This is a genomic window from Nocardia albiluteola (genome assembly GCF_018860155.1).
GTDB classification, from domain to species: Bacteria; Actinomycetota; Actinomycetes; order Mycobacteriales; family Mycobacteriaceae; genus Nocardia; species Nocardia albiluteola.
Window position 1 is genome coordinate 113,095 of record NZ_JAHKNI010000005.1, and the last position, 230,686, is coordinate 343,780.

201 protein-coding genes, 5 pseudogenes and 1 CRISPR repeat array (2 of these 207 running past the window's edge) are annotated in these 230,686 nt (G+C 66.8%); of the genes and pseudogenes, 126 read left to right on the forward strand and 80 right to left on the reverse strand.

What is annotated here, in order from left to right; genetic code table 11:
* The 7 genes from KO481_RS16470 to KO481_RS16500 form a co-directional block, all read left to right on the forward strand.
* A protein-coding gene (locus KO481_RS16470; RefSeq protein ID WP_215918039.1) for a hypothetical protein crosses the window boundary here: on the forward strand, window positions 1-456 show its 3' end. Its footprint begins 1,305 nt before the window's first position; 456 of the gene's 1,761 nt are visible here — the last part of the coding sequence; its start codon lies off the left edge, out of view; its stop codon occupies window positions 454-456.
* Between the two features lie 16 nt (window positions 457-472).
* Window positions 473-1,951, forward strand: a complete 1,479-nt coding sequence (locus KO481_RS16475; RefSeq protein ID WP_372452050.1) for an SCO6880 family protein — start codon at window positions 473-475, stop codon at window positions 1,949-1,951.
* Window positions 1,935-3,641: a putative type IV secretion/conjugal transfer ATPase gene (locus KO481_RS16480; protein WP_215918041.1), complete on the forward strand. Its 1,707-nt coding sequence runs from the start codon at window positions 1,935-1,937 to the stop codon at window positions 3,639-3,641. Before KO481_RS16475 ends, KO481_RS16480 begins: the two co-directional genes overlap by 17 nt.
* A gap of 3 nt (window positions 3,642-3,644) precedes the next feature.
* Window positions 3,645-5,228 (forward strand): peptidoglycan DD-metalloendopeptidase family protein, encoded by a 1,584-nt coding sequence (locus tag KO481_RS16485; protein WP_215918042.1) that lies wholly within the window; start codon window positions 3,645-3,647, stop codon window positions 5,226-5,228.
* Window positions 5,229-5,383: 155 nt separating this feature from the next.
* A complete protein-coding gene (locus tag KO481_RS16490; RefSeq protein WP_215918043.1) occupies window positions 5,384-5,806 on the forward strand; it encodes a hypothetical protein in 423 nt (140 codons plus the stop codon).
* Between the two features lie 152 nt (window positions 5,807-5,958).
* Entirely contained in the window at window positions 5,959-7,296 is a 1,338-nt protein-coding gene (locus tag KO481_RS44355) for an AAA family ATPase (RefSeq protein WP_215918044.1), read from the forward strand.
* Window positions 7,293-8,003, forward strand: coding sequence for an HNH endonuclease (locus KO481_RS16500; protein ID WP_215918045.1), 711 nt, complete (start codon window positions 7,293-7,295; stop codon window positions 8,001-8,003). Before KO481_RS44355 ends, KO481_RS16500 begins: the two co-directional genes overlap by 4 nt.
* A 521-nt stretch (window positions 8,004-8,524) precedes the next feature.
* On the opposite strand, the gene KO481_RS16505 is transcribed toward KO481_RS16500, so the two are convergent.
* Genes KO481_RS16505 through KO481_RS16525 form a run of 5 tightly spaced genes read right to left on the reverse strand, consistent with a single transcriptional unit; the run spans window position 8,525 to window position 11,588 of the window.
* On the reverse strand, window positions 8,525-8,977 hold the full coding sequence (locus tag KO481_RS16505) for a YbaB/EbfC family nucleoid-associated protein (protein ID WP_215918046.1): 453 nt from the start codon (window positions 8,975-8,977) through the stop codon (window positions 8,525-8,527).
* Window positions 8,978-8,979: 2 nt separating this feature from the next.
* Entirely contained in the window at window positions 8,980-9,480 is a 501-nt protein-coding gene (locus KO481_RS16510) for an SMI1/KNR4 family protein (protein WP_215918047.1), read from the reverse strand.
* A gap of 25 nt (window positions 9,481-9,505) precedes the next feature.
* Window positions 9,506-10,972: a deaminase domain-containing protein gene (locus KO481_RS16515; protein WP_215918048.1), complete on the reverse strand. Its 1,467-nt coding sequence runs from the start codon at window positions 10,970-10,972 to the stop codon at window positions 9,506-9,508.
* The gene (locus KO481_RS16520) at window positions 10,963-11,256 is read right to left on the reverse strand and encodes a WXG100 family type VII secretion target (protein ID WP_215918049.1); all 294 of its coding nucleotides are present in this window, start codon (window positions 11,254-11,256) and stop codon (window positions 10,963-10,965) included. The genes KO481_RS16515 and KO481_RS16520 overlap by 10 nt, the downstream gene beginning before the upstream one ends.
* Complete coding sequence (locus KO481_RS16525) at window positions 11,253-11,588, reverse strand: WXG100 family type VII secretion target (protein ID WP_215918050.1); 336 nt, start codon at window positions 11,586-11,588, stop codon at window positions 11,253-11,255. Before KO481_RS16525 ends, KO481_RS16520 begins: the two co-directional genes overlap by 4 nt.
* Window positions 11,589-11,733: 145 nt before the next feature.
* Here KO481_RS16525 and KO481_RS16530 point away from each other — a divergent pair, with 145 nt between their 5' ends.
* Complete coding sequence (locus KO481_RS16530; protein WP_215918051.1) at window positions 11,734-12,831, forward strand: dTDP-glucose 4,6-dehydratase; 1,098 nt, start codon at window positions 11,734-11,736, stop codon at window positions 12,829-12,831.
* Here KO481_RS16530 and KO481_RS16535 read toward each other — a convergent pair.
* The 6 genes from KO481_RS16535 to KO481_RS16560 form a co-directional block, all read right to left on the reverse strand.
* Window positions 12,797-13,885: a DegT/DnrJ/EryC1/StrS family aminotransferase gene (locus KO481_RS16535; RefSeq protein ID WP_215918052.1), complete on the reverse strand. Its 1,089-nt coding sequence runs from the start codon at window positions 13,883-13,885 to the stop codon at window positions 12,797-12,799. The genes KO481_RS16530 and KO481_RS16535 overlap by 35 nt on opposite strands.
* A 93-nt stretch (window positions 13,886-13,978) precedes the next feature.
* Window positions 13,979-14,632 (reverse strand): NAD-dependent epimerase/dehydratase family protein, encoded by a 654-nt coding sequence (locus KO481_RS16540; RefSeq protein ID WP_215918053.1) that lies wholly within the window; start codon window positions 14,630-14,632, stop codon window positions 13,979-13,981.
* 66 nt (window positions 14,633-14,698) lie between these two features.
* The gene (locus KO481_RS16545) at window positions 14,699-15,352 is read right to left on the reverse strand and encodes a dTMP kinase (RefSeq protein WP_215918054.1); all 654 of its coding nucleotides are present in this window, start codon (window positions 15,350-15,352) and stop codon (window positions 14,699-14,701) included.
* Window positions 15,353-15,791: 439 nt separating this feature from the next.
* Complete coding sequence (locus KO481_RS16550) at window positions 15,792-16,301, reverse strand: hypothetical protein (protein WP_215918055.1); 510 nt, start codon at window positions 16,299-16,301, stop codon at window positions 15,792-15,794.
* Complete coding sequence (locus KO481_RS16555) at window positions 16,298-16,633, reverse strand: hypothetical protein (protein WP_215918056.1); 336 nt, start codon at window positions 16,631-16,633, stop codon at window positions 16,298-16,300. Before KO481_RS16555 ends, KO481_RS16550 begins: the two co-directional genes overlap by 4 nt.
* Entirely contained in the window at window positions 16,633-16,998 is a 366-nt protein-coding gene (locus KO481_RS16560; RefSeq protein WP_215918057.1) for a hypothetical protein, read from the reverse strand. The genes KO481_RS16555 and KO481_RS16560 overlap by 1 nt, the downstream gene beginning before the upstream one ends.
* A 1,075-nt stretch (window positions 16,999-18,073) precedes the next feature.
* Here KO481_RS16560 and KO481_RS16565 point away from each other — a divergent pair.
* The 5 genes from KO481_RS16565 to KO481_RS44360 all read left to right on the forward strand — a co-directional run bounded on the left by KO481_RS16565 (window position 18,074) and on the right by KO481_RS44360 (window position 29,202).
* A complete protein-coding gene (locus tag KO481_RS16565) occupies window positions 18,074-19,492 on the forward strand; it encodes a helix-turn-helix transcriptional regulator (RefSeq protein ID WP_215918058.1) in 1,419 nt (472 codons plus the stop codon).
* Window positions 19,493-19,496: 4 nt separating this feature from the next.
* The gene (locus KO481_RS16570) at window positions 19,497-20,399 is read left to right on the forward strand and encodes a phosphotransferase enzyme family protein (RefSeq protein ID WP_215918059.1); all 903 of its coding nucleotides are present in this window, start codon (window positions 19,497-19,499) and stop codon (window positions 20,397-20,399) included.
* 483 nt (window positions 20,400-20,882) lie between these two features.
* Window positions 20,883-22,715, forward strand: a complete 1,833-nt coding sequence (locus KO481_RS16575; RefSeq protein WP_215918060.1) for a hypothetical protein — start codon at window positions 20,883-20,885, stop codon at window positions 22,713-22,715.
* A complete protein-coding gene (locus KO481_RS16580; RefSeq protein ID WP_215918061.1) occupies window positions 22,715-24,166 on the forward strand; it encodes a hypothetical protein in 1,452 nt (483 codons plus the stop codon). Before KO481_RS16575 ends, KO481_RS16580 begins: the two co-directional genes overlap by 1 nt.
* Window positions 24,163-29,202 carry an FtsK/SpoIIIE domain-containing protein gene (locus KO481_RS44360; protein WP_215918062.1) on the forward strand — a complete coding sequence of 1,680 codons (5,040 nt, stop codon included), beginning with the start codon at window positions 24,163-24,165 and terminating at the stop codon, window positions 29,200-29,202. The genes KO481_RS16580 and KO481_RS44360 overlap by 4 nt, the downstream gene beginning before the upstream one ends.
* A gap of 546 nt (window positions 29,203-29,748) precedes the next feature.
* On the opposite strand, the gene KO481_RS16590 is transcribed toward KO481_RS44360, so the two are convergent.
* Window positions 29,749-30,081, reverse strand: coding sequence for a phosphotransferase (locus KO481_RS16590; protein ID WP_215918063.1), 333 nt, complete (start codon window positions 30,079-30,081; stop codon window positions 29,749-29,751).
* 436 nt (window positions 30,082-30,517) lie between these two features.
* Here KO481_RS16590 and KO481_RS16595 point away from each other — a divergent pair, with 436 nt between their 5' ends.
* The 3 genes from KO481_RS16595 to KO481_RS16605 all read left to right on the forward strand — a co-directional run bounded on the left by KO481_RS16595 (window position 30,518) and on the right by KO481_RS16605 (window position 32,625).
* Complete coding sequence (locus KO481_RS16595) at window positions 30,518-31,300, forward strand: GNAT family N-acetyltransferase (protein ID WP_215918064.1); 783 nt, start codon at window positions 30,518-30,520, stop codon at window positions 31,298-31,300.
* Window positions 31,293-31,916, forward strand: coding sequence for a P-loop nucleotide/nucleoside kinase family protein (locus tag KO481_RS16600; RefSeq protein ID WP_215918065.1), 624 nt, complete (start codon window positions 31,293-31,295; stop codon window positions 31,914-31,916). The genes KO481_RS16595 and KO481_RS16600 overlap by 8 nt, the downstream gene beginning before the upstream one ends.
* 241 nt (window positions 31,917-32,157) lie before the next feature.
* Window positions 32,158-32,625 (forward strand): NUDIX hydrolase, encoded by a 468-nt coding sequence (locus KO481_RS16605; RefSeq protein WP_215918066.1) that lies wholly within the window; start codon window positions 32,158-32,160, stop codon window positions 32,623-32,625.
* Here KO481_RS16605 and KO481_RS16610 read toward each other — a convergent pair.
* The 3 genes from KO481_RS16610 to KO481_RS16620 form a co-directional block, all read right to left on the reverse strand.
* Entirely contained in the window at window positions 32,613-33,176 is a 564-nt protein-coding gene (locus KO481_RS16610; RefSeq protein ID WP_245401046.1) for an HD domain-containing protein, read from the reverse strand. The two genes, KO481_RS16605 and KO481_RS16610, sit on opposite strands and share 13 nt — an antisense overlap.
* A gap of 130 nt (window positions 33,177-33,306) precedes the next feature.
* Window positions 33,307-34,395: a phosphotriesterase family protein gene (locus KO481_RS16615; RefSeq protein ID WP_215918067.1), complete on the reverse strand. Its 1,089-nt coding sequence runs from the start codon at window positions 34,393-34,395 to the stop codon at window positions 33,307-33,309.
* 40 nt (window positions 34,396-34,435) lie between these two features.
* Window positions 34,436-34,960, reverse strand: coding sequence for a nucleoside deaminase (locus KO481_RS16620; protein WP_281066110.1), 525 nt, complete (start codon window positions 34,958-34,960; stop codon window positions 34,436-34,438).
* A gap of 102 nt (window positions 34,961-35,062) precedes the next feature.
* Between KO481_RS16620 and argS (KO481_RS16625) the strand changes: the two genes are divergently transcribed.
* The 13 genes from argS (KO481_RS16625) (at window position 35,063) to cas2e (ending at window position 50,555) form a co-directional block, all read left to right on the forward strand.
* The gene (gene argS / locus KO481_RS16625; protein WP_215918069.1) at window positions 35,063-36,841 is read left to right on the forward strand and encodes an arginine--tRNA ligase; all 1,779 of its coding nucleotides are present in this window, start codon (window positions 35,063-35,065) and stop codon (window positions 36,839-36,841) included.
* Between the two features lie 97 nt (window positions 36,842-36,938).
* A complete protein-coding gene (locus KO481_RS16630) occupies window positions 36,939-38,063 on the forward strand; it encodes an aldehyde dehydrogenase family protein (protein WP_215918070.1) in 1,125 nt (374 codons plus the stop codon).
* Complete coding sequence (argS, locus tag KO481_RS16635; protein ID WP_215918071.1) at window positions 38,060-39,544, forward strand: arginine--tRNA ligase domain-containing protein; 1,485 nt, start codon at window positions 38,060-38,062, stop codon at window positions 39,542-39,544. The genes KO481_RS16630 and argS (KO481_RS16635) overlap by 4 nt, the downstream gene beginning before the upstream one ends.
* Complete coding sequence (locus KO481_RS16640; protein ID WP_215918072.1) at window positions 39,541-40,449, forward strand: class I SAM-dependent methyltransferase; 909 nt, start codon at window positions 39,541-39,543, stop codon at window positions 40,447-40,449. The genes argS (KO481_RS16635) and KO481_RS16640 overlap by 4 nt, the downstream gene beginning before the upstream one ends.
* Before the next feature lie 9 nt (window positions 40,450-40,458).
* Entirely contained in the window at window positions 40,459-41,151 is a 693-nt protein-coding gene (locus KO481_RS16645; protein ID WP_215918073.1) for a nucleotidyltransferase domain-containing protein, read from the forward strand.
* Window positions 41,152-41,350: 199 nt separating this feature from the next.
* Window positions 41,351-44,128, forward strand: a complete 2,778-nt coding sequence (gene cas3, locus KO481_RS16650; RefSeq protein ID WP_215918074.1) for a CRISPR-associated helicase Cas3' — start codon at window positions 41,351-41,353, stop codon at window positions 44,126-44,128.
* 292 nt (window positions 44,129-44,420) lie between these two features.
* Window positions 44,421-46,034, forward strand: a complete 1,614-nt coding sequence (gene casA, locus KO481_RS16655; protein WP_215918075.1) for a type I-E CRISPR-associated protein Cse1/CasA — start codon at window positions 44,421-44,423, stop codon at window positions 46,032-46,034.
* A complete protein-coding gene (gene casB / locus KO481_RS16660) occupies window positions 46,024-46,719 on the forward strand; it encodes a type I-E CRISPR-associated protein Cse2/CasB (RefSeq protein WP_215918076.1) in 696 nt (231 codons plus the stop codon). Before casA ends, casB begins: the two co-directional genes overlap by 11 nt.
* On the forward strand, window positions 46,716-47,849 hold the full coding sequence (cas7e, locus tag KO481_RS16665; RefSeq protein ID WP_215918077.1) for a type I-E CRISPR-associated protein Cas7/Cse4/CasC: 1,134 nt from the start codon (window positions 46,716-46,718) through the stop codon (window positions 47,847-47,849). The genes casB and cas7e overlap by 4 nt, the downstream gene beginning before the upstream one ends.
* Window positions 47,846-48,601, forward strand: coding sequence for a type I-E CRISPR-associated protein Cas5/CasD (cas5e, locus tag KO481_RS16670; RefSeq protein ID WP_215918078.1), 756 nt, complete (start codon window positions 47,846-47,848; stop codon window positions 48,599-48,601). The genes cas7e and cas5e overlap by 4 nt, the downstream gene beginning before the upstream one ends.
* Window positions 48,602-49,240, forward strand: a complete 639-nt coding sequence (gene cas6e / locus KO481_RS16675) for a type I-E CRISPR-associated protein Cas6/Cse3/CasE (RefSeq protein WP_215918079.1) — start codon at window positions 48,602-48,604, stop codon at window positions 49,238-49,240.
* Entirely contained in the window at window positions 49,237-50,208 is a 972-nt protein-coding gene (gene cas1e / locus KO481_RS16680; RefSeq protein WP_215918080.1) for a type I-E CRISPR-associated endonuclease Cas1e, read from the forward strand. The genes cas6e and cas1e overlap by 4 nt, the downstream gene beginning before the upstream one ends.
* Window positions 50,208-50,555: a type I-E CRISPR-associated endoribonuclease Cas2e gene (cas2e, locus tag KO481_RS16685; protein WP_215918081.1), complete on the forward strand. Its 348-nt coding sequence runs from the start codon at window positions 50,208-50,210 to the stop codon at window positions 50,553-50,555. Before cas1e ends, cas2e begins: the two co-directional genes overlap by 1 nt.
* Before the next feature lie 18 nt (window positions 50,556-50,573).
* Window positions 50,574-53,165: a CRISPR direct-repeat array (repeat unit 29 nt; unit sequence GTCCGCTCCGCACACGCGGAGGTGCGCCG).
* A gap of 147 nt (window positions 53,166-53,312) precedes the next feature.
* Here the strand turns inward: cas2e and KO481_RS16690 are convergent.
* Window positions 53,313-53,648: a histone-like nucleoid-structuring protein Lsr2 gene (locus tag KO481_RS16690; protein ID WP_215918082.1), complete on the reverse strand. Its 336-nt coding sequence runs from the start codon at window positions 53,646-53,648 to the stop codon at window positions 53,313-53,315.
* Window positions 53,649-54,385: 737 nt separating this feature from the next.
* On the opposite strand from KO481_RS16690, the gene KO481_RS16695 reads away from it, so the two are divergent.
* From KO481_RS16695 to KO481_RS16710, 4 genes are read left to right on the forward strand one after another with little or no spacing between them, the layout of a single operon-like run.
* A complete protein-coding gene (locus KO481_RS16695) occupies window positions 54,386-55,813 on the forward strand; it encodes a site-specific integrase (RefSeq protein ID WP_308166642.1) in 1,428 nt (475 codons plus the stop codon).
* Complete coding sequence (locus KO481_RS16700) at window positions 55,810-57,645, forward strand: hypothetical protein (RefSeq protein WP_215918083.1); 1,836 nt, start codon at window positions 55,810-55,812, stop codon at window positions 57,643-57,645. Before KO481_RS16695 ends, KO481_RS16700 begins: the two co-directional genes overlap by 4 nt.
* A complete protein-coding gene (locus KO481_RS16705; RefSeq protein ID WP_215918084.1) occupies window positions 57,642-59,729 on the forward strand; it encodes a hypothetical protein in 2,088 nt (695 codons plus the stop codon). Before KO481_RS16700 ends, KO481_RS16705 begins: the two co-directional genes overlap by 4 nt.
* On the forward strand, window positions 59,726-60,133 hold the full coding sequence (locus KO481_RS16710) for an MreC domain-containing protein (RefSeq protein ID WP_215918473.1): 408 nt from the start codon (window positions 59,726-59,728) through the stop codon (window positions 60,131-60,133). The genes KO481_RS16705 and KO481_RS16710 overlap by 4 nt, the downstream gene beginning before the upstream one ends.
* A 50-nt stretch (window positions 60,134-60,183) precedes the next feature.
* On the opposite strand, the pseudogene KO481_RS43075 reads toward KO481_RS16710, so the two are convergent.
* From KO481_RS43075 to KO481_RS16725, 3 genes and pseudogenes are all read right to left on the reverse strand, one after another.
* Window positions 60,184-60,372: pseudogene (locus KO481_RS43075) on the reverse strand (MmyB family transcriptional regulator); the annotation flags it as partial.
* A 276-nt stretch (window positions 60,373-60,648) separates the two neighbouring features.
* The gene (locus tag KO481_RS16720) at window positions 60,649-60,960 is read right to left on the reverse strand and encodes a transposase (protein WP_215918086.1); all 312 of its coding nucleotides are present in this window, start codon (window positions 60,958-60,960) and stop codon (window positions 60,649-60,651) included.
* A 92-nt stretch (window positions 60,961-61,052) separates the two neighbouring features.
* A complete protein-coding gene (locus KO481_RS16725; protein ID WP_308166643.1) occupies window positions 61,053-64,280 on the reverse strand; it encodes a protein kinase domain-containing protein in 3,228 nt (1,075 codons plus the stop codon).
* A 1,187-nt stretch (window positions 64,281-65,467) separates the two neighbouring features.
* On the opposite strand from KO481_RS16725, the gene KO481_RS16730 reads away from it, so the two are divergent.
* The 5 genes from KO481_RS16730 (at window position 65,468) to KO481_RS16750 (ending at window position 71,221) form a co-directional block, all read left to right on the forward strand.
* A complete protein-coding gene (locus tag KO481_RS16730) occupies window positions 65,468-66,847 on the forward strand; it encodes an MFS transporter (RefSeq protein ID WP_215918088.1) in 1,380 nt (459 codons plus the stop codon).
* 232 nt (window positions 66,848-67,079) lie between these two features.
* Entirely contained in the window at window positions 67,080-67,793 is a 714-nt protein-coding gene (locus tag KO481_RS16735) for a DUF8020 domain-containing protein (protein WP_215918417.1), read from the forward strand.
* A 264-nt stretch (window positions 67,794-68,057) separates the two neighbouring features.
* Window positions 68,058-69,536, forward strand: coding sequence for an MFS transporter (locus KO481_RS16740; protein ID WP_215918089.1), 1,479 nt, complete (start codon window positions 68,058-68,060; stop codon window positions 69,534-69,536).
* Between the two features lie 366 nt (window positions 69,537-69,902).
* Window positions 69,903-70,565, forward strand: a complete 663-nt coding sequence (locus KO481_RS16745; protein WP_215918090.1) for a GntR family transcriptional regulator — start codon at window positions 69,903-69,905, stop codon at window positions 70,563-70,565.
* Window positions 70,566-70,687: 122 nt separating this feature from the next.
* On the forward strand, window positions 70,688-71,221 hold the full coding sequence (locus tag KO481_RS16750) for a cupin domain-containing protein (protein ID WP_215918091.1): 534 nt from the start codon (window positions 70,688-70,690) through the stop codon (window positions 71,219-71,221).
* A 167-nt stretch (window positions 71,222-71,388) separates the two neighbouring features.
* On the opposite strand, the gene KO481_RS16755 is transcribed toward KO481_RS16750, so the two are convergent.
* The 3 genes from KO481_RS16755 to KO481_RS16765 form a co-directional block, all read right to left on the reverse strand.
* Window positions 71,389-72,414 carry a LacI family DNA-binding transcriptional regulator gene (locus KO481_RS16755; protein WP_215918092.1) on the reverse strand — a complete coding sequence of 342 codons (1,026 nt, stop codon included), beginning with the start codon at window positions 72,412-72,414 and terminating at the stop codon, window positions 71,389-71,391.
* 172 nt (window positions 72,415-72,586) lie between these two features.
* Entirely contained in the window at window positions 72,587-73,078 is a 492-nt protein-coding gene (locus tag KO481_RS16760; RefSeq protein ID WP_215918093.1) for a flavin reductase family protein, read from the reverse strand.
* A 151-nt stretch (window positions 73,079-73,229) separates the two neighbouring features.
* A complete protein-coding gene (locus tag KO481_RS16765) occupies window positions 73,230-74,402 on the reverse strand; it encodes an acyl-CoA dehydrogenase family protein (protein WP_215918094.1) in 1,173 nt (390 codons plus the stop codon).
* Window positions 74,403-74,556: 154 nt separating this feature from the next.
* On the opposite strand from KO481_RS16765, the gene KO481_RS16770 reads away from it, so the two are divergent.
* Window positions 74,557-75,483, forward strand: coding sequence for a LysR family transcriptional regulator (locus tag KO481_RS16770; RefSeq protein ID WP_215918095.1), 927 nt, complete (start codon window positions 74,557-74,559; stop codon window positions 75,481-75,483).
* Window positions 75,484-75,566: 83 nt separating this feature from the next.
* On the opposite strand, the gene KO481_RS43080 is transcribed toward KO481_RS16770, so the two are convergent.
* Both KO481_RS43080 and KO481_RS16780 read right to left on the reverse strand, forming a co-directional pair.
* The gene (locus KO481_RS43080) at window positions 75,567-76,040 is read right to left on the reverse strand and encodes a MarR family winged helix-turn-helix transcriptional regulator (protein ID WP_308166644.1); all 474 of its coding nucleotides are present in this window, start codon (window positions 76,038-76,040) and stop codon (window positions 75,567-75,569) included.
* Between the two features lie 422 nt (window positions 76,041-76,462).
* Window positions 76,463-77,620, reverse strand: coding sequence for an acyl-CoA dehydrogenase family protein (locus KO481_RS16780; protein ID WP_308166645.1), 1,158 nt, complete (start codon window positions 77,618-77,620; stop codon window positions 76,463-76,465).
* Between the two features lie 83 nt (window positions 77,621-77,703).
* Here KO481_RS16780 and KO481_RS16785 point away from each other — a divergent pair, with 83 nt between their 5' ends.
* The 10 genes from KO481_RS16785 to KO481_RS16830 all read left to right on the forward strand — a co-directional run bounded on the left by KO481_RS16785 (window position 77,704) and on the right by KO481_RS16830 (window position 90,903).
* Window positions 77,704-78,822: a CaiB/BaiF CoA transferase family protein gene (locus tag KO481_RS16785; RefSeq protein ID WP_215918096.1), complete on the forward strand. Its 1,119-nt coding sequence runs from the start codon at window positions 77,704-77,706 to the stop codon at window positions 78,820-78,822.
* A gap of 255 nt (window positions 78,823-79,077) precedes the next feature.
* Window positions 79,078-80,079: a VOC family protein gene (locus KO481_RS16790; RefSeq protein ID WP_215918097.1), complete on the forward strand. Its 1,002-nt coding sequence runs from the start codon at window positions 79,078-79,080 to the stop codon at window positions 80,077-80,079.
* Between the two features lie 47 nt (window positions 80,080-80,126).
* Entirely contained in the window at window positions 80,127-80,666 is a 540-nt protein-coding gene (locus KO481_RS16795) for a carboxymuconolactone decarboxylase family protein (RefSeq protein ID WP_215918098.1), read from the forward strand.
* A 45-nt stretch (window positions 80,667-80,711) separates the two neighbouring features.
* A complete protein-coding gene (locus tag KO481_RS16800) occupies window positions 80,712-81,818 on the forward strand; it encodes an alcohol dehydrogenase catalytic domain-containing protein (RefSeq protein ID WP_215918099.1) in 1,107 nt (368 codons plus the stop codon).
* Window positions 81,819-81,835: 17 nt separating this feature from the next.
* Window positions 81,836-82,912: a fumarylacetoacetate hydrolase family protein gene (locus tag KO481_RS16805; RefSeq protein ID WP_245401047.1), complete on the forward strand. Its 1,077-nt coding sequence runs from the start codon at window positions 81,836-81,838 to the stop codon at window positions 82,910-82,912.
* On the forward strand, window positions 82,909-83,901 hold the full coding sequence (locus tag KO481_RS16810; protein ID WP_308166646.1) for a C-terminal binding protein: 993 nt from the start codon (window positions 82,909-82,911) through the stop codon (window positions 83,899-83,901). The genes KO481_RS16805 and KO481_RS16810 overlap by 4 nt, the downstream gene beginning before the upstream one ends.
* Complete coding sequence (eno, locus tag KO481_RS16815) at window positions 83,898-85,196, forward strand: phosphopyruvate hydratase (protein ID WP_215918100.1); 1,299 nt, start codon at window positions 83,898-83,900, stop codon at window positions 85,194-85,196. Before KO481_RS16810 ends, eno begins: the two co-directional genes overlap by 4 nt.
* Complete coding sequence (locus tag KO481_RS16820; RefSeq protein WP_245401048.1) at window positions 85,193-86,287, forward strand: phosphotransferase; 1,095 nt, start codon at window positions 85,193-85,195, stop codon at window positions 86,285-86,287. Before eno ends, KO481_RS16820 begins: the two co-directional genes overlap by 4 nt.
* On the forward strand, window positions 86,284-87,213 hold the full coding sequence (locus KO481_RS16825; RefSeq protein ID WP_215918101.1) for a fumarylacetoacetate hydrolase family protein: 930 nt from the start codon (window positions 86,284-86,286) through the stop codon (window positions 87,211-87,213). Before KO481_RS16820 ends, KO481_RS16825 begins: the two co-directional genes overlap by 4 nt.
* Window positions 87,214-87,519: 306 nt before the next feature.
* Window positions 87,520-90,903: a pyruvate carboxylase gene (locus KO481_RS16830; protein WP_215918102.1), complete on the forward strand. Its 3,384-nt coding sequence runs from the start codon at window positions 87,520-87,522 to the stop codon at window positions 90,901-90,903.
* Between the two features lie 444 nt (window positions 90,904-91,347).
* On the opposite strand, the gene KO481_RS16835 is transcribed toward KO481_RS16830, so the two are convergent.
* The 3 genes from KO481_RS16835 to KO481_RS16845 form a co-directional block, all read right to left on the reverse strand.
* Window positions 91,348-91,605 carry a hypothetical protein gene (locus tag KO481_RS16835; RefSeq protein WP_215918103.1) on the reverse strand — a complete coding sequence of 86 codons (258 nt, stop codon included), beginning with the start codon at window positions 91,603-91,605 and terminating at the stop codon, window positions 91,348-91,350.
* Between the two features lie 875 nt (window positions 91,606-92,480).
* A complete protein-coding gene (locus KO481_RS16840) occupies window positions 92,481-93,434 on the reverse strand; it encodes an ATP-dependent DNA ligase (protein ID WP_308166647.1) in 954 nt (317 codons plus the stop codon).
* Between the two features lie 676 nt (window positions 93,435-94,110).
* Window positions 94,111-94,305: a GNAT family N-acetyltransferase gene (locus KO481_RS16845; RefSeq protein ID WP_215918104.1), complete on the reverse strand. Its 195-nt coding sequence runs from the start codon at window positions 94,303-94,305 to the stop codon at window positions 94,111-94,113.
* Window positions 94,306-94,963: 658 nt separating this feature from the next.
* On the opposite strand from KO481_RS16845, the gene KO481_RS16850 reads away from it, so the two are divergent.
* On the forward strand, window positions 94,964-95,494 hold the full coding sequence (locus KO481_RS16850) for a hypothetical protein (RefSeq protein WP_215918105.1): 531 nt from the start codon (window positions 94,964-94,966) through the stop codon (window positions 95,492-95,494).
* A 387-nt stretch (window positions 95,495-95,881) separates the two neighbouring features.
* On the forward strand, window positions 95,882-96,586 hold the full coding sequence (locus KO481_RS16855; RefSeq protein WP_215918106.1) for a hypothetical protein: 705 nt from the start codon (window positions 95,882-95,884) through the stop codon (window positions 96,584-96,586).
* A gap of 20 nt (window positions 96,587-96,606) precedes the next feature.
* Here KO481_RS16855 and KO481_RS16860 read toward each other — a convergent pair whose 3' ends face one another.
* From KO481_RS16860 to KO481_RS16870, 3 genes are all read right to left on the reverse strand, one after another.
* Window positions 96,607-96,927 carry a glycosyltransferase gene (locus KO481_RS16860; RefSeq protein ID WP_245401101.1) on the reverse strand — a complete coding sequence of 107 codons (321 nt, stop codon included), beginning with the start codon at window positions 96,925-96,927 and terminating at the stop codon, window positions 96,607-96,609.
* A 150-nt stretch (window positions 96,928-97,077) separates the two neighbouring features.
* On the reverse strand, window positions 97,078-98,112 hold the full coding sequence (locus KO481_RS16865) for a GAF domain-containing protein (protein ID WP_215918107.1): 1,035 nt from the start codon (window positions 98,110-98,112) through the stop codon (window positions 97,078-97,080).
* A gap of 55 nt (window positions 98,113-98,167) precedes the next feature.
* The gene (locus tag KO481_RS16870) at window positions 98,168-99,022 is read right to left on the reverse strand and encodes an SDR family NAD(P)-dependent oxidoreductase (protein WP_215918108.1); all 855 of its coding nucleotides are present in this window, start codon (window positions 99,020-99,022) and stop codon (window positions 98,168-98,170) included.
* 445 nt (window positions 99,023-99,467) lie between these two features.
* Here KO481_RS16870 and KO481_RS16875 point away from each other — a divergent pair, with 445 nt between their 5' ends.
* The 3 genes from KO481_RS16875 to KO481_RS16885 all read left to right on the forward strand — a co-directional run bounded on the left by KO481_RS16875 (window position 99,468) and on the right by KO481_RS16885 (window position 102,133).
* Window positions 99,468-99,854 (forward strand): histone-like nucleoid-structuring protein Lsr2, encoded by a 387-nt coding sequence (locus tag KO481_RS16875; protein WP_215918109.1) that lies wholly within the window; start codon window positions 99,468-99,470, stop codon window positions 99,852-99,854.
* A gap of 912 nt (window positions 99,855-100,766) precedes the next feature.
* Window positions 100,767-101,399 (forward strand): hypothetical protein, encoded by a 633-nt coding sequence (locus tag KO481_RS16880; RefSeq protein ID WP_215918110.1) that lies wholly within the window; start codon window positions 100,767-100,769, stop codon window positions 101,397-101,399.
* 134 nt (window positions 101,400-101,533) lie between these two features.
* Window positions 101,534-102,133 (forward strand): hypothetical protein, encoded by a 600-nt coding sequence (locus KO481_RS16885; RefSeq protein WP_215918111.1) that lies wholly within the window; start codon window positions 101,534-101,536, stop codon window positions 102,131-102,133.
* Between the two features lie 80 nt (window positions 102,134-102,213).
* On the opposite strand, the gene KO481_RS16890 is transcribed toward KO481_RS16885, so the two are convergent.
* A complete protein-coding gene (locus KO481_RS16890) occupies window positions 102,214-103,461 on the reverse strand; it encodes a hypothetical protein (protein ID WP_215918112.1) in 1,248 nt (415 codons plus the stop codon).
* A 342-nt stretch (window positions 103,462-103,803) separates the two neighbouring features.
* Window positions 103,804-104,556, reverse strand: coding sequence for a hypothetical protein (locus KO481_RS16895; RefSeq protein ID WP_215918113.1), 753 nt, complete (start codon window positions 104,554-104,556; stop codon window positions 103,804-103,806).
* 925 nt (window positions 104,557-105,481) lie between these two features.
* On the opposite strand from KO481_RS16895, the gene KO481_RS16900 reads away from it, so the two are divergent.
* The 13 genes from KO481_RS16900 (at window position 105,482) to KO481_RS16960 (ending at window position 113,303) form a co-directional block, all read left to right on the forward strand.
* Complete coding sequence (locus KO481_RS16900; RefSeq protein WP_215918114.1) at window positions 105,482-105,742, forward strand: hypothetical protein; 261 nt, start codon at window positions 105,482-105,484, stop codon at window positions 105,740-105,742.
* A 22-nt stretch (window positions 105,743-105,764) separates the two neighbouring features.
* Window positions 105,765-105,995: a hypothetical protein gene (locus KO481_RS16905; RefSeq protein ID WP_215918115.1), complete on the forward strand. Its 231-nt coding sequence runs from the start codon at window positions 105,765-105,767 to the stop codon at window positions 105,993-105,995.
* 79 nt (window positions 105,996-106,074) lie between these two features.
* A complete protein-coding gene (locus KO481_RS16910; RefSeq protein ID WP_215918116.1) occupies window positions 106,075-106,269 on the forward strand; it encodes a hypothetical protein in 195 nt (64 codons plus the stop codon).
* A 25-nt stretch (window positions 106,270-106,294) separates the two neighbouring features.
* Complete coding sequence (locus tag KO481_RS16915) at window positions 106,295-106,657, forward strand: hypothetical protein (protein WP_215918117.1); 363 nt, start codon at window positions 106,295-106,297, stop codon at window positions 106,655-106,657.
* 107 nt (window positions 106,658-106,764) lie between these two features.
* Window positions 106,765-107,070, forward strand: a complete 306-nt coding sequence (locus KO481_RS16920; protein WP_215918118.1) for a hypothetical protein — start codon at window positions 106,765-106,767, stop codon at window positions 107,068-107,070.
* 83 nt (window positions 107,071-107,153) lie between these two features.
* Complete coding sequence (locus KO481_RS16925) at window positions 107,154-107,549, forward strand: DUF6573 family protein (protein ID WP_215918119.1); 396 nt, start codon at window positions 107,154-107,156, stop codon at window positions 107,547-107,549.
* A 172-nt stretch (window positions 107,550-107,721) separates the two neighbouring features.
* Complete coding sequence (locus KO481_RS16930) at window positions 107,722-108,141, forward strand: hypothetical protein (protein ID WP_215918120.1); 420 nt, start codon at window positions 107,722-107,724, stop codon at window positions 108,139-108,141.
* A gap of 141 nt (window positions 108,142-108,282) precedes the next feature.
* Entirely contained in the window at window positions 108,283-110,073 is a 1,791-nt protein-coding gene (locus KO481_RS16935; RefSeq protein WP_215918121.1) for a ParB/RepB/Spo0J family partition protein, read from the forward strand.
* Window positions 110,074-110,215: 142 nt separating this feature from the next.
* Window positions 110,216-110,464 (forward strand): hypothetical protein, encoded by a 249-nt coding sequence (locus KO481_RS16940; protein WP_215918122.1) that lies wholly within the window; start codon window positions 110,216-110,218, stop codon window positions 110,462-110,464.
* Window positions 110,465-110,501: 37 nt separating this feature from the next.
* Window positions 110,502-111,164 (forward strand): hypothetical protein, encoded by a 663-nt coding sequence (locus tag KO481_RS16945; RefSeq protein ID WP_215918123.1) that lies wholly within the window; start codon window positions 110,502-110,504, stop codon window positions 111,162-111,164.
* Between the two features lie 352 nt (window positions 111,165-111,516).
* The gene (locus KO481_RS16950) at window positions 111,517-111,945 is read left to right on the forward strand and encodes a hypothetical protein (protein ID WP_215918124.1); all 429 of its coding nucleotides are present in this window, start codon (window positions 111,517-111,519) and stop codon (window positions 111,943-111,945) included.
* Window positions 111,946-112,187: 242 nt separating this feature from the next.
* Window positions 112,188-112,412 carry a hypothetical protein gene (locus tag KO481_RS16955; RefSeq protein WP_215918125.1) on the forward strand — a complete coding sequence of 75 codons (225 nt, stop codon included), beginning with the start codon at window positions 112,188-112,190 and terminating at the stop codon, window positions 112,410-112,412.
* A 210-nt stretch (window positions 112,413-112,622) separates the two neighbouring features.
* On the forward strand, window positions 112,623-113,303 hold the full coding sequence (locus KO481_RS16960) for a hypothetical protein (protein WP_215918126.1): 681 nt from the start codon (window positions 112,623-112,625) through the stop codon (window positions 113,301-113,303).
* Between the two features lie 270 nt (window positions 113,304-113,573).
* Here KO481_RS16960 and KO481_RS16965 read toward each other — a convergent pair whose 3' ends face one another.
* From KO481_RS16965 to KO481_RS16980, 4 genes are all read right to left on the reverse strand, one after another.
* Window positions 113,574-114,038, reverse strand: coding sequence for a hypothetical protein (locus tag KO481_RS16965; protein WP_215918127.1), 465 nt, complete (start codon window positions 114,036-114,038; stop codon window positions 113,574-113,576).
* Between the two features lie 153 nt (window positions 114,039-114,191).
* Entirely contained in the window at window positions 114,192-115,790 is a 1,599-nt protein-coding gene (locus KO481_RS16970) for a hypothetical protein (protein WP_215918128.1), read from the reverse strand.
* A gap of 477 nt (window positions 115,791-116,267) precedes the next feature.
* Complete coding sequence (locus tag KO481_RS16975; protein WP_215918129.1) at window positions 116,268-118,073, reverse strand: MarR family transcriptional regulator; 1,806 nt, start codon at window positions 118,071-118,073, stop codon at window positions 116,268-116,270.
* A gap of 1,731 nt (window positions 118,074-119,804) precedes the next feature.
* Window positions 119,805-120,578, reverse strand: a complete 774-nt coding sequence (locus KO481_RS16980) for a class I SAM-dependent methyltransferase (RefSeq protein ID WP_215918130.1) — start codon at window positions 120,576-120,578, stop codon at window positions 119,805-119,807.
* A gap of 442 nt (window positions 120,579-121,020) precedes the next feature.
* Here KO481_RS16980 and KO481_RS44780 point away from each other — a divergent pair.
* Window positions 121,021-121,377, forward strand: a pseudogene (locus KO481_RS44780) (AraC family transcriptional regulator ligand-binding domain-containing protein); the annotation flags it as partial.
* A 109-nt stretch (window positions 121,378-121,486) separates the two neighbouring features.
* Here KO481_RS44780 and KO481_RS16985 read toward each other — a convergent pair.
* The 5 genes from KO481_RS16985 to glpX all read right to left on the reverse strand — a co-directional run bounded on the left by KO481_RS16985 (window position 121,487) and on the right by glpX (window position 124,995).
* A complete protein-coding gene (locus KO481_RS16985) occupies window positions 121,487-122,107 on the reverse strand; it encodes a class F sortase (RefSeq protein WP_308166648.1) in 621 nt (206 codons plus the stop codon).
* The gene (locus KO481_RS16990; protein ID WP_215918131.1) at window positions 122,104-122,943 is read right to left on the reverse strand and encodes a hypothetical protein; all 840 of its coding nucleotides are present in this window, start codon (window positions 122,941-122,943) and stop codon (window positions 122,104-122,106) included. The genes KO481_RS16985 and KO481_RS16990 overlap by 4 nt, the downstream gene beginning before the upstream one ends.
* 204 nt (window positions 122,944-123,147) lie before the next feature.
* Entirely contained in the window at window positions 123,148-123,540 is a 393-nt protein-coding gene (locus KO481_RS16995) for a type II toxin-antitoxin system VapC family toxin (RefSeq protein ID WP_215918132.1), read from the reverse strand.
* Window positions 123,540-123,839: a type II toxin-antitoxin system Phd/YefM family antitoxin gene (locus KO481_RS17000; RefSeq protein ID WP_215918133.1), complete on the reverse strand. Its 300-nt coding sequence runs from the start codon at window positions 123,837-123,839 to the stop codon at window positions 123,540-123,542. The genes KO481_RS16995 and KO481_RS17000 overlap by 1 nt, the downstream gene beginning before the upstream one ends.
* Window positions 123,840-123,951: 112 nt before the next feature.
* Window positions 123,952-124,995, reverse strand: a complete 1,044-nt coding sequence (gene glpX / locus KO481_RS17005) for a class II fructose-bisphosphatase (RefSeq protein WP_215918134.1) — start codon at window positions 124,993-124,995, stop codon at window positions 123,952-123,954.
* A gap of 184 nt (window positions 124,996-125,179) precedes the next feature.
* Here glpX and KO481_RS17010 point away from each other — a divergent pair, with 184 nt between their 5' ends.
* Together KO481_RS17010 and KO481_RS17015 are read left to right on the forward strand one after the other, a co-directional pair.
* Entirely contained in the window at window positions 125,180-125,746 is a 567-nt protein-coding gene (locus tag KO481_RS17010) for a DUF4245 domain-containing protein (RefSeq protein ID WP_215918135.1), read from the forward strand.
* Between the two features lie 356 nt (window positions 125,747-126,102).
* The gene (locus tag KO481_RS17015) at window positions 126,103-126,495 is read left to right on the forward strand and encodes a hypothetical protein (RefSeq protein ID WP_215918136.1); all 393 of its coding nucleotides are present in this window, start codon (window positions 126,103-126,105) and stop codon (window positions 126,493-126,495) included.
* 46 nt (window positions 126,496-126,541) lie between these two features.
* On the opposite strand, the gene KO481_RS17020 is transcribed toward KO481_RS17015, so the two are convergent.
* The 3 genes from KO481_RS17020 to KO481_RS17030 are packed head-to-tail and all read right to left on the reverse strand — an operon-like array spanning window position 126,542 to window position 129,501.
* Window positions 126,542-127,888 carry a hypothetical protein gene (locus KO481_RS17020; RefSeq protein ID WP_215918137.1) on the reverse strand — a complete coding sequence of 449 codons (1,347 nt, stop codon included), beginning with the start codon at window positions 127,886-127,888 and terminating at the stop codon, window positions 126,542-126,544.
* Window positions 127,885-128,385 (reverse strand): Cif family virulence factor, encoded by a 501-nt coding sequence (locus tag KO481_RS17025; protein ID WP_215918138.1) that lies wholly within the window; start codon window positions 128,383-128,385, stop codon window positions 127,885-127,887. The genes KO481_RS17020 and KO481_RS17025 overlap by 4 nt, the downstream gene beginning before the upstream one ends.
* Window positions 128,386-128,406: 21 nt before the next feature.
* The gene (locus KO481_RS17030) at window positions 128,407-129,501 is read right to left on the reverse strand and encodes an NADH:flavin oxidoreductase (protein WP_308166649.1); all 1,095 of its coding nucleotides are present in this window, start codon (window positions 129,499-129,501) and stop codon (window positions 128,407-128,409) included.
* Window positions 129,502-129,620: 119 nt separating this feature from the next.
* Between KO481_RS17030 and KO481_RS17035 the strand changes: the two genes are divergently transcribed.
* Both KO481_RS17035 and KO481_RS44785 read left to right on the forward strand, forming a co-directional pair.
* Window positions 129,621-130,358: a TetR/AcrR family transcriptional regulator gene (locus tag KO481_RS17035; RefSeq protein ID WP_215918139.1), complete on the forward strand. Its 738-nt coding sequence runs from the start codon at window positions 129,621-129,623 to the stop codon at window positions 130,356-130,358.
* Between the two features lie 21 nt (window positions 130,359-130,379).
* Window positions 130,380-130,505, forward strand: a pseudogene (locus KO481_RS44785) (NmrA/HSCARG family protein); the annotation flags it as partial.
* Between the two features lie 91 nt (window positions 130,506-130,596).
* Here the strand turns inward: KO481_RS44785 and KO481_RS17040 are convergent.
* From KO481_RS17040 to KO481_RS17050, 3 genes are read right to left on the reverse strand one after another with little or no spacing between them, the layout of a single operon-like run.
* Window positions 130,597-130,827, reverse strand: a complete 231-nt coding sequence (locus tag KO481_RS17040) for an exodeoxyribonuclease VII small subunit (protein WP_215918140.1) — start codon at window positions 130,825-130,827, stop codon at window positions 130,597-130,599.
* Window positions 130,814-132,175, reverse strand: coding sequence for an exodeoxyribonuclease VII large subunit (xseA, locus tag KO481_RS17045; protein ID WP_215918141.1), 1,362 nt, complete (start codon window positions 132,173-132,175; stop codon window positions 130,814-130,816). The genes KO481_RS17040 and xseA overlap by 14 nt, the downstream gene beginning before the upstream one ends.
* The gene (locus KO481_RS17050; protein ID WP_215918142.1) at window positions 132,172-132,846 is read right to left on the reverse strand and encodes a lipid droplet-associated protein; all 675 of its coding nucleotides are present in this window, start codon (window positions 132,844-132,846) and stop codon (window positions 132,172-132,174) included. Before KO481_RS17050 ends, xseA begins: the two co-directional genes overlap by 4 nt.
* A 37-nt stretch (window positions 132,847-132,883) precedes the next feature.
* Here KO481_RS17050 and KO481_RS43950 point away from each other — a divergent pair, with 37 nt between their 5' ends.
* Together KO481_RS43950 and KO481_RS17055 are read left to right on the forward strand one after the other, a co-directional pair.
* A complete protein-coding gene (locus tag KO481_RS43950; protein ID WP_281066111.1) occupies window positions 132,884-133,018 on the forward strand; it encodes a hypothetical protein in 135 nt (44 codons plus the stop codon).
* A gap of 162 nt (window positions 133,019-133,180) precedes the next feature.
* A complete protein-coding gene (locus KO481_RS17055) occupies window positions 133,181-134,185 on the forward strand; it encodes a 4-hydroxy-3-methylbut-2-enyl diphosphate reductase (RefSeq protein ID WP_215918143.1) in 1,005 nt (334 codons plus the stop codon).
* A 207-nt stretch (window positions 134,186-134,392) separates the two neighbouring features.
* Here KO481_RS17055 and KO481_RS17060 read toward each other — a convergent pair whose 3' ends face one another.
* Both KO481_RS17060 and KO481_RS17065 read right to left on the reverse strand, forming a co-directional pair.
* The gene (locus KO481_RS17060) at window positions 134,393-135,610 is read right to left on the reverse strand and encodes a DUF6542 domain-containing protein (RefSeq protein ID WP_215918144.1); all 1,218 of its coding nucleotides are present in this window, start codon (window positions 135,608-135,610) and stop codon (window positions 134,393-134,395) included.
* Window positions 135,611-135,668: 58 nt separating this feature from the next.
* A complete protein-coding gene (locus tag KO481_RS17065; RefSeq protein WP_215918145.1) occupies window positions 135,669-136,805 on the reverse strand; it encodes a DNA recombination protein RmuC in 1,137 nt (378 codons plus the stop codon).
* A gap of 209 nt (window positions 136,806-137,014) precedes the next feature.
* Between KO481_RS17065 and KO481_RS17070 the strand changes: the two genes are divergently transcribed.
* Both KO481_RS17070 and KO481_RS17075 read left to right on the forward strand, forming a co-directional pair.
* Window positions 137,015-138,196, forward strand: coding sequence for an exonuclease SbcCD subunit D (locus KO481_RS17070; protein WP_215918146.1), 1,182 nt, complete (start codon window positions 137,015-137,017; stop codon window positions 138,194-138,196).
* Between the two features lie 181 nt (window positions 138,197-138,377).
* Window positions 138,378-142,274, forward strand: coding sequence for an AAA family ATPase (locus KO481_RS17075; RefSeq protein ID WP_215918147.1), 3,897 nt, complete (start codon window positions 138,378-138,380; stop codon window positions 142,272-142,274).
* Window positions 142,275-142,352: 78 nt separating this feature from the next.
* Here the strand turns inward: KO481_RS17075 and KO481_RS17080 are convergent, their stop codons facing one another.
* The 3 genes from KO481_RS17080 to KO481_RS17090 all read right to left on the reverse strand — a co-directional run bounded on the left by KO481_RS17080 (window position 142,353) and on the right by KO481_RS17090 (window position 145,445).
* Window positions 142,353-143,216, reverse strand: coding sequence for a hypothetical protein (locus KO481_RS17080; protein ID WP_215918148.1), 864 nt, complete (start codon window positions 143,214-143,216; stop codon window positions 142,353-142,355).
* A gap of 140 nt (window positions 143,217-143,356) precedes the next feature.
* Window positions 143,357-143,869, reverse strand: a complete 513-nt coding sequence (locus KO481_RS17085) for a methylated-DNA--[protein]-cysteine S-methyltransferase (RefSeq protein WP_215918149.1) — start codon at window positions 143,867-143,869, stop codon at window positions 143,357-143,359.
* Between the two features lie 43 nt (window positions 143,870-143,912).
* A complete protein-coding gene (locus tag KO481_RS17090) occupies window positions 143,913-145,445 on the reverse strand; it encodes an AlkA N-terminal domain-containing protein (RefSeq protein WP_372452059.1) in 1,533 nt (510 codons plus the stop codon).
* A 237-nt stretch (window positions 145,446-145,682) separates the two neighbouring features.
* Between KO481_RS17090 and KO481_RS17095 the strand changes: the two genes are divergently transcribed.
* On the forward strand, window positions 145,683-146,330 hold the full coding sequence (locus KO481_RS17095; RefSeq protein ID WP_215918151.1) for a respiratory nitrate reductase subunit gamma: 648 nt from the start codon (window positions 145,683-145,685) through the stop codon (window positions 146,328-146,330).
* On the opposite strand, the gene KO481_RS17100 is transcribed toward KO481_RS17095, so the two are convergent.
* Window positions 146,252-146,932 carry a TetR/AcrR family transcriptional regulator gene (locus KO481_RS17100; protein ID WP_308166650.1) on the reverse strand — a complete coding sequence of 227 codons (681 nt, stop codon included), beginning with the start codon at window positions 146,930-146,932 and terminating at the stop codon, window positions 146,252-146,254. The genes KO481_RS17095 and KO481_RS17100 overlap by 79 nt on opposite strands.
* Here KO481_RS17100 and KO481_RS17105 point away from each other — a divergent pair.
* On the forward strand, window positions 146,855-147,811 hold the full coding sequence (locus KO481_RS17105; protein WP_215918152.1) for an oxygenase MpaB family protein: 957 nt from the start codon (window positions 146,855-146,857) through the stop codon (window positions 147,809-147,811). The genes KO481_RS17100 and KO481_RS17105 overlap by 78 nt on opposite strands.
* A 77-nt stretch (window positions 147,812-147,888) precedes the next feature.
* Here KO481_RS17105 and KO481_RS44365 read toward each other — a convergent pair whose 3' ends face one another.
* Together KO481_RS44365 and KO481_RS17115 are read right to left on the reverse strand one after the other, a co-directional pair.
* On the reverse strand, window positions 147,889-149,547 hold the full coding sequence (locus KO481_RS44365) for a tetratricopeptide repeat protein (RefSeq protein ID WP_215918153.1): 1,659 nt from the start codon (window positions 149,545-149,547) through the stop codon (window positions 147,889-147,891).
* Between the two features lie 89 nt (window positions 149,548-149,636).
* Window positions 149,637-150,287 (reverse strand): HAD family hydrolase, encoded by a 651-nt coding sequence (locus KO481_RS17115; protein WP_215918154.1) that lies wholly within the window; start codon window positions 150,285-150,287, stop codon window positions 149,637-149,639.
* A gap of 260 nt (window positions 150,288-150,547) precedes the next feature.
* Here KO481_RS17115 and ychF point away from each other — a divergent pair, with 260 nt between their 5' ends.
* Entirely contained in the window at window positions 150,548-151,627 is a 1,080-nt protein-coding gene (ychF, locus tag KO481_RS17120; RefSeq protein ID WP_215918155.1) for a redox-regulated ATPase YchF, read from the forward strand.
* 146 nt (window positions 151,628-151,773) lie between these two features.
* Here the strand turns inward: ychF and KO481_RS17125 are convergent, their stop codons facing one another.
* The 3 genes from KO481_RS17125 to KO481_RS17135 all read right to left on the reverse strand — a co-directional run bounded on the left by KO481_RS17125 (window position 151,774) and on the right by KO481_RS17135 (window position 155,280).
* On the reverse strand, window positions 151,774-152,859 hold the full coding sequence (locus tag KO481_RS17125; protein WP_215918156.1) for a hypothetical protein: 1,086 nt from the start codon (window positions 152,857-152,859) through the stop codon (window positions 151,774-151,776).
* 927 nt (window positions 152,860-153,786) lie between these two features.
* The gene (locus tag KO481_RS17130) at window positions 153,787-154,641 is read right to left on the reverse strand and encodes a metal-dependent hydrolase (protein WP_215918157.1); all 855 of its coding nucleotides are present in this window, start codon (window positions 154,639-154,641) and stop codon (window positions 153,787-153,789) included.
* Window positions 154,642-154,698: 57 nt separating this feature from the next.
* A complete protein-coding gene (locus KO481_RS17135; protein WP_245401049.1) occupies window positions 154,699-155,280 on the reverse strand; it encodes a TetR/AcrR family transcriptional regulator in 582 nt (193 codons plus the stop codon).
* Between the two features lie 690 nt (window positions 155,281-155,970).
* Here KO481_RS17135 and KO481_RS17140 point away from each other — a divergent pair.
* Window positions 155,971-156,378 carry a RidA family protein gene (locus KO481_RS17140; protein ID WP_215918159.1) on the forward strand — a complete coding sequence of 136 codons (408 nt, stop codon included), beginning with the start codon at window positions 155,971-155,973 and terminating at the stop codon, window positions 156,376-156,378.
* Between the two features lie 149 nt (window positions 156,379-156,527).
* Window positions 156,528-159,791 carry a protein kinase domain-containing protein gene (locus KO481_RS17145; protein ID WP_215918160.1) on the forward strand — a complete coding sequence of 1,088 codons (3,264 nt, stop codon included), beginning with the start codon at window positions 156,528-156,530 and terminating at the stop codon, window positions 159,789-159,791.
* 297 nt (window positions 159,792-160,088) lie between these two features.
* Here KO481_RS17145 and KO481_RS17150 read toward each other — a convergent pair whose 3' ends face one another.
* Both KO481_RS17150 and KO481_RS17155 read right to left on the reverse strand, forming a co-directional pair.
* Complete coding sequence (locus KO481_RS17150) at window positions 160,089-160,937, reverse strand: LLM class F420-dependent oxidoreductase (protein ID WP_215918161.1); 849 nt, start codon at window positions 160,935-160,937, stop codon at window positions 160,089-160,091.
* Between the two features lie 125 nt (window positions 160,938-161,062).
* Window positions 161,063-161,956 carry a MerR family transcriptional regulator gene (locus KO481_RS17155; RefSeq protein ID WP_215918162.1) on the reverse strand — a complete coding sequence of 298 codons (894 nt, stop codon included), beginning with the start codon at window positions 161,954-161,956 and terminating at the stop codon, window positions 161,063-161,065.
* 143 nt (window positions 161,957-162,099) lie between these two features.
* On the opposite strand from KO481_RS17155, the gene KO481_RS17160 reads away from it, so the two are divergent.
* The 17 genes from KO481_RS17160 (at window position 162,100) to KO481_RS17235 (ending at window position 176,782) form a co-directional block, all read left to right on the forward strand.
* Entirely contained in the window at window positions 162,100-162,420 is a 321-nt protein-coding gene (locus KO481_RS17160; RefSeq protein WP_215918163.1) for a putative quinol monooxygenase, read from the forward strand.
* 122 nt (window positions 162,421-162,542) lie between these two features.
* Window positions 162,543-162,914: a nuclear transport factor 2 family protein gene (locus KO481_RS17165; protein ID WP_215918164.1), complete on the forward strand. Its 372-nt coding sequence runs from the start codon at window positions 162,543-162,545 to the stop codon at window positions 162,912-162,914.
* Window positions 162,915-163,096: 182 nt separating this feature from the next.
* Window positions 163,097-164,263, forward strand: a complete 1,167-nt coding sequence (locus tag KO481_RS17170; RefSeq protein WP_215918165.1) for an epoxide hydrolase family protein — start codon at window positions 163,097-163,099, stop codon at window positions 164,261-164,263.
* 32 nt (window positions 164,264-164,295) lie between these two features.
* Window positions 164,296-164,421, forward strand: coding sequence for a hypothetical protein (locus KO481_RS43955; protein ID WP_281066112.1), 126 nt, complete (start codon window positions 164,296-164,298; stop codon window positions 164,419-164,421).
* 2 nt (window positions 164,422-164,423) lie between these two features.
* A complete protein-coding gene (locus KO481_RS17175) occupies window positions 164,424-164,675 on the forward strand; it encodes a cupin domain-containing protein (protein WP_215918166.1) in 252 nt (83 codons plus the stop codon).
* Between the two features lie 243 nt (window positions 164,676-164,918).
* Window positions 164,919-166,130 (forward strand): FAD-dependent monooxygenase, encoded by a 1,212-nt coding sequence (locus KO481_RS17180; protein ID WP_215918167.1) that lies wholly within the window; start codon window positions 164,919-164,921, stop codon window positions 166,128-166,130.
* Window positions 166,131-166,339: 209 nt separating this feature from the next.
* Window positions 166,340-167,263, forward strand: coding sequence for an alpha/beta fold hydrolase (locus KO481_RS17185; protein ID WP_245401050.1), 924 nt, complete (start codon window positions 166,340-166,342; stop codon window positions 167,261-167,263).
* Between the two features lie 107 nt (window positions 167,264-167,370).
* A complete protein-coding gene (locus tag KO481_RS17190; protein ID WP_215918168.1) occupies window positions 167,371-167,790 on the forward strand; it encodes a YciI family protein in 420 nt (139 codons plus the stop codon).
* Window positions 167,791-167,803: 13 nt separating this feature from the next.
* The gene (locus tag KO481_RS17195; protein ID WP_215918169.1) at window positions 167,804-169,078 is read left to right on the forward strand and encodes an RNA polymerase sigma factor; all 1,275 of its coding nucleotides are present in this window, start codon (window positions 167,804-167,806) and stop codon (window positions 169,076-169,078) included.
* A gap of 280 nt (window positions 169,079-169,358) precedes the next feature.
* Complete coding sequence (locus tag KO481_RS17200) at window positions 169,359-170,189, forward strand: class I SAM-dependent methyltransferase (RefSeq protein WP_215918170.1); 831 nt, start codon at window positions 169,359-169,361, stop codon at window positions 170,187-170,189.
* A 6-nt stretch (window positions 170,190-170,195) separates the two neighbouring features.
* Window positions 170,196-170,822, forward strand: coding sequence for a TetR/AcrR family transcriptional regulator (locus KO481_RS17205; protein ID WP_215918171.1), 627 nt, complete (start codon window positions 170,196-170,198; stop codon window positions 170,820-170,822).
* Window positions 170,823-171,062: 240 nt separating this feature from the next.
* A complete protein-coding gene (locus KO481_RS17210) occupies window positions 171,063-171,815 on the forward strand; it encodes an ABC transporter ATP-binding protein (protein WP_215918172.1) in 753 nt (250 codons plus the stop codon).
* On the forward strand, window positions 171,799-172,632 hold the full coding sequence (locus KO481_RS17215; RefSeq protein ID WP_215918173.1) for an ABC transporter permease: 834 nt from the start codon (window positions 171,799-171,801) through the stop codon (window positions 172,630-172,632). The genes KO481_RS17210 and KO481_RS17215 overlap by 17 nt, the downstream gene beginning before the upstream one ends.
* Before the next feature lie 5 nt (window positions 172,633-172,637).
* Window positions 172,638-173,672, forward strand: a complete 1,035-nt coding sequence (locus KO481_RS17220; protein WP_215918174.1) for an ABC transporter substrate-binding protein — start codon at window positions 172,638-172,640, stop codon at window positions 173,670-173,672.
* Entirely contained in the window at window positions 173,663-174,751 is a 1,089-nt protein-coding gene (locus tag KO481_RS17225; RefSeq protein WP_215918175.1) for a zinc-dependent alcohol dehydrogenase, read from the forward strand. The genes KO481_RS17220 and KO481_RS17225 overlap by 10 nt, the downstream gene beginning before the upstream one ends.
* A gap of 263 nt (window positions 174,752-175,014) precedes the next feature.
* A complete protein-coding gene (locus KO481_RS17230) occupies window positions 175,015-175,770 on the forward strand; it encodes an alpha/beta hydrolase family protein (RefSeq protein ID WP_215918176.1) in 756 nt (251 codons plus the stop codon).
* 343 nt (window positions 175,771-176,113) lie between these two features.
* Window positions 176,114-176,782: a GNAT family N-acetyltransferase gene (locus tag KO481_RS17235; protein WP_308166651.1), complete on the forward strand. Its 669-nt coding sequence runs from the start codon at window positions 176,114-176,116 to the stop codon at window positions 176,780-176,782.
* A 12-nt stretch (window positions 176,783-176,794) separates the two neighbouring features.
* Here the strand turns inward: KO481_RS17235 and KO481_RS17240 are convergent, their stop codons facing one another.
* The 4 genes and pseudogenes from KO481_RS17240 to KO481_RS17255 form a co-directional block, all read right to left on the reverse strand.
* On the reverse strand, window positions 176,795-177,829 hold the full coding sequence (locus KO481_RS17240) for a glycine betaine ABC transporter substrate-binding protein (protein ID WP_215918177.1): 1,035 nt from the start codon (window positions 177,827-177,829) through the stop codon (window positions 176,795-176,797).
* 23 nt (window positions 177,830-177,852) lie between these two features.
* Entirely contained in the window at window positions 177,853-178,611 is a 759-nt protein-coding gene (locus KO481_RS17245) for an ABC transporter permease (protein WP_215918178.1), read from the reverse strand.
* Window positions 178,612-178,949: 338 nt separating this feature from the next.
* Window positions 178,950-180,179, reverse strand: a pseudogene (locus KO481_RS17250) (ABC transporter ATP-binding protein); the annotation flags it as partial.
* The gene (locus KO481_RS17255; RefSeq protein ID WP_215918428.1) at window positions 180,172-180,822 is read right to left on the reverse strand and encodes an ABC transporter permease; all 651 of its coding nucleotides are present in this window, start codon (window positions 180,820-180,822) and stop codon (window positions 180,172-180,174) included. The gene KO481_RS17255 and the pseudogene KO481_RS17250, both read right to left, overlap by 8 nt.
* A 742-nt stretch (window positions 180,823-181,564) precedes the next feature.
* Here KO481_RS17255 and KO481_RS17260 point away from each other — a divergent pair.
* Both KO481_RS17260 and KO481_RS17265 read left to right on the forward strand, forming a co-directional pair.
* Window positions 181,565-182,959: a hypothetical protein gene (locus KO481_RS17260; protein WP_215918179.1), complete on the forward strand. Its 1,395-nt coding sequence runs from the start codon at window positions 181,565-181,567 to the stop codon at window positions 182,957-182,959.
* A 266-nt stretch (window positions 182,960-183,225) separates the two neighbouring features.
* Window positions 183,226-183,942: a DUF1906 domain-containing protein gene (locus KO481_RS17265; RefSeq protein ID WP_215918180.1), complete on the forward strand. Its 717-nt coding sequence runs from the start codon at window positions 183,226-183,228 to the stop codon at window positions 183,940-183,942.
* Between the two features lie 4 nt (window positions 183,943-183,946).
* Here KO481_RS17265 and KO481_RS17270 read toward each other — a convergent pair whose 3' ends face one another.
* Both KO481_RS17270 and KO481_RS17275 read right to left on the reverse strand, forming a co-directional pair.
* Entirely contained in the window at window positions 183,947-184,261 is a 315-nt protein-coding gene (locus KO481_RS17270) for a hypothetical protein (RefSeq protein ID WP_215918429.1), read from the reverse strand.
* A 397-nt stretch (window positions 184,262-184,658) separates the two neighbouring features.
* Window positions 184,659-185,435 (reverse strand): annotated as a pseudogene (locus KO481_RS17275) (Rv1157c family protein); the annotation flags it as partial.
* 307 nt (window positions 185,436-185,742) lie between these two features.
* Between KO481_RS17275 and KO481_RS17280 the strand changes: the two are divergent.
* Window positions 185,743-187,077 carry a mannosyltransferase gene (locus KO481_RS17280; protein WP_215918181.1) on the forward strand — a complete coding sequence of 445 codons (1,335 nt, stop codon included), beginning with the start codon at window positions 185,743-185,745 and terminating at the stop codon, window positions 187,075-187,077.
* Here the strand turns inward: KO481_RS17280 and KO481_RS17285 are convergent.
* Window positions 187,025-187,312, reverse strand: a complete 288-nt coding sequence (locus KO481_RS17285; RefSeq protein WP_215918182.1) for a 4a-hydroxytetrahydrobiopterin dehydratase — start codon at window positions 187,310-187,312, stop codon at window positions 187,025-187,027. The genes KO481_RS17280 and KO481_RS17285 overlap by 53 nt on opposite strands.
* 212 nt (window positions 187,313-187,524) lie before the next feature.
* On the opposite strand from KO481_RS17285, the gene typA reads away from it, so the two are divergent.
* The 4 genes from typA to KO481_RS17305 all read left to right on the forward strand — a co-directional run bounded on the left by typA (window position 187,525) and on the right by KO481_RS17305 (window position 195,424).
* Entirely contained in the window at window positions 187,525-189,426 is a 1,902-nt protein-coding gene (gene typA / locus KO481_RS17290; RefSeq protein ID WP_215918183.1) for a translational GTPase TypA, read from the forward strand.
* Window positions 189,427-189,452: 26 nt separating this feature from the next.
* The gene (locus KO481_RS17295) at window positions 189,453-191,252 is read left to right on the forward strand and encodes an ABC transporter family substrate-binding protein (protein WP_215918430.1); all 1,800 of its coding nucleotides are present in this window, start codon (window positions 189,453-189,455) and stop codon (window positions 191,250-191,252) included.
* A complete protein-coding gene (gene mshB / locus KO481_RS17300) occupies window positions 191,252-192,190 on the forward strand; it encodes an N-acetyl-1-D-myo-inositol-2-amino-2-deoxy-alpha-D-glucopyranoside deacetylase (protein WP_215918184.1) in 939 nt (312 codons plus the stop codon). The genes KO481_RS17295 and mshB overlap by 1 nt, the downstream gene beginning before the upstream one ends.
* Window positions 192,191-192,535: 345 nt before the next feature.
* A complete protein-coding gene (locus tag KO481_RS17305) occupies window positions 192,536-195,424 on the forward strand; it encodes an AfsR/SARP family transcriptional regulator (protein ID WP_215918185.1) in 2,889 nt (962 codons plus the stop codon).
* Here KO481_RS17305 and KO481_RS17310 read toward each other — a convergent pair.
* Together KO481_RS17310 and KO481_RS17315 are read right to left on the reverse strand one after the other, a co-directional pair.
* Window positions 195,391-197,175, reverse strand: a complete 1,785-nt coding sequence (locus KO481_RS17310) for an AfsR/SARP family transcriptional regulator (RefSeq protein ID WP_215918186.1) — start codon at window positions 197,173-197,175, stop codon at window positions 195,391-195,393. The genes KO481_RS17305 and KO481_RS17310 overlap by 34 nt on opposite strands.
* 30 nt (window positions 197,176-197,205) lie before the next feature.
* Window positions 197,206-198,924, reverse strand: a complete 1,719-nt coding sequence (locus tag KO481_RS17315) for an AfsR/SARP family transcriptional regulator (protein ID WP_215918187.1) — start codon at window positions 198,922-198,924, stop codon at window positions 197,206-197,208.
* A 283-nt stretch (window positions 198,925-199,207) separates the two neighbouring features.
* Between KO481_RS17315 and KO481_RS17320 the strand changes: the two genes are divergently transcribed.
* Window positions 199,208-199,453, forward strand: a complete 246-nt coding sequence (locus KO481_RS17320) for a hypothetical protein (RefSeq protein WP_215918188.1) — start codon at window positions 199,208-199,210, stop codon at window positions 199,451-199,453.
* A gap of 7 nt (window positions 199,454-199,460) precedes the next feature.
* Window positions 199,461-199,862: a hypothetical protein gene (locus KO481_RS17325; protein WP_215918189.1), complete on the forward strand. Its 402-nt coding sequence runs from the start codon at window positions 199,461-199,463 to the stop codon at window positions 199,860-199,862.
* On the opposite strand, the gene KO481_RS17330 is transcribed toward KO481_RS17325, so the two are convergent.
* Window positions 199,831-202,677, reverse strand: coding sequence for an AfsR/SARP family transcriptional regulator (locus tag KO481_RS17330; RefSeq protein ID WP_215918190.1), 2,847 nt, complete (start codon window positions 202,675-202,677; stop codon window positions 199,831-199,833). The genes KO481_RS17325 and KO481_RS17330 overlap by 32 nt on opposite strands.
* Before the next feature lie 162 nt (window positions 202,678-202,839).
* Between KO481_RS17330 and KO481_RS17335 the strand changes: the two genes are divergently transcribed.
* The 3 genes from KO481_RS17335 to KO481_RS17345 are packed head-to-tail and all read left to right on the forward strand — an operon-like array spanning window position 202,840 to window position 203,552.
* Window positions 202,840-202,998 (forward strand): hypothetical protein, encoded by a 159-nt coding sequence (locus KO481_RS17335; protein ID WP_215918191.1) that lies wholly within the window; start codon window positions 202,840-202,842, stop codon window positions 202,996-202,998.
* Window positions 202,995-203,441, forward strand: coding sequence for a hypothetical protein (locus KO481_RS17340; protein ID WP_308166652.1), 447 nt, complete (start codon window positions 202,995-202,997; stop codon window positions 203,439-203,441). The genes KO481_RS17335 and KO481_RS17340 overlap by 4 nt, the downstream gene beginning before the upstream one ends.
* 12 nt (window positions 203,442-203,453) lie before the next feature.
* A complete protein-coding gene (locus KO481_RS17345; RefSeq protein WP_372452072.1) occupies window positions 203,454-203,552 on the forward strand; it encodes a PIG-L family deacetylase in 99 nt (32 codons plus the stop codon).
* Here KO481_RS17345 and KO481_RS17350 read toward each other — a convergent pair.
* Complete coding sequence (locus KO481_RS17350) at window positions 203,513-203,707, reverse strand: hypothetical protein (RefSeq protein WP_215918192.1); 195 nt, start codon at window positions 203,705-203,707, stop codon at window positions 203,513-203,515. The two genes, KO481_RS17345 and KO481_RS17350, sit on opposite strands and share 40 nt — an antisense overlap.
* Window positions 203,708-203,829: 122 nt before the next feature.
* On the opposite strand from KO481_RS17350, the gene KO481_RS17355 reads away from it, so the two are divergent.
* The 3 genes from KO481_RS17355 to KO481_RS17365 all read left to right on the forward strand — a co-directional run bounded on the left by KO481_RS17355 (window position 203,830) and on the right by KO481_RS17365 (window position 206,644).
* Window positions 203,830-205,665: an acyl-CoA dehydrogenase gene (locus KO481_RS17355; RefSeq protein ID WP_215918193.1), complete on the forward strand. Its 1,836-nt coding sequence runs from the start codon at window positions 203,830-203,832 to the stop codon at window positions 205,663-205,665.
* 160 nt (window positions 205,666-205,825) lie between these two features.
* Window positions 205,826-206,215: a hypothetical protein gene (locus KO481_RS17360; RefSeq protein ID WP_215918194.1), complete on the forward strand. Its 390-nt coding sequence runs from the start codon at window positions 205,826-205,828 to the stop codon at window positions 206,213-206,215.
* 36 nt (window positions 206,216-206,251) lie between these two features.
* A complete protein-coding gene (locus KO481_RS17365) occupies window positions 206,252-206,644 on the forward strand; it encodes a PaaI family thioesterase (RefSeq protein ID WP_308166653.1) in 393 nt (130 codons plus the stop codon).
* A gap of 69 nt (window positions 206,645-206,713) precedes the next feature.
* On the opposite strand, the gene dapC is transcribed toward KO481_RS17365, so the two are convergent.
* From dapC to KO481_RS17380, 3 genes are all read right to left on the reverse strand, one after another.
* Complete coding sequence (dapC, locus tag KO481_RS17370; protein ID WP_281066113.1) at window positions 206,714-207,817, reverse strand: succinyldiaminopimelate transaminase; 1,104 nt, start codon at window positions 207,815-207,817, stop codon at window positions 206,714-206,716.
* 5 nt (window positions 207,818-207,822) lie between these two features.
* A complete protein-coding gene (gene fdxA, locus KO481_RS17375; protein ID WP_215918197.1) occupies window positions 207,823-208,146 on the reverse strand; it encodes a ferredoxin in 324 nt (107 codons plus the stop codon).
* Window positions 208,147-208,325: 179 nt separating this feature from the next.
* The gene (locus tag KO481_RS17380) at window positions 208,326-210,935 is read right to left on the reverse strand and encodes a bifunctional FO biosynthesis protein CofGH (RefSeq protein ID WP_215918198.1); all 2,610 of its coding nucleotides are present in this window, start codon (window positions 210,933-210,935) and stop codon (window positions 208,326-208,328) included.
* Window positions 210,936-211,069: 134 nt separating this feature from the next.
* Between KO481_RS17380 and KO481_RS17385 the strand changes: the two genes are divergently transcribed.
* The 3 genes from KO481_RS17385 (at window position 211,070) to KO481_RS17395 (ending at window position 215,359) form a co-directional block, all read left to right on the forward strand.
* Window positions 211,070-211,606 (forward strand): PH domain-containing protein, encoded by a 537-nt coding sequence (locus tag KO481_RS17385; protein ID WP_215918199.1) that lies wholly within the window; start codon window positions 211,070-211,072, stop codon window positions 211,604-211,606.
* Window positions 211,603-213,384, forward strand: coding sequence for a PH domain-containing protein (locus tag KO481_RS43090; protein ID WP_245401051.1), 1,782 nt, complete (start codon window positions 211,603-211,605; stop codon window positions 213,382-213,384). The genes KO481_RS17385 and KO481_RS43090 overlap by 4 nt, the downstream gene beginning before the upstream one ends.
* 145 nt (window positions 213,385-213,529) lie before the next feature.
* Window positions 213,530-215,359, forward strand: a complete 1,830-nt coding sequence (locus tag KO481_RS17395; RefSeq protein ID WP_215918200.1) for an APC family permease — start codon at window positions 213,530-213,532, stop codon at window positions 215,357-215,359.
* 243 nt (window positions 215,360-215,602) lie between these two features.
* Here KO481_RS17395 and KO481_RS17400 read toward each other — a convergent pair whose 3' ends face one another.
* From KO481_RS17400 to KO481_RS17410, 3 genes are all read right to left on the reverse strand, one after another.
* Window positions 215,603-215,845, reverse strand: a complete 243-nt coding sequence (locus KO481_RS17400; RefSeq protein WP_215918201.1) for a hypothetical protein — start codon at window positions 215,843-215,845, stop codon at window positions 215,603-215,605.
* A 188-nt stretch (window positions 215,846-216,033) separates the two neighbouring features.
* A complete protein-coding gene (locus tag KO481_RS17405; protein WP_245401052.1) occupies window positions 216,034-217,353 on the reverse strand; it encodes a S8 family peptidase in 1,320 nt (439 codons plus the stop codon).
* Window positions 217,354-217,427: 74 nt separating this feature from the next.
* Entirely contained in the window at window positions 217,428-218,291 is an 864-nt protein-coding gene (locus tag KO481_RS17410) for an oxygenase MpaB family protein (RefSeq protein WP_215918203.1), read from the reverse strand.
* Window positions 218,292-218,462: 171 nt separating this feature from the next.
* Between KO481_RS17410 and KO481_RS17415 the strand changes: the two genes are divergently transcribed.
* The 4 genes from KO481_RS17415 to KO481_RS17430 all read left to right on the forward strand — a co-directional run bounded on the left by KO481_RS17415 (window position 218,463) and on the right by KO481_RS17430 (window position 221,728).
* The gene (locus KO481_RS17415) at window positions 218,463-219,095 is read left to right on the forward strand and encodes a TetR/AcrR family transcriptional regulator (RefSeq protein WP_215918204.1); all 633 of its coding nucleotides are present in this window, start codon (window positions 218,463-218,465) and stop codon (window positions 219,093-219,095) included.
* A gap of 93 nt (window positions 219,096-219,188) precedes the next feature.
* Window positions 219,189-220,616, forward strand: coding sequence for an acyl-CoA synthetase (locus tag KO481_RS17420; protein WP_215918205.1), 1,428 nt, complete (start codon window positions 219,189-219,191; stop codon window positions 220,614-220,616).
* Between the two features lie 65 nt (window positions 220,617-220,681).
* Window positions 220,682-221,053, forward strand: a complete 372-nt coding sequence (locus tag KO481_RS17425) for a PPOX class F420-dependent oxidoreductase (RefSeq protein WP_215918206.1) — start codon at window positions 220,682-220,684, stop codon at window positions 221,051-221,053.
* 99 nt (window positions 221,054-221,152) lie between these two features.
* Window positions 221,153-221,728, forward strand: coding sequence for a YqgE/AlgH family protein (locus KO481_RS17430; protein WP_215918432.1), 576 nt, complete (start codon window positions 221,153-221,155; stop codon window positions 221,726-221,728).
* A gap of 60 nt (window positions 221,729-221,788) precedes the next feature.
* Here KO481_RS17430 and dapD read toward each other — a convergent pair whose 3' ends face one another.
* Window positions 221,789-222,742 (reverse strand): 2,3,4,5-tetrahydropyridine-2,6-dicarboxylate N-succinyltransferase, encoded by a 954-nt coding sequence (dapD, locus tag KO481_RS17435; protein ID WP_215918207.1) that lies wholly within the window; start codon window positions 222,740-222,742, stop codon window positions 221,789-221,791.
* 110 nt (window positions 222,743-222,852) lie between these two features.
* Between dapD and dapE the strand changes: the two genes are divergently transcribed.
* From dapE to KO481_RS17465, 6 genes are all read left to right on the forward strand, one after another.
* Window positions 222,853-223,947: a succinyl-diaminopimelate desuccinylase gene (gene dapE / locus KO481_RS17440; RefSeq protein WP_215918208.1), complete on the forward strand. Its 1,095-nt coding sequence runs from the start codon at window positions 222,853-222,855 to the stop codon at window positions 223,945-223,947.
* A gap of 80 nt (window positions 223,948-224,027) precedes the next feature.
* Window positions 224,028-224,831 (forward strand): LOG family protein, encoded by an 804-nt coding sequence (locus KO481_RS17445; RefSeq protein ID WP_215918209.1) that lies wholly within the window; start codon window positions 224,028-224,030, stop codon window positions 224,829-224,831.
* Entirely contained in the window at window positions 224,825-225,382 is a 558-nt protein-coding gene (locus KO481_RS17450; RefSeq protein ID WP_215918210.1) for an LOG family protein, read from the forward strand. Before KO481_RS17445 ends, KO481_RS17450 begins: the two co-directional genes overlap by 7 nt.
* A gap of 25 nt (window positions 225,383-225,407) precedes the next feature.
* Window positions 225,408-227,177: a long-chain-acyl-CoA synthetase gene (locus KO481_RS17455; protein ID WP_215918211.1), complete on the forward strand. Its 1,770-nt coding sequence runs from the start codon at window positions 225,408-225,410 to the stop codon at window positions 227,175-227,177.
* A 257-nt stretch (window positions 227,178-227,434) separates the two neighbouring features.
* The gene (folP, locus tag KO481_RS17460; protein ID WP_215918212.1) at window positions 227,435-228,313 is read left to right on the forward strand and encodes a dihydropteroate synthase; all 879 of its coding nucleotides are present in this window, start codon (window positions 227,435-227,437) and stop codon (window positions 228,311-228,313) included.
* Window positions 228,310-229,257, forward strand: a complete 948-nt coding sequence (locus tag KO481_RS17465; RefSeq protein WP_215918213.1) for a glucosyl-3-phosphoglycerate synthase — start codon at window positions 228,310-228,312, stop codon at window positions 229,255-229,257. The genes folP and KO481_RS17465 overlap by 4 nt, the downstream gene beginning before the upstream one ends.
* Window positions 229,258-229,545: 288 nt before the next feature.
* Here the strand turns inward: KO481_RS17465 and KO481_RS17470 are convergent, their stop codons facing one another.
* Window positions 229,546-230,382, reverse strand: a complete 837-nt coding sequence (locus tag KO481_RS17470; RefSeq protein ID WP_215918214.1) for a hypothetical protein — start codon at window positions 230,380-230,382, stop codon at window positions 229,546-229,548.
* Window positions 230,383-230,514: 132 nt separating this feature from the next.
* Window positions 230,515-230,686, reverse strand: partial view of a Sec-independent protein translocase protein TatB gene (tatB, locus tag KO481_RS17475; protein WP_215918215.1) — the 3' portion only. It continues 272 nt past the right edge of the window; only the last 172 of its 444 coding nucleotides appear in the window; its start codon lies off the right edge, out of view; the stop codon is at window positions 230,515-230,517.

Here is a 230,686-nt window from a genome sequence, read left to right on the forward strand (position 1 = left end):
CGGAGCGATGCCCGCGCGAGCACCGCCGCGCCTCCGGCAACCGGCGGCGCGAACGCAGCCAATGGTGCCACAGGAAAAACCAGCGGAACCGGCACCGGCACAGCGAGTAACCGGGCAGGCAACACCGCGACCACGATATCCACCGGCGGCCCCGGAGCCAGTGCACGCTCCGGCGGAACAGGTACGGGATCGCGGACCTCGGGCAGCACGGGCAGCGGCCGCGGGCGGACCACCGCAGCTCCTGGTGGCCGCGGTCGGTCCGGGCAGGCCGCAGCCCCGCCCACGACCAGTTCGGGCACACGGTCCGGAGCCGCGGGCGCCAATCGGGCGGGAGGCCGTTCAGGGCAGACCGCGGCGACCCCGAATTCGGCACCGCCGCCCGCCCCGCCCCAGCGCAGCGCGCCACGACGGCGTAGCGGCGCGCCGCGAGACACCAGTTTCCGGCGAATCACATAGCAAGAGAGGGTATTTCATGGGCCAGCAGAAATATGCGGGATGGCGGAAGCCTGAATCCACAGGGCTGGTGCCTGGGTTGACGACCACGACCTCGGCCCTGGCGGTCGCAGCGGCGGTACTGGTGATCATGTTGTGGTTCTTCGCCGGATCCCCCCTGCTGTCGATCGTGGTAGCCGTGCTGGCCGTGCTGCTGATCGCTCCGACGGTCATCCGGATACGCGGGGTATCGGTCGGTGACCTGCTGTGGGCGTGGATACAGACCTGGCCGATCAGGGCCCGCGAGGCCCAGATCTACAAGACCGGGCTCCTGAGCCACATCCCCGGCGGTCGCGCACGCCTGCCCGGCCTGGCCACCCCCGTGACGCTGGCCGACTGCTTCGACCCCGACAGCGGGGAGAATGTCGGCGCGCTGGTCGATGTCGTGCGTCACACCATCACCGTCGTCCTATGGGTGCTTGCGCACGGTCAAGACACGCTGCCCCAAGAGATCATCGATGGCCGGGTTGCTGGATGGGGACAATTCCTGCGGATCACCGGCGAACACGGCGACATCGCCGGAGTCGTGGTGGTCAAGCAGACCGCGCCCGAGACCGGCGCGAGCTACGACGCCGAAATCACTGCCCGCGCCTCCCCGCTGGCACCGGCATTGACTACCGAACTGCTCGACGACCGCACCGACGATCTCGCCGCGGACACCCTGCGGCTGACCCAGCGGATCGCGCTGACCTTCCGATACTCCAGCGGCGCCTACCAAGACGGCGTGGCCTCGGTGTCACGGCGCCTGCCCGAACTGCGCCACGCCGCGAGTATCGCGGGCCTGCAAGCAGATTGGGCCACCAGCGCCGAAATCATCGCCACCACCCACGCCGCATTCAACCCCGCCGCCCAACCCGCGATCGATGAACTCATGGCCCGCGACGGGGACACCGGGATGCGGTGGTCCGATGCCGGACCGAGTTACTACGACGACGCCTTCTCGTACTTCCTACATGATTCGGGGCGGTCGCTGACCTACAAGTGCTACGAGTTCCCCGTCCAGCCGGTCGACGAGCAAAGCATGGCCCGGGTGCTCGCGCCCAGCCATCGCGCCCCCTACAAGCGGGTAGCGATGATCTACCGCCCGTACCGGCCCTCGGACGCCAAGGAACTCGTCGACAGGGACTTCCGCGACGCGCACGCCGCGGTCCAGCGCCGCACACGCGGGCTGGTCGATGCCCGCCAGCAGATGCGCTACGAGGATCTGGCCGCCACCCGCGAGGACCTGGCCGAAGGCCACGGCCTGGCCGCGGTGGGAATGCTGGTCACTCTCACCGTCGCCTACGACGAATCCGGTCGCGACGCGGTCCAGCAACTCGAAGACGCCGGGGTTTCCTCGTCGTTGAAGTTCTCGCCCTGCTACACCGACGAGGCGGCGATGTTCTTGGTGGCCTTGGGAATCGGGATCTTTCCGGACATGGACGAAACCAAAGGCGGAGCGAATGTCCTTACTCCCTAACGCAGTCATCCACAGCTTGCCCACCCCGATCCGCGAGCGCATCACCCCCGATCACACCAGCCCCGCCGGACTGCTGGACCGCGAAGAAGCAGAGGAACTGCGCGAGCTGCTGCCGACGATGTCCCCGTGGACACGGTTCCGGGCCTCCCGCCGGCTCGCCGCACACGAAGTCGCGCTGTGGCAGGCCACGACCGTCGCCGCCCGCCAACCGTGGCAGGCCGCCCGCACCCCGACTCCGCACGGATACTTGGCCAAGGGTGGGGGGTATATGAAAAAGCCGATGCCCCTGCCGTATGTGCGCGGCACCACCTGCCGAATTTGCGGGCTGTATCCGTTTCCGATCCCGGCCGAGGTCACCACTCCTGGGCTGCCGATCGGGCGCCAGCACGGTGGCGCACCGTTCATGTTCGACCCGCTCGGCTGGTTCGAGGCCGGGATGATCACCGCGCCGATCTATAGTGTGCTGGGCCCCAATGGATTCGGCAAATCCACGCTCTTGAGGCAGATCGGGATCAACGCCCTGTTCCAGGGGCGGCATCTGATCGTGCTGGCCGACGCCAAACCAGACTTCCGCCGGTTGTGCGAAGTCCTGGGCCAGGATGGACAGATCTTCCACGTTGGGGGCCTGGATGGGGGAGTGCTGAACCCATTGGATCCCGGCGCGCTGGCCGACGTGGTAATCCGGCTCGGTGACCGGCCCGACGCGCGCGCGTTGATGGACCAGCTACACGAGGCCCAGGCACAAAACGTCGTCGCCCTGGTCTCACTGATGCGGCGCGCGGCGCTTCCGGACTACGAGACCGGCGTACTGGACGCGGCGATCACAGCCCTGTACGAGGGCGGCCGGTTCTCTCCATCCCGACCACCGATCTTGTCCGATCTCATCGAGACCTTCGACGCGCCTACACCCCTGATGCAGGCTGCGGTGGCCGCCCGCAGCCGCGACGAATTCGCCGACCTGACCCAGCGACTCGTCCAATCGCTACGCGCCCTCGTACAAGGCGCACTCGGGCGCGCATTCAACGGCCCCTCCACGGTCCGCATGGATTTGGACGCGGCGATGATCGATGTGGACCTATCACAGATCCCGCTCTCAGCACGGGATCTGCGGGCCGCGGTCATCGCCATCACCGGCATCGAGGCCCAAGAGTCGGTCCGCGCACGAAACCTACTTGCCGCCAACGGATTAGCCCGAAAGACAGTCACCGATCTGATGATCGACGAGTTGTGGCAGCTATTCGAAGTCGGCGGCAGCTCACAGATTTCGACCGTCAACCGCATCACCCGGCTCCAGCGCACCGACGGGGAAACCCTCGGTACCTCCACCCACACGGTCGGCGACTACAAAGGCGTCTCCGACAGCGTGCACGAACAACTCCAAGCCACCGGATTCATCTCCCGCAGCAGGGTGAAATTCGTCGGCCCGATCAACGCCAACGAGATCCAGCAGCAGCAAGGGCTGATCGAATACACCGAACCCGAGGCCGAACTGCTCAAGCGCTGGTCCTCCTCGGGCACGCCCTCGCGGCTCGGGCGTCGCGCGGTGCATGAAGGGATGGGCCGGTTCCTGTGCAAATGGTCCGATGACCCGACCGAGCCCGGGGTGGCGTTCCGTACCTGGGTCAGCCCTCTCGAGGAACAGCTTGGGATCCACGACACCTCCGCGGCCCTGCGCAGCGCCCGCGAATAGCCCGTGTCCGCCGTCGTACTCACCGCCCTCTATCGGTATCGGTACCTCATCCTGGGCGTGGTCCTGGTGCTGCTGCTTTTGATCGCTCAGTGCTCGGCCCCGGACTCGGGAACCGCCTGCGGCGCCAGCGTTTCCGCCACCGCGAGCGGGCTGGCGTACCCGGTCGACCCCTCCACGTCGATATCCTCGGGCTACCGCACCCCCGACCGACCGGACCATGAAGGGGTGGATTTCGCTGTGCCGCAGGGCAGCCCGATCCACGCCCTGGCCGACGGCACGGTCACCGCTGCGCAGGATTCCGGAGTGCAAGGGTTCGGCGGCTGGGTGGTGATCTCTCACGCCATCGACGGCAAGCCGATGTCCAGCGTGTATGGCCACATCAACCCCGGCGGACTGCACGTGCACGTAGGGCAGCAAGTCCGGGCCGGGGACTTCATCGCCGACTCCGGGAACGCCGGCGAATCCTCGGGCCCGCACCTGCATTTCGAGCTGTGGAACGGTGACCGGCTGCGCGGCGGCACCGTCACCGACCCCACCCCGCTACTGAACCGCATCAAATCCGGCACCGCCAACGGCGGCACGCAGGATGCGGCCACGAGCTCGGGCAGCGACCAATCACGGATCGACCGCCACGCCTGGGAGATCATCCAGGCCGGACGTGCCGATGGCGTGCCCGACGAAGCGATCGTCCTCGCGCTCTCGGTCGGCTTGGTCGAATCCGAGATGCACAACTACGCCTCCACCGCGGTCCCGGAATCAACCCAATACCCGAACGACGGCATCGCGCCCGGCGACGCCGACTCGGTCGGGATTCTCCAGCAACGCTCCTCACAAGGCTGGGGAACGGTCAAGGACCTGATGAACGTCCAATACCAGGCCAGCAACTTCTACCGCCGCCTGATGGCCGGCGATTGGCAGCACAAGTCCTTCACCGACGCCGCCGCCGACGTGGAACGACCGCGGGAGGATCTGCGTTGGAAATACGGTGCTCGGCAAGCTGAAGCACAGGCACTGTTCGCCCGTCTGACCGGACACCCCCCGACCGGCGGCCAGTGCGGAACCACCCCAGGCGCCCCCTCACCGAGCGGAGGAGGCGGGCAAGCGATCGTGGCCGCCGCCCGCTCACAATTCGGGCGGCCCTACGTGTGGGGAGGAGGAAACGAGACCGGACCCACCGGGAGCCCAGCAGGATTCGACTGCTCCGGACTGGCCCTCTACGCGGTCCACGCCGGCACCGGAATCGCCTTGCCGCACAACACGAACTCGCAAATTCAACAAGGTCAGATCGTATCGTTCACCCCGGCAACCGAGGAGAAAAAGGAACCAGATCTCGGCGAGGCCGAGCCGGGAGACATCGTATTCTTCGGCACCGGAACCGATACCGAGCATGAAGGTATCTACACCGGCACCCTGCAGGGGGTACCGATGATGGTGCACGCACCAGACCGTGGCCAATCCGTCGTCGAGGCTCCAGTCGCCGACGGCGGCAACCTCGTGGGCGTCCGCCGATATGCCACTCAAAAGTCGAATTCCGCTGTCGCGCAGACGAATCCAGAACAGACCGCTACACCTTCGGGGAAGCAATGACCACCAGACATTCACCACGCCGCGGTCGCCGACGCCGGATCGCGGTCGCCGTCACATGCGTGGCGGTCGGCATCTCGGCGTGCTCGTCACCCAGCCACGACTTCGGCGAGCGCGACCACGGCTCGGGAGTACCGGCCGGGGCGAGTATCGAATCTGTGCCGCCGCTGCCGGCAATGTGGAACTCCCTGCACCGCAACGACCCCGCCGCCATGGCAATCGCGACGGTCCAAGCGGTGTTCGACTGGCATCCCGAACGAGGCGAAACCGGCCCAGAAACTGCGGCGCAACGAGCCACGCCGCTGTTCACCCCGCGGGCAGCCGCCGAGTACCAGCCGTATCCAATTCCACGGCCCACCTGGCAGCAATGGATGGACGAGCACGCCACAATCGCCGCGATCACGGTGATCAGCACCGAAGAACACCCCGCCGATTCCGAAGTGAGCTGGCATCGCAAGACCGCCACCACTCTGACCATCACCGCGCCGGGGAAGGCCCCGACTACGTTGAACGTGATATGCCTTGTCACTGAGCAGAAGCAGCCTCTGTGGACGACTTCAGCACTCACTCATCTTGAGTAATCCTGAAGGAATTGTCCCGCAACGAATTTTGACGTGAAGAGCGCGCCCGCTACGTGATTGCCCATGGGATGAGGGCACTCAGGTCCCACCGTCCACGAGTTCGCCGTCCTCAGCGCCAGCGAACGAGAACAGCCCTCTTGTACGCTTTGTCGGTGCATATCGTCGAGATCAAGCTGGAGGGCGTCCGGGGATTTCCCTCCAGTGGTAGTGCGGCCTCACTGTCCCTCGCACACAAGGACGGCACGGTCCCCCGCTGGATCGTTGTCGCGGGCCGTAACGGTGCCGGGAAATCGACCTTCCTGCAGGCAATCGCGCTCGCGATCGCGGGCCCATCGGTAGCTCGGCTGCTAGCCGAGACCTTCCAAGGCTGGATACGCGACGGCGAAGAACACGCCCGCGCAGCGGTGAAACTGCGTTTCGGCGACGACGACGGATTCGGTAGCGGCCGCAAACCCACCTTCGAGCCGTGGGCCGCGATGGGATGGGAGCGCGCTGACGGACCCGAACCAACAATCACCAAGGCCGCCGTGGGGGGAAACTGGTCGCCGGTACGCGGGCCGTGGGCCGAGAACCCGCGCGGATGGTTCACCGCCGGATACGGCCCCTTCCGACGGCTTTCTCCCGCACCAACCGAAGCGCAGCGACTGATGATGTCACCTGGGCGCCCCGCTGCACTGGCAAGCCTGTTCCGCGAGGACGCCTCACTGTCGGAATCGATCGTGTGGTTACAGCAAATCTATCTGCGGCGGTTGGAAGGGCGTCCCGAGGCCCAAGCCATCGAAGATCTGGTCCTCAATCTGCTCGACGATGGACTGCTGCCCGAAGGCATGCGGGTCGAGCGCGTCGACTCCGAAGGACTCTGGGTACGGACGCCGGAAGACCGCCACCTTGCCCTGGCCTCCCTCAGTGACGGCTACCGAACTGTCGCCGGCCTCGTCCTCGACCTCATAAAGCAGTTGGTCAGCGCCTTCCACACGATTATCTTCGACGAGGATTCCGACGGGCACGTCAGGGTGATACACGAAGGCGTCGTCCTGATCGATGAAATCGACGTGCACCTGCATATTGAATGGCAGAAGCGGATCGGGTTCTGGCTCAAAGACCATTTCCCCCGCATGCAATTCATCGTCACCACACATAGCCCGTTCATCTGCCAAGCCGCTGACGAGGGCGGACTGATCCGGCTCTCACCAGCATGGGAACACGATTCAGGAGCAGAAATCCTGACCGGCGAGGACTTCAACCGCGTCGTGAACGGCAGCGTCGACGATGCTGTCTTGACCGACCTGTTCGGACTCGACAGCGTGCTGTCGGACTCGGCACGCCACGTACGCCAGCAACTGGCTGAACTCGAAGCAACAGCCCTAACACGCGAACTTAGTCCAGCCCAGCACAAAGATCTCGACACACTGCGCGCCAAAGTGCCCACCAGCCAAGCGGACCGTGCCCTCCAGCGGCTGGTGATGCACGATCGGCGCAACGACGAGTGATCCCGATCGCCCGCGGCAATCTGTCGCCACGAACACAACGTACGCTGCGCAACCGACAACAGCGAGTCGATACTGCCGACAACCCCGCTGACGCTGCCAAGAAATCCTGGGGAAGCTTCTCCGGGAACGCTCGTCGGGAAGTGTTGGACGTACTTCGAGCCATGTGCTCCGGTCTCGAACGCTGCATGTACTGCGAGGACAGTCACGGCACCGACATCGATCACTTCCGCCCTAAGGCGCACTATCCCGGGTGGTCTTTCATTTGGGAGAACTACCTGCTCGCGTGCTCACGCTGCAACAGCAACCACAAGCGAAACCTCTTCCCTATCGACGGGGAGCGCGAACTGCTGATCGACCCGACGACCACAAGTCCGTTCGACCATCTCACTCTGTCACTGTCCACCGGGGTCTATGTCGGTGCCGACGACATCGGCCAGGCCTCGATCAAGGTATACGGGCTCAATCGCGACATCTGCGTGAAAGGCCGGCGCATCGCGTGGCTCTCACTGTGCGCGCTGATCCGCGACTATGACCGATCCCGCCAGGCCGCACGCGAAGAGATCCTTAGCAGCCTGGCAGACTTTCCGTTCCAGGGAGTCCGATACTGGCTGGCCACAGTGCTCGCCGAAGGCGACCGCGCGGCGACAGTGCCGCGCGATGTCCGCATAATTGCCGACAAGCATCCCGAGTTGTTGAGGCCAGCGTAACTCCACGACAGGAAAGGTCAGCAGCTTCATTAACTTCCACTACGAGCAAGGCCTGAACAACGTCCCCAACCATCCCATTAGCAGGCCGACGAGGCCTCGCCTCACAAGCCAGAAGGCCGTGATCCCACCGAGGAATTCTCTCCATTACTGTAAGATCCTTTACGGCAAGGACTGGCAGCAGGACGTGATGGACGCTTCACGTTCCAGGCCGTCGATGACGAACCGATCGAACTGCCACCACCCGACGCGGAAGTCACCATGGTGCGGAAAGTGTTCCTGCGGTTGCCATTCGAACTCGATCAGCAGTTCGAATAACTTGGCCGCCGCTTGGGCGGCGGGCCCAGCGAGCTGGCGACCGATGGATCGCCGAACGCCTTGCCGGGGAGACGGAGCCACCAGCCCTCCGGCGAATCAGGGAGGTTGCCGCCGAATTGTCTTCCTCGACACCGAGAACCAGAATTCCGCCACCGGTGTTGGCCACAGCGGGCCCGATGCCGTTGCCGGAGGATTGGCACGCGAACCTACCCTTGGGTCCAGCCGCGGTTCAACCGTTCGAAGTAGGCGTCGTCCGCTGCCTGGATCTCCTCCTCGGTCATCGGCTGGCGAGCTGGCGGCCCGGCCGACGACTTTCCAGTAGTCATGTGCCGGGCTTCCTTCACGGCCTCGGCGATCAGGCGGTCGTCGGTCAACGGCCGGGCAGCTTCCACAGCCTGTCGTGCCGCGTCGGCTTCCGCGCGTTGGATCGTTTCCAACAGCACCTGGGCCAGACGGTTTTCTCCCAGACGTAGAGCCTGTGCAGTGAGGTGGATATCTCGCACGTGGCCCTGCGCGTCGACGGTGACTCCGAGTTCGCCGTTGCGTGAGGACGCGCGGACTTTGATGCGACGCAGGGCCGCTCGCACGACATCGACCTTCTGCTGCATGCCCGCCAGCGCGGCACGTTGCTGGGCTTCCCAGCCTTCGAGATCGGCCACAGCTACAGCTTGCCCTCGGCGCGCATCTGCTCACGCTTTCTTTCGGCTTCACGCTCGAGCCGTTCACCGTCAGCGCGAATAGTTCGGCTTCTTTCGTAGCTCTCCCAGAGCCACTGAGTAAAGGAGTCAGCAAGTTTCAGAACGTCTGGGTGCCCTTCCTGGTACAGGAATACACCCGGTGATCCTTCTTCGACAAAGTAGACGATGTATCCCTGATGATGTCCGAAGAAGAATTTGCAGTCGAGAGTGAGGCTCTCCTCTTCGTCCTCTGCGATGTCTTGGGCCACTTCGCGGGCCTCCAGTGAGGCCGGGAAAGGTATCGCGCGCCCCTGGAACAGGGTTCCGGGGTTCCGTCCGAGCACTTGCAGGAAGGCGAGGTATTCATCCGGGAGTGTGAACTCGGCCGAGGCCGTCATCTCGGCGATCTCAGCGGGCGTGCACCCGACGATGTCCGATGGCGTGCAGTAGCCGGACTCGACCATGGCAGTGGCGAGGCGTCGCATCTCCTGGACGCTGTGAGCGGTCGGCTCAGGCGGGGTTGCTGTAGGTGACATTGAGCTTCACTCCCGGGTATTGCTCCTCGAACTGCTTGATGACGTCGGCGCAAGCATCGCATGGCTTGTTTTCGGTGTACAAATCTATGACCCCCTTCGAGTCCGGTGTCAAGCGGGTCGAAATCTTCTCAAGAATTTTATATTCCGAATCAGTCGGTCTATATGTGTCGCCGGATTCATCGCGTGGCGTGAACTTGCCAGGTTGCTGCGGTGTTTCGACCGTGCCCGGCGGAGAGTCTTTGCCGCTCACGGATTCGAGCTCCCGGGAAGGGATAAACTGTCCGTCGATCTCGCCTTGCGCCACAGCGACATTCTTGCCCTGCCTGATCGTGTTACCCGAGTTCGACAACCGGTCCCGCACATCCTGTGCGGCCTGCTCGCCGTCGAAATCAGCGGCGTTGTCCTTGTCACGGAACGGCTTGGTCGGATGCACCGGCTTCTGCGCGCCACCGGGCCGTGTGTTGGAGTAGAACGTATTCGGCTGCGCATCCAACAGCGGCTGGACACTTTTGATGATCACCGGCGCGGCACCGACGGCGACCAACCGCGCGACCGGCATCGCCGCGGCAACGAACGCGGAGAGCTCATCGACGATCGTGATGACCCGGGTCGCGGTGGCGGCGCCGCGTGCACCGGTGATCACGGTGCCGCCAGCGCCACCGAGCGGGCCGCCGGCGAGCCAGCCAATGCCCTCGACGGCCGCGGCTATGGCAATGAATTCGCCGAGTTCCTGAAAGATCTTAGCGTGTGCGGTATCGATGGCTTGCGCGAAATCGACTGTGGCAAGGCTGAGTTCGTCGCATTGGCCGATCACGTTGTCGATCGCGGCATCGACGATATCGATCTGGGCCAGGATCTGGGCGACCTCACCGGAGACCTGTTCGTTCACGATCCGGCGGGCGCCGGCGACGGCGGTCTTGATCCCGTTCATGCCTTCCTTGGCGGCGGTCCAGGCCGAGGAGACGGTGCGCAGTTTGTCGGGGTCGCCGTTGGGCCACATGCGGCCCTGCAGCCAGCGGCTGATCAGGCCCCACCCGAACGGTGCGTCGGTGTCACCACCGTAGGCGCCTTTGAATGCGGGGGCGTCGAAGTGCGCGGTCGGCGGCGGTGGCTGGGTCTGATTGCCGGCGTTCGGTTCGTAGTGTGATCCGTTGTCGGCGTTGGCGTGGTTGACGCTGTCGGCCTGGAGCAGGTCGTTCAGCTTGCCCAGCGAGTTGACCACCGCGGTGGCCGTGGCGACCGCGTTGAACGCCGCGGGATCGTACTTGTTGCACCATGCGTGCCCGGAATTGTCGGTGCCGCCGCAAGCCCATTGGGAATCCAGCACTTTCGCCAGCGAGGTCACCACCGACACCGCCGCATCATGGTTCTGCCCATACAGTGTGCCCGCCGCAGCAAACGCTCCCGGCTGAATGCTGATCGCCGAACCGGTCAAGGCCACATCTCCTTGTTGACATCGACTGCGCCGGAATAGTTTCCGTGCGCGCGAGTCAACGCGGCCTGCAACGTCGTCAGCGCCTCGCGCATGGCCGCGGTGTCCGTCGTCCAGCGGTCCACGAACTGCTGGTGTCCCGTTGCCGCGGCGCCGGTCCACTGCACATGCAGTTGCTCAACCTGTCGGCGGATGGCATCCACCCGAGCCTCGATCTGGGTGTCCAGGCGTTTGGCCTCGTCGATCAGATCCTGCAGCTCGGCCAGGTCGACCCGATACGGAGTGTCGTTCACGGGATCTCCGGCAGATCGAGGCTGTTGGTCTTGTGACGCACCGCCTCGGACCACGAGGCGTCCGTCTCGACGAACGCACCCGCGGCCTCGCGCAAGGTTGACGCATCTCCTCGCAGCGCCTCCACCACATCGTTGGCCGAGGTGTACCAATCGATCCAGGGCTGATCGTGTGAGTCCGCGGCCTTGCCGGACCAATCCCCGCCGACCACCGCCCGCACCCGCTTGAAGAAGGTCTGAATCTCCTCGTCGAACTCCTTGGCCGAGTCCTCGATCCACCGCGCGGCGGCGAGAACATCCTGCACCGGAACAGAGGCCCCCTGATCACTACCCACCCGAACGAGATTACAGGCGACCACCGCGCCGAACCCTGCCCTGCGGGACCCGAGTGGGTTTCGCGCAGTACTGCGTGTGGTGACTGTCCGCTGGCACGGTGCTTCCGGCGGGGTGGCGTGGCTATATCGGCTAGGCTCTGACCCCATGGTTGTCTACCTGGTGACTGGGGCCGCTGGCTTCATCGGTGCCAACTACGTGCATCTTCTCGCGCAGTGGGAACCCGACGCCCAGATCGTCGCGGTGGACTACATCGGGTTCGCCGGCAACGAGGCCAACCTCGAGCCGGTCCGGGACCGGATCAGCTTCGAGCGAGCCGATATCGCCGACTTCGACGCCATGGCCGCGATCTATCGGCGGTACCGACCCGACTACGTGGTCAATTTCGCTGCTGAATCGCACAACGACCGCGCGATCCTGAGCCCGAGCGCGTTCATGCGCTCGAACGCACTTGGCGCACAGGTGATGGCCGAGTGCAGCCGATTGATCCCGGTCACCTCCCACGTGCACGTATCGACGATCGAGGTGTACGGGGAACTCGCACCAGGCGCCCAATGGTTCAACGAAGGCTCGCCCCTGAACGTCAAGACGCCGTACTCGGCCGCGAAGGCAGCCGGAGATCAGATGGTGCGCGCATACATGCAGACCTACCCGGAGATGTCGATCCGGATGACGCACTGCGCCAACAACTATGGGCCATACCAACTGCCGGAGAAGCTGATCCCCCTGGCAGTGACCAATCTGCTGCGGGGCCGCAAGGTACCGATCTACGGTGACGGCCTGCAATCACGAGACTGGCTGCACGTGTTCGACCATTGCGCTGCCATTCACCGCGTCCTGAAGGCCCAACTGGACCCGATCCCAGCGGCAGCAGCCACCGATCCGGGGCTGCTGCCGATTTTCGACGTGTCCGGCCGGTGCGAGGTCACCAACATCGAAATCGCCCGGCGGGTTATCTCCGAGCTGGGTCTGGATCCAGCCGACTGGATCGAGCACATCCCGGACCGGCCGAACCACGACCGTCGATACCTGATCGACCCACGCAAGATCGAGACCGTTCTGGGCTGGCACCCCGAACGCGACTTCGAGACCAGCATCGGCGAAGTCGTGCGCTGGTACCGCGACAACCAAGGCTGGTGGGAGAAGGTGCTGTCGGAGAAGGGCGAGCTCGGATTCGACTGGGCCAGCCCGAACCCCGCCGGCCGGTACGTCAGCGCGGCAAGGCGGCCCGTACGGCCTCGATGACACACCCCACAGTGTCATCGTCCATGCCACGCCACAGCGGCAAGCGGAAGTGTGTACGGGCGAACTCGTCCGCCACGGGAAATTGTCGGCCGTCGGCGATATCGGCGAACACCGGGTGACGATGCAGCGGCTTCTCGTACACCCCGCGAGCTAAAACGACCCCGCCCGAGAGCACGGCGGTACGGAAACGCTCCCGATCCACGCCAGCAGCAAGGGTCGCAATACATTTGTGGCCGCTGACCTGCCCGTACAACTCCGGGAAGGTGATCCCGGTGCCTGACAGATGCGCGGTGTACCGGTCGATGATTGAGCGGCGCCGTACGAGGTCGTCCGGCAGGTGCGCGAGCTGGACGTTCGCCAAAGCCGCACCCAGTTCGGTGATCCGCCAACTGCCGCCCACGACGACATGCCGGTCATCGGCGTCTTTACCCTGGTTGCGGTAGATAGGAGCGGCTCGATCGAGCACAGGATCGTTAGTGGTGATGGCGCCGCCTTCGCCCGCGGTAATCGTCTTGGTGGCGAAGAACGAAAACGCCGCGGCCGCACCGAAGCTACCAGCTGGGCCGTATCCGTCGAGCGTTGACCCGTGGGCGTGCGCGGCGTCCTCGATCAACACCGCGCCGGCCTGCTCGCAGAGGTCGGTCAACGTTGGTAGGTCCGGCGACAGGTACCCGCCGATGTGCACAACGACAACTGCCGCGACATCAGCGGTCAGCTTCGTACGGAGGTCGGACATGTCCGGGTACAGGCCCGAGTCGTACAGCCGGACCCGTGCCCCGGCAGCCAGGGCGGCCGCGGCCGTGGCGTAGTTGGTATTCGCCGGCACCAGCACGACGTGGCCTGCGGCGCCGATTGCCCGGAAGACGATCTCGAGCGCCGTGGATCCGGAGCTAACGACGGCCGCATACCGGGTACCGGCCATAGTCGCGATGGCGCCTTCGAACGCGGCGGTGTGTGGGCCGAGCACCAACCGGCCTGACCGCAAGATGTCGTCGGCGGCAGCCAGCACTGCTGTGATCTCGTCGTCGGGAAGTGCGGAGAAGGGAGGGATCATGCGGCGCCTCGCGAATGCGGAAGTTCAGCGCATTGCCACCCAGATTGAACCTCTGCCCTGTGATGAGATCGTCAGGGGCGTTGATCAATTGGATCATCGCGTCGGCGACATCGGCGACGTGTACGAAGGGCTGCCACTGCTGCCGTCGCCCAGAACCGGAATCACCCCGCGCCTCACGGCCTGGATGACCATCTGGTGCACTACCAGATCCAGACGCATACGACGGGAGAGACCGAACACGGTCGCCTGCCGCACGACCACGACAGAGAAGCTGTCATTGGTGAGGGTCAGCACCGCGGCCTCGGCGGCGGCGTTCGCGGCCGCATAGGTAGTGCGCGGCAAGATGGCGCCCGACTCGGGCAGAAGACCTTCCTGCTGCCCGTACACGCTCGATGACGACGGCAGAACGTATCTTCCGCCCCCGGGTGCCAGCTGTGCACAGCGAAACCGCGCGTGAAGATTGATGTCCATCGTGAGCTGCGGATCAAGTTCTCCGGCAGGGTCGTTCGAGATCGCCGCCAAATCGATCACACAGTCGACGCCGTCCAAATCGGACCGTACCAGCCGACGAACATCCTTTCTGATCACCGTGAGACCGGAGCTGCTGGCTGGCAGCTTGTCCTGTCCGAAGAAGAATCGGTCCACCACAAGAACATGAAATCCTTTGTCCAGCAACACTCGTGTCAACATCGAGCCGATGTAGCCGGCACCGCCGGTCAACAGGATCTTCTTTCCCACCTCGATCACCCCTCCAATAAGACGAACGGTTTCAGCCCCCGAACCAGGCCAGAGGCATCGGCTATCGGTTTGCGCTTACTCGCTGCCCAACAGGGGCACGACCAGATTGGCTAGCTTGAGCCCCGCCCCGGACGGCTCGAGGTCACCCGAATCAATAGTCGAAACCGGCCATCCTCTGGCAGTCAGATCCGCTGTGACGGCATCGAACAGTGCCAGCTCCTGTTCCGCGTAGCCAGGAAGCGCTTCGAATCGGTCACTAGGACCGCCGCGGCCATGCATACGGGCGGTGATGGTCGCCGGGTCAGCACGAAGGAACACTGCAGCATCCGGAACGCGGATGCCGGAGTTCAACGCCCACACCGTATCGGTGGAGACCCCGTCAATCCCATGGAGCACCAGGCTGGAAGGCAGATAACGATCGCACAGCACCACATTCCCGTCGGCCAGGCGCGGCTCGATCTCGGTCTCCTGTTGGTACTGTCGGTCGGCCGCAACGAGATTCGCCAGCGCCATTCCATGGTAGAAGTCGACGTGCTGCCAGAGGTACGTACCAAGCGTGCCGGTGCTGGGCTGTCGTGTGGTGTATACCCGCGCACCCATGTTCTTCAGGTATTCGGCGGTCTCCCGAACCGTCGCCGACTTACCCACCCCGCCAGGGCCATCGATCGTGACAAGAACACCGGTTGCAGCATTCCCGCATACTTCCCGGATACCACTGTGGTACATCATGTTTCCTCTCATCGCCAAAGTGTTTGGTCATGCGTTCGAATTCTGAATCCATTGGCAGACACTCGCTTTCGCCGCTTCGATGTTTCGCGACGACGCCTCCCGAAGTGCTCGCCCGATCGAGTCGAACACAGTCCACGAACAGGTAACCGAGGTCGTCGGACGAATGACGGCGCGTTTGCCGCCCGGGAAGCACTTGGCAAGAGTCCAGCCTCTTCCGCTGTCTTCCAGACGCCAGCCACCTGCGGCGTGCTTGGGCCTGATCAGGCCCAGATCGGCGTCTCCGGGAGTCATCGACAGCGCCTTCGGTTCGCGCCGCGGTGTTGGCGCGATGGTTTACTGACTCGGATGCTCGGTCGGCAACGTATCGGACGACAAGGCGCCGCGGATGGGAGGGCGATATCGGTCGTTGTGACAATGCAGAGGGCGATGACGTCAGTGCTCATGCGGAACCTGCCCAGGTTCCGCCGATGCCGATCGACCGCATCACGGTGATGACCTCTGACAATCGGAGGAAATTCGCTGGGCGAGTAGGGCGCCGCAGCCACTCCCACGGGCACTCGGAGTCCGCCACCGGCAGTCGGATGTGACTGCCGTACGGCGCGATTCGGATGCCGATACGGTCAAGTGTCGCGGCCAGCCCTGGGCTGAGTCGTACATCGGGGAATACCAAGACCGCGATTTCTCGATCGAGTGGATAGCTGATCGCAGCGGCGTGCCCGAGAGCATCGAGGATCCACGACGCGATCGGCACCGGCATGACGATGGCGCTGTACGAAGCGCTCACGGGCATCCGAAGCGTCGGGGTCTCGTCCGCTCCGACCATGATCTCGGCGGGAATGCGATAACGACGCTGGTAGACCGACAGTTGGCGATCGGCAGCCTCCGCCGATACCGGCCCGTTCTCATCGCCGGAAGCCGGGCTGGTCATGTAGTTGCCGTAGCCCGTCATGGCAGCCTCATCCGCCCGGCCTCGATCAACACCCGGATCGCGGCCCTCTTGCGGGGGCACTCCTCGGCATCACAATATCTGTGCTGCTGCGTGATGGTGTGAGCCTGCTCGACGGACAGCGGCCGCGCAGGCGCGGTGTGGGTATACACCCGGACAGGAGGCAATTCCACCGTCGAGAAACTACGGTCGGAATAATCATCGCGATCGCGCTTCGGGGGCAAAATATCGGAATCCGCGTCGCTGCTGTCGCGATCAGTGATCACGCAGACCACACACCCAGCGACGAGGAAGAACCCGGCCACTAGTACCCACATGGTTCCAGAAGCGCTCATCACGGCTGCACCCCCGGCCAGGCCGCAGCGCCCGCTGGCGCACGCTCCAACACCCGCTCGCCCTCAACCGTGATGACCTGCGCCATCCGACGGACTTCGGCATCCAGGCCATCGATGTGCTCGAGGTCGGGAACGATCATGACCGCACCAGGCTCACCGTGCAGGGCTCGCACGATCGTACGCAAGGGCCATTCGACGGCCGGGTCCAGAACGACCACGTGATCGGCCACCTCGTAGCCGAGCCGGGCACCCAGCTCACGCATGTTGCGCACATCGTCAGCGCCACGAATATCTGTGCGCAGCAATAGAATTGCTAAACGACGCTCAGCATGAGCGCACGTAATAGAGATCGAATCGATCGTCACTGCAACCTCCATCGGGAGGGGAGGAATAGTCCTAGTTTCGGTAATTTCGCGACTCGTCGGTCATCCAGACGCGAAGTGAGAAGTAGGTACATCGCCTATGCCCCTTATCTGATTACCACTTCCCCAAGTAGCCGATCGATTATGGAGATCACTGCCGACAACGTCGGCAGTGACAACGGGCCTGGTGCGGGTTCCATGATCCAGTGCCAGCCGATTCCGGAATCCGAAGTCGGAAGCCATATCCGATAACCGGATTGGAGCAGCGCTACTTCGTGTTTCGATAGTCGCGCTTGATGATTCGCCTCGTCGGAGATCGGTGGCCGTGGGTCGACCAGTACCGTCCAGTGCGTCTCACGCGGATTCGCCACAATGGGTGTCGGCCGCTCGTGAATGAGATCCGATAGCACTCGGCGGCCCAAACCTGGCGGCATTCGAACCGCTCTCAGTTGCGAATCGCATGTCACCAGAACATGACCGGCGAACAACTCCACCGGTAGCCCGTGCCGGTGGCGCAGCAGATATGCGGCTTCTGATGCGGTAGCGCAGGTCTCGTACATGGCTACTCGTCCCAGTCGTCCTGGGCTTGGACTCCACAGCTGTACGCGACGGCTGCCAAGTACTGATAGCAGCGCGAGCTGTGCATAGCATGCTCGATCTCGACGAGGCGAGCTTCCTCGATCGAGCGGAACTGCGGATTCAAGTCGGCACAATCGCAATGCGTTATGACGCACGGGCCCCTATCCACAATGCCGTTCACGTGCACCTCCAGATAGTTCGGACGGCGTCCCGGCGCATCGTGACCGTGTGGGTCCGGTGGCGGATGCCTGAATTCAGGTTCATGGATTCGCCGGACACGGCCAATCCCCGCCGGAGCTAGCCCCGCTGGGGCTTGACGGGCTTCAAATTTGCGATAGTTTCGCAGTTCAACAACCCGAGTCGATGGAGCGGGAATAGTGTGAGATGACACTGTCCGCAATGCACTGAAGGTGAACTGATGACCAGTGGATCACGGTGCTGCTCGTGTAGTCAGTTACCTCCGGTCGCCCATACCGGCGGACTGTGCGAGGGGTGTGCGGTGGCTGCCGGTTTCAGGCAGCTGATCCCGTCAGGGTTCTTCGACACCCCGGCAATGCGAAATGCGTTGGGGCAGTATGACTTTGGAATCATATTTCAAGCGATACTGGAGCAGACCGGTCTGTCGCAGTTCAGACTGGCCGAGTTGGTTGGCCTGACTCAGTCCCGGGTGTCGGCCGTCGTTCGAGGCGAACGCTCCATCACCGGACTCTCGGTCGCGGCCAGGATTTCCACCGCCTTCGGTATACCGCCGCGACTTCTCGGCTTCTACGTCGAGCCGAGTAGCCTGACCCCTGAGGAGGTGAGTTGGGTGGACCGCAGAGATTTCATCACCGTTGCCACGGTCGCCGCACTTGGTTCCGGGCTACACGCCGAGCTCGATCGGCTCGGTGGTCTGCTCCCGAGAAGCCTGAAACCTGTCACTCGCAAGCGCATCGGGGTCAAGGACGTCGAGGCCATCGAGAGCGTGACAGCGGGCTACCGCCGCTGGGATCTCGAGCACGGCAGTGGCCTGTGCCGCGACGCGGCTTTGGTTCAGCTGCATGAAGTTCTGGGCTATGAGCATGCAGAATGCAGTGACGACCTGCGCCCCCGATTGTGGGTTGCCACTGCGGAATTGGCGTCCATGACCGGCTGGCTAGCCTACGACATCGAGGACCATGATGCGGCGCGCCGGTTGTGGACGTACGCCCTGTGGGCCGCCTATCAGGGTCAGGATCACCCCCGCAGCACCGACCTTTCTGTCAACGTCTTGCTCGATATGGCACATCAAGCCCTGCATTTGTGGCGCCCTGCGTGGGAGCCGCCGGATGCCGAAGCGCAGCGCTGGCAGAAGCAGCGACTCGATGAAGCCCTGCGATGTGCGCAGACCGCCGCTGCGACCGCCAGCACTCGCCGCCATCCCGCGACCCAGCTCACCGCTGGGTACACCGCGGCCGTTACCGCGTGGTGTTTTGCCGCCCGTGGCGATGCCCGCGCTATGGAGCGGGCGATCGGCCAGTCCGAAGACCTCTACGCCGAAGCCGATCTCCGAAACATGCCGCCGTGGGCCTCGTTCGTCACCGACGCTGAAATCCGCGCCCAGAAAGGACATTCGGCGTACCTGCTGTCCACGAGCAACCGTGAATTCGCTCCCCGCGCCGTCGACCTGCTGAGCGTTGCCGTCGATGGCCACGTCCAGGAACACGCCCGCAGCCGAGCAGTGACCCTTCCGCCCCTGGCCGGCGCATACCTCCAAGCTGGCGACTATGACACGGCGGCGGCCTACTGCGCCAAAGCAATTCGCGAGATCAATGGGATGACCTCGCAGCGCTGCTACACGCGGCTGCGTGACCTTGACCGGATCGCCACTCAATACGACCACAGCTCAACCGTTTCCGCCATGCGAGCGGAAATATCGGAGACGCTGAGGGCCGCGTGAGTCAGTGAATACCGACAGCGGGCTCCCCGGCTGGGACGCTCTAGTGGCCGTGTGCAACGCCTTCGGCCTCGACAGCCCAGACGGCGCAATTCTGCTGCACCACAGATCGAATGCCGTATGGCTACTGCCGAACTCCATCGTGGTGCGCCTTTCCCCGGACACCGAACTCCGACGAGTACGAGCGACCGCGGCGATCACGGTCACTCGGTGGCTCGCCTCCGCAGATCTGACTGTCGCGCTGCCCCCACTGGCAGGCCTACAACCCGTGATCACCGGAGGAGCTGTCGCCACCCTATGGCCTTATCGGCCAAGCGATCACCCCGCGACGGCCACCGACCTCGGCGTCCTCATCCGCCGACTACATTCCGCAGGCGATCCTCCCCCGACCGCGCCGATCCCCCCATATCGTCCGTTGCGCCGACTCTACGAGGCCTTGAACATCGATACCGGCCGGATCAACCCTGCCCTTCCGAACAGCGACCGCATATGGCTGAAGGACCGGGCCGATCAACTGGTCGCTGAATTCGACAGCACCGACTTTCCGCTGGGTATCGGTCTCATCCACGGCGACGCCCACAGCGAGAACGCCGTGCTGGACCACAACGGCTGGGTCTTGATCGACTGGGACAACACCGCCATCGGGCCTAGAGAGCTCGATCTCATAAGCGGATTACCAGACCACTTTCACGAAACAAGCTCGGATCGAACACAATTCGCAAAAGCATACGGTTACGACCTGCTCGACTGGCCGGGCTGGGTCCTGCTGCGGGATATCGCCGAGCTTCACTCGGTGGGCTCGTACATCCGACTTGCACCCGACAAACCCTCTGCCGCAGCGGAATTGCGCCGTAGAGTTCACTCACTGCGAACCGGCGACCGCTCAGTCGTCTGGCGCGCAATCGGCTGAGACGGTCGGGACTGAGAAAGCGGCGCTGGCTCAATCTGCCACCCACACCCTGTTCGGGGCCGCGGCGGTGAAAATCGCGGTTGAGCCCGTCCGCGGCTCGTACGCCGTCTTTGGCCGCAATGGTGGTGCACTGCTTGCGGCCCCGCACGATTCCGTTCATCCCGAGCTCACGCATGATCTGGTCGACGGTGCAGAACGCCACGCCATAGCCGAAACCGGATACGTACAAGGGCAACAGCGCTTCCCGCTAGCCACTTCAAGGCGATATGGCGAATGAGTGTGTGCCCGTCGAGGATCAGCGCGATCGGCGCGGCTGCTCTGGTGTTGCTACATCATCGAGCCACCAGAACCACGTCGATCATGGCACAACGGCTGCTCCGAAAGGCTCAATTCAGCACTCTAACAAGGAATTTGATCTTCCGTGAGGGGCGCTGGCAGTAGAATTTTCCAGCATTCCCGGCTCGGTCGAGGAAGGACAGCAGCATGCCGCTAGAGGTCAACAAGCACGTCCAACGCATACGTCGTTACCAGCCGTTCGACGTCGACACCTCGGAGATGATTTACGAGCTGCAGGCAGACTGGACGCAGTCACTGTTCCCCGTCGTGACGCTCACCTACCTGCTGGAAGCCATTGAGCGACCGACCACGAAAACCATCGTCCTGACCGGGGACGCTGGGCACGGCAAGACGAGCCTGTGCGCCAGCGTTCTGACCGAGCTGCAGATCGATGCCGAGTCGGTCACACCAGATGTCCGGAAGGCAGTTTTCCGCGAGCTGTCGGAGGCTGGCAACGCCAGCCGCCCTGTCGGCCGGACCCGTAGCGGACGCCCGCTGTACATCATCAGAGATCTCAGCGAGCTCAGCGTGTCGGCGGGCGCTCACAAGCTCGTGGAGCTGCTTGATCCCCCGGACGGGGGCGTCGCGATCATCTGCGCAAACGAGGGCCAGCTACGCAAGTGCGTCGCCGAAGACGACAACCTCGACAAAGGCGGCACCGAGCGCGCCAAAATTCTGGTGACAACTCTCGCGGAAGGCATCGTCCGCGGACAGGTCAGCGACCCCGATGGCACGGTCACCGTCATCAACCTCAACTACCAGTCCGTAGCGGCCGACAGCGCCAACGGCGGGCTCATCCCTTGGGTCCTGAAGCAGTGGACGACGACGCAATGGTCGAGGTGGAAACCCTGCGAGGCATGTGATGCACGGAATGTCTGCCCAATCCTGGCCAACCGCAACGAACTAAGCGATCCCACCCGCGGGCCGCAGCGTCGGGCCGCGATCCGGGACTTGTTCGCGGCGGCCGAGCGTACCGGGGCCGTAGTCACGACCCGACAGGCGCTTTCGGTGACCAGCTACATGCTTACGGGCGGCCTTTCCTGCGAGAACGTTCATGCCAAGTATCAGCGGTTGCACTCGAACAGGTCGTGGCAAGCTCCCCACTTGTACCACCAGGCTCTCTTCGGTGACCAGCTGACACTGCAACAGCGTCATCTGGTTCCCGCTTTCTTTGCGCTACGAAAGCTGGACCCTGGCAAGGTCTCCCGTCGCCAGGTCGACGACCGGCTGGACCCGGACATGGCCGGCGACTTCCCTCCCGTGGACGCCGGCAGCTACTTACAGAAGGTCCGTACGAGTCGGGACGTTCAAAAGCAGGCCGAACAGTTGCGGGGCCTGTATACGTTTCTGCGACGAGCTGACTTCTTCGACAGTGACGACAACAAGGACCGGTTTGCCCGCATGGGCCTGCAGGCCGGAGACGACTTCGTCAGCATCCAGGACACGAACCGGGACCTGGCAGATACCAGGGTGCGAGACCGCTTCCTCAAGGGCCTGGAAGCCGTCCAGGGCATCCACCGGGCGGGGAGCAACCCGGACTTCTTCATACTCGACCCGGCCTTCTTCACCCACCGCGCCCGCGCGGCCGTGATCTCTCGGCGCGTGCCCAGCAAGGGCGTCGAGGTCGTCGACCAAGTCACCCAGTGGCAGCAAGAAGGCCGATCGGGCGCCACCCCCGAAATGCAGAACGCCGTCGAGTGGCTCAACCGGGCCATCTACATCCGTATCCCGGCCATCACCTCTGACCATGGCGCAGTCTCAGTGGAAGCGGACCTTCTGCGTTTCGAGTTGCTAACACGGTGGGCCGCAGGCCTGCGTAGCGAGGTCCAGCACGAGGCAGAGATCCGCGGCCTGAGTGGATCCTTGGCAGAGCTGGCTGACTCGTCGAACAAGGACGACGAGATCCAGGTACTGGTCGGCAACGTCATGCGAAAGCTCATGATCGACGTCGGCGACAAGATCAGGTCGGTGCGTGCGTGATGGCTGATCGTTCCAAGGCCGAGGTCGTCCTTCGCCTTTTCGGGGTGAATCTCGAACAACAGGGCCGTGGCTTCTACGTACCGCTCGAGATGCTCGCGATCGCCCGCGGTGTCTACCTGGCACATCAGGAAGACCCCAAGAAGTTCGCGGGACTCCTGGACTCCGGAGCCGACACGGCTTACAAGAGGACCTCGCACGACCTGGCCCGGCGGATCGCCACCAAGACCCGCATCGTCGAGGGCGACGAGGAACTCGGCAAGGCCGTCGAGTTGGATTCTCCCGAGACGTTGGAAACGCTCCACGCCCTGTTCTCGTCCTTGCTGGTCGAGATCCCGGGACGGCGTAGCCAACCCAGTTGGTTCGGCGCGCACATCTATCCGTTCGTCGGTGAGCTCATCCACTACGACGCAGTCGAACGACGAATCAAGCAAAGCGATGCCTCCCACAAGACGAGCGCCAAGAAGCGCACCCAGGCCGGCAAGGTCACTGCTGGCATCAACGCTCCGAGCATCGAGCGCTACCTCTTCCGGGACGGTGGGGGCTGGGCCTACAAGGTCCTACGCAGCGATCCTGATCCTGACCGCAAGGAAGCGACCCGACAGGACCTGACCGACCTCGTACAGGACAGCGGCACCCCGCTGGGCAGCCTTGCCAAGGCCCTCAGCGCGCACGACTTCGACTACGACGAAGCGCCCGTGCAGGGCTCAGACGCAGGAATCGAGCTGCACGAGGATTTGAGCCCGTGGCCGGATCTACTGAGGGAAGGGACCCGCAACATCGTCATTCGGATTGCGACGGTCCCCCGGGCCAAGCGCACCGAGAGCCTCATGCACTGGGTCCCCTACTGCTTGGCACGCCACCAGCTGCACCTGGCACGGACGAAGCTCGGTGCTAACGATCACGAGCCGATGCTGTTGGACTTCGGCAACGAGGCAACCCCGCTACGCAGAGAGTCGCAGAAGAACCTCAATAGCTGCCGCAATGACATCGTCAACGCGATCAACGCCCAGGCTCGGGAAATGATCGGCGAAATCGAAGCCGAAGGCGACGAGGTCAAGAAGCGCCGCTACGAGAGGTTCACCAAGGAGGTCGGCATCGCGGTCGCCTCGCCCCGAGCGTTCTTCAGCGAGACCCTCGCCGCTGTGGGAGCCCTGAACGCGACGGTCGGGCGCCGACACTTCACCATGAAGCCCCCGATGCTCGAGGGACTGGTATCTGCCACCGTCCCACACGGCACGGAGATGGAGTTCGACCACTTCTGCGCCCTGCTGTACGAGAAGTACGGGCTCGTAGTGGAGAACAAGGTCGCGGCTGCGAGCCCATTGGCCTACGAGGTCGACCCGTCGGTCCTTGACCACAACGGCAAGGCGTTCCGGGAAAAGCTGGCCGCCATCGGCCTGCTCACTCAATATTCAGATGCGACCAGCATGGTTCGAGGGGAGCCCCAGTGACCGCCAGCAGTGTCCGAGCACTCGGTCGGTTCGTCGCGGACGAAGCACTCCGCAAGGTCACTGAGATCAGCGGAGCCCGTGCCGTCCTGCGAGTGAGCGGGTTCGATCAGCACACCGTGACCGAGGCTCTCCGTAGCATCGCTCAGAGTCCGTTGGAGTCGCCGGACCGTCAGGTTGTCGTCAAGGTCGGCACCTCGGAGCCGATCGCTGGCGTACCTGCTGAATACCTTTTAGATCCGCAGGACCAGCTAACCAAATGGCGAAATTCCGGACAGGGTAGGGCGGTGTTGCTCTTCGAGTGGGGTGAGTCGCCAGACGCGCAGGGACTGGCGGCCATGAACGCCCTTGACGATGCCGCCATCCTGGGCGACTACCACGACGCCGTCGGCGAGCGCGGGTTCGACAGGTTGGTGGCAGAAGCATGGCGGGAGGTGGGTGGCATCGGCACCGTTCCAGCCCCGATGGCCAACTTTCTACCGGAGATCTGGCGTGCCGTCACCGACGAGGAGCCCCGGTCCTTGCACCGCTGGGCAGCCTTCCTTGTCGAGACCGCGCATAAGGTCGCAGCAACTCAGATCCACACCCCTGACGTGGTCTACCCCGAGATCTCTGCGGCCCTGCCCGCTCTTGACCTCTTTCCGGACCGAGAACTCCTCATCAAGCCCGCCGCGCTGCCCGCCCGGATTAAAAAGAACGTCTCGGTCAGTGCCTTCAAACAGCCCACCGGCAAGGAGATCACCGAAGACGACTTGATAGACCGCATCGCCACGACCGAATTCAGCGAGGAGTCCCTGGACTACATCGGTACGGACGCCGAGACTGCCAAAATGCGCATGCGCAGCCTCGTACTCGACCTCAATCACAGTGGTTCTACCCCGCAGGATCCTCGTCAGCTGCGCTGCGAGCAGGACCTGACACTCTGGCTTGAGGTTTTCGAGCAAAAATCTAACAAGATCGGCCTGGGCCAGCAGGTCCGTCAGGAGATCCAGAGGACCGCCCCAGAGCGGGTCGACGAGTTCGACTCCATGCTGATCGAAGACGCGCTCGACCGCGGAGACCAGGAATCCGCACAGCGCTTCCTTGACGAGGCTCCCGCCGGTGGGGCCGAGCCGCTGGCAGATCTCTTGTCCAAGCGGTCGCGCCGCAAAGTCGAGAAGCTTGCCTTCCCGGACGCTCAGTTCGTCCATGACCCACTGCGGGCCCTCCTGCGCGAGCTGACCTACTTCGCCGACGAAGACGAAGGCTCCGTCGTCGTGGGGCTCGAAGGCAACCAGGAAGCCGGGCGGTGGAGCCGCTGGCTGTTTGCCTTCCTGTACGCACGCACCCTGCGGGATGTCCAGGACTCCACCGGACTTCGACTGACCCTGGAGGTGAAGGACTGCCTGCTAGACCTGACCAGGCCACCGCTGCCGGAAGAGGACGAGCCGTTTGACCCGAACACCGAGTGGGCCCCGCTGCGAATCCTGGTCGAGATGGACGGCGCCGCCCAGCGACGCTTTCGCTGGGACCCCGTAGGCATCCCCGGGCAGATCGCGCTGGCGGCCTTAATCCATGGCTGGCGAAACCCACCCGGCCATGCCAGCAATCTGACCTTCGACGCCTTCCTCGGGAAGTTCAATGACCCCCGGCTGTGGCAGGTCGACGAACGTGTGCCTGTCCCCACCACACATTTCGCTGGTCAGCTGGAGCGCCTCAAGCTGGAGCACTTCGAGCGGTTCTCCGACGGACTTGACGCCGGGAACATCAAAGATTATGTACGCGAATGGGAAAGCGTACTCCGCGCAGCGCGCACCGCCTTGATTCCGGACAACGCTCCGAACGCAGACCTCGAGGCAGTCGTCCTGAGCGATGTCGTCGGACTGGCCGATCGCCGCATGATGATGCTAGGCACCCACCCACTGAAGCTGCGCTGGCTGGCAGAGAACTACGCGGAGACCACCGGCAGCATCAAGACCGCCCTGAACAAGGAGGGGGGTCTTAGCCTCAACCAGGAGAACGAGGACCTTTTCTTCGACGCCATCGACCGTATTTCCCCACATGGGACACCAGCAGTCCTCGTCGGGCCCGGCGGCACGATCGCCATTCCGATGCGGGAATCGGCCGGGCATGAGGAGTATGCACCGGTCCGATACGGCGGTAACGAGTCCAAGGACTGGCTCGCCAGCGTGGACGAGACCGCGATCGACGAGATGGTCCGCGTCATCACCGACTACCTGACGACCTACCCCCACAAGCTCGACGGCCTACGGGTACTGCTTCTGGACCGCAACGGCGATCCTGTCCTGCCGATGCGCGTGGCAAAGCAGATGCGGGCGAAGAACCCTCGCCTGAAGGTTGATCTGGTCGTGCTGGCTCCTCAAGTCACCCATCACGAGATCATTCAGGGTTTCGACCTGCAGTTCTCCGGCACGGAGATGTCCGAGGACAGCTTCCTACCCGACGTCCAACTCATCCTGCGGGCATGGGAGCCCGACCAGGAAGCAGACCTGTCCGGACTCGAAAACACCATCGACCTCGCTCTGGCTCCGGTGCTGTTCGGCACCCAGACCAGTATCAAGGAGAGCACCAAGAAGGAGTCCCTGTCCGGCTCCTTCAACTCATGGAAGCATCCGGCCTCACACAATTTGGCTCAGACCAGCGAGAACGTCGTTAGAGCGCTGTTGCCCGAAACCGCTGACGAGACTCTCGAGTCCTGGTCGACCTTGTGCGTGCGCTACGACCGCCGTTCCCCGGTCTCCCGGGAGAGTGTCGACGGCATCGACTACTTCGAGATGCAGGTGCAATTCGACCAGCACCAGGACTTGTTCGCCACCCTGCACTGTGTGGCCCACTGGGTCGTCACCCTCGACGGCTTCATCGGCCGTGAGCAGATCGATGCCCTGCGTAACCGCCCTGACGTCATCCTCGTCAAACCCAATGTCGGCAAGAACGAGGCCTACACGCTCATTGTCAGCTCGCAGACCGGTCAGCAGTTCGTCGTCCAGCGGCTGCGGCGCCGGCTGGAGCAGATCGGGGTCGTCGCCCCGCGAGACTCCGAAGGCACCGCCAAGCGGATCTACGAGGTCGGCCGCAATGTGGCCCCTGGTGCCGTGCTGCGCTCCCTCGGTATCGGCACCACCGTCAACGAAGTTGTCGGCTTGGTCGCCACCCGATTTGTCATCGACCAGCAGTTCCCCGTTCCTCAGCAGGGCATGAGCCTGGTCACCTGGATCAGCTTCGACGAGCACCACCGCTGGTTCGGCCGCGGACGCAAAACCCGTGCCGATCTGGGCCGGTTCGTGCTGACCGTCCAAGACGACGGCACGGTCCAACTGGATGTCCTGGTCGCCGAGTCCAAGTTCCGCCAGACCTTCGACGTCGGCTCGGCCGAGGAACAGCTCAATCGCACCATCGACCTGTGTGCGGATGCCTTCCGCTCGGACGGTGAGGCTCGCCATGACCGTCCCTTCTGGCTGGATGAGCTTGCCGCCGCGATCACTCAGACCAGTGCAAACGCCCTACCGGCCGCAGACCTTCCAGCCCGCACCCTGATCGGCAACGACGACCACCGTCAGGTCGAGGCGATGGTCCTTGATGCCCTGCGCTCCGCGCGTGTCCGGCTCGGTCAAGTCGCCGGCGTTGCCGTGGCCATCTCAGCCGAGGACGATCAGCCAGCCCCTGCTGTCGGAAGCCTCGGCGAGCACACTCTGGTGAGGCTGAACAAGCACGAGTTGCTGAACCTCATCGGCGCTCTGCGCGCCAACCATGACCCCACCCATGCCGACCCCCTTGTTATCTCTGGGGGTCCCAGTAGGACAGCGAAGGTTTCCGACACTGCCGTCGTGACCTCCCCAGGGGGCAGTTCCGCCGAACTGCCGCCTGCAGGAGTACCGACGGCACCTGTCGAGGTTTTCGGAGCGACTGCTTCAACAAGCACGCCGAGAGCGGTAGTTGCGCGTCACCCTGCCGCAGAGGTAGATCCTGTCCCTCCGAAGGCGAACCGCGGTGGGCTCCCTGAGGAGGAACTGCGGCTTCGATACAACGCGGTCCTCGACGTCTTCGACCACCACAAGGTCGCCGTCAGCGCCCCGGAAGTCGGCAAGTGGCAGGAAGGACCTGGCTTCTACATCTTCCGGTTCATCCCCAATCCTGGGGTCACCGTGGACAAACTGACCAACCGACGTGACGAGATCTTCCTTGCCCTTGCACTGCCGTCTGGATTCAGCATTCGCACCCGCAGCGACCGCGGCTCCGTGCTCTTCGAGATCCCCAAGATCGACGACGAGAAGTACGGGGTCGACGCCAAGGCGCTGTGGCAGCGGTGCCCGACCGATCCCGAAAGCCTCATCGCTCCGCTGGGCGCCGACATCGAGGGCAACCCCGTCACCATCGACCTGTCCTCCGCGGACTCTCCACACTTGCTGGTGGCCGGCACTACCGGATCAGGAAAGTCCGTCGCCCTCGACACGATCCTCAAGGGCTTGGTCCGGTACGACAAAAGCACCCTGCGACTTCGCCTCGTCGATCCCAAGGGCACCGAGCTTGTCGACTTCGAGGACGACCCACACCTCGATGGCATGCTCGGCATGGATGCCGCCGACGCCATCGAGATCCTCGAAGAAACCGTCGAAGAGATGGCCGTGCGCTACAAGGACATGAAGGCGATCCGCACACGCAAACTCGTCGAGTACAACGCCCAGGTCGACAAAGCACAGCGAAAGCCCTGGATCGTTATCGTCCTGGACGAGTACGCCGACCTCACAAGCGATCCCGACGAGAAGAAGCAAATCGAAGCGCTGCTCAAACGCCTGACGCAGAAGGCTCGCGCTGCGGGCATCCACGTCATCGCAGCCACGCAGCGGCCAAGCGCGGACGTTATCTCGACGACCATCCGCTCCAACTTCCCCGCCCAACTCGCCCTACGGGTCAAGACTGCGACCGACAGCCGCATCATTCTGGACGAGACCGGAGCCGAAGCTCTGGCCGGACAGGGCGACGCCTTCCTGCACACGGCCAAGGGCACCGTACGAGTGCAGGTTGCCTACGACGGGAGCTGATTGTCTCTCGACCGGGGTTACCCAAAGCCCGACCCGGCCACCCAGAGGACGCTGTGGTGACCCCGTGGTTGGTCTGCGCCGGGGCATTTGAGGCTTGGCCGGTTCAACGCGGTACCCGCCCGGGCCGCGGCTGCCCGTCGACGACATCGGCCGCACCAGTTACGCATTGGATCCGCGGGTCAGCGGGGGGTGGTCTCCTGACCTTCCAGGTGCTGCTGCGCGTTCCTTCCTGAGCCGATCGGCCTGCCAGTTGAAGAGGGGTCCGGAACGAATTCTCTCAGTCCGTTAGGTTCGTCATAATTCAGAGGCTTTGGTGTGCAGGCGATCTCGTGTGTGATCCCACAACGAGTTCAGCGCCGCCAAGATGTGTTCGTGGGGGGCCGGTCGTCGGTGCATGTGTAGCTCGCGGGTCACGATGGCGGCGAGGTTGATGAGGAAGGGGACCTCGATGCCGTGCGCGGCCACCAGCGTGTCGATGTGTTGCCTGAGCGAGGGGGTCGCCGCGCCGAGTTGGGTATATATCAGCGCCAGGTCGAGGCCTTTGAGTTACAGGCCGGCGAATTCCCAGTCGATGACCGTTGCGGTGGTATGGGTGAGCAAAATGTTGCTGGCCAGCAGGTCGCCGTGGTTGAACTGGTTGGGTGCTCCCGCGGCTGGCAGCAGCGTGTGCAGTGTGGTGTAGTCGTTGTCGGTAAGAATCCCGCGATGCCGGTATCGGGCGAATTGGTCGGGGTAGTCGAACATGGTGCCGATACCGGGTGCTGCCGGTGGCTGCCACTGGGTGATCGCCGCGGCCGTAGCCAGCATGGTGTCGATCTCGGCTGGGGCGAGGGCGCGGGCGGGTAACGGTGGTCGTCGAGCCGGTGCCCCGGTGCCCATTCCAGCACCATCACCCGCCGACGGTCGGTGCGCAGTAGTCGGGGAACCCGTACCGGCACAGCCGATTCGAGGAGTGCGAAGACCTCGTCGACTGCGGCCTCGCGCTGGCATGCCCGAACCCAGAACGTGTCGGTGTCCCGGAGTACTTTGACAGCGACCCGGTGCCCGGCGAGGTCGCCGACGGCCAGCAGGGACTTGGTGGTGTCGTGCACGAGGCCCACGATGCGCACGCCCCACTCGTTCTGGACTGCGGCGATCTCGTCATCGGCGATCACCGGTACGGCCGATCCGGGCTGTGGCGGGGTCATGGCTCGGGTCCGATCATCTCTCCGCAGGGTTGTCCAAGGCTCCTCGAGCGTATGGGCCGACGGAGCCCGGCGGAGAGGCGGTAGCGGGAAATGTCAACGTGCGGAACCGGATTCGGAAGGGGCGGCGGATGGATTGGGCTGGGTTGGGTGCGGAATTGGATGCGGTGTCGCAGCGATACGCGCACCAGCACGGGTTTCGGCGGACCAAGGAATGGTTGATGCTCAAGATCGCCGAGGAGGCCGGCGAGTTGGTGCAGTGCTTCCTGGCCGCGTCCGGGCAAGGTCGGCCGCGAGGAAAATCACCGGCCGAGCTCGAGGACGCGGTCGACGACGAGATCGCCGATCTGATCGGCCATGCGGTGCTGCTGGCGCATCACCGCGGCACCGACGTCCAGGCGGTGCTCGACCGAAAATGGTTGCGGCGCCCGCAGAATCATCCCGAGACTCCGAAATCGACAGTGCCGTGCTGGAATTCTGGCCCGTGTGCTGCAGTGGGGGAACGGGTGCGGCTCGTCGAACGGGCACCGACGGTGGTCGAGTACCGGCAGCTACGGGCCGCGGTCGGGTGGAGCGTTCCAGCAGCTGCGGAATGCGCGAGCGCGGTAGCTGCCTCGTTGTTCAGCGTGGTGGCCGAGGTCGAGGAGTCCGCAGTGGGGATGGCCCGGGTGATCGGTGATGGCGTGTATGCGATGGTGGTGGATGTTGTTGTCGCCGCGGACTATCAGCGGGACGGGATCGGGGGATTGATGATGGATTCGGTGGTCACCTGGGCCAAGGGACAGCGTATCGCGCATGTCGGACTCGTCGCCGATGATGCGGTGGCCGGATTCTATGCTCGCTGGCCGATGCGCGGCAGCGGGCAGTTCCTGCGGCTCGATACCGCGGAAGGGGACGTGAGCAGCCGTGCCTGATCACGATCGAGGGCCCGACGCCCCCGTGCTGTCCCCGGCAGCGACCTCGGCGCTACAGCAGTGCGCGCAGCGGCTGGGCAGGCGTGGGGTGGTGGCGTTGTGTGGATTCCCGGCATCGGGTAAGAGCACCGCCGCGCGGGTGCTGGCGTCGTTGGCCGATGCGATCATCTTGGACAAAGATGGGTTTGTGCCCGATTTGGAGCAGGCGGTGATGCACCGGCTGACCGGGAATCGATTCGACCGCGACAGCGACATCTATCACGATGTGGTCGCCCCGCACGTGTACGCGGGGTTCGTTCGTACCGGATTGACGGTCGGGGCGAAAGTCCCGGTGGTGCTCGATGCCCCGTTTCTGGGCAGTATCCGCCACGCCGCCGCGGCCGGAATCTGCTTGCGGGAACACCTGTCCGCGGTGGCCGGAATCCAGGACACGGTCCCGATGACCACGGTGTGGCTGGATACATCCCCCGCTCAGATACACACCCGGATGACCAGTCGCGGCGCCGACCGCGATGCAGGCAAACTGGCGGATTGGAGCGCCTACGAAACCTCCGTCCTGGCCAGCGGTTTACGCGAAATCGCCCACTCGGTTGTCGACGTCGTGCTCGCCACCTGACCTCATCCCTGTGTCACAGCGAACCTTCGGCCGGGACCAGGTGGCGGCTGTCGTCGCCGGATCCACTGGGCACCGTGTGCTGCGACATCGGCGACCGCAGTGCGCAGGGCCATGAGAGGAGGGCGAGTCGATGCGTGCCGAGTCTGCTGACACTGGCTGAATCGACAACGACACCGAAAAGCTTCGACACCGTCTGGGCCGACGTGCGGCCCTGGACCCCTTGAGTGAAAGGCCGCAAATCATGGGCAGGACCGAGTACTACTACGACCCGGCTGCACCCAAACCGAACTCGCTGGTCGTGGCCTGCAATCTGCTGGTCACCGACGAGCACGGCGCGATCCTGCTGCAACGACGCCGCGACACCGGCCAATGGGCACTCCCTGGCGGCGCCATGGACTTCGGTGAAACCGCCGCCGAGTGCGCCATCCGCGAGTGCACCGAGGAAACCGGCATCATCGCACAAATCACCGGATTCCTTGGCGTCTACAGCAATCCGCACCACATCGTCGCATACACCGACGGCGAAGTCCGCCAACAATACGAGAACTGCTACATCGGCCGGCCAGTCTCAGGCGAACCGACGATCAACGACGAAGCCGACGGCGTCGCCTTCGTGACGCCAAACGATCTGGACGCCTACGACATTCACCCCAGCATGCGCCAGCAGATCGGAGACTTCCTGTCCGGCAACTACCCCTACCTCGGGTGAGCAGCAAGTAGGCGGTCGATGCGTGCCGTAGCGGCGAGGATTTCGGGCTCGGCCCGCTGAATGAACCTGCCCACCACCGTGTCTGGGCCATACCGGTCGACTATCTCTGCGATTCGCGCCGCCGGTGTGGTCGGCTCACCGTCCGGCGTTGTGGTCATGTCCGCGTACATCAGCGCGTCGACGAGGAACTGGTCTTCCAGGATCGGGAACTCGGCCTCCAGCTCCGCGCGCAGCCCGCGTTCCTCGGCCTCGAGTACCGCGAAGGTATGGTTGGCGACAAGACGCACCAACCGATCATCGGCTTGGTGCTCGTCGCGGAGGAAACGGGCACCGTCGAGCGGATGAAAGCCGGTCATGACGATCGCAGGCGCGTAGCCAATATCATGTAGCAGCGCGGAGGCAACCAGGAGATCGGCATCACCGGCCGCCGACGGTTCCAGCGTCTCCACAGCACGCGCGACCCCCTGAGAATGGGCCCAACGCCGCGGAAGAGACTGCGCGAGCTGGGATTCAGCGAGTTGCCAAGCCCAGCTTGAGACAGCAATCGCCATATAACAACACCACCTGCCGATCTCGATGACGCGGCACAGGTGTCGCTGTGCGCGCAGTAGATTTCCTACCCTGCCGAAACATGTTGCAGTGTAACAAAATCCACTCGCTTTGCTGCTGGCAATGTGATCGTCAGCGTGACGCGAGCGTGAGCAGCCGTTGCGGGTTCGCCGTCGTCATCTGCTCGATTTCGGGCTCGGTCACACCAGCCATTCGTAGCCATGGAAGTACTCGGGCGAATAGGTGGCGGTATCCGTGACCTCCGCCGCGGCGGGTGAGCATCGGCAGGAATACATCGGTGCCCAGGACGAGCTGGGGTACGTGTCCTTCGCGTATCAGTGTGGTGAGGGCGGCCATGCGTTGCCAGTCGTTTTCGATGACCAGGCCGAGGTCTGGTTCGGCCCAGTTTTGTCCGAAGCAGTCGAAGGACAGTGTGACGCCGAGGTCGAGTAGTTCGTGGTGGTAGTCGAGGGAGATGGTCCAGGCGGCGGGGTCGGTGATCAGTCTGTGCAGGTTGTTTTCCACTATGTAGGCGTCGGCGTGGGCGAGCACGATCCGGTCGGGGGCGAGCCCGGCATCGAGCAGTGTGTGGGCGATACATCGGCCGTCTCCTGCGCCGGGGTGCACGGTTACCGGTGCGCCGGTGTGCTGTGATGCCTGTGTGGCGGCGAGCAGCATGCGGTGCTCGCGGTCGTCGAGCCTGGTTACTCCACATTTGATGTGGCCGGCGCGGATATCGGTGTGGTCGATGCCCTCGGTGAGTTCGCGTATCAGCAGGGCGGTGAGCTGGTCGACGGTGGCGTCGTGGTAGGCGGCGGGCCAGAAGTCCGAGCAGTAGAACCCGGTCGACATGATCACCTGGATCCCGGCCGCGGCGGCTGCGGCAGCGATACGGCGGGGATCGCCGCGCAGGCCGATACCGCTGGCTTCGAGGAGGGAGCGTCCGCCCGCTTGTGCTAGTTCGTGTAGCTCGGCTGTGGCGATCTCGTCGTCGTCGAGGGTGAGATTCGCGCGTTGTGCGGTGAAGTTGTATTGGAGGCGGCCTCGGGTGGTCAGGGAGAGCGGTTCGTCCCAGATATCGCTCGGGGTGTTCGGCAGCCTGTGGAGGTATCGGTGGCGCCAGGTTTCGCCTCCGACGGTCAGGATGTGCTCATGCATCGTGGTCGGGCCGAGTGCGGTGGGTGCCAGCGGTCCGGCGACCGTGTTGACTGTCCCCTCCATGGCAATACTCTCTCCGGTCACCGTCCGGTGCGCGTGTGATTCACAGGCCGAGTTTCATGTCGATGCGGCGTTGCTCGGCCTGGTATTGCTCGTGTACGAGGTAGTCGGCGACGAGGGGGTCGGTTTCGGTGGTGAGGACTTCGGAGACGACTTCGAGTCGATGGTTGAGGCGCCGGTCCCGGACGAGGTCCCATTGGGAGCAGACCGCGCCCTGGTAGGGGTCCCAGGAGCCGATGACCAGGCGTTGGACGCGGGCCAGCACGAGGGCTCCGGCGGCCATGACGCCGGGTTCGAGGGTCGTGACCACGGTGCAGCCTTCGAGCCGCCAGCCGCCGAGTTTCTGCGCGGCCTCACGCAGGGCTGTGAGTTCGGCGAAGGCGGTGGGGTCGCCGGTGCCGGGACGGTCGTGGTGGCCCTGGCCGAGCAGGTTCCCGTCGCAGTCGTAGACCAGTGCGCCAACGGGGGGGTCGTCGCTGGGCGGGGTGTGGGTGCGGGCCAGGTCGATGGCGTGGCGCATCCATGGTTCGTACTGGTGGGTTGGCACTCGTCGCTGCACGGTGGCCATTGTTCGGGTCGTCGAGGTGGGCCGTCAAACTTCGGAGCTGGCCCAGTAGGCTGAAGAGCAATCTTGTGCCCTGGTCGGGGTTGGTAGGTCCGGAGAGTGAGGATGAGGCTAGTGCGGGAATCGGTGCGTCCCTTGGCGGTCGCGGTGGCCGGTGCGGTTTCGCAGGCCATGTCGGTCGCGTTGCCTGTCGATGTGGCGGGAGCCGATCCGCTGGTCCGCCGCTCGGATCACGCCGATTTCCAATCCAATGTGGCCCTGTCGCTGGCCAAGAAGGTCGGCAAGCCGCCGCGCGAGGTCGCTGCCGCGATCACCGAGCAGCTGCGCGACGAGATCATCGCCGCGACCGAGCTGTCCGGCCCGGGCTTCGTGAACATCACCGTCACGGACTCCTCGATTTGGTCGCAACTCGGGGCGCGGCGTGCCGCGGACCAGTTGGGGGTGGGCGCACCGCTGGAGGGTGAGCGGGTGGTGATCGACTATTCCTCGCCGAACATCGCCAAACAGATGCACGTGGGGCATTTGCGGACCACGATCATCGGTGACGCTTTGGCGCGGGTGCTGGGGTTCCTAGGCGCGCAGGTGATCCGGCAGATCCATTACGGGGATTGGGGCACCCAGTTCGGGATGCTGATCCAGTACCTCGACGAGCACCCGGAAGCCAAATGGCATCACGACGATCTGGCCGGGAATACCGACGCGCCGATCGAGGCGCTGGATCGGCTGTATCGGGCCGCACGGGCGAAGTTCGATAGCGATTCGGGTTTCGCTGATCGGGCGCGGGCCCGGGTGGTGGCATTGCAGGGCGGGGACGAGGCCACTCTGGGGGTGTGGCAGGACCTGGTGTCGGAGTCTCAGCACTCGTTCCAAGCCTTGTACGACCGGCTGGGGGTGTTGCTGACCTCGGAGGACGCGGCCGGCGAGTCCACCTACAACCCGTATCTGGACGAGGTGACCGACGAACTGGTCCGGGCGGGGATCGCCGTGGAGAGCGACGGTGCGTTGTGCGTGTTCTTCGACGAGTTCACCGGGCCGGACGGCAAACCCGCGCCGTTGATCGTGCGTAAATCCGACGGCGGATACGGGTATGCGGCAACGGATTTGGCCACGATCCGCTACCGGGTCCGCAAGCTCGAAGCGACCAAGATCCTGTATGTGGTTGACGCCCGCCAGGCTCAGCATTTCGAGATGGTGTTCGCCACCGCCCGCCGCGCGGGATGGCTGCCCGAGGATGTGGAGGCGATCCATGTGCCGTTCGGTACGGTCCTGGGTGCGGACGGTCGCCCGTTCAAGACCCGGTCCGGGTCGACGATTCCGCTGACCGAGCTGCTGGACTCCGCGGTGGATCGGGCGCGGGAGATCGTGCAGGAGAAGGCGCCGGATCTGGACGCGCAGACGCTTGAGCAGGTCGCCGAAGCCGCTGGTATCGGGTCGGTGAAATACGCGGACCTGTCCGGGTCCCGGATCAAGGACTACGTGTTCGACGTGGACCGGATGGTCAACTTCACCGGCAACACCGGGGTCTACCTGCAGTACGCCCACGCCCGCATCCGGTCAATCCTGCGCAACGTCCCGCCCGCTGAGGCCAACCCCACAGTCGATGTCGAGTTGGTGCTCGAACCGGCCGAGCGGGCGCTGGGCCTGTTGCTGGACGAGTTCGGCAAGGCGGTCACCGATGTGGGCGATTCGCTTGAGCCGCATCGCCTCGCTGGGTACCTGTTCGCGTTGGCGCAGGCATTCACGAGCTTCTACGAGGCGTGCCCGGTGCTCAAGGCCGCCGATCCCCGGGTCCGCGAGAACAGGATCGCACTGTGTCAACTGACCGGTGATACCCTGGCCAAGGGCCTGGAGCTGCTGGGAATTGCTGCGCCCGAACGCATCTGACATCAGAATCAATTAGGCTGCGCCGATAGCGGTTGTCCTGCTACGGTTTTCGATCATGGGCGCCCCGGTTCCGTTATCGGCCACAGAGTTCACCTCGATGACCAGGCTGTCCGACGCAGTCCGGGCGCACCGGGCTGAGCTGACCGCGGCCCTGCTGCGCGTGGAGACTCACCGCACCGCGGCCACCGAACTGGACTGGCTACTGGCCGGGTTGACCCCGAGCGCCAGGAACGCCTGGCTTACCCACCGGCGCGGCATCGGCACGGTGTTCGCGGCGACTCCGGCCACCCTGCCCCTGTATTCGACGCTCTTGTTCGCCCTCGCTCCCGCCCTGGCCGGAAACCATGTCGTGGTGCGAGCGGCCAGCGCCTCCCGAGACTGCGCGCGCCTGCTGATCACACTGGCCGCCGAGGCGGGCCTGCCGGTCGAGCTGAGTGACCAACCGTGGAGCGAGTTCGCCGCGACCGCGACCGCGGATGCCGACGGGTTCGTGTACTGCGGCAGCGCCGAGCACGCCACCCAACTCGATCATGATCTGCCCGAGCACGTCCGTCTGATCTACCAAGGCCCCGGGGTGTGCGCCGGGATCGTCACCGACGCCGCTGACGTCCCGGACGCCGCGCGCTCGGTGATCGCGACCCGGTTGTTCAACAACGGCCAGGACTGCATGGCCACCGAACGCGTCTACGTCCACCGCGCCGTCTACAGCGAATTCGCAGAGGAGCTGATAATCGCAGCGGACGCGGTGCGGACCGGCGCCAACGACGATCCCTCCACCCAGCTCGGCCCGCTGCTCATCGAGGGATTGACCGATCGGTGGCTGGCGAATCTGGGCGAGCACGGCACCGTCCTGCGCGACCCCCGTCGGAGCGAATCAGCCGGTGGGGTGGCGATCGTGGAGGCCGTCGCGGATGCTCCGATCGTGTTGGAGGAGAAGTATTGTCCGGCCTTGCCGGTGGTTTCCTATCGTGACGAGCACGAGCTGGCCGAGATGCTCACACTCGGTGACTATGCCCTGGGGTTCACGGTATTCGGGCCGCAGCTACCGGCGTTCGGAACGCTCGACTTCTGTCACATCGCGGTCGGTGGCAGCACACTGTACGAGCACGAAGACACCTGGGCGGCCTTCGGCGGACACCGCCGCACCACTCTGGTCCGCGGCCCCGGAACCCGCCGCACCGGCCCGGTCCTGGTTCCCTACGCGCTCTCGGACCCACTGTGAGCCTGCCCCGCGTCCACACCCTCGTGCGAGACCACCCCGGCCTCAACCCCTTCCTACGCCACCTCGATATCCCCCCGCACGCACCCGTCTATTGGCATCCGAACGGGCACTTGCACCGATACGCCGAAAATGGTGAAGCACAACATATTCCGATCACCACCTCGACGCTCCTGAATTGGATTGTGCGCCACGACCCGGACGAACTCTGGTCGTTCTGGCGGCACCATCTGCGTGGGCAGCGGGTCCTGATCGAGCACACCAGTATCAACCCGGTCCATCCGCTGCATCTGGGATCGATGCGCGGCACGGTAATCGGCTCCGGCCTGGCCCGACTGTTCCGGTCAGGCGGCGCGCAGGTCCAGACCCGCTACTTCGTCAACGACCTGGGCCGCCAACTACACATCCTGCAACGCGCCGCTGGCACCGCCCGCTGGGACAATGCCCCTACCGACTTGCGTTACGACGAAATCGTCGGCGTGCTCTACGCATTCGCGAATATGACCCTGGGCCGCCGCGCCGGCGACCTCGCCCGCCTCGGCGCCGAACACCCCTGGCTGGGCAAAGTCGTCGATCTCCACAGGCCACTGCCCGCCGCCGCGTCCATCCCCGAGTTGGTGAGGGCGATGGTCGCCGCAGCGGTCACCGATATGAACCATATCGGCACGAGGATCGACGTCTTCGACTACGAAACCGACCTCGCCACCCAGCCCGATGCGGTCCTCGCACTGGCCGAGCAAGGCGACCTGGTCCGGGTCAACGGCACCACCTGCCTGCGCCTGCCCGGCGGCCTCGTACCCGTCCAGCGCCGAGACGGCAGCCTGCTGTATTTCAGCCGCGATATCGCCAACACGATTCGCCGACGCCCTGAGACCTGGACCGCGATGCTGCACGTCATCGGCTCCGATCAGAACCTCCTGCAAACCGCCCTGCACCACGCGGTTCCGCACGCCTGCCTCGAGCACATTTCCTTCGGGCAGGTCACCCGTGCCGGGCGCCGGTACTCTGCCCGACAGAACCGGCTCACCACGATCCCTGATCTACTTCGCGAAGGCGGGCCCCAGCGTGTGCACGAGTATTCGCTCGCGCTGGCCCTGCATCGCCGTACCCGCCCCATCGACATCGCCCACCTGGACACCGCGCGGCCCCTACGAACCGTTCTGGCCGCCAGCCACGCTGGCGGCCGAGTCGGAGTCGATCGCGGGGCGCACCCGGATCTGCTGCGCCGCCTGATGATTACGCTACTGGGCACACCCAGCGTGTTGGCCCGCGACATCGATCGGCGCACCGTCCACGGCACCGCCCGACATCTGCTGCTGCTCTCCCGCCACTACACCGCCGCCACCCACACAGGTCCCGTTCCCGACGAACTCGGCGAATGGTTCCGCCGCACCCATACCCGACTTCTCGACCTGCTCGGCGTGCCGCCCCACGCGACTGAGTCATCATCGAGCACAACGGAATTCACAAAGGTCAGCGCATGAAGGAACCGTTCAACATCGGTTACGCCGATGCCTCCGTCTACCAGGACATGCTCCCACCGCATTACTACTGCGGCCGAGAAGACATCGACCTCATCTCAGACCACCTGCGCCGTATCTACGGAGAATCTCACCAGCACAGCAGGTTACGGGTCCTGGACCTAGGCTGTGGCCCTGGCCGCGTCACCACAGCACTGGCCCCCTACGCGCACACTCTGACCGGTACCGACAAAAGCTCGGGCATGATCGCCCACTTCCGCGACCGATTCCCTGCCGCCGAAGCCGTCTGCGCCGACACCGAGACGGTGCTGGCACACTTCGCGGGCAACCGCCACTTCGACCTCATCGGCTCGTTCTGGTCGATGAGCTACCCACTGCTCGAATGCTACGAAACCACCACCGCCGACGGCGTCATCGTGACAAACGACCTCGACAGCAGCACCGCACGAGTGCACGCTCTCCTGACGCATCTGATCGACTTGCTTGCCACCGACGGTCACTTAGTAATGCTGTTCTTCGACGCCGCCACCGCCGAGCAACGCCTCGTCACCCGTCTGTGGGAACGCATCCAGCCGTTCCCCGGCACCGGCCGCGACTTCACCTGGCAGCTTCTACTCGGCGCGCTCCAGGACGCCGAAGCCGCCGGGCGGGGACACCTCACCACTCACCGCCTGCCCGGCGTCGCCCTCACCCCGAGCGTCGAGGCCGCTGTCGATTGGTTCCGCATCGGCCATCTCAACACCTACCCTGACCTCGTCGAGGACCCGGACGTCATCGCCGAGATCACCGGCTTCGTCCAAGCGCACGCACACCGCGACGGCCGTGTCCTGATTCCGAGCGGCGTGCACCTGCTGGACTTCCACGCCCACACCGACCGAACCACTCACCTCCCCTCCGAACTTCAGTAACACGACTCCATGCCCGACCCCAGGCTTATCGCCGCAGCAACCGCAGCCGTGCACGACGCCTTCGACGCCGCACCCGTGTTCGCGTGCCTCACAGGCAGCACCGCCACAGATACCGACACCGCCGACAGCGATATCGATCTGCTGGTCGTACTGCCGAACGACCTACCCCTGCCCATCGCCGTTCAACAGCGAGAAACATTCACCCGCAACTACATTCGTCTCCATACTGTCCTCGGTCGACCGCCGGATCGGCAATGGCCAGCAGAAGTGTGCTATGCGACCGACCTCGACGCCGCGATCGACGGCGGCGCGTTCGACCTCGAATCCAACCCCCGCCTACGCCTCTGCCCTCTCGACCACCCCCACCGCTACTGGGTCAGTATGACCGCCACGGCCATCCCGCTTATCGGTCACACCGCGCACCACCGATACGCCGCCCGATGCGCCACAGCGGTTATCAACCACATCGGATTCAATCAACTCTCGACGGCCGGAGCAGGCTCTGAACAGCCCTTCGGCTGTCAAGCGCCTGAATGGACGCAATGGCACATCGACCCGACGCGCGTCGGCGGCACGCGCGTTCTTGAAGCAGCGCAGCGGAATCCGAACTACCGCCTATGGCGCAAACGGCTGCAGCCGCCCCGACATCCACCACAGCTCGACCGATGGACCGAACGCTGGCGTGAGATCGCCAGCGGTTAGGGATCGTGCCGATCGCCGACCAGCACACCCTGGCGACTGCTCCGGAGTCCATCCCGCTGCGGCGCTTCCGATTACGTGCTGGGGTTGTGCCGTTCTGCGCTGTGATCGTGAAATTGTTGTGGTGGCTGGTGTTTGAGCGATCTTGTCGGTGGTGCGCGGTACGGTCTCGCCGAATACTCGAGCTTCGTAGTGAGGTGAGATGGTCGAGCAGGTTGAGGTCGATCTGCGTTTGTGGGGGAAGTCGCGGGGGCTCCCGGGGGCGTACCCGTTGGTTTGTCATTTGTTGGATGCAGGGGCTGCGGCGGGAGCGTTGTGGGACCACTATTTGTCGCCTGGCCTGCGGCGGTTCCTGGCTCAGGGGATGGGGGTGAGCGAGTCGCATGCTCGGCAGCTGTTGGTGTTTTGGGCGGGTTTGCACGATGTCGGCAAGGCGATGGCGTGTTTCCAGGTACAGGATGCGGTGGCTTTCGCTGCGGCGGAGGGGTATCCGGCGGTGGGGGGTCGCCGTGTGGGCCATGATTACGCGGTTCATGTCTGGTTGACCTCGGCACTGATCGACCGGAATTTCGGTGAGGATGCCGCGAAGCTGGTTGCGCAGTTGCTCGGTGGGCATCATGGCTGCTTTTTCCGCCTGGATCGTCAAACGGTTGCCGCGCCGCTGGTTACGGTGCCCGAACTCGGCGACGGAGTCTGGGAAGCTCAGCGGCGGGCGCTGCTGGATGCTGTGTATCACGTTGCGGAAGAACCTGATCCGATCGATTTCATGGATTGTGATACTGCCGCGATGGCATGCGGGGTGGTGATCCTCGCTGATTGGCTGGTGAGTCAGGTCGACTTCTTGGCATCGAGGTTGCCGTACGTGCCCGCGAGGGGAGACCTCGGCTCGTTGCGCGCGTTTTTCCGGGCCGCGGCGGCTGAAATGCCTGCATTGCTCCGGGCGTCGGGCCTCGGGCGGCTGCAGTTGCGACCGGGGAGCTTCGCGCAGGAGCATGGCCTGCTGCCGCCGAAGACACCGAATGCGTTGCAGCGCTCGGTATCGGAGAACCTGCCTGGCTTGTTGACCGGCGGGCCGGGGTTGGCGTTGGTGGTGGCTCCGATGGGGTTCGGTAAGACCGAGACCGCGCTGACGGCGGCGCGCTTGTTGGGGGAGGGGGCGGGTGCGCCGGGGATCTTCTTTGCCCTGCCGACCATGGCGACCGCCGATCCGATGTATAAGCGGTTGTCGGCCTATGGAATTCGCAGGGCTGTTGGGCCGGCCGCGCTGGCGTTGCTGCACAGTATGGCGTGGCTGAACTCGGCGTATCTGCCGGAGAACACCGATGCCGGGGTGAGCACCGGCGACGACTCCGGCGGCGACGAATCTGCCCGGCGGTTCGTGATCGCGATCTCCGAATGGCTGATGGGTGCCAAACGCGGTCTGCTGGCACCGTGGGCGACAGGCACGATCGACCAGGTTCTGCTGGCCGGCCTGCGGGGCCGTCACAATATGCTGCGCATGCTCGGGTTGGCCGGGAAAGTCCTGGTGGTCGACGAGGTTCACGCCTACGACCCGTATATGCAGCAGCTTCTGTGCCGGGTACTGGTTTGGCTGGGCCGGTTGGGGGTTCCGGTGGTGCTGCTGTCCGCGACACTGCCCCAGCGGATTGCCCGGCGGCTGGTCGGGTCCTACCTCGAGGGGGCCGGGCATGGGCTGGAGGGGTTTTCGTTCCGCTATCCGGGCTGGCTGTATGCGGACGCGGGTACCGGCGCATTGACCGTGTTCGATGTCGACTGCCCGAGAACCGAATTGGAGATCTCGCTGCGATCTGTACCGCTGGGCCCGGACCGCACCCTGGACCGGATCGGGGTGCTGCGGCGGATCCTGGAGCCGCTGATCTGCTCGTCCGATGGTTGTGTCGGGATCATCTGCAACACCGTTGCCGAGGCTCAGCAAACCTATCGAGACCTTCGGGCGTGGTTCGACGAGCTGAGAGATCAGGGGCGCGTGCCAAGGCTGATCGAGTTGCATGCCCGGTTCCCGGCGGACCGGCGTGGGGAGCTGACCGACCAGATCATCGCCCGCTACGGCAAAGACGGTGATCGGCCCCGGGGAGTCGTTGTTGCCACGCAGGTCATCGAACAATCAATCGATCTTGATTTCGATCTGGTGATCAGCGATCTGGCCCCAGCCGCGTTGCTTCTCCAACGGGCGGGGCGAGGGCATCGGCATGCGGACAATCCGCGTCCCACATGGGGTGCCACACCGCGCCTGGAGGTGCTGGTGCCGACGAACTCTCAGTTCGCGATGACGATTCCACCGTCGTGGCGGAGTATCTACCCGCGGTCGCTGATGCGGCGGACCTGGGAGTCTCTGGTCGAGCGCGCGACGGGGAACAGGCATGCGGGCTTCGATGCGGATACCGATCGGATCCAGTGTGAATGCGCGATTCCGGATAACGTTCAGGAACTCATGGAGCAGGTCTACGACGACGACTTCGCCGCTGGCCGCATGGAGCCCGACGACATGGAGACCGTCGCCGACGAGCAGGTGCAGCGCGCGCTGGCCGGCATGATGGTCATTCCCGAACCCCCCCTTCTCGAAATCGAAGGGCTTCACCGCCTGACCGACCGCGATCTGGACGAGGAACTGTTCGTGACTCGTCTGGGAGCCGACTCGGGACGGGTCGTCTGGTGCTACACCGACACCGACAACAATCACTGGCTCGATCCCGCCCACACCGTCCCATTGCCCGAGGTCGGTGCGGGCCCGAACGGCCGATTCGCCAAGGACCAAGTGAAAGCCGTTCTGGCCAAGTCGATCCCTGTGCCTGGCACGTGGGTTGCGCATCCGGCCGAGCAGAACCTGCCTCCCAAGACCTGGGACACGAATCCGTACCTGCGCAAAATCCTGCTGCTCATCGAGGAGACCGACCAACCCGGACGGGCGCGGCTCGGGACCAGATGGTGCGGTCTGGATAAAGATCTGGGGCTCTCATGAGCACGAGTCGCACGTACCCGATTGCCCAATGCCGACCGGGTTGTAACTGCAATGCTATGCGGTTCGATGTCCAGCAATAGCTCGCCTCATGGTCCTTGGCGAGGCACTCGTCTGCTGCTGGCCACGGTGCTGACCGCGCCGTTCCTGGCCGCACAGTTCGTCATGTCGACCGTAGGTCCTCATATCGTCAGGGAGAAAGGAATTTCGTTGTGACAGAACAGATTTGTCCTATGCGCACCCCACCTTATGAGAACTTCCGGATCTGCATGGAATCCCCCCTCGGAGCCAATCAGTGACCACGGGTGATGTCCGCATTGTGCCCGTGGTCCCGCTGCGGTGGACCGCGGCGGGATCGGTCGGGGTCGAACTGCCGAGCCAGCGGCTGATCCCTGATCCCGGCGAGACGAGGCATCAGCCCCGCGACGCCGCGGGACTGTGGGACATCTTCGCGGCGGCGCACGTCATCGAGGACATTGTGATCGATCCCCCGCCGGTTGCTGCCGGTATGTGGCGACTGCTCACCGTCATCGCTGCACGAGTGACAGGTCTCGATGAGCCCGATGACCGCCGTCCCGCGCGGTGGCTGGCCCGCCGCAACAAGATTCTTGGCGCTGGTGAATTCGACCGGGCGGCGGTGGACGAGTATTTCGGTGCGCGATACGCCACGCGATTCGATCTGTTCGATACCGAACGGCCCTGGTTGCAGGATCCACGGCTAGCCCAGCAGTGCGCGGCCGTTAGTGGGTTGAACAAGCTGGTGCTGGGCCGGCCCGCGGGTAACAACCAGCCGTGGATGGAACACCACAGCGACCGGGCGCCGATTCCGTTGACCCCTGCCGAGGCGGCCCGGCATCTGATCGGGCAGTTGTATTACGGTGCGCCGGGCCAGTGCACGCCACGCACCGTGGGAGATCGTAAGGCGGGCAACGGGTTTACCGCGCCGTTGCGGGGACTGGTGTCCTATCACCCGATCGGCGCGAACCTGTTCGAGTCGCTGATCGCCAGCATCCCGTATCCGCAAGGGCGGGACGAGGCGTGGGACAAGGCTGCCTGGGAGCTGGACGAGCTGCCCGATCCACTACAGGCGCCGCCGCCGGTGTCGGGGGTGGGAGGCTTGCTGGCTGGCCGGTTCCGCCATGCGGTCCTGCTGGTGCCCTCTCGCGACCGCGAGACGGTGACCGATGCCTACCTCACGTGGGCGTGGCGGTTGCCGCATGGACCTGCCGAGGACCCGTTCCTGATCTACCAGATCAGCCAGAAGGGCGAAGTGTATCCGCGGCCTGCGGTGGCGCAACGGGCGTTGTGGCGTGATCTTGATGGTCTGCTGCTCAAGGATGTCGGCATCGCCCGCCGTAAGCGACCTGCGATTTTCGATCAAGCCGATCGGCTGCCCGAGGATGTGCTGACCCGCTTGCGGGTGCGGGCTTTCGGGTTCGACCAGGACCGCACACAGGTCAACGACTGGCAGTGGTATTCCGCGGAAACGCCGCCGATCCTGGGCCGATGGACCGAGGCGGCGGCCATGGCCGGAATCAGCAGGACCCGGGAGGTCGCCGAACAGGTGGAGCGTGACCTCACCTCGGCGCTACGCACCGTGTGGACCGCGATCAACGACCCGTCCAATGGTGCCGGCCGTCCGGCTCGCAAGGAGAAGGACATCAAACCCGGGCCCTGGCCGGCGTTGGCGTCCAGCCGGTACTGGCATGCTGCCGAGCCGGTCTTCTGGCGGCGAGTTCAGCACAACCAGTTCACCGACCCCGCAAAGGAATTCGTTGCGCTGGCGGCGGGAATCTATGACACCGTCACCGACGCTGCCCGCTCCCCGCGCGCCCGGCGGGCCATCGAGAACAACAGGGGCTCCATCTACCGAGCCGCCCGAACACAGGACAACCACCATGGTCAGTGAACGACAACAGCAACTGCACAACCGGGCCGAGTCCTTCGTGACCGAGGTGACCCGAATCATCAACTCCAACAACGGTGCCCGTGCCACACTGCGGCGGGCGCTGGGGCGCCTGCCGCACAGCGGCCAAACCCAGACTGCACACCGGATCGTGGCACCGCACCTCCCGGAAAAATGTGGCCAAGCCACCGAACGAGCCTTCTACGCCATAGCGTCGATGATCGCTGCCCAGCCCCGCAGCAGCCGCGATCACGACGGCGACAAACTCGCCGCCAAGGACGGACCGGCCACCGAGATCACCGATCCCCCCGCCGACGAAACCGAACCCGAACTCACGAATGCCGGGCTCGGGGAGAGTCTGGGGGCAACGCTCGGGCGGGCCACCGCTACGGGCAAGGTCAAATTCGACACCACCGAAGCGCACCTGCTCCTGCTGTGCCGCCAGCAACTGCACGGCGTACACCAGCACCTGCCGCGCCTGATCCTGCGGCTGCGCGGCGAGCTCGTCGAAATCCATTGGGCGCGACTGCTCGTGGATCTGGCCGATTGGCGGTACGGACGCGACCGGATCACCAAACGCTGGCTGCAGGACTTCTACCGCACCCATCACGCGATCACCGCCGACCGGAACAAGAACGGCGGCAACAACTCTGACAACGAAAGTAACCCCGGAAGCGAGGACCAGTGACCGCCGCCCATTTCATCGATATCCATCTCCTGCAGTCGGTGCCCTATGGCAACCTCAACAGAGATGATCTTGGTTCACCGAAGCAAGTGACCTACGGCGGGATCGAACGCACCCGCGTCTCGAGCCAGTCCTGGAAGCGTGTGACCCGGCTGGCGGTGGAAACCACCCTCGGCCAGGAAACCAAACGAACCCGCCGTGTCGCCGAGGCAGTCAGCGAACGGCTCGTCCAGCGCGGCTGGGACCCCGAACTCGCCAATGCCGCAGGGGCACAAGTACTCCGGTCAGCGGCGACGATCAAGGACGGGGGTCTCAAAGCGGAAGCGGACGGCCTGAGCTCGGTACTGCTGTATCTGCCGGTGACCGCGTTCGATGCGTTGGCGGATCTGGCCCAGGAACATCGCGACTCGATCGCCGACCAGGCGAGGAAGCCGAATCCGAAACCCGCGCTGCCCGCCGACAAAGTGAGCAATATCCTCAAGACTCGTAACGGCACGATCCATCTGTTCGGCCGCATGCTCGCCGAGTTGCCCGGCGGCAACGTCGACGGCGCAGTGCAGGTCGCGCACGCCTTCACCACCCACGCCACCGAACCACAGATCGACTTCTTCACCGCCGTCGACGATCTCAACCGGCCCGAGCACACCGGCAGCGGACACATGAACAGCGCCGAATTCTCCGCGGGTGTGTTCTACCGCTACGCCAACATCGACATCACCGACCTGCAAACCCATCTTGGCGACGGTGAAGGGCCGATGGCGCAGCAGTTGACCCGTGAATTCCTCACCGCATTCACCCGCACGGTCCCCACCGGCAAGCAGCATTCCACTGCCGCGCAAACACTTCCGGACCTGATCCACGTCGCCGTGCGCGCCGACCGACCGGTGTCGCTGGCTGCAGCGTTCGAATCGCCCGTCTCCGCGAAGGGAAGCGGCTGGGCCGCTCCCTCCCGGTATGCCCTGTCCGCGTACGCGTCACGGCTCCGGAAATTGTGGGGGAGCACCGGCATCGTCTGGGACGGCTACGCCAGCATCGACCAGGACCCGCTGACCGGGCTCGGTGCCACCATGGACTCCTTCACCGACCTCATCGACCACGCCATGGCCGCGGCATTCCCGCAGGACCCTGCATGAGCGGGCTGATCCTGCGCCTGGCCGCCCCCCTGCAGAGCTGGGGTGAACACAGCGCATTCTCGCTGCGCGACACACAACGGTTCCCCACCCGCTCCGGACTGATCGGGATGTTCGCCTCAGCGCACGGACTGCGCCGAGGCGAACCGCTCACCGAATTCGACTCGCTGCACCTATCGGTTCGCATCGACCGCCCTGGCGCCGTGATCACCGACTTCCACACCATCGGCGGCGGCCACACCCCCGCCGACACCGTGAAGACCGCCGCCGGCAGCCGCCGGACCGCGGGCAAGGGCACGATCGTCACCCGGCGCAATTACCTCTCGGACGCGGTGTTCACCGTCGGCGTGGCAGGACCACACGAGACATTGAGCAGACTTGCCGATGCACTGGCCGCACCGCACTGGCAGCCCTACCTCGGCCGCCGGTCCTGCCCGCCGGAACAACCACTCCTGTTGCGTACCGACGTCCACGACCCACTCCACGACCTGAAATACACCGTGCCCATCCACGGCGCCCAGCGCGCCACCATCGATCTGGTCACGGAGACACCCGGCCAGGACGATGAGGGGCACGACCGCGACAGCACAATCACCGAACTACTCGACGTGCCCGAAACATTCGAGCCGCAGCAACGACGCTACCGCAGCAGATCGGTCACCGTCACACCGTTCACGAAATCACCGAATGAATTGTGGCACAAAGAAATCAACGAATTCTATACCGCGTTGTTTCGATATATGGGGGTGTCCTGAATGCCGTGGCTGACCCGGATCGAACTCAACCTCACCAACCGCACCGTACGCAGCGAACTACGCAACGCCGTGACGATGCATCAACGGCTGATGACCCTGATGCCGGCCGCGCTCGGCGACAGCCCACGCCAGCAGGCCGGGCTGCTATACCGCATCGACGAAAACCGCACCGGCACACAGATCCTGATCCAAAGCCAGCACGAACCCGACCTCACCGCGATCCCCGCCACCTACGGGACGGCCGCGGTCCGGGACCTCACCCCCCTGCTGGATGCGCTCGACCACGACGTGCTCGTGCACTACCGGCTCGCCGGCAGCGCCATCAAACGACTCGCTCGCGGCAACCCTCACCCCGGAAAAGTCGTTGCCCTTCGCGGTGAAGAAATTGACCAGTGGTGGGCCACCCGAGCACCGGCCTGCGGCCTGCGCTTGGAAACCCTCTCCGCCACCCCGCAGGGGCACATCCGCGGTCGACGACCCGACGCCCAACCCCGCGACCAGGTCCGCCACGCGATTGCGCGCTTCGAGGGTATCGCTGCGGTCACCGACCCGGACACGCTGCGCCAGGCCGTGCGAGAAGGTATCGGTCGCGGCAAATCCCACGGCTGCGGACTGCTCAGCCTCGCACTCGCCCGATGAGCACCGCAGACGCCGCGCGTCTCAAACTCGGCAAACCAACCCTGGCGATGCTGCCGCGGATCGCGGACTCCCTGTCGTTTCTGTATCTGGAATCTGTACGGATCGTGCAGGACGACACCGGAGTCTGCGCCCGCGTCGACACCCCACAGGGCGCCGAACGCGTCTACCTGCCGACCGCCGCACTGGCCTGCGTCCTCTTGGGGCCGGGGACCTCGGTCACACAACCGGCGATGGCGACCTTCGCCCGGCACGGCACCAGCCTGGTATGCGTGGGCGCGGGAGGAGTCCGCAGCTATGCCGGCATCATGCCCGCCTCGCTCACCACCAGCTGGCTCGAACGCCAGGCCTTGGCCTGGGCCGACACCGGGACCCGCACCGAAGTCGCCGCCCGCATGTACACCTACCGCTTCGGCGACAGCCCACCCGGCGCCACCATCGCCCAGCTCCGCGGCCTCGAAGGCCAGCGCGTCAAAGCCCTCTACCGAATCCTTACCCAACAACACCGCATCAAACGATTCCGCCGCAACTACGACCCCAGCGCCTGGGATACCCAAGACCCCGTGAACCAAGCGCTATCGGCCGCGAACGCCTGCATGTACGGCGTCGTTCACGCTGCTGTCCTGGCCCTGGGCTGCTCACCGGCACTCGGGTTCGTGCACAGCGGAACACAACTGTCGTTCGTCTACGACATCGCCGATCTGTTCAAGATGAACATCACTGTGCCCCTGGCATTCTCACTACACGACTCGACACAACCGGACCGAGACGCCCGCCGCACACTCCGCGAAGAGTTCCGGCTCCTCAAACTCATGCCCGAAATCGTCACCGCCATACAGAAAGTCATCGACCCCAAAACCGCAGGCGACCTTCCCGACCGCACCAGCGACATCACCCACCTATGGGACCCCAACCTGGGTGCCCTACCCTCCGGGATCAACTACGGCACCGACGAAGACCCCGGATTCTGATGGCAACCATGCTGGTCATCGCCACCACCGCCGTCCCCGATCACGTCCGAGGTGCCCTGTCCCGCTGGCTCACCGAACCCACCGCCGGACTCTACGTCGGCACCGTCACCGCCAAGGTCCGAGACGAACTCTGGGACGCCGTCGCCGCCTCGGTCGCCGACGGCGAAGCCGTCTGCATCCACCCCGCCCCCACAGAGCAGGGCTTCGCCATCAAGACCGCCGGCGAACGCCGCCGACGCATCATCGACTTCGACGGCCTGCAACTCGTGCGATTCCTCCCACCAGACACCCCGGACCCCAACGAAAACCACGACAAACACCGACAGAAATCGCCATCATGCGAATAAAAGCACAGGTCGCGAAGTGTCCGCTCCGCAGACGCGGAGGTGCGCCGCGGAGATGGAGCGCCGCTACCTCGAGATGTTCGTCCGCTCCGCAGACGCGGAGGTGCGCCGCCACCGCCGACACCCGCGCGAAGGTCGATGAGGTCCGCTCCGCAGACGCGGAGGTGCGCCGAATGCGACCTGTCCGGCCAGGGCCTCGGCGAAGTCCGCTCCGCAGACGCGGAGGTGCGCCGTCGTGCAGCAGATGCCGGTTCAGGGTCGCGGAGTCCGCTCCGCAGACGCGGAGGTGCGCCGCCATGGTGATGAGGCCGGCCAACTCGTGCAGAGTCCGCTCCGCAGACGCGGAGGTGCGCCGGGATCTGCCTGGGGTGCCCGGTCCGGCGGGCCGTCCGCTCCGCACACGCGGAGGTGCGCCGGCGGCCATCAGCTCGGCCTCGGTCTCGGGGCTGTCCGCTCCGCACACGCGGAGGTGCGCCGTGGCCAAGGCCGCGGTTTCGGAAGGCTGTGCGGTCCGCTCCGCACACGCGGAGGTGCGCCGTGGAATGCGCGTGCTCGCGGGCGCCTGGACACGTCCGCTCCGCACACGCGGAGGTGCGCCGGCGATGGGGCCGGACTACGGGCCGCGCGACTTGTCCGCTCCGCACACGCGGAGGTGCGCCGTCGCGATTGTCGGTCCCGGCGCGTCCAGGAGCGTCCGCTCCGCACACGCGGAGGTGCGCCGCGGCAGGTGCGCTACGCCTACGCCGCGCTCGGGTCCGCTCCGCACACGCGGAGGTGCGCCGATCACGGCCTCATGGCCTTTCTGTGTGAGTGAGTCCGCTCCGCACACGCGGAGGTGCGCCGGTCGTCAAGCTCTGCGGCTCGGTCGGCATCGAGTCCGCTCCGCACACGCGGAGGTGCGCCGCAGAACTTCTCGGCGAGGTTGGAGCGCGTGGTGTCCGCTCCGCACACGCGGAGGTGCGCCGACCGGCTACAGCGGTATCGGCGTGGTCGCCGAGTCCGCTCCGCACACGCGGAGGTGCGCCGCTCTGGCACGTCCCGGAATGCGTCGTACGCGAGTCCGCTCCGCACACGCGGAGGTGCGCCGCACTTCGGGAGTACCTCGACCGGAACGGCTGCGTCCGCTCCGCACACGCGGAGGTGCGCCGGGGACCGCGGACGCGCTGCCGACCGCGATTCGGTCCGCTCCGCACACGCGGAGGTGCGCCGCCGAGGCCGCCGACTGGACCCACCGTCACGCCGTCCGCTCCGCACACGCGGAGGTGCGCCGTCTCGCACCTGACCCGCAAGAACGCTCCCGAGGTCCGCTCCGCACACGCGGAGGTGCGCCAGAGAACGCCGCATACACGGGCACGGGCGTCCCGTCCGCTCCGCACACGCGGAGGTGCGCCGTGGTAGCGCACGACCATCTCGAGGTCGCCGGGGTCCGCTCCGCACACGCGGAGGTGTGCCGCCGAGTTCGTAGGCGAATACGGCGGTCGAATCGTCCGCTCCGCACACGCGGAGATGCGCCGTCCTCCAGCAGCGGAATTAGCCACTCCGCCACGTCCGCTCCGCACACGCGGAGGTGCGCCGAGCGCACAGGACGAGGAGACATTGCAGGCGCTGTCCGCTCCGCACACGCGGAGGTGCGCCGAACTGCAGCGCGACATCGTCGGGCCGGCAGGCGTCCGCTCCGCACACGCGGAGGTGCGCCGTGGTTCAAGTCGAGCAAGAGTGGTCCGCAGCGGTCCGCTCCGCACACGCGGAGGTGCGCCGTAGGTCAGCCACCACGCGGCGGGCTCGGTGGTGTCCGCTCCGCACACGCGGAGGTGCGCCGGACATGAACCCGGCCAGGCCCGCCAGCCGGGCGTCCGCTCCGCACACGCGGAGGTGCGCCGCACATTCGCGGTGGTGCCCACCGCGGTCTCCGGTCCGCTCCGCACACGTGGAGGTGCGCCGGTCACTCGGGCCGAGCGCGCCATCGACGCCGCGTCCGCTCCGCACACGCGGAGGTGCGCCGACTGGTTCTGACACGGCCCCATATCCAGCAACGTCCGCTCCGCACACGCGGAGGTGCGCCGGATTGGTAGGTCGCGATGTCCGGTGTCCCGTAGTCCGCTCCGCACACGCGGAGGTGCGCCGATGGCCCAGGGCACACGGACCATCGTGGTCGGGGTCCGCTCCGCACACGCGGAGGTGCGCCGGGCATGAAGGACTGCTTCACCGCGGCGGTGGAGTCCGCTCCGCACACGCGGAGGTGCGCCGAAACGCATGGCCGGAGGCGGATAGCGGAAACAGTCCGCTCCGCACACGCGGAGGTGCGCCGCGCATACAGGCCCGTCTTGAAGGGAAACAAGGGTCCGCTCTGCACACGCGGAGGTGCGCCGGAATACCAGCGGCCCGGGTCGAACCAGCCGCCGTCCGCTCCGCACACGCGGAGGTGCGCCGAAACCAATCGATGGGGTGAGAGAGTAAACGAAGTCCGCTCCGCACACGCGGAGGTGCGCCGGCGATGACGCATGACCACCACCACGAACGGCCGTCCGCTCCGCACACGCGGAGGTGCGCCGGACAACCAGAATCCGGCCACGTCGCTACCGCGGTCCGCTCCGTACACGCGGAGGTGCGCCGCTGGGTGTGCAGGCTTCACGCTGCTGGACGACACCGTGATCTTGGGCCGGAAGATCACGGCCACGGGAGACGTCAGCTCCGCGGACCTATCGGATCGAGCAGCCGCGGTCTCTCAGCTCCGATGCGATCCCCGAGCCGGGCGCCGGGCTAACTGGCCGCGTTGTACGCGTCGATGACGCTAGCCTGGATCCGCCCGCGGCTGGACACGTCGTAGCCGTTCTTGCGGGCCCACTCCCGAACCGCTTTGGTCTGCTCCTTGTCGGCGACAGTGCGGCTGGAGACCTTGCTTTTGGCCTTGGGGATCCTGCCGGCCCTGCGGGCGGGCTCGGTCCACTGCTCGAACGTCTTACGCAGCTTGCCCGCGTTCTTCACCGACAGGTCGATCTCGTACTCGACGCCGTCGACACCGAACACGACGGTTTCCTCCGCTGTGGACTTACCGTCGTAATCGTCGATCAGTTCGACGGTGACCTTCTTCGCCATCCGAGCCTGCTCCTTGTTTTCATCACAATGCCGGAGCGGCAAGCGTAGAACGACGAAAGACAACGCGCTCGACCCAGCACGCCACAAGGGGCAGCAATGTATACGCGGACGTTTGAACTGAGGCTCCGGCTTATATGAATGTCACCGGTTGGCGGGCTGGATGATCACCGGCCGTAGTCTGCCGGAGGTGTCGGGTCGGGGCTGGCTCGTGAGGTTCCTGCCGCCCGTTCGGGCTGGCTCACCGGGGGTTTGCGCCCCGGCTCGGCATCGGCCGCGGGCCTGACTCAACAGAGGTGTGGGACACACAGGCCGAAAGCCGGAATGTCGCCCGTGGCTTGCTATATCCGACGAGGACTCGGGAGACGTGGTTGACGGTGGTGATCGGGGTCGACCCGGGCGCGGTGCGGCATGTGGCTTGTAGATCAGTGCGGTGCTGCAGATTGGGTGTGGCCGCGCCCCAGAAGGGACTTTGAACCAGAGGTCACCGCTCAGTTGTTCCTGACTCACGAGGACGCAAGGCGTAGTCAGGCACAAGTTGGCGGTCGAGATTGAGCGGCTGGCGGCCATCGACGTACCGGATCGTCAGGTGGACCACGCCCATCTTGTGCACAGCCGGTTTGTGACCGGATGATCTTGCGCCTGTGACGATGATGCGTTGGCACGTACGGTTTACACCGGCGGAGTTGCCATACCCTCGAAACCCGCTGCCGTTTGTTTCGAGCCTGCCGACTGGCTGGGTGGACTGGCTCCGGCAGGCGGAGCTGGTGCCGGGGACACCGTTCCTGCTGTCGCCGCGGTGGGAGTACGACCTCGATCTGAACAGGTTCTTCCAGAGCGCGGAGATGGTCGGTGCGGCCTGGAATACGCAGGTCGGCTACGCGCGGGACGTGGCGGCGTTCTTGACGTTCTTGTGGTCGGCGCGGGAGCGGCGTTCGTGGCGGGATGCTGACGAGGCCGATCACCTGGCCTATCTGTTCTGGCGGCGCCGCGATGTGGCGGGTCCGGCGGTGGCGGGCCGGACGTGGGACCGGGAAGTCGCGGCGGTCAACAAGTTCTATCGGTGGGCGTTGCGCAAGCAGCTGGTGCAGGTGAACCCGATTCCGCAGGTGTCGCGCCGCCCAGTGCCTCTGGATGCGGGTTGGGCTGGTTGTCGGACGCTGGATGAGCAGCGACCTGCGACGTATTCCCATGATGCGGCCCGTGAGCGGGTGGAATGGTTGCCGCCGCCGGACTATCGCCGCTGGCGTGATGTCGGGGTGCGTGGATTCACCGCTATAGGGTTGCCTGACAATGGTTTTCGCGGTCGTTGGGCAGCGCGCAACGCCATTTTCTGCGATTTGATGGTGCGTACGGGTTTGCGGTTGTCCGAGCAGTCCGCGCTGACCGTGTTCGATGTTCCGCTGGATCGCACTGTTGTTGGCTACCAACGTTTCTGGCTGCCCGTGGCGATCGCGAAGGGCGGTTCGGCCCGTTGGGTCTACGTTCCGGCGTCGGTAGTGGCTGATCTGGATTCGTACCGGCGGTTCGACCGCGCGGAGGTGATCGACGATGCGCAGGCCCGTTACCGGCGCCGCTCGGGGTTGCTGGTGGTGGAGGATCCCGCGAAGCCGGTGGCGACACGGATCCTCGGCGCGGGTGTGGTGCGGCGGGTGAAAGTGGCTGGGCTGGCTCCCAGGGAGCGCCGGTCGTTGATGATCGCCGCGGAGGCGGGGCTGGAGCCGGCGCTGTTCTGGTTGAGTGAGGACGGGTGGCCGTTGTCGGTGTCTCGCTGGAAGCAGATGTTCGTCGAGGCCAACGTCCGGTGCGCGCGGGCCGGACTGGCGTTGGCGGCACACGCCCATCTCCTTCGCCACACGTTCGCGGTGGTGACGCTCGAGCAATTGCAGCGCGGGCACCTGGTGGCGCTGGTGGAGTCGACTCCTGAGCAGCGCGGACACTACGTCCGGGTGTTCGGTGACCCGCTGGACTGGGTCCGGCGGCGGCTGGGCCACCGGTCGGTCTCGAGCACGCACATCTACCTGCATGCGTTGGCCGAGCTGGAGATGGAAACTCGCTTGGCCCTAGTTCCCGACAGCTGGGAAGACCCGCGGTCCATACCCGCACACCAGTTGCCGCCGGACGATGCTGCGGACCACGGTGACGTGGACGGGGCGGTGAGGGCGTGAGCGGTCGCGGCAGCACCCATCCCGGCGCCCCCGCCGCTGTCCCGTCCGGCCACTACAACCCACCTCCTGCGGTGGCGGCGTTGGCACCGGCAGGATTGGTCGTGAACTTTCTCGGCGAGGACGGACGCAGCGGCGTATTCCGGCTGGGCACACTCCCGTTGCCGGGCTGGCACGAGGCCGCCGCTGCAGCCTTCGCGGCGCGAACCGGACCTGCGGGCACCCGCCGCACGCTGGCCTCGGCGCGAGGCGGGTGGCAGGTGCTGGGGCACCTGTTGCGTTCCCTTGCCGAACTGGACTGCCCGCCAGCCACTCCGGCGGAGCTGACCGCGATCCAGCTTGATGCCTACATGCGCCGGCGAGTGCGCGAGACCGGGCCGTGGCAGTGGGACCAGTTGAACGAGTTGCGCGCGCTCCTACGGGTCCCGCCGCTGGGTGACCAGCTCGATGGGCGAGTGCTGGACTATCTGTCGCAACGGGTTCGGAAGATCTACGAGATTCCCGCCGCGCGCCGGACCGGCTATTCCGAGGGTGAGTTCACCCGGATCGTCGAGGCTGCGCGGGCAGATGTCGCGTCGATCCGCGATCGGATCGATGCCGGTGAACGGCTCCTGGCGGCATGGGTCCATGACCGCTCGGCAGTGCCGGGCGCAGACGCCGAACTGGCTGCGCAGTTGACCGCTATCGCTGCGGCTGGGCTGATTCCCGTAGTGGCGGGGATCGGGGCCCCTGCCCAGCGCCGAGCCCGCATCGCGTTGGCGCAGCGGATGTTCGTCACGCGAGCTGATCGCGAGGCGCTGATGGTGCTGCTGGTGGCGGTCACCGGCCGCAACAGCGAAACCCTGAAGGAGCTCCCCGCCGAACATCGCATCCTCGGCGACGGCGCTGCGGTGGAGGTGCGAATCGCCAAACGCCGCCGAGGCCGACAAGCCTGGCACGACACAGTGACCTGGGAGATAGGACCGCCCCACCGTGAACTGCACACGCCCGGCGGTCTCTATCTGCTGTTGCATCGGCTCATGGCCCGCAGCAGGGCCGTGAGTGGGTCGATCACCATATGGTCGGTCTGGCGCAACGCTTTCCGCGGATTCGGCGGTCCGCACGAGCACGCCGACCCGTTCGCGGCCGAGTTGGCCGGTTCCCTGTCCTTGAACCTGTGGGCGGCCGAGCACGGCTTGACTACCGACTCGGCAGGCGAGGGGGACGAGGGGGATGCTCTACCGGTGCGGTTGCCGCTCATTCGCACCGCGGTCGAGGTTCGCCGCACTCGCGCCCTGGGCGGGCATCTCCCCTCGGCGGCACGGTCGAACACCACGAACGTGCTGTTCGCCAACTACCTTCGCGGCGACGCGACCGCGCGGGCCTGGGCCGAGGACGTGATCGGCGAGGCCGTCGAGGATGCCGAACAGGCAGCGCTGGCTGCGCACCGCAGTCACCTCGCCGAGACCGGTCACACCAGCCTGCACATCGATAGCACCGAAAAAGCCAGCCTCGACGCGCAGCACGGCGCCTGGACTGCCTGCACGGACCCCGAGTCGCACCCGGCGACCGGACGTCCCTGCCGAAGTGTGTCCTACCTGGACTGCTTCCACTGCGGGAACTGCCTGATCACGACCGGTCACCTACCAGCGATCATGGCGTTGACCGAGGAACTGGCCGAACGTCGCACCCGGCTCGGCGAGCACGACTGGTGGCAGCGTTACGGTCCGGTTTGGGCTGCCATCCGCCGCGACATCCTGCCAAAATTCACCCCCGCCCAACTGGATTGCGCCGCCACTACCAAACCGGGTGACGCATTGCTGGAGTTGGCCGAAGACCCCTGGGAGCATCCGTGACCGCATCCGCCGTCCAGCATTGGGAACTGCCGGGCGAGGAGGACCTCGTCCTGGTCGGCCGACCGCTGCGACCGGGGATGCCCCTGGAGCAGACCTCGCGGTTCGGTGACGAGCGCTGGCGACTCGAACCTGCTGTCCTGCAACAGCATGTTTCCTCGGTGTCGCTGAACTTCGCCCTGGTCCCGCCACGCTATCGGTTACACGCCAAACAGCTCTGCTACGCCATGCTGGCCGGACCGCTACCGGCGGGTGAGCAACGGCTCAACCCGCTGGGCATACCCGCGGTGTTGACCAATCTGCGCCGATTCCTGCACTGGCTCGATACGCGGCCGACGACACCGGCGCGGCCTCAGCCGCCGCCGCTGGCAGAGGTCATCGAGGACGATCTGACCGACTACTTCCGGCACCTGGTCCTCGTGCTTCCGCATGCCGGCACCCGCAGCGAGGCCCAGCGGTCAATTCACCTGCTCTGGCGCTACCGGCGCGGCCTGCCCGATCCTCTGCGCATCGACCCCCGGCAGGTCGATGGCTGGCGCGGGCAGTACGGCCGAGGACCCGAAAACAGCACCGCCCGCATTCCCGAACCAGTCCTGGGACCGTTGATCAGCTGGGCGATCCGGTTCGTCGACCACTTCGCAGCGGACATCCTTGCCGCGGAACGACAGCGGCGGGTGTTCGACAACCGGAGCACGTCAAGCACTGCCGCCCGGCATATCGTCCGACAGCAATTGCGCGCCTACCTCGACGACCACATCGCGCACGGACGGCCACTGCCCGGCCACCAAGGCAAGCCGAACCAGCAGTTCATCGCCTTCCAGGTCGGGGGCGGAAAGGATCTGTTCCACCACAGCACCGGAAACCGCAAGATGCTGTTCGACACGGCCGAGAAGGTCGGGGTCACCGAGCACACCTGGATACCGTCGCCGATCACCGGAACCCTGGATGGACGGGCCTGGCTGGAAGGGATCTCCTCGAATCACTCCCACTACTCGGTGACCAAGTTGTCACGGATGCTGCAGGTCGCCGCCTACATCACCATCGCGTTCCTGTCGGGAATGAGAGACAGCGAAGTCAAACACCTGCAGCGCGGCAGCATCACCGTCGAACGCGACGCCGACGGCCGCCCCTACCGCTGGAAGCTGACCAGCCGAGCCTTCAAAGGCACCCGCGACCCCGCGGGAACAACCGCCACCTGGATCGTCGGGCACCCCGCCGTTCGCGCGGCCGCGGTCCTTGAAAAGCTCCACCCCCCAACGCGATCGATGCTGTTCGCGAACCTACCCCGCGTCGGGACTACCCGTGCTGTGGATCCTCATCGTGCTCAGGCCACCAAGTCCACCAACGAGCAGCTGGCCGAGTTCGTCGACTGGATCGAGCACTACTGCACCGATCACCATCGCACCGACACGGTCCCAGCGGTCAACGGCAGACCGTGGCCGCTGTCGACAGGGCAGTTCCGCCGCACCCTGGCCTGGTTCATCGCCCGGCGCCCCGGGGGTTCGATCGCGGGAGCAATTGCCTTCCGACACTTGAGCATTCAAATGTTCGAAGGATATGCAGGGACCTCCGACTCAGGGTTCCGAGGGGAAGTCGAAGCTGAGCAGGCCCTCACGCGGGGCGAACATCTGATTGCCCTGATCGACGCCCACGAGCACACCCGCCTGGCCGGTCCCGCCGCCGACGAGGCGCACCGGCGGCTGCAGGAATTCGGTGAGCAGGCAGGTTTCCCCGGCGCGGTCGTGACCGACAACCGGCGCCTGCAACGCCTGCTGCACCGCGCGGATCCAGCGGTCTATCCAGGCACGTTCGCCACCTGCGTGTTCGACCCGGACAAGGCACTCTGCCAACAGGACCGTGACCAGCGTGGCACCCGCCGGCCCGGGCTGGGCACCTGCAGGCCCATCGAATGCGCCAACACCGCCCTTACCGTCGACAACCTCGCCGCATTGCGAGCCGAACTCGACCAGGTCACCCTGCACCTCGCGCAGCGGCCCGGCCTGCCGCCGCTGCTTTCGCACCGCCTACGCAGCCGACGCACCCAGATTGCCCAGTTCCTTGACCGCCACGCCCTGGAGAATCCATGAACCGCCGACCCGACCTGCCCACCGTCGACGACGTCCAGGCCGCTATCGACCATCTCATCGAGACGACCGGCAAGCCACCCACCACCCTGGCACTGGCCGGTCACCTCGGCCTGCCCAACACCACCTTCCGCCGCAACTTTCCCGATCTGACCACCCGGCTCCAACGGCAACGAACCCGATCTGAGCAGGAAACACTCAGCGGCGCAAACCGATTCGAACAGCTCGTTCAAGAAAACCAGGTCCTCAAGGCGACCAACCAGGATCTCGCTGAACACCTCGAACTCGCGGCAGCCAATATCCAGCGGCTCACCACTGAAAATCACCAACTTCGGCAGGCCATCGAGTCCGCAAGCAGCATCGCCCGGATCGATACACGGAGACCGACCTCGACGTCAGCTCGCTGAGAACGCGAGGCTAGTACGGCTGAAGGGGGTGGACTATCCGTTGTGTGCTTCGAACTCGGTCGCCAGGTCTGTTGGGTGGCCGCCCACGACGCCACGAGCGCTAAATTGTCAGCGGTCGGCGTGCCCGCGGGTGCGGTGTAGACATTGAGGTGCAGGCCGGGTTCGGCGGGCAGTGCCATCGACTCGATGTCCAGGTCGAGCTGGCCCACTACCGGATGGTGCACACACTTGCGTCCGGAGGTGATGCCGGTAGCTCGCATGCCGGATGTCTTTGTCAGATTGGGGAGAGGGGGATGCGTGTCCCTAGCGGATGAGCGTATGCGTGGTGGCGAGTGCCTTCATCCGGCGTTTGCCGTAGGTGCCGCGGGACTGGGCATGAATCCGGGATATCTCGTTGGCGACCACGATCCTGCGAATTGTTCTAGTGGACAACGGCTGTCGCCGTTGCCGCAGAAATGTGGATCTGTGTACGCCGGCAATACGGCAGGCGGACCGCCCTGAATGTCCGAGCGCGATCAGCCCTTCGACGACCGCGATCCGCCTTTTGGGGACACCACCGCCTGCGCATCGAACAATTCGCAGGCATCGCGGGTGAGTTTCAATTCGGCTTCCAACGCAGCGATCCGTTTGTTCGCCGAGGCCAGTTCATCGGCTTCCACGCTCGGGATGCCTTCTCGGACTCCCGCGTCGATGAGAACCTGTGCCTTCCAGCGGAACAAAGTGGCAGGCGAGATCCCTGTCTCGGATGCTATCTCGGCGACGGGCTCGCCGGCTCGCAGGCGAGCGCACACCTGTCGGCGCATGGCCGGCGGAAAGGACTTCGGCATCGTGACCTCCTGTAGGTCAGTCTGCCTCAACTCTCGAAACCACGGCCTCATCAGCGGGGACCAGATCAAGTAGACAGAATCTCGGGGTCTCGTCATTCACTCTTCATCTCGTCTACTACCCAGGCTGCGATCTGTGCGCGTGAAGTGAAACCGAGTTTGGTCAGGATGTGCTCGATGTGGCCTTCGGCTGTGCGTTGCGAGATCACCAGTTTGGCGGCGATCTGCTTGTTGCTGAGTCCTTGGGCGACGAGGCTGGCGACTTGCCGCTCACGCTTAGTCAATTTCGCGACTGCGTGTGCCGAATCGGTGGGCTGTTCCCCGAGTGCGTACGCGATAGCAGCGCTCATGCGCATCGCCTGGCCTCGCCGGAAGGCCGCGTCAAATCTGCGGCCGAGGGAGCGGCGCGTAACTCGCTCACATTCTTCGTGGAAGTGCGACATGTTCGGCAAGACCGTCTTGACGTCGCTTTCCCCTGGCCAGAGTCCTCGTGCAGCTCCCATCAGAACGGCCGCGCGCTCGGCGTCACCGGTATCGGCGACAGTCCAAGCCAGCGCCACGAGACTGAAGGCAGTCACATACGGGCTGCCCAACGGCCGGTTGACGCGCAGCGCATTCATGATCAGCTGCTGCGCACGATCCCGTTCGCCTTGCTGCCATAAGGCGACTCCCAAGCCCCACAGTGCTCCCGCACGGTAGTGTCGCTCGCCGCGCGATTCAGTGATGGACAGTACCTGGCGGTAGAGCTTGACGGCCCGAGCTGTCTCACCACTCAGTTCACATACCAACGCCAGGAATGTCAGTGCACCGACGTAGGAGACAGCGGTCTTGTTCGAGCTGAACAGTTCGACGGCTCGTTCGAGTTCGGCGGATGCGTTGACAGCCTCGCCGCAGCTGAGTGCGAGGAAGCCGTCGGCGTAGGCAGTTTGTGCCTGAGTGGTGGGGGTGGGGGCTTGTTCGGTAAGAATTCGCGCCTCCGCCAAGAGAGCGCGCGCCGACTTGAAATCGCCTTGTGTCGCTGCCAACTCGCAACCGACGCTCAGCGCCTCGACGCGGTGGGGTATAGATCGGGCGCGCGGGTGGTCAAGGGCGCGGTTGAGCCAGGATCGACCTTCGCCATACAGGCCGCGGAAAGCCCAGTATTCGTAGAGCACTGCTGGGGTGCGCAGCGCTGCCTGTGCTGCCTGCTCAGTGTCCTCGGCCAGGTAGGTTTCGAGCGCTTCGCGCAGGTTGGGCAGTTCGCGGTCGATTCGGCTGATCCACTCCGGTTGGCGGAGGCTGATCCAGTCAGCTTCGCAGTCGAGGGCGAGTTGGTGGTACCAGTTGCGGTGGCGTCGGCGCAGTTCCTGGTATTCGCCGGATTCCCGCAGCTTTTCCCGGCCGTAGTCGCGCACGGTCTCGAGCATCCGGAAGCGCACGACGGTATGCGATTCCTCCCGGATCAGGATCGACTTGTCCACCAGGGAGGACAGCACATCGAGTGGCGCGTCCGCGGCCAGGTCGGCAGCGCATATCTGCTCGATGGCGTCGAGTTCGCAGCTGCCGGCGAACACCGACAGCCGAGCCCACAGTCGCTGTTCGGTCGGGGTGCACAATCCGTAGCTCCAGTCGATGCACCACCGCAGTGTCTGCTGCCGCTGCGGTGCGGTGCGGCTGCCGCGGGTGAGCAGCGTGTAGCGGTCGGTGAGCCGGGTCAGGATCTGTTGCGGTGACATCGTGCGCATACGGGCGGCGGCCAGCTCGATGGCCAATGGTAGCCCGTCCAGATGGGCGCAGATTCCGGTGACGGCGGCCTTGTTGTCCTCGTCGACCTCGAATCCTGGCACCGCTATCGTGGCGCGGTCAACGAACAAGGTGACGGCATCGAAACGGGGCAGCGCGACAAGCGTCGGCTCCCGGCCCGGATCTGGGACCGTCAATGGTGTCACCAGCACCACTGCTTCTCCGGCGATATTCAACGGTTCGCGGCTGGTGGTGAGGATCCGCAGCTCCGGACAAGTCTGGAGTAACGTCTCGGTCAGTGTGGCCACGGCCTCCACGACCTGCTCGCAATTGTCCACAACGAGCAGAGCTTCTTGTGGTCTCAGGAAGTCGATCAGAACCTCGAGCAACGGACCGGTTGACTCGTTGCGCACACCGAGGGCGGCTGCCACCACATCGATCAGTAGCGTCGGGTCGGACATCTCGGCCAATTCGATGAACCACACTCCGTCGGCGAAGTTACGTCGCGCACTGGATGCGGCGCGCACCGCCAGTCGTGTTTTGCCGATACCCCCAGTTCCTGTCAGCGTCAGTAGCCGCGTGGCCGACAGCAAATTCTTCACCTCCGATAACTCTGCGCGCCGGTTGACGAAACTGGTCAGCTCGAGCGGCAGGTTGCAACTGTGGTCCTCAGTAGCGGCCGTCGGTTTGGGCCCACCCCCCGTGTGTGGCTTCGGTTCGGAATGCTCGGGATTCGGTTCGCCCTGCAGCACCATCTCATCCGCCGCGAACCCGTGGCGCTGCTGTAATTGCCGAAGTGCTGTCCGCAGTTCCGCTGCTGTCGGCCGCTCATGCTGGTTGCGGCTCATCGCGGTTTGCACAATCGCCGCCACGTCCTCGGGGATACCGCTTTCCCGCAGGTCGGGCACCGGCTGGGTGCTGATCCGCAGAAACTGTGCCACCACGTTCTCACCGCTACGACGCTCGAATGCGGCGTGCCCGGTCAGTGCACAGAACAGCGTGGCACCGAGCCCGTACACATCCGCTGCCGCGGTCGGATCGGTCCCCTCGAGCACCTCGGGTGCGGTGAACGCCGGTGATCCGGTCACAATCCCCGCGGTCGTCTCGAACCCGCCGGCGATGTGCGCAATCCCGAAGTCCGCCAAAGCCGGCTCGCCGAAGTCGGTGAGCAGAATATTCCCCGGTTTCACGTCCCGATGCACGATACCGAGACGATGTGTGCTCTCCAGTGCGCCAGCGATCTTCACCCCGATCTGCACCACACTCTCCACGGCAAGCGGGCCGTTCTCGCGAACCCACGCATCCAGGGAATCCAGCCGGTGATACGGCATCACCAGATAAGGTCGGTCACTCTCGGTGGTACCGGTCTCGAGTACGGTGACGATGTTCGGATGCCCGGTCAACCGGCCCATCGCCCGCTGCTCCCGGAAGAACCGGGCTCGATTGTCTTCGTCCCATTCCGTGGTCAGAACCTTAACCGCGACCATCCGGTCCAGCGCTACCTGCCTGCAGCGGTACACCACACCGAAACCACCGTGCCCGATCTCCACCGCGTCCTCGAAACCAGCCGCAGCCAGCTCCGCCGTGACCGGCACCGTCACCTCACGGCGCGTCCGTAGCGGATCATCATCGGTCATCGATCGGCCGCGATCCGATCAATACGTCTCCGGACACCGGACAACATGCGCCCACCTTCCGTCACTGCCCAGCTTATCGCCAAGAAAGGCGAGTATCGGGTTGTCGCACGGCGTGCAATTCACCCAGCACACTGCGACAGCCCGCAGGAATACCTCGGCGACAACGGGCTGGTGCAGGTCTACCAGGGGCTTGCTGACCCTCTTCCACCCCTGGCTGCTGGCCTTCGACCAAGCCACGGCCATGATCACGCAGTCCGGTCACAGCATCGCGCAGTTCGTGCCGGTACGCGGTGCGCTCCAACGCCGCCTTCCCCTACGTCATGGAGGCGATCGCAGCGCGCAACCAAGGCGGCCTAGCGGAATTGGTTGGGTTGAAGATGATGGACGCAGGCGTACCGCACATCATTGGCGGCGACGCCCCCGTGTCCACCGAACCAGGAACGGTCCAGTCGTGCAGCCGTCCCGGCAGTGCGGGATGGCTGTTCCAACCTCATGCAGGGCCGCCGGGGCCATCATCGTTTTCGAGCTCGAGGCGGGACGGAATCGCACCAACGGTCTTGGTGCTAACGATAGCAGAGACTGATTGCGAGTTTGGAGCCGAGAAGCCTGCAGATTCTAGGTAGCGAGCTCATTCGTTGCCATGTTCAGCTGTGACCGTTGACACTCTCGGCCAGAGATGCTTTGCTATCGATAGCACACGCAAGGAGGCCGAGATGAGAAGTTCGGCGGGCGGTGGCCGACAACGACATCAACGGGAAGCGATCTTTGTTCCGATGGCCCGGTCCCGCCACACCTGCCGACCGAGACCTTCGGGGTGAACGTGCTCACCAACGGCCACAGCATCGTGCGACAGCTTCATCACATAACCGGATCGCACACCATTGGTGTTCCAACACAGCACATCTCGACGCCTGTTGGTTCACAGGCCCGCCCGATGTGGCGGGTCGGAAGAACCCAGAGCCACTACTTCAGGCTGCCGGAAGGTAGCCGGTGTCCTCAGCAGTTGGTCCGCTGAGGAGATCTGGCGGTAGCAGCATTCTATCGGGGACGCTGCCGCCTCTTTCCCCGTCCCGGTCTCGCGGGACCCGTTCTTTCAGGATGACCGGAAGGACCGTTCCGCGGGACAGCATTATCGACATCACGGAGCCATCATGGTCAGCACCGAGAACCACCCGGGAACCATTGCGGGAAAACAGACGATTCGTTCGATCTCCCGCTATACCTGGTTGTCTCTTGCCTTTCTCTGGGTCATCTATGCCTTGAATGCGAATTCACGGCAGATGATCTTCTATGTACTCCCGGCGATTATCAAGGAGTACCACCTCGGGCCGACGGCTGTCGGCTTTCTCTCGGGCTCGGTGACCGCGGTGACCGCCCTGCTCGCGATTCCGGCGATGATGTGGGCCGACCGTGGCGGGAGGGGCTGGCGGCGCAAGTACCGGCACCTGCCGTTCGTCGCCGTCTACGGGGTGCTGATTCTACTCACCGGCCTGTCCCCGCTCACCGCCACGCTGGGCGGATTGGTGATCCTGCAACTGGCATCGCACGCGGTCGCGGGTGCCAGCGAAGCTGTCGAGGTCACCTCCGCCGCAGAATGGTGGCCGCGGCGGCACCGGGGAATCGCGCTGGGGATGCACCACACCGCATGGCCGTGGGGCACCCTGATCGGCGGGTTCGCCATCGCCGGCCTACTGAGTGCCTACGGTTCGTCGATGTGGCGGATGTCGTTTCTGCTCTTCCCCATTCCGCTGGTCATCGTGTTCGCCAGCTACTGGCGATTCGCGACGAAGAGGCGGTATGAGGCGGCGGTAGAACGGTTCGGCGGCGATACCGACACCGAACCGGTTGAGGTGGGCCACGGCGGGTGGGGCGCACTGCGCGCGTGCTTGGCCAACCCGAATATCAGCATCATGGCTGTCCTGGCCATGTTCGCGACCGTCGGTTACATCGGTCTGAGCTTCTGGCTACCGCAATATCTGACGTTCGTGGCCGGATACAACATGGCGAAGTCCGCCGCGTTGAGTGTGCTGTTCACGGTCACCGGCGGTCTCGGCATGATCGGCTGGGGATGGATCTCCGACCGCCTCGGCCGGAAACTCACCTTGATCGTCGTCTTCCTTTGGCTCGCGGTCGCATTCTGCTTTTTCAAGTACACCGCGAATGGTATGGGCTGGCTCGTCGGTGTGCAGTTGTTCGCCGGCGTAGCGATCAACGCGCCGTACACCCTGGTCTATGCGATCGCGATCGACTCAGCGAAGAAGAACACCGTCGGTGTCGCCTCATCGATCATCGATGTCGGGCTCGCCCTCGGCGGCGGCGCAGGACCGCTGCTGGTCGGGCTGCTGATCGGTCTCGGTGGTGGCTACCACAGCGTCAGCGGTTACAACGCCGCGCTGTATGTGGTCGCCGGCCTGATGGCATTCGCCGCGGTCGTTGCCGCCCTGCTCACGCGGGAGACGACCGGCTGGTTCCGGCACCGTGACCGTGCCCTGTCATTCGCAGGTCGAAGCCGCGTCTGGTCGGGTTCGTAAATATCGACCGGCGGATACACGTCAACCAGCGGTTCCTGCCGCAAGTCAGGAGGAAAGACCCGGCGAGACGCAAAAGAGCCCATACCCGACCGGCCGCCGTAACTGGACAGGTGCCGATCAATGCAAGATTCGAATCGAGAAATATTCATCCGGGGGTTCCAGTTCGGCAAGTTCGCCGAAGATCGCAATCGGCAGCAGGCACGTCCGCTGCTTTTCAGATGAGGAAACCGCTATGCAGATAAGAAAGATCGCCGTGACCGCGGCGCTGGTGACCGCTACGCTCGGTATCACCGCAGGCACCGCAGGCACCGCAGACGCCGCCCCGGCCCGAGAAAACGGGGCTGTCGATTACAAGGCGGCTACCACCTCCACGTCCACGATCGTGTCGACCGATGCCGGCTCCATGGTGGTCGAGGACGGCGTGTTCAAGATCAAGGCCGCCAACGGCGTCACCCTGGCCGGTACACAGCTGAAATTCCGAGTAGACGACTTCGAATTCCCGATCGCCGCGAACATCGCCGACCACACCGCGACCCTGACACCGCAGTTCGACAGGGCGCACGCGGTCTACAAGCCGGTCGCGTTGCCCTACGAGGACACTGCGCCATGGAAAACACCGTACGACCGGGAGCAGGCCGCCTGGAACCGCCTGTTCCAGACGATCACCACCGGCGCTACCGTCGGCACCCTGATCGGTGGCATCAGTGGCGGCGCCGTCGGCTGCGTGTTGGGCGGCATCGCCGGTGCCACAGTGGCTGCGGCCGCGATCGTGGGCCTGTTCGGCGGATTCATCCCGGCCGCCGCGATCGGCTGTCTGGGCGGCATCATCGCAGTCGGTGCGCTGGGCACCCTGGCAGGTCAATTGCTGGTCACCGCGCCGGTGGCGATCCTGGCGGCGATCCAGTACTTCACGACGATCAACGAGCCCTTCAAATCGGCGAAGTGATTCGGTTTCGGATCAACTCCGGAACTCCGACGTGCAGAAGGAAGCGGGGTTCGCGTGCCCAGAAGGGTGGCACGGCCCCGCTTCGATACGTCCGAGTTCCGGGATAGGCGGGAGCGCACGGGGTCTCGGCGACCGGTCCGGCGCCGACCGCCAGCGCTCCGATCGGGGGCTGTTGTGCGTGAACGGTGTTGTCTGATGGGAACCCTTGCCTAGCTGATGATTATCACTTAATAATGATAATGTCATAACCAGCTAGGAGTTGCAATGACTTCCATCAGTTCCCACTCGTCTACCGCCTCGCGAGCTACCGCGCCCCCGCGAGAGATGGCCCGCATCGGTCAGTTGCACCCGGTCGGGGTGTTCATTCTGCTGGCCGGAGCGTTCTTGCCGATCATGGACTTCTTCATTACGAATCTGGCACTACCCACGATCTCCGCCACCTTGCATGCGTCGGCAGGGGGCCTGGAACTGGTCGTCACCGGCTATGGCGTCACCTACGCTGCGCTTCTCGTGGTCGGTGGCCGTCTCGGTGACCGTTACGGCCGTCACAAGGTATTCCGGGTCGCGCTGGTCGGATTCATCCTCATGTCGTTTGCCTGCGGTCTTGCCCCGACCGTGGAGTGGCTCATCGCCTCCCGCGTGCTGCAAGGCGCGACGGCAGCGCTGCTGATTCCCCAGGTTCTCGCCACCTTTCACCACACCTTGGACGGTGAGCGCAAGGCCCGGGCCATTGCCCTGTACGGCGCTGCCTCGGGTATCGCCGCGGTTGTTGGGCAGATCATCGGTGGCATCCTCATCAGCGCCGACATCGCTGGTAGTGCGTGGCGCCCAATTTTCCTGGTGAACGTCCCGATCGGCATTGTGGTTCTCGTTGTAGCCGCTCGCATCGTCCCGGATACCCGCTCGGTCCACCCCGTGGGCATCGACGTCCCGGGCACGGTCATGTTCGCTGCCATGCTCGTCGCTGTGCTGGTTCCGCTGACCGAGGGACATTCGCTCGGGTGGCCTTGGTGGACATGGCTGCTGATAGCTTTCGCAGTGGTCTTGGCTGTTGCGACCGTTGCGGTCGAAAGAGGTGCCGAGTCGCGTGGCGAAGTGCCGTTGCTCGCGCCTTCGTTGTTGCGCCTGCCCTCGATGTCTCGTGGGCTGACGATGGTCCTGTTGTTCAGTGCGGGGTTCGGCGCGTTCATGTTCGTTTTCGCGCTCCTCGTTCAGGATGGGCTAGGAGCCGACGCGTTGCGCGGCGGCCTCGCCATCACACCGATGGCAGTGCTGTTCTTCGTTGCGTCGGTGTTTGCGCCGAAGCTTCTCGCTCGATACGGACGCGGTGCCATGGCCACCGGTGCGGTCGTACAGTTCGTTGGACTCGTGTGTCTGGTAGCGGCGGTCATGACCCTGTGGCCGCATGTCAGCCTGTGGGCTCTGGCGTTACCTCTGGCCCTGACCGGTGCCGGCCAGGCGATCCTGTTCGCCGGACTGTTCCGTAGCGTTCTCGCTGATGTCCCGGCTCATCTCGGTGGCGTCGGTAGTGGTGTGCTGATCACCTTGCAGCAGAGCGGTCTCGCCCTCGGCGTGGCCACTATCGGCACCCTGTACCTGTCTCTGACTTCGAACGGCGTCTCCTCCGCGTTTGCCGTTGTCGAATGTATCCACATGGGGATAGTCGCGGTCCTGGCCCTTGCGGTTCGCGCTCTGCCGAAATTCATTGCGGGCGCTGCTCAGGAGCCCATCCTCGAAGCCTGACCTGTCGCCGGGGCGCCGCTGGATGGATGAGGCGCAGCGGAAGGTGTTCACTACCCGTGACGCCCGTATGAGGAACTTGCCGGGCGTCACGGGATCCGGTGGCATCGCAATGCAACCTCTTGCGCTGCAGTCCCTGCGCCGGAGATGGATGATCGAGCCGATTCGAGATCCGCGGGGTAAGTGAGGCAGCCCGCAAAGCGGCGGCAGATGCTCATCCTCAGCGGATCACGTTGGGATGTCCGTGGATCCGGCGCGTGACGATTGCCACGTACGTTGGTGCAGACCGCTTATGCGATGTGGTGGTCAGTGCGGGGTGGACCGGGATCGACGCCTTCCGGCGAGATCGGCGCGGATAGAGTCGCCGTGATGACAACACAACAGGGCGGCCCGGGAACGACCACGCAGCACACACTGGACGCGCTGCGGCGGGCCATCGTCGCGGGTCGCTACCGGCCCGGCCAGCGCGTACTGCAGGATGAGATCGCCGACAACCTCGGTGTCAGCCTCGCGCCGGTTCGTGAGGCGCTGCGCGCGTTGGAACAGGAGGGACAGGTCGTCTACCGTCCACGGCGCGGCTATTTCATCACCGAGCTGCGAGTGGCGGACTTGCATGAGATCTACGCCCTGCGGCAGCTACTGGAGGAGCGGGCGGTGCGGCACACGCTGCCAACCCTCGACGACGATGCCGTGGAACGCATCGCCTCGGCGGCCCAGGACTGTGCAGAGGCCGCCCGGCGTGGTGATGTGGCGGCCGAGTTGGCGGCGAACAGGCGGTTCCATTTCGGCATGCTGGAGTCGCCTGATCAGACGCACACGGTGCGCCTGATCAGGCTGTTGTGGGATTCCACCGAGGCGTATCGGGCGATGTACTACAACTCGCCCCAGGAGCGCGCCGCTACGGTCGAGGCCCACGACGAGATCCTCGACGCCCTTCGCCGGCGGGCCGTCGACGAGGTGGTGACGGGGCTCGATGAGCACCGGGACCGCGCCCTGCGGGTACTCACCGATCTCCTTGCCGAGGGCGACTGACTCAGGGGGCGTCCGAGGATTTCGGCGTCAAGCCATCGGGCTGTTTTCCCAGCACGATATCTCGGTGTTTGACAGCGGGAGCGCAGGCATGGTGTGCTATCGATAGCATCAAGGAGGGTACGATGGAAGTGCGGCGGGTAGTGGCCGGAACGGACAACCATGGGAAGTCGGTCTTTCTCTCGGATGGGCCCGCTCCCCATAGCCATGAATTCGAACGTCTGCCTGGACAAGCGCAGGCCCGTGTGTGGTTCACCCCGGGACCGCCGGTCGCGGGCACCACGCCGGGCGAACCGACCAGTGAAACCGGTCCAGTGATTCCGGGGCCGGGCGGTGCCAGCTTCGTCATCGTGCGCTACACACCCGATTCGGTGGTTGAGAGTGCGGAATTCGACGCCGAACGCGCCAACGAAGAATTCGTCAAGTACGCACCCGATATCGCCGCAGCCTCCGACCCCGACGAACCGGGCATGCATCGGACCGCGAGCGTGGACTACGGGGTGGTGCTCGACGGCGAGATCTGGCTCGAACTCGACGACGGCGCGCAGACCCGGTTGGCCCCCGGCGACACCATCGTCCAGCTAGCTGGTCGTCACGCGTGGCGCAACAAGACCGACCGACCCGCGACAGTGGCTTTCGTGCTCACCGGCCTGCGCTGATCGCATCACCGGTGTCGCGTCTCGGGGCTCCCGATCCGGCCCGCGACACCCACATTCGGACTCGGGGCATCGGACGGCGTTGGGGTGCCAGACGTGCTCGCGTGGTGGCTTGGCTGGTCATGGACCGAGTGGTGACCGCGCGGTGGGGAGTGCTGTCGCGAGGGTTCTCAGCTTTTGCGACGCGACGTCTTGGGCGCGGTCGCCGTACTGCCGCGGACGATCAGTGTGCCGGGCGACACCGATATGTACGCGCCATCCTCGCCAGGCTTGGTCAGGCGGTGGATGAGCCACAGACCACAAGCGGCGGCCATATCCTCGATCGGCAGGCTGATCGTGGTGAGGCCTGGTCCCCACCAGGAGAATCCAGGTTGGTCGCCGAAGCCGACAACAGACAGCTCTTTGGGCACCTCGATGCCCTGGTGGAACAGCTCCTCGAGAACACCGATAGTGAGCTGAACCGAACCCACGACGATTCCGGTGGGCTTCGGGGAGCTCGACAGCAGCCGACGCACCGCTTCCCGGCCATACTCGACCGATGAGGGTGGCGCGAACTCGACGATTGCTGCCGATGCGGGCAGCTTGTTCTCCTTCAGGGCTGCTCGGAAACCCTTGACACGTTCGTTGCCGGTCGGCAGCTCGGTTGGGCCACCGATATATCCGATTCGAGTATGGCCGCGTTCGATCAGGTGCGCGGTTGCCTGGCGCAGTGCCTCCTGGTCGTCAACGCCGAACCACTGCTCGCCCAGTCCAGTGTTGCGGCGCAGCAACTGCACATGCGGGATGTCTCGCAGGAGTTTGATCGACTCGCCGTGCGAGCGTGCGGTCGGCACGATGATGACGCCGGCTACCCGGCTAGCGGACATCTCGCGCAGATGGCGTAGCTCGACTATTCGGTCGTCGTCGGTCTCCGCCAACATGAGCTGGTAACCCTGGGACTCCATGTTCTTGGAAAGCTCGTGCGCGATGGTCGCATAGAAGCTGTTACGGATGTCGGGGATGACCAGCCCGACCATGTTGCTGGAGACTCCCCGCATCATGCGCGCAGCACGGTTGGCGACGTAGCCCATTTCGGCGGCCGCCTGGCGCACACGGAACTTGGTCTGTGCACTAATGCGGTGATCGTCGGATAGCGCCCGGCCCACAGTGGACACCGACAACTGCAGGTGCTCTGCTATATCCCTGGTAGTGACCATTGGCTGCACGCCCCTCCTGCTTGCGTCCTCGCAATGCTACCGATCGCAACATCGTCGTTGCATCATAGAGGGGGCGGATGCCGTTCCAGATTCCACTGAGCGGGGCCCGACCGTCGTGGGAGTGTGCAGTTGTCGCCACCGCCCGTATGCCGGCACGGGTGGTACCTGCCTATCAGATGGCCAGGCGTCGGAACCGGCTGTTGTGGAACACGAGGGGTTCTCGATCGGGCTCGGCCTTCAGACCGTGGATCTCCAGGAGCACGATCGTGTGATCGCCGCCGGGAAGTTCGGCGTGCAGTGAGCAGGTTAGCCAGAGACTGGCGCCGTGAATGTAAACACCGCCATTCTCGTCGGCATCCCAGTCGACGCTCGCGAACCGGTCGTGCTTGCTGGCCAGAGACCGGCAGATCGCATCCTGTCCCTCAGCGAGCACGCTCACGCCCACTCGGCTCCGCCGACGCAGTCTGGGCCATGTCGCTGAGGTGTCCTGCATACAGACCGACATCAGAGCGGGTGACAGGGAGACCGGGGTGAACGTGCTCGCGGCCATGCCCACCGGGCTGCCGGATTCGAGTGCGCACACAGCTGTCACCCCGGATGGGAAGCAGCCGAAAGCCTGGCGCAGTAGAGCGGGATCGGTCGGTGTTGCGCTGAGAGGGCTCATCGGAGACCACCTGTCTGGTGTCGGTATGGAGTCGGAGAGCAGCATTGTGCGGGTGCGGACAGCGCGGGCCCCGCTGCTCGGGGCCCGCTGCCGGCTGGATCTCACCCGAGGCGGTAGCCGTGACGGCTCGTTGACGCGCGAAGGCCAGGTGTCAGCTTTGCCCTGAAAGGACCGCACCCAGTTTTCGCATCGCGCCGTTGTTGCCGACCACGTGCTGGGAGACACAGCGGATATCGCGCCAGCGGCGCTGCAGTGAGCTGGTGCTGTAGAGGCCCGCGCTGCCCGAGAGGGTCATGATTTCGTTGAGGATCCGGATGCCGTCGTGGTGGATGTGCTGAGTACTGCCGGTGTAGGTAAACCACTCGACCGAGGTGGGCGCCTCTCCGGCGAGGGCACGGTCCATAACGATGCGTCCGGTGTGCTCCGCCAGGGCCGCCAGGGCGGCTGTGCGCAGTTGCAGTTCCGCGAACTTCTCCCGGAACACCGGGTCCTCACCGAGCACTACCTTGGGGTTGAACGCAGGCCGCTTGGTGGCGGCGAGATCGGCGAGATCGGCGAGCGCACCGTCCAGGGCGCCGAGGACGACCGCGTCGTGCGAGCCCCCTGTCGGGGAGTACGGCAGGTCGTAAAAGGGAGCGGGAATATTGTTGTCGCCGAACATCGGCCCCGTGTGATGTTCTGGCACGAAGACGTCGTCCATCGTGAAGTCGGTGCTCTGCGTGGCACGCAATCCGACCGCGTCCCAGGTGTCGAGGAACGTGACCTGCTCGGGCCGGAACAGCGCGACCCGCATGTCCGGACGGCCGTCCGGCAGCGGAGGCGCGCCCTCGACCAGAAATCCTGCGAGCATCCAGTCCGGGGTGAACGGGCCGCTGGCGAGCGGCCAGCGACCACTGATCCGATAGCCGCCCTGCACCGGGGTCGCCAGCCCCTTCGGGGCCACCGCTCCGCGAAGCATCAGGTCGGCACCGCCCGCGAAGACCTCGTTCTCCAGGGTCTCCCGGGGCACTGACCGTAGGAAGTACCAGGCCATCGAAGCAGCCTGGACGGTCCAGCCGGTCGAGCCGTCAGCTCGCGCGATCTCCCGCACCACCCGGGCGCCCTCCAGCAACTCGAGCTGCTCTCCACCCCACACCTTGGGCAGGGTCATCCGGAACACACCTGCCTCGCGCAGGGCGGCGATGATCTCCGCCGGAACAGCCCGGGCGTTCTCGCCTTCGGCAGAACGTGCCGCAATCTCGGGAAGAAGTGCGCGGACGCGGCCGAGCACGCTGTCGCCGGTTCCTGGACCGTGGGGCTGGGCAGACTCAAGAAGCGTGGTCATGAAGGGGCTCCTAGCGGAATGTCCGGGGTTTGGCCGGCGACCGAGCTATATCCGGAATGTGACTGTTGCCCTACGATGACATCCACATCACAGCTAGGAAAAGCAGAAATTTTCCATAAGGCTTATCGGGGATTCCAATAGCAGCAGGAGAGAAATGGCAGCCAATTTTTCCCTACGCCAATTGGAGTACTTCGTCGCGGTGGCGGACACCGGCTCCATGAGCGCGGCGGCGGTGCGGTGCCATGCTTCCCAGGCGAGCATCTCCACAGCGATCGCCGATCTGGAGCGCCGCCTCGGAGCCCGGTTGCTGGTACGGCGCCGAGCGAAGGGAGTCTCGCTCACCGAAGCCGGCGGCCGGATCCTCGCGCGCGCCCAGGCCATGCTGGCGCAGGCTGATGAACTCAGGGCGAGCGCCCAGGCGGAAGAGGGCAGGCTGGCTGGGCGCCTGACGATCGGCTGCTACGCGGCCCTGACCCCCTTCCTCATTCCACCTCTGGTGGACGGATTCACGCAGTTGCACCCTGCTGTCAACCTCGAGCTGATCGAGGGGCAGCAGGACGAGATGCGGCGCGCCCTGCTCCAGGGCGCATGCGATCTAGCCCTGCTGTACAGGTTCGGTGCCGCGTCGGGGCTGTCCTGTATAGGGCTACGCTCCAGCCGTCCGCATGTCATCGTGTCCGCCGGTCATCCGATGGCACGGCGCAACGCCATCTCACTCGCCGAACTGGCGGACGAACCACTGATTATCTATGCCGATCCGCCCGCGCAGCAGAACGCCGATCACTGGTTCTCCGTCGCAGGAGCCAAGCCGAACATCCGGTACCGGACCTCGAGCATCGAAACGATCCGCAGTATGGTCGCCCGCGGCCTCGGCTTCGCCACGTTGATCCAGTCCTGGCCGACCGACACCAGTGTCGAAGGACTCCCCCTGGCATCCGTGCCCCTCTGCGATCCGCTGGACGACGTCGAGCTCGTAATCGCCTACGCGGCCCACGTCACCCCCACGCTTCGAGCACGTACCTTCCTCCAATACGCCAAGGACACGCTTGTCGGTCCGGACGCACCGCGAACAATCGACTGACGGCCGTTGGGACTGTCGGTCGACAACATAGCCGGCGGGGTTCATGACGGGCGAGCCCATTGCTACCGCAGGTGGGTCGCCTGCTATTCGCGGGCGAGACCGGCTTCCACTTTGCGAAGGACCGAGATGGCCGCGTCGAGATCGGCGGCGTCGGCATCCTTGGGAGTAGCAATCAGGTCCGCCCATTCATTGCGGACCAGCGCGTAGTTGCGCGTACCGAGCGGCGTCGGATAAACCTTGACCTCCCTGCCGTCCTCCGCCGCGCTGCGCCGTTCGATGACACCCTTTTCCTCGAGACCGCGGAGCACCGTGCTGATATTGCTGCGTTGCAGACCCGTGGCGTGTGCGATTCGGCTCGACGAGATTCCCGGATTGTGGTGCAGGCACCGCATCACCATGCCTTCGTTGGGTGACAGCGACACCGCTTCCTGGCTTCGGTATCCACGGAACTGGATCTCACGCGAAATGACGAGGATGAGATCGGCAAACTCCGCCCAGCGTTCCTGGGCTGTATTTGCGCCGCGCTGCCCGCCGCGGCCAGTTCGATCGTTGCTCACCCAGCCAGCATAGTACTTCATTTCAAATAGTTATCCTTGTATAGCCACTTGGCTGGAGGCAGGCGTGCACGGTACATGGCTACGTTGATGGAAGCTGCTGCGGCAGTGCGGGTTCGGCTGCCAGCTGTCTCACGTCCACCGCTATTTCGACGATCCGCTGCAGCCGGGCAGCCGCAATGCGGGCGGCCGTGTCCCGTATGCCAGGCGGCGACAGCCACCAGTCCGAGTACTCCAGGCGCGATCAGCGACATCGGTTGTGCGCGCAATTCCCGCAACCCGCGATTCCTGCCGTGGTGCTCGTCCTGCTCGGTACCGTCGCGGGTACCGGAATCCGTCGAGCCAGGCCCGGCGCTTCGTGACCGGTCGGTGCTGTGCTTACGCACACATCGGTCGGCGCGGGTTCGCGCCGACCGATGCCCGGCTCATCGGAACGCATCGATTCCGGTCAGCGCGGCACCGACGACCAGCGCGTGTACGTCCGCCGTGCCTTCGTAGGTGACCACCGACTCCAGATTTACCATATGCCGGATCACCGGATACTCCAGGCTGATTCCGTTGGCGCCCAGCACTTGTCGCGCGGTGCGAGCGACATCGAGCGCGGAATTGACGTTGGCGAGCTTACCCATGCTGACCTGCTCCGGGCGCAGCTGCCCAGCATCCTTCAGCCGGCCCAGGTGCAGGGCCAACAACGTCGCCCGGTTGACCTCCACGGCCATGTGCGCGAGCTTGTGCTGCTGAATCTGGAACGCCCCGATCGGCTTGCCGAACTGAGTGCGGGTCGTGCTGTAGTCGATCGCGGCGGCAAGGCAGGCGCGCGCGGCTCCGGCTGCGCCCCACAGGATTCCGAAGCGCGCCTCGTTCAAGCAGGACAGCGGCCCCCGCAGTGAGGTTGCGCCGGGTAACAGCGCTGAAGCCGGCAGCCGCACGTCGTCGAGGATCAGCTCCGCGGTAACCGACGCGCGTAGCGACAGTTTCTTGGAGATCTCCTGGGCAGCGAATCCCGGTGTGCCCTTGGGCACGAGAAAACCACGGATACCCATGTCGGTACGGGCCCAGACGACCGCGACATCGGCCCAGGTTCCGTTGGTGATCCACATCTTCCGTCCACGCAGTACCCAGTCGTCGCCGTCCCGCCGGGCATGAGTGCGCATCGAACCGGGGTCCGACCCCGAGTCCGGTTCGGTCAGCCCGAAGCAGCCGACCGCCTCGCCCGCCGCCAAGCGTGGTAGCCACTCCTGCTTCTGCTCCTGCGAACCCCACCGGTGGATAGCGAACATCGCCAGCGAGCCCTGCACCGATACCAAGCTGCGGAGTCCGCTGTCGCCTGCCTCGAGTTCCAGGCAGGCCAGTCCGTACGCGGTAGCGCTGGTGCCCGCGCACCCGTAGCCCTCCAAATGCATGCCGAGCACTCCGAGCTTGCCCAGCTCGCCGACCAATTCGCGGGGTACCCGCCCCTGCTCGAACCAGTCCCCGACCTCCGCCAATACCCGGCTGCGTACGAACGCGCGGACGGCGTCCCGAATATCGCGCTCCTCGTCGGACAGTGTGCTCTCGACGGACAGGAAGTCCAGTGGGTCCACGGTCGTACTCCTTGACGTGATGGGTGCCGCACCCTAACGTGTAAATCCTCGATTTTCGAAAATCGATGATTGGATGCTTGCATATGACCACCGCACTTGACAACCTCCATGTGCTGGATTTCTCTCGAATCCTGGCCGGCCCCTTCGCCACCATGCTGCTCGGGGATCTCGGCGCCACCGTCACGAAGATCGAACGCCCCGGCGTGGGAGACGACACGCGCACCTGGGCCCCGCCACGCGACCGGCACGGGCAGGCGACTTATTTCCAATCGGTCAATCGCAACAAGGATGCGATCGTCCTGGACTTGACCGACCCGCACGATCGCGCCGAGGCCAGGAGGCTTGCGGTCTCGGCGGATGTGGTGGTGGAGAACTTCCGGCCGGGCCTGATGGCCGAGTTCGGACTCGACTACGACCAGTTGCGCGCCGACAATCCCGGCCTGATCTATTGCGGCATCACCGGTTTCGGCCGCACAGGCGGCGCCGCGCTACCCGGATACGACCTGCTCGTGCAGGCCGTCGGAGGGCTTATGAGCATCACCGGTCCACCCGACGGCGAGCCACAGAAGGTCGGCGTCGCTGTCGTCGATGTGCTCACCGGCCTGTTCGCCACAACGGGAATCCTTGCGGCACTACATCATCGCGAACGCAGCGGCACTGGGCAGCGAATCGATGTCGACCTGCTGTCCTGCCTACTGGCAGGCCTGGTCAATCAGGCCGGCGGCTACACCTCGGCCGGAGTGATTCCGTCCCGGATGGGCAACCGGCACCCGAGCATCGCACCCTACGAGCTGTACCCCTGCGCGGACGGGGAACTGGTGCTCGCGGTCGGCAACGACCGCCAATTCGCCGATCTCTGCAAAGTTCTCGGCGCGTCACATCTGTGCATCGACGACAGGTTCGCCACCAACACCGGCCGCGTGCTGCATCGTGCTGAACTCTACGCCGAACTGGTGCGCCTGCTCGCGGACAAACCGGCCCCGGCCTGGATCGAAGAACTGACCCGAGCCCGGGTGCCGGCCGGCGCGGTCAACGACATCGCCGGCGCTTTCGCGCTCGCAGAATCCCTCGGTCTCGCGCCGACCGTCACGATCCCCGGTGTCGACGGTACTGCGGTCACCCTGCCACGCAACCCGATCAACCTGTCGGCGACACCACCGACCTATCGATCCGCACCACCCGCGCTGCCTCGACGGCAGTAACCGCTTCGAAGTATCGGACCTCGCGCCGGATGACGGCGACGCTCGGCGAGTCTGGCAAGACAGCTGGAATCAGCCTCTGAACAGGTCCTATGTCGATCATGACGGCGGCAATCGAGCTAGACCCTTGCATTAAAGTAATTATTGGATCATAGTTATCTGAAGATAGCGACAAGGTGGTTGCGGAGACGGAGCCCACACTCCACTCACACGGCTATGCTATCGATAGCAAAGATTCGGAACCAACAGGAGCACATCATGTTGCCGCCGGTAGACCTTCGCCCACCATTCGATATCAGCAGGTCCAGCCACATCCGTCTGACTGTCGCCGACCTGTCCCGGAGCCGAGAGTTCTACGAGAATGTCCTGGGCCTGATCGTCACCGAGGAACACGACTCGGTCTGCTATCTACGCGGCCTGCAGGAGGCTTGCCACCACAGCCTGGTACTCGAAGCACATTCCGACGGCGGCACCTGTCGACGGATCGGATTCCGGGTGCGGTTCGACGAGGATCTGGACATCGCCTACCACTGGTTCCGGGCACACGATCTTCCGGCCGAGTGGGTCGAGGTCCCGCATCAGGGCCGGACGCTGCACGTCACCGATCCGGCAGGCACGCCGCTCGAGTTGTGCGCGACCATGGAGACCCGGCCACGCAAACATCTGGCGTTCAAGGAGTTCCGGGGCGCCAAGGCGCAGCGTCTGGATCACTTCCAGCTGCTGGTGCCGGATACGTTTGCGCTCACCGCGTTCTACGGCGAGCTCGGGTTCCGCAACTCCGAATACCTCGAAAACGACGACACCCTGCTGACCACGTTCATGTATCGCAAGGGCACCTGCCTCGACCTGGCCCTGATGATGGGGGACGGACCGCGCCTGCATCACTTCGCCTACACGGTCTCCGAGGCTCACGACATCTTCTCCGCGTGCGATCTGGCCGGGTGCTACGGCTACGGCGACCGGGTGGAGCGGGGCCCGGGCCGGCACGGACCCGCCGGCATGCTGTTCACCTATCTGCGCGATCCGGACGGTCACCGGGTCGAGGTGTTCAGCAGCCACTACCAGACCATCGATATCGAGATCGAACCGGTGCGATGGGACGCGGCATCGCTGAGCACGAACGTGCACTGGGGGCTGCCCGCTCTCGAGAAGTGGTACACCGAGGCTTCCGACTTCGAGAACGCCCCACAGACTCCGGCGCTGATCCCGCAGCGCCCGATGACCCTCGAACGCATGCTGTTCGAACCCAGTCGCGGCTGAAAATCCGAAATACAAACCCTTCCAAGATAATTCACGAGGAGAACCGCATGGCCCGGGTACCCTACCTCTCACGCGACGACGCCGCACCTGGCACCGAACATCTTTGGCAGCGACTCGAGGCGGAACGCAAACGCCCCACCGCCAACATCTTCCGTGCCCTGGCGCATGCTCCCGCCCAGCTCGATGCCTTCCTGTCCTACGCCAACGCCTTGCGGGAGGGTTCGCAGCTGACCCCGAAGCTGCGTGAGCTGGCCATTCTGACCGTCGGTCACGTGGCCGGCTCGGCCTACGAGATCGCCCACCACCAGTCGCATGCGCTGAAAGCCGGTGTGACGCAGGAACAACTGACTGCAGTGGCCGACTACGAGACATCACCGGTTTTCGACGAGGTCGAACGCGCGATCATGCGCCTGGCCGACGAATCCACCGCAGCGGTCGAGGTATCCGACGAGACCTGGGCCGCGGTCGCCGCTCACCTGGACGAGCGGACTCTGGTCCAGCTCGCCCTGACGATCGCCTGGTACAACTCCGGCGTCCGCATCATGGGCCTGCTGGATATCGACCTCGAGCCCGGCTATCGCGGCTGATCGCCGCTGACGAAGTCAAACTCCTACAAGAAGGAAGCATTACCGATGACGTTGATGCGGGCAGCACGTCTGCACGAGATCGGCCAACCGATGTCGATCGATGAGATCGAAACTCCGGAACCGCGGCCGACGGATGTCCTGGTTCGGGTGAAGGCCTGCGGCATCGTGCCGAATATGGCCAATGTGATCAACAACTGGCCCACCTGGTTCCCGCACCAGCCGCTGGCGAAGTTCCCCGCGATCTTCGGCCTGGACCCCGCGGGTGTGGTCGAGGCGGTCGGGTCGGCGGTGATCCACACCAAGCCGGGTGACCGGGTATATGTGAGTCCGCTGCGTTCGTGCGGGGACTGCGCCGCCTGCCGGGACGGTCGCCACAGCCACTGCCGCTACTACACCCTGAACGGCTACTTCAGCACCCAGCGTGACGGTCAGCGGATCTTCGATCTCTATCCGTACGGTGGGTTCGCCGAATTCATGACCGCACCGCAACAGTCGCTTGTGCACTTGCCGGACAACCTCACATTCGAGCAGGCCGGGCGGCTCGGCTACATCGGCACCGCATACGGCGCCTTGCGCATGGCCGACGCCGGACCCGGCACGGTAGGCCTGATCGATGGGATCACCGGCACACTCGGTGTCGCCGCCACCAAACTCTGCCTGGCACTGGGTGTTTCCCGAATCCTGGGCACTGGGCGGAACATCGAACTACTGCACCGGGTGAAAGCGATCGCACCCGACCGCATCGAGGTGCTCGAACTGGGCCAGTGCTCGTCCGGTGCGTGGGCCAAGAACTTGACCGGCGGCGAAGGCGCCGATTTCGTCATCAGTGCACTCGGCGCACAGGCCGACCACGACACGATGATCGATTCGATGCGCGGTGTGCGGCGCGGCGGGAAGGTCGTGAACATCGGCGGCGTGGCCGGCGCGGTCCCGGTGGACATGAAATGGCTGATGGACGAACAGGTTCAGCTCATCGGCTCGAACTGGTTCACCACAGCACAGGGACAGCAGATCGTGAACATGGTCGCCACGGGCACGCTGGACCTGTCATACCTGGAGCACGTGTGCTTCTCCCTGGACGAGGTGAACCGGGCGATCTCCGGATTGACCGACCGCCACGGCGGTTTCAGCAACTACCTGGTCATCCCGTAGGAAGGTGTCTTCGAACCATGCCCTATCGACACCAGGGGCCCCCACCCCGCAGCACGGACGGCGCCCATCCCGACGCGCCGGCCGGCGTCGTCCTCATGCAGGCGGCCACTGACAGCGAGCCGCCGTCCCCCTGGCTTCTTGCCGGACAGCTCGCGATGCCGCTGCGGGAATGGGCAGGTGATCTACCGTTTGCCTTCGCCACGTCGGTGCACGAGCTGATTGCCCGATGGCCGGAGCATCGCCGGGAGTTGCATGCGCTCACCTCCGCGTACTCGACCCGGGCCGCGATCGCCGAATTCGGCATCGACTTCCGCACCCTGCGCCCGCAGACCCCGGTCCAGCCACGTCAGGTGTTCTGCACTATCGGGAACTACCGCAGGCAGGTGGCCGAGGCGGCTGCCGACGCCGGAGATCCGGCCGGTGCCGAGCAACGCCGGGCTGCAGCGTTGCGCGCGCTGGATCGGCGCCACACGCCCTACATCTGCCTGACCAGCAGTGAACGAGTTACGGCGCCGGTCGGCACGCTCACTCTTCCACCGCAGGCCGATACGCTGGACTGGGAGGTGGAGATCGCAGTAGTTCTCGGTGCGACCGCCCACAATCTCTCGCCTGCAGACGTTCCGCATGTGATCGCGGGATACTGCGTCGCCAACGATCTCACCCTCCGCAGCAGCGTCTTCCGGGACGATGTGCCCGTGATGGGCACCGATTGGATCCAGTCCAAAGGGATGCCGGATTCGCTGCCGCTGGGTCCGTGGTTCGTTCCGGCCTGGCAGGTACCCGACCCGGCCCGGTTGCGGCTGCAGCTGCGGGTCAACGGCACGCTCATGCAGGACGACGAGGCCACCGACATGGTGTTCGGCATCGACCAGCAGATCGCGTACCTGTCCCAGCACACCCGCCTGCGGCCCGGAGACGTCGTGTGCACCGGCTCTCCCGCTGGTTTCGGCGCCCACCACGGACGCTTCCTGCATGCCGGGGACGTTGTGACCGCACACATCAGCGGCCTCGGCGAGCAGGTGCACTGCATCGAGCAGACCCCCGCCGGCCAACCCCCCGCGACGACGCGGACGTCGACGAAGGAGCAACTGTGACAAGCGATCTCGGCGGCACCGTGCTGCTGACCGACCGGGCCTGGCCTGACGACACCATCGAACGGCAGATGCTCGAGGACGCCGGCCTGCGGGTGGTCACCGGTCCGCCGCAGGCCGCGCCTGCGGCCGAGATCGAGGACCTGGTGCGCCGCCATCGGCCCAGTGCGATCCTCACCTGCTGGGCGCCGATCTCCGCCGCTGCCATCTCCGCTTCCGCGTCCCTGCGCATCGTCGCGCGCATGGGAGTCGGACTGGACAACATCGATGTCCCGGCTGCTACCGAGCATGGTGTGCTGGTCACGAATGTGCCCGATTACTGCGTGCCCGAGGTCTCCGACCACGCGGTGGCATTCGTGCTGGCCTGGACACGCGGCCTGGTCGCCGCCGACCGCGAGGTCCGGGCCGGACACTGGAATCCGTCCGCCGCAGGGCTGCGCCGGCTCTCGGCACTGACCTGCGGCGTGGTCGGGCTCGGACGAATCGGTAGGGCGACCGCAACCAAACTCCGCGCCCTCGGCACGCACGTCATCGCCGCCACTCCGGAATCACTCCCGGACACTGATATCGAGATCGTCGCCCTCGACGAGCTGCTGGCCGCCAGCGATGTCGTGGTGTTGCACGCGCCGCTGACCCCGCAGACCCGGCACCTCATCGGCGCCCGGGAATTCGCACTCATGCGGCCGGGCGCATTGCTGGTGAACCCGAGCCGCGGCGGATTGGTCGACACCAACGCACTGATCGCCGCCCTGCACTCGGGACAACTCGGAGGAGCCGGGCTCGACGTGCTCGAGGACGAACCGTCCGTGCCTCCCGGATTGCTCGACCATCCAGCGGTCGTGATCACCCCGCACATCGCCTTCTCCTCCGATGCCTCGGTGGTCGAGCTGCGCCGCAGCGCCGCCGCGGAGGTCATCCGGGTATTGCGCGGCGAACCACCGCGCCATCCGCAGAATCACCCGTCCGCCATCTCCCAGGGAGCGCCGCAATGACTATCGTTCACACAGTGCACGGCCGGCAGGTCCTCGATTCCCGGGGCCGGCCGACGGTCGAAGTGGAAGTGACGCTCGCGGACGGCGTATCGGCTCGCGCCTCGGTCCCTTCCGGCGCGTCGACTGGCACTCACGAGGCTCACGAACTCCGCGACGGCGACCGGGCCCACTACGACGGGCGCGGCGTGCTGCGCGCCGTCGAGCACGTCAACGGAGAGATCGCCGCTGCGATCAAGGGTTCGGACGTCACCGATCAGCGCGGGATCGATACCCGGCTGCGCGAACTGGACGGCACACCGAATCTGTCGCGGCTGGGCGCCAATGCGGCCCTTGGGGTTTCACTTGCGGTCTGCCGGGCCGCCGCGGTGGCCGCCCGGCAACCGCTGTACCGGCGCATCGCAGAGCTCGCCGATGTGCGCGAGCCCGTGCTGCCGATGCCGATGGTGAACATCCTGTCCGGTGGCCTGCACGCCGGGCGTGGCATGGACGTCCAGGACTTCCTGGCTGTGCCGGTTTCGGCGACGACGCTCGCCGAGGCGGTGCGGATGGCGGCCAAGGTACGCACGGCCGCGACCGAGATCTGCGCCGAGCGCGGCCTGCCCACCCTGCTGGCCGACGAGGGCGGGCTCAGCCCCGGCTGCCGCACCGGCCGTGAGGCGCTGAAGTTGCTGGTGGCCGCCGTCGAACGAGCCGGGCTCGAACCCGGCGCCGACATCGCGATCGCCATCGACGTCGCCGCAACGGCCTTGTACGACAAGGGTTCCGATGTCTACCGTCTGCGTCGAGAGGGCCGCGACGTCGGCGCGACGGAGATGATCGAGACGATGGCCGGCTGGGTCGAGGAATTCCCGATCGTGTCCATCGAGGACGGCCTCGACGAAGAAGACTGGGCCGGTTGGCGGGCGCTGACCGAGCGGCTCGGCGATCGGGTCCGGCTCATCGGCGATGATCTGTTCACGACCAATCCGGATCGGCTGGCCGAGGGAATCCGACAGCGGTGCGGCAATGGAATCCTGGTGAAGGTCAACCAGAACGGCACCCTCAGCGGCACCCTCGACGTGGTGGCCGCCGCGACCGCCGCCGGGTACGTGCCGGTGGTCTCGGCGCGTTCCGGCGAGACCGAGGACGACTTCCTCGCCGACCTCGCCACCGGAACCGCCGCGGGACAGATCAAGATCGGCTCACTCCGCTCGGGTGAGCGCTTGGCCAAATACAACCAATTGCTGCGCATCGCCGAGGATCCGGCACTGCGTCTGTGTCCCTTGCCCACCCCCATGGTAGGGCTCGTGCGATGACGACCATGCACGATTCGCGCTCAACCGTCCTGGGATTCCTGCGGCAGCAGGGGCTCGCGCGGGAGGGCGAGCACGCCGAATTGATCCCCTTGACCGGTGGTGTGTCCTCGGACCTGTGGAAAGTAGAGCTGCCGGGCCGCACTCTCTGTGTGAAGAGCGCACGAGAACGCCTCGCGGTCGAATACGACTGGCACGCACCGGTTTCACGCAACCGAGTCGAGTACGACTGGCTCCGGTTCGCCGGGGAACTGTGCCCCGGCCAGGTGCCCCGAGTGTTCGGCTACGACGGCCGAGCCGGACTGTTCGCCATGGAATACCTTCCGCCGCAGGACTATCCGGTCTGGAAGACGCAGCTGCTGGCCGGGGATGTCGATGTCGTCGCGGCCCAGCAGGTCGGCAGCCTCGTCGGCCGCCTGCATGCGGCCGGGGCCGCCGATCCCGATGCGGCCCGGAAGTTCGCCACCGACGCGAATTTCGACGCCCTGCGGCTCGAACCCTACCTGCGGGTCACCGCGCAAGCGCACCCCGATCTGCGGGACCGTTTCGCCGTCCTGACCGAGCAGACCGCGAATACGCACTACACGGTCGTGCACGGCGATGTCAGCCCCAAGAACATTCTGCTGGGCCGGTCCGGCCCGGTACTAATAGACGCCGAATGCGCCTGGCACGGCGATCCGGCCTTCGACGTCGCGTTCTGCCTGAACCACCTGCTGCTCAAAGCACTGGCCCTGCCCCACCACCGCACCGCGCTGCGCGAATCCGCGCTGGCCCTGCTGAACAGCCATGCCGGTCAGGTGAATTGGGAACCGATCGAGGAATTCGGGGCCCGAGTGGCCGCATTGCTGCCCGCGCTCGCACTCGCCCGCGTGGATGGCGCATCGCCGGTCGAATATCTCGACGCCGAGCAGCGAGGCTGGGTCCGGGCCCTCGCCCGGCCACTGGTACGCACCCCGCCGCCGGACGTCGCTACCCTGGTCGAACGCTGGATCGCCGCCGCGGGTGCCGGGTATGGGGAGGACTACCCACGATCCGGCCTCCCAGCCGCCTCGCCGATCGCCGGTACCGCACCGGAAAGTAAGGACTTCCAATGACGTATTCCCTTGCCACCGTCCGGATCAACGATGTGCCGACACCGGTTCTCATCGTCGACGGCCGCTGCTACCGTGTCGCCGATCTCATCCCCGAATTTGTGGCCCGGGATCCGCAGGCCGGACTGATGGCGGTGTTCGCGTACTGGGCAGAGGCCGAGCCGGTATTGACCGACCTCGCCCGCGCGCTCGCCGACGGCTCGTGGATCGCGACCGAGCTGGATCTGCCCCAGCAACTCGAACAGTGGCTTCCCCCACTGCGTTACCCGAACAAGGTCATCTGTACCGGCGCGAACTACTACGATCACATGACCCAAGACGGTGGGCACAGCGGGTTTTCGAAGGAGAACAACATCCCGGTGTTCTTCCTCAAACCACCCACCACAACCGTCGTCGGGCAAGGCCCATCGGTGCGTTATCCGGCGCAATCCGAGAAATTCGACTACGAGGTCGAATTGGCGTTCGTGATCGGCAAACGCGGTCGGAACATTCCACTCTCGTCGGCCCGCGACCATATCGCGGGATACACCATCGCCCTGGACATGTCCGCCCGCGACTGGCAGCGTCACCCCGGCCATCTGGCCAAATTCGATCTATTCGGCGGCAAGGCATTCGACGACAGCTGTCCGCTGGGGCCGGGAATCGTCCCGGCCCGGTTCGTCGACGATACCGATCTGGAGCTGCAGCTGTATCAGAATGGCGTGTTGCGCCAGAACGCGAACACCAAGGACATGATCTGGTCGGTGCCGGAACTGGTGACCCGGATCAGCGAGCATGTCACCCTCGAGCCCGGCGACGTCGTGCTCACCGGCACACCCGCCGGTGTCGGCCTGAGCACCGGCATCTGGACCGAGGTGGGTGACGCGCTCGAGGGCCGAATCACCGGGCTGGGCACCCTGTGTGTGGAGATCGTTCCGCCTGCGCAGTGACCGTCTGCTCTTCGGTCGAGATCAGCTGCGCAGAAACGGATGCCGGCCTGCGACGCAGGTTGGTGCGTTCCGAGGGTGGTACCGGGCGGCCCGACATGCTGAGTGTTGCCCACATCATCGATCGCGGCGAGCCCGACGCTCTGATCCGGCCGCTGATCGAATAGTTCGGCGTGCCGAAGCCTTCCACCGTCGCCCGAGGGCCGCGGCGCACAACACTCCCGGCGGCCGCACTGCTCCGGTGCGAACCATCTCTTTTCCAGCGGCACTTCCGGTCGCCCGATTCCGAAACGCGAGGAAAACTGTCCTATGTTCTCGAAAGTCCTGGTGGCCAATCGCGGTGAGATCGCCATTCGCGCGTTCCGAGCCGCCTACGAGCTCGGTGTGTCTACCGTAGCGGTCTTCCCGTATGAGGACCGCAATTCACCGCATCGGTTCAAGGCCGACGAGTCCTACCAGATCGGTGAGATCGGACATCCGGTTCGGGCGTATTTGTCGGTGAGTGAGATCATCGCCGCCGCACGCCGATCCGGTGCGGACGCGGTGTACCCCGGTTATGGCTTCCTGTCGGAGAACCCGGATCTCGCTGCGGCCTGCGCGAGCGCGGGGATCACGTTCATCGGGCCGTCGTCGCAGCTGCTGGAGCTGACCGGTAACAAGGCGCGGGCCATCACCGCCGCCAAGGCCGCGGGGTTGTCGGTATTGAAGTCCAGCGAACCGTCCGCGGATGTGGACACATTGATGGCGGCGTCGGAGTCCATGGATTTCCCGGTGTTCGTGAAGGCGGTCGCCGGCGGCGGCGGGCGCGGTATGCGCCGGGTCGCCGATCCGTCGGCGCTGCGCGAATCGATCGAGGCCGCCGCGCGGGAGGCCGAATCCGCGTTCGGTGATCCGACGGTGTTCCTGGAGCAGGCGGTGGTCAACCCCCGCCACATCGAGGTGCAGATTCTGGCTGATCGATACGGCAGTGTCATCCACCTGTTCGAGCGCGACTGCTCGCTGCAGCGTCGGCATCAGAAGGTGATCGAGCTCGCGCCCGCACCGAACCTCGATTCCGCACTGCGCGAACGGATCTGCGCCGACGCGGTAGCGCTCGCGAAGGAAATCGGCTATGCCTGTGCGGGCACGGTGGAGTTCCTGCTCGACGAGCGCGGCAAGCACTGGTTCATCGAGATGAATCCACGAATCCAGGTGGAGCACACGGTGACCGAGGAGATCACTGATGTCGACCTGGTGCAGTCGCAGCTGCGGATCGCGGCCGGAGAGTCGCTGGAAGAACTTGGGCTCAGCCAGGATTCGATCCGCATCCGGGGTGCGGCACTGCAGTGCCGCATCACCACCGAGGACCCGGCCAACGGGTTCCGGCCCGACACCGGCCGCATCACCGGTTACCGTTCGCCGGGTGGTGCTGGTGTGCGTTTGGACGGCGGAGCGAATGTGGGTGCGGAGGTCGGCGCTCACTTCGACTCCATGCTGGTCAAGCTCACCTGCCGGGGCCGCGACTTCCCCGCGGCCATCGCCCGCGCGCGGCGGGCGGTGACCGAATTCCGGATCCGGGGTCTCGCGACCAACATCCCGTTCTTGCAGGCAGTCCTGGACGATCCGGCCTTTCGGGCCGGACAGATCACGACCTCGTTCATCGACGAGCGACCGGAACTGCTCACCCGGCGTACCTCGGCCGACCGCGCTTCCAAGATTCTCGACTATCTGGCCGATGTCACCGTCAACATGCCGCACGGTCCCCGTCCGACGACGGTGTACCCGAATGACAAACTGCCGGCCGTCGACCTGGCGGTCGCGCCACCGCCCGGCACGCGACGCAAGCTGCAGGAACTCGGCCCGGAAGGCTTCGCACGGTGGTTACGCGAGCGCAAAGGGGTCGCTGTCACCGACACCACCTTTCGAGATGCCCACCAATCCCTGCTGGCGACGCGGGTGCGCACCAGCGGATTGCTTGCGGTGGCGGGGCATGTGGCGCGTATGACGCCGGAGCTGCTGTCCATCGAATGTTGGGGTGGCGCAACCTATGACGTGGCACTGCGGTTCTTGTACGAGGATCCCTGGGAGCGGCTGGCCGCCCTGCGCGAGGCAGTACCGAACATCAACCTGCAGATGCTGCTGCGCGGCCGCAACACTGTCGGCTATACACCGTATCCGGAACGGGTCACGCGCGCATTCGTTTCCGAGGCGACCAGCACCGGGATCGATATCTTCCGCATCTTCGACGCGCTCAACAACGTGGACCAGATGCGGCCCGCCATCGACGCCGTGCGCGAGACCGGTACCGCACTGGCCGAAGTCGCGCTGTCATACACCGGCGATCTGTCCGACCCCGCCGAAGACCTGTACACGCTGGACTACTACCTCAAACTCGCCGAGCAGATCGTGGATGCCGGCGCGCATGCCCTGGCCATCAAGGACATGGCCGGGCTGCTACGCCCACCGGCCGCGCATACATTGGTTGCCGCGCTGCGGCGCGAGTTCGACCTCCCGGTGCACGTGCACACCCACGACACTCCCGGCGGTCAGTTGGCCACATACCTGGCCGCCTGGCAGGCAGGCGCTGATGCCGTGGACGGTGCCAGCGCACCCATGGCGGGCACCACCAGCCAGCCCGCGCTCTCGGCAATCGTTGCCGCAGCCGCCAATTCCCCTTACGACACCGGACTGAACCTGCACAACGTGTGTGACCTGGAGCCCTACTGGGAGGCACTGCGCAAGGTTTACGCGCCGTTCGAATCCGGGCTGCCCGGACCGACAGGTCGTGTCTATCACCACGAGATTCCCGGCGGTCAGCTGTCGAATCTGCGACAACAGGCCATCGCCCTCGGAGTCGGCGATCGGTTCGAGGAGGTGGAGGCGAAGTACGCTGCCGCAGACCGGCTCCTGGGTCGTCTGGTCAAGGTGACTCCATCCTCCAAGGTCGTGGGCGACCTAGCCCTGGCGCTGGTCGGCAAGGCCGCGGACGTCGAGGAATTCGCCGCAGATCCCGGACGATTCGACATACCCGACTCCGTGATCGGTTTCCTGCATGGGGAACTCGGCACTCCCGCTGGTGGATGGCCCGAGCCCTTCCGCACCCGTGCCTTGGCCGGCCGTGGCCCGGCCAAGCCGCAAACCCCGCTCACCGCCGAGGACGAAGCCGGTCTGCACGGCCCCTCCACCGACCGCCGGACCACCCTCAACCGCCTCCTGTTTCCCGGCCCCGCCGCCGAATTCCTCGAGCACCGGCAGCAGTACGGTGATCTCTCGGTGCTGTCGGCGAATCAGTTCTTCTACGGCTTGCGGCACGACGAGGAACACCGCGTGCAGCTCGAACCGGGGGTGGTACTGCTGATCCGTCTGGAGGCCATCTCGGAACCGGACGACAAGGGCGTTCGCACAGTTCTGTGCGTGCTCAACGGTCAGCTCAGGCAGGTGGCGGTTCGCGACCGGTCCATTGCCGACCGGATTCCCTCGGCGGAAAAGGCCGATCTCACCGACACCCGCCACGTTGCCGCCCCCTTCTCCGGGGTGGTGACGGTGACGGTCGCGATCGGTGATCACGTCGAGCCGGGTGACACCGTGGCAATCATCGAGGCGATGAAGATGGAGGCGGCAATCACCGCCCAGCGTGCCGGTGTCGTCGACCGCATCGCGATAGGTTCGACACAACAGCTGGATGGCGGGGACCTAGTGCTGGCACTGGTCTGAAAGTAGCGGCGGGGTAGTGCCATTCAGAGCGAGCGGCACCGTACTTGCCAGATGCCGCAAACTGACCGATCGGACCGCGAATCTATGCCACGAGAAGGTCGCTGACCGGATTGTTTGCAATCGAGTCAGCCGCGATGAAACAGCCAGTACCCGCACCGCGTCGGCCACTCGTTCGACGGGCGATTCCTGGCCGAGGCCGTCGCATGCAGTTGCCCCTCCACCGGCGCATCAACGTTGAGACCCTCGTTGCGCACCCGAAGAGTAATTCCGCCAGGGCCAAGCTTGGCGGGCCGCCGCCGGAATGCGTCCCCGAATCGGATCGTGACTGGCATCGGCGGATCTACGACGCGATACGGGAGCGCCTCGTATCTTGCGTTCCAGCTCTCGAACATCGCGCCCTACCCAGTCCGCTCGCCGGTCTCCAAAGCATCGACCCCACTCCGGTCAACGGTCAGTCTCAAACCCTGTCCATAAGCCCATCCAGTCACCCTTTCCGGTCGGGATCCACTCTCGCAGCATGCCGGGCACTTCGCCCGTCATGTCGATACCGGCACCATTCTGCCGAACAGGTTTGCCAGGATTGCGGATCATCAGCGCGTCCAATCTCACCCAGACAGGCTTGGCTCCCTCGGTGATGCCGCGGAACGGGTCGATGACTGCTGGTTCCCAGCCCTCAACACGCTCCCCGGAATTCGAACTCACGTTCGATAGACTAGCAGTCGCGCGCGGTCGAGTGCAGAACCCAGGCATGTGTCCAACTCCGTTGACATCCTGGCATTGGATGATCTTGACCATGTCGGCCGTCAAAAGCGGCCTCGCGACCTTGTCGACCTTGATGTGCCGAACGGTCAGAGTGCGCCGTTCCAGTTCTGGTTATTCTGTTCGATCTGGGCTCGGCACGTGTCGCACAGCATCCACCGCCCCGCTTCGGCATCCTGCCCGCAAATCACGCACTGCCGCATTTCATCTGACACATCATGGATCGTAACGTGGGTCGCGACCGTGCCTCCCATTGGAAACAACTCGATTGGCGAGGTCATGGTCCGTCGTTGTACGCCCTTCATCGTGAGCACGGGGATGGGGTGCTGACGACTGCGAGCGCGTCGAGTTCGACAGGGTGCGGCTGAGGCCGCGTTGGCAGGACAGCGATGGAGCTCCAATAGTCCGGTTGGCTAGAACAATTGGAGTCGGGAGCGTCGTAGTGTCCGGGCGTGTCACGTTGAAGGGAGTGAATCACGGCAGGCGAATGTGCCTGTCGTGGAGGTGGTGTGGCGTGTTGGTGGCCGGTGGGCGTGTCACAGCATTGGTTGCACGGCCCGACTCCACACCGGCGGGATTGCTCGCCCCACTCGACGTGGGCCCGCGGCGCAGCCACCTCGCCATGGCAGATTTCTCGGGCATCGCCAAAGTCAACGTACCGATCCCGCTATCGAAATCATCGGAATCTAACACCCTCAGACAGCAGCGCGGCTAACATACAACTCGCAACGCAAGGCGTTTGCCAACTGTGTATGTCGGTGCGGTATACCCGCATTAGCTATGGCCACCACGTCCCCTTCGTGGTGGCCATAGCCGTCTTACGAGGGCCATCCGATCGCGGAGACGTCCACATCGCTGCGGACGCCTTTGAAACTCGGCTGCCGCAGCACACCGTCATCAGTCAGCTCCCTGAAGGCCACGTCCACGGCGATGACCGGGTCGCACCAGTGGGTCGACCGTGCAATACCCGGTGGCGGCTCCACATCCAACGGAAGGTCCGGCCGTGCGATCTGATCGAGAGCGGCTCGGATGGCGTGGCGGCCAGCGTTGGTGAAGCCACTACCCACGCAGCCTGCGAACCGGAGCTGCCCGTCGAGTCGGCCGGCGAGTACGAGCGATCCGAGGCTGTCCTGATTGGCGCCGGTGCCATCCAACCATCCCGCGACAGCGAACGTCTCGACTTTCCGTAACGGCACTTTCAGCCACGCCCGTGAGCGCTGCCCGGGCCGGTAAGTGGAATCGATTCGTTTCAGCACGATCCCCTCCAACGAGGCATCCGCGGCGATTCGCAGCATCCGCGCCGGATCTTCGCCGATCCAGGTCGGCGGTACACGGATCGGACCGCCATCGAGTTGCAGCTCATCCAGGCGCTCGCGACGCTCGAGATAGGAGAGGTCCATGACCGATTCGGTGGCGATTTCCAAGACGTCGAACACGAAATAACGCACCGGCACCGCGGCCCGTAATGCGGTGGATGGTCGGGTGCCGAGCCTGTGCTGGAGCCTGCCGAAGCTCGGTGCGCCGGTTACCGGATTCGGCGCGACGATTTCCCCATCGAGAACGAGGCCGGTGATACCTGGAAATGCTTCAGCAAGCTCCGGAAACGATAGCGTCATATCTCGTCCGTTACGGCTCCAAAATCTGGCACCGCCCCTCGATATCTGTGAAATAGCCCGTATCCCATCCCATTTCATCTCGATGGCCCACGCAGGATCCGGCCCCGGCGGCCGCTCGGAGACGGTCGCCAGCATCGGCACGACAGGCGCTGCCACACGCGCAGCATATATTCAGCAACACGCCTTATTTCCAACCAGGCGCCCGTGGATCGTGCTGACTCCGGTTGTCGCGGTGGGGTTGGTTCTGCGCGGCGCGGTCTCGGTGCTGCGTACTGCGATATCGCAGCGCCGGGACTGACGGCTTCCCTACGCTGCGCACAGGGCGAGCGCAACGCGTTTGGGTTCGATGATGTTATCGTCTTGTTGGTCGATCAGGGCCCATCCGAGCATCCAGTGCAGGTAATGGCTCGCGGTGGGCCGACGGTCCCAGGTGGGTAGGTCGCGGATCGCGACCGACTGCGGCGTTCCTCCTGGAGCAGGCAGGGGTGGGTACGGCAGGAGTTGACGGACCATCCTGTCGGGCAGATACCCTGACCTCGAGTAAGAGCCAGTCGAGGTGGATGATTCGCGGATATCCCTGCGCCTCAGTGTATTTGGGTGGTTAATCGATTAAGATGGCCAAGGCCATGACTGACATGGTGTGCGGGGGTCGTTGCGACAGTAACGTGGCGATCCATCCGTCCGAGGTGCCGTCTGGGTGGACGCACAGCTTGCGAACGCCGCCCTCAAGCCAGAAGCCGTTCCGCCAGGCCGCTTTGCCGAGGCCCAGTTGCCGACTACGGCAACCGGTGGAGGGTAATTATTCGATCCTTGCGCCATTCCGTGGGACTCTTCAGGGGGTACTGGTGAGTGCTTGATCCAGCACATTGCTTGGCCGGAGTCGTTGGGGGGCGGTCTTGTCACGTGGACCGATCCGGTCGAGGAGGAACCCGGCGCGACGGGCGACGGCGGCGCTGCGACTGTTGGTGACGCCGCAGTGGATTTCGACGCGATCGATGCCTGGAAGGTCAAGGGCGATCTCGGTCAAGGAGGCCGCACCCGGCGAGCGGTGCGACGTGATCGGCCCGGATGTGACTGACCAACGTATCTGTCACTGGCCAGGCGCGCCCACCGCCTACGAACCCGCCACCGACGCACATCCCGTGTGGCAGGCCGCGGCAGCCGAAGCACTCCGTGCCTCACCTGTCTGCCACAGACGCCACACCCTCGCGACCCCCTGAGCCGCTACCCATCACCGCAGACGATGAAGCCGACCTCCGCGCCCGAGCCCGCGAACTCCTCGCCGAGACCGGCTCCTACCCTGAGGTTGCACGCCGAACCGGCAAGAGCGACAGGACAATCCGACGCTCGGTGTCGCCCGAGAATGCAGCATCCTGCTCCGCGTGATCCTGGGCTTGGAGCGCAGTCGGCCAGTATCTTGTTCAGGCACCACTCGTTGCCCAGGATCACGGGGAGATTTGATGGACCAATGGAGCCAAGACCGTAGATACGCAAAGGAAAAGGCAAAGGTTCTGATGTAACAGAGCCCAAGCCTGCCTCTTGCGTTCTGGCTCTTCATAACTGGTGTCAGGCCCGACTTCGAACCGGCAACCCCAGCTGAAGCGCGGGCGTGGCTGGACTCCATCGACATCGCCATCCGCACGATATCTCCGAGTAACACAGACACAGACATTCTGGATTTGGAGATGACGCGCCAGGAGGGTCGCGGTTTCCTATTTGACCTTCGACAGGAGGTCAACCAAAGCGCCGACGATCTCGCCGGAGCCTACAACTATCTTCGTGCCCGGCGGGCGCGTGTAGCAACGGCATTGGAGCGCTTGCTCAACACGGAGCAGATGGAGGAAATAAGAGAAGCCGTCGAGTCCAAGGTCGACGACCCCCAGGCGCGTCAGGAGCTCACCGACTTGCTGTCCAAGCTCACGCAACAGCATGAGGAGCTAGCTGCCCAACTCCGAGAAAAAGAAGACGATGATGTCGCACTTGAGATTCGCAAGATCGAGATCCAAGAGCGCCGATGGAAGATGCGCAAGTCGATACTCGACCGCGAGCCAGCGGCTGTGCTCGTCGGTGCAGTGCTCCTTGCAGTTCTCACCGTTGCCCTGATCTTCGCTATGTTCTTCCACACCCCGGTGCCAGAGATTCTGTCCAGTGCGTTCCTGCTGATCTTGGGGTTCTTCTTCGGCCAAACCGCCAGTGGCAAAGGCAAATCCGGCTGAGGGCGGGCTGCAACTAGGACGGCATCGCCTTCTGGACGAATCGCACCACCTCGTCGACGGTAAGCCCCACGCCGTCTGCCCGGCAGCGCCATCTCATGGGTCAACCGTCCCACCCGCGGTCACCTGAACGCACGCACATGCCGCGAGCGGGACGGCCCCGAGCCAACGGCGATCCGGCCCATGCGCGCGGTGAGAGATGGCGCGGCCAAGTAACAGATACGGCGATCAGTCACAGCCGATGCCGTGCCCAAATCGACGTGAAGTCTTGGCCAGGCCGGGTACGGTTCTGGCCCACGCTCAACGCGTACACCTCCCGAAATGAACGCCAGAGTTGTTGTCCTGTATTGCATTAGGAGGACACCCCCGATGGATCGGAGTCCGGCACGCATGGCACAAACCACCTATGAGACGGTTCGAGTAGTCCAGATCGGCGAAGACAGGTTCGCTCGCTGGATCACCGAGACGATCCTTCCCCTGGCTCAGGGATTGTCCGCCTCCGGCAACGGCCGCCGACGATTCGGTCACCGCGATCCCCGCCACCACGACGAGTTCGAACAGTTCGTCTCGCGTCCCCGCACCCCGGCCGAGGCCGCGGAGGCGCTTGTCATTCCCTCCGCGATCACCATCGTGGTTGGGCATGGAGGCTGGGGCGAGGGCCTGGACTGGCAATTGGGTAGCAGCCAGACCACCGCGGTGGTATCAATAGGCGATCTGCTGCAGCGCATCTCCGGACCGCTGAACACGCGCCTGCTGATCGTCGATGCCTGCAACGCCGATTCGGTTGCCGACCACTGGCGGAAGGTACTGCGCGAGGATGCGGTCCTGGGGACCGCCGTCGGCGCAGTAGGGCTCCCCTCCGCGACCAGGACGCTGACCATGCTGTTCACGACCCTGGCCGCAATACCTGGCGCCGCGCCACTGCGGCGGGACCAGATCATCGGTGCCATCGACACCACGCGGCGCTGCTTGCGATTGCAGGACGACCCTACGGAGCGCTGCCTGCGATCGCAGGACGAGGAGACCGGCAACACCCACATCCGCGACAACGACCCAGCGCCGGGCAGCTTCTCCTGGCACTGGAAGCCCCAATAACCGATTCAGCTGCAGGGTGATCACCCCGGCCTCTGGACTGGGCCGGTCGATCGGCGACCCCTGGACCCCACGCTGGCGGTCGGTTTGCGCCTGTCCGGCGGACCGTCACGAGTCAACATCCGCAACGGATTACGGTCCCGGCGCAGCTTCCCCACGGCCACAGCAGCAAAGGGAATATCGTCGGCGGCCGCGGTTCGCTGCTTGAGCGAGTCCGCTTGCCCGACCCACAACAGCTGCACCGGATCCGGACCGGCCCGCAGTTCCCGCGCAACAGAGAGCGCGGGGAATACGTGCCCTCCGGTACCACCCGCAATCGCTACCCGCACAACGCCGCCTTCCATAATCGGGGTGCCGCAACGCGCTTGAGTCTGCCACCAGGTATCTAGCAGGCCGGCCACGACTTTCGCTTGCGGTGTGGAGCCGATGCTCAGAACCGGGTTCGCGCGCCGATCTCCGGGGTGGCGAACGTTCAGCAGCACGATGTCAGACAATCACTGCGGCATTGGGGGTTCGTTCGATTCTGCGAGCGTGACTGTCACAAGGGCGGCCGTTGTGCTCTGGTCCAGCAAGACGAGGACCGCTCGTGCCTCCAACGATGTCCAACTGCCATCCAATGCTCGCACACGCACCCGTCCCTCACTGCGGCCCTCACGAAGGGCCTCAGACATCGCACGTGCAATGCCGATATCATCGGGGTGAATTGCGGGCGTCGGCTCGTCCTGCAGTCCTTCCCAGGCAATGCCAGGCATCGGCCGACCCATCCAACGCAGCAGTTGGAGCGTCCGTGCATTCATGATGACGCGGTACTCGCCTTCGTCGGCGGACGTGTCGAGCACTCGGTGCTCGAGGATTGTTACCGGTGGTGCCACAGGTGTCTCGGTCGCCGGCCCGATATCGTGTGTGATTCCACGCAACAACTTCTCGACCTTGGCATCTGGTCCGGTCTCGTAGACCATTCGGCAGGAGTAATGAGCAGCGCGGAGCTCGCCGTCCTGTCGTTGTATGGTCCATACCTGTTGGGTCTCGGCGCCATCCTCTGCTTGTACGAGCCGAGCCAACGAGTCACCTTGTTTGGCGTAATTCGGTGTCAGCGGTTCGGCGAATACGGCAGCGATCGAATGCTCCCGAAGTGCATCGAATTCCTCGGGCGGATACCCCATGAGGGCAAGCAAATCATCACTCCGCCGTGACGTATCGGCGGTGAGGTCGAAAACCCATGCGCCAGCCCGGTCCCGCGGCGGGACGGCCTCGGTCGGGGGACCTGACCACAACATCACGCCGTGCAGATGATTCGGCGAAATCGCCAGCGGCACAGCGATAGTACGGCGGGTCCCATCAGCGGACACCCGGTCGACCTGCCGGTAAGTAGCGGCCGCCTCCGCGATAGCGACCCTGGCCTCGGCCAGCGTGGTTCGGTTCTTGATGATGCTATCCAAAGGCACGAACTTCTTCGGCGCCCGCCCTACCGCGATTACGGTGGGCCGCCGCCCCCGGAACATCTCGAGCAGCAGCCATTTCGTTGCCATGTCGCCCCCTTCAGCGATAGGTTTTCCATCATTCGAACGCTGTGCCGATGCCCCGTCATAGCTTTGGTCTTGAGATGAGCCGAAGGAACTCGCCGAAGTGCGGGCCAGCGATCCGGGCGGCGAGTTCGGTGCGACGGGCGTCTGCTCCGATCAGCACCCGGGCGCTACCGCGCTCGACACCCTTCAGGATTCGGCGGGCGGCTTCGTCGGCATCGGTCCGAGCGATGTGGTCCTCGAAGCGGGTGACGATCGCATTACGGTCGACGTCCGGCGCCAGCCACGCAGACCGCGAAATCGGTGTCCGGACCCCGCCCGGATACACCGCGGTCACTGCAACATTCGTGCCCGCAAGCTCGGCCCGTAGCGATTCGGTGAAACCTCGCAGCGCGAACTTCGAGGCGCAGTATGGTGCGTGGTGCGCCGAGCCGATAAGACCCAAAGCCGATGACACGGTCGCGATCCGCGCTGGCTGGCCGGTGGCGATCAAGTGCGGCAAGAACGCCTTGACGCTGCGGACCACCCCACCGAAGTTGATGTCCATCACCGAATCGAAATCGTCATGCGGAGTTGCATCGACACTGCCGACGTGAAGGATGCCAGCATTAGCGAGCAGCACATCGCAGCGGCCGAATCGGTCCACAGTGCGCCGCGCGAACTCTGCTACCTGTGCCTGGTCGCGCACATCGACCTCGATGGCATCGACATCGCCAGGGGCTGTGCACAACTCGCGAGTCTCGTGTAGAGCTTCGCCACGTCGACCTGCTAACGCCAGCGAGGCACCACGACGGGAGAGCTCAATCGCCAGCTCGCGCCCGATTCCCGACCCGGCACCAGTGAGCGCAACGACCTGTCCGGCAAAGAAACTCGTCACTGGTCCTCTCGCTTGCGCTGCCCGCTCGAACAACGTCATAGCGATCCCCCTATCCACGATCAACTACACCGGAGCCTACGACCGGCGCGCACTTTCCGCACGTCCATCCTTGGGTCTGCCGCCGCTACGGACGGGCTGACCAGCGATGGAACATGCTGGCCGTCAGCCGAAATCGTGGCCGCCGATCGCTATCTCCAACTGGCGGCGCGGAAATCTCCAATTTCATTGATAGGCAATGCTGCCCATGCACTTTCGCTGACCAGCACGGATCGGGATCGCAGAGGATGTGGCTCTGAGTTCGGTACTCGTCGCAGTCCGCTCCAAAGCTGTTGGTAACTGAACCAACACGCGTGCGCGTAACGCACGCGCACGCGGTGCTGGATGTCGAATCGCAACTTCGTGCATATCCTGGCGTACGGGGATGCATTTCAACCATCCGCGCCAGGGTGCTCGCTGCGGATGCCAAATCGACGAGGAGTCCAGCATGTCACGTCGGGTTCGCACTGTCATCGATGTCGTCGATGACCTCACCAACGAAGTAGTTGACAACGCAGAAACCATCTCGTTCGGATACCGCGGGATCGCCTACGAGACCGACCTGATCCCCGATAGCGCTCGCCGCATGGATGAAGCCTTCGCGCCGTTTCTGAAGAACGCGCGAAAGGTAGGCAGGATGGCCGGCAGCAAACCCCGCCGCGGCCGATCACCCGAATCGTCGGAGATGAGGAAGTGGGCAGAAGAGAACGGCCACCACGTACCAGCCCGCGGCCGTGTCCCCGAGGCAGTAGCCGCAGCCTACCGAGCCCGTCACACGGCCCCGACAAGCAGATACGTGCCCGCCGAATCGGACCTGGATCAGACTATGGAATAGACCCTAGAATAGGCCCGGGAACAGCCTTCGGGGTACGGCCTGGACAATGTCCCGATAGTTGTCCAGGCCGCAGTCCAGGGTCTATTCGTATCCCTACGGAATACCCTATTCGCTACTCAATATGACACTGACCTGTGGGTTCTCGGTTTGCCTCCGTTCTCTTCGTCCGCAAGCTCCCGATTTCTAGACCACCCTCACTCAGGAAAAGATTGAGTAAGGGTGGTCTAGAAACCAAGAACGGAGGCAAACCGAGAACCCACAGAACAACAAGGAAGGTAAGTAAATATACAAAGATCCACCTCCCCCTGCCCCCTCCTGTCTAGGAGGGGGTTCCTTCCTCCCCCTGCCCCCTCCTTCCAGGAGGGGGTTCCGCCTCCCCCTCGGCCGACGCCCCCTCCCCGGAGGGGGCTGGCCGGAATCCGCGCCGCCTGGCGGCGTCGCGGCACGGCCCGCATTCGCGGGCATGTGCTCGGTGGTGGGGGAGGGCGCGCTGCGCGACCCTCCCCACCACCTCGTCGGAACGCCTGTGGCATCCGTTTTCGGCGACGCTGGCGCGTCGCGGTGACCGCAGTGTTTCCCGCCGCGTGGCCAAGCTGGGGAACGCGGGCGCACGATCTGGCCGCGGGTGAGTCCGTCGGGCCTGCGCCGCAGGCCCTGTGATGGCGGCTCGGCCACCATCAGCGTGTGGCCGGCGCGCACAAGACAAACGGCGTGGTCAGCGTGGGTGCCGTAGACCGATACCTAGCCAGCTCGATCTTCGATGTCGGATACCACGGATAACATCGGTAATAGTGAATTCAGACGAGGCGGAAACATGAACAACACCTTCACGCGAGTCGGTGAAGAATCGGTACAACCATCACATCGAACATTTTCGCGCCCCGCGGCGGCCGCAGGGGAGGGGAGTGCGGCATGGACGCCACGATTCTGACGCGGATAAAAGCAGTCACCATCGACCAGACGGTGCAAGCCGTTGTCGATCCGATCATCGTCCTGTCCGATACTCTGCGCGGCGGCAGCCGCCGTGATGTAGACCGTATCCGCGCACGCGAGAAAGTCACCGCGGCGCAGCAACGCGCCACCAGGAGGCCGTCGATCAGCAATGGTGATCTCGCTCGCCAATTCGCAAGACCGGCGATGCCGCAACCTGATCGGGCTGCTTCTCCGAACCTCACCGATGTGGTGGCCGTACGTCTGCCACCGCCCGGAAAGTCCGAGTGCCCGGAAATCGTGTTGTTCTGGGCCGCGATGCAATTGCTTCCCGGGACTACCGATCCTGCGGTAATCGACTCGGCAACTCGGGAAGTCCGCGCCGCGTGTGGCGCCGCGTGGTACGCCCGCTCCCTCGGCGTCGACGACCGACTCATCGACGACTCCTTGACCGACATCGTCATGCTGTGCGCCGCCTTGCTGAACCGCCGTGACATCGCCGCGTCGACAACCGCGATCACCGGAGTCGAAGACGATCCGGCCGAGAAAGCGGTGAAACTGCTCGCCTCCGGGCTGCCGTCGACAGCACGCCTGCAAATCCAGGAGTTATGGTGACTAGCACCGCATCGAATAACGCATCGGCAGCGATCACCGAACGTGATGCAGCAGTTCTGCATTGGCTCGGGGAAGTAAAAGTCGCCAACGCCGACTCAATGCGGAACGCCTACAGCTACTTCGGCGGGACTCCAGTGACGAGGAAGCGACTGTCCCAACGACTATTACAGCTCGCCGACGCCGGACACATCCACAGCACCGCCCTGCACCGCGGCAACAACCGGCGAGTGTACTGGCCGCCGCGCCAACCATACGAAATCACACGCCGCGACCTAACCCACGACCTCATCGCCGCGCACATGTCTATCCAGCTGCTCGGCGCTGGCGGCACCGCGCGGCTGGCCTACAACCAGACGCTGGCGGCCGAAATCTGTGACCAGCCCCGGCAATGGACCAGAGACGCACCGTTGACACGAACAGCACACCTCGCTGACGGACTGCTATGGCTCCCGGACGACACCACCGTCATCGTCGAAATCGAACTCACCGCCAAATCACCGCAGCGCCTCGCGGGCGTCCTGGACTCACACGCGACCCGCCTCGGCACCGACCACGATCCCGCCGCCCACATCCTCTACCTAGCCACTCGCCGCGTCGGCCAACTCGTTGCCGCCGCCTGGCGCAACAATGGCCACGCCGCCGACCACCCCGACGCTATGCAAATCATCCATGCCGTCGACGACACCACCCTCGCGACAACTCCCGACATCACCACCATCCCCATCCCCGAATGAGTCAGTGCGCCGGATACGGCGCGAGATCTTGAGGCTTGGCCATCAGTATCAGCCAAGACGACTCCATGCGACTCGGCAGCTCACTCTGCCTCGCGGTTGTGCTCGTCCAGGAACTGGAGCGCGTTCTCCCACCAGCCTTCCAGACGTTGTCCGTGTGAGAGTGCCACGATGACCGTTCCGGGCGAAAGCCGTTCATCCGCCGCACCTTTCAAGGCGACTGCTTCGATGAAGGCGATGTCGCCGACAGCAGCAGGCGACTTGTCTCGATCATGCCCCTGCCACGCTCGTAGATCCTCGATCGGCGAATAATCGGCCAACGGACGGACCGGTGGACGCACCGTGTCCAGGAGGATCGGAAGAACCTCAAGATCACCGAAGATGTTGTCGAGATCCTTGCCAGCACGGGTTTCGAGGTAGAACACCGTGACACCTATGGACGCCAGCAGCGGAATCATCCCCGGCCGCCTGGTCAACAGCTGCGTCAGTGCGATAGCCGTCCGATGCTTGAAGGCGGACGATTCACCCGAACGTGCCGGTATCGGGCCCAAATCGACCGCGAGCCCGTAGTCGAGCAGTCGGTGCAGCGTTTCGTTAGTTGTGGGCAGACCCACGCGGGCACGGAAGCGCTTGTCCGCGTGGGTGAACACCACGGCCGAGGACAACTGATCGGTCAGCGCCAAGAACGTCAGCTGATATCCCAGTCGTCGCCGGACATGGTCACGAAGCGCGTACTCGCTGATGGCGTCCGCATCGACACCGGCCGCACGCAGGAAGTCAGGAGAAACGCCCTCGTCGTAGTCCTCATCGAGATCGCTGTGCCGCTCAAGTTCCCAGTTGGCCTCACCGATCGTCCAACGACGGTCGAGACAGCCGACTCGCCGAAGACCTTCCTGCACCTGCGCCACCGTCTGCGCAGTCACCCAGATCGAGGGTTCGTCCGCATTGCGGTCGAGGCGGGCAAACAGCATCTTCACTTGCCGGTCATCGGTGTACACGATCGGATCGCCCTGGTGACCGCCGAGCTCGTCCAACAACCACTTGCAGTACTTGTCGATCCGGGCCGGATCACGCAACGTCGTACGCATAGCGATGCCGAGCGCCAGATCCGCGCGCGGCCGCGGCCACCGACCGCCGTACCTCTTGTCGAACCGGTGCCACAGAGCAGCATCGCGGAACATAAGGTCACGGAGTTCTTGCTTGCGAGCTTTTCCCTTCGTGCCCTTTGTCATCGGATTCTGTTCGAGACTCAGCCGCAACGTCGACACCGACCGGTACACGTCCTTGAGACGTAGGCCCGCCTCAGTAGTCCAGTAGGACCCCTCGTACATCGCTCAATACGAGCACGTCATGCGGTCCGAGACAAGCCAATTCGACCATGTCGTACGCCTCTAGTGCCCGCACTTCAGTGCGGTCAGTTCGGTTTCGTCCTCGCCGACGACTCCGAACGGTTGCCTACATGTATTGCATCTACGGGATCAGATCAGTGCCCGGATGCAGAGATCCGAAGAAGACCAGAGCTACCGCGACACCAAGCCGTCCCCCAACCCCGCAGCTCCCGCAGGCTCACCTCCCGGCCGACGAACGCTGGAAGGGGTAACGCCCGAGCGCCCCGATGCCGGACAGGTAGCGGCTCGCGTTTCCACGGCCTGCCTGGACGGCATTCGCATGGGTCAGAGGTCGAGGAATTCCCGGCGCACACCCGATGCGGCGGACCGTTGCTGTCCGGGGTACATGCCCAGGCCAGGCAGCAGATGATCGATGTCGGCGCGGCTCAGGGGGTCGGTGATGGGGGCGAGACTGAGTGTGCCGCCGGGCAACTCGGTCCATTCACCGGCCGGGTCGAGCCCGCGGACGCGCACGATTTCACCTTCCAGGACGTAGACGACCGCGCGTAGTTGCGTGCGGCGCGCGGCCGGGATGGTGGTGGGGCCTGCGGATAGGCGTCTGTCCATTTCCCGGTCTGGGTCGGTGTGGTCGGCGAATTGTTCTTGCCAGGCCCGTACGGCACGGCGGCTGCGGTACACCACGAGCACTTGGTCGGCGGCAGCAGGAGCTTGCGGGTCGAGTAGTCCCAGCAGCGGGAACGCCTGCCGGGCCCACGGCGCGGGCGTGAGCCAGGCGCGGAGCCGCCCGCGCGCGACCGCGGCCACGTGCCGTCCGGCAGTCAGTGTCTCGTGCAGGTTCGCGAGCTTGGCCGGGACCTCGGTGGCGGGCCAGTGCTCACGGCAGGATTCGGGCACGGCCAGGTGCTGGTGCTCGCGCTGGGCGCTGTCCCATGCGTCCGGGGACACCATCACCGCGCCCGGCACCCCGTCCCAGGTCACGATCACGAACTTGTGCGCGGCGGCGGCCTTGGACAACGGCGAGAACTGCTTTTGCATCTGCTTGGTCGTCACCGTCGTCACCACGTCCTCCTCGGTCACCGCGCGCCCTTTCTGTCCCGGGCCTCGCCGCGCCTGGATACCTGGGCCGGAGAAACCGATTCGATGGAAACAACAGCGCCTATCGTATTCGGGGCCGCCCTGGCATCGGAATTCGTCGGAACCACCGGCAGCGAATTGCGTTCGAACGCAAGGACTGGGGCCACCGGGTCTGCTCGCACCACCGCATCCCGCTCCGGGCCGGCGTGGGGTGCTCGTCTCCGCGAGCTGCGCTCGCGCGGGTGCCAGTCCCGAGGGCGGCGGTGGTCCCTTCGGTGGACCTTTTCGGGGCTATCACTGCTGGCCGGTGGGGGCAAGCCGCAGAAGAGCGTTGCGGCTTGCCCCCACCGGCCAGCAGTGATCGGAGACGCCCCAGGCCCACCCAAAGAAACAACACCACCCCCCCCGCACAGTGGCCAGTCACCCGGTAAAGACTCCACGCCCTGGCGGGCGTGCACGGGGGCGCTGCCCCCGGAACCCCCGCCCTCGCCGGGAGCAGACCTCCAAAGGCCACCCGAAAACCGCAAAAACAACAGAAACAACAAAGAAAAACAGAGAAATACCTCACAGCGATGACCTCCTATTTAATTCAATAAACGAAACCGGTACATGTTAGACTATAACTACAAGGTCGGAGGGAAGGAAATCGAAAGGGGAGCCGGGCGGCTCCCGCGTCGAAATCACCTTCCTGATCGCGTTGTTTGAGAACTTCATAGTGTGAGCCTGAGAGCGTGTGCGCGCTCTGGCCCGGTCCCGCATCCGAGCGGGCGAACCTCCCATGGTTCGGACATGTCCCAGGTCAGAGCAGGCGGTGACCTGCCGTAGCGCACACGCTCACCGATTCCGCCGGATACCTGCGGAAATCCACGCAACAATTCATGGAAAGGGCTACACTTTGAATTCGAATAAGAATTCGAGGGAATTCGCTTTGGTCGATATCACCGACCTGGCGCAGCGCCACCGCCTCGCGGTCGGCAGGGCATGGATAGAGAACGCCATCCCCCCGGATATTTACGCACGGGTGTTCGCCGCCGCCGTCGCGGCCATGGTTCCGGTCGGGATAAGCGAAATTCGCCACCTCACGATCCAGACCATGACGCTGTCGGCCGGAGTGATCACCCCCGCGCGGTTCTCGCTCATCCTGCGCCACAACAACCACGGCATCCTCACCGCAACCATTCTCGCCTGACCCCGGAAAGGAACGAAAACCTATGGCAGGCAGCGAACATATCCCCGGCGTCGAGCCGCATCACATCGTGCGGCGTGGTAACCACAGGGCCACCGTCTACACCGGATGGCCCGAGGGCGAACCGCGCCGTCTGTACTGGCCCGAATCGGCCGACGGAACGCTGTTGGGTCACCCCACCCCAGTTGCGGCAAAGGCGATTCTGATCGCCCGCCGCTACCTGCGGTCCGTCACCACGACACCCGCCAGCCGCTAACCAACATCCTGTGTCAGGCCCCGGCCCGGCTGGTCGCTATCCAGCCGGGCCGGGGCCGCTCATACAAGGGAGAAACGCCATGGCGTTCACCGGAACCGTCCCCGAATACGTCGACGCACTGTACGCGCACAACGAAACCTGCGAGATCTGCTGCCCCGGTGGGGGATTGCCCAACCCCAATACCGGCCCGCTGTGCAAGGACGGACGCGCCCTCCGCTACGGCCTGTCCTCCGCGCGCGGACGCGAGGCCGGACGCACCGGCGCACTTCTGTAAACCATGTGAAAGGTTCAGCCCAGCAATGGAATTCACCATCATCGCTGCTCGTTCGTTCAGCTTCACCGCGCTAGCGGACAGTGTGCGCTCACCCGGTGAGCCGCAGCCGTTCTACTTTCACGGATGGCTAGGGACCGTCCAGAACCCGGACGGGGCAGTAAGTTTCGTGTCTCGCCTGCATGGCGAGCGCCTATGGTTCGTCGACTGCTACATGAGGCCTGACGCCGTCACCGAGTGGGACCACCCGTTCGGTTCCCGTGCGGGGCACACCCTGCACCCGGCATCGCGTGCCCTGTCCAGCGCGCTCAACCGGCGCATACCAGCCCTGTTCGGGCGGGACCGCCGCGAGTTCCTGCATGCGGTCACCATCCGGTCCCGTCTGGACTGACCAGACACCCCGACCGCCGAACAACCCCCTACCGATGTGGCAAGGCCCGAGCCAGTCGCTATCTGGCTCGGGCCTTCGCCGCCCACTGTAGGAGAAAGCGACCCGCTATGACAACCCCGCTGATCTTCCGCGAAGGCATCGGCTCCAGTTCCTGGCAGTTCACCGCCGCCGATGGAACCACCCACCTGTTGACCCTCGCGCACGTGCCCGGATGGGTACTCAGCGCCCCTGACGCCGAACTCCGGTGGACTCCGGTACCCACCATCGAAGTGCGGACCCGCGCTTCCGGTGCCAGCACCTACCGCACCGTCCGGCACCTGGACATCGCGGGAGCGACCAAGCGGCGCATTCCCTGGGACGCCGCCCAGCACGTCGCCGACGCCTACTACGCCGCCCAGACCGCGCAGGGATGAACCGGCCCGACCGGCGCGCCCGAGCGCCACCCGGGCGCGCCCATCACCGAATCTCGAAACATCCTCTACCGCAAAGGAAAGCAATGGATTTCGATGCCACCGGGTGGGAGATCATCCACACCTACACCCGCGCCCAGGCCATCGCCGACGAAGTACTTCGCGACGTGACCGAGCTGGCGAAAGAAGCCGGATTCACCATCCCGGTCGCCATCGCTCAACACGCCTGGGCCGCTGCGGTGGCCTGGGACCAGGACGGCGAACACGGCCAATCCATCACCGGCCGCACCTGGGATGTCCTGATGATGGCCAGATGGGCCGCACTGCGCGACCGCGACGCATCGGAAGTGAAGTTCGAAGTGCTGCGCCTGGTCAATGGCAGCACCGACACCCGCCCGCAACCGGTCACGCTGTATCTGCACTGCGGACCCGGCGACACCCCGGAACCGGTGCTGACCATCATGGCCCCGCGCGACATGTAACCCCCGTGCACCGCCCACGAGCCCGCAGTCCGCCCAATCACGCACCGACACACCAATTTTCGCACACAGGTTCAGCCCGGCTGGTCGCTATCCAGCCGGGCCGAACCACTCACCAGCAGGAGAACGACCCGTTATGACCAGCATCGACACGAGGACCGGGGACTGAGGTCCGATGACCACGACAACCACGCGCGGCAAATGGAATGGGATGTGCCGCACCGACAACTGCCCGAACAACGCGCGCTGGATACCGGCCGCACACAAAATCCGCGACACCGGCGAGTACTACTGCGAGCCGTGCTGCCAGCGAATCGACGACGACCCCGCCAACTGGCACACGGCCACACCCGAGACACAGCCGGTCAGCAGTCCGACCGTCGATGAACCGACCGACTCGGCGCATGATCCGGGCACGCTCGACATCACGCCGGATATCGACGGATTGATCCGCTGGGCACGCGCCGTACTGGCCCAGGAACCACAGGACAGCGAATCCGCCCGAGTCGCACGAGATGTTCTGCGCGAGTGCGGCATAGAGGCCGACACCGACCCGGCAGCCCACCGGCCCGGCATCACCCCGCGCGAGCAGTAACTATCGGCGCGCCGCCCACGAGCCCGAGGTCCGCCAGCGCCCGATCGCGCACCGACACAACTGTTTTCAACCCGGACCCCGGCCCGGCTGGTCGCTATCCAGCCGGGCCGGACCACTCACCAATAGGAGAACCGACCCGATATGACCACCATCGAAAAGACCACCACCACAACCGAACCCGACACCGGCACCACCCCGCCCGCCGCAAGCGAGGACTGGATGAAAACGGTTCCGGTACCGCTGGACCCGGAACGTATCGCGGCGATCGGTGCGGCTCTGGCCGCCGACCCGGAGGCCCGCATCCCGGAAAAGGTCAATCCAAAGCATGTCGTGATCGGCAGCAACCCGCGCGAACTCGCGAACGCCCTCGCGTCGCTGACCGAGGACTACGTCGAATCGGTGAAAGCCGGATACCGGCAACTGCCCTCGGCGTTTCTGCGTCCGGACGGAATCGTACAGATCATCGACGGACAGCGCCGGATCCTGGGAGCCCGCAAAGGCAGACTGACCACGGTCCAAGTCCTGTTGCAGAAGGCCCCGGAGGGGACCGCCGACCAGCAACGCGCGGCCCTGCTGGTAGATCAGGTGCCCGCCAACGTCCACCATGTGGAACTGACGAAGGCCGAACTTTATGCGGCGCAAGAGGAATTGGCCGGGTTGGACCTGCCCGCGCGGGAGAAGACAGCCAAGCTGCGCGCGCTGGGCATCACCGACCGCAAGCAGGCCCAAGCGCTGCGCACGCTGTCGGGCAGCACCGAGGCCCGCAACCGCGCGATCGATGGACAGATGAACCTGCTCCACGCCGCCGACGCCGCCGAGTTCGACGACGACCCCGACGCAATGAATGAACTGCGGTACGCATCGCGGGCCGGAAACGGCCGATTCGTCGCCAAGCTCGAGGAATTGCGCGAGGAGCGCCGCGTCACAGCACTGCGCGACGCCGAAGCCGCCAGCTACCGCCAGCGCGGATTCCGGATTCTCGAGCACCACCCGCGCGAAGCGGACCACAAGCAGTGCACGCCCCTCGCGCAGCTGCGCACCGCCGAGAGCACCGAGCCCACAGAGGCCGATATCGCCCCGTCTCAGTGGGCGGTCTACCTCGCGCACCACGAAGTCAGCGTGCTCACAGCGACCGGACAGGAGATCGAGGAGCGGCGGGTAGACCTGGCCACTCACGGCGACCCCGAACGCGAAGCGCGCGAAGGGTTCTACCACGCGCGTGACGTGCGCAGCGAAGACCGGTTCACCCCCTTGTATTACTGCCTGGACTACCGGCGTGCCGGATTCACCCGCGTGAAGCCGGGGCGCAGCGAGCAGACCGGCATCACCGCCGCCCAGGTAGGGAAACTGAACAAGCAAGCCATGTACGACACCATCGCGCGCCGCAAGTCCGCTGCCGAATGGTTGCAGAAGACCGCACCCAAGGCCGGAACGAAGGAGGCGAAGGCATACCCGGCGCTGCTGTTCGAGGCCCGCAAATGGCGTAGTGCGCTGGAAAGCGCGCTGCCGGGGATCTTCGACGACGCCGGGGCACGTGCCATCAGCGCGGAACTACTGGGCATTCCCGCGAGCAAGATCAAGGACGGGAGCGCGATCGCGAAAATGACTAAGCCCGCCCAGTTGGACAAGTACGAAATCGGGTTGGCCATGGGCGCAATCGAACGTCTCATGCAGCGCGAGATCAGCGAGCCCCGCACCGCCAACTACTGGCGAATCGCCCAGCAACGCAGTCACATTCACAACATGATCGACATGACGATCTCGCGCCCATACCTGTCGCTGTTGGCCTCGACCGGTCACAAGCGGGGAATCATGGACCGAGTCACACTCGGCGAAACCTCCCTCGAGGACGCCCTGACCGAGATCGCTACCCGGCCCGCCGCACGCCCCGGCAGCGCCGACGCCGACCAGGACCGTCCGGCCGCTGCCTAATCGGCCCCGTTCATCAGGTGAACGCCGCGCCCGGCCCGACCAGGCAGGGCGCGGCCCACAGCCTTACCGAAACCACACCCGCGCGACCGCCGCTACCCACCATCGGCGCGCCGCGCCGATCCCGAAAGCAGAAAACACAGTCATGACAACGACTCCCGCCAAACTGCCCGCCGCCCAGACCCGCGCCCGCCTAGCCGAGTTGACCACCGCCATCAGCAAACTCACCGAGCATTGGCGCGCCGATGCTTCCGAAATACGCGCAGCACTGGCCAAGACAGGCACCACCGACTCCACAGCCGAAGGCCCCACCCTGCTGCGGACATTCGCCAGCGCCCGGGAGCACTGCGCATGTCAGCTCGAGTACGAGATCACCCGTGCACAGCGCCCCTGAACCCGACCATCCCGCACGAGAAGAGACCACCAACACCATGACCGTCACGACCGCCATCACCGATATCCGCGTGCTGGCCTACGAACTCGCCGACCGGATCTCCACCGTCACCGACGAACAATGGAAGCCCGCACGCCATCCCGACCATCCCGACCACGCCATCGTGTCCAACCCCGACGGAGTGACCGTCACCATCGCCCCCAACCCCGACCAGGGCAGCTTTCAGGCATCCGGCAGCGTCGCCCGCACCGACCCCGCCCTAGCCGACTACGCCCCCGAGCGGGGCCACGCGCTCTACAGCACCACCCTGGACACCCGAGCGCCCATCGAGGACCTGGCCTACGCCGTGCGGTGCGATGTCATCGCCGCCATCCGGCGCGCGCTCACCACCTGCCGCGCCGCCAAGGAACACGCCGACCAGATCGACCGCGCCCGCCGCGCGCTGCTGGAGACGATGAGCGAGGGTATGAACGACCCCCGCTCGATCCGTGACGACGAATCCACCTACGTCCGCACCTGGACATTCCACGATGCCCGCGTACTGATCGACACCAACCAAATCGTGTGCAGCGAATCCGGCGACCTGCCCGCCTTCCACATCCACCTGTCCGGCCCCGCCGAATACGGAACCGACGCCGTCCAGTTCGCCCACGGCTTCCTCACCGACTACCACCAATTCACCCGCACACCCCAGCGATAGACCGCCAGCGGCGCGGCCAGCCCCCGCGCCGCCCCGGCCACGCCATTGTTTCCAACCGCCGGGGTGCCGGCGCGTAACCGGCAAACGGAACGGCGCTGGCGCGCCGTGCAGCCCTTTCAGCGGGCAACCCCCAGCCCGCTCACCTCAGGCATCCGGCCTGCGGTCACCCGCGCACGACACACGCGTTCACCATCACGCAGCGGTGGCAATGCCCCGCGGTGCACGCGCTCCGCGCGGCGACCGCGTGCACCACGGCCTCAACACGGGCCCAGCATCCACCTCCAGGCGCTGCGGACATCGGGCACATGCCCGGACCGGCCGAACCTCACCAACGAACCAGGAGACACCAGACATGACCGACCACACCCAGTCCCGCCACCCCTGGGCACCCACGATCACCACCGAAGACATCCACCGCCGACGAGCAATCGGAGCCCGGTCCAGCAACTACCACGTCCAGGTCATCGGCAAGCACCCGAGCGGCGACACCGTGCGATTCACCCTGCCGTTCATCTCCGACTACACCGAACACCTCGCCTTCACCGTCGAAGTGTTCGACCCCGCCAGGCGCGCGTGGAACCCGCTGTGGACCATCCCCGGCTCGACATACCGGCGCAGCCGGTCCGAGGGCGACGACCGTGACGCCGAGAAAGACCCCACCACAAACGTTATCGCCAGCCGATACGACTTCCACATCCCCGACCACCGGGCAACATCCTGGCAGAAAATCATCAACGCCCTCGCCGACCGAGCCGACGAAATCCTGCCCGCCCAGCCCTGACCAACCCCCTCATCGCACGAGCCCCGCGCCGACCGGGCACACTCCCGGCCGGCCGGAGGCGGGAGTGGAACTCCGCTGCGCTCCGTGCCGAACTATTCCGGTCAAGATCCGCGCCGATCACCGTGCGCGTCCGGCCCACCCACCATCCACACCCCGACCATCACCGTCACCGAGCAACATCCGGACCTCGACCGACACGCCCGTACACGGTCCGGATCGCCACCCTGCCAAGGAAAACCATGATGACCAGCGACACCACCCCCAGCCCCGCCGACACGCTGTTCGCGCTGATATACGGCACTCACGACCAGCGATCGCTCAGAGAGCTCGGGTACCCGGCCGCCCGCGCCGCCGAAGGAACCCGACCCCGCACCGAGCAGGAAATCCGGACGCTGCATGCATTCGCCGCCGCGCTGCAACATGCACTGACTGCCGTCGAACAAGCCCTCAGCACAGGCCGCTCGTAGCCGAATCACCAGTACATCCCGACGCGTGCAAACCCCAGCCCGCCATCCCCGGGCCTGCGGTCACCCGGGCCACAACACACACGTTCGCCAATACGCGACAACGGGCCACGCCCCAGTCGACGACGCGCTCCACGCGAACCGCGAACAGCCACTCACCATCACCCGCCGCGGGAGTCGATCCCGCGCACCGACACCACCCAGGAGACCCCGATGTCCGACACCTCGGAGCGCCGACCGCGGCAAACGGCCCACCCCGCACCACCGACCACACGGAACAACCGCATACAGCGAGGACCCAACCGCCACACCGAAACCGGCCCGTCCCCGGATCCGCAACACCTCGCCCAGGTCTACACCGCCGTTCTCGAACAACTCACCGCCGACGCCATCACCGCCGCCGAGCCCGAAAACAACCTCGCCGCAGCCCTTCTCACCCTCACCGCACCCCAAGCCGCACAAATCCTCACCCACATCACCGACACCGACCTCCACGGCCACCTACCCGCCACCGTCGTCCACCTCGCCCGCCAACTCGCCACCGAAGGCAAAGACCCCACACCCCAAGCCATCATGGCCCGCGCCCGCGACCCCCACGGCACAAACCCGCAACCCACCTTCCGGCAACTCGTCCTCTACATCACCACCATCCACACCATGCACATGCCCATCAACCCCTGGGCCGCCGCCCACGACGTCGTCGAAGACGCCTACCGCCGGAGCAAAAGCGAACACGGCCTCCGCACAGCCCAAATGGCCGACGCCCACGCCCCCCTCGCCGACCTCGACAACCACGACCACACCGCCACCAAAAAATTCGCCACACACCGCCGCCGCCTCGCAGCCCTACACCAACACGCCACCCACCCACACCACCTGAAAACCGCCGCCTGAAACCGGCCATCTCGACTGAACCGGCTCGACCGAAAGGCGAATCTCCCCCGCCGCCGGACAGCAGGACCCTGCCCGGCGGCACACCCGACCACCGGGAGGCCCTGGTATGCGCACCGCGAAAAGGAACTCCGCTACGCTCCGTGCCGCACCTATACGGATCAGCTCAGCACCAGTCACCTCCTCCGCCCGACCCACCCACCATCGCGGCCACCGGAACCTGAGTCGCCCGGCGCACGGGATTGCGCGCCGCACCGCTGCAATTCACATGCGTCAGTCGTCGAGAACAGCGCGGGCGCGGTCGCCATCGTGCGACCCGACGTACCGCTCTTGCCGCGCGATCTTGTCGGAGTACCAGTCGAGGGCGGCGGCCGCGGTTCTCCCGAGCACGGCCCCGACCTCGGCCCAGCTATCGCCCGCCTCGCGCGCGTCGCGCATGACCCACCAGCGGCGGCCGGTGAGCAGCTCGACCAATCGGTGGTTCGCCGCCAGGGCCTGCGCTGGGCTGACCGCGGCAACCTCGGCCAGACGATCGCCGAAGAGTTGCCGCATCTCAGCCCCGGTATACGGCGAGTCCTCCCGCACAGGAGCGTCGTTGTCGCGGATACCGGCGAGGGCCGCGCGATCGAGCTGGATGCGGTGATATGTGGTCCACACCGCCATCAGTTCGGCCTCATCGCCCTGGCTGATGATCGTGTCGATATCGGCACCGGCTTGGATGTACGTATGCTCGTGCAACTTGTGGAGTCCTTTCACTGACCGACTTACCTGCTCGGCGACGGCGCCGAGATCGTTGGGATGAGGCTGCCCTCGGGAGGATTCCGAGAGCGGGAGCCTGACGGCGTTATGTAAGGGGGAGCGCGAGCCCGGCTGGATGGCTCGCGCTAGGGGTCACTCGGCCTGGAACCGCGGCCGGATCTGCACTACGACGGCATCACGTTTGGTCGTGATTCGCTCAGCGGTCAAGATCCAGCCTTTGACGCTGTTGAAGTTCACTCCCAATCTCCGGGCAATCTGTGCTGGGGTTCCCGCGCCGGACCTGTGCAGCCAGAGCACTTCGGCCACGGTGTCGATCGACTTGCGGGCGTGAGTGAGCTGGCGGACCTCGGCCGCCAGACCCCGGATTTCTACCGTGGCATCGGCCGATTCGTCGTCGCTCCGTGTAGCGAGCACGTCATCGTGAGCGTCGCCGAACCCTGCGAAGGCCCTATCCCACGGAGCGGTGGCAGTCGAGGCAATGGCTTCGTACGGCTGGTGACCACTCCCGGTACGAACCGAGCCGGTCGCCTGATATTCGGTCCCGAACCCGTGCTCGGTGTAGGTAGCGGGGCTGGCCTGACCACTCATGACGGCCTGCTCTGTAGGGCGCGATCGATCGGACTCGCGGGTCAATTCCCAGGTCACCTGGGCTGACGCCGAAGCGGCATGCTGCGCGGTATACGTAGCTCCCGGCTCGGATGTACCGGCGCCCTGCCGACCCGGCGGTGCGACGCCCGGCACGACCGACACACCGGTAGACGACTCGCACCACGCTTTCGTAACGGGCTGCTCGGTATCCGTAGCACCAACCTGCACACTCTGCTCGGCGTACGTCGCTGCTACACGGCCATCTGAAACCTGCTCCACGAGCGTAGCGATGGTGTCCACCGAACCGCTCGGGGCGGCGGATCCAGCCACATCGATGAGCGTTGCGTAGCGGATGGAGACCCAGGCGTGCAGCCAGATCACCACGCCGACCATGACCGGGGCCACGGCGGCCTCGGCGGCGCGGGCCAGGGCCCCGGCGGCCAGGTGCGGGCCCGCGTTGAGGGCGATGGTGACGCCCAGCAGCGCGACCTCGAGGAAAACCACCTTGCCGCGGGCGATTTCGCGGCCCCAGCGGGCGGCGGTGGTGGCGACGACCATGATGGTGATGATCGGGATCGAGATCATCGCCTCGAAACCGTAGCTGAGCCAGTACAGCGGATCGGCCATATCGCCGCTGGGCACCAGGTTGTGCTGCACGTTCACGCCGGCCCACAGCATGCCCAGCACGACGACGCCGATCAACGCGCGCGAGGACCATTCCGCGCGCCGGTACAGCTGGGCAAGGCGCGCATCGGGATTGGCGACCCGCCGCCGCGATGCCAGCGCGCGGCGATGCCAGCGCGCATCGTCCTCGTCGTCGCGGCGCAGGGCCAGCGCGACGCGGCGGTCCCGCTTCTCGGCGGTCAGCTCGGCGGTGACCGCGCGCCTGCGCTGCCGGCGCCGGCGGGCTCTCATCCATTCGGCGAGTTTTCGTTCGGCCGCGATCTCCGCCTCGGACAGCTCGGCGAACAGCGCCGGATCGGATTGCAGAGGTACCTTCCCTCGGGCGGTCGCGACCCGGTGAGCCAGGTCCGCGACCTCGTGATTTTCCACGGCGCCGGAATCGGAGGTCGTTGTGGCCCCGTCCGGGAAGCTCGGTTCGGGCTTCGTCGATGCGCCGTTGTGGAACGGCAGGTATTTCATGGGTAGCTCTCCTGTGTGCTGAATGAGGCGAAGACTGTTGCAGCCGTGGCCTGGTTCCACGGTCTGCCGGGGGACATCAGGTGAGTGGCTAGACCAGGCGCAACCTCGGCCGGGGAAGGGCGAGTCCGAAGGCATCCGCAACCTCGCTATCCAAGCGCAGCTGCTTCCGGGCGGCTCCGTCTCGGCAGGATCGCGGCATGCCGCGGCACACGACGAACGAATCGTGCCCGTCGGACAGGATCTCGATTCGCCAGTTGCGCAATGCATCCCACTGGCGCAGGGACGACCCCTCAAGATGATCGCGATCGCACAACACACAGGTGGCGTCAGTGTGGCCGTGCTCAGCCAGCAACGCGTCCAACGCGCGGTCCCTGCTCGCGCGCGGAGTGGTGGTGAAACCGCACGAGCAGGCGGCACGGATCCGCTGACCGGCTGGCCGAAACCCCCAGGGCAGGCATACACGCCGCGGGCTCTCCGTCACTGGCGTATCTCCTTGTCGATCCGGAAACTTGATGCGGCTGTGGCCCATTGGCCGTTGCCTGTTGCCGCAGGTCGGTGATGGATTGCCCGCCGGTCTCGCATGGGGTCGTATCGCGGGTAACGGCCGCGAACCGTGCTGCAGTCGGCGTGAGGAAAGCCATGCAGCCCGCGATGGACAGTCACCGGCGGCGCAGCGAGCACGGCGACCACATCGACCGGATCTGCAGCGTGCGTGGCGATCCGGTCCCTCGCAGCCACTATGTCCGACCGCCGATCCAGCCAGTCGAACCACGCAGACCGCGCAGATCGATGCAGGCCGCCGAGGTAGGCGCGGCGCTGGCGGCGCCGTGCCTCCTTCTCCAGGCTGGTCAGGGACTGCCACCATTTCTGCTGGTACCACAGCGACCGAAGAAGTCGTGCGGCCGGATGGCGGCTGTCTGCCAGACGCTCACCGGGGGCCAAGACCGCGAGCACGTCGTTGCGCTGCGCCCATCGTTTCCGCGCTGAAGCGAAGGAGACAGCGAGGCGCGCCAGATTCGCAGCGCCGTGTGGGGCCGGGGTGCTACAGCTAGTGTGCGGAGAAACGATCTTGCGCGCCGCTGCCACGTAAACCCTTGCTGCAGAGCCGATCCCGTATGCCTGGCAGGAACGTGGCCCGCCGCTGTATGGCCGGGCAATCACCAACAGGCCGCGCTCCGTGGCCGTGCGCAGCACGGCCTGGACCGTGCTGGGGTCGAGCTGAGATCGCTCCGCCAAATCGCGTATCGAGATCGACCCCTCGCGCTTCACGATCGCAACAGCGAGGTGCCAGAGCAGCGTTCTGGCGCTCCGGCGTCGACGCGGATCCAGATCGGCATACTCGACCTGGACCGCCTCAGCGAGGCCGCGCCGCACCACTGCGACCTCCTCTGCGATGCCGGGAGTCGCAGGAGTACACATCGCCTGTCCTGGAGAGCGATAGCGCCGAGGACGGGGGGTCGCAGCCTCGGCGACGGCGCGGTCCCACAAGCCTTGCCACCAACGACGACCGCGCCGGCGGCAGACAGCTGGACATGCCCGCTGAGCCAGTTCCCACGCGGCGTCGTCTGTCAGTCCGCGCTCGGCGGCTACCCCAGTCACGGCTGGGAGCCAGTAGTAGCGGTGAAACCATCGCTCGCCGCGTTCGGCGGCATGCCCCGCCAGCCGCACCAGCTCGCTCCAGGCCGCCTGACGCGCAAAGCCGCGGCGCACCATCGCGCAAGTGACGCCGAACTCACTGGCAGACCGATCGAACCGTGTGCTCGCCCTCAGCTTGCCACGGCCAGCCTTCTTCGGGCGGTGCGTGCCCGATGGCTGCTGGAGGGCGTCCTGCACGGCTCGTGGGGTGATCGTGCAGGCGATCACCGGGGCTCGGAATCCGAGCCTGTGCGGGGCGGTCAAGAGCCGCAACACCATCCCGGTGCGATCACTGACCACACCGCCCCACCGATCCGACACGTCCAGGCACAGCTGTCCCCACTCGTCGACCGGCACGGCGCGATGGGTGATCAGCGCGATGACATGGCGGCCACCAGCTCTTCCGCTGTCGCGCACCAAATATGGGAGCCTGTGGCGCTCGCACCAGGCGATCATCGGCTCGGCGCACGCGTCGCCGATCTCGGGCAACTCGGCATCGATATCGGCGACCAGCAGACATCGCGAAATCCGGCCGCCAGCCGACGCCGCTGATCCCTCAGCGACCGCGCGCCTGGCGGCGGCGAGGCTGTCGACCGTCGCGATGCACTTGTTGTCTTCGTCGATCAAGACGAACTGCGGGAGGTACATGACTCGCTCGAGAGCAAGAAGGAAAGTCGAGGAGTGGTGAGGCGGAACGGCCAGTTTCGCGGCGCGGGAATCGGTTCCGGGAAGCCAGGGGCCGCTGCATAGTGATCCCGTTGTGTCGGGAGCAGGGCGCGCGGTACCCTTGGGCCTGGGCTCAAACAGCATGCCTGGTCCTGTGATGGGGGTCGGTGCTGGAGAGTTCACCGGCGGCTGCGATCGGCTAAATCGCTCCCCATCCAGGCTGGCGCTCTCGGGTACGAACCGGGAGCGTTCGGCATTTCAAGGGTCTGCGGTGCACCCTCCGAACACTGAGTCGAAGAAGGGTTCAGTTGTTCTGGGGCATTGGCAGGTGAGTCCGTATCAATCGGGCTCGACTAGCACCTCCCGTCGTTGAGGGGTCACGAAGCGGTCGGCAAGCTGGTGCCGCTTGTCGCTGGAGGGCTGCGTGCGTACGAAACTGGCCCGGTGCTGCGAATACGGCGAACGCTCGCGCTGTTGGCTGCGCTTCGCCAGATGCGCTGAGCCAGCGCGCCCCGACTCTATGAATCTGGCGTAGGCGGAAGCAGCGGAAGCAATGGACCGACTGCCGGTCCAGACCACTGAGCCATCGCCAGAAGGTTGTTCAGGCTCGCCAGATACAGCGGGCCCCTCGTCACTTTCACTGAGCGAGGACGCGACCGTGGAGATATGCCACCGGCGTGAATGCGGACGGTTGCCGCTCGATCGCCGAGTAGTAAGACACGCCAATGATGTTTTAGCGCGACACGCCGCGTGGGTCGATCCGCCGGAGCTGTCGATGAGGGACATGCCGGGAACTGCAGTGCAGTTTTCAGTCCAACTTTGAAGCCCGGATTCGGAGGAACTCCAGGGAACTCCGAGGACAGTCCGGGAACACGCGGGAACCTGAAAAATCCAGACCCACAATAGATCTCGGCCAGAGCGGCAGGTCAGCGCCGATCGTGACGACACATGGTGTCGTGTTCGATCCGGAACTGCGTGTCGTCGTCGCTCATGATTCCGAGCCTAGGCCGGTGCGAGCCGCGCGTGGGACGCCACGCGTGAGGGGATTCGCACATCGGCGTGGGGAAGAATTTAGCGGGCGGGCGTCACGGACCTGCGCCTGCCGCCGGCCTGAAGGCAGGTTGAGTACCTCGCTGTTCGGCCGTGACGGTGGCCGCGGCGCCCTAGACTTTTTCGAAGCACGCGGCCGCCGGTCGTGGACGGAGTACCGGTCGAACTCGCGCCGTCGTCGTTGCCAGTGACCACGGCAACGACGGTTGCTGGGCGGGGGTATGCCCTGCATAGGGTTCACCTCGGCCGACCAGCGTCAACTGCCAGCTCACCACCTGGTCAGCAGTCACTGGGCACGAGCTACTCCCTGCTGTGATCTACGCGATGGCAGTTCCTCCACGAGGCCTTGATGCAGCCGAGAGGTACACCGCCGACCACAATCTGAGTCGTCGTGACATGTGCGAGTTAGTCCTGGAACTCACCCCGCCGCAGCGCATCCCGGATCTCGGTGAGCCTGGCCGTCGCATCAGGGGTCGATTCGCATGGGTGAGCAGTAAGCCGCAGGGCCTCATCGATCTCGTCGACCTTGGCCGTCGGCAACACGGTCGTCCGTTCGATGAGCGATTCTACGGTGACGGTGGTCGCTCGCCATGATGTGGGATTGATCCTGGCCGCCAGCCACGCGGGTGGCGAAGATGCCGGTGAGGAGTCGAGTGTCGGGGCCTAGCGAACTGCCAGCAGCACGCGGTTCGAAAGGACCTGCCAGATTGTTCCGATCTCGCTGAAGCCTGCGGCGCTCAGCGCTTCGATATGGGCGTCGACGTCCGTTTGGCCTGGTCGCTGTTTACCCTGAAAACGCTGAGCGCGCTCAGCGATGAGGGGCCTGAATCCGGGCTCTTCGGCCAGCGCCTCCCACCATTGCTCTGCGGTCTCGATTCCGCGTTCGGCAAAGGAGGTATCGGACCACTGTGCTTTCAGGACACGATGACTCAGCTGGTCAAACGTCGGCAAAGCCGGAGGATATGCCAAGTTGTCTCCATTGAGAAAGAGGCCACCGGGCCGTAGAAGTCGGACAAGGTCCTGGTAAAGACGGGCCAGTGCGTCGGGCTGCAACCAATGCAGGGCTGTGGTGCTGAGGACGACGTCCACCTGTGTTTCGCCTATTGCTTCCAGCAAGTTTGGCGATGACAGATCCGCCTCTACCCAACGCAACCGATCGTCAACCGTTCCGACAGCACCCCGCCCGAGGGCCACCATAACCGGATCGATATCCACCGCAACTGAGCGTGCCCCCGAAAATCGCGCGAGCAGCCGCTGGCTTATTGCCCCTGGCCCACAGCCTAGATCTACTGCCACGAAGGAGGTAGGCAGTAGCTCCGCGACCGCATCGAACATCGCCGTGAACCGGGCCTCGCGCTCGGGCACATACCCCTCCTGTTGGGCATCCCAGCGCCGTAGCCATCCTTGCCAGTCGATCGTCCCCACCTCTGCACTCATGGTCGGCCATCCTTCAGGTGTTCAGTCATGGCTTCATTGTCCGACAAGTGAAATCGACGGCGATGCTCAATCGCAGGACTGAACCGATCCGGCGAGTCCGATGAAATCTGGGATCGGTGGAACTCCAGGGAACTCCGAGGACGTCCCGGGAACTCGGGGGATCTGAAAAATCTAGGCCCACAATTGATCTTGGCTAGATCGGTAGGTCAGCGCCGATCGTGACGACACATGGTGTCGTGTTCGATCCGGGACTGCGTGTCGTCGTCGCTCATGATTCCGAGCCTAGGCCGGTGCGAGCCGCGCGTGGGACGGAGGACCGGCCGAACGCATTGCGCAGCACGGGTTTCGACGCTGCACCGAAGGACCACTCCCGCCGTCGATTACGAGCCGGCGCGGAATTCGGCGGTCGAATCGTAGGCCGAAGTGGCCGATAATTCAGGGCGTGGAGTCGATCTTGTCCTGCTGTTCCGGTTTCCCCTTGACGTCGCGGGGGTTTTCGGGCGCGCAGCGGCATCGCCTGGCTCAGGAGGCCGGCTCGGCGGACTGGGCGCTGTCCAGCTCGACCGCGCTGCTTCCGGCCGACCGGTACCTGCGGCTGTGGGAGCTGGTCGAGCACGAACTGCGCGATCCCGATGTCGCGCTGCGCGCCGCGCAGGCGTACACGCCGGGTCAGCTGGGGCTGATCGACTACCTGTTCCTGACCGCGCCGACGGTGGCCGCCGGACTGGCGGCGACCGGCGCGTACAGCCATGTCACCACCACCAATCTGCGCTTCGATGCCGTGCAGGAGTCCGACGACGAGGTCACCACCGATCTGAGCCTGCTGGACGGCGGGGGACGCGGGCGCGCGATGGCGGTTCAGGTGCGATCGGCGGATCCCCGTGCCCGGCCGGGGATCCGCCCGGTGCTCAGGTCACCGACTGCAGGGACGAATAGACCACGACGTTGGATTCGTAGCTCTTGGTGGCCTGATCGAACTGGCCGCCACAGGTCACGACCTGCAGGGTCGCCCCGCCGCGCGGGCCGAACACGAGCTGGTCGGGGAACTGCGTCTTGAGGTACATCCGCACATCGGTGACCTTGAAGTGGGCGGTCTTACCGTCGGCGCGGGTCACATCGATCATGTCGCCGGACTTGACGTGCTTCAGGGAGAAGAACACGCCGATGCCCTTGTACGAGTCGACGTGACCGAGAATCACCGCCGATCCCTGTTCGCCGGGGGCCGGTCCCTTCTGGTACCACCCGGCCTGCTGATAGTTGGCGGGCACCTGAACCGAGCCATCGGTGTTGAGCCCCACCGAGATCAGCGATCCCGAGGCATTGATCGAGGCGATCTTGAACGAGACCGGGGTCGATCGGCTGATCGGCGGTGCGGTCTGTACGCCGGTGGAGGTCGCCGCGGCGTGGCTGGTCGGCGTGCCGCTCGGCGTGCTGCTCGACGAGCCGCAGCCGGTGACCAGCACGGCGACGATCGCCACGGCCGCTCCGGCGGCACCGAAACGCCTTGCGCCGGACTTGATTCCGTTCACTGCTCGCTCACCTGCTGTGCCATGCCGCCGGCGCCGGTGTCCGGTGCGCCCTTGGGGATCACGTAACCGCCGGGCGGGACCTGGTCGGTGACCACCGTGCCGCCGGGGATACCGACGGTCGCGTCGGCCGGGATGCTCATGCCGTACGCGACATCCGGTCCCGCCGCGGCCGCACCGGCGCCGGCCAGGTCGACGCCGCCCAACGCCGCGCCGGTCAGACCGACACCCGTCTGGCCGTTGCCGTTGACGCCCGCGCCGATACCGCCGTTGAGTCCGATCCCGGTCTGGCCGTTGCCATTCACGCCCGCGCCGACGCCGCCGTTGAGGCCGATGCCGGTCTGGCCGTTGCCGTTGATACCGGCGCCGGTGCCGCCGTTGAGGCCGATGCCGGTCTGGCCGTTGCCGTTGATGCCCGCGCCGGTGCCGCCGTTGAGTCCGATGCCGGTTTGCCCGTTGCCGTTGATGCCTGCGCCCGTGCCGCCGTTGAGGCCGATACCCGTCTGGCCATTGCCGAGGATGCCCGCGCCCGCACTCGGAGTAATGCCGATGCCGGTATTGCCGTTGCCATTGACACCCACACCTGTGCCGGTGTTGATCCCCGCGCCGGTGCCGCCGTTGACGTTGATGCCCGCGCCGGTGCTGGTATTGATGCCCGCCCCGGTATTGCCGTTCAGACCTATCCCGGCACCGGGGTTTGCCCCTGGAATGCCACTCGGCGTCACCGCACCGGTCGTACCGGCCCCCACGCCGCCGCCGAGGGTGAGCCCGCCGCCGAGATTACCGCCCAGGTTCACACCCGGAACGGGCGCTGGCGCCGTGGTGGTCGGGGCCGCCATGGCAGTAGGCGTACCCACCGCAATTGCCGCCGCGACAACCGCCGCGGCCCGTGCGAATCTTGCTGACATCTTCCCTGCGCTTCCAGGACATTCCCGACACGATTTGTCTTAGCTGTCGTACCGGGCGACGACGCCGTTACGGGGAGTTTGCCGTGTGCCGCCTGTGTGCGGCTACCAGCTCGGGGTCTCAGGAGCGAGTAGGAATCAGGAAGGCGCTGCCCACCTCAGCCCGGCTGTCTCGGCAGCCTCTCCGAAGCGCTTGTCGTAGGTGACGACCGCGGTGAGATCGGCGGCGATTTCCAAGGCCGTGGCGAGGTGGATGGCATCCAGGCTGCGAACTGTCGCCGGTAACACAGCCGCGGCGTTGCCTCGCACAATGCCATCGATTTCCAACATTTCCAGCCTCGCCAGGACTGTCGGTATGTGGACGAGGTGGGCAGGGTCCGCAACTCGGACCGCGCGAACCAACTCGACCTCGATCAATGAGGACGCGACCCAAGGAAGATCAGGATGTTGGCCGAGCCACTCCCGCAGGGCAACCGTTTCGGCTTCCGGATGGACCAGCTTCATGACAGCGCTGGTGTCCAAATAGAGCATCAGTAGCGCTCGTCGTCGCGGAGCTGCTGCAACGCAGCGCTGCCTCGCGCTTGCTGGTCGACCGGCTCCTGAGCAAGTCGACGATCGAGGTCGGCGAGCAGGTCCGCGCGACTGCGCGTCGACGGTCGCATGCGTCCCTCGGCGATAAGTCGGGCCCGGACCTCGTGAGACGGGTCCACCGGCACGATTCGGCCGATGACCTTGCCACGTTCGGTGATATCTACTGTTTCGCCAGCTTTGACCCGGGCCATGGTCCGCGCGGTCTGGTGCGAGAGTTCGCGGATCGGAATGGCTGTCATGTCGCCATTGTGGCACAAAAATGTGGGACAGAGAGCGGGTTACTGCTCGGCCGCTAGAACGAACCTGCCCGCCCTCGATATACGAAGGCGGGCAGGTGAATTCGGTTCGGTCTCAGGGCAGGGGCGGGACCGCGTGCTCGTCGCCGATGAAGTCGACCGAGGAGTACTCGCGCAGCTTCGTCAGGCGGTGGTAGGCGTCGATCATGCGGACCGTGCCGGACTTGGAGCGCATCACGATGGACTGGGTGTATGCGCCGCCGCCGTAGTAGCGCACGCCGCGCAGCAGGTCGCCGTCGGTGACGCCGGTCGCGCAGAAGAAGACGTTCTCGCCCGCGACCAGATCCTCGGTGGACAGGATGCGGTCCAGGTCGTGCCCGGCGTCCAGCGCCTTCTGGCGCTCCGCGTCGTCGGTGGGGGCCAAGCGGCCCTGCAGCGCGCCGCCCATGCAGCGCATCGCCGCGGCCGCGATGATGCCCTCGGGGGTGCCGCCGATGCCGATCAGCATGTCGATGCCGGAATCGGGGCGGGCGCAGGCGATCGCGCCGGCCACGTCGCCGTCGTTGATCAGGCGCACCCGGGCGCCGCCCTCGCGCACGTCCTTGATCAGCTGCGTGTGCCGCGGCCGGTCCAGGATGCAGACGGTCAGGTCGGACACCGACGAGCCCTTGGCCTTGGCCACCCGGCGCAGGTTCTCCGAGATCGGGGCGGCCAGATCGATCGCGTCGGCCGCCTCGGGGCCCACCGCGATCTTCTCCATGTAGAACACCGCCGACGGGTCGAACATGGCGCCGCGCTCGGCGACCGCGAGCACCGCGATCGCGCCCGGGGAGCCCTTCGACATCAGCGTGGTGCCGTCGATCGGGTCGACCGCGAAGTCGACCTCGGGGCCGGTGCCGTCGCCGACTGCCTCGCCGTTGTACAGCATGGGCGCCTCGTCCTTCTCGCCCTCGCCGATCACCACCACGCCGCGCATGGACACCGTGTGCACCAGCTGGCGCATCGCATCCACGGCCGCGCCGTCGCCGCCCTCCTTGTCGCCGCGGCCGACCCAGCGGCCCGCGGCCAGCGCGCCCGCCTCGGTCACCCGGACCAATTCCATGGCCAGGTTGCGGTCCGGGGCCTCACGGCGGCTGGTTCCGGGTGTAGGTGCCGTCATCTGCGGTGCCCTCCTCGTTGTCTACTGCTGCGTAAATTGTCGCAGAACGGTTGGACGGGACCGTCGGGTACTGCCGTTCCACTTCCGTAATGAACGAACCCGCGCTGGTCGGCGGGCTGTGACGTGTGCCTCCCGGCGTTCGGGGGCATGACAGGGGAATCGGCCGGAGGTGGATACTGGCCGTGTGGCGAATCCCAAACCCCGCATCCTCAACGACTACCGTGACCTGCTCTGGTCGTTGATTCCGCTGCTGCTGATCTGTGTGGGATTCGCCGCCCTGGCCGGGCAGTGCAGCGTCTCGGCGGGCGGTCCGACACCGGGCAACATTCCGCACTTCGATGCGAAGGCGGCGCTGCAGGACGACGCGCACACGCTGCCGTTCCCGATCCGCGAGCCCGCCCTGCCGGGCGACTGGCACCCCAATTCCGGCAGTCACGACACGATCACCGGTGCGGCCGGGGGGCCGGTGAGCACGGTCGGATTCATCACACCGCAGGGCACGTACATGCAGCTGACCCAGTCCGATGCGTCGGGATCGGCCCTGGCCGATCACATCCTGCAGACCCGCAGCCCCTCGGGCACACAGCAGGTCGGCGACCAGAAGTGGACCGTCTACCACGTGCAGGGCTCCGAGCCCGCATGGATCACCGACTTCGGGACGGTCCGGGTGCTGATCAAGGGCGCCGGCAACCAGGCGGCATATACGACCCTCGCCGGCGCCGTCGATGCGGCCCAGCCGTTGCGGCCCTGATCCGGCCTGCGGTTTCGCTCCGTCGGGGCGCGGCCGTGCGATTCGATCAGCGCAACCCGCAGTTGACGTGGGCCCATTTCGGTTAACGTTGGCCGGGTGGATCGTGCGGACTTCGGTTGGCTCGAACAGGTATTGGATCAGCCGATTATCGACGCTGCGCCCGCGACGTGGGGAACGCAGCACGACACCGCGGTGGTGACCCTGGCCGACGGCTCCCGGGTGGTGTCGCAGCTGTACCGCCGCGGCGCCGACGCGGAACGCCGGATGCGCATCATGGACGCGCTGCGAGATCCGGCCGCGGACAAGGGGATTGCGATACCCCGCATCCGCCGGTTCGAGGTCGAGGAGGATCCGCCGTGGATCGTGTTCGACCGTGCGCCGATGTGGAACTCGACGACATGTGGGCCCGCCCGCGGTATCTCGGCGCACGAGCGGACGCATGGGCCGAATGCCTGGCCCCGGCCCTGTCCGCCGAGCAAACCGCCGATCTGGAGCGGGCGCTGGCCGATCTGCCCGCCCTGTTCGACGGCCGCCCGGCGGTGCTGGCCCACGGCGATTACGTGCTGGCCGCGGCCTGGCCCTCGTTCCTGGCGGGAATGGGCATCGATCCGGCCGAACCACTTCTCGCGCAACGTATTCGGCTGTTGCAGGTGGTTCGGACGCTGGAAATGCTTGCCGATGACGATCTGGCGCCGGGCAATTGGCGGGTCGTGCACGAGCGGCTGGTGAGCCTGCTGGCGGAGACATAGCCGAGCCGAACGCCTTCACGATGCACGGGCGCGGCGAATGAGCTGTTCAGTGGCCGCCGCGCACGTAGACCGGCCGAGGACTCAGTGCGGTTCCGTTCCACACCAGTGGTTCCGGTTCGGCCGTTGGGTCCTCTCGGCGCAACCAGCCGACCTGCCATTCTGCGCCGACGAGATCGTAAATGTAGGCATCGGGCCGGTCTTGCACGGTGATTCGCTCGACGGCCTTGGCGCCGTCGAGGCGGAAGGTCAGCTCGGTAAGGGCGTTCGCGCTCGAGTAGCGGACCGGGCGCCGGTGCTCGTCGTAGCCGAAGAGCGCGAACTTCAGGAACAGCAGGCCCAGGAACGAATAGCGTTCCGCGGGTTCGGGGGTGTCGGGTCCGAGCTGCCAGCAGAAGGTGCGGTCGATGCCGCACGACAGCGCGAGAATATTGCGGATCACGATGTCATCGGCGTTGCGCCGGTGCCATTCGGCCTCCGCCTCGGGCGGGCAGTCGAGCATGAACATCTGCAGGGCGGAGGGTAATTCGGGCATGCGCTCGTACAGGCGTTCCATCGCGGCGCGAGTCTCCTGCATGATGGTCTGTCCCGAACGGAAGTCCGCGATGGTCAGAGCGTGCCAGGGCCGCATGGGCTCGGTGGCGAGCACGTCGGTCAGTTCGCCGTACACCTCGGGAAACTCGAAGAGCAGCGGACCGTTGTATTCGCCGATCACGACCGGCTTCTCGCCGCCTGCGGCGCGCAGTGCGGCCCGGGCGTTCTCGACCATGACCGGTGTCCGGTACGGGTCGCCGTACGGGTGGAGATCGAATACGTCGTAGTAGTCGTGGCAGGCGCCGATCACATGCAGGAAGAACTCACGCTCGGAATCCGGCTCCTCCATGTTCGCGAAAATGCCTGGTACACAGCCACCGAGGACGACCTGGCTCGCCGGATCGCCGGCTTTGACGGCCGCCTGGAAGCGGGCGAGGTGCCGGACGTAGTCGTCGGCCGAGTCCGCCCAGAACAATCCGTTCGACGGTTCGTTCTCGCACTGCCAGTACCGGACTCGGCCGCCGCAGTGCTCAACCAGCGCGCGCACCATGGCGTCGTAGCCGTCGGGGTCGTGTGGCGTCGAGGCGGGCAGGAAATCGGTGGCACGGGTCGATCCCCACAGCGAGGACGCGGTGATCGTGAACCACAGTTCGGTGTCCTCGTCGCTCTGCGCGAGCACCGCGTCCACGGCCGACCAGTCGTATCGTCCCGGTTCGGCTTCGAGCTGCGACCAGTAGAAGAACACCCGAACCCCACCGGCCCCGAGCTTGCGTACCAGCGGCGTGAAGTTGTCGGTCTCCTCGACCAGGCCGTACTGGATGCCCCGGACCACGCCCAACCGGATATCTGAATTCTCTGTCATGACAACCGATCCTGAACGGCCGCGCTGGCACCACTCTTGCGCGCCGCATGCGCACCAGGAGCAGCCGAACCGGATCCGGTTCGCTGGGGTGGCTGCGTGATCGGCGTGTTCTGGGCTCCCGCGAGCCACCATCGGCCATCCCGCTCGACCAGTACGTACAGGGCGATCTCGGAGAATCCGCCCGGTTCGGTGGCGAGCCTGGAGATCTGGGTCAGTACGACCCCCGGCGCGGGCGACGTCGCGCCGACGACTTCGAAGTGCGACGGCGGCGCGACCTGTGCATTCATCAAGCGGCGGTGAATGGCGTTCAATTCGGTGTAGCCGGCTACCGACGCACCATATGGACTGCCCCACACCACGTCTGCCGCGAAAGCGGCGTCGTAGCCGTCCGCGTCGCCTGCCGCGCCGGACTGTTGCAGCCCTTCGGCGAACCGTGTGGCCACCTCGTGGGCGATGGTGACCCGTGCTGGATCACCGAGCGTAGGTCGGGTGTGCATTCTGCTGTGCTCCAATCATTTTCAGCGGAGGCTGCCGAGGAGGCCGCCATGGAAGGGGATGATTTCGTCGGTGCGACCGGCGAGGATCTTCGTCAGCCACTCGGGATCTCCCAGCAGGGCCCTGCCGACGGCCACGAGGTCGAATTCGTCGCGCTCCATGCGGTCGACCAGTTCGTCGAGATCCGCGGCTGCGCCGGGTGACATATGAGGAAACTCGTTGCCGAGGCCCACCGAGCCCACACTGATGGCGGGTTTTCCGGTGAGCTTCTTGGCCCAGCCCGCGAGGTTCAGGCCGGATCCCTCGAACTCGGAGAGTTGCAACCGCCGGGTGGAGCAGTGGAAGACGTCTACGCCCGCGTCGGCCAGCAGGCCGAGCATGGTCTCGAATTCCTGTGGTTTCTCGGCGATCCGCGCCTGGTAGTGGTTCATCTTCCACTGGGACAAACGGAAGGAGATCGGGAAGTCGCCGGCGACGCGGTCCCGGCACGCGGCCACGATCTCGGCGGCGAAACGGGTACGGCCGGCGATGTCGCCGCCGTAGGCGTCGGTGCGCCGGTTGGTGTGGGCCCACAGGAACTGGTCGATCAGATAGCCGTGGGCGCCGTGGATCTCGATGCCGTCGAAGCCCAGTGCCTGCGCGGTCGCCGCGGCGGTGGCGTACGCGGCGACCACAGCGTCGATATCGGTCTGGGTCATCTCTCGGCCCGAGTCGGCGCCGTCCAGGGCGATGCCGGAGGGGCCGATCCGCGGGGCGTCGGGGACCGGCGGATTGCCGACGGTGCGATCCATGCCGACGTGCCACAACTGCGGCATGATCCGGCCGCCCGCTTGATGGACCGCCTCGGCCACGGCCGACCAGCCCGCCAGCGCCTCGTCGCCGTGGAAGTGGGGGACCCGGGCGCTACTGCCCGCCGAGTCGTGGCCGACATAGGTGCCCTCGGTGATGATCAGACCAACGCCGGCGGCCGCCCGTCGGGCGTAGTACTGCGCCACATCGTCGCCAGGCACGCCGCCGGGGGAGAACTCGCGCGTCATCGGCGCCATCACGACACGGTTGGGCAGCGTGAGGCTTCCCAGGGAGAAGGGGCGGGCCAGGATGCCGGTCGAATCAGCCACGACGGCCCCCCATCAATGTGTACGCTGTATTCATAGCGTACAACGTACACATGAAAGTGTACTAAGTCCACTGCCGGTACGCTGTACACGACATCATCCGGCGGAAGGAACCCCAAGCGATGGCCCCCCAGGGGAAACAGTCGGCGAACGAGGACAGGGACCCCGTCTCGCTGTGGGAACGCCTCGAACGGCCGGCGCCGGCGCCCCGCGCCACCCTCACTCCCCGGCGGATCGCCGAGGTCGCCGTCGCCGTCGCCGATGCCGAAGGGCTCGACGCGGTGACGATGCGCCGCCTGGCCACCGAACTCGGCGTCGCCCCCATGGCCGCGTACCGCTACGTCACCGGCAAGGACGAGCTCCTCGAGCTGATGGTCGACTTCATCTACGCGGAGCTGGATCTGCCCGACGGCACCGACGGCTGGCGGGCGACCATGCGGTCCGTCGCCCTGCGCACCAGGGAGGTCCTGTTGCGGCACTCCTGGGCGTCGCGGGCGGTGTTCAACGGGCCGACCCCGAATCAGTTGGCCGTGCCGGAGGCGGCCCTCGCCGCACTCGACGACCTCGGGCTCGACGTGGACACCGCCATGGCGGTCTTCAGCACCGTCACCGCCTATGTGCACGGCGCGGTCGACTCGGAGGTCAGGCTGAGCCGGATGCTGCACGCGCGCGGCTGGACCACCCGCGAGGAGGCCCGCGCGGGACTGGCCACGCAGATGGCCTGGCTCATGAACACGGGCCGCTACCCGATGTACGCGCGCTATATCCACGACGCCGTCCGCAAGGACGATGTGCGGTGGCAGTTCGAGATCGGGCTCGACTCCGTCCTCGATGGCATCGCGGTGCGCCTCGGGATCTGACGGCACCCGGATCACCGGGCGTTGACTCGCCGTCCGGACAGCGTCAGGGCTCAGGCGCTGGCGGCCGCGGGTGCGGAGGTGATCGAGGGCTCGCTGGAGGAACCCGCGACGATCGAGCGCTGCATCGATGGCGTCTACGGGGTGTACAGCGTGCACCCCGGGGGGCTGGTGAAGATCGCGAGTTCACAAGTCCCGCAGCCAAAATCGGAGAGTGCGATTCTGCGCTCACCGGAAGCTTTTACTGCTCGTCGGCTGCTTCGCGGTGGGACAGCGCATCCTCGACGCGTTTGCGGGCGCCCGCCAGATGCTCCTCGCAGCGGGTGGCCAGGGCCTCGCCGCGCTCCCAGAGCGTCAGCGAGTCGTCCAGGTCCATGCCGCCCTGCTCCAGCATCTTCACGACGTTGACCAGCTCGTCGCGGGCGCGCTCGTAACCGAACGTCGCGATTTCGGCGAGATCACTGTCGTTCACTACGCGACTCCTTTGTGATGGTCTCGGCGCCCAGCGCGGCCGTGTCCTTCGTGATGGTCTGGGCGCCCAGCGCGGCCGCGCTGATCGCTCCGTCGGCGACGCGGACGCGCAGCTGGGTGCCTGGCGGGGAATCCGCGACCGAGCGGATGACGTGGCGTTCGGCACCCGAAATACGTTGTACCACAGCGTATCCGCGGGCCAGGGTGGCGGCCGGGCCGACCGCGGTGAGCTTCTCGCGCAGGTGTCGGGTGGCGGTGGACTCGGCGGTGAGGGAGTGCTCGACCGCGCGCCGGGCCGCGGTGCGCAGCCGCTCGGTCTCCTCGTGGCGCTGGTCGAGCAGGCGCAGCGGGTCGGATAGCACCGGCCGCGAGCGCAGCTGATCCAGCGCCCGCAATTCGCGCTGCACCCAGCCGCGCAGCGCCGCGGCGGACCGCTCGCGCAGCTCGCGCACCCGCGCGCGCTCCGCGGCCACATCGGGCACGATCCGCTTGGCGGCATCGGTGGGCGTGGCCGCGCGCAGATCGGCGACATAGTCCGAGAGCGGATTGTCCGGCTCGTGCCCGATCGCACTGACGATGGGCGTCGTCGCGGAAACGATTGCGCGGCACAGGGTTTCGTCGGAAAACGGCAGCAGATCCTCGACGCTGCCGCCGCCGCGGGCCAGCACGATCACGGCCACGTCCGGATGCCGGTCGAGCTCGGCGAGGGCCTCGAGGATCTGCGGCACCGCCGTCGGTCCCTGCACCGCGGTATTGCGGACCTCGAAACGTACTGCGGGCCAGCGCTGTTGGGCCACGCTGAGCACATCGCGCTCGGCGGCGCTGGCGCGGCCGGTGATCAGCCCGATCGTCCCGGGCAGGAAGGGAATCGGGCGCTTGAGGCGCGGATCGAACAGTCCCTCCGCGGCCAGCAGGGCCTTGAGCCGTTCGATGCGGGCCAGCAGTTCGCCGATGCCTACTGGCCGAATCTCGGTAACCCGCAACGACAATGTGCCGCGCCCGGTGAAATACGTCAGCTTGCCGTAGACGACGACCCGGCTGCCCTCCTGCAGCGGCACCGCCGAACTGCGCAGCAGCGCAGGATCGCAGGTCACCGACAGCGACATGTCCGCGGCCGGATCGCGCAGCACCAGAAACGCGGTGCGCGAGCCCGGGCGGACATTCATCTGTGTGATCTGACCCTCCACCCAGACGCTGCCGAGCCGGTCGATCCACTGCGATACCTTCAGCGCGATACTGCGCACAGGCCAGGGATTCTCGGCCGAATTCGACGGTCGGGCCGAGCCGGAATTCGCCGATTCGCCGGCGGCGGGCCGTGCCGTCGGCTCCGGTGTCGTGGGGTCCGTCACTTGGCCTGCACGGTGGCGATCCGGTTCGTCAGCATCGTCACGAATGCCGCGCGGTCGCGGGTCCGGCGCTCGTAGTCCAGCAGCGCGTTGAGGTCGGTGACGCTGAGCATGCGCAGGCGGGCGCGCAGCTGGGCCAGCGTCATGTTCAGATAGTCGTAGCGGGCGGCGACCTCCGGCTCGGTGACTGTGCCGGGCGGGGTGTGGCCGTTGGTGGAAGCCTTTGCCGCGGTGGTGGATTCGGGTGCGGGGGATTCGGTTGCCGCGGTGGCGGATTGGTCCGACCCGGCCGTGGTGGCCTCGAATTCGGTCGCCGCGGCGGCGGGCGCGGGCTCCCATTCGGCGGGCTCCGGCTCGGGCGCGACGTAGAGGTCGAAGCGGCTCAGCGTGGCCGATTCGCGCCCATCCTCGAATCGCGGCTCGACATCCTCGTCCTCATCGAAGGTGGCCCATTCGGGCTGCTCCTGCGCGCGGTTGACCAGCTGATCGAAAACCTCGTCGCCCTTGAGGGCGAGACTGGTCACGAACTGTTGTGCGTGCATGGTGGTCTGCAGCAGCTGGCTGATCGCGGTGATCGGCAAATGCATTGCCGTCGCGGGCAGCCGGCGAGCTTCCTCGAGGGCGAACACGGCAGCCCCGGCGGCGACCCGGGCGATGAACGGCGGTCGAAACATAGCCCTAGCCTGCCCGATTCGCGGGGTGAAGCAAAGGATGGAATCCACGTGCGCCATTCTTGCCGCCGCCCTTCCGGTGGAATTCACCGGCCCGCGTGATATGCGAATGCGCGAGCACACCGCCGGCGCGGCCCGCAGCTTCGACCGCGGAGTCGAGCTCGAGCGGGTGTAGTAGTGCGCGGCCCGCAGGAACGGCCGCCGATGCGGGCGGATTCGCCGTCGCGGGCCGATACTGTGAATCGTGAGCGGACTCACAGCGCGCCGCTGCCTCGCGACGCGAGACCGGCCGTGACCGCGCGCGTGTCGGATGAGCCCCGCACGTAAGCTGTGGGGCATGTCCTCGGCAATCCCCTTGAACGTCGGAATCGCCCGGTCGGCGGGTGCGAGCGCGGCCGGTTCGGCCAAGCGCGTGCTGCTCGCCGAGCCACGTGGCTACTGCGCCGGTGTCGACCGCGCGGTCGAGACCGTCGAGCGGACGCTGGAAAAGCACGGCGCACCGGTCTATGTGCGCAAGGAGATCGTGCACAACCGGCACGTCGTGGAGACGCTGCGCGAGCGCGGCGTCGTCTTCGTCGACGAGACCGACGAGGTGCCCGAGGGCGCGGTCGTGGTGTTCTCCGCCCACGGCGTCTCGCCGATGGTGCACGAGGCTGCCGCCGCCCGTCACCTGCACACCATCGACGCCACCTGCCCGCTGGTCACCAAGGTGCACCAGGAGGCCAAGCGCTTCGCCCGGGACGATTTCGACATCCTGCTCATCGGCCACGAGGGTCACGAGGAGGTCGAGGGCACCGCCGGTGAGGCCCCCGACCACGTGCAGCTGGTCGACGGCCCGGATTCGGTCGAGGGCGTCACCGTCCGCGACGAGAACAAGGTCATCTGGTTGTCCCAGACCACCCTGTCGGTCGACGAGACCATGGAGACGGTGGCCCGGCTACGGGAGAAGTTCCCGAAGCTGCAGGATCCGCCGAGCGACGACATCTGCTACGCCACCTCGAACCGCCAGACCGCGGTGAAGGCGATGGCTCCCGAGTGCGATCTGGTGATCGTGGTCGGCTCGCGCAACTCCTCCAACTCCAAGCGCCTGGTCGAGGTCGCGCTCGGCGCCGGCGCCGGGGCCTCGTATCTGGTCGACTTCGCCCGGGAGGTGGATCCGGCTTGGTTCGAGGGAGTGCGCACGATCGGCGTCACCTCCGGCGCCTCGGTCCCGGAGATCCTCGTCCGCGGCCTGCTGGATCTGCTGGCCGAACACGGGTACGCCGACGTCCAGCCCGTTACCACCGCCAACGAGACCCTGGTCTTCTCCCTGCCCCGCGAACTGCGTGCCGCCCGGCAGTAGGAGGCCGCCCGGCCCGCACGATCCGGGGGCGCTGCGACCTGCGCGGGAACCGGCAGTCGCTCGGGCTGCCGGTGACCTGTGCTGCACGAGCACGCCCGCGAGGAGCTGAGTAGCCGGCGCTGATACGCGCAGATCCCCGGTCCAGAATTCCGGACCGGGGATCTCGCTTTTGCTCGGCAGTGACGATCCGTGCGGGACCGCTTCCGCTCAGTGTTCTATGCGACCGGCGTCGTGCTCGCGATAGCGCACGTTCGGGCGGGGGTGCGGGGGGACGTCGCCGTATTCGGGGCGTGGACGGCGGGGCTGCTCGGCCGGCGCGGCGGCGGCGGGGCGCTTGCGGGGCTCCGCGGAGCGCTGGGGCTGGCCGGCGCCCGCGCCACGCTGGCGCGGGTCGGCGGAGCGCTGACGCGACTGTTGATCCGCGCCGCGCTGGCGGGGCAGTGCGTCCGGGTCACGGCGTCGGGAGGTCGCCTCGGAGTCGCGGCGGCGCGGGGCCGGATCGTTGTCGGGGCGGCGTGCGGGTGCGTCCGCGGTGTCGCGATGACGGGACGGTGCCTCTGCGCTCTCGCGGTGGCGGGACGGCGCGTCCGCGTTGCGGCGCTGGCGGGCGGGATCTGCCTCGCGGCGGGTCCGGGGCGCGTCGGGGTCGCGGCGGCGGCGGGGTGCGTCGCTGTCGCGGCGCTGGGCGGGCGTCTCGTCGGCCTCGGAGCCGCTGCGGGACGACGCGGCGGGTGCGGCTGCACGCTCGCTGGTCCGCGAGGCCGCTGCGGATACGCGCGGCGGGCGGTCGGCGACCCGCCCGGCGCCCTTTCGGCCCGCGCGGGTCGGCGTAGCGGCCTCCTCGTCGGCGGCCGGGGATTGCGAGCGAGTTCGGCGGCGCAGCGCATCGGAGGCGCTCGATCCAGGGGCCTTGCGGGCGCGCTCGCCGACGGGGCTGCCCTTGCCGGCGCGGCGGCCGCGCGCCCGGGTGGCGGCGGCCGCATCGGCCATGTTGCGATGCAGCAGCAGTCGGCCCAATCCGATCGCCAGCACCAGGACGGTGGCAATGGCCATCGTCGGGAAGCGGTTCATCAGCGGCAGGGCCAGATTGAGCAGGATGTCCTTCAGCGACGTCGAGGAGTGGCCCAGCAGCTGCTGGTAGGCGACGGGCACCGCGAGGAACAGCAGCAGGGGCGGGGTCACCATCGTGGTGAACAGGCCGCGGTATCGCACCACGAGCGCCGCGAGCGCGCAGCCGATGATGTAGAAGGCAGCAAAAACATTGGTCAGGTCCTTGCCACCACCGCTGGCGTCGATGAAGAATCCGATCGAGGTGCACACGACCGCGATCAACACCGCCGCGCCGGCGGGGACGCCGGGCACGGTCGGGATGATCGAGCGGTGCGGTGCGGGCACCTCTGATCGCTCGCGTTGGGTAGCTGCCACGTTAAGCACACTATCTGCCACAACGGGAACGTGTGTCGAGGCTGGGCGGATGAACCGGTTACTCGTTGGTGTCTGTGAACCATGCCGCGCGCGGTCGTTGCTCCACGCGCCGGATTGCTGACACCTCCCGATCCCCGATTTCCAGCTCGTGCAGCCGCCGGGCCGTCACCATCACCCGCGACTCGACCGACGCCACTGTCTGGTTGAAAGCGTCTACGGCCTTACCGAGTTGAGCACCGAGCCGATCCAGGTGGGCGCCGGTGGTGCTCAGCCGGGTATACAGCTCGCGACCAAGTTGCTGAATGATTGCCGTGTCGTGGGAGAGCGCCTCCTGCCGCCAACCGTATGCGACCGTTCGGAGCAGTGCTATCAGCGTGGTGGGCGTTGCGAGGATCACGTTCCGGCCGAACGCGTATTCCAGCAGTCCCGAGTCGCCCGTCAGCGCGGCGTCCAGGAACGGGTCTCCCGGGACGAACAGGACAACGAACTCCGGGGATGGATCGAAGGCGGCCCAGTACGCCTTGTCGGCCAGCTGATCGATGTGCGCTCGGAGGTGCTTGGCATGACGGGTCAGGTGCTCGGTCCGCAGCCGGGGATCGTCCTGGCCGGTCGCGTCCAGATAGGCCGCCAGCGGCACCTTGGCATCCACGACGATGTGCCGCCCGCCCGCCAGGCGCACCACCAGATCCGGTCGCACCCCGCCGTCGCTGCCGGTGCGGCTGACCTGGGTGTCGAAATCGCAGTGCCGTGACATGCCGGCCAGCTCCACCACGCGCTCCAGCTGGATCTCGCCCCACCGCCCGCGGACCTGCGGCGCCCGCAGCGCCGAGACCAGCTGCCCGGTCTGCGCGGAGAGCTGGTGCGACACCCGCTGCATGCCGGCCACCTGCTCGCGCAGGCCCGAATAGGCGTTGATGCGGTTGTGCTCGACCTGGGCGATGTGCTGATTCAGCGCGCCGACCGCCTCGCGCAGCGGCTCCACCAGCGAACCGATCGCATGCGAATTGCGCCGCGCGGCATCCTCGCTCACCGCGCCGAGCGACTGGCGCAGCAGGCGCTCGTTGTCGCGCAGGGCCACCAGGCGGGCCTCGGCCGCGGTCGCTCGCTGCCCGGCCCGGGCGACATGCCCGAGCCACCCCAGGCCCGTCCCGGCGGCGAACACCAACAGCAGCGCAAACAGCATCGGTGCGGTCATGCCGCAGATAGTGCCCTACGCCACCGACAAGTATGCGTCTCGGGCAATTCTGCAGCAGCTGAGAGATATGCGAACCACCTCCGGCCAGGCATGCCGCGGCCCGGCTCGCCGTGCGCGGATGTGTGGCCGCCGGTGCGGGCGGCCCAATTGGGACCCATTCGGGGTGGCGGCTGCGAATCTGTCGGTGGCATCGCCTACGGTTTCGCGGCATGCGGATGCTGCATACGTCTGACTGGCATATCGGGCGCACCTTCCACGGCGTCGATCTGCTAGCCGACCAAGCGCGTTCGCTCGAATCGATCGCGGAACTCGTCGCGCAGCACGGGGTCGAGGTGGTGCTGCTGCCCGGTGATGTGTACGACCGGTCGATACCCAGCGCCGATGCGATCGCGGTGTGCAATCGCGGATTCGAGGCGATCCGGGCCGCGGGCGCGGCCATCGTGGCCACGTCCGGTAATCACGACTCCCCGGCCCGGCTCGGCGCGCTCGGGAGTTTCGCCGCCGCCGGCGGCCTGCATCTGCGCACCTCCGTGGCGGACCTGCAGCGACCTGTCGTGCTCACCGACGAGCACGGGGAGATCGCCTGTTACGGCATCCCCTACCTGGAGCCGGAGATCACACGCGTGGAACTGGGTGTACCGCAGGCCCGTTCGCACGCGGAGATCCTGGCGGCGGCCATGGACCGTGTGCGCGCCGACCTCGACGGGCGGGGCGCGCCGCGATCGGTCGTGCTGGCACATGCCTTCGTGGTCGGCGGGGAGGCGACCGGCTCGGAACGCTCGATCTCGGTCGGCGGGGTGGAGACGGTGCCGATGAGCGCCTTCGACGGCATCGACTACGTCGCGCTCGGGCATCTGCACTCACCCCAGACGCTGTCGGAATCGGTGCGTTATTCCGGTTCGCCCCTGCCGTATTCGTTCGCCGAACGTTCACACCGCAAGGCGGTCTGGATCGCCGAGCTGGGGCCCGACGGGCTGGGTGAGGTGCGCCGGCACGACCTGCCCCAGGTGCGCGGGCTCTCGCAGCTCACCGGCACCCTGGAGGAGTTGCTCACGAACGAGGCGCATGCCGCGGTGCGGGAGGACTACGTCTCCGCGACGCTCACCGACCACACCCGCCCGATCGACGCGCTGCGCCGACTGCGCCAGCGTTTCCCGCATGCGGTGCACGTGGAATGGATTCGTCCCGAGGGCAATCCGGAGCTGCGCTATCGTGAGCGGGTGCAGGGGCGCCGCGACATCGAGGTAGCGCACAGCTTCCTCAGCGACGTGCGCGGCGAACCCACCGACGGCGAAATGGCGTGGGTCGAGCGCGCATTGGCGGTGGCGACCTCCGAGCGGGAGACGTTGTCGCCCGATATCGCGACGGCCGCCGAGGGGCTCAGCGCGTGAGCGGAGCGCCTGCGAGGCGGCGTCCCGTGCGCTGTTCAGCGGAGCGAAGGATGGGTGCGGCGCGCCTCGCCCGAGGGGGTGCCGAGCGCCCGCGAGGTGTAGTCGGGAGCGGAGGGCAGCGAGTCGTGGGTGCGGAGCGCGTTGCGTGCGGAACAGCCGCGCATCAGCGAGGTGCGGCCGCATGAGGCTGCACCGGCTGGAGCTGACAGCATTCGGTCCGTTCGCGGGCACGACCTCGGTCGACTTCGACGAGCTCGGCGGCGACGGGCTGTTCCTGCTACACGGGCAGACCGGGGCGGGGAAGACGACCGTGCTCGACGCGATCGCCTTCGCGCTGTACGGGCGGGTACCGGGCGCGCGCGGGGAGAGTAAGCGGCTGCATTCGGATCACGCGGATCCGCAGACCCCGCCGCGCGTGGCGCTCGAGGCGACGTTGGGTGGACGGCGGTTGCGGCTGACCCGCTCGCCGGAATTCCAGCGACCCAAGAAACGCGGCGAGGGCTGGAGAATCGAACAGCCGAAGGCCACACTCGAATGGCTGGACGGCCGCGGGCAGCATTTGTCCCGAATTCCCGATATCGGCGACGAGGTGATCCGGCTGCTCGGCATGAGCGCCGAGCAATTTTTTCAGGTGGTGCTGCTGCCGCAGGGGGATTTCGCGCGATTCCTGCGTTCGGATAACGAGGATCGCGAGAAACTGCTCGAGAAACTTTTCGACACCGAGCGATTCGGTACCGCCGAGCAGTGGCTCGCTCAGCGGCGCCGGGACAGCGCGGCCGAACTCGAGACCCAGCGCCAGAGTATCGATCGGCTGACCGCCCAGGTCGGAGTCGCCGCGGGCGTCGGCGCCACCGAGACCGTCGGACCGCTGGAGGCGGTCGAATGGTCGCAGGGCCTGCTCACCCGAGCACGCACGGACGCGACGACCACCGCCGCGGAACTCGCACGGCGCCAAGAGGATTCCGCTCGTGCGCAGGCCGCCGCCGAGCAGCAGCGCCGCCTGCACGAGCTGCGCCGCCGCATAACCGCGGCCCGCGATCAGCTCGACGCGTACGCCGCCACCGCGGAGCTCCGTGAGCGCCGCCGCATAGAGCTCGACCAGTCCCGCCGCGCCGAGCCGGTCGCCACCGCCCTGGAGGAGGCCCGCGCCGCCGCGGTCACCCTGCGCCGCCGCACCGGCAAATCCCGCGACCTCGCCGAGCGCTTGGCCCAGCGCCTGCTCGAACCGGCGAGTGCGGAATTACCCGGAACAACATGGGCCGCAACGGATCTAGCCGAGTCGGAGCTCGCGGGCACCGCCCTGGCCGCGGACCTCGGGGCCATACCGCCGCTCGCAGCGGAAATACAGGGCGCGCGAGCCGGATTCGACGACCTCTCGGACGTCGGCACGATGGTTAGTGGCCCCGTTGACGCGGCCGCTCTCGGCGCTTGCGGACCGGTTGCAGATGTCCGCGAGGGGGATTCGGACTCGACGATCAGCCGAACAGGTGGCGTCGGCCTGGACGAAAGCGATTCAGCGTCAGCGGTGGCATCGGGCGCGACCGTCTCCGAAGGCGGGGCAGGACTGCCTGCCGACGAGCCCACCGAGGTGGCCGACGATCGGCTCGAGGCAGTCGATCCGGAGTCGGGTGGGAACTCGGGTGCGATGGCTGCGGGAACCTCTCGATACGTTGAACTCGAGCTCTTTTCGATCGAGTCGATGGCTGGCATCGAGCCGTCCTCAGGGGCGGGTTCTGCAGGTCACGAAGCGCCGCAAGCCATTCGGGCACCGGCATCCGAGGACGCCGATGCCGGTGCGGTCGGCAAGCGAGGCAAGGGTTCGCGCAGCGCCGCGCGGAATCGTCCGGCGCGCGTTGTGGAATCCGTTGTCTTTCCGGCGGTGAGCGACGACGAGCCGGGGCTGTTCGCGGTCGAAGCCCCCGATCACCCGGGTCGTGTGGAGGTCGCGGATCCGTCCGATGATTCCGAAGCCGGGATCGTCATCCAGGGTGACGCGTCGGTCGCCGATGGGCACCTCGACGTCGGGGGGACGAAAAAGCCCCCCGGTGATCGCGCCCCGGCTGACGATGCCGAGGGTTCGTCCGATGCTCGGGTCGCAGTCCAGGACGAGGAGCCCGGGGGTATCGAGGGGGCGATTCGGCGCTGGACCGCGCAGATCGGGGCGCTGGACGAGGTGCGGGCCGATGCGGAGGCGGCGCAGCGGCTGGGCGTGGAACTGGCTGGGTTGCGCCGGGAGCGGGCGGCGTTGCAGGCGAGTGTCGAAAAGGTGTCCGGTGAGCGTAACGCGTTACCGGAATCGATTGCCGCGCTGGATGTCCGGGTACGCGAGGCAGAGCAGGCCGCGGCGGGGCTGAGCGGTCTGGAAGCCGAATGCGAGCGCTTGCGCACCGCCGCGACCGCCGCGGCAGAGCTCGAGACACGGCGTGCCGAATCTGTCACCGCCGCCACGGCATTCGAGGCCGCGCGGGTGGCACACATCGATGCCCGCGAACGCACTCTCGCGGTCCGGGAGCGCCGTCTGGCCGGCATGGCCGCCGAGCTGGCCGGGGCGTTGTCCGAGGGGCAGCCGTGCGGGGTCTGCGGCTCCACCGCTCACCCCGCCCCGGCCCGCCCGGCCGCCGCGGTCACGTCCAAACAGGACGAGGAGCGCGCGGTGGCCGCCGAACGGTCCGCCGAATCCGACCGCGAGCGCGCACAGGCCCGCGTGACCGAATTGCAGGGCCTGATAGCGGTTCTCGTCGAGCGCGGTGGCGAGGGCGATCGGGCCGAACTGTTCGGCGCGCTCAATGTGGCCACCGAGCGGTACAAGTCCGCGCGCCGCGCGGGCGCTCGCGTCGACGAGCTCACCGCGGAGCTTGCCCGCCTGCGCGCAGACGAGACGCGGTTGCAGGACGAACTGCGCGAGCTCGAGGGGCGCGGCAGTGCGGTGCTCGAACGGGTCGTTGCCACCGACCGGCGGCTGGCCGAGCTCACCGAGCGCCTGCGGGCCGCCGCCGGTGCGGACGGTACCGTCGATCGCCGCCGGGCCCGGCTGGACGCGCTGGTGGGCGATGCCTCGGACCTGCGCACGGCCCGCGCTGGAGCGGTTGCGGCACGTGAGCAGGTCACCGCTCTGGCCCGGCGGGTCGAGCGGCTGGCCCGCGCCGCCGAACTCGTCACGCTGACGGATGTCGTTGTGCCCGAAGAGGGTTCGGAGCCCGACTATGCGGTCCTGGCGGCATTCGCCAAGGTTGTCGACGCCGCCACCCGCACGTCGCAGCAGCAGGCGGAGATCGATGCCGAACTGGTGAGCGCCGATCGCGGGCGCGCGCACGCCGAGGCGGTGCTCGCCGAGCCGGATATCAAGTCGGCCGCGGATGCGGTGCCCGGCGATCTGAACGAACTGGAAGTCCTTGTCGCGCAATCCCGTACCGGCCTCGATGCCGCGGTCGCGGCGCACGCCGAGGCGACGCGGCGAGTCACCCAACTGGAGGAGTTGAGCGGACAGCTGTGGGCCGCGGTGGATCGCATCGCCCCGTTGCAGACCGCGCACGACGAGCTGGCCGGGCTCGCGGAGGTGGTGGCCGGACGCGGTGAGAACAGTCGCCGCATGTCGCTGCGCTCCTATGTGCTGGCCGCGCGCCTCGAGGAGGTGGCGCTGGCCGGATCGGTGCGACTGCGCCGGATGTCCAGTGGCCGTTACGAATTCGTGCACTCCGACGCGGCCGGATCGCACGGTCGCCGCGGCGGTCTGGGCCTGGACATCCGCGACGACTATACCGGCGCCGTGCGTCCGGCCAAGACCCTGTCCGGCGGCGAAACCTTCATGGCCTCACTGGCTTTGGCGCTGGGGCTGGCCGACGTGGTCGCCGCCGAGTCGGGTGGCCTGGTGCTGGACACGCTGTTCATCGACGAGGGCTTCGGCAGCCTCGACGCCGAAACCCTCGACGCGGTCATGGGTGTCCTGGACGAACTGCGCTCCGGGGGCCGCGTCGTCGGCATCGTCAGCCACGTCGACGAGATGCGCCAGCGCATTCCGAGCCGCCTGCACGTCATCCGCCAGCCCACCGGCTCCCATCTGCAGGCCACGGTCGCGTAGTTTCCGGGCGGTGGACCCCGGCGGCGCCCGGACGACGCCTGGTTCGGCGGCGGCGCCGCGCTACCTCGACCGGAGTTGTCATCGCGACGGAACGATGCCCCATATCGGGCCGGTAGGCGGGGACTGTGCGGCAGCCGCGCGGATCTTGTCGCCTTCCCTGGCAATCGTGTCCGCGATGACGGTGCGGGCCGCTGTCTGGGCTGCGAATTCCGTGGTGACGCCCGCGGCGACCGCTCGCGCGGGGTCGCCGGTCGCGGCCAGTGTCCGTGCCGCGGCATCAGGGGCTTGGAACCCACTGGAAAGAATGTCGTTGAAGGCCGGGAAGGCTACCGCCGCACCCACATTGATCGCGCCAACCACCGCGACCTGCCCGACACCGTGCGGCCTGACGGTCGGCACCGGATTGGGCACAATCGGACGGTTGAGGGCCGTGTAGGTGTCTCGACGGGCGGTTTCGGCGGCCGCGGCGAGTGCGGGGGACCCGCCCTGGGCAGCGGGGGCGACGTTGAGCAGGCCGACAACACCGACCTCGAATGCGTTCAACGCCCGCGGTGCCACCTCGGTGCCGTCGGCGAGGATGGATTTCTCCGCCGCGGCGTTCGTGGGCCCGGTAATCGATGCGGCCGTGACGCCGATCGCGTGCGCCGTGTCGTTCGACTGCAATGCGGTGCGGAACGTGCCCGGCGCCCGAAGTGCTGTGTCGGAGGCCGTGACGCCGGTCTGAATCAGGAGCGGGCAGATGATCGAACAGTAGACGACCTGATTGTGCAGGAAGCTGGTGATGAGAGCGCCGGGCGGAACCGGCGCGGCGTCCTGTGCCACGCTCGTCGGCGGCTGCGACCGAGCCGGCGGTGCTGCGGATGCGGTGCCCGTGGCTGTGATGCCCGCGGCGGCGATCCCAGCGGCCGTGATGCCGGCGCTCAGGCAGGTCGGAAGCTGCATGGTGTCCCCCGTATCGGCAGTGGTACCGATTCCTACGATCCGCGGGCCCGATGGGTTCAGTCTCGTACCTCAGACGGGTCGCCGCTGCGGACGGTGTGCAGGAGTCGGGGTCCTCGAGGGCTGGCCCGTGCGCGGCAGGGTCAGTTCGGCGTGGCCGTCGATTCGTGCCGCAGCAACCAGTCCTTGACCTCCAGGCCCCACCGGAATCCGCCGAGCGAGCCGTCGGTGCGCAGCACCCGGTGGCACGGGACGAACAACGCGGCGGCATTGCGGGCGCAGGCGTTGGCGGCCGCGCGCACCGCCTCCGGCCGCCCGGACAGGTCGGCGAATGCGGTGTAGGTGACCGGATTTCCGGCGGGAATCTTGCGCAGCACCTCCCAGGCGTGCACCAGGAAGGGCCCGGACTGCTGCCGGACGGCGATACGGTCGATCGCGAAAACATCACCGGCATGGTACTTTTCGACCGCTTCGGTGATCTCGCCGAGCGAATTGCGTGCCCGGACAACCTCAGGGCGCAGGCTCGGATGCGGCAGGCGCGAGAGCCCCTCCGCATCGCCGGTCCAGCCGGATGCGAGCACCGCCCCGTCCGCGTCGACGAGCACGGTGAACGGCCCGATCGGTGTTGGGACCGTGGCGAAATCGGCAATAGTCATCGCTCTCCCTCCTTCGGTGTCGGTCTCTGCTGCTCGGCGGGCGTCATCGCTCCGCCAGGGCGCGCCCGTTCGTGGCGGCGGGCGCGGTCCGCTCGCCCAGCGCCCGCTTCCACAGGTGCATGGACAGATACGAGCGCCACGGCGCCCAGCGCCCGGTATCGGTGAGCTCGATACCCAGCAGCGCCGCGCCCCGGCGCACGATCAGATCGGTATGCATGAGAATGTCCGGGTCGGCCAGCAGCCGCATGGTGACATAGTCGGCGGTCCAGGGGCCGACCCCGTCCAGGGCCAGCAGGTCCCGGCGCACGTCGGCGGCGGTGCGCCCGGGGTGCAACTCCAGATCGCCGGAGGCCAGGGCCCGGGCGACGGACACGATGGACGCGGTGCGGCGTGCCGGTCCGGTCAGCACCTCGGCGCCGTGCTCCGCGATCGCCTCCGCGGTCGGGAACAGGCGCGGCACCGGCCCGCCGATGGTGTCGCCCAGCGCCTCGACCAGCCGCGCGGTATGCGTGGTGGCCGCCGAGACCGAGATCTGCTGCCCGATCATGGTGCGCAGCAACAGTTCCGACGCGTCGGTGCAGCCGGGGACCCGGATGCCGCGGCTCAGCCCGGCGCCGCGGCCGCCGAAGCCGGCGTCGAGCGCCTCGTCGATGCCGACCGGATCGGCATCCAGGTCCAGCAGATGCCGCACCCGCGCGACGGTCGGTGCCAGGTCGCGCATGTCGTGCAGCGACAGTCCCGCCCGCACGTGCCCGGGCTGCACGCTCAGCCGCACGGTGGCGTGTCCGTGCGGAGTCCGCAGGCTGCGGGTGTAGACGCCGTCGTCCCACAGTTCCAAGCCGGGCGCGGCATGGGAGGACAGGAACCATTCCAGCCAGGCCGCATCGAGCGGTTCCCGGTACGGCAGCCGCAGCGTGAGCATCCCGTGTGGCTCCCACGTCGGCACGTCCGAGGGACCCGCGTGGTTGCGCACGCCGGGGCCGGGCAGCGTGTCGCCGCGCAGCCGCCGCGACTCCTCGCGCAACGTCGTCGGGCTCACCGCGAATACCTCGCGCACGGTGTCGTTGAACTGGCGGATGCTGGCGAATCCGGCGGCGAAGGCGATATCGGACATCGGCATGCGCGTGGTCTGGATCAGCAGCCGGGCGGTGTGGGCGCGGTGGGCGCGTGCCAGGGCCAGCGGCCCGGCGCCGAGTTCGGCGGACAGCACCCTGGTCAGCTGTCGCTGCGAGTAGCCCAGCGATCCCGCCAGCGCGGGCACGCCGCCGCGTTCGATGACCCCGTCGGCGATCAGCCGCATGGCACGCGATGCCAGGTCGGCGCGGGTGTTCCAGAGCGGTGACCCGGGCGCGGCGTCGGGCAGGCAGCGGCGGCAGGCCCGGAACCCGCTCTGCTGGGCGGCCGCGGCCGTGGGCAGGAAGGTCACGTTCGTCCGCTTGGGTGTGATGGCTGGACACGATGGGCGGCAGTAGATTCCGGTCGTGCGCACCGCGGTGACGAACTGCCCGTCGAAGCGGGCGTCGCGGGTCGCCACCGCGCGGTAGCAGCGCTCGAACTCCAGACCGTTAGCACTCACGCAGTCCACAATTGCAGGCCGAGGCCGTCGATGCTAGCGGAAAAAAGACATCTACCCCCACTGTGTGCGGATGTCCGATTTTCGGTGTTGGGGAATGCGGTGGATGGTGGCCGCCGGTGCTGATCGGTGCACGGTGCATCTGCGACTGCACGCGTGGGCCTTTGGCCCCTTGCTCGCCGAGGTTGACTCTGCAAGTGTGGACTTCCCAATGGAAGAAATCGGAAGCGGTGCAGTGCGATGTCCGAGTCGTGGATCATCCTGCCGTACAGTGCCTTTCTCTGTTTCGCGCTGGGGCAGGTGTGGCGTTTCCGGCACGACCGGTTCGCGGCGATCGCTGTCTCGACCGGTGACGGCCGGCTGCACGAAATCGGCACCGCGGCATGTCGTTACGGGATGGGCGCGCTGATCGCGGCCCGCATGCTGGACGTGCTCGGTTCGGGACCACACATGCACCCGTCCGTTGCGTTGCGTCTGGCCATCGATACCGTGGAGATCGTGGCCCTACCGGTGGCCGTGGCCGGGGCGGTCCTGTACCTCGTCCCGGCGATGATCGCCGATCCGGATCATGGGTCGGTCTCGCCGCTCGATCGCCTCACGCTGCCGGTGCTGGCGGGCATGCTGTTGTCCTGGGCGGCAGTCGAATTCGCCCCCGACTCCGTCGTCGGCCCATCCCGCACCGCCGATACGCTGTTCATCTGGTTCCGGTCGCTGTTCACCGCGCATCCGAACGCGGCCGTCATGGCGCATGCGCCCGGCCTCTATCAGCTTCGCGGCCTGATGATTCTGCTGCTCATCGCGATCTGGCCCTACACCCGGCTCGGGGGCCTGTTCGCCGGGCCGCTCGTCAGGCGGTCCAATTCGGACAGGATGCTGGTGCGCAGGTAATCCCAGCTGGGCGTGAGGGATTCGCATCCTGGCACGGCACCGAGCGCCACGACCGAGCACATCGAGGCCAGGCTGATGCGCAGCCAGTCGCGCACAGCGGGCGCCGTGGCGACGGCCGGCGCGATCTCGGCGACCATGCCGTACAGGACCGTGTCCAGATGCCGTGCGAGATCGGCTACCGCTTCGGCGATTTCGGGATCGGTGCGCGCGGCGCCGATGAATTCGAGCATCGCCCAGTTGGTCGGGAGGTTGACGCCCGTCCACATCAGGTCGACCAGGCGCATCACCCGGTCGTGCTCGGCACCGTCGGTGGGCAGATCCGAGCGGAAGGTCTCGGCGAACAGGTCGGCCAGGCGGATCGTCGCGGCCTTGACCAGGTCGGCCTTGGACCGGAAGTGGTGCTGCTGCGCGCCCTGGCTCAGGCCCGCGAGCTCGGCGACGCCGCGGGTCGTCGTGGCCGCGTAACCGTTGACGACCAGGCTCTGGATCGTGGCATAATATATGGCCCGCGAACAGGAGTCGAGATGACCGCGACGATGCGCATCGACAACCGTCCAGCCCGATCTCGATCCCGGCGCGAGGCGCTCGCCGCGGACGTCCACTGGTTCGGCGCCTCGCTACCCCTGGCGTTCTTCGGGCAGCTGCTGTTTGATCAGGTGGCCTACCGCGAGATCGCGGCATCGGTCGACCGCACCGGCCGATTCGCCGAGAACTTCACCGATCGCAGCGTGCGCAGCTTCGCCTTCGGGGCGCTGATGCTGCACACCGATGCGCAGGACGCGCAGCGGTTTCGGGAGCTGGTCAAGACCCTGCACCGCGATGTGCACGGCGTCGGGAAGGGGGAGTTCGCCGATACCCGTTACAGCGCTTTCGATCCCGAACTGTGGATGTGGATCGCCATCAGCACGATCAACTCGGTGTATCAGGCGTACATCCGAGTCTGCGGGCGGCCGCTCGACGCGGCTGATCGCGAAATCGTCTATCAGACATTACGTTCGGAGATGACCTTTCTGGAACTGCCCAGCCGTCAGGGCAAACTGCCCGCCACGCTCGACGATATGCTCGCCGAGTACGACCGGGTAGCGGCAACGAAGTTGGCGGACAACTCATTTCTGCAGTACGCCCGCCGGACCATCTGGCGATTGCCGTTCCCCACACTGGTGGTTCCGGTGGCGCTCCCGGCACCGCTGCAGCCGGCGTGGCGGCTGCTCGCGGCATTGGCGGCGCGGCCGGTCGTCATCTGCTCGACGGCCGCGGCGCATCCGCGCATGCGTGAGCTGCTCGGCCAGCCCTGGGGGCCGCGCCATCGCGCCGAGTACCTCGTCTATCGCACGGCCCTGCGCACGGCCTGGCGCCGGCTGCCCCGCCGTCTCATGCTGGAACCGCTGGCCTACAACCGATACGAGTACGAGCGTCTACGCGACTCCTATCAGAGCCTGCTGCTCGAATCCTTTGCGCCGCAGGATCAGTCGGCGACCTGAGTCCGGACCGGCGTGCCGTCGGCCCTCGGATTCGGATGAGTGGCGCGACGGCCTCGGTGTAACGCCGGAATCCGGGGCTATTGCCCGGAACTCGGTTGCGGACCTACCGACGCTGATTTCAGTTGTGCCTCATAGCTGTACGCCAGATGCTCGCGGGATTTGACGGTGTCGGGGTGATCAGGGCCCAGGATGCGTTCGCGATCCTCGACCGTGCGGGCGTGGGTCTCGATCGCGTCGGCGAAGCGTCCTGCCTCGTGGTAGGCGACGGCAAGGTTGTTGCGGGCGACGAGGGTGTGGGGATGGTCCGGGCCGAGTTCGCGTTCGCGCGCGGCCAGGATGTGCTGGAACAGTTCGACGGCCCGGCCCGCCTGCCCGGAATCCGCATAGGCGAAGGCCAGGCCCAGCCGGGCGCGCTCGGTGATGGGATGCTCCGCGCCGAGCGTGCGCTCTCCGGTGTGCAGCACCCGCTCGAACAGGGCGATGGCATCGGCCGTGCGGCGTGCGGCGGCACGGTCGGAGGCCAGGGTGACCATGGAGTAGAGGGTGTCGGTGTGCTCGGGGCCGAGGATGCGTTCGCGCGCGGCCAGCAGGCGCTCGTCGAGCCCGGTGGCCTCGTCGGTGCGCCCGGCCTCCCGCAGGGCCGAGGCCAGTGACTCACAGGTGATCAGCGTGCTGGGATTCTCGGGCCCGAGCAGTCGCTCGCTGGCGGCGAGGGTGATCCGGTACAGATCGATGGCCTCGTCGAGCCGGCCGCCCTCGCGGTAGGCCAGGGCCAGGTTGTGGCGCGAGGTGAGGGTGTCCTTGTGGTCGGCGCCGTAGCCCTGTTCGGAGTCGGCGAGGGTGCGCTCGTACACCTCGATCGCCTCATCGATCCGCCCGGCCTCCCGCAGGCTCCGGGCCAGGTTGCCGCGGAAGATCAGGGTATCGGAATCCTGTGGGCCGAAGGTGTGTTCGCTGTCGGTGAGTACCCGTTCGTACAGGTCGACGGCCTCGGTGAAGCGGCCGGATTCGCGGTAGGCGCGGGCCAGATTGGCCGCGGAGATCAACGTTTCGCGATGTAGCGGGCCCATTACCCGTTCCCGGTCGGCCAGGACGCGTTCGTACATCGCGATGATCTCGGCTTGGTGGTCGTCGCGATCCGAAGCTGCACCCGCGGTGGGGGTTTGGGGCTCGGCGGCCGGAGAGGGGTTCGGATTGGGTGGCCCGAAGATGCCGGCATGCAGCGGTTCCGGGGGCTGGTACCGATCCGGGCCGAGTGGTTCGGCGGAGGTTACCGGTGCCTGAGGCGAGGCCGGAACGGGTTCGGGAGGGGCGTGCGGCGGTTCGGGGACGGCAACGACCGCACGGTCCTGCGGTATGGCGGGTATCGATCCGGATCGATTGGTGGGCAGGGGTTCCGGAACCTCGGTCGGAACCGGCTCGAGTTCGGCGGGCGGTGCTTCCGGTGCCGTGCGCGGCGCACTCGGCTCCGGTTCGGCCGCGCCGGACGACAGCACGAGTTTCAGTGTGTGCGTGGTGAGTTCGCCCATTCGTGCGGCGTCCGGTCCGGCCACGCGGAACCGGGGCTCGCCGTCCACGGCCTCGATCAGGACCTGCACCGTCAATTCGGCGGTGCTCGGGACGAACCGACCGGTTCGGGGAATACGCTCGGCTGCGGCGGTGAGCTGCCCATCGAGCGCGGTCAGCACATCGGCCAGCGTGAGCGCCCCGTCCGTGTGATTCCGATTCTCCGCCACGGGATTCCCCCTCGCTGCGATCGTCTCACCGCTCGGGCGCGCGGCGTCCCATCGAGCTTATCGCGTCGGCGCCCGAGGTGGGCGAGAGCTCAATCATTCTCCGTCGCAACGATGTCCGGCAGTTCGGTAAGGCTGTGGATTCGCCAGTCGGACAGGTTCGCGAGCTCGGGTTCGTTGCGGTGCAGCCAGCCCCAGGGGCCGCGCTGGATGAATACCGTACGCATGCCGGCCTTCTTGGCCGGTGCGATGTCGTTGTCCAGACGATCGCCCACATAGACGATCTCGTCGGCGCTGCCCGGCGCCACCTCGGCGACCCTGGCGAAGAATTCGGCGGCGGGCTTGGTGACGCCCCAATCATCGGACGTCGCAATGAAATCCGCAGGAAGGTCCATCTCGCGCAGGATGTGCCCGGATCGGACGGTCTGATTGCCGACGATGCCGACCCAGACTCCCAGCTCCCGCAGCGCGGACAACGCGGGGCGGGCGTCCGGGTAGAGATCCTCCTCGCCGTAGGTCTCCGGTTGCCCCGCATCCGCCCGGGCCTGCCGCTCGCGGATGAGGTCGAAGTCAGGGCGGAACACCCGAAAGCCCTCCCGGAAGTCCTGACCCCTGGCGATCGCCGCACCGAACACCGCGGCGAACGTCAGCCGGGGAACCCCGAGCCAGTCCGCCCACGCCTCGAACCCGCGGGTCTCGTCGACCAGGGTCTCACCGACGTCGAAGACGATTGCCGAAATCATGCAGCAACGGTACCGGGCAGTCGGCCCCGGGACGGGGGACTTCGAATCGCATCGGCTATGTGCGAAACCGGCATTGGGCGAAGTCGGCCAGGTTCCACGCCACCGATTCCGCCCGTGCTGCTTCGGTTCGGCATTGCGATCGGAACTCGATGACTGCCGGTGATCGTGATCACAATGCTCGGCCCCCCCACGGCGCCGCGCAGGCGTTCGCCGAAGGCCTGCGAGCAGGCGGTTCGCGCGCCGCGTAAACTCTCTTTCTCGTGAGTCTCACCCTCGGAATCGTCGGCCTGCCCAACGTCGGAAAGTCGACGCTGTTCAACGCGCTGACCAAGAACGACGTGCTGGCAGCGAACTACCCGTTCGCCACCATCGAGCCCAACGTCGGCGTGGTCCCGCTGCCCGACCCCCGGCTCGACCAGCTCGCCGGGATCTTCCATTCCGAGCGCATCGTGCCCGCGACCGTGTCGTTCGTCGACATCGCGGGCATTGTGAAGGGCGCGTCCGAGGGCGCCGGGCTCGGTAACAAGTTCCTGGCCAACATCCGGGAGGCCGACGCCATCTGCCAGGTGGTGCGGGTGTTCGCCGACGACGATGTGGTCCACGTCGACGGCAAGGTGGATCCCACAGCCGACATCGAGGTGATCGAGACCGAGCTGATCCTGGCCGACCTGCAGACCCTCGAGAAGGCGGTCGTGCGGTTGGAGAAGGAGGCCAAGGTCAAGAAGGACCGCAAGCCGGTCGCCGACGCCGCCAAGGCCGCGCAGGAGATCCTGAACGGCGGCACCACCCTGTTCGCCGCCGGCTCGAAGGTGGATGCCGAACTGCTGAAAGAGCTTTCGCTGCTCACCACCAAGCCGTTCCTGTACGTATTCAACGCCGACGAGTCGGTCCTGACCGACGAGGCGAAGGTCGCCGAGCTGAAAGCCGCTGTGGCGCCGGCGGATGCGGTCTTCCTGGACGCGAAGGTCGAGGCCGAGCTGCTCGAGCTCGACACCGAATCCGCCATGGAACTGCTGGAATCCATCGGCCAGACCGAACCCGGCCTGCACGCCCTGGCCCGCGCCGGCTTCCACACCCTGGGCCTGCAGACCTACCTGACCGCGGGCCCGAAAGAGGCCCGCGCCTGGACAATTCACCAGGGCGACACGGCCCCCAAGGCCGCCGGCGTCATCCACACCGATTTCGAACGCGGCTTCATCAAGGCCGAAATCGTCGCCTTCACCGACCTGGTCGAAGCGGGCTCCATGGCCGCGGCCAAGTCCGCGGGCAAGGTCCGCATGGAGGGCAAGGATTACGTTATGGCGGACGGTGACGTCGTCGAGTTCAGGTTCAATGTGTAAGCGGTGACCGCCTGGCGTTCGGCCCGCAGCGTTCTGTGCCGCGCGTGTATCGCTGCTGGTAGAGACTCTGCCGAGCCCAGTCGGTTCGGCCACCGTGCGGTCGGCACGGTGGCCCTTGCCCGGGGCCGAGTCGCGGACCCTGGACCCTACGGGTTGAGGGCGAGGTCTATGCGAATGTTGTCGGTGTCGCGCACGATGTAGACGCGGTCGTGGCGTTGTTCCCAGTTTTGCGGGATGAGGAAGTAGTAGCCCGGGGCGCGAGCGAGCAGTATCAGGCCGCTGTATTGGTAGTGGTATTTCTCGTCCGGAGCGCTGATCGGGGCCACGTGGGTGGCGGTGCCTTCGGGGATGGCGAGTTTGGCGACGCTGTCGAGCACCACCGAGGGACTGTCGGTCAGGTTGTGCGCGGTGGACTCCGCTCGCTGCTGGCCCTCGCGATCGCCGTAGAGCCCGACGGCCCACAGCGCCCCCAGGAATCCCAGGGCGAGTAGGACCAGCATCGACAGGGCGGGGGTGATCGGCCGTGTGGGAGTTGTCGATCGGGACTTGGCGAGCGGGACAGCAAGAGGGGCTTGGTATCTCGCCCGGAGCGCGATCACGTAGCCGATCAGTACGACCGCTACGACGAGCGCGATCGGCAGATAGATACCCAGCCGGACACCGACGTCACCCCGCCGCAGGATCCCGACCACGACGACGCCGAGCAGCCCGACGCCGAGTCCGAACACTGTGGTCAGCGCCGGGGCGAGCCAGGCCTTTGCCGGGCGCGGCGGTCGGGTGGTCTCGGCGTCGTTTTCGGGATCGATACCGGCGGGCGCCGATTGCCGCTGACACCGGGCGGTGTCGATGGCGGGCCGGATGAGCAGGTGGTGGGCGGCGAGCAGGACCAGTATCGGCAGCACCGTCAGAATGGCCGGCCAGAACGTGACGTTGATGCTGCGTAGCAGGTAGTCCGATGTCGACAGGCCGAGCATGCCGACATCGACGCCGAAGTAGCCGTAGTAGGCGTGGCTGTAGGTCCAGCCGAAGTAGAACAGCAACCCGGAGATCAGGGCGGCCTGCGAGGTGACCGCTCCCACGACCGCGAACACGGAGGTGACGTCGGACTTTCGCGGAGGCTCGTCCGCCGCCGCCGCCGCCGCCGCCGCCGCCGGCGGCGCGAGCGGCGGCTGATCCGTCGGCGCGGCCGGCGCTGCATCGGGCGGCTGGCCGTGCCGAGGCCGACCGCTCATTGCGACCCCGATCTCGATCCTGGGGTCGACGGCGGGGTTGAGGGCGGGGGCGGGACCGAGGTCGGGGCCGGGGGCCCGATCCTGCTCGGCCCCGGATGTCGAGGTAGCGGCGAGACCGTAGGGGGAAGTGGTGGGACCGTAGGGGGAAGTGGTGGGACCGTTTCCCCATCGTGCGGCCCGGTCACCGGCGCGTCGGTCACCTGCGGGACACTGGCGGGCGAGGTGGGCGTCTCGTTCGACGAATGGGGGCAGCCCCCCAGCAGAAGGCACGCTGCTGCCGCGTTCGCAACGGCAACCGCCGCTCGCGTGCGATCGTTCACCGCCACTGTGCACCCTGCTCCCACGTGGAAACGACCCAGAAGTTAGCGGACGACCACCATCGCGTGCCCGAGTATCGCGCTCACCGAATGAGCAACGCGCGTTCGATCCCTCATAAATCGGCGGAATTCAAGATAAATCGGCGGAATTCAAGATACCCCGTTCACGGCCCGTATTTTCGGTGACACACCATACAGATGTCGTCGTCGGCGAGCTTGTCGCGGCTTCGGTAGTTCCACTTCGCGATCAGCACCCTCGTCGTTGGCGCCACCTGAACGCAGGCGCCGATGCGCCACTTGACGAGTCGAACTCTGAGCAGGGCGTTTGACGTGCAGATATTCGATGCCAAGCGGGTCGAGTTCCGTAGCGGATCAGCCTCTGCGAAGAAGTAGGGCAGCGCGTGTATCGCTGCTGGTAGAGACTTCGAGCCCCCATCCGGTGTGGTTGGGGGCTCAGTCGTTTCGCCGGCGCTACGAGCTGGCCGGTTTGGTCAGCGCGGTATGCGGCTTCCGATGACTTGTGCATGCCGCGCCTGTGTCGGCGTGCGCGAGATCGCATGCGAAAGATGTAGTGCCGGTTGCTGAATCGGTGTGTCCTCAGTGCTGATGGTCAGCGCAGATGATCGGTGAGTGTGCCGTGTTCGCCGAACAGTTCGGCGGTCCAGTGCTCCAGCAGTGCGGTGTTATCGGAGTCGTCGGGGTGGAAACCTGGTTCGGTGTAGGCCGCGACTCGGCGTTGAACCGAGCGTGTCAGGAATGGGGAGCGGGGAATCGCGGCGAGGCTGCGCACCAGCCGGATCGGGTTGTAGGTGGCGCGGTCGCCCAGCAGCGACAGGGTGGAGTTGACCACGATCGCGGTGAAGAACGAGAGCTCGATGCCGCGCATCGCCCAGATCCGGCGTCGTTCGCTGCCGCCGACGGCACGGTAGACATCGAAGGCCACCGCGCGGTGCTCGGATTCCTCGATCGCGTGCCACAGCAGCATCGATCGCACCTCGGTGGTGCCCAGCAGGGTTTGGGCGCGCTCGTCGCTCAACAATGTTTCGGCGAACACCGCGGTGAAGTGTTCGAGCGCCGCGGTGATCGCCAGGCAGGTCAACGGGGAGAACAAGCGCTCGTAGCCTTCCAGCCTGCGGCGCGTGGTGCGGTCTGCGCGTCGGGTGGGGTAGCCCATCTGTTGCAGGCGTTCGTTCAAGGCGCGGTGTTCGCGACCGTGGGTGACCTCCTGGCCGATGAATCCTCGCACCTGAGACTTCAGTTCGGGATCGGTGATCTCATCGGCGAAGCGGCGGACCGAGCGGACGAAGAAGTCCTCGCCCTCGGGAAAGGTCGCTGAGAGGTAGGCGATCACATGGCTCATCACCAGGTCTCCGTCGACGTAGTGCCGGTCGAGTGATCCTGTGGGATAAGCGAATTGGATACGGCGTGCACGCACGACACGCTTAGCCGGGTCGGTGGTGTTCATGGAGGTTCCCCCCTCGGTGGTTGCCGATATTCGGTTGGTGGCGAAACAGAAGACCGTTCATCGGCTGCGACCCGATGGTGGTGTGGTGGTGTCGAGGTAGGCGCGGATCATCGACTTGAACCCGTCGAGGACCGCTGCGGTGCGAAACGGCTCGTAGCCGTCGATGGATCGGGCTGTCGCTAGGCCGGTGAGCAGCGCGTAGACCAGGTGCAGCCCGACTGCCGAGTCGAGCTTGCCGTGTGAGTCGGTGTCGGGGAACAACTGCTCGTAAAGCCGTTCGCTGGCGAGCATGAACTGCCGGTCGATCTCGATCACCGGGGCCGTCAGGTCCGGGTCGGTTCTGGCCGCCACCCACAACTCGTGCCATGCGGTGAAAGTTGGCCGGGTATACATCGACCACAACAGATCGATCGCCACATCGAGCCGGTCCGCTGACGGGTCCACATCGGCCATCAGCGCCCCGTAGTCCTCGATTCTGCGACCGAACGAGTGCGCCACCGCGGCGGTCAGGAGATCGGCCTTGGTGGGGAAGTGGTGCAGCAGCGCGCCCAACGACACACCCGCACGGCGAGCGACCTCGGTTGTGGTGGTGGCCTTGAACCCGACCTCCACCAGCGCCTCGAACGTCGCGTCGAGCAAAGCACGCCGGGTATCGGCTGTCCGCTCGGCCTGCGTTCTTCGGATACGAGGTGATGGCACCCGCCGAGCCTGACATGACTTACCATAAACCGTCAATGTTTCTTGTAACTTCGCACGGCGAGCTCGAATGCTGCCTCGCGCGCTTCCGGCTCGTGCCCGGACCAGACTCGGCTGACAATGTCGTGTAATCGGCTGCTACAGGGCGTATCGAGCCTGATGCTGGGCGCTCCACTCATGATCAGAGGTTATTCTGCTTCGGAACTTGACTCGGGTAGGTGATGGCAGCCTCTCGTCCTTTGTCTAGGTATCGGAAGCGGTTGTGCGCCAATGGTATTCACCGTTCGTCGAATCTTCGGAAAGTGGCGGTTGATCACGCCCGCTGGCCGATGTCAAGGGGTGAGTTCAGGTTCAACGTGTAAGCGGTTACCGCCTGGCGTTCGGCCCGCAGCGTTCTGTGCCGCGGGTTCGTCTCTGACACAAGACATGTGGCGTTGTCTGTCGGCAGGATGGGGTCCTGACAACAGACGAAGTGCACGACTATCGGTGCACGCTGAGGGCTTCGGTGAACCATCTGAAGGCGGGCACACCGGGGTTTACACGGTCGACTGGGGCTTGGTCCTGTAGTGCGAGTCGGGGTGGTGGTGTCGACCGTGGTGCGATCCTGGCCGCGGAGCTTTACGGTCGAGTCTTGTGAAGATCGAACGTAATCCGCGGGAAGTTCATGCGCCGGTGGCGGCGTATACGCACCAGATCGAGGTCGGGCCAGGCGGGCGGTGGCTGGTGTTGTCCGGGCAGATCGGTATGCGCGTCGACGGCTCGGTGCCGGACTCGGCGGTCGAGCAGATCGCGGTAGCGCTCGAGAACGTGCGGCACAATCTGTCGGCGGCGGGCATGAGTGTCGCGGATCTGGTGAAGGTGACCGTGTACCTGGTCGGCGAAGTCGACAACGAAGGCCGACGCGCGGCTTTTGCCGAGTTCTTCGGTTCGCATTCGCCGTGTATGACGCTGATGTACGTGAGCGGCTTGGCTTCTCCGGCGTTTCGGGTGGAGATCGATGCCATGGCCTGGTCGGGCGATGGCGACAAGGAACGGCGGTGACCTGGGCAAGTGCAAAGCGCTACATGCCGTGCCGCATCCGTTGAATAGCTGGATGCCCGCTCGTCATGGGCGATAGGCTGGGCACAGTCGAAAGGTGAGTCGATCATGTCCGGTGCTCACAGCCATACCGAGAGGATTGCGCGCGGCTGATGATCGACGATGCCGCGAACCGAACCCGCCGTCACGTGAACATGACGGTAGCGGAGGAGTTGCATGCAGTCGGCTTCGAGGATGCCGAAGAGATCGGTCGCGGCGGTTTCGGCGCAGTTTATCGCTGTCGGCAGGTGGGGTTGAATCGCACGGTTGCGGTGAAGGTCCTGACCGGGGAATTGGATGAGGAGAACCAGGCGCGGTTCGTGCGGGAGCAGCGGGCAATGGGCGGGCTGACCGGGCATCCCAATATCGCCACCGTGCTGGAGGTCGGTGTCACCAGCGCCGGGCGGCCCTATCTGGTCATGCCGTATTACCCCTTGGACTCGCTGGATGCGCTGATCCGGCGGGGCGGTCCGCTTCCGGTGGAGGACGTGCTGCGGATCGGGGCCGGGATCGCCGGGGCACTCGAGGGTGCGCATCGGGTGGGCATCGTGCATCGCGATGTGAAGCCGGGCAATATTCTGTTCACCGATTACGGCGAACCCGCCCTGACCGACTTCGGAATCGCGCGCATCCCAGGCGGGTTCGAAACGGCTGCCGACATTGTGTCGGCATCGCCGGCGTTCACCGCGCCGGAGGTGCTCGAGGGCCGCACTCCGACTCCCGCCACCGATGTCTACGGGCTCGGTGCCACCTTGTTCTGCGCGCTGACCGGGCATGCTGCCTATGAGCGGCGCAGCGGCGAGCAACTGGTGGCCCAGTTCGTGCGGATCGGTGAGGGGCCGGTGGCGGACCTGCGCGATAGCGGCTTCCCCGCCGAGGTGTGCGCCGTCGTGGAATCGTCGATGCACCGCGATCCTGAGCAGCGGCCCTCCGCAGCGGAGCTCGGCGAGGCCATCCGGCAGGTGCAGCAGCGCTGCGGCTACCCGGCAGGCGGGATGGCCCTGCGCAGCGGTCCCGCCGCCGCTCGCGACGACGAGCCGCAGAACCGTCAGCCGACCTCGTCACAGACCATAGGACGCACCGGCAACGCGCTGCCCGAGTTGACCAGCTTCGTCAACAGACACGCTGAGCTGACCGAGCTCAAGCGCCTCCTGACGGTGTCGAGGCTGGTGACGCTGGCCGGGATGGGCGGCGTGGGCAAGACCCGACTGGCGCTGCGGGCGGCCTCGGCTGCTCGACGCGATTTCGCCGATGGGGTGTGGGCGATCGATCTGGCCGACGTGCGTGATCCGTCGCTGGTTGCTCCCATCGTCGCCGCCGCGCTGGGCGTGCGGGTCGATTCGGCCCGGCCGGTCCACGACACGCTGGTCGAGTTACTGCGATCCCGTGAAACCCTGCTCGTCGTAGACAATTGCGAGCAGGTTGCCGAGTCGATGGCAAGCCTGGCCGAGACATTGTTGTCGGAGTGTCCAGGATTGCGGATCCTGGTCACCAGCCGCGAGCCGCTGGATATCGGTGGAGAAGCGGTGCGGCGACTGCCGCCGCTGAGCGTTCCTGCCGCCGACCGCAAGCCGACGCTGCGAGAGCTGCGCAAATACGATGCGGTGACGCTGTTCGCCGATCGCGCCGCGGCAGTCGTGCCCGGCTTCGCGCTGACCGATGAGAACAAGGCCGCGGTGGGCGGGATCTGTTCCCGGCTGGACGGGTTGCCACTGGCGATCGAACTCGCGGCGGCTCGGATGCGCACCATGTCGCCGGACCAGATTCTGCAGCGGCTCACCGACCGGTTCGCGCTGCTCACCCGGGGCCACCGCACCGCGCCGACACGGCAGCAGACCCTGCGGTGGTGCATCGACTGGAGCTATCAGCTGTGCACCCCGGCCGAGCAGCGGCTGTGGGCCCGGTTGTCGGTGTTCGCCGGTGGTTTCGAACTCGACGCCGTCGAGGCGGTGTGCGGTGCCGATACCGAGGCGGCAGAGCTGCTCGATGTGCTGTCCTGGCTGGTGGACAAATCGGTTGTGATCAGGGAAGAACCCCAGGGTGTGGTCCGCTTCCGGATGCTCGACACCGTACGGGACTACGGGCAGGACAAGCTGCGAGAGGCCGGTGCGGAGGAGGATCTGCAGCGTCGGCACCGGGACTGGTACCAACTGCTGGTGCTCGATGCCGAGGCCGACTGGATCAGCGACCGGCAACTCGACTGGATGTCCCGGCTCGATCGCGAGCAGGGGAACATCCGTGCAGTGCTCGAATTCTGCATGTCCGACCCGACCGAGCAGTCAGCCGAAGCGGGGCTGCGCATCACCGCCGCCTCCTTTGTGTTCTGGAGTTTCCGCGGCTTGTTCGGTGAAGGCCGCCGCTGGCTCGACCGCGCCCAGGCCCATCCCTGCGCTCGTTCGACAGCCGACCAGGTCCGGGCGCTGCACGCCAGCGTCTTCATGGCCACGCGGCAATGGGACCTCGAGACGGCAGCCACCCTGCTCGCGCAGGTGCGTGTGCTCGCCGAGCGCGATCCCACGCCCATGAATCAGGCGCTGATCGCCTATGCGGAGGGCGATCTAGCTCTCTATCTAGATGAGCCCGCGCGCGCGGTGTCGTGTATCAATGGGGCCATCGAGGTGCTGAGCTCCGACCCGCGAGGGGGTCTGCACGTTGCTGCGTTGCTGTTGCTCGGTGTGGCGTACGCGCAGCAGGGCGACACCGGACGGGCAGTCGAGTGCTATCAGCAGATCCTGTCCATCACAGAGGCGGCCGGCGAGTTGTTGTTCCGGTCGACCGCTCTCGGGATGACCGGAATCGCGGCGTGGCAGCAGGGTGAGAACTCCCGCGCACAGGATCTGCTGCGGGAATCGCTGCGGCTCAACCAGCGCGTGCGCAGCCTTCTCGTCGCGGCGCTCGATCTCGAAGTGCTGGCGTGGATCGCGGCCGGCACCGACGACCAGCGAGCCGCCGTGCTGATGGGCGCTGCGGCGAATATGATGCGGACCGCCCCCGGCGCGGCGATCTACTTCCCGCAGATGGTCGAGGCCCACCTCGACTGCGAGCGTGTCGTGCGTCGCGCACTCGGTGAAGCGCGCTTCGATGCGGCGTGGCGACGCGGCCGGGCAATGAGAATCAACGCTGCGGTCGCCTACGCGCTGAACGAAGAGCAACCGGCCGGCACGCCACCCGTCAGCCGGCCGACATTGACCAAACGTGAACGCCAGGTGGCGGACCTGGTCGCCGAAGGGCTCACCAACAAGCAGATTGCATCCCGGCTGGTGATCTCCCAGCGCACCGCAGATGCCCACGTCGCGAACATCCTGGCCAAGCTCGAGTTAACCTCTCGCACCCAGATCGCGACCTGGATCGGAGACGCGGCCAGACACGAGAGCTGATCGCGTGCCCGCTACCACCAGGGCTCGAATCGTGGTACAGCCGACCGGTCACTGTGTCGTCGAGAAGGCGACGTCTCCCCGATCGTGGCACCGGTTGCGTGCTACAGCAGTCGCGCCGGATTCCGTTCGGCTGCACCACTACCCCGGCGTAGGAAGCTGGAGTACCCCGGCATAGCCCAGGGTCAGTGTTTCTCGGTCAGGTGGGGCGCCGACCGGAGACGGCACTCGGTCGGGAGAGCCGGCCCGGTTGCTGCACCCCAACCGAACCGGTCCTGTGGCCTTCGCGCCGGGCTACCTTCAGCTGATCAGTTGACCAGCGAGGGTTCGTAGTCCCGGCATGGGCCCCTCGCCTTCTCCGGGCAGGACCTGGATGGCGACATGGTCCGCGCCGGCAGCGAAGTGGCCGGCCAATCCGGCGGCGATCGTTTCGGGCGTCCCGTGCAGGACCAGGTCGTCGATCAGCCGATCGCTGCCGTCGCCGGCGACGTCGGTCTCGTCGTAGCCCTGCCGCAGGAGGTTGTTGACGTAGTTGGAGAGTCGCAGGTAGGGATTGCTGACGAAGGCGCGGCCACGCCGGCGAGCCTCCGTGGTGTCCGTGTCGACGACCACCGTGTGCTCGGGGGCGAGCAGCGAGCCCGGGCCGAGGAGGCGGCGGGCTTGCTGGGTGTGGCCGGGCACCGTCAGATATGGGTGGGTTCCGGCGGCGCGGTCGGCGGCCAGGCGCAGCGTTCGCGGTCCGAGCGCGGCGAGGACGCGACGGTCCCGGGGATGTCCTTCGGCGTCCAGGGCGTCGAGGAACGATTCCATGTGCTGGTATGGGGAACGATAGCCGGTCACCGATTCCGGGTGGCCGATTCCGATGCCCAGCAGGAAACGACCAGGATGGCGAGCCTCCAGGCGGTCACAGGACTTGGCCAGCGCGGTCGGGTCGTTGGTCCACATGTTGACGATCGCGGTCGCCACGACGACGTGTCTGGTCGCGTCCAGGACCTGTTCGACCAAACGAAGCTCGCTCTCGTCACGCTGCCCCAGGCCGAGCCACACGGCGCCGTAGCCCAGCGCCTCGGCCTCGACCGCGTAGCCGATGCGGCTGGGATCGTCGTACACGGGGTGGAGCCAGGCTCCATACCTACCGAGTGTGATCATTGTGCTGTCTCCTCTCTCAGTGCTCGATGACCGGGTTCGCCAATGCGCCCGCCCCGCAACGTGAATCGGAATTGCAGATCGACGACGCCACCGGGGAGGTCACCGTCGAGGCGGTGTACTGGTGTTCAGCACTCAGGTTGGGGTCTCCCGTTAGGGGAGGGTCGAGCCGACCGTTCCGGGAGGGTCCCCTCGTTGCCGGTCTGACCATCGGACCTGAAGATCGGCCAGCCGACTTCGATGACGAGGTCTTCTTCCCGGGACACTTCGAGCGGGTTGCGCAGGTAGTACTCGCGCAGTGCCCCTTCGATGCCGATCTCGTGCCGCGCTGCGTAGGTGCCGAGATCGCCGTAGGTCAGGTCGATGGTGTCCAGCGGGCCGTGGTGCGTGGCGATCACGAGTTCGGCGCCGGGCACGACGAGCGACTCGACCCGGCCGACCGGACGTGCGACCTCGTCGACCGGAACGAACAGCGTTGCTTCGCCATGCTCGTTCAGGTACAACTCGCTGGTGAACACGCCTCCGCTCGGTCCACTGGGGTGCAGTTTCTGGGCCGTGGCAAGGCCGTAGAGCTCGCCCAGCGCGCCGTGCCACCAGCTCAGTACGTCCTCGCGGTCGACGATCTCGCGAATGCCGATCGCGGGCTGGGCGGCGACGGTACGGTGCTCGATATCCGACCCGCTCGCCGGCCGGTTCAACAGGTCGCGTAGTGCTTCGACCGCACTCTGCGTCAGGGATAGCTGGTGCTCCAGCCGGGCGAGGTGCGCGGTGATCAACTGGTTGCGCGCGGCGGCGTCCTGGGTGGCCAAGACGGCTTTCACGTCGGGTATCGGCATGTCGAGATTGCGCAGTCGGACGATCACCTGTGCGGTCGGGACCTGGTCGAGCGAGTAGTAGCGGTACCCGGTGTCGTGGCCGATGTGCATCGGCGCGAGCAACCCCACGTCGTGGTAATGGCGCAGCGTCTTGACGCTGAGGTGGGTCACCCGGGAGAACTCGCCGATCGTCAGGCCCTCGCGCATGGTCCCAGTATCAACTCTCCCGTTACGGGAGGGTCCAGTGCACCGCCGGGGGTTGACACTCCGGTGACCGGATGGTCGAGCGTGGTACTCACGCCCCGCAGTCCACGTAACGGACGCCGCGAACACCACGAAGGGAGCATCCGATGAGCACGACTGTGGTGACCGAGTTCTTCGCCCGGCCAGGCCGCGGCGATGACGTGGCGAAACTCCTCCTGGAGATCCTCCGGGTGAGTCTCGAGCACGCAGGATGCGAGGACATTCGTATCCTGCGCGACGAGGATGACGTCGACCATGTCGCTGGGCTGACCCGGTGGACCGAGCGGCACAACTACACCGACTACCTCGACTGGCGTACCGAGCATGGCTTCACCGCCACCTTCGAAGCGATGTTGACCCAGCCGCTGGTCATCCATTACTACGACGAGGTCTTCCAGGGCGAGGGGATCGCGCTACGCAACCGCTGAACGCGCGACCCGAGGCCACGCACGACCTGATGACCGAGGTCGGCCGCCCATCATCCGTGCCAATGGCCAAACGCCGTCGCTCGGCCGAACGGCCAACCCGAGAATAAAGGAGTTCGCTACCAATGAGCAGTCACGTGATAACCGCACTGCCCGCTGTCATCGCCGAGCACATCGCGGCGGTCAACGCCTTCGACACTGAGCGAATTGTCGCCACCTTCACCCCGGACGCCTACGTGAACGACAACAGCCGTGAGATCTGGGGCGTCGAGGCCATCCGCAAGTTCCTGGCCAAGGAGTTCGTCGGCGACCACGTCACCATGGAGGTCCGAGAGGTCATCGACCACTACGGCGACATCGTCGTCCGGGCGAAGTACGACGGCGACTACGACAAGACCAACCTGCCCGACGAGCTGATCATGTCGAGCTACTTCGCACTCCGAGACGGGAAAATCGTAAGCCTGGCCATTATCTTCAATCAGCACTCACCATACTGACCTGATAACGGACTATCGGTCGACGAAATTGCCCTACCCACTCGAGGGTGGACGCGTATTGCCAAACAGCCGCGGACCTGAGTGTCGAGAAATTCTCATATACAACGCACATTCGCGAACAAACGATAGAAGTCGATGCGACTCGAGTCCCACGCACACAACAACCAATAGGAGGGAGCGATATGACCGAGATCCGTCCATTCCGCGTCGAGATCAGCGACGCGGTGATCGATGACCTCCGCGAGCGGCTGGCGCGGACGCGCTGGCCAGAAAGGGAGCCCGTCGACGACTGGTCGATGGGAATTCCACAAGCCTACGTGCAGGACCTCGCGGGGTACTGGTCGGAGTCCTACGAGATGCGGCGTGTCGCCGATCGCCTGAACCGCTACGAACAGTTCACCACGACGATCGACGGAGTCGACATCCACTTCCTGCACGTCCGCTCGCCTATCGACGGGGCGACGCCGTGCATCATGACGCATGGCTGGCCGGGGTCGGTGATGGAATTCGTCAAGGTGATCGATCCGCTCGTGGATCCGGTCAGTCACGGCGGGAAGGCGTCCGACGCTCTTGATCTGGTGATTCCGTCGCTCCCGGGCTACGGGTGGAGCGGCAAGCCGACGGTGACCGGCTGGAATGTCGAGAAGATCGCGCAGGCGTGGATCGAGCTGATGGACCGGCTCGGCTATGAGCGCTGGATAGCTCAGGGCGGCGACTGGGGAGCGCAGGTCAGTTCGACGATCGGGCGGCTGGCCGATCCCGCGAAGCTGATCGGGATCCACGTCAACTGGGCGCTCGCCGATCCGGCGAAGCTCACGGAGTTCGGCGGGCCGACCGAAGAGGAGCAGCGCTACCTCGCGCGCATCGAGAATTCCAGCAAGGCCGAGGTCGGATACGCGATCGAGCAGGGGACCAAGCCGCAGACGCTCGGATACGGCCTGACCGATTCGCCGGTCGGCCAGCTCGCCTGGATCGTCGAGAAATTCAAAACGTGGTCGGACTGCGGCGATGATATAGAGAACTCTTTTACGAAGGACGAGTTGCTGGATAACGTGATGGTCTACTGGACGTGTGCTGCGGCGGCCTCATCGGCGCGCCTGTACTGGGATTCGCTTGCGTCGAGTTTGGGGAGCTTCGACGAGGTGCCCGCGCCGTCCGCGTACTCTCTCTTTCCCGCGGACAACGTCGCGCTGTCCGAGCGCTGGGCACGGACTCGCTATACCGATCTGCGCTACTACGGCACGCCGGTGCGGGGTGGCCATTTCGCTGCCTACGAGGTTCCTGCCGAGTTCATCGCCGAGGTGCGCGCAGGGCTGGCTGCTCTCGTGCCAGGGTCGATTCGCGTGTGACGTTTCCCGGGACCGTATCCCACGAGAAGGGCATGACCATGGAGATTTACCACTCCAGGGCAGCGGAGGTACCCGCAGTCGCAATGCCGGAGTACTTCACCGGCAGCGGCAAGCTCGAACTGATGGGACGCTCGACGTCGCGAGCGCCGACAGCGTGATCATGTTGACGCTTGACGCGGACGCGCACACCCACTGGCACGCGCACGAGGGGGGCCAGGTGCTTGTGGTCACCGCCGGGACGGGCGTTGTCGCGAAGTACGGCGAGGACCCGATCCAAGTCGCCCCCGGCGACGTCATCGTCACAGGGCCCGGCGAGGTTCATTGGCATGGCGCCAGCCCGAACGCGCCGTTCTCAACCCTCGCGGTCGACCGCGGCACGACGACATGGCACGGTCCGGTCGAGGCACGATGAGCGACTCGAGGTACCGATAACCAAGGTTCCGATCCACTGACCAACACGTTGGTCCAAGCCTCGTGCATCGTCCCTTGCCACCGAAGTCGAACAATGTGGAATGACAACGAGCGCAACCGTTTTGGAAGAGCCTCGAGCGCGGCCGTGATCCAGACACCACTCCGCTGACATTCTTACAAGACATGTGCCGTTGTCTGTCGGCAGGATGGGGTCCTGACAACAGACGAGACGTGAGGCACATCTATGCGGGTTCTTATTTCCGGCGCCAGTATTGCGGGGCCGGTGCTGGCGTATTGGCTTACCAGGCATGGCTTTTCGGTGACGGTTGTCGAGCGGGCTCCGGGGGCGCGCAAGACCGGGGGGCATGCGGTGGATCTGTTCCGGCCGGCGATGGACATCTCGGAGAAGATGGGTGTGCTTTCGCTCATCGAGGCGAGAGTTACCGGGACGACCCGGATGGCGCTGGTGCCGGAGGGGGAACAACGGGCGACCCGGGTGGATCTGGCCAAGGTGTTCGGTGCTGCCTCGGATCGGCATGCGGAGATCATGCGGGACGAGCTGAGTGAGATCTATTACGAGGCCGGGTGCGAGGACATCGAGTACCTGTTCGGTGACTCGATCACCGCGATCTCGCCGGACGGCGAGGTGGAGTTCGAGACGGGCGCGCCGCGGCGCTTCGATCTGATCGTCGGTGCGGATGGGTTGCACTCCACTGTGCGTCGGCTCGTCTTCGGTGACGAGTCGCGATTCAGCGCCTCCACCGGGGCTTATCTCGCGGTGCTCTCGCTGCCCGAAACCCATGGCGCCGATGGGGAACTCCGCATTCACGTCGGTGTCGGTCGTACCGCGGGGATGTACAGTGCGCGGCACCTCGGCGAGAGCCGGGCGTTGTTCCTGTTTCGCAGTCCGGGCGAACTCGATTACCACTACCGCGATGTAGCTCGGCAGAAGGAGCTGCTGCGGGCCGCCTTCAGGGGTTTCGATCCGGAGGTGGGGCGGTGGCTAGCCGCGCTCGACGACGCTCCGGCCTTCTATTTCGACTCGATCACCCAGGTGCGCATGGATACCTGGTCGCGGGGGAGGGTGACGCTCGTCGGTGACGCGGGCTACTGTCCCGGTCCGGCCGTTGGCGGCAGCACGAGTTTGGCTGTTGTCGGCGCGTATGTCCTGGCGGGCGAGCTCGCGCGGGCGGGCGGTGACCCCGGCATCGCCTTTCCCGCCTACGAGCGCGCGATGGCAGGGCATGTGCGGGACGGGCGTGCGGTGGCGATGAGCGCGGCGAAAACCCTGATCCCGACGTCCCGGCTCGGTGTGCGGGGGCTGGTCCTGGGCACTCGGCTGCTCTCCGTACTACCCCCGGGCCCGAGCCGCGCCTTCCTCCGGCTCGCCACCAAAAGCGCACGCGTCTACAACTCGATGACCGTCGAGGATTATCCGATCGCGCCGGGACGTTAGGGTTCGGCTGGATACCTGCCGCCGCCATCACCGTCGAGCTGGTGTGGCCGATGCCGACTGGCGGGGAGGGTAATTCGGCGTGCGACGAGTCGGCGCTGGGCGCGGACGACTGCAGCGTCACCCCGGAAGCACACCGGACATTTATTCAAGACCCGAGCGGCCCTCGCCCGCGAAGGTGGTGGTGTCACGGATCGACCGAAGGAGGACCCATGAACAACACCACCGTCGTAGCGCCGGGTCGGCGGCGACGCATCGGGCTGATGATCGCCGCGATGTCGGCCGCGCTGTTCGCGACAACGACCCCGGGCGCCGCCGCCGCTCCGCAGGACCAGGGGCAGATGGTGCATCTTCCCGGCGGCGACATCCACGTCGTCGCCAGCGGGGCTCCCAGCGCGGATGCCGTCGTGCTGTTGCACGGACTGGCTGGATCGACCGCATGGTGGGACCAGGTGATGCCCGCCCTGCAGGATCGGTACGTGGTGCGGATAGACCTGCTCGGGCACGGTGAATCGGCCAAGCCGGACAGCGGTTACAGCATGGAGGAGCAGGCCAGACGGGTCGGCGAGGTGCTCGACCGGCTCGGCGTGCGGCACGCCGTCGTCGTCGGGCATTCGACCGGTGGCTATGTGGCGACCTCGCTGGCCGAACAGCGCCGCGATCTGGTGTCGGCGCTCGAGCTCATCGATACCGGCGCGCGGCTGGACGCGTACACCGACAGCAGCCCGGTCAGCGGGCTGTTCTTCAACCCTGCGATCGGGCAGCCGCTGTGGCCGCTGCTGCCGGACGCCGCCATTCGGTACCTGTTGAGCAGTGCCTTCACCCGCAATGTGCCGATTCCCGGACAACTCGTCGCCGACGTCCGGGGAATGACGTACCGCGGCCTCACCGCCACGTCGAACGCGTCGGATGCGTATCTGCGGGCCGAGACCGAACCGGATCGCCTAGTGGCCCTGCACCTGCCGACCATGGTGATCTACGGCTCCGAGGACAAGCGCTGGCTGCCGGCGTCCTACCGGGATTACGGCCGGGTCCCGGGGGTTCGGATCGTGTCCCTGGACTGCGGGCACACCCCGATGATCGAGGATCCGGGCCCGACCGGCGTCCTCATCCACGACTTCGCCGAGCACCACTGATACGGTCCCGGAAAGAATTTTCCGGGACGTGTCGATCCGCCGTGTTCGCCATTCGACCTTGTTGGTGAGAGGGTCGGATGGCGACCCGGAACAGGAGAGGACACATCGTGAAGTACATGCTGATCTGGCGGGCTACCGACGAGGGCAACGCGGCGATGGCCGGGGCGGACTTCGACAAGGTGCTGGAGACCGTCGGGCGGTACAACGACGAGCTGATCCGGGCCGGGGTGCTGGTCGCGGCGGAGGGGCTGGCCGGGCCCGACGAGGGCGTGGTGGTGGACTATTCGTCGGAGCCGCCGGTCGTCACCGATGGGCCGTACGGGGAGACCAAGGAGCTCTTCGGTGGTTTCTACATCCTGAATGTCGCCTCCAAGGAGGAGGCGATCGAATGGGCCAGGCGCGCACCGTCTTTCGGGACGGGCTTCAAGACCGAAATTCGGCGGGTCACCTCGATCGACGAATTCCCGCAGGACAACGAGTGGATTCGCAAGGAGCGGGCGTGGCGCGAAGCGACCGGGCAACTGTGAGTCGCCCGGCGCGATGACCGATTCCACCCGCCGGGAGGACGTCGCCGCGGTGTGGCGGATCGAGTCCGCGCGGATCGTCGGCGCGCTCGTCCGCTACACCGGCGATTTCGCATTGGCCGAGGACCTGGCGCAGGAGGCATTCGCCGAGGCGCTGGTGAACTGGCCGCGCGACGGGGTGCCGCGCAATCCGGCCGGGTGGCTGCTCACCGTCGGGCGGCGGCGGGCCATCGACGGGTTCCGTCGCCGCGCCGCGCTGGACGACCGCTACTCCGCCCTCGCCCGCGAACTGGGCGAGGGCGGGGTCGCCGCCGGTGGCCCGCCCGTGGAATCCCCTGATGCGCCATGGGATCCCGATCAGATCGACGACGATGTGCTCGCGTTGCTGTTCATCGCCTGTCACCCGTTGCTGCCGCCCGAGGGCCGGATCGCGCTGACGCTGCGGGTGGTCGGCGGCCTGACCAGCGACGAGATCGCCAAGGCGTTCCTCACACCCACGGCCACCGTGCAGGCCCGGATCACGCGAGCGAAGAAAACCCTTGGCGCGGCACGCATTCCGTTCTCGGTACCGTCCGCGCAGGAACGCGGGGAGCGCCTCGGCTCGGTGCTGAGCGTGATCTACGTGATCTTCACGGAAGGATCGTCGGCGACCTCGGGGCGGAACCTGATTCGATTCGACCTGGCCGGCGAGGCGGTCCGGCTGGCGCGGGTGCTGGCCCGGCTGATGCCCGCCGAACCCGAGGTGCACGGGCTGCTGGCGCTGCTCGAACTGACCGCGGCACGCTTCCCGGCCCGTACCGACTCCGCGGGCCGGCCGATTCTGCTGGAACACCAGGATCGTTCCCGCTGGGACCGCGCGGCGATCCGTCGCGGACGCGCGGCCCTGGATCGGGCCGCGAAGGTCGGCCGCGGTCTGGGCGCCTACGGATTGCAGGCCGCGATCGCCGAATGCCATTCCGTCGCAACGTCCGTCGACACCACGGACTGGGACCGCGTCGTGCTCCTCTACGAAGCCCTGGGCCGCCTGGCCCCCTCGCCCGTGGTCGATCTCAACCGAGCGGTCGCGGTGGCCTTCGCCGAGGGCCCCGCTGCGGCGCTCCGCGTCGTCGACGAGATCGAAACCGCACCGGCCCTGGCGAATTCGCATCTGCTGCCCAGCGTTCGCGGCGAGCTGCTCACGCGCCTGGGTCGTATCGACGAAGCGCGCGCTCAACTCGAACTCGCCCTCGCACGCTGCGGCAGCGAACCCGAACGAGCCCTGCTGACAGGAAAACTCGCGGAACTCGAGTAAGGCAGTCGTCCGCCGACTGCTGGCCGATCTGGGCTGGGCCGACGCGTGGAGCGAAGACCTCGGCGACGTCACGACCGCGCGCGGCACCGAATCGCTGATGCCGCGGGTGCCTTCGATCATCCGCAATCGCGGGATGAAGCCCTTCGCGCTGACCATCGCCAGTGCCTGAAGAGCGCGATGAACCGGGCGAACCCATGAAGGTCGTCATTGACGGGGCGCGCTCGTGAGCGCATTATGAACAACAGTTCATGAATGTCTGTTCATAAAGGAGTTCGGCGCCATGACCGAGATCGTCAATACCGCCCAGTCCGAGGCTTGGAACGGCTACGAGGGCGAGCACTGGGCCGCGAACCATGACCGGTACGACGCGGTCAACAGCGGCTTCAACGAACCGCTGCTGGAGGCTGCCCGGGTGGGCGGAGGTGACCGTGTCCTCGATATCGGTTGCGGCAATGGACAATTGACTCGGCTGGCGGCGCGGCGTGCGGCCGCCGCGACCGGTGTGGATCTGTCCGGTCCGATGCTGGCCCGCGCCGAACGGCAGGCGCGGGACGAAGCGGTGGACAATGTGTCGTTCACCCGGGGCGACGCGCAGGTGCATCCGTTCCCGGACGCCGCGTTCGACGTCGCGATCAGCCGGTTCGGCGTCCTGTTCTTCGCTGATCCGGTGGTGGCCTTCGGCAATATCGCCCGGGCGCTGCGGCCGGGCGGGCGCCTGGCGTTCGTGTCCATGCCCGCGCTGAGCGATTCTGAGGTCGGCCTCGCGTTCTCGGCGGCCGCGGCGCACCTGCCAGGCTTCGAGATCGGGCACAGCCTCAACGACTTCGCGGATCCCGGCGCCATGCGGGGGCTGCTCACCAGCGCCGGATTCACCGGTGTCGAGGTGCGTCGCATCGATGCCGACAGCATCTGGGGCAGCGATATCGCCGACGCCACCGGATTCATCATGGACTGGGGGCCGATTCGCTACCACCGGAGCCTGCACGACTTCGCCGCCGACGAGCAGGTCCGCGCCGCGATCGCGGGCGCGCTGGTGCCGTTCGCCCGGCCGGACGGGGTGCATCTGAGCTCGGGCGCCTGGCTGGTCACCGCGACGAAGCCGCTACCGTAGGACCGCATGTCCCCCAGAAAGGCAGCCGCACTGCGCGATCGCGACGACCGCGACCTGCGCCAGCACCTGATCGCGACGGCCGCGCAGCTGCTCGCCGAGCAGGGCGGCGCGGGTCTGACGGTGCGGGCGATCGCGCGGGCGGCGGGCGTCGCCGACGGCGTGCTCTACAACCATTTCGCCGACAAGGAAGAGCTGCTGGCCGCGGCGTTGCGCGCCCACGTCGATGCCGTGCACCGCGAGCTCGAGCCGCTGCCCGGTCCCGGTACCGCATCGGTGGCGGCAAACCTGACCGCCTACCTGGCACAGGGATTGTCGATGCACCGGGCCATCCTTCCGATCTTCGCGAGCCTGCTCGCCCAGCCGGAGGTGCTGGCCAAGTTCGCCGCGCAGCCGGGCGGTGAACGCGACTGGCGGGACCGGCTCGCGGACTACCTGCACGCCGAACGCAACCTCGGACGCCTCGACGCCGCCGCCGATCTCGACGCCGCCGTCGCGATCCTGGTGGGAATCTGCCACGACGCCGCGCTGTCGGCGCTGCTGCCCCGCACCGGCCAGGGGATCTCTCCGGCGATGGAGTCGGTGATCACGACCCTGCTGACAGGTATCGGCACGGACGCCGCGTCGTCGGCGTAAGGGCGATGCGGCGATCGCGCGGTGCTCCGCATCGGCTGATGTGGCGACCGCCGCTGCCCTCCCCGGGCACCGCCTCGGTGGCGACGAACCTGACCGCCTACCTGGCACAGGGCTTCCGGCCCTGCATGCCGTGAATTCGAGAGTCCCCGGTCGGGCGATCCTCGGTCGATGTACCCCCTGCACGCAGCGTGTGGAACGTGTTACTTTTCGGCCGACGGGCGGAAAGTGGAGTGCGGGGACATGGGTGTGCAGGAGCGGATCGTCGTTGACCGCGTTGTTCGCGGGTTCGGCGGGCAGCGGGTGCTGGATGGGATCGCGTTCGAGGTTCGGCGGCACGAGTTGCTGTGTGTTGTGGGGCAATCGGGGTGCGGGAAGACGACGCTGCTGCGGATCATCGCGGGACTGCTGCGTGCGGATGCAGGGGTGGTGCTGATCGACGGGGAGCCCGTCACCGCGCCGTCGGCGAAGATCGCGATGGTCTTTCAGCACTTCGGGCTGCTGCCCTGGCGGTCCGTGCGTGCGAATATCGAGTACGGACTGCGGAATCGGGGCGTACGCGATCGGGCGCGGGTAGATCGGCTGATCGAGACGATCGGGTTGCAAGGTGCGGAAAGCCGCTACCCGCACCAGCTTTCGGGTGGCATGCAGCAGCGGGTCGGGTTGGCGCGGGCGCTGGCGGTGCAGCCGGAGGTGTTGCTGATGGACGAGCCGTTCGGGGCGCTCGACGCGATAACCCGGGAGCAGCTGCAGGACGAGCTGCTGGCGATCTGGGAGCGCGACGCCGATCTCACCGGGGTGTTCATCACACACGATGTCGACGAGGCCATCCTGCTCGGGGATCGGATACTGGTGCTCGCGGCGGGCGGCGCCGCGCAGATCATCGATGTACCGATCCCGCGCCCGCGCAGAGCGCAGGACGTGCGAGCGTATCCGGATTATGCTGAGCTCCAACACAAAATAAGGGGAGCGTTGCGGTTTGGACAGCCTGGATAGCTCCCCGCTTGCCGCCACGACCGGTCGGCTGCCCCGGCTGCCGTGGTCGGTGCGGCGCGCTCTGCTGCGCGGCCTTTCCCTGCTCGTCGTGCTCGGCGTGTGGGAATGGTATGGGCGCCATACCAATCCGATTCTCTTCACGTACCCCACCGCGATCGTGCGGGCCGGCTGGGCGATGGCGTTCGGCCCGGCGCAGCTCGGCAAGCCGAGCCTGTGGGGCGCCCTGGGGCAGAGCCTGAACGTCTTCGCGTGGGGCCTGGGCCTGGCCATCGTGGCGGGTGTGGCCCTCGGCCTGGCGATGGGACGCAGCCGGGTGGTCGAGGCGCTGCTCGAGCTGCCGATGGACGCGCTCTACGCGACCCCGACGGTCGCGCTGGTTCCGGTGATCGTGCTCTGGGTCGGGTTCGGTACCACCGCCAAAATCGTTGTCGTCTTCCTGTTCTCGGTGTTCGCGATCGTCCTGAACACCGCCCGCGGCGTGCGCGAGGTCGATCCGCAACTGCTCGAGGTGGCGCGCTCATACCTGGCCACCGAGCCGGGGCTGTGGCGGGACGTGCTGCTGCCCGCGGCGCTGCCCTACGTGATCACCGGCATCCGGTTGGCGGTGGGCCGGGCGCTGGTCGGCGTCGTGATCGCCGAATTCTATTCCGCGATATCGGGTCTCGGCTTCGTGATTGTCAGCTACGCCAACACGTTCCAGATCGCGCAGGTCTTCGTCCCGGTGGTGATCCTGATGCTGCTCGGTGTCACGTTCACCTGGGTGCTGCGACTGCTCGAGGCGCGGCTGGCGCCATGGAGATCGGAATCTGAGGGCTGAAATACATGAAACGACATGTCCTTTCGGTGGTCGCGGTGGTCGGTGTGCTGCTGGCCGGTTGCGCGAGCACTCCGCGGCCGGCGAATGCACCGCAGGGCCCGACAACCATCAAGATCTCCCTGCCCGGGCTGAAGCCCGCCTTCGCGCAGTCCGACATCGCGGTCGCCCAGGCGAACGGCTTCTTCGCCCAGCAGCAGTTGACCGTTCAGGTGCAGGGCCTGTCCGCGGGCACCGCGACGCTGCAGTCCGTCATCGCGGGGGATTCGGATATCGGCGGGTCGAGCGTGGAGCCGGTGCTGGGCACGGCTGCCGCCGCCGGGCTGGTGGTCATCGGTTCGTATGCCGATCGGCTGCCGGTCGTGCTCGAAACCCCGTCCGCCATAGCTGATCCGGGCGATCTGAAGGGCAAGAACCTCGGCATCCAGTCGGTCGGCGCGTTCCGGGAGATCATGACCCGTGCGGTGTATCAGTCGGCGCATCTGACGCCGGGCGATGTGCACTACGTGAGCGTGGCCGATACCGGATACGTGGGCTACCTGCTCACCCACAAGATCGATTCCGCTGTCCTGCAACAGGAACAGTCGATCGACGCCGAAGCGCGGGACTCGGGATTGCACGCGCTCACCGACCTCTACCAGCTGTGGCCGGACTACATCTACGGAACCTATTTCGTGAAGTCGAGCTGGCTCGCGTCGCATCGGGACGTCGCCATCCGCTTCCTGACCGCGATCACGCAGGCACACCGGTTCATCTACGGCCACCGCGCCATCGTCGTGCCGCAGATCGCCACCGCGACAGGCTATCCCGCCGCCGAGATCGACAAGACATACACCCGGCTCGTCGAGCAGAACGGCGTGTTCCCCGTCAACCAGGGCCTGGATCCCGAGCGGTTCACTTTCACCCTCGCATGCATGCGGCAGATCGGCGGGCTGTTGCCCAACGGCCTGCCGGACCTGGACAGGGTGATCGACAGAAGTCTGATGGACACGGTCGTCACCCACCTCGGTGGCCCGTTGACAGGGGATTCGCGATGGCATTGACGCACACCGTTCCTCGCACCATGCGCTCGGCGGTCATCTTCGGCCCGAGCGAGCTGCGCGTAATCGAGAAGCCGGTGCCGGAGCCGGGCCCGGGAGAGGTGCTGCTGCGCGTCGAGGCCGCATCGCTCTGCGGCACGGACCTGAAAATCCGTGCGGGGTCGTTCTTTCCGTCGCAGCCCGAGCCCGGGACGTTCACGCCGGGGCACGAGTACGCGGGCACGGTCGTCGCGGTGGGGCCGACGGTCGTGGAGTTCGTTCCCGGGGACCGGGTGGTCGTCGAGGCGCATCGCGGCTGCATGCGCTGCGAGAACTGCGTGCGCGGGCGGTACACATCCTGTCTCAACTACGGCCGCGCCGATCTGGGGCACCGCGCGATGGGGATGTCGGTCGACGGCGGGTTCGCCGAATACGTGGTCAACCACGTGTCCACGCTCTATCGGCTGCCGGACGCGGTGAGCTTCGAGGAGGCGGTGATGATCACCACCGCGGGCACCTCCATGTACGCCATCGACACCATGGGCGGGCTGGTGGCCGGGGACACCGTCGCGGTGATCGGCCCCGGACCGGTCGGGCTGACCGCGGTGCAGCTGCTGAAGGCGATGGGGGCGGCACGGGTGATCCTCACCGGCACGCGCGCCTCGCGCCTGCGACTCGGTAGCGAGCTGGGGGCGGACGTCGTCGTGGACGCGGGCGAGACCGACCCGGTCGCCGCAGTGCTGGAGGCGACCGGCGGGCTCGGCGTCGACGCGGTGCTCGAGTGCTCGGGTGCGAACGAGACTGTGGACCAGGCGATCCGGATGTGCAAACCGGCCGGGCGCATCGTGCTCGTGGGCTACTTCCACGGCCCGGTGACGGCCGATCTGAACCGTGCGGTGAAGACGGGGCTGACCCTGTTCACCATTCGCGGCGAGGGCAACCGCGCGGTGGGCCGCGCGGTGACGATGGCCGAGCGCGGACTGCTGCGGACCGCTCCGCTGATCACGCACCGCTTCCCACTCGACGACATTGCCGAGGCGTTCGACACCGTCGAGCAGCGACGCGACGACGCGGTCAAGGTGGTGCTGGGCATCGCATCGTAGCTCTGTCGCTGTCCGCGGCGGCCCAGATCTTCCTGGCGCACACCGAGATCCACATCCTCGCACCGCGTGGTCTGCGCCGAAAGTGGGTGTGGACAGGCGTACGTGCGAGCTGCTAGATTCCTTCGCGCCGTGAAATCACAGTAGGAGGTGAGACCCATGAACGCTGTAACCCCGTGGGTGCTCCGTGACGTGTTCGCGGTTGTCGGTTGATATAGATGTCGCCGGGAGTGCCTGAGTAGCAAGGCAATCCGAAAGGCATCATCATGCATCTTATTTCTGAGACATCGTCCGACGGTGTCATCGAACGTACCTTCGCCATCGACGACGTGACCGGTGTGCTCTGGTCGCCGGAATCCGGGCCGCACGGCGCGCCCCTGGTCCTGATGGGCCACCCCGGCGGCCTGCACAAGAAGGCGCGGGGACTGGTGGCTCGTGCCCATCGCGCGGTGACCGTCGACGGCTACACCGTCGCCTCCATCGACGCGCCCGGACACGGCGATCGGCCCCGTAACGCGCAGGACCAGCACTGGGTTGCCGACATGCTGGAGGCACGGGCGGCGGGCCGGCCGCTCGGCCCGATCCTCGCCGAGTACAACGGCTCCCTGGCCGAGCGCGCGGTGCCGGAATGGCGTGCGGTCATCGACGAGCTGCAGGCACTGCCGGAGATCGGGGCCGACGCGCCGATCGGCTACACCGGCATGACGCTCGCCAGCGCGATCGGGCTGCCGCTGGTGGCGGTCGAACCGCGCATCACCGCGGCGATCTTCGGCGGGGTCTTCACGTATCCCGCCCTGATCGAGGCGGCGAAACAGGTGACCATTCCGATCGAATTCCTGCTCCCGTGGGACGATGCGGAGATCCCCCGGCAGCACGGGCTCGATCTGTTCGACGCCTTCGCCTCCACGGAGAAGGTGTTGCACGCGTTCCCCGGCGGGCATCACGAGGTGCCCGAGTACATGGGTGACAACTCGGGTCGGCTGTTCGCCCGGCATTTGGGCCGGGGCGTGGTTCCGGCCTGACGCGACCGGTGCCGGCGGCCGCCCGGGCACGCCGGCGCCCCTCGGGGGGCGACGTGCCCGGGCGGCCTGAAATCGGAATTAACGGACAGTCGGTTTCGGTGCGGTGGAGTGCTCGGAAACCGCCCGCACACAGCGGGTTTGCGACCCGCCGGGCGACACGCAAATCGAGGCCGTGAATTTACATGCCACCTGCGGCGCGGTCGGCCGGTGTTCCGTTATCGTTCACTTCACTATTCAATGCTGCTGCTGGCGTGCCAGGGCTGGTTCGTCGACCCGGGCACGGTCCGGTGCGGCGTTACCTGTCCGATGCGGGCCGGAGACCGTCCGAAAGAATGAGGGAAACGTGCCTGCACTCGTTGCTCTCACCGGTCGCCTGGTGCGACTGGAACCCCTTGCGCCGCACCATGTTGCGGGTTTGGCCGCCGCGGGCGCCGAGAATCGCGAGGCATTCGCCTACACACCCGTGCCGCACGGGCTGGAGGAGGCCGCCGACTACGTCGCCCAGGCCGTGGCCGCGCACGTCGCGGGCACCGGGCTGGCGTTCGCGGTCGTCGCCACCGCCGACGGCGGCGTGCTGGGCTCGACCAGATTCACCCGCTTCGACTACTGGCAGGGGCCCATGGTGTGGCCGATCGTGCACGGGCGGCCGACCGGGGATCCGCTGCTGGCCATTCCGGACGCCGCGGAGATCGGCAACACCTGGCTCTCGGCGCGGGCGCGCGGTACCGGGATCAACCTGGAATCCAAGCTGCTGCTGCTTTCCCATGCCTTCGAGGTGTGGGGGGTGCGCCGCATCGCGCTGCGGGCGGATGTGCGGAATACCCGCTCCCGCACCGCGATCGAGCGCATGGGCGCCACCAGCGATGGTGTGCGGCGGGCGCACTCGCGCGGCATGGACGGCGAGGTTCGCAGCACCGCGTTCTATTCGATCCTGCACGACGAGTGGCCGGCGGTGCGCAACACCATCACGCGCGAACTCGGCGCCGGGAGCGAGCCGTTGCTCAACGCGTAAGCTGCGCTCTCGTCATTTCGCCGTGACGAATCCCTGTGAGACCATCCAGTCGCGCGCGACGGTGGCGGGCTCACGGCCCTGGAGGTCGACCAGGCCGTTGAGCCCGGTGATCGTATCGTTGGTCAGCACCTTCGATATCGGTGCCAGCACCTGGGCGATCTGGGGATGCGCGTCGGCGAACGACTTGCGCATCACCAGTGCCGCATTGTATTTCGGGAAGAAGCCGAGATCGTCGTCGAGGAGCTTCAGGTGCAGCGCCTTGATGCGGCCGTCGGTGGTGTCCACCGAACCGAACTCGCAGGTGTTGTTCGCCGTCGCCGGATACACCAGTGCGTCCTGCATGATCTTCTTGTTCACCTTGCCGAGATCCATGCCGTACTTGTGCGCCATGCCGGGGAATCCGTCCTGGCGCACACTGAATTCCGTGCCCAGGCAGGTCGCGCCGACGCTCGGGTCGGTGTTCACCAGCCGCGCGTAATCCGACAGTGTGGTGGCGCCGGACTTCTGCGCGGCCGCGGAATTGCTCACCATGGCGTAGGTGTTGTTCATCGGCGCCAGGTCGGTCCACACCATCCCGTTCTTCGCCAGATCCTGGGCGCGCACCGCCTCGAACTGCTGCTGCGAGTCGGGGATCGGCTGCTCGTTGCCGAGATAGTTGATCCAGCCGGTGCCGGTGTAGTCGTAGGCGATGTCGACCTGTCCGTGCAGCTGGGCATCGCGCAGGCTGTTGGACCCGGTGATGTCGGTCAGGTCGCGCACCTGCGCCCCGGCCGCGGTCAGGGCGAATTCGATGATGTAGCCGAGGATCAGTTGTTCGGTGAAGTCCTTGGACCCCACGATGATCTGGACGCCCTTCAGCTCCGGCACCGGCTCGATGGAGCCCGGCCCGACCTGCAACGGGACGGCGCCACCGGCCTCCAGTCCACACGCGCTGACCAGCACCAGGCATAGCGCCGTTGCGGCGACGCTCAGCAATGCCCGCAGTGCGGCGGATCGCGCAGTGCGTCCCGACCGGCACGGAGTGTGGACGGTTGTGGTGAGTGACATTTCGGCCCTCGCCGCCCGCGCGCTCACCGCAGCCCCCGGGGTCCGAGGAACTGCTCGGCGAGCGCGCCGAGCCAGTCGACCAGCAGCGCCAGCGCGACCGCGAGCAGCGCGCCGACCCACAGGGTCACGTTGTCGCGCAGCTTGTATCCGGTGTCGATCAGGATACCGAGCCCGCCCGCGCTGACCAGGAACGACAGCGTGGCCGTGCCCACCGCCAGCACCAGCGAGGTGCGCAGCCCGGCCAGGATGTACGGCACTGCGAGCGGAAATTCGATGCGCCGCAACACCGCTGCCGCCGACATTCCCTGCCCGCGACCCGCGTCGACCAGTGCCGGATCGACCTGGTCGTAGCCCAGGATCGTATTGCGCAGCACAGGGAGCAGCGCATAGAACGCGATCGGCGCGACCCCGACCCAGAATCCGGTCTGCTCGGTGAGCAGGTAGTACAGCACGATCAGCCCGATCGCGGGCGCCGCGGCCCCGACATTGGCGATGCCGACGAAAACCGGTGCGAGCCTGCGATATCCGGGCCGGGTGAGCAGCGTGCCGAGCGGCACCGCGATGACGACAACGATCACCACGACCGTGAGCGTGATCAGGACGTGCTGGCGGACGACGGTCAGGATGTTGGCGCCGGTGATGCTCGCCTGCTGCGTCACCGTGAGCTTCCGGTCGAACGCCCACAGCAGCACGCCGACGGCCAGCGCGAGCGCCAGGATCGGTTGCGCCGCCAGTCGGATGAGCTCCGCCCGCCGCTCGGGGCGTCGATCGACCGGGCTCACGACTGCGCCCCACCCGCATCGGTCCCGCCTGAATCCGATTCGATGCCAGCTGATCCCGTGCCGGAGGCCCCTGTGTCAGCCGCGTCGACGCCGGCCGGTCGGGTGCCGGACGACTCTGGGCTGGCCGAATCTACTTGCGCCGCGGTCGTATCTGCTGCACCCACATCGGCCTCGCCTGCATTCGATACGATGCCAGCTGATCCCGCGCTGGCGGACCCCTGGTCAGTCGAGTCGACGCCGGCCGGTCGCGTGCCGACTGACCCTGTGCCCGCCGAATCCGCTTCCGCCGCAGCTGTATCTGCTGCACCCGCATCGGCCGAATCGGGGATGTCCGCGTGCGGCGCGGCCCCGGCGGCGCTTGCGCCTGCAGTGTCGGCGCCGACCGAATCCGGCGCGGCACCACCATGTTCCGAACGCATTGCCGACAGATGGGCGACAAGGGTATCGATGGTGATCAGCCCCGCGTACTCGCCACGTCGCCCGGTGACGACCGCGTTGGCGGTGCTGTCGGCCAGCAGCGTGCCCAGGGCCTCCTGCAGGGTGGATCGCAGCGACACCGTGTCGGTGATCGGCTGCCCGGCCTCCCGCAGCGAGGACGCGTGTGCGAGCTGACCGGCCGAGACCCACCGCTGCGGGCGGCGCTGGGCATCGAGGATCAGTCCCCACTTCCATTCCCGCTCGGCCAGCGCGGCCCGGATCGCCTGTGGCTCATCGGATTCCAGGGCCGTCGGGCACTGCCCGAGCTCGACGTCGGAGACCCGGGTGAGGGTGAGCTGCTTGAGCGGTGCGTCCGCGCCGACGAATCCGGCGACGGTCTCGTCGGCGGGTTCGGCCAGTATCGCGGCCGGGGTGTCGTACTGCAGAATGCTGGATCTGTTGCCCAGCACCGCGATTCGATCGCCCAGCTTGACCGCCTCGTTGAAGTCGTGCGTCACGAAGACGATGGTCTTGTGCAATTCGGCCTGCAGCCGGATCAATTCGTCCTGCAGCAGTCCGCGGGTGATCGGATCGACCGCCCCGAAGGGCTCGTCCATCAACAGCACGGGCGGATCGGCGGCCAGTGCCCGCGCGACGCCCACGCGCTGCTGCTGGCCGCCCGAGAGCTGACGGGGATACCGGCGGCGGAAGGTGCCGGGATCCAGGCCGACCAGCTCCAGCATCTCGTCGACGCGGGCGTTGATCCGCTTGCGGTTCCAGCCGAGTAGCCCGGGCACGGTGGCGATATTGCGCGCGACGGTCAGATGCGGGAACAGCCCGGCCTGCTGGATCGAGTAACCGATGCCGCGGCGCAGGCGATCCGCGTCGATCCCGGCGACATCGCGGCCGTCGATGGTGATGGTCCCCGAACTCGGTTCGATGAGCCGGTTGATCATCCGCATGGTGGTGGTCTTCCCGCAGCCCGAGGGGCCGACGAAGACCACGACCTCGCCCGCGGGGATCGTGATCGAGAACTCCTCGACGGCCGGATCCCGTTGTCCCGGATAGTGTTTGGTCACCGCATCGAGGATGATCTCGGCGCCGTGCGTGCGGGTGCCGGATTCGGCTGTGCCGGTGGCGGATTCAGTCACGGATTCCCCTCGGTGTGGTGAGGCGGCCGATGAGGGCGAGCAGCGCATCCAGCAGCAGCGCCAGCACGATGATGGACACCGTGCCGGTCAGGGCCATCGGTACCGCGGTCGGGCTGCCGAGGCGGGCCAGGCCCGAGAAGATGATGTTGCCCAGGCCCGGGCCCTTGGCGTAGGCGGCCATGGCCAGGATGCCCATCGACATCATCGTGCTGACTCGCATGCCCGCCAGGATCGCGGGCCAGGCCAGGGGCAGTTCGATGCCGGTCAGCACGCGCAGCCGGTCCATGCCGACCCCGCGCGCCGCATCGGAGACCGCCGGGTCGACCTCGGCCAGCCCCACGATCGTATTGCGCAGAATCGGCAGCAGCGCGTACAGCACCAGCGCGGTCACCGTGGGGCGCACGCCCAGGCCCAGCACCGGAATGAGCAGGCCCAGCAGCGCGAACGACGGCACCGTGAGGATGATGCTGGCCGCCGCGGTGGCCAGCGCCGAGCCCCACGGGCTGCGGTGCACGGCGATGCCGATCAGCACCGCGACCACGGTGGCGATGAGCACCGACTGCACGACGGCGGAGACGTGCAGATAGGAATCGGTCAGCAACTGGGTGTGATGATCGACGACGTAAGTCCACAGCGCGTGCAGGATGTCACCCCTTCCGATGGCCGGGTGTCCGCGGTGAGAGTGTATCCACCGGTTTGCCGGATAAGCGGGATTTCGGTGGTCTTTCACGGGGCAGGGCGCCAATTGGCCGGTGCTACCGGGGATTCCGCGGCTTCATAGCGAAACATGGCGTAACTGAGCCACATTCGTTCCTCGCGTGTGGGACGGTCGCCCACTGGGTAAGGCAGTGCCGGTCCGGGCAGGGCCTGCCACGGGAATCTGCCGCGCTACCCGTTCGGCGACGGCATCAGGTGCCCGCGCGGACGTCTCGACGGCGACCGCCCGCATGGCATCGACTCGCCCACAGTGAGAATTCACCGTTCCGCGCGGGCCCACCGGCCGGGTAATGTCTTCTTCGGTCAGCTGTGAATATGCTCTTAAAAGGTGAATTCTGACCACTCGGGGGAGGTATCCGCGTGTGCCTGGCCCTACTATGGACCCGGCGGTGCCCGGCAGCGCCGTCGTCGCGGTCCCTGTCCTGCTGCCCCCTCATCGGCAGGACGGGGACCTGCAACTCGGGGCGGTACTGAATGCCATCGTGGGCCGGCCGCTCCCTCCCGTACTTTGCGAGGTGCGTCACTCTCCGTCGCTCGCCGTGAGATCGAGCCCCAGCCGTCTCCGTCGACCCGTTGTATTCGGATGGACAACTGGACGGTAGGTACGCTCAGGCGTGGGATTGCGAACGGCAGGCGCACCATCCGGCACAGCGAGGTTTCGGTAATACATGCGACAGTCCAGCGAGCACGGCCATCCCGCGGTGAGTGAGCGAGCTTCCGGGGGCCCAGCGCGGTTACGCCGGCAGCCTGCTTCGGACCTGCCGCACTGGATCGACTACGCCGAATTCGGCGAGCGCTTCGTCGCGCAGGCGGTCACCCCGGCGCGGATAGAGGCCGCGGTCTCCGGGATGGCCGGACAGGGGATAGCCCTGGGCCCGTTCTCGATCGGCCCCGCCGGCCTGGCCGGATTCGTCGCCGAGGGCAGCGTGGGCAAGCCGCACATCGTGCGCAGCGGCCCACATGTCACCTTCGAGGTCAGCCTGCCGGTCACGCTGCATCTCACCGTCACACTGGGCGGGCAGCGGCTGCGGCTCGAGGCCGTGGTCGAGATCGACCTGACGCTGCACGCTCGCACGGCCGATCCGCTGCTCATCGTCATCGACATCCCGCCCCTGCGGACCCGTGACGTCAGCTTCGTGCTGCGCGCCCAGGCCATCGGCAGCGCCATCGAACTGCTGCTGGACCCGATCGCGACGCTGGTGCAGCGGGAGGTGGCGAACCGGGTCAACGCCATGCTGGCCGATCGGGCCGCGGTGCGCGCGAGAGTCTTCGACGTCGAGGCGATCCTGAACCGCGAACGATCGCCGCATCGTTCGCGGGATCGATTCGAATGGATCGGCTACGACGAGTTCGGGCACCGCTTCTTTCCGCGCATCGTCACCGTCGACCGCGTGCGCGAGGTGGCCGAGACATTGGCCGGGCGGGACATCGCGGTCGGGCCGATCCGGACCGGACCGCGCCGGATGGCCAGCGTCGATGTCCGCGGCGTGGTCGGCACGCCGATCCTGGCCGAACGTCCCGCGCCGGGCGAGCCGGAACCGAGTGCCGATACGAGTCGTGCCGTTGACCCCGCGGAGGCCGCCGGTCGAGCCGCCGAGGTCATGGCCGCGTCCGAGGCGATGTCGATCACCGAGGTCGGGTCGATCACCGGGACCGTGGCCGGGCCGGTCGTCGCGCGGCCGGAGGCGCCCGGGGCGGGTGGTGCGCAGGAACCGGCGGCTCCGGATCCGGTGATGTTCGATCTGGTCGTCCCGGTGACCCTCGATATCACCGTCGCCGTACTCGGGGTGCATCACTATCGAGCCGACGTGGAGGTTCCCCTGGTGCTCGTGGCGCGCGCGGCGGATCCGCTGCTCATCGTCATCGATGTGGCCCCGCCCCATGCGCGCGACGTCGTGGTTCGCCTGCAACCCGACCGATGGCGTGCGAAGGCCCTGGGCAGCCTGGGGGGCATCCAGCACCAGATCGCCGCCCAGGTCGCGCGGTTCGTCAGAAAGGAGCTGGCCGATCCGTCGATCCGCACCATCAACGTCGGCGAGCGGATCACGGCGGCCATGTCCTGACCGGCCGGGCATGTTCTGGGACGCGTGTGGTTGATGTGTCCAATGAGCATGGCGGTTCTCATGTGAGTGTGGTGAAATTAGTGCACGTTCGGGGTGCCCGGCGCACAGAGATAGGGGAAGGTGCGCCGGGTGCGCCGGCGGTTCGACCGGCCGTGCCGGGCGGTTCCGCAATTCCGCCGGCGTGCTGGCGTGGCCGGGGGCCTCAGGCGGGCGTATTCCGCTGCCGGCCCGGCCGTTCGTGCCGATGACCCGAAGGAGCTTCGTCGATGCGTGCCGTTCCAATTTCCCGCCGCACCCTCCTCGGCTATGCCGGGGTCACCGCGGTGACCGCCGCGGCCAGCGCCGCATTCGCGCCCACCGCCTCCGCCGACCGCCTGGGGACGCTCGTGGACTATTCGGTGGGCGTACCCGCGGCCGAGTCGATCCGGGCCGCCGGGCACGCGGGTGCGATTCGCTACGTCTCGGACCGTCGTCCCGGCGCGGAATTCATGACCGGCAAGCCGCTGCGGGCGAGCGAGGTCGAGGCGCTGCGCGCGGCCGGGTTAACGATCGTGTCCAACTACCAGTTCGGCAAGGGGCCGACCGCGGATTGGCGGGGCGGGCTCGAGGCCGGCAAGCGGTGCGCCGACCGCGGCCTGCAACTCCATCGCGCCGCCGGCGGGCCGGACGCCGCGCCGATCTACGCCTCCATCGACGACAAGCCGAGCGCGGCCGAATTCGCCGAGATGATCGGCCCCTATTTGATGGGTTGGCAGTCGGTGGTCGGTTACCAGCGCGTCGGCGTCTACGCCAACGCGCCCACCATCGAACTCGCCCACTCCGCCGGGCTGGGTTCGTACTTCTGGCAGCACAATTGGGGCACGCCGGCCGGATTCGTCCACCCCGCCGCGAACCTGCACCAGTTCGAGATCAAGAGGACCAGGATCGACGGCATCAGTGTGGACCTGAACGCGATCCTCACCCCGCGCTACGGCCAGTGGTGATCGACTAGGTCTGGCAGTGGCAGGTCGGGTCCAGGCACAGGTCGGGTTCGTCGGGAACCACGCGCAGCATCGGCCGGGCCTCGGGCACCTCGCGGTCGCCCATCCAGCACAGCAGCGAGAAGCGCGACAACCCGGAGAACGCCGAGCCGAGGCTGAAGAAGGACCCGACCGATCCGATCGACAGCACCGATCCGACGCTGCCGATGGACAGCACCGAATAGGCCGAGCCGATGGACAGAATCGAGCCCTCGGAGCGGAACGACAGGATCGACCGGTGCGACCGGGTGGACAGCACCGACCGGAAGGACTTGCGGGACATGACCGAATGCCGGGAGCGAGCCCTGGCGGAATCGGCGGGGGCGGATGATGCGGACCGTACGAGCTGATCGACAGTCGCCATGTAAGCGGTTTACCACAGACAGCGGTCGTATTGCGTCGAATCCGCGCCGTTTCGCCTGATCACACGCGCGCCCACGTGTCATCCCGCATAGACGGAACCGCCGCCGTGGTCCCGGCGAAGACTGCGGGGACGACGGCGGCGGATGCCGGAACTAGGCGGGGACGTGCGCCTTGGCGCGGTTCTCGGGCGCGATCTGCGGCTGGGCCGGGGCCTTGGCCTTCGGCTCGACCGTGGCCGGGGTCTGCGGCTCCGCGGCCTGATCCGAGGACTTCGCCGTGCCGGACTGCGCCTCCGCGGGTGCGGATGTGGTGGAGGGCACCACGAAGAAGCCGAGGGTGGGCAGGAACGAGCAGGTGATCGGGGCCTTGTCCGCGGCGGGCTTGGTGGTCAGCGACCCCGAGACGGTCGCGACGATGCGGCCCGATCCGGTGTTCGCGATCGCGGACAGAGTGGCCGGGCCGCCGGGGTTGATGTGCGCGGCGTCGGTCAGCGGCAGCGTGCCGCCCCGCTGGGTGTCCAGGTTGAGCCACTGCACCGTCATCGGCGTGGCCTGGTGCGGCGTCAGGCCCTTGGTGCCCAGCGCGGTGAAGACGAAACCCGCCTGCCCGGCGCGCGGTCCCGGGGGCGGCAGCTCGGCGGGACCGGGCACGGCCAGCGCGGTGCCGACCGAATCCGAGCCCGGACCGATGCAGTCCTTGCCGATGGACGGGTAGAGGAACTGCGCGATGACCGGGCCGTTCTTCGGGATGTCCGGGCCGCCGCCATTGCTGCCGTCCAGGAAGGCGATCAGGGCCGAGAGAGCCGTCTTGACCTGCGGCGGCAGCCCCGCCGAGTTCAGCACCTGCTGTGCCTGGCCCAGCAGGGACTGGTGCGCGGGGGAGGAGATGTCGCCCACTGCCGCCGCGCCGATGATGGCCGGGGCCAGCGAGACGAGCGCGTCGACCGGGACGCCCTCGGGCACCAGGGGTGTGCTCGCAGGGCTCTGCGGCTTCGGTGCGGGGGCCGCGACGGCCGTCGTCGAAGCGGTAACGGTCGCGCCGGCCGCGATGGCCAACACCGACAATGCGAACCGCGTTCCTCTGGTGCGAAGCACTGGTGTAGCCGTCCTTACCCTCGGGTACGTCAAAGTGCGATGCGTGGCGCATCGCGTACGCCGTGCCACTCTAGGAGTGGAGCGCCGTGTTGTACAGCGCAGCAGTGATTTTGCCTGCATCTAACAAAACGGTATGTGATGCATCAACGGAACATAGCGCGTGACCAGTGTTGTCGGTGGGATTGGTGAGGTGAATGGTGCTCGGCGTGTCCAAGTTGTGTCCTGGGCCCTCGGGGCCGCGCGTCGCGCGTGGGCGGTGTGATTAATCTTGACCCGGCCCGCCAACCCGACCCGAAAGTTGCGAGCAGTGAACCGAGAGCTCCGATCGGCCGCTGGGGGCGGCAGCGACCGGCCGCGCCTCGGCCCCTTCGCTCGCGGCCGCAGCATCGCCGCCTCGGCGCTGGGCCTGTCGGTACTGGCCCGGCTGCTGTGGATGTTCCTGGCGCCCAATGGTTTGAACCTGGTCGATCTGCACGTCTACGTCTACGGCGCGGCCTCGCTGGGTACCGGCCATCTCTACGACTTCACCTACGCGGACAAGACGCCCGACTTTCCGCTGCCGTTCACCTATCCGACCTTCGCGGCGGTGGTGTTCTGGCCGTTGCACTTCCTGCCGTTCGGGCTCATCGCGGTGCTGTGGTTGCTGCTGATCGCGGCCGCGCTGTACGCGGTCGTGCGGATCAGCCTCGAGCTCCTGCTCGGCGACGCCGCGCGCGAGAGCCGCTGGCGCACCGCGGCCCTGGGCTGGACGGCTCTGGGCATGTGGCTCGAGCCGGTGCGTACCACCATCGACTACGGCCAGGTCAACGTGTTCCTGGTGCTGCTGGTGATGGTGGCGGTGCGCTCGTCGCGCTGGTGGTGGTCCGGCCTGCTCGTCGGGATCGCCGCGGGCATCAAGCTGACCCCGGCGGTCACCGGGCTGTACTTCCTGGCGCAGCGACGGTGGGCCGCCGCCGTCGCGACCGCGCTGGGTTTCGCCGCGACGATCGGCCTGAGCTTCGCACTCTCACCGGGCGAGACCCGCACCTATTTCGGCCCGCTCATCGGCGACGCCAATCGCATCGGCCCGGTCGGCTCGGTGTGGAATCAGTCGCTGCGCGGAGCGCTGAGCCGCATTCTGGGTCACGACGCGGGCGCGCCGTGGCAGCTGGCCGGGCATCGAATCCCGTTCGGGCCCTGGTGGATGCTGTGGGTGGCGGTCGTCGCGGTGCTGGCGCTGCTGGCCTGGCGGTCGCTGCGGTCCGACGACCGGCTGGGGGCGCTGCTGGTGGTGCAGCTGTTCGGGCTGATGGCCTCGCCGATCTCCTGGTCGCACCACTGGGTGTGGCTGCTGCCGCTGCTGCTCTGGCTGACCTACGGGCCGCTGCGCGAGGTCGCCGGCGCCCGGGTGATCGCCGCGTACTGGCTGGTGAACGCGCTGATCGGGGTGCCCTGGGTGCTCTCGTTCGCGCAGCCGACGATCTGGACGATCCCGCGACCGTGGTACCTGGCCTGGCTCGGCGCGGTGGACGCGATCGGGGTGCTGGGGTTCTTCGGCTGGCTGGTCTGGGCGCGGCGGCGCGCGGCCGACCCGGGGGACCGGTCCAGCTCTACTGCGCCAGCTGATCGATCCGGCCTGCCAGCTCCACATCCAGCCGGGTGAGCCCGCCCGCGGAGTGCGTGGACAGCGTGAAGGTGACCCGGCGCCATCGAATGTCGATATCGGGATGGTGGTCGGCCTCCTCGGCCGCGTCGGCCACGCGGCGCACCAGCTCGATCCCGGCCGGGAAGGTCGCGGCCTGGACGGTGCGGGTGATGGAGTCGCCGGCGCGCGTCCAGTCCGGCAGGCCCGTTAGGGCCGAGGTGATTTCGTCGTCGGTGAGCAGGGGTGTACTCATGTCCTCGTTCTACTCTCGTTGCCGCCGTTCCGGCAGGTTCCGATCGTTCCAACCCGGCTGAATCGGGAACCTCGTACCCATTTCGGTACGCTGTAGCTGGCCGCATGCCCGGTGAGTCGTCGATGGTTCCTTTTTCGGACCGCACCTGTCCTGCTAGCAACCTTCACAGACGAGGGTCGGCCACCCCATTACTTCAGCCAGGAGGATTCAACGTGTCGTCGGTCGAGTTTCGGAACGTGGCAATCGTTGCGCACGTTGACCACGGCAAGACGACGCTGGTCGACGCCATGCTCAAGCAGTCCGGGGCCCTGGCCCAGCGCGGCGAGGACGTCGACCGCGTCATGGACTCCAACGATCTCGAGCGCGAGAAGGGCATCACCATTCTCGCCAAGAACACCGCCGTGCACCGGCATCACGCCGACGGCAGCGTGACCGTGATCAACGTGATCGACACCCCCGGCCACGCCGACTTCGGCGGTGAGGTCGAGCGCGGCCTGTCCATGGTCGACGGTGTCGTGCTGCTGGTCGACGCGTCCGAGGGCCCGCTGCCCCAGACCCGGTTCGTGCTGCGCAAGGCCCTGGCCGCGTCGCTGCCGGTGATCCTGGTGGTCAACAAGACCGACCGCCCCGACGCCCGCATCGAGGAGGTTGTCGAGGAGAGCCATGACCTGCTGCTCGACCTGGCCTCCGACCTGGACGACGAGGCCTCCGAGGCCGCCGAGCTCGCCCTGGACCTGCCGGTGCTCTATGCGTCGGGCCGCGCCGGTGTGGCATCCACCACTCGCCCGGAGAACGGCAACGTGCCGGATGCGGAGAACCTCGACGAGCTCTTCGACGTCCTGCTGAAGTACGTGCCCGCGCCCAAGGGCGATGCCAGCGCCCCGCTGCAGGCCCACGTCACGAACCTCGACGCCTCCCCGTTCCTCGGCCGTATCGGCCTGGTCCGCATCCACAACGGCACCCTGCGCAAGGGCCAGAACGTGGCCTGGATGCACGGCGAGGGCGTCAAGTCCGTCAAGATCACCGAGCTGCTGCAGACCGTCGGTGTCGAGCGCACTCCCGCCGAGGAGGCCGTCGCGGGCGACATCGTCGCTATCGCGGGCATCGCGGACATCATGATCGGCGACACGTTGGCCGACGTCGAGAACCCGGTGGCGCTGCCGCGCATCACCGTCGACGAGCCCGCCATCTCGGTGACCATCGGCACCAACACCTCGCCGCTGGTCGGCCGGGTGCAGGGCCACAAGCTCACCGCCCGCATGGTCAAGGCGCGCCTGGACACCGAGCTGGTCGGCAACGTCTCGCTGCGCGTGCTGGACATCGGGCGCCCCGACGCCTGGGAGGTGCAGGGCCGCGGCGAGCTGGCGCTGGCCATCCTGGTCGAGCAGATGCGCCGCGAGGGCTTCGAGCTGACCGTCGGCAAGCCGCAGGTGGTCACCAAGCAGGTCGACGGCAAGGTGCACGAGCCCTTCGAGGAGCTGACCATCGACTGCCCGCAGGAGTACCTGGGTGCGGTCACCCAGCTGCTGGCCGCCCGCAAGGGCAAGATGGTGCAGATGAACAACCACTCCGCGGAGTGGGTGCGCATGGAGTTCATCGTCCCCTCGCGCGGCCTCATCGGCTTCCGCACCGACTTCCTCACCGAGACCCGCGGCACCGGCATCGCCAACGCCGTCTTCGACGGCTACGCGCCGTGGGCCGGTGAGATCCGCGCCCGCCACACCGGCTCGCTGGTGTCCGACCGCGCCGGTTCGGTGACCCCGTTCGCGATGATCCAGCTCGCCGACCGCGGCCAGTTCTTCGTCGAGCCCGGCGCGGACACCTACGAGGGTCACGTCGTGGGCATCAACCCGCGCGCGGAGGATCTGGACATCAACGTCACCCGCGAGAAGAAGCTGACCAATATGCGCTCGGCCACCGCCGATGTGTTCGAGACCCTGGCCAAGCCGCTGCAGCTGGATCTCGAAGGGGCGATGGAGTTCTGCGCCGCCGACGAGTGCGTGGAGGTCACTCCCCAGATCGTCCGGGTGCGCAAGGTGATCCTCGGCGCCACCGAGCGCGGGCGCGAGGCTTCGCGGCGCAAGGCCCGCGACCGGGCCGCGCAGAACGCGTAGCTCCGACCTGTAGAGTGCCCGTCGTGATGTCGGGGGCTAGAACGCGCGCGACGCGGCGCACCACGGTGCTGCTGCGTGCGCTGGTGTTGATGCTGGCGACGTCGGTGTCTCTGCTGTCCGGTTGCACGGCGAATCCGCCGCCGCCGATCGAGAGCACCGACAGTCCCAAGACTCTGCCCGCCACGCCGACCAAGAGCACGGTGGTGGTGGCGGTGGACGACATCGGCATCGGCTTCAATCCGCACCTGCGGTCGAACCAGTCGCCGGCCACGAATGCCGTTGCCTCGATGGTGTTTCCGAGCCCCTTCCGGCCGGTGCCCTCGACGGCGGTGCCCGGGGCCACCGACTGGGTGCCGGACAAGGCGCTGATGGTGTCGGCCGATGTCACCGCGCAGGAGCCGTTCACGATCACCTACAAGATCCAGGATCAGGCCTCGTGGTCGGACGGTGCGCCGATCGCCGCGGAGGACTTCCGCTACCTGTGGCAGCAGATGACGATCGATCCCGGGGTGGTGGACCCGGCAGGCTATCGGATGATCACCGATGTCGGCTCCTCGCAGGGCGGCAAGACGGTGACGGTCACGATGAACGGCCCGTACCCGGCGTGGCGGTCGCTGTTCACCGATCTGCTGCCCTCGCATCTGCTCAAGGATGCGCCCGGTGGATTCGAGCGGGCACTGACCTTGGACCGCGGCCTGATCGACCAGAATCCGATCTCCGGGGGGCAGTTCCGGGTCAAGCAGGCCGACGCCGGACGCCAGGAGATCCTGCTCGAGCGCAACGACCGCTATTGGGGCACACCGGCGGTGCCGGATCAGATCCTGTTGCGGCGCGGCGGTACCACCGCCGAGGCCGCCGAGTCGCTTCGGGCCGGCGACGCGCAGATGGCGCTGGTGCACGGCAGCGCGGCGACGCAGGCCCAGCTCGCCGCGGTGCCGTCGGTGCGCACGGGGATCGCGCCGCAGGCGCGGGTGATGCAGCTGGCGCTCAACGGCCGCTCCGGGGATCTGAGCGATGTGCGGGTCCGCCGCGCGGTGCTGGCGCTGCTGGATCCGAACCTGCTGGCCTCGGTCGGCGCGCAGACCGGCGGCTGGGTGGATCCCGCTCGCGCACAGGTGCTTTCGCCGTCCGATCCCGGATACGTACCGACCGAGCCGGCGCGGATGACGCCCGACCAGGCGTTCGGGTTGCTGGCCGAGGCGGGTTTTGCGCGGGCACCGGAGACCCCGCCGAGCAATTCCACGACCTCCCCGGCGCCGCAGCCGCGCCAGCTCGCGAAGAACGGCAAGACACTGACCATCCACATCGGCGCGGTCGACAAGGACACCACGACCCTCGCCGTCGCCAATACCGCGGCCGACCAATTGCGCAGCGCCGGAATCGATGCCACCGTCACCAACCTGCCCGCCGAGGAGCTCTACGGCAAGGATCTGCTGGACGGCACGGTCGACGCGATCGTCGGCTGGGAGCAGTCGGGCGGGGATCCGGCCACCGTGCTGGCCTCGCGCTACGGCTGCCCGCCGGTGACGCCGCCCGGGCAGATCGACACCACCCAGAGCGAGGCGATCCGCAAGGCGCCCAGCAACGTTGCCGGGGTCTGTGATCCGGCACTGCAGGCCCAGATCGATGCGGCGCTGCGCGGCGCGGACGTGCCCAAGGCGATCGGCGATGCCGAACCGAGGCTGTGGGACCTGGCCACCGTGCTGCCGATCGTGCAGGACAACGGGGTCGCCGCGGCCGGACCGCACATGGACGGCGTCTCGTTGACCGGCGCGATTCAGGTGGGGATCTTCGGCGGCGCGGCGAACTGGCGGCGGTTGTCGTAGTGAGCGAGCGACGCGGAGGACACAGCGGTGGGCTGCTGCTGGTTCATGCCCATCCGGACGACGAGAGCATCACGACCGGCGGCACCATCGCGCACTACCGCCGCCGCGGCATTCCGGTGACTGTGGTGACCTGCACCCTCGGCGAGGAGGGGGAGGTCATCGGCGATGAATGGGCCGCGCTGGTCAGCTCCGCGGCCGATCAGCTCGGCGGCTACCGGATCGGCGAATTGTCCAGGGCGCTGGCCGAATTGGGCGCGGGTCCGCCGCGATTCCTGGGCGGTGCGGGACGCTGGCGCGACTCCGGGATGGCGGGCACCACCGCCGCGCCGCAGGAGGTCGACGCGCTGCATCCGCGCGCCTTCGTGAAATCCGGCGACGCCGCGGTCGACGCGCTGGTGGAGATCCTGCTCGAGGTTCGACCCGCCGTGGTGATCTGCTACGACCCGCACGGCGGTTACGGACATCCGGATCACCTTCGGGCACACCGGATCACGATGGATGCGGTGGATCGCGCGGCCGAGATCGGCTGGGACGTACCGAAACTGTACTGGACCGTCACCGACGCCACCGTGCTTCGCCTGCACACCGAGGCCCTGGCCCGGCGCACCGTCGACCGGTTGCCCGGCGCGCTGCCCGCGGGCTGGCAACTGCCCGCCGAGGGCGAATTGGCCTGCGTGCCCAGCGAATCGGTCACCGCCACGGTGGATGTCTCCGATGTGCTCGCCGCCAAGCGGGCCGCGCTGCGCGCCCACGCGACCCAGGTGAGCGTGGCGCCCTCGGGCCGGGAATTCGCCCTGTCGAACGATATCGCCCAGCCGATCCTGCCCGAGGAGCACTACATCCTGGTGCGCGGCGTGCCGGGGGTGCGGGGGCCGGACGGGCGCGAGCACGACCTGTTCTCGGGACTGGTGGTTCCCGGCGACCTCGTAACCCGCTGAGCGCCGCGAGCTTTCGGCAGGCTACGGCGGCGGGCATCGTCGTCGCCGGGGCTCCAGCACGGCGGCGGACCTGATGCGATCTTGATCTCGTCGTGAGCCGGGGAATCTAACGTGGCGAGGTATGTACTCGGCGAGAAAGATTAGATTGCGCCGATCTCACCGTGCCGCCGCATTCGCCGCGGCGATGGTCGTGATCGGTGTCGGCGCCTGGGGCCCTTCCCATTCCGGCGCCACACCGGCTGCGGCGGTGTCGTGTGCCAGGCCGGGGCATTCCGTCGGCGGGGTCCGCTCGCTTCTCGAAAGTGCGCTGCGTCACGGGCGAATTGCGCCGGTTACGCTGCGCGGATGCTGAGATTCACGGTGCTGGGTGAGTTGCGCGCGCGGTCCGCGGACGCCGAGCTGGAGCTCGGCCCGCCGCAACGGCGGGCGGTGCTGGCCGCGCTGCTGCTGCATGCCGGACGAACCGCGACGGTGGAGCAGCTGGTGGATGCGGTGTGGGGTGACGAGCCGACCGCTTCGGCCGTGGGTGCGCTGCGCAACCACGTCGCGCTGCTGCGCCGCGTGGGTCCGGCCGAACTGCTGACCAGCACCGCAGGCGGCTACCGGCTGCGTGCGCCGCTCGGCGCGGTGGATGTGGAGCTCGCCTACGAGCACCTCGCCGCCGCGGAGGCACACGCCCGCGATCCGGAGGCGGCTCGGCGCGAATTGTCTGCGGCGCTGCGGTTGTGGACCGGTACGCCGCTGTCCGGGGTGCCCGGTCCGTTCGCGGCCGGCCAGCGCGGGCGGTTCATCGAGCTGCGGCTGGCGGTCCTGGAGAAACGGCTGGCGGCGGACATGGCGCTGGGCCGGCACCTGGAGATCCTGCCCGAGCTGTCCGAGTTGGTCGCGGAGTATCCGCACCGGGAGCGGTTCCGGGTGCTGCATATCGAGGCGCTGCATCGGGCCGGGCGCCGCGCCGAGGGGTTGGAGGCATACGCCGCGACCAGGCGGCTGCTGGTCGACGAACTGGGGCTCGAGCCCGGCGAACGACTCCGCGCGTTACACGCCGGCATCCTGCGCGGCCAGGGGCCCGCCTCGGCGTCCGGGGAGGCCGTCGTTCCGGCGCAGCTGCCCGCCGACATCGGCCGCTTCGTGGGACGGGCCGGCCCGGTGGCGGAGATTACCGGCCATCTGATCGGGGACCCCGGTGCCGGTGCACCCGTCGCGGTGGTCAGCGGCATGGGCGGCATCGGCAAGAGTGCCGTGGCGGTGCGGGTCGCCCACGCGGTCCGCGAGCACTTCACCGACGGGCAGCTCTATGTCGACCTGCGGGGCGATTCGTCACTACCGGCCGACCCGGCCGAGGTGCTGGGCGATCTGCTGCGGGCGCTGGGCGAGGTCGAGGGACAGATTCCCGCCGCCTCGGTGCAGCGCGCGGCGCGATTGCGCGGGCGGCTGGCGGGCCGGCGGGTACTGCTGGTTCTGGACAACGCCCGCGACGCCGCACAGGTGGCGCCGCTCGTGCCGGACACCCCCGGCAGCGCCGTACTGATCACCAGCCGGTCGGCGATGGTCGATGTGCCCGGCGCGCGGCTGACCAGGCTGGCGATGATGACGGTCGCGGAGGCACATGAGCTGTTCACCGTGCTGGTCGGCGAGCGGCGCGTCGCCGCCGAGCCGGCCGCGGCCGACCGGCTGGTGGAGGCGAGCGGGCAGCATCCGCTCGCGCTGCGCATCCTCGGCGCTCGGCTCGCCGCGCGGCCGGCCTGGCTGCTGGCCGACATCGTCGATCGGCTCGCGGACGAGCGGCGCGTCCTGTCCGAGCTGCGCACCGGTGAGATGGCGATCGATACCTGCTTCCGGATGAGCTACGACCAATTGGATCCCGCTCAGGCCACCGCGCTCGGCCTGCTGGCGGTGCCCGACGTCGGCGAGGTGTCGATTCCGGCGGCCGCGGCGATCCTGGGATGCGGTCCGGTCGAGGCGGAACGGCTGTGCCGGTCGCTGGTCGATTTGAGTCTGCTGGAGAGCTGGCACCCCGGCCGATACCGGCTGCACGATCTCACCCGTCTGTTCGGCCGCCGGCGTGCGGACGCCGGCGACGTCGAACCCATCCGGCGGGTGCTCGACTTCTATCTCGCCGCGGTGCTCGAGCTGATCCGGGCCGCACAGCCGACATCGCGGCTGCGCGAGTATGTGGCCCGGCCGCATGCCGCCGACCGGGCACTGCCGGACGTCACGGCCGCCCACCGGTGGCTCAATGCCGAGCATCCGAACATCATCCGCATCTATCGGCAGATCGCCGCCGCGCCGACGCGCGAAACGATCGAGCTGGCAGCGGATTTGGCGTGGGCCATGGCCGAGTTGATCGACAACGGGCCGTATTCGCAGGAATTGGCCGCGGCGTTGCGTGCACTTCTCGATGGCGCCGTTGCCGTGGGACATCGGCGCGGGGAAATGCGGATCCGTGCCGCCCTGGGTGCGGTGCTGGTCTTCGGGATCGGGCACGTGTCCGAGGCGCTCGGGCAGTTGCGGCAGGTGCTGGACGGCGGGGGAGACGATGCCCGGCTCGCGGGCTTCGCCGCATCGGTGGCCACGTTCTGCAGCACCGGCGAGCCCCAGGCCACGATCGAGTACTTCGAGCTGGCCCGCAGGCTGGCCGAGCAGGTCGGCGACCAGGGCCTATCCGCATATGTGCACTGCAGTGCGGCCAAGGTGCTGGGCGACGCCGGCCGCTACGACGACGCCGCGGCCAGCGCCGAGGAGGGCACCCGGCTCGCCCACGCCATCGGGCACCGGGCCACGGAGGCGACCGGGTACCACGAGCGGGCCGCCATCGCCTCGTTCCAGGGCGAGCATGAGCGCGCGCTGGAACTGTGCGAGCACGCGGTGTCGCTGGCACGCGAATGCGGCACCCGGGCCAACGAGGCCTGGGCGCTGGGCAGGCTCGCGCAGGTGCATCTGCTTGCGGGCCGGTTGGCGGCTGCGGAGGAGGCGGCCGTCGTGGCCGCGCGGCTGCAGGCGGAGACCGCCGGTCCGATGCCCTATGGAAAGTTGTTGGTGCTCTTGGGCATTATTCGAAACGCCGCCGGCAAGGCGGATGCCGCGCAGCAGGTGTTCCGGGAGGCCGCGCGGATCTACACGCTGCTGCCTGGCGTGGACGGCAACCGGCAGCGTGTCGATGAGAATCTCGAGGCGCCGATCGCGATGATCCTGAGCGGTTATATCGACGAGGTGCTGGCCGAGCAGGCCTGAGCGAGGGTGGCGGGGTCCAGGTCGTCCCGTTCGTCCGGGGCGAGCGTCAGGGCGAAGGCGCGCATCAGGTCGTGGTAGCGAAACCGGCCGCGCTGCCAGGACTGCAACATGCCGGAATCGACCAGTGATTCACACAGGTCCTCCGCCGCGGCGGGGCTCACCCGCAGCACCGCGGCGGCGACCTCCGAGGTGATGTCCGGAATCTCCAGGTGTGCGCACAGCCGGAACAGTCGCCGTTCCCGTTCGGGCAGTTCGTCGTAGCCCGCCCGGAACAGCGTGTCGACCGCTCGCCCGCCGGCGCGGAGCCGGGCCAGGCCGTCGCGTCCGGTCAGCTCGGCGACCTGCGCGGAGAGGGTCCGGGTGGGCCGGGCGGCGATGCGGGTGGCGGCGATATGAATTGCCAGGGGCAGATGTCCGCAGCGCGCAACGAGATTCGCGCACGCCCCCGGCTCCGCCTGGACCCTGGCCGGGCCGACGACGCGCCGAACCAGCTCGGTGGCCTCCGCGTCGTCGAACATCGGCAGGTGGTGCACGCGACCACCCGCGCACGTGTCGATCGGCCGCCGGGCGGTGAGGATCGTCGCGCATCCGGCGGCGCCGGGCAACAGCGGCGACACCTGGCCGGCGTCCAGGGCATTGTCGAGGATGATCAGCACGCGGCGTCCACTGAGCACCGATCGGTACAGCGCGGTCCGTTCTTCCTGACCGTCCGGGATCTGCGCGTCCGGAACGCCCAGTGCCCGAAGGAATTCGCCGAGCACCGCCGCGGCGGCCCGCGGCCGCATGCCGCCGGAACCGTGCAGATCCGCGAAGAGCCGGCCGTCCGGGAATCGGTCCGCCAGCAGGTGCCCGATCCGGATCGCGACCATGGTCTTGCCCACGCCGCCCATGCCGGTGATGGTCTCGACCACCGTGCCGGTCGCGCGGTCGATGTTGTCGATGATCGCGGTCAGAACCGCTGTGCGGCCCGTGAAATCGCCGTCGTCGGCGGGGAGTTGCGCCGCGGCCGGGAGCTCGGGCGCCGGATCGTCGGCCAGGATGCTTCGATGCACCGCGGTCAGGCCGGGGCCCGGCTCCACCCCGAACTCGTCGGTCAGCCCGCGGTGGACCTCCCGGTACAACTCGAGCGCCTCGGCGCGGCGACCCGCGCGATGCAGGGCCGTCATCAGCAGCGCGGGTAACCGCTCGTCGTGCGGATTGTCCTGGACCAGGGGGCCCAGTTCGACTATCGCGCGCAGCGGATCGCCTCGCTCCAGCTCGACCTCCAGGGCGATCGACTGCAGCGCGAGGTGGATCTCGCGCAACCTGACGCGCTCGGTCGCGGCCCACCCGCCCGGCACGCCCTCGAGCGGGGCGCCGCGCCACAGGTCCAGCGCCGTGCGGGCGACACGGTCGGCGTCCCCCCGGTGCGGGCCCGCGCACAACGCCGCGGCCTCGGCGTGCGCCTCGGTGAATCGGTCGATATCGAGATCGATGCCGCCGGACAACCGATAGCCCTCGGCCACCGACTCGATCGTCACCTCGCCCGCCGCCAGCCGGCGCAGCGCCGAGACGTAGTTGCGCAGCGCCGACACGGCGGATGCGGGCCGATCCTCGCCCCAGACGGCGGCCAGCAGGTCCACGATCGTCACGATCCGTCCGTGCCGGGCAGCCAGGATCGCCAGCACCGCAGCCGGTTTGGGCGGCAGACCGGAAATCTCCTGTGGCCCCGCCCATATCCGGGTCGGACCCAGCAACGACACGCGCAACATAACCGGTCCACTTTACCGGCGCCGGCGGGGTCAGCAGGTCCGGGCGAATACCCGCACCAGGTCGTGGTAGCCGTAGCGGATGTGGCCGGTGGATTCGAGCAAACCGAAGTCGACCAGTTCCTCACACAGTCGTTCGACATGAAAGCGGGGCCGGTCGAGCACCGCCGCCGCGGCCGTGGGCGAGAGGTAGTTGTCGTCGGTGTCGGCGAGCAGCCGGAACGCGCGGATCTGTTCGAGGCTGAGGCAGTCGAGACTGCGCCGGAAGGTCTGGTCCAGCGCCATCTCCGTGGTGCGGAAGTGGTCGAGGCGGTGGCGTTCGGCCGTCATGCGCTCCGCCTCGGCGCCGAGGGACCACCGCGGCCGGGTGGCAATCCGCCCGGCGACGATTCGAATGGCAAGCGGCAGCAGGCCGCACAGCTCGACGATCCGTTGGACCGCTGTGGTCTCGCGCGCGACGCGCTCGGGACCCACGATCCGGCCGAACAGCGCCACCGCCTCGTCCGGTTCGAACAGGTCCAGCCGAAACGACTGCGCACCAGGCAGTGTGGTCATCGGCCGCCGACCGGTGATGATCACCGCGCAGTCCGCGTTGCCCGGCAGCAGCGGGGCGCACTGATCGGCATCGGCGGCATTGTCGAGCACGACCAGGACCCGCCGACCGGACAGCACCGAGCGGAACAGCGCCGCCCGGGCCGCAGTGTCGGCGGGCACCTCGGGCTCGGGCACGCCCAGTGCGCGCAGGAAGTGAGCCAGCGCCGCCTGCGGGGTGGTGTCGCGCAGATCGGCGAACAGCTGACCGTCGGGAAAGTGTTGTCGCACACGGTGTGCCACGTGCAGGGCCAGTGTGGTCTTGCCGATTCCGCCCATTCCGTAGAGCGCGGCCACCGGGGTCGCGCCCGCGGGCCGGTCGGTCGTCATCGCGCACAGCTGCCCGACGAGCGTCTCGCGGCCGGTGAAATCCGCTGTGTCCGGTGGCAATTGAGCGGGTGGGCGGGCCTGCGCGGCCGCCGCGGGATCGGGCACGGTGTCGGTCAATATGCGCTGGTGCAGGTCGGTCAGCGCCTGGCTCGGCTCGAGGCCCAGTTCGATGAACTGCCGCCGGGTGTCGTGGAACACCCGCAGGGCGTCCACCCGGCGGCCCGCGCGGTGCAGCGCGGTCATCAGCAGGCTGCGCGAGTGCTCGCTGTGCGGATCCAGCGCGACCAGCGTTTCCAGCTCGGCGACGGCGTGATCGATGCGGCCCCGGTCGAGATCGACCGAGATCGCGGTCAGGCGCATGGCCCGCCGGATGGCGCGCAGCCGGGCGCGTTCGGCCTCGGCCCACGGCCCGGGCACGCCGGTGAGCGGATCGCCGCGCCAGCGGTCCCCCGCCTGTCGCAGCGCCGCGTCGGCGGTGTCCAGATCGCCTGCGTGGTAAGCGGTCTCGGACTCCGCGCGCAGTCGTTCCATGACGCGGACGTCGAGGTCGACGGGCAGGGACGGGTCGATGCGATAGCCGCCGCCGCACGACTGCAGCACCGTGCCGCCGAGCAATCGGCGAATGGACCAGACGTAGTTGCGCAATGCGCCCAGGGCCGAGGGCGGTCGCTCCGGACCCCAGATGCCGTCCAGCAGTTCGGTGACCGACACTGTGCGGCCGTGTTCGGCGGCCAGCATCGCGAGCACGGCCTGTTGTTTCGGCGGCAGCGGGTCGATCTCGATCTCCCCGGCCCGGATCTCGACGGTTCCGAGCACGGACACAGACAGCATGGCAAACCTCTTCACAAAAAACTCGCGCCCCATTAGCCGGCGGCGGCCTCCCGATTTCTCCGGCAGCTCATCAGAACGCGATAATTTTCCGATAAGCGTTCGCTAATTCGGCAACCGCTCGGTCGTCGATTCGCGCCCCGGGCATCAATTCCGCATCATGCGCCCATCTGTGGGCGCTCCGACCAGCGGAAATGTCGAGATGTCGACATTGTTTCGAGGAGATCTGCGCCGTAGCTTAGCGGTGGTGCCGATAGTCGGCACTCCCAGAGAAAGCGAGAACATCATGCGCGTACCGCGTGTTGCCGCCGCGTTCGTCCTGACGGCCGGTGCGGTGATCCTCGGAGCCTCCACCGCCGCGGCCGCTCCGGTCTTCAGCGCAGTCGACGAGCAGTACGTCGGGAACTACGGCTCCCAGCAGGGATGCAACGCCGAGGGAGCCAACCTGCCGGCGCACCCGAGCTGGACCCACTACGTGTGCCGTCCGAAGCCCGATGGCACCTACGATCTCTATCTGACCAACGAGGGGTGATCCCGAGATGACTTCTTCCCACCGTGCGGTCGCCTTCGGATTGCTGGTCGCGATCGGGTTGTTCGGTTCGTCGGCGTGCTCGGCGGCCAAACAGGCATGGAACAAGACCTCGGTGTGCTCGGACATCCAGACGGCGGACAAGGCCATGATGGATCAGTTCAACAGGTCCGATCTGGATTTCGATACCGCCAAGACCGCGTTGCAGAATTATCGCGACAAGCTGAAGGCGGCCGGAAACGGCGCCTCGGACCCGGCGTTCGCGTCCGCGGTGAATCAGTTGGCGAGCGATCTGGACAAGCCGGCGAGCGCCGAGAACGCGGCCGATATGTCGGATGCGATGAAGGACCAGACGCTGTCCAACCATGAGGACACCGTCTTCAAGTCCTGTGGTTTCCAGATCCAGTCGTAGCCGGAACCAGGCCGGGGACGAGTGCCTGTGCGCTACGCAGGCACTCGTCGGCCTCGGCGATTCGGCCGAGCCGGATCAGCGCCTCGCGGCGCGCGGCCAGCGCCCGGGCGTGAATGTATCTGGCGCGGCCGTTGCCGCAGGCGGTGATGGCCGCGTCGGCACAGTCGAGCGCGTCGCCCGGGCGGTTCGCGAGCAGGTGTGCCTCGGCCATGCGGCGGTTGGCGACCGCGATGTAGCGCGGCACGCCGCTGGCCTGTGCGATCGACAGCACCGCGGCGAAGTCGGCGAGGCCGCCGACGTCGTCCCCGCCGCGGCACCGGATCCATGCCGCCTCGGACCGGGCCCAGACAACCTGCCGCAGTGCGGAATTCCCGTAGCGCGAATCGGTGGCGGCCGCGGCGGCGGCCAACGCCTCGGTGTCGCGGGCCGATTCGGCGTAAGCGGTGCTCAGCAGCGCGTGAATGATCGTGGTCAGTGAGGCGCTGGAGAATTCGTGACACCAGTCCAGGGCCGTGCGGAATTCGCGGGCCGCGCGGTCGTACTGCTCCTCGTACAGCGAGGCCTGCCCGTAGAGGGTGTACACGGTAGCGGTCAGCCGGACGTTCTCGTGCGGGTCCAGGCCGTCCATCGCCTCGCGCAGCAGAATCCGGCCGCGGTCGGGCTGCCCGAGTTCGGCCACGAGAATCAGCCCGAGCGTGACCTTCGCCCGGCGGCAGGCCGCGGGCGCCGTCCCCTCGGCGGCAGCTATGAATTCCCGCAGTGCCGCCTCGACATCGACGGTGACGTCGGAGGCGGCCAGCGAATGGGCCGCGCCCCAGGCGAGGTCGGCCGCCAGCAACTGGTGTGCCGGCATGCCGCGTGCGGCGAGGCGGTAGAGGGCCACCAGATTCCGGCGCTCGGCGTCGAGGAAGCGTTCGGTCGCGGGAATGTCCGCGAACGCCACGCCGGTCGACCCGGTCGGGTGGGCCGGGACGATGCCACCCGGATTGCGCACGGCCAGCAGGTTTTTCATGCTCGCCAGATAGAAGTCGAGCAGCAATGCGAGCACATCTGTGTCGGCGTCGTCGCCGCGGCGGTCGCGGGCGAAGATCCGCATCAGGTCGTGGTAGTGGTAGCGACCGCGGCCACCGGTCTCCAGCAGGCCGCAATCGACGAGATCCTCGCAGAGCCGTTCGGCCTCGTCCTCGTCCCGGTCCAGGACCGCGGCGATGACCGGCAGCGAAAGCTCCGGGACCTCGGCGTGGGCGAGCATCCGGAAGGCGCGGGCGTGTTCGTCGTCCAGCTGTTCGTACCCGGACCGGAATGCCTGGTCCAGGGAAATATCGGGGGACTGGAAGTTGCTCAGGTCCGCTCGGTCGGACGCCAGTCGGTCGGCCTCGGACGTGAGGTCCCAGTGGGGCCGGGCCGCGATGCGGCCGGCGACGGTGCGGATCGCGAGGGGCAGCCGACCGCACAGTTCGACGATCCGGACGACCGCCTCGGGTGCGGCGGCGGCGCGCTCGGTACCGACGATGCGGGTGAACATGTCCACGGCTTCGTCCGGGGAGAGTAGGCCCAGCGCCGTGGCGGCCTCGCCGGCGGACGTTGTGATCGCGCGGCGCGCGGTGATCACCGTGGCGCAGCCGGCCGTGCCGGGCAGCAGGGGAGCGACCTGCCGGCTGTCGTGAGCGTTGTCGAGCAGCACCAGCACGCGGCGGTCGCTGAGTACCGAACGATACAGCGCCGAACGCGCGGAAAGTCCGCTGGGCACATCGCTTTCGGGAACACCCAGGGCCCGGAGAAACTCGCCGAGGACGACTGTCGGATCACTCGGATCGGGGTCGGCGCCGCGCAGGTCGACGAACAGCTGGCCGTCGGGGAACCGATCCTTGATGTGGTGGGCGACGCGCACGGCGAGGGTGGTCTTGCCGATCCCGCCCATGCCCGCGATGGCGGTGATCGCCGTCGCCGAGGAACCGGCCATCTCGCCGGTCAGCTTGTCCATCAGGGCGGTGCGGCCGGTGAAATCGGCATTGGCCGGCGGCAACTGGGCGGGTAGCGGCACTCGGTCCCGGGCCGTTCGCGCCGGCGCCGGCGTCGGGTCGGCGCGCAGACGCGTATGGGCCGCAACCAATTCCGGTCCCGGATCCAGGCCCAGTTCGTCGGCGAGCAGCGTGCTGATCTGCCGGTACACCTCGAGCGCGGCGGTACGCCGGTCGCTGCGCTCGAGTGCGGTCATCATCAGCGCCCGGAGCGGTTCATCGAGTGGGTGTGCGGCGATCATGGCCTCTAGCTCGGTGATCGCGCCGTCGTAGTCGCCGCAGTCGATCATCAGCGTGACCGCCAACTCCCGCAGGGTCTGCCGCAGCCGCCGTAAACGGCTGCGCTCCGCGGCTGCCCAGGGGCCGGGCAGTCCGGCCAGTGGCTCACCGCGCCAGCGTGCCAGCGCGGAGTGGACCAACCCGGACGCCTTCTCGGGGTCGCCGATTCGCCGGACGTCGTTCGCCTCGGCGAGCAACCGGCCCACCAGGTCGGTATCGATCTCGATCGGGGTATCGGGGCGCAGGCGGTAGTGGCCCGCACTGGATTCGAGCGCCGACGCGGCCGGGCCGAGTGCTTTGCGCAGTGCCGACACATAATTGCGCAGCGCCGCGAGCGCCGACGCGGGCCGCTGCTCGCCCCACACGCCGTCGATCAGGTCGGAGGTGGACAGTGTGTGGCCCGGGGCGAAGGCGAGCATTGCCAGCGTCGCCTGTTCCCGGCCCCGCAACGGCGGCGCCGCCGAGCCGTTCAGTTCGATCTGGAGCGGACCGAGCGCCGACAGCCTGATCCGCACAATCCCTCCCCGCAGGCTCACTGCTCATTCGCGGTGTTGACGCTAACATGCGTAGCGCTGTCACCGGGGCGTTCGCAGGCTAGGGTTATGAGCACTGCCGAGGCGCACGCGTGATGGGCAGCACGACGAGCCGGGCGACAGCCCTCCAACCATGGGACACGCATGTACAACTGGAGTCTGCAGGACGCGATCGCGGCGTTCGTCCAGAGTCAGAAGCCGAACTTCCAGGCGCAGCACGACATCTACCTGTCGGTGCTCTACGCGTTCGTGGACATGCAGAGTCACCTGCTGACCCTGCTCGGCTTCCCGCCGGTTCCGTGACCGCACCCGTGGTCGATCGCACCGGATCGCGGCCCGAGGCCCGCCCGCCCGGGTGGGCGCTGGTCGGCGGGCTGCTGGCGGGCGTGCTGGCCTTCGAGGGCCTGCTGAGTTTCGCCGTCGAGGTGCTGTACCTGCCGGCCTATCTCGGCTCGACGCCCTTTCCGATCAGCGCGGCCTTCGCGGCCGTGGGCAATGTGCTGCTGGTACTGGGCATGGCCACCGTCGTCTCCCGGCCCGCGGCGATGGCGCTGCCGGTGGTGGCCTGGCTGATCGGGTTCGTCGTCTGCCTGTCCACCGGTCCGGGCGGGGACGTGATCCTCACCGACAGCTGGACCACTCCGTTGTTCCTGGCGTGCGGCGTCGTTCCCGCCGGGTGGGTGTTGTTCCGGCGCGCGTTTGTGCTGCCCGCCCGGGAGGCGGCGCGCAAGTACAGCAAGAGCTGACCGTCTGGGCTGCTGCCCGTTCATGCCCATCCGGACGATGAGACCATCGCCACCGGCGGCATCATCGCGCACTACCGGCGGCGCGGCACGCCGGTGACGGTGATGACCTGAACGCAATCGGTCACCGCCACGGTGGATGTCTCCGATGTGTTCGCCGCCGAGCGGGCCGCGCTGCGCGCCCACGCGACCCAGGTGAGCGTGGCGCCCTCGGGGCGGTCGCCCACCGGCTGCCTCGGGTAGATCTGCGCGGAGTTAATAGTATGCATTGACAGATGATGTATCTATGTAGATGATATGCCTGCGCATACGAAATCTCGGTTGGTTGCCGAGGATCGGCGTCGAGTGTGCCGCTGATGCGCGGTTGATCGATTGAGAAAGGACCCGATCGGTGGGTCATTACAAGAGCAATGTCCGTGACCTGGAGTTCAACCTCTTCGAGGTGCTCGGGGTGGATTCGGTCCTGGAACAAGGGGGCTACGGCGAGCTGGACGCGGTCGGCGTGCGCGACATGCTGCGGGAGGTCAAGCGTCTGGCCGAGGGGCCGCTGGGCGAATCGTACGCGGCGACAGATCGTCACCCGCCGACGTTCGATCCGCAGACTCATATCGTGAGCCTTCCTGAGCCGTTCAAGAAGGCCTTTCGGGCGCTGCAGGCCGGTGATTGGGCACTTGTCGGTGTCGCCGAGGAGCTCGGTGGCCAACCGGCGCCGCGGGCGGTGTCGTGGGCGCTGACCGAGATGATCGTCAGCGCTCAACCCGCCGCCCACCTGTACAATGCGGGGCCCGCGTTCGCGAACATCTTCTACAACAACGGCACCGATGAGCAGAAGAAGTGGGCTCGGAAGATCGCCGACCGCAACTGGGGCGCCACCATGGTGCTGACCGAGCCAGACGCCGGTTCCGACGTCGGCGCGGGTCGTACCAGGGCGATCCGGCAGGAGGACGGCTCCTGGCACATCGAGGGTGTCAAGCGCTTCATCACCTCGGGTGACTCCGACGACCTGTTCGAGAACATCATGCACCTGGTGCTGGCCCGACCCGAGGGCGCAGGCCCGGGCACCAAGGGTCTGTCGCTGTTCTACGTGCCCAAGTTCCACTTCGACTTCGACACCGACACCCTGGGTGAGCGCAACGGCGTGTTCGTCACCAATGTCGAGCACAAGATGGGTTTGAAGGCCTCGGCCACGTGTGAACTCACCTTCGGTGGTCACGGCGTTCCGGCCAAGGGTTGGCTGGTGGGCGAGGTGCACGACGGCATCGCGCAGATGTTCGACGTCATCGAGAACGCGCGAATGATGGTGGGCACCAAGGCCATCGGCACGCTGTCGACCGGCTACCTGAACGCGCTGCAGTACGCCAAGACCCGCGTGCAGGGCGCCGACCTGACCCGGATGACCGATGGTGACGCGCCGCGGGTGACCATTACGCATCATCCGGATGTCCGGCGCAGCTTGATGATGCAGAAGGCCTACGCGGAGGGTCTGCGAGCGATCTACCTGTACACGGCTGCGCACCAGAATGACGATGTGGCCCAGTTGGTTTCGGGTGCCGACTCCGACATCGCGTTCCGCGTCAACGATCTGCTGCTGCCGATCGTCAAGGGTGTGGGCTCGGAGCGGGCGTACCAGTACCTGACCGATTCGCTGCAGATCTTCGGTGGCTCGGGCTTCCTGCAGGACTATCCGATCGAGCAGTACATCCGCGACGCGAAGATCGACTCGCTGTACGAGGGCACCACCGCGATCCAGGCGCAGGACTTCTTCTTCCGCAAGATCATTCGGGACAAGGGTGTGGCACTGCGGCATCTGACCGGTCGGATCACTGCGTTCCTCGACAGCGAGAACGCGCTGGACACGCTCGGGACGGAACGCGCGCTGTTGAAGACCGCCCTCGAGGACGTGCACGAGATGACGATGGCGATGAGCGGCTATATGGCCGGGGCCCAGCAGGATCCGCGGCAGTTGTACAAGATCGGTCTCGCCTCGGTGCGTTTCCTGCTGGCGGTGGGCGACCTGCTGATCGGTTGGCGGTTGCTGCACAACGCCGAGGTCGCGCTCGAGGCGCTGCGGCGCGGGGCCGGTGGTGCGGATCAGCCATTTTATGAAGGCAAGGTCGCGGCGGCATCGTTCTTCGCCAAGAACGTCTTGCCGAGCTTGACATCCACCAGGTCGATCCTGTGCGAGGTCTCGATCGATGTCATGCAGCTCGACGAGGCGGTGTTCTGATATGGGCAGCGCCGAGCGTGTTGTCGGACTGGTCGTCGGGCCTGCGCGGATGGTGTGGCGGCTGTGGAAGCGTCATCGTCGGTCGGGCGCGCCCCTGTCCGACCTGGTGATCAGCAGTCGATGGAAACCGGGGCCCGCGACCGGGGCCCCAGGCCCGTTCATGATCAGTGTCACGCAGTACACGCCAGGCCACCTGTCCGATGTTGTGGATATCTGGCGGGCGTCGGAGGCGCTGGGCGACCAGTTGGTCGAGATCGACGGCGCGGTCGGTGTGATGACGTACGCCCAACCCGGACGCCGGCACGTCGGGTCGATCTCGATCTGGACCGACGACAAGGGCCTGGGGAAATTCATCGGACTGCCGTATCACATCGAGATCATGAACAAATACCGGCCGCGCGGCCTGCCGATCCGGTCGGCCAAGTGGTGGTCCGACGACGTCCGAATTTCCCAGGCACTGACCGAAAGCCTGCGCATGCTGGACGATCAGCCGGATCGCCGCCGGGTCAACCGGCCGAAAGCCCAGCCTTCGGCCACAGATGAATCCTGACGAGATCAGTACGGAAGAAAGAGCACCGGGCACATGGTGAGAACGGACATCAACGCGGGTTTCGGCGAGGTGCTGGGCCTCGAATACAGGGAAGTGACCGGCGATCGAGTGGCAGCCGAGTTCGTGCTCAACCCCACCTTGCATCAGCCCGACGGCATCGTGCACGGCGGTGTTTACTGTGCGGTGGTGGAGGCGTTGGCCAGCGTCGGCGGGTCCGAATGGTATGGCGACAAGGGACGAGTGGTCGGCGTGAACAACAGTACCGATTTCCTGCGTGCCATAGGCGACGGGATTCTCTACGGTGAGGCCCTGCCGGTGCATCGTGGCCGAAGCCAGCAGCTGTGGACAGTGACGATCACCGATGGCGAGGGCAGGCTCGTCGCCCGTGGCAGCGTTCGCCTGGCCAACCTCCATGCGGAAGATCGCTGACCACGGTGCGCGGCGCGCTCACGGGGTGCGGTCACGATTTGCCGTGGCGAGGAATCGGCGGGAGCAGGATCAGTCGGCGGTCAGGCGCTTGGCCGCGGCGGCGATGCGCTCGTCGGTCGCGGTGAGGGCGATCCGGACGTGGTCGGTGCCGGTCGGGCCGTAGAAGTCGCCGGGGGCGGCCAGGATGCCGCGCTCGGCCAGCCAATCCACGGTGGCGCGGCCGTTCTCGCCGCGGGTGGACCACAGATACAGGCCCGCGACGGAATGATCGACGCGGAAACCCGCCTGCCGCAAGGCCTCTCGCAACACCTTGCGGCGGGCGCGGTAGCGCTCGCGCTGGGCGTCCTCGTGCGCGTCGTCGCTCAGCGCGGCGGTCATCGCGGACTGCACCGGGAACGGCATGATCATGCCGGCGTGCTTGCGCACCTCGAGCAGTTCGCGCACCAGCGCCGGATCGCCGGTGACGAATCCGGCGCGGTAGCCGGCCAGATTCGAGGTCTTGGACAGCGAATGGATCGCCAGCAGGCCGGTGTGGTCGCCGTCGCACACCCGCGGATCCAGGATCGACACCGCGGGCTCGTCCCAGGCCAGGCCCAGGTAGCACTCGTCGGAGGCGACGATCGCGCCGCGTTCGCGGGCGAATTCCACCACCTTGCGCAGATGCTCGACCCCGAGCACCCTGCCCGTCGGATTGGACGGCGAATTCAGGAAGATCAGGGCCGGTGACTCCGGACCCAGCCGGGTGACCCCGTCCGCCCGCAGCGTTCGGGTGCCCGCCAGCAGCGCGCCCACTTCGTAGGTGGGATAGGCGATCTCGGGGATGACCACGAGATCCGCCGCGCCCAGGCCCAGCAGCCGTGGCAGCCCGGCGATCAGTTCCTTGGTGCCGATCGCGGGCAGCACCGCATCCGGCGCGATGCCCGTGACGCCGTACCGCCGCGCGAGCGCATCGACCGCCGCGGCGCGCAGCTGCGGGGTGCCGTGCGTGGCCGGATAGCCGGGCACGTCGGCGACCTCGGCCAGGGCCGCGCGGATCAGCGGATCGACGGGATCGACGGGGGTACCGACCGACAGGTCGACGATGCCGTCGGGATGGGTCGCTGCCCGCATCTTCGCCGAAGCGATGGTGTCCCAAGGGAAATCGGGCAGCAGACTGCTAACGGGGTGGCGCAACGGTGTTACTCGCTGGCCATCTGCGGCAGCGCGGCAATGAACGATGGGTCGAAATCGACCTTGCCGACCTTGGTGGCGCCGCCCGGCGACCCCAGATCGTCGAAGAAATCGACGTTCGCGTTGATGTACCCGCTCCACTGGTCCGGGGTGTCGTCCTCGTAGAAGATCGCCTCCACCGGGCACACCGGCTCACACGCACCACAGTCCACGCACTCGTCCGGATGGATGTACAGCATGCGACCGCCCTCGTAGATGCAGTCCACGGGGCATTCCTCGATGCACGCCTTGTCCTTCACGTCAACGCACGGTTCAGCGATGATGTACGGCACTGCCGCTCTCCTAGTCTGTTCTTGCCTGCGAAATACCTATTCCGCGCGCCCGCGCCAGGGTATCCCGGCACCTCACATTACTACTGGTCGGCCTTGCCTAACTCGGTACCGCGCGACGCCGCGGCGGCCAAGCGATCATCCTAGCCACCACGGCGCCGTATGCCGATTCCACCGGCTCGTCAGCCCACCGACAGCGGGACCGCGGAGAACTTGCGCCCGGGCCGGCCGTAGAGCGTGGTCCGCTCGCGGGCCGGACGGCCGATCCCCTCGGCGATCTCCTCCAACTCGGCCACGGTCTTCGCCGAGCCGTGCTCGGATCCGGCCATGCGCGAGATGGTCTCCTCCATCAGGGTGCCGCCCAGATCGTTGGCGCCGCCGTTGAGCATCACCCGGGTGCCCGCGACGCCGAGCTTGACCCAGCTGGTCTGGATGTTGGAGATCCGGCCGTGCAGCATGATGCGCGAGAGCGCGTGCGCGGCACGGTTGTCGCGGATCGTGGGCCCCGGGCGCGAGGCGCCGGCCAGATACAGCGGCGCGCTCTGATGCACGAACGGCAGCAGCACGAATTCGGTGAAACCGCCCGTCTCGTCCTGGATTCCGCGCAGCACGCGCAGATGCCCGACCCAGTGCTGGGGGTTGTCGACGTGGCCGTACATCATCGTCGAGCTCGAGCGGATGCCCACCCGGTGCGCGGTGGTGATCACGTCGATCCACGCGGAGGTGGGCAGCTTGCCCTTGGTGAGCACCCAGCGCACCTCGTCGTCCAGGATCTCTGCCGCGGTGCCTGGAATCGTATCCAGCCCGGCCTCTTTCAACGCCACCAGCCAGTCGTGGATGCTCTCGCCGCCGCGGGAGGCGCCGTTGACGATCTCCATCGGGCTGAACGCGTGCACATGCATCGAGGGCACCCGCTGCTTCACCGCCCGCACCAGATCGGCGTAGCCGGTGACCGGCAGCTCGGGATCGATGCCACCCTGCATGCAGACCTCGGTGGCGCCCTCGACGTAGGCCTCCCAGGCACGATCGGCGACGTCCTGCGCGGACAGGGAGAACGCGTCGGCGTCGCCCTTGCGCTGGGCGAACGCGCAGAACCGGCAGCCGGTGTAGCAGATGTTGGTGAAGTTGATGTTCCGGTTGACGATGTAGGTGACGTCGTCACCGACCGCGTCGCGGCGCAGCTGATCGGCGAAGGCGGCGATCGCGTCCAGTTCCGGCCCGTCGGCGGTGGCCAGGGCCAGGTATTGCGCGTCCGACAGGCCCGCGGGATCGCGCTCGGCCGCCCGCAGGGCCGCGGTCACATCGGTGTCGAGCTTGACCGGGGCCGACAGCGACAGCACCTGTTCGCGCACCGTGTCCCAGTCGCCGAAGGCGCCGAGGGATTCGGACTCCAGCCCGGAATCGCTGCGCGAGACCGTGTTGCGGCCCTCGGTGTCGATGGCGGTGTTGAGATCGACGCGGCCGACCGAGGACCAGTCCTGATCCGGCTCCTGCCACGGGCGGCCCTCCGGACAGATGTCGCGCGCCAGTCCGGTATCCGGATCGGCAAGGGCGGCAACATGTCCCGCCACCCGCGGATCGATCCATGGATGCCCGGCCCGAACATACTTGGGGTGTGCGGTGAGGCGCTCGGTGAGCGTGTATCCGGCCTGCGCGGTGACCTGGGCCAGGGTCTCCAGATTCGGCCAGGGCCGTTCCGGATTCACGTGGTCGGGTGTGAGCGGGGACACACCGCCCCAGTCGTCGATGCCCGACTCGATCAGCGCGCGGCATTCGTCCAGCGCTACCAGGTTCGGCGGCGCCTGGATACGCATCTTCGGACCGAGCAGCAGCCTGGTCACCGCGATGGCGGCGCGGAACTCCTCGAGACCGGCGTCGGGGGCGTTGCGCATCGCGGTGTCGTGCTTGGCCAGGAAGTTCTGCACGATCACCTCCTGCACGTGCCCGAATGCCTTGTGCGACTGACGGATGGCCAGGATCGACTCGGCGCGCTCGGTGATGGTCTCGCCGATGCCGATCAGGATGCCGGTGGTGAACGGCACCGACAGGCGGCCCGCGTCGGTGAGCGCGCGCAGGCGCACCGCGGGATCCTTGTCCGGGCTGCCGTAGTGGGCCTGGCCGCGCTGGGTGAACAGCCGCTCGGAGGTGGTCTCGAGCATCATGCCCATCGAGGGCGCGACCGGCTTGAGCCGGGACAGCTCCGCCCAGCTCATGACCCCCGGATTCAGGTGCGGCAGCAGGCCGGTCTCCTCGAGCACCCGGATGGACATGGCGCGCACGTAGTCGAGCGTGGAATCGTAGCCGCGCTCGTCGAGCCACTGCCGGGCCTCGGGCCAGCGCTCCTCCGGACGATCGCCGAGGGTGAAAAGCGCCTCCTTGCAGCCCAATTCGGCGCCGCGCCGGGCGATGTCCAGCACCTCGTCGGGCTCCAGGTACATGCCCCTGCCCGCGGCGCGCAGCTTGCCGGGCACGGTGACGAAGGTGCAGTAATGGCAGGTGTCCCGGCACAGATTCGTCAGGGGGATGAAGACCTTGCGGGAATAGGTGATCGGTAACGCGGCGCCCGCCGCGATGTGCGGGTACGTCTCGCGTAGGCCCGCATCGCGGACCCGGACCGCCGAGGTACACAGATCCGCCAGATCTGCTCCGCGTGCCTGCAGCAGCACCACGGCCTCGTCGAGATTGAGCGTCGCCCCGTCGCGCGCACGCCGCAGGGCACGGCGCATCGCCGATTCCGCGGGTGCGCTGGGCGGGATGCCGGGTTCAGGTAGATCCGTCACGCCCTCGATCATGCGCCAACCATCCGACAGTTCTCCCTTCGGTGCCTGTGACGTGAGACAACTCGGCGCCCCGGCAAGCTATTCCGGATCCGCCCGCTTTTGTTCCGAGCCGTCTGCCGTCGGTGGTTCGTGCCACCATGGGCGGTATGACAGACGGAGGGGTGGACAGTGCGCTCGACGGCGCCCGGTCGTTCGATCGGACGATCCTCGCGGAGCCGGCGTGGCGGCCGAGCCCGCGGGCCAAGCTGCTGTGGGCGCTGGCGCCGCTGCTCGGCTGGGCGGCGGTGCTGATCGGGGAGCTGATCTGGATATTCGTGGACGACTCGCAGCGGGTGTGGCAGCTCGTGATCGTGGCGGCGACGATCGTGCTGGGCGCGCTGAATGTGAGCGTGGTGCCGCTGTGGCGGTATGCGGTACATCGCTGGGAGATCACCGACGAGGCGGTCTACACCCGCACCGGGTGGATCACGCAGGAGAGCCGGGTCGCGCCCATCACCCGGGTGCAGACCGTCGATACCCACCGCGGCCCGCTCGAGCGGCTGCTCGGGCTGGCGACGGTGACCGTCACGACGGCGTCCTCGGCCGGTGCGGTGCGAATTCCGGCCCTGGATGTGCCGGTGGCGGAGCGGACCGTGGAACGGCTGACCGCGGTCGCGGCGGCGCATCGGGGGGACGCGACATGAGAGAGCGAGCAGTGATTCAGCCGAGCCTGGCCGAGGCGCCGTGGCGGCGGCTGGATCGCCGGATGTTGTTGCTGCACCCGGTCCGGGAGGTGGTGCGGTACATCCCGGTGCTGGTGGTCACGCTGATCGCGGGCAGCCGCAGCGACAATCCGGGGTGGGGCCTGGCCGTGCTGGCACTGATCGTCGGGCTGGCGGTGACCCGGTGGTTCACCACCACCTATCGGATCGGTTCGGAGACAGTGCAATTGCGACGCGGGCTGCTGCGGCGCAAGACGCTCACGGTGCCGCGCTCGCGAATTCGCTCGGTCGATGTGCACGCCGATCTGATGCACCGGCTGCTCGGCCTGGTCGTGCTGGCGATCGGCACCGGCCAGCGGGTGAGCAAGGAGGAGCGTTTCCATCTGGACGGCGTCGATGCCCGCCAGGTACCCGAACTGCGCGCGTTGCTGCTGCGTGAGGTGGAATCGCCTGCGGGGCAGCCGAATATCGTGACATCGACGCCGCAGCAGGCCACGGGAGCCGAGATCGGGCACTGGCAGCCGGGCTGGGTGCGGTATGCGCCCCTCTCGCTGAAGGGGCTGGCCGTCATCGGCCCGATCGTCGGTGTGGGATTCAAATTCGGTATCGCGGGGGTGCTGTTCAATTCGCACGTCGTCGACCGGCTCGGCAGCCGCGGTGTGCTGTTCATCGCGGGCGTCGTCGCGGTGCTGCTGGTGGGGCTCGTGGTCGTGCTGACCCTGGCCGACTGCCTCCGGTATCTGACAACGTATTTCGGCCTGCGGGTCATCGACGACGGCCAGACCCTGCACCTGCGCCACGGCCTGTTCACCACCCGCCAGACCACCCTGGACCTGGCCCGTCTGCGCGGTGCGACCCTGAAAGAGCCACTGCTGCTGCGCCTTGCGGGCGGCGCCGAGCTCGAGGCCATCATGACCGGCACCAGCGCCCGTCAGAAGCTCCTGCCGCAGGCGCCCCGGACGGCCGTCCACCGCACCCTGGCGCAGCTGCTCGCCGGCCGCGTCCCACCGGGCGGATCAACGGAGGCTCAGGTCACGGAACACGGCAGTGCGGCAACGAGTCCGGAGTCGCCCATCACCGAAGGCGGCAGTGCGGTTGGGTCGTCGGTCGACGGCGCGATCGCCCGGGATCGCGGCGAACTGCGCGGTGTCACAGATGATTTCGAGAACTCGGCGACGTCGGCCGGCCGGGGCGAGTTGCAGCCCGGCAGTGACCCGATCGGTAGCGGCAGTGTCGCAACAGCATTCGGATCGCCCGACGGGGCTCCGGCGATGGATGCCGCGGCTCCGGCGATCGTGGATCTGATTGGGCACGGGCCTCGTGCACATCGGCGGCGATTTACTCGGGCGCTGAGTCCGCTACTGGTGATCGCGCTGGTCATGGTGGTGATCGACCTCGCGGTCGTGTCGATTCCGCCATGGGCGTGGGTCGTGCTCGGTGTCGTTGCGGTGCTGGCCGTCGCGTTGGCACAGGACCGATACCGGGGACTGGGCCATGCGGTCATCCCCGGTGACGCATCCGTCCCGACCTGGCTGATCACGCGCCACGGGTCGCTGGATCGGGACCGCGACTGTCTCGAGGCGCCGGGCATCATCGGCTGGACCGTTCGGCAGACGTTCTTCCAGCGCCGTGCCGGGCTGGCGACGCTGGTCGCCGCGACCGCGGCGGGCAAGAAGAGGTACGAGGTGATCGACGTTCCACTCGCACAGGCATGGGCGCTGATCGACGCCGTGACGCCGGGCCGGCTGGGCCGCCGATAGTGTGCCGCCCGCTCCCATCCGGCCATCCGACCCGGGAGCGAGCGGGCTTGTCGTGAGTTCGTCGGGCCGGTGGATCCGGCGGCCGAAACACGCCAACTCGCGGCGATAGATGCGTCATGTATCTCGGTCGCGTTGAATGGTGCGCATGGTCTCCACACGCGAACCCGAGACTCGCGAACGACCGATTGCCGATCGTCGGCTGCGCAGGCAGCAGCGTGGGGACAAGTACCGGCTCACCGCGCTCGGTGGGTTGGCGGCGCTGTCGCTGGACGCGCTGACCAGCGTCGCCTACGGTCCCGAATCGATCGTGCTGGTGCTGATCGCGGCGGGCACATCGGCGGTCTCGTGGACGCTGCCCGTCGTGCTCGCGATCGTTGTGCTGCTCGCGGTGCTGGTGCTGTCGTACCGGCAGGTCATCGCCGCGCATCCGGACGGCGGCGGCGCGTATGCGGTGGCGAAGAAGGATCTCGGCGCGGGCGCGAGCCTGCTGGCCGCGGCCAGCCTGGTGGTCGACTACGTACTGACCGTGGCCGTCAGTCTCGCGGCCGGTGCGGCGAGCCTGGCCAGTGCCTTCCCCGCGCTCGCGCATCATTTGCTGGCGGTGACCCTGATCGGGTTGGCCGTGCTGACCGCGATCAATCTGATCGGTGTCGCGGAATCGGCGAAGGTGCTGATGCTGCCGACCATCGTCTTCGTGGCGGCGGTGCTGGCGGTGATCGTGTTCGGCTTCGCGCACACCCATCCGGTCGCCGTCATCGGCGCCGACAAGGGTCCGTTCCCGATTACCGACACGGTCGGAATCCTGTTGCTGCTGCGCGCATTCGCCAACGGATGTTCGTCGCTGACCGGCGTCGAGGCGATCGCCAATGCGGTGCCCTCATTCCGCACCCCCGCGGTGAAGCGGGCCCAGCACACCGAGGTGGCGCTCGGCGTGCTCCTGGGCGTGATGCTGCTGGGACTGTCGGTGCTGATCGGCCGGTTCCACACCGTGCCGCGCGGCGACGTCACGATCCTCGCGCAGCTCACCGCCGCCGCGTTCGGCACCGGGTGGCCCTTCTATGTCACCAATGTCGCGGTCACCCTGGTGCTGGTGCTGGCCGCGAACACGAGCTTTGGCGGCCTGCCGGTGCTGCTGTCCCTGCTGGCCAAGGACCACCGTGTGCCGCACATGTTCGGCATGCGCTCGGAGCGCCCGGTGTTCCGGTACGGGGTGGGGGCGCTGGCGGTCCTGTCCACGATCGTGCTGCTGGTGGTGCGCGCCGACACCCACCGGCTGCTGCCGGTCTTCGCGATCGGCGTGTTCATCGGATTCACGCTGAGTCAGAGCGGGCTGGTGAAACACTGGCGGCGCCAGCGCGGTCCGGGCTGGCAGTGGCGCGCGGCGCTGAACGGCTTCGGCGCGATCCTCACCGCCATCGCCGGGGTCGTGCTGCTGATCGAGAAATTCACCGAGGGCGCCTGGCTGCTGCTGATCATCATCCCGTTGCTGCTGCTGTCCTTCGCGCGGACCGAGCATTACTACCGTTGGGTCGCAACCCAACTCGGCATGGGCACGATTCCCCGGCGCCCGTCGGCGGAGGGCACCCGGGTGGTGGTGGTTCCGGTGGTGACCGTCAGTTCCATCACCGAGCAGGCCCTCGAGGCCGCCATGAGCATGGGTGGTGAAGTGCACGCCGTGGCGGCCGAAATCGACCCCGCCTCCACCAAGCGCCTGAGCACGCTGTGGAAGGAATGGGATCCCGGTGTCCCGCTGAAGGTGCTGCCCGCCCCGAACCGCAGCCTCACGGCCACGCTGGTCGGCTATGTCCGCAAACAATGCTCGAACGGCGGTTGCGTCACCGTCCTGCTGGCCCAGGTGGATACGCCACACTGGTGGCAACAGCTCCTGCACAACCCCCGCGGGCCCTTCCTCGCCGCCGCCCTCCGATCCCGCACCAATGCCGTAATCGCCACCCTCACCGTCCACTTGAAGTGAGCGGTCCGCGCCCGAATCCCTTGCGGGTGCAGCCGGATGGTGTCGATCGATCACCACTGCGGGCTGCGCACCACATACGAGCCTGTGCAGGCGTCGGTTCCGATGGGGCACAGGGTGGTTCGCGGAGCGGGCTCGGCGCGCCGGAGACCGGGGATTACCTCAGCGGATACGAATTGCTCCACCGTGCGCGGACGGAGCTCGAGGACGATGCCCCGCCGAATCTCGCCGCGAGTTCCGACGTGGTTACTTCGGCTGATCCGGACCGGCGGGTTCGATGCGTGGATCCGCGAATACCGTTGCATCGGTGCTGGATTCGCTCATTCGTGCGGCGGCCCCATCGGTGACGCGCAGTACGTAGAGCCCGGCGGCGGGGTCCAGCGGGATGAGGCCGTAATCGACATCCACCTCGGATTCGGTCAGCCCCAGGACCCGCACGGCGTCGTCGAGCGTCGAGCCCTCCGGAAGCCGGACGGTCAGCATCGGCATGGGACCCACGGTACTCGGGTGCCGGGCGGGCATCGGTCGTAATCCGCGTTGCCGGACGACGCGGCCGAATTGTGTGAGCCGCCGCATCGACGACGCTGTATCTGCACTGGAGTCGACGTCATGGCGCGTCGCCCGACGCGGCCGGATCGCCTCTGGAGACGAGCGAATCGGCCGCGCCCTCGACGTCCTCAGGTGCGGGTGGCCGCCGCCTTCTGGAGCTCGGACAGCAGCGCCGCCGCGTCGACGACACCGTAGCCGTAGTCGTAGTCGAATCCCGACGGATCGTGATGGATCGCGGTGCGCCGCACCAGGTCTCGCAGCTGGGCAGGGGACAGTGCGGTGGCCGGGTGGGTGGTGCGGATCGCGGCGATCAGGCCCGCGGCGACGGGGCAGGCCGCGGAGGTGCCGGTATCGGGGTCGTTCGCGCCGAAGACCGTGGAGCCGGCGAAATGGGTGTAGGTGCAGACGTCCGGCTTACGGTCGGACAGGCGGCCGGGGCCCTGCGAGGAGTAGCCGACGCGCTGGTTGTGGGTGTCGACGCCGCCGATGCTCAGCACGCTGGGGCTCGAGTTGGCGCCGCCGATCGGGTGGTCGGTGAAGCCGCAGCGCGCGTCCGGGCAATCGCGCCCGCAGTTGCCCGCGGCGAACAGGATGTCCGCGCCCGCGGCGTCCAGCGAGGCGACAATGACGTTGAACGGATGATTGGGGTTGTCGGAGTAGTTCCCGGGCTGGCCGACCGGGAAATCCCACTGCGGGGAGAACGAACCCCAACTGTTGCTGATTACCAGCGCCCGGGAGGCCGCGGGCTGGTCGTTGAGCACCGTGCGCAGGTGCGCATAGGCGGCCACGGCATCGGACAGCAGTCCGTCCATGGTCGAGCCGCCCTGCTTGGTACTGCGCATGACCGGAAGATCCAGGTAGGACGCCTGCGGCGCGGCGATCAGCGCGTCGAATGCGCACATGCTGCCGTGGTCGACCGGGAACTGGCCCGCGGATCCGGTGACGCCCTGCGGATTCCAGCTGCGCGCGGTGTCGATCGTGAACGTCCCGCCGCGCACCTTGTTCACCTGTGCGGCATTGATTCCGGTGTCGACGACGGCCAGGGCCACCCCGTGGCCGGTGAGCCCGGCCGCGGCGAGATCGGTTGTGTGCAGCAGGTTTTGGACGTCGTTCCAGGTGCCGACGGCGGGATCGCCGCCGCAGGTGAACACGGGCTCGATGACCGGGTCCGCGAAAACCCCGGTGACATCGGCTGATTGGGACAGCCGGGCGAGGGCGTCCTCGGCGACATCCCCACGCACCAGCACGGAGGCGACCGACGGATGCAGCAGGTAGCCGGCCGGTTCGACGGCCTGGCCCGGGCCCGGCACGCCGACCGGGGCATAGTCGTGGTCGAGGGTGAATCCGGGCAGTGCGCCGGCGACGTCGCGGGGGGCGACCTGCGTGGCGGGGTCGATGACGGCGGAGATCAATTCGGTTGCGGGGCGAAGCTGAATGACTACGCGCATGCCGACCATCCTGCCCGGTGGTTCGAGATTGCGTCCGGTGAGTCCGGGAATGTGCTGGTAGACAAGGGATCCCGCTACACCAGCGGCAGTCCGAACCGCCGTCGCATCCGCATGTCCCAGAGGTAGGTGTTGAGCGGGGCCGCCCGCAGCACCGGTGGCAGCCGGGTCCACGCGGCCGAGATGGCGCGCAGGACGAGCCGGAAGCGGCGCTCGTCGCGGGCGGTCCAGGTCATGCCCATCTCGTCGCGGAGGTGCTGCGGCAGCAGCGCGGTGACCGTGAAACGGTGAAAGCGGCTGAATGCCACCTGGAGTGGGCGCGGGAGCATGCGCAGGTCGATGAGGTCGTTGAAGTAGTCGCGCATCGGCTGGTCGATGGTCCGCTTGGCCAGGTTCTCATCCCAGTAGCGGTAGAAGGCCTCGCGGTTCGGCGGCCAGCTCTCCGGGCGCATCTGCAGCGTGGTGCCCAGGCGGGCGCTGTAGCGGTAGAACTCCTCGGTCGGAGAGGGTTCCATCGGGCCGCGCATGCGCTGGTAGAGATCGTCCACGCCCCAGTACAGGCAGGCGGCCACCCACAGCTGCAGGTCCGGGTCGAAGGCGTTGTACTTGATTGCCGCGTCCGGCTTCGAATGGATCGGCCGGTGCGAGCGGTTGACCGCCTCGCGGTAGGCCGCACGATCGGCCTCGGTGCCCATCCAGGCGACGGCGAGGTAGGTGAGCGTGGTGCGCAGCCGCTTGAGCGGATGCAGGGTGACCTTGCCGCTGTCGACCGGGCTCTCCAGCACGCCGTAGCCGACCGGCGGGTGGCTCAGCTGCATGATCACGTTGGCGGCGCCGCCGAGGAAGGCCGCGATGCCGTCCATGTGTTCGCGGACCGTTGCGGGGGTAAGTGCCACCGGGGTGGGCTCGGGCTGGGGGTGTAGCGGGGCGGCGGCGGTCATCGTCGACTCGAATCCTCGGTCCTCTTCGCGCCGCGAGGCGGAAGTAATGTGAGAAAGTTCCTATATCACCTTCTCATCGAGAGGTGGACCTGTCAAACGTCACCGCCGTACAGTTGCGGTTGTGCGATGACTTTCCTGCCATCGTCTCGTGCAGGTGAGAGGGGATCCGTGATGACCAAGCTGGCCGGATTGTTACCGCTGGTGCGCGGCACGGACCCGGAGGATCGCAACCAGACCACGGTGCTCGATGCGGCCCTGCTGGCCTTCCTCGACTTCGGCATCAAGCGCACCAGCATGGTGGAGGTGGCGCGGCGCGGCGGGCTGTCGCTGGCCACGCTCTATCGGCGCTTCGCCGGGAAGTCCGATCTCATCCAGGCCGTCGGCCTGCGGCAGGCGCGCGGATTCATCGATGAGGTCGACGCGGCCGTGCAGCGGCAGATCGATAGCGATGCCACCGCCGAGGACCAGATCGTGGAGCTGTTCGTGGCGTTCGTGCACGGCCTGCGCGGCAATCGGCTGCTGGATCGGCTATTGAAGACCGAGCCGGAGATCGTGCTGCCATACCTGACGGTGCGGGGCGCGCCGGTCATCGAGCTCGGGCGTGACTATCTGGCCGAGTTCATTGTCCGGCTGCAGCGCGAAGGCAAACTGCCGCACTATGATCCGCTGCCGCTGGCGGAGATGGTCGCGCGCAATTCGCTGTCGATGGCGCTGACGCCGCAGACGGTGATCCCGCTCGACGACGACGCCGCACTGCGCCGCTTCGCCCGCGATCACGTGGTACCCGGCTTCCGGATTCCCTGATCGCCGCGGGCGAAAGCCTTCCCCGGCCGGACCGGGCCGCGGCACGGGTTCGTGGCGGCCGGAGGGTTGCGCGCGCTTGGTAGGTTGGGCTGCGTGCCACAAGGGTCTTTGCCGCTGCTGCAGTCGTTGAATCCCGCCGCCGTCGCCGCCGGGGACGATATCCCCGATGCGGTGACGATCGACGGGCACACCCTCTCGCGCAGCGACCTGATCGGCGCGGCGACCTCGGTGGCCGAGCGGGTCGCGCAGGCGGAACGGGTCGCGGTGCTGGCCCGCCCGACCATGACGACCGTGCTCGCGATGGTGGGATGCCTGATCGCCGGGGTCACCGTGGTGCCTGTGCCGCCGGATTCGGGGCCCGCCGAGCTCGCGCACATGCTGGCCGATTCGGGCGCGCAGGCCTGGGTCGGCGCGGCGCCCGACGGGACGACGCTGCCGGTGATCCCGGTGCGCACGCACGCCCGCTCGTGGCACAGATATCCCGAACCGCGTCCGGACACAACGGCTTTCATTCTCTACACCTCCGGCACCACCGGCGCGCCCAAGGGTGTGCTGCTCTCGCGCGGCGCGATCGCGGCGGGCTTGGACGCGCTGATCCAGGCGTGGGCGTGGACCGCCGATGACGTTCTGGTGCACGGACTTCCGCTGTTCCACGTGCACGGCCTGATCTTGGGCGTGCTGGGCCCGCTGCGGGTGGGCAGCCCGCTGGTGCACACCGGCAAGCCGACCCCGGCCGCCTATGCCGCGGCCAAGGGCACGATGTACTTCGGGGTGCCCACGGTGTGGTCGCGGGTCGTCGAGGATCCCACCGCCGCACGGGAATTGGCGAACGCCCGGCTGCTCGTGTCGGGCAGCGCGCCCCTGCCGGTGCCGGTGTTCGAGCGGCTGCGCGAGCTGACCGGGCACGAGCCGATCGAGCGTTACGGCATGAGCGAGACCATGATCACGCTGTCCACTCGCGCCGACGGGGAACGCCGTCCCGGGTGGGTCGGCACGCCGGTCGCCGGTGTGCGGACGCGCCTGCGCGACGAGGCGGGCGAGCCGGTTCTGCACGACGGGGAGAGTATTGGGGGACTGCAGATCACCGGCCCGATGCTGTTCGACGGCTATCTGAATCGCCCCGAGGCGACCGCCGAGTGCTGGACCGAGGACGGCTGGTTCCGCACCGGCGACGTCGCGGCGATCGATGCGGAGGGTTTCCACCGGATCGTCGGGCGGGAATCGGTGGACCTGATCAAGTCCGGCGGCTTCCGGGTCGGCGCGGGGGAGATCGAGACCAGTCTGCTGGGCCATGCGTCGGTCGCCGAGGTCGCGGTGGTAGGCCTGCCCGACGACGATCTGGGCCAGCGCATCGTGGCGTTCGTGGTGCCGCGCGCGGATTCCGGTGAGTCGCTCGAATCGGCGTTGATCGACCATGTGGCGCAACAGCTCTCGATCCACAAGCGGCCGCGCGAGGTCCGCCTCGTGGCATCGCTCCCACGCAATGCCATGGGCAAGGTGCAGAAGAAGCTGCTCACCTGACTCCCGCCCGGCGTGTCGGGGATCCCGCTTGACCTCGAGTGCGGTTCAGCTTCTAGGGTTGTCGCATGATCGCACGACTGTCGCCCGCCCAGATCGACTATCTGCGCAGCCAACGGCTCGGACGGCTCGCTACGATCCGTCCCGACGGCTCGCCCCAGAACAATCCCGTCGGCTTCCGCTACAACGAGGCGCTGGACACCATCGATATCGCGGGCCACAACATGGGCGCCTCGCAGAAGTTCCGCAACCTGGCATCGGAGGAGCGGGTGTCGTTCGTCGTCGACGACATCAAATCCCTCGACCCGTGGCAGGTCCGCTGCCTCGAAATCCGCGGCACCGCACAGCCCCTGCGCGGCGTGGAGTCCTATATCCCCGGCGGCACCCCGGAGCTGATCCGCATCACCCCGGAGCGAATCCTCGCCTTCGGCATCGAATAGGCGCGAGATCGACTGCCGCGCAACCGGGTTCCGTCGGTGTAGCATCGCGATGATCTTCGCCGACGGCTTGGGAGGGCAGAGACGGTGTATTTCACGGGCATCGGGCCACCGGAACCGGAGGCTCCACCGGAACCGGCGGCCGGGCGCGATCACGGCGTGGCGCCGGGATGTCTGCTGGTGGCCTCGCCGGGACTCGTCGAGCCCGAGTTCGAGCGCACCGTTCTCTACGTCGTCGAGCACAACGACGCGGGTACCCTTGCCGTCAAACTCAACCGGCCGAGCGATACGGCCGTGCGCGACGTCCTACCGAACTGGGATCACCTGGTCGCCGCGCCCAAGGTGTTCTTCGCGGGCGGCCCCGTCAAACGGGATGCGGCACTGTGCATTGCCGTGCTCCACAGCGGTGTTCGGGCCGAGGGCGATGGTGAGCTGCGTTCCCTCGGCGGGCGCCTGGCCCTGCTCGACCTCGATGCCGACCCCGCGCGGATCACCCCACTCGTGGACGGAATCCGGATCTTCGCCGGCTACTGCGGCTGGCTGGCCGGCGATCTCGGCCCGGAGATAGAACGCAACGACTGGATCGTGCGACGCGACGACGGGGTCGTGCAGGGGGCGACCACAAGCCCGATCACGGCAGACCCGACCGATCTGTGGGCGCAATTCCCGCAGCGCTGACCGAGCGAGCCACGCCCCGCACGGCGGATCCCACTGGGATGCAGTGCGGGGCGGGGGATCTCAGTTCGCGTGCAGCGCGGCGTTCAGCTCGACGCCGGTGCCCTTGCGGCCCACGACCTCCACCGCACCCGTGAGCGAGTTCCGCCGGAACAACAGGTTGGACTGGCCGGTCAGCTCCGAGGCCTTGGCGGTGCGGCCGTCGGGGAGGGCGACCTTGGTGCCCGCGGTGACGTACAGACCCGCCTCGACGATGCAGTCGTCGCCGAGGGAGATGCCCAGGCCCGCGTTGGCGCCCAGCAGGCAGCGCTCGCCGATCGAGATGACCTGCTTGCCGCCGCCGGACAGGGTGCCCATGATCGAGGCGCCACCGCCGACGTCCGAGCCGTTGCCCACCACGACGCCGGCGGAGATGCGGCCCTCGACCATCGACGCGCCGAGCGTGCCGGCGTTGAAGTTGACGAAGCCCTCGTGCATGACCGTGGTGCCCTCGGCCAGGTGCGCGCCCAGGCGGACCCGGTCGGCGTCGCCGATCCGCACGCCCGCGGGCAGCACGTAGTCGACCATGCGCGGGAACTTGTCGACGCTGTACACGGTGACCTGGCCGTGGGCGCGCAGCTTGGCGCGCACCAGCTCGAACTCCTCGACCGCGCACGGCCCGCGGTTGGTCCACACGACGTTGGCGAGCAGCCCGAACTGACCCTCGAGGCTCAGGCCGTGCGGGGCCACGAGGCGGTGCGAGAGCAGATGCAGCCGCAGGTACACCTCGTGCGCGTCCGCGGGGGCGGCGGACAGGTCGGCGATCGTGGTGCGCACCGCGACGACGTCGACACGGCGCGCCTCGTCGTACCGGATCAGCTCGGCGTACTGCGCGTATTCGGGATCGGCCGGGCTCAGCTTCTCGGTGCCGGTGGTCTCGAACTCGCCCAGTTCCGGGTACGGAAACCAGGTGTCGAGAACGGTGCCGTTCACGGTCACGGTCGCCAGGCCAACTGCGGATGCTCCCTGAATACTCACGTCGCCGAGTGTATGGGTCGCCGCTGGTCCGGGGGATTCGTGGGTCCGTCCGAAGTAGCCGGCCGCTCGATACAGGGAAGTAAGCCAAACAAACAATTAGGGTGGTACGGGTGACCCTCGATCTACGCGCCGACCCCATCTCCCTGACCGCCGCTCTGGTCGACATCCCGAGCGAATCCAAGGACGAGGCGGCGATAGTCGACGCGGTGACGTGGGCGCTGCGCGAGCAGACGACGGGTTTCGAGGTACTGCGCAGCGGTAACACCGTGCTCGCGCGCACCAACCGCGGCCTGCCGACCCGGGTGATCCTGGCCGGGCACCTGGACACGGTGCCGATCGCGGGCAACGTGCCGAGCCGGTACGAGGTGCGCGAGGGAGAGCAGATGCTCTGCGGCTGCGGCAGCGTCGACATGAAGTCCGGCGACGCGGTCTTCCTGCACCTGGCCGCCACGGTCGCCGATCCGGTCTGCGACCTGACGATGATCTTCTACGACTGCGAGGAGATCGCCGCCGAATTCAACGGCCTGGGCCGCATCGAACGTGACCTGCCGGACTGGCTCGAGGGTGACCTTGCCATCTTGGGCGAGCCGTCGGGCGCCTGGATCGAGGCGGGCTGCCAGGGCACGCTGCGCGCCCGGCTCACCGTGTCCGGCACCCGCGCGCACACCGCGCGAGCCTGGATGGGGGAGAACGCGATTCACGATCTGGCCCCGGTGCTCGAGCGCCTGAGCGAATACACCCCGCGCCAGGTGGACATCGACGGCTGCGTCTATCGCGAGGGCCTGTCGGCGGTGCGGGTGGGCGGCGGCGTGGCCGGTAACGTCGTGCCCGACGAGGCCACCGTGGACGTGAACTTCCGCTTCGCACCGGATCGTTCGCTCGACGAGGCGACCGAGCATGTGCGGCAGGTGTTTTCCGGCCTGGACCTGAAGTTCGAGCGCACCGACGGCGCGCCCGCCGCGCTGCCGGGCCTGTCCGCGCCCGCTGCGAAAAGCCTTGTCGAACAGGTGCATTCGCACGGTGGCGGCGGTGTGCGGGCCAAGTACGGCTGGACCGACGTCTCCCGCTTCGCCGCCCGTGGCATCCCGGCGGTCAACTTCGGCCCCGGCGACCCCAACCTCGCCCACACCGTCGACGAACACGTCCCCACCGCCCAGATCACCACGGTCACCGACATTCTGCGGGGGTACCTCACGGGCGCGTGAGGACCACAGCTCGAGAGGTTTTCAACCGCCGTAGCGAAGCGGAGGCAAATGCTTCAGTGTCGATCATTACAGTGGGGCGCATGTCCAGCGATGCCGAGCCCGTAGTGTCCCGAGTGCAGAAGTCCACGCCGAAGTTCCGCGGCCCGATCATGCTGCGCGGGGATCGCAAGCGAGGCACGGAAACCACCGATCAGCATCTGCTCGACGGGCGCGGGCCCACCGATTGGGTGCACACCGATCCGTGGCGAGTGCTGCGCATTCAGAGCGAATTCGTGGAGGGCTTCGGCGCGCTTGCCGAAATTCCAAGGGCCATCACGGTTTTCGGATCCGCTCGGACCCCCGCCGACCATCCCGAGTACCAGGCCGCGCGGGCAATCGGGGGTGCGCTCTCGCGTGCCGGATTCGCGGTGATCACCGGCGGCGGCCCCGGCGTGATGGAGGCCGCCAATCGCGGCGCACACGAGGCGGGCGGGTATTCGATCGGCCTGGGCATCGAACTGCCGATGGAGCAAGGGCTGAACGAGTGGGTGGATCTGGGCATCAACTTCCGCTACTTCTTCGCCCGCAAGACGATGTTCGTGAAGTATTCCCAGGCGTTCGTCTGCCTGCCGGGCGGATTCGGCACCCTCGATGAGCTGTTCGAGGCGCTGACCCTGGTGCAGACGCGCAAGATCACCCGGTTCCCGATCGTGCTGTTCGGCACCCGGTACTGGTCGGGCCTGCTGGACTGGCTGCGCGATTCGCTGCTGGATTCGGGCAAGATCTCGACCGCCGATCTGGGCCTGCTGCACGTCACCGACAGTGTGGAGGAGGTCGTCGACATCGTCGCGCACGCGGCGGAGAGCCACGTCGAGGATGCGATCGGGACGGAGGACAAATGGTGACGAACGGTCCGTACGCGGTCTGCGTCTACTGCTCGGCAAGCATCCAGGACGGCGCGCAGCTGCGGCTTGCCGTGCAGGTCGGCACCGAAATCGCCCGGCGGGGTTGGCACCTGGTCTCCGGCGGCGGGCACGTGTCGATGATGGGGGCGGTCGCCACCGCGGCCCGCGCCGGCGGGGCGCGCACCATCGGGGTCATTCCCAAACAGCTCGTGCACCTCGAGGTCGCCGACGTCGGCGCCGACGAACTGATCGTCACCGACACCATGCGCGAGCGCAAACAGGTCATGGAGGACCGCGCCGACGCCTTCCTGACCCTGCCCGGCGGCATCGGCACGCTGGAGGAGCTCTTCGAGACCTGGACCGGCGGCTATCTGGGCATGCACAACAAGCCGCTGGTCGTGCTGGATCCGATGGACCACTACCGCGGGCTGTTCGCCTGGCTCGGGGAACTGCGCGCCGGTGGGTTCGTCGGGAAAACGGCCCTGGACCGGGTTACCGTGACCGCCGATCTGGCGCACGCGTTCGACGCGCTGCGCCGGCTGCCGGACTGATCTGCGACTTCCGCTGGAGGAGACCGTGAGTAGTAACGCCTCGACGACCGTGTCCCTGCTGGACCTGGTCCGTCACCTGCCCGAAATGGCGGCGGACGCGCCCGGACTCCTGCGCGGCGCCGCCGGAATGCTGGTGCGCCCCGACGACAAGGTGTCGGTCGGGCTCCATTTCCAGCGGGCCGCCGCGGCCGTGCCCGATCGCGTCTTCCTGCGGTTCGAGGGCCGCGAATACACCTACGGTGAGGCCAACGTAGAGGTCAATCGCTATGCCGCGGTTCTGGCCGAGCGCGGTGCCGGCCGCGGTGACGTGGTCGGCGTGCTGATGACCAACCGGCCCGAGACGCTGTTCGTGGTGCTGGCGACGGTGAAGCTGGGCGCGACGGTGGGGCTGCTCAATCACCACCAGCGCGATCGGGTGCTCGCGCACAGTTTCGGGCTGCTCGGCAGCGCGGTCAACGTGATCGGCGAGGAGTGCGGCGAGGCGCTGGATTCGCTGCCCGAACCCCCGGTGAACCTGCTGTTCACCGCGGAACTGACCGAGCTGGCGCGTATTGCGCCGGCCACGAATCCGCCTGCCTGCGAACAGGTTACCGCGCGCGAGCGGGCCTTCCTGATCTTCACCTCGGGCACCACCGGCCTGCCCAAGGCCAGCGTGATGACGCACCTGCGCTGGACCAAGAGCATGGCCGGGCTCGGTGGGCTCGGCGTCCGCCTGCGCAAGGACGACACCCTGTACTGCTGCCTGCCGCTGTACCACAACAACGCGCTGACGGTGGCCCTGAGCTCGGTGCTGGGCGCGCGAGCGAGTTTCGCACTGGGACGGAAGTTCTCGGCCTCGGGCTTCTGGAACGAGGTGGTCGCGACCCGGGCCACCGCGTTCATCTACATCGGCGAGCTCTGCCGGTATCTGCTCAATCAGCCCGAAAAGTCCGTCGAGCGCGAGCATTCCGTGCGCCTGGCCGTCGGCAACGGGCTGCGGCCCGAGCTGTGGGACCAGTTCCGGGAGCGCTTCGGCATCCGCCGGATCGTCGAGTTCTATGCCGCCAGTGAGGGAAACGTCGCGTTCATCAACGCCTTCGGCGTCGATCGCACCGCCGGATTCGGCCCGCTGCCGTACGCGATCGTGGAGGTCGACGACGTCACGGGCCGTGCGCGCCGCTTCCCGGACGGGCGGGCGCATCGGGTGCCCGCGGGCGGTACCGGACTGCTGCTGGCGAAGGTGACCGACCGCGCGCCGTTCGACGGTTACACCGACAAGTCCGCGACCGAGTCCAAGCTGGTGCGCAACGCCTTTCGCGACGGCGACTGCTGGTTCGACACCGGAGACCTGGTGCGCGACCAGCATTGGCATCACATCGCCTTCGTCGACCGGCTCGGCGACACCTTCCGCTGGAAGGGCGAGAACGTCGCGACCACCGAGGTCGAGGGCGCTTTCGACGGTGCGCAGGAGATCACCCAGGCGGTGGTGTACGGCGTGGACATCCCCGGCGCCGACGGCAAGGCCGGGATGGCCGCGGTGACGCTGCGCCCCGGCGCGAGCATCGACGGCCGCGCTCTGTCCGCCCGGCTGCACGACCGCCTACCCGGTTATGCGGTGCCCCTGCTGGTGCGAGTCGTCGAGGAGCTGGAGACCACCAGCACCTTCAAGAGCCGCAAGGTCGAACTCCGCAAGCAGGGCTACACCCCGGACGCCGACACGACCCTCTACGTGCTCGCGAGCCGCACCGAGGGCTACGTCCCGTTCTACGACGCCTACCCCGACGAAGTCGCGGCGGGCACCGTTCCCAGGTCCTGAAAGCCGAACCACTACCGACCACCGGCCGCCGAGGCAAGTCCCGCGGCACTTTCTCAGGCGATGCCACGGGAACAACTGATCTCGCATGAACATGGGTAACTCACCGGGGACGGGCCCAACCTGACCCGGCCATCAACCGCCGGCCCGACGAGCAGGCCTTGTCGCAAGCAACGTCACGCTGAAGGCGCGGGGAGGCGGGGGAGCGGCGGGGGAGCGGCGCGGGGAGGCGGGGGAGTGCCCTCGGTAGAGTCGAGGGCATGAGTGCTGTGCCGCCGATGCCCACGTTGTGCGGGAAATCGGTGGCAACCGATCGAGCCCTGGTCATGGCGATCGTGAACCGCACCCCGGATTCGTTCTACGACCAAGGCGCCACCTTCACCGATACCGCGGCGCTGGCGGCGGTCGACCGGGCGGTCGCGCAGGGTGCGGACCTGGTCGATATCGGCGGGGTGAAGGCCGGTCCCGGCGACGAGGTGGACGCGCGCGAGGAGTCCCGCCGGGTGGTGCCGTTCGTGGCGGCCATTCGGGAGCGTTACCCGGAGCTGTTGATCAGTGTGGACACCTGGCGCGGCGAGGTCGCGCGGGCCGCGGTGGCCGAGGGCGCGGATCTGATCAACGACACCTGGGCGGGTGCGGATCCGGATCTGGCCGGAGTGGCCGCCGAATTGGGAGCGGGCATCGTCTGCAGCCACACCGGCGGGGCGCAGCCGCGCACCCGCCCGCATCGCGTCCGGTACTCCGACGTGGTCGCGCAGGTCACCGAGACGGTGGTGCTGGCGGCAGAAAATGCCGCGGCCGCCGGGGTGGGAAAGGATTCGATACTCATCGATCCGACCCACGATTTCGGAAAAAATACGTACCACGGGCTCGAACTGTTGCGCGCGGTGGACATTCTTGTAAATACCGGATGGCCGGTCTTGATGGCGCTGAGCAATAAGGATTTCATCGGAGAGACTCTTGGTGTCGGCCTATCCGAGCGATTGGAGGGCACACTGGCGGCAACGGCCTGGGCCGCCGCGGCCGGCGCCCGGGTTTTCCGAGTCCACGAGGTCGCCGCGACCCGGCGAGTGGTGGACATGATCGCGGCGATTCAGGGCATCCGTCCCCCCGCACGAACTCTGCGAGGTCTGGCATGACGACCAACCCCGAACCGATCAATACGGCACTATGGGCGGCCAGCAACACCTGGGATCGCCCGGAATGGACGGTCGACGAGCTCGTCGCCGCCAAGGACGGGCGCACCGTATCGGTGGTACTGCCCGCCCTGAACGAGGAGAAGACCGTCGCCGACGTGGTGACCAGCATCCTGCCGCTGCTCGGCACGCTGGTCGACGAGCTGGTGGTGGTGGATTCCGGATCCTCCGACGCCACCGCCGAGCGCGCCCGCGCGGCCGGTGCCCGCGTGGTCACCCGCGAGCAGGCGGTGCCGGAACTCGAGCCGGTCCCCGGCAAGGGGGAGGTGCTGTGGCGTTCGCTGGCCGCCACCTCCGGTGACCTGATCGCCTTCGTCGATTCCGATCTGATCGACCCGGATCCGGGCTTCGTGCCCCGCCTGCTGGGCCCGTTGCTGACCGTCGAGGGCATGCATCTGGTGAAGGCCTATTACCGCCGTCCGCTGCGGCAGGGGGAGTCGGTCGACCACAACGGCGGCGGCCGCGTGACCGAGCTGGTCGCCCGCCCGCTGCTGGCCGCGCTCTGCCCGGATCTGTCCCGGGTGCTGCAGCCGCTGGGCGGCGAGTACGCGGGCACCCGTGAGCTGCTGACGGCAGTGCCCTTCGCGCCCGGCTACGGCGTCGAGGTCGGCCTGCTGCTGGACACCTACGACATGCTGGGCATGTCCGCCATCGGCCAGGTGAACCTGGGCGTGCGCACCCACCGCAACCGCCCGCTGTCGGACCTGGGCGTAATGAGCCGTCAGATCATCGGAACGATGCTCGGCCGCAGCGGAATCCGCGATTCCGGCGCGGCCCTGACCCAATTCCCACTGGTCGGCGGTGAATTTACGGCCCTGCTCACCGACGTCTCCCTCCAGGACCGCCCCCCGATGAACACCCTCCGCCCCGCCATCGTCGCCGCCTGAAGACAGCGCCGTTTCGCTGGTTCGGTTCGCGACTGGCGCGCTCGACGATCGACCATCGTCGGTGCCGGACGACCGGCTGCGTGCCGTCGGTACCCGACGACCGACTTCGTGTGATTTCGGTACGTGACAACTGATTTCGGAAGAACATGGGTAACTTGCCGGGGACGGGCCCACCTGGAGCGGGCCGTCATCCGCCGGCCCGACGAGCAAGTCTCCGGGCAAGCAGCGGCACGCTGAAGTTCCGGGGAGGCGGGGGAGCACGCTGAAGTCGCGGGGAGGCGGGGGAGCCTATCTTTCGTGCCGGTAGATGGGCGTGAGCAGGTCCGCCTCGAGCGGCTCGCCGGTATTGCGGTCGTAGCGGACCCCGACGACGGCGGAGAACGGATGGGTGCCCGCACGCTCGTGCAGGGTGGCCAGGCGGGTGGCGAGCAGGCGGATGGCCCCCAAGGAGCCGGGCGGGTGCAGGCCGTCGATCAGGAGCACCGTGCCGTGGTTGTCCGGGCGGTGCAGGCGGGCCAGATAGGCGATGTCGTAGGGTTCGGTGCCGCCCGGCCGGTAGACCCGGCGCGCGGCGCGATCCTCGATGCCGCGGCGCACCCGTCCGGCGCGGGCGACGGTGCGGCGCAGCCGCGGATCGGCCGCGGACAGATAGCGCAGGCTCGGTGACAGCTCCGCACCGCCCAGGACGATGAGCCCGTCGCGGTCCAGATCCAGCGCGCGACCGGGCAGGAAGCGCTCCACGCCGACCGAGAAGCCCAACTCCCGCAGCAGTTCCTGCAGCCGATGCGGCGCCGCGGCGTCGGGCGCGCCGACCAGGGGCGCCGCGCGGGTGGTGCTGCGCACGTCCGGGGTGAGGATGGTGAGCGGGCCGTGCCCGAAGAACAACCCCTCCGGCACCGGTCCCTGGGTGCTCACCTGGTGGATGCGTGCGCGCGAAAGTCCCGCGGCCGCACCGATTCTCGCAAAGGTCCAGCCCTCGGCATGCAGGTCCCGGATCACCGCGCGCCGAATCCGCGTGAGTTCGTTGATGGTCTGCTGGGCCTGGGCGACCCCGTCGGTGGCCGCCTTGAGTCGCTCGACCTTGTCGTCGATCGCGAAAACCCGTGCCACCTCGTCGGCCGACATGAGCGCAGTCTAGATAGCTCGACAGCCTTATGCGTCTAGACCGCTTGACGAAATAATTCCGCCTGGCAACTCCGGAGTCATCGCCTACCTCCGGAAATGCCGAAAAGCGCCCGATTCCAGGAGTCGAAATCGTTACGTGGCGTCGAAGTCGATCGGGGGTTTCTCGTTGCGGGCCAGCGGTTTCGGTGGCTCCGGCGGCATATAGGCCGATGGTTGGGCTTCCGACGGCGTACTGGTCGGTTTGTCGAAGTTTCCGGTGAACACCGAATCGTCGCCGCCGAGCAGATGTTTTGTCACCATGCCA

What these genes read in the sequence shown, in the direction of transcription:
- cas2e (WP_215918081.1), top strand. Translation starts at nt 50,208, where the DNA reads ATGGCAACCATGCTGGTCATCGCCACCACCGCCGTCCCCGATCACGTC.
- KO481_RS16575 (WP_215918060.1), top strand. Translation starts at nt 20,883, where the DNA reads ATGCCGCTAGAGGTCAACAAGCACGTCCAACGCATACGTCGTTACCAG.
- KO481_RS17155 (WP_215918162.1), bottom strand. Translation starts at nt 161,956, where the DNA reads ATGCGCGAGGGCCTGACGATCGGCGAGTTCTCCCGGGTGACCCACCTC.
- KO481_RS16530 (WP_215918051.1), top strand. Translation starts at nt 11,734, where the DNA reads ATGGTTGTCTACCTGGTGACTGGGGCCGCTGGCTTCATCGGTGCCAAC.
- KO481_RS16860 (WP_245401101.1), bottom strand. Translation starts at nt 96,927, where the DNA reads ATGGAAGGCGGCGTTGTGCGGGTAGCGATTGCGGGTGGTACCGGAGGG.
- folP (WP_215918212.1), top strand. Translation starts at nt 227,435, where the DNA reads ATGAGTGCTGTGCCGCCGATGCCCACGTTGTGCGGGAAATCGGTGGCA.
- KO481_RS17350 (WP_215918192.1), bottom strand. Translation starts at nt 203,707, where the DNA reads ATGCATACTATTAACTCCGCGCAGATCTACCCGAGGCAGCCGGTGGGC.
- KO481_RS16510 (WP_215918047.1), bottom strand. Translation starts at nt 9,480, where the DNA reads ATGCGACGCCTCGCCACTGCCATGGTCGAGTCCGGCTACTGCACGCCA.
- KO481_RS16610 (WP_245401046.1), bottom strand. Translation starts at nt 33,176, where the DNA reads ATGGCGATTGCTGTCTCAAGCTGGGCTTGGCAACTCGCTGAATCCCAG.
- KO481_RS17130 (WP_215918157.1), bottom strand. Translation starts at nt 154,641, where the DNA reads ATGAACACCACCGACCCGGCTAAGCGTGTCGTGCGTGCACGCCGTATC.
- KO481_RS16910 (WP_215918116.1), top strand. Translation starts at nt 106,075, where the DNA reads ATGGCGTTCACCGGAACCGTCCCCGAATACGTCGACGCACTGTACGCG.
- KO481_RS16755 (WP_215918092.1), bottom strand. Translation starts at nt 72,414, where the DNA reads ATGGTCACTACCAGGGATATAGCAGAGCACCTGCAGTTGTCGGTGTCC.
- KO481_RS17305 (WP_215918185.1), top strand. Translation starts at nt 192,536, where the DNA reads ATGCTGAGATTCACGGTGCTGGGTGAGTTGCGCGCGCGGTCCGCGGAC.
- KO481_RS16880 (WP_215918110.1), top strand. Translation starts at nt 100,767, where the DNA reads ATGGACGCCACGATTCTGACGCGGATAAAAGCAGTCACCATCGACCAG.
- KO481_RS16770 (WP_215918095.1), top strand. Translation starts at nt 74,557, where the DNA reads ATGGCAGCCAATTTTTCCCTACGCCAATTGGAGTACTTCGTCGCGGTG.
- KO481_RS43090 (WP_245401051.1), top strand. Translation starts at nt 211,603, where the DNA reads ATGAGAGAGCGAGCAGTGATTCAGCCGAGCCTGGCCGAGGCGCCGTGG.
- KO481_RS17180 (WP_215918167.1), top strand. Translation starts at nt 164,919, where the DNA reads ATGCGGGTTCTTATTTCCGGCGCCAGTATTGCGGGGCCGGTGCTGGCG.
- KO481_RS17175 (WP_215918166.1), top strand. Translation starts at nt 164,424, where the DNA reads ATGTTGACGCTTGACGCGGACGCGCACACCCACTGGCACGCGCACGAG.
- KO481_RS16915 (WP_215918117.1), top strand. Translation starts at nt 106,295, where the DNA reads ATGGAATTCACCATCATCGCTGCTCGTTCGTTCAGCTTCACCGCGCTA.
- KO481_RS17320 (WP_215918188.1), top strand. Translation starts at nt 199,208, where the DNA reads ATGCGCGTACCGCGTGTTGCCGCCGCGTTCGTCCTGACGGCCGGTGCG.
- KO481_RS16645 (WP_215918073.1), top strand. Translation starts at nt 40,459, where the DNA reads ATGCCCGACCCCAGGCTTATCGCCGCAGCAACCGCAGCCGTGCACGAC.
- KO481_RS16785 (WP_215918096.1), top strand. Translation starts at nt 77,704, where the DNA reads ATGACCACCGCACTTGACAACCTCCATGTGCTGGATTTCTCTCGAATC.
- KO481_RS17285 (WP_215918182.1), bottom strand. Translation starts at nt 187,312, where the DNA reads ATGAGTACACCCCTGCTCACCGACGACGAAATCACCTCGGCCCTAACG.
- KO481_RS17270 (WP_215918429.1), bottom strand. Translation starts at nt 184,261, where the DNA reads ATGTCCCGCAAGTCCTTCCGGTCGGTGCTGTCCACCCGGTCGCACCGG.
- KO481_RS17055 (WP_215918143.1), top strand. Translation starts at nt 133,181, where the DNA reads ATGTCCTCGGCAATCCCCTTGAACGTCGGAATCGCCCGGTCGGCGGGT.
- KO481_RS17335 (WP_215918191.1), top strand. Translation starts at nt 202,840, where the DNA reads ATGTACAACTGGAGTCTGCAGGACGCGATCGCGGCGTTCGTCCAGAGT.
- KO481_RS16950 (WP_215918124.1), top strand. Translation starts at nt 111,517, where the DNA reads ATGACCGACCACACCCAGTCCCGCCACCCCTGGGCACCCACGATCACC.
- KO481_RS16720 (WP_215918086.1), bottom strand. Translation starts at nt 60,960, where the DNA reads ATGCCGAAGTCCTTTCCGCCGGCCATGCGCCGACAGGTGTGCGCTCGC.
- KO481_RS16990 (WP_215918131.1), bottom strand. Translation starts at nt 122,943, where the DNA reads ATGGCGGCCCCGACCACCACGGCGCCAGCGCCCGTTCCGGGTGTGAAC.
- KO481_RS17195 (WP_215918169.1), top strand. Translation starts at nt 167,804, where the DNA reads ATGACCGATTCCACCCGCCGGGAGGACGTCGCCGCGGTGTGGCGGATC.
- KO481_RS17450 (WP_215918210.1), top strand. Translation starts at nt 224,825, where the DNA reads ATGGTGACGAACGGTCCGTACGCGGTCTGCGTCTACTGCTCGGCAAGC.
- KO481_RS16855 (WP_215918106.1), top strand. Translation starts at nt 95,882, where the DNA reads ATGGCACAAACCACCTATGAGACGGTTCGAGTAGTCCAGATCGGCGAA.
- KO481_RS17205 (WP_215918171.1), top strand. Translation starts at nt 170,196, where the DNA reads ATGTCCCCCAGAAAGGCAGCCGCACTGCGCGATCGCGACGACCGCGAC.
- KO481_RS17260 (WP_215918179.1), top strand. Translation starts at nt 181,565, where the DNA reads ATGCGACAGTCCAGCGAGCACGGCCATCCCGCGGTGAGTGAGCGAGCT.
- KO481_RS16850 (WP_215918105.1), top strand. Translation starts at nt 94,964, where the DNA reads ATGACGCGCCAGGAGGGTCGCGGTTTCCTATTTGACCTTCGACAGGAG.
- KO481_RS16805 (WP_245401047.1), top strand. Translation starts at nt 81,836, where the DNA reads ATGCCCTATCGACACCAGGGGCCCCCACCCCGCAGCACGGACGGCGCC.
- KO481_RS16955 (WP_215918125.1), top strand. Translation starts at nt 112,188, where the DNA reads ATGACCAGCGACACCACCCCCAGCCCCGCCGACACGCTGTTCGCGCTG.
- KO481_RS17095 (WP_215918151.1), top strand. Translation starts at nt 145,683, where the DNA reads ATGTCCGAGTCGTGGATCATCCTGCCGTACAGTGCCTTTCTCTGTTTC.
- KO481_RS16480 (WP_215918041.1), top strand. Translation starts at nt 1,935, where the DNA reads ATGTCCTTACTCCCTAACGCAGTCATCCACAGCTTGCCCACCCCGATC.
- KO481_RS16765 (WP_215918094.1), bottom strand. Translation starts at nt 74,402, where the DNA reads ATGACCACGCTTCTTGAGTCTGCCCAGCCCCACGGTCCAGGAACCGGC.
- KO481_RS16760 (WP_215918093.1), bottom strand. Translation starts at nt 73,078, where the DNA reads ATGAGCCCTCTCAGCGCAACACCGACCGATCCCGCTCTACTGCGCCAG.
- KO481_RS43955 (WP_281066112.1), top strand. Translation starts at nt 164,296, where the DNA reads ATGACCATGGAGATTTACCACTCCAGGGCAGCGGAGGTACCCGCAGTC.
- glpX (WP_215918134.1), bottom strand. Translation starts at nt 124,995, where the DNA reads ATGACGGCACCTACACCCGGAACCAGCCGCCGTGAGGCCCCGGACCGC.
- KO481_RS17315 (WP_215918187.1), bottom strand. Translation starts at nt 198,924, where the DNA reads ATGCTGTCTGTGTCCGTGCTCGGAACCGTCGAGATCCGGGCCGGGGAG.
- cas5e (WP_215918078.1), top strand. Translation starts at nt 47,846, where the DNA reads ATGAGCGGGCTGATCCTGCGCCTGGCCGCCCCCCTGCAGAGCTGGGGT.
- KO481_RS17145 (WP_215918160.1), top strand. Translation starts at nt 156,528, where the DNA reads ATGATCGACGATGCCGCGAACCGAACCCGCCGTCACGTGAACATGACG.
- KO481_RS17070 (WP_215918146.1), top strand. Translation starts at nt 137,015, where the DNA reads ATGCGGATGCTGCATACGTCTGACTGGCATATCGGGCGCACCTTCCAC.
- KO481_RS17425 (WP_215918206.1), top strand. Translation starts at nt 220,682, where the DNA reads ATGATCGCACGACTGTCGCCCGCCCAGATCGACTATCTGCGCAGCCAA.
- KO481_RS16945 (WP_215918123.1), top strand. Translation starts at nt 110,502, where the DNA reads ATGACCGTCACGACCGCCATCACCGATATCCGCGTGCTGGCCTACGAA.
- KO481_RS17025 (WP_215918138.1), bottom strand. Translation starts at nt 128,385, where the DNA reads ATGCACACCCGACCTACGCTCGGTGATCCAGCACGGGTCACCATCGCC.
- KO481_RS16735 (WP_215918417.1), top strand. Translation starts at nt 67,080, where the DNA reads ATGCAGATAAGAAAGATCGCCGTGACCGCGGCGCTGGTGACCGCTACG.
- KO481_RS17075 (WP_215918147.1), top strand. Translation starts at nt 138,378, where the DNA reads ATGAGGCTGCACCGGCTGGAGCTGACAGCATTCGGTCCGTTCGCGGGC.
- KO481_RS16820 (WP_245401048.1), top strand. Translation starts at nt 85,193, where the DNA reads ATGACGACCATGCACGATTCGCGCTCAACCGTCCTGGGATTCCTGCGG.
- KO481_RS17165 (WP_215918164.1), top strand. Translation starts at nt 162,543, where the DNA reads ATGAGCAGTCACGTGATAACCGCACTGCCCGCTGTCATCGCCGAGCAC.
- KO481_RS17380 (WP_215918198.1), bottom strand. Translation starts at nt 210,935, where the DNA reads ATGATCGAGGGCGTGACGGATCTACCTGAACCCGGCATCCCGCCCAGC.
- KO481_RS16970 (WP_215918128.1), bottom strand. Translation starts at nt 115,790, where the DNA reads ATGAAATACCTGCCGTTCCACAACGGCGCATCGACGAAGCCCGAACCG.
- KO481_RS16750 (WP_215918091.1), top strand. Translation starts at nt 70,688, where the DNA reads ATGGAAGTGCGGCGGGTAGTGGCCGGAACGGACAACCATGGGAAGTCG.
- KO481_RS16620 (WP_281066110.1), bottom strand. Translation starts at nt 34,960, where the DNA reads ATGGCCACCGTGCAGCGACGAGTGCCAACCCACCAGTACGAACCATGG.
- KO481_RS16960 (WP_215918126.1), top strand. Translation starts at nt 112,623, where the DNA reads ATGTCCGACACCTCGGAGCGCCGACCGCGGCAAACGGCCCACCCCGCA.
- KO481_RS16890 (WP_215918112.1), bottom strand. Translation starts at nt 103,461, where the DNA reads ATGTACGAGGGGTCCTACTGGACTACTGAGGCGGGCCTACGTCTCAAG.
- KO481_RS17065 (WP_215918145.1), bottom strand. Translation starts at nt 136,805, where the DNA reads ATGACCGCACCGATGCTGTTTGCGCTGCTGTTGGTGTTCGCCGCCGGG.
- KO481_RS16690 (WP_215918082.1), bottom strand. Translation starts at nt 53,648, where the DNA reads ATGGCGAAGAAGGTCACCGTCGAACTGATCGACGATTACGACGGTAAG.
- KO481_RS16975 (WP_215918129.1), bottom strand. Translation starts at nt 118,073, where the DNA reads ATGTACCTCCCGCAGTTCGTCTTGATCGACGAAGACAACAAGTGCATC.
- KO481_RS16980 (WP_215918130.1), bottom strand. Translation starts at nt 120,578, where the DNA reads ATGAGTGCAGAGGTGGGGACGATCGACTGGCAAGGATGGCTACGGCGC.
- KO481_RS16730 (WP_215918088.1), top strand. Translation starts at nt 65,468, where the DNA reads ATGGTCAGCACCGAGAACCACCCGGGAACCATTGCGGGAAAACAGACG.
- KO481_RS16580 (WP_215918061.1), top strand. Translation starts at nt 22,715, where the DNA reads ATGGCTGATCGTTCCAAGGCCGAGGTCGTCCTTCGCCTTTTCGGGGTG.
- KO481_RS16800 (WP_215918099.1), top strand. Translation starts at nt 80,712, where the DNA reads ATGACGTTGATGCGGGCAGCACGTCTGCACGAGATCGGCCAACCGATG.
- KO481_RS17085 (WP_215918149.1), bottom strand. Translation starts at nt 143,869, where the DNA reads ATGACTATTGCCGATTTCGCCACGGTCCCAACACCGATCGGGCCGTTC.
- KO481_RS16590 (WP_215918063.1), bottom strand. Translation starts at nt 30,081, where the DNA reads ATGGGCACCGGGGCACCGGCTCGACGACCACCGTTACCCGCCCGCGCC.
- KO481_RS17405 (WP_245401052.1), bottom strand. Translation starts at nt 217,353, where the DNA reads ATGCGCGTAGTCATTCAGCTTCGCCCCGCAACCGAATTGATCTCCGCC.
- KO481_RS17000 (WP_215918133.1), bottom strand. Translation starts at nt 123,839, where the DNA reads ATGACAGCCATTCCGATCCGCGAACTCTCGCACCAGACCGCGCGGACC.
- KO481_RS16930 (WP_215918120.1), top strand. Translation starts at nt 107,722, where the DNA reads ATGACCACGACAACCACGCGCGGCAAATGGAATGGGATGTGCCGCACC.
- KO481_RS17035 (WP_215918139.1), top strand. Translation starts at nt 129,621, where the DNA reads ATGGCCCCCCAGGGGAAACAGTCGGCGAACGAGGACAGGGACCCCGTC.
- KO481_RS43950 (WP_281066111.1), top strand. Translation starts at nt 132,884, where the DNA reads ATGGAATCCACGTGCGCCATTCTTGCCGCCGCCCTTCCGGTGGAATTC.
- KO481_RS16905 (WP_215918115.1), top strand. Translation starts at nt 105,765, where the DNA reads ATGGCAGGCAGCGAACATATCCCCGGCGTCGAGCCGCATCACATCGTG.
- KO481_RS16875 (WP_215918109.1), top strand. Translation starts at nt 99,468, where the DNA reads ATGTCACGTCGGGTTCGCACTGTCATCGATGTCGTCGATGACCTCACC.
- KO481_RS16545 (WP_215918054.1), bottom strand. Translation starts at nt 15,352, where the DNA reads ATGATGTACCACAGTGGTATCCGGGAAGTATGCGGGAATGCTGCAACC.
- KO481_RS17160 (WP_215918163.1), top strand. Translation starts at nt 162,100, where the DNA reads ATGAGCACGACTGTGGTGACCGAGTTCTTCGCCCGGCCAGGCCGCGGC.
- KO481_RS17400 (WP_215918201.1), bottom strand. Translation starts at nt 215,845, where the DNA reads ATGCCGATGCTGACCGTCCGGCTTCCGGAGGGCTCGACGCTCGACGAC.
- KO481_RS17225 (WP_215918175.1), top strand. Translation starts at nt 173,663, where the DNA reads ATGGCATTGACGCACACCGTTCCTCGCACCATGCGCTCGGCGGTCATC.
- KO481_RS16940 (WP_215918122.1), top strand. Translation starts at nt 110,216, where the DNA reads ATGACAACGACTCCCGCCAAACTGCCCGCCGCCCAGACCCGCGCCCGC.
- KO481_RS16475 (WP_372452050.1), top strand. Translation starts at nt 473, where the DNA reads ATGGGCCAGCAGAAATATGCGGGATGGCGGAAGCCTGAATCCACAGGG.
- KO481_RS16795 (WP_215918098.1), top strand. Translation starts at nt 80,127, where the DNA reads ATGGCCCGGGTACCCTACCTCTCACGCGACGACGCCGCACCTGGCACC.
- KO481_RS17220 (WP_215918174.1), top strand. Translation starts at nt 172,638, where the DNA reads ATGAAACGACATGTCCTTTCGGTGGTCGCGGTGGTCGGTGTGCTGCTG.
- KO481_RS16925 (WP_215918119.1), top strand. Translation starts at nt 107,154, where the DNA reads ATGGATTTCGATGCCACCGGGTGGGAGATCATCCACACCTACACCCGC.
- KO481_RS16920 (WP_215918118.1), top strand. Translation starts at nt 106,765, where the DNA reads ATGACAACCCCGCTGATCTTCCGCGAAGGCATCGGCTCCAGTTCCTGG.
- KO481_RS17470 (WP_215918214.1), bottom strand. Translation starts at nt 230,382, where the DNA reads ATGTCGGCCGACGAGGTGGCACGGGTTTTCGCGATCGACGACAAGGTC.
- KO481_RS17445 (WP_215918209.1), top strand. Translation starts at nt 224,028, where the DNA reads ATGTCCAGCGATGCCGAGCCCGTAGTGTCCCGAGTGCAGAAGTCCACG.
- KO481_RS17240 (WP_215918177.1), bottom strand. Translation starts at nt 177,829, where the DNA reads ATGTCACTCACCACAACCGTCCACACTCCGTGCCGGTCGGGACGCACT.
- KO481_RS16870 (WP_215918108.1), bottom strand. Translation starts at nt 99,022, where the DNA reads ATGACGTTGTTCGAGCGGGCAGCGCAAGCGAGAGGACCAGTGACGAGT.
- KO481_RS16935 (WP_215918121.1), top strand. Translation starts at nt 108,283, where the DNA reads ATGACCACCATCGAAAAGACCACCACCACAACCGAACCCGACACCGGC.
- KO481_RS16615 (WP_215918067.1), bottom strand. Translation starts at nt 34,395, where the DNA reads ATGGAGGGGACAGTCAACACGGTCGCCGGACCGCTGGCACCCACCGCA.
- casB (WP_215918076.1), top strand. Translation starts at nt 46,024, where the DNA reads ATGGTCAGTGAACGACAACAGCAACTGCACAACCGGGCCGAGTCCTTC.
- KO481_RS17230 (WP_215918176.1), top strand. Translation starts at nt 175,015, where the DNA reads ATGCATCTTATTTCTGAGACATCGTCCGACGGTGTCATCGAACGTACC.
- KO481_RS17415 (WP_215918204.1), top strand. Translation starts at nt 218,463, where the DNA reads ATGACCAAGCTGGCCGGATTGTTACCGCTGGTGCGCGGCACGGACCCG.
- KO481_RS17360 (WP_215918194.1), top strand. Translation starts at nt 205,826, where the DNA reads ATGATCAGTGTCACGCAGTACACGCCAGGCCACCTGTCCGATGTTGTG.
- KO481_RS17150 (WP_215918161.1), bottom strand. Translation starts at nt 160,937, where the DNA reads ATGATCACACTCGGTAGGTATGGAGCCTGGCTCCACCCCGTGTACGAC.
- KO481_RS16825 (WP_215918101.1), top strand. Translation starts at nt 86,284, where the DNA reads ATGACGTATTCCCTTGCCACCGTCCGGATCAACGATGTGCCGACACCG.
- KO481_RS17115 (WP_215918154.1), bottom strand. Translation starts at nt 150,287, where the DNA reads ATGATTTCGGCAATCGTCTTCGACGTCGGTGAGACCCTGGTCGACGAG.
- KO481_RS16745 (WP_215918090.1), top strand. Translation starts at nt 69,903, where the DNA reads ATGACAACACAACAGGGCGGCCCGGGAACGACCACGCAGCACACACTG.
- KO481_RS16790 (WP_215918097.1), top strand. Translation starts at nt 79,078, where the DNA reads ATGTTGCCGCCGGTAGACCTTCGCCCACCATTCGATATCAGCAGGTCC.
- KO481_RS17185 (WP_245401050.1), top strand. Translation starts at nt 166,340, where the DNA reads ATGAACAACACCACCGTCGTAGCGCCGGGTCGGCGGCGACGCATCGGG.
- KO481_RS17200 (WP_215918170.1), top strand. Translation starts at nt 169,359, where the DNA reads ATGACCGAGATCGTCAATACCGCCCAGTCCGAGGCTTGGAACGGCTAC.
- KO481_RS17395 (WP_215918200.1), top strand. Translation starts at nt 213,530, where the DNA reads ATGGTCTCCACACGCGAACCCGAGACTCGCGAACGACCGATTGCCGAT.
- KO481_RS17295 (WP_215918430.1), top strand. Translation starts at nt 189,453, where the DNA reads ATGTCGGGGGCTAGAACGCGCGCGACGCGGCGCACCACGGTGCTGCTG.
- eno (WP_215918100.1), top strand. Translation starts at nt 83,898, where the DNA reads ATGACTATCGTTCACACAGTGCACGGCCGGCAGGTCCTCGATTCCCGG.
- KO481_RS16630 (WP_215918070.1), top strand. Translation starts at nt 36,939, where the DNA reads ATGACCAGGCTGTCCGACGCAGTCCGGGCGCACCGGGCTGAGCTGACC.
- KO481_RS16550 (WP_215918055.1), bottom strand. Translation starts at nt 16,301, where the DNA reads ATGACGGGCTACGGCAACTACATGACCAGCCCGGCTTCCGGCGATGAG.
- KO481_RS17125 (WP_215918156.1), bottom strand. Translation starts at nt 152,859, where the DNA reads ATGAGCGGTCGGCCTCGGCACGGCCAGCCGCCCGATGCAGCGCCGGCC.
- KO481_RS17050 (WP_215918142.1), bottom strand. Translation starts at nt 132,846, where the DNA reads ATGTTTCGACCGCCGTTCATCGCCCGGGTCGCCGCCGGGGCTGCCGTG.
- KO481_RS17310 (WP_215918186.1), bottom strand. Translation starts at nt 197,175, where the DNA reads ATGTTGCGCGTGTCGTTGCTGGGTCCGACCCGGATATGGGCGGGGCCA.
- KO481_RS17325 (WP_215918189.1), top strand. Translation starts at nt 199,461, where the DNA reads ATGACTTCTTCCCACCGTGCGGTCGCCTTCGGATTGCTGGTCGCGATC.
- KO481_RS17465 (WP_215918213.1), top strand. Translation starts at nt 228,310, where the DNA reads ATGACGACCAACCCCGAACCGATCAATACGGCACTATGGGCGGCCAGC.
- KO481_RS16995 (WP_215918132.1), bottom strand. Translation starts at nt 123,540, where the DNA reads ATGCTCTATTTGGACACCAGCGCTGTCATGAAGCTGGTCCATCCGGAA.
- KO481_RS17020 (WP_215918137.1), bottom strand. Translation starts at nt 127,888, where the DNA reads ATGACAGAGAATTCAGATATCCGGTTGGGCGTGGTCCGGGGCATCCAG.
- cas6e (WP_215918079.1), top strand. Translation starts at nt 48,602, where the DNA reads ATGCCGTGGCTGACCCGGATCGAACTCAACCTCACCAACCGCACCGTA.
- KO481_RS16535 (WP_215918052.1), bottom strand. Translation starts at nt 13,885, where the DNA reads ATGATCCCTCCCTTCTCCGCACTTCCCGACGACGAGATCACAGCAGTG.
- KO481_RS17410 (WP_215918203.1), bottom strand. Translation starts at nt 218,291, where the DNA reads ATGACCGCCGCCGCCCCGCTACACCCCCAGCCCGAGCCCACCCCGGTG.
- KO481_RS16740 (WP_215918089.1), top strand. Translation starts at nt 68,058, where the DNA reads ATGACTTCCATCAGTTCCCACTCGTCTACCGCCTCGCGAGCTACCGCG.
- KO481_RS16640 (WP_215918072.1), top strand. Translation starts at nt 39,541, where the DNA reads ATGAAGGAACCGTTCAACATCGGTTACGCCGATGCCTCCGTCTACCAG.
- KO481_RS16865 (WP_215918107.1), bottom strand. Translation starts at nt 98,112, where the DNA reads ATGGCAACGAAATGGCTGCTGCTCGAGATGTTCCGGGGGCGGCGGCCC.
- KO481_RS17385 (WP_215918199.1), top strand. Translation starts at nt 211,070, where the DNA reads ATGACAGACGGAGGGGTGGACAGTGCGCTCGACGGCGCCCGGTCGTTC.
- KO481_RS16555 (WP_215918056.1), bottom strand. Translation starts at nt 16,633, where the DNA reads ATGAGCGCTTCTGGAACCATGTGGGTACTAGTGGCCGGGTTCTTCCTC.
- KO481_RS17170 (WP_215918165.1), top strand. Translation starts at nt 163,097, where the DNA reads ATGACCGAGATCCGTCCATTCCGCGTCGAGATCAGCGACGCGGTGATC.
- KO481_RS16830 (WP_215918102.1), top strand. Translation starts at nt 87,520, where the DNA reads ATGTTCTCGAAAGTCCTGGTGGCCAATCGCGGTGAGATCGCCATTCGC.
- cas3 (WP_215918074.1), top strand. Translation starts at nt 41,351, where the DNA reads ATGGTCGAGCAGGTTGAGGTCGATCTGCGTTTGTGGGGGAAGTCGCGG.
- KO481_RS17105 (WP_215918152.1), top strand. Translation starts at nt 146,855, where the DNA reads ATGACCGCGACGATGCGCATCGACAACCGTCCAGCCCGATCTCGATCC.
- KO481_RS17210 (WP_215918172.1), top strand. Translation starts at nt 171,063, where the DNA reads ATGGGTGTGCAGGAGCGGATCGTCGTTGACCGCGTTGTTCGCGGGTTC.
- cas1e (WP_215918080.1), top strand. Translation starts at nt 49,237, where the DNA reads ATGAGCACCGCAGACGCCGCGCGTCTCAAACTCGGCAAACCAACCCTG.
- KO481_RS16605 (WP_215918066.1), top strand. Translation starts at nt 32,158, where the DNA reads ATGGGCAGGACCGAGTACTACTACGACCCGGCTGCACCCAAACCGAAC.
- KO481_RS17265 (WP_215918180.1), top strand. Translation starts at nt 183,226, where the DNA reads ATGCGTGCCGTTCCAATTTCCCGCCGCACCCTCCTCGGCTATGCCGGG.
- KO481_RS16710 (WP_215918473.1), top strand. Translation starts at nt 59,726, where the DNA reads ATGAACCGCCGACCCGACCTGCCCACCGTCGACGACGTCCAGGCCGCT.
- KO481_RS17080 (WP_215918148.1), bottom strand. Translation starts at nt 143,216, where the DNA reads ATGCAGCTTCCGACCTGCCTGAGCGCCGGCATCACGGCCGCTGGGATC.
- argS (WP_215918069.1), top strand. Translation starts at nt 35,063, where the DNA reads ATGAGGCTAGTGCGGGAATCGGTGCGTCCCTTGGCGGTCGCGGTGGCC.
- KO481_RS16595 (WP_215918064.1), top strand. Translation starts at nt 30,518, where the DNA reads ATGGATTGGGCTGGGTTGGGTGCGGAATTGGATGCGGTGTCGCAGCGA.